The organism is Micromonospora costi, from assembly GCF_003626655.1.
Taxonomy (GTDB): domain Bacteria; phylum Actinomycetota; class Actinomycetes; order Mycobacteriales; family Micromonosporaceae; genus Micromonospora; species Micromonospora costi.
Genome location: NZ_RBAN01000003.1, coordinates 904158 through 1122969, shown reverse-complemented (window position 1 = coordinate 1122969; position 218812 = coordinate 904158). Strand labels below are relative to the sequence as shown.

Here is a 218812-nt window from a genome sequence, read left to right as displayed (position 1 = left end):
CGATAGAGTTACGGCGGTCATGGCGGAGGGGAAACGCCCGGTCACATTCCGAACCCGGAAGCTAAGCCCTCCAGCGCCGATGGTACTGCACTCGTGAGGGTGTGGGAGAGTAGGACACCGCCGGACATTCTTTCCTGTCAGGGTCACCTCCGTTGGGGGTGGCCCTGACAGCGTTTCCACCACAATTTCCGGGACGGTGCGGACGCCGTCCGCTGTTTCCCTGAACCATCCGCCGGCCCTCGCTAGCGTCGGATCCGGCGGGGTGCCGCCCCGCCGATCGTCGACGACCGGGGAGCGGGCATGAAGATCGGCATCATCGGTTCGGGACACATCGGCGGCAACCTCACCCGCCGGCTGACGGACCTGGGACACGACGTCACGGTGGCGAACTCCCGTGGCCCGCAGACCCTGCGAGCGTTGGGCGGCGAGACCGGCGCGGAAACCGGCACCGTGGAGGAGGCGGTCCGCGACGCGGACCTCGCCGTGGTGGCCGTACCCCTCATGGCGGTGCCCGACCTGCCGGGCGGCCTCTTCGCCGGGAAGATCGTGGTCGACGCCGACAACTACTACCCCGACCGGGACGGCGACATCCCCGAGCTGATGGACGGCAAGTCGTCCAGCCGCTGGACCGCCGAACACTTCCCCGGCGCCCGCCTCGTGAAGGCGTTCAACACCATGAAGGCGGAGCACCTTCTGGACGGCGGTCGTCCACCGGGCAGCCAGGGCCGGATCGCCCTGCCGGTGGCGAGCGACGACGTCGACGCCAAGCGGGTGGTGATGGACCTGGTCGACGCGCTCGGCTTCGACGCGGTCGACGGCGGGACCCTGGACGACAGCTGGCGGCAGGAGCCCGGCACGCCCATCTACCTCGCCGACCGGGACGCGGACGGCGTCCGGAAGGGTCTTGCCGAGGCGCGGCGCTGACCCGCGTACGCCCTGGGGAGAGCGACCTGGACGGCGACGCCGCGGCCGTCAGGACTCGCGGCCGCAGACGTAGCGGGGCTCGGCGTCGTAGCGCCAGGTGAACTTCTCCCGCTTGACCACCTTGCCGCCCTTTCGGATGACCCGGTAGGCGTCCTGGGTGAAGCCGTTGATGCCGTTGCTGGGGATGCAGGACGGGCCCGGCTCCAGGTGGATGGTCCGCGGCGTGGTGATGTTCCGGCGGGGGCTGTACTCGGTCTTGACGCTGTCGTAGATCTTCGTGCTCCAGATCGACACGGTGATCGTGCTGGAGGTGTACGACGTGTCGATGAGGACCCCGTACTCCGTGTTGTTGCGGAACTTGAAGTCCAGGTCCGGCCAGAAGATGGTCGACTCGATGACGGCCGGGTACCGGTCGAACCAGTACGAGTGCGGCTTGTGCTCGACGTCCTCCAGCCCCGCGTAGTAGATGGCGTTGAACAGCGTGGTGGTGAACTGGGAGGTGCCGCCGCCCACCCCGGGTACGAGCTTGCCGTCGAGGATCACCGGGGCGTCCCGGTAGCCCTGGGCGTAGCCGCGCTCGCCCGTGTGCCCGTTGAGCGAGAACGTCTCGCCGGGCAGCACCACCGTGCCGTCGACCTTCTTGGCGATGGTGGCGATGTTCTGGCTGCGCGGCGAGGAGAGGCCCCCGGTGAACCGGGTGGTGAACGAGGAGACCTTCTCCTTGATGCCCAGCGCGGCGACCTTCTCCGCGGTCACCTCCGGCTGGACGGGCTTCAGCTCGGCCTCGACCTCCCGCCCGTCGGCCTTCGGCAGGACGGCCAGCAGGTCCTGTTCGAGCGCCTTACCGTCCACCTGCTGGCCGGGCCGCCCGGCGTCGACGACCTTCGGCGCGCCGCCCGAGATGCTCAGGCGCGCGTCCTTCGGCGCGACCTCCAGCCTCGTCAGGTCGTCGCCGAGGGCGCCGCGCAGCCGCTTCACGTCCAGGCGTGGGGTCAGCTTGCCGGCCTTGTCGGCGCCGAACCGGAGGCTCTTGGCGATCGCCGCGGGCGGTACCGTCACCGAACCCCGGCTGGTCGTGATCTTCACGGGCGCGGCCACCGCCGGCTTGGCCAGCTCGTCGACGAGGCGGTCCACCTCGTCGGCGGTCGTCGCCGGGTGCGACTCGACGAGCGGCACGGTGACCGGCTCCCCGCTGAGCCACCCGGCCCGCACCACCTCGGCGGACCGCTGCGGGTCCAGCGCGAGGCCCGGCTTCGGGTGCACGACCTTCGGGGTGGTGCCGGCGTACGTGATGGCCGGCACCGTCATCTTTCGGCCCTGGTCGCCGGCCACCTTCTGGAGCGTGGAGTGCAGCCGGTCGACGTCGACCGCCACCACCGGCCGCACCGAGCGCGAGCCGACGAGCCGGCTCACCGGGTGCGCGGCGGCCTCGGCCGCGGCGGCCACGGTCGCGTCCACGTCGACCGTCAGGCCGACCTCGGCCGGGTCGATCTCGACGGTCCGCTCCCCCACCCGCACCGGCAGCGGCCTGCCGAGTTCGGCGGCCCGCCGGTCCAGCTCGGATCGCAGCTCACGGGCGGCGTCCGTACGGCTGCGCCCGCCGAGTTCGGCACCGAGCACCCGGGTGCCCCGCGGCACGTCGCCCGCGTACGCGTAGGCGCCGGCGCCCGCCACACCGCCCAGCACCACGGTGGTGACACCGGCGGCCAGGAGCAGCCGCAGCCGGCGCGGACGACGGGGACTCTCCGGCGCCGGGGGCTGGCTCTCCTCGATCGGCCAGGTGACCGCCGTGACCTGCACGGTCGGCCGGTCGTCGGCGGGTGGACGGGTCTCGCCGTACAGCGTCACAGCAACCTCTATCGCGACGTGCCGGCGGGGTGGGTCCCCGCGCGGAGGACACCTACGGTAACGAATGGCCAGCCCGGTGGGCGGACGCCGTCCGGCGACCCCGCCACGGCGTGTCGTTCGGCGTGTCGGGGGACACTCCGGGCGGGTCGGCGGGGGCCGACGCGGCGTGGCACGGTAACGGCATGCACAGGAACGACCGGGTGTTCGCGTACGGCGGTGGGTGGCTCGACCGGGGCGGCGCGCTGCGGACCGACGGGGAGCGCCTGGCCGCGCTCCGGGCCGACGAGCGGACCACGGTGCTGCCGCTGTGGCGCGACCGCTGCCTGGTGGCCGCGGAGGACCGGCCGGTGCGGCTGACCGGTGACGCGGCCCGACGGGTGCTCGCCGCCGCGGACGAGACCGTCTTCCTCGGCCTGGACGACCACGGCGTCGCCTTCTTCGCGGCGGACCTCACCGGGCACCCGGAGGCCGAGGCGGTCGCCCTGACCGGCGCGGCGTCGACGCTCGACGTGCGGCGCCTGGCGGGTCGGCTCGACCCGCCGTCGGCGGCCGCCCAGGCCTACGCGCGCGGCCTGCTGTACTGGCACCGGCAGCAACGCTGGTGCGGCGCCTGCGGCGCGCCCACGACCGCCCGCGACGGCGGGCACGTGCGGGTGTGTTCGGGGCCCGGGTGCGGCCGGTTGCTCTTTCCCCGGATCGAGCCCGCGATCATCGTGCTGCTCGAGGCGCCGGGCACGCCCGACCGGTGCCTGCTGGCCCGGCACGCGGGCAGCGCCGAAGGGTCGTACTCGACGCTCGCCGGCTTCGTGGAGGTGGGCGAGAGCCTGGAGGACGCGGTGTGCCGGGAGATGGCCGAGGAGGTCGGCGTCACGGTGACCGACCTGACGTACCAGGGGTCGCAGGCGTGGCCGTTCCCCGCGGGGCTCATGGTCGGGTTCCGGGCCACCGCCGCCTCCGACGAGGTACGGGTGGACGGGGTGGAGCTGCTGGAGGCGCGCTGGTTCACCCGGGACGACCTGCGCGCCCGGCTGGCCGAGGGCCGGCCCGTCGGCCGGATCGACTCGATCGACCACCATCTGCTGGGCTCGTGGCTCGCGGCGGGGCACTGACCGTCGAGACGACCGGGCTCCCACACGTCTGGTCTGCCGCCCCGCGGGCCGTTAACCTTTGCGCTCATGCCGTCCTCGACCGGTCTGTTGACCGCGGTGAGCTCGCACGTCGCGTCGCTGCTGCCTGACCGGCTCGTCGCGGCGGGCATCCGTACCGTCTATCCGCGAGTGGAGCCCGAGCTCGCTCGCATCGCTGACTTCATGCCCCGAGGCGGGACCGCGGTGGACGTCGGCGCCTGGTACGGCCCGTGGACCCGACGCATGCGCGGCCGCGCCGACCAGGTGGTCGCCATCGAGCCCAACGAGGAGTTGGCGCGGTGCGTCGAGGCCGCGTTTCCCGAGGTACGGGTCGTCCACGCGGTGGCGTCCGACCACGAGGGAAGCGCCGACCTCTTCCTGCCCGAGAACGGACCCGCCGTCGGCACCTCCTCGCTGGAGTACGGCAGCGGCGAGCCGGTGACGGTGTCCCGCGTGACCATCGACGATCTCGGCCTCACCGACGTGCGGTTCATGAAGGTCGACGTCGAGGGCCACGAGCTGCCGATGTTGCGCGGCGCGGCGGGGACGATCCGCCGGGACGGGCCGGTGCTGCTCGTGGAGGTCGAAGAGCGGATCCAGCCGATCGAGCCGATCATCGACCTGCTCACCGGGTGGGGCTACCGCGGCTATGTGCTACCCGAGCGGGAGTGGCTGCCGCTCGCCGACTTCGACATAGGGACCCACCAGCGGGAGGCGATCGCGCGGGTGCGGCAGAGCCTCGTCCGGCGAGTGGTGCTGCCCCGGCCGCGCTACGTCAACTCGGTGCTGTTCAGGCGGGACGGCGCCTGACGCCGCCCGGTCGCGGTGTGGGCGAGGACGGTCAGGGCGAGCGTGGTGGCAACGGCGGCCGCGAGCGCGCTCCCCATGACGCCCACGAATGTGTGGGGGGCCAGGAAGACCGCCACCACGACGAGCGCGCCCGCTCCCGCCCAGAGCGGCGCGGAGGGCCACCGGGCGCCGGTCGCGAGCTGCGCGTTGATCAGCACGAAGGCCACCGCGTACAGGGCCCCGGTGGCGGCGAAGAACGGGGCGTACCGGCCGAGTGCCGCGTAGTCCGGGCCGCCGGCGAGCCGAAACGCGAGGCCTCCGGCCAGCGTGGACGCGGCGACGAGCGCGGCGCCGCACGCGGCGACGACGGCCAGGGCTCTCGCCCGGCTGTTGCTGTCACGGCGGGCCATGCGGGGAAGGGCCAGCACGGTGACCACCTGCGGCGCCCAGAGCGCGCCCTTGGTGAGCACGGTCCCGACCGAGTACGCGCCGGACTCCGCGGGCGGCAGCAGCTGCCGGGCAAGGATGAGATCGGCGTACGACGCCACCAGCATCGCCAGGGTCGCGCCGCTGGCGGTCACGACCTTCCGTACCCCCAGCACGGGTCCGTCCGCGGAGAGGCTCGCGGAGACGTCCCCCGAGACCGGTCCGGCCGTGGCTGGCCGGGGTACGGCGGAGGCGGACGTTGCCGGTCGGGATCGGGCCAGCAGATGGAGGATCGGCACGGCGAGCCAAGCGGTGGCGACGCTGGCCGTCAGCGACCCGACCAGTCCGCCGCCGAGCACGAGGCCGACGACCACCCCGGCGTAGCGTCCGAGGGCCAGCACGCCCATGCCGGCCGCGAGCCGCAGGAACCGTTGGTCTCCCTGTAGCTCTCCGAGTGGCCCGGCGGCCAGGACGACGGCGAGGGTGGTGGCCGCCGACAGCGCTACCACGGTGACGGGCAGGTGGAGTGCCGTGACCGTCAGCGGAGTGGCCGCGATCAGGATGGCCCCGGTGACCGCCGCCGTGACGAGGACGACCCGCGTGGTCGCTGCGTGGGGCTGACGCGCCCGGTGGACGGCGATGGCGGTCTGGAGGCCCGTGGCCGCCACGCCGGCGATCGTGACGAGCGCCTGCACCGTGGCCAGTGTGCTGAGGTCGGCGGGGTCGAGATGCCGGGCGCCGAGCATCGGCACCAGGTAGGCCAGCCCGTTGGTCAGGGTCGCCGCGACCATCACGGCCCCGCCGGTGATAGCCACCCGGCCGGTGCCTGAGACCTGCGCGGTCGTCCCTGTCATACCGGCCGTCGGACTTCCCTTCTCCCGCCCGGCGCGAGGAGGGGGGCGACCGTCGGGAGCCCACAGGGTACCGGGGCCGGCGTCGACCGGTGGGCCCGAGCCGAACCGCCGACCGGACGGGCCTAACGGGCTGTCGACCGTACGCCGAAGAGGGGCTAACGTCTCCCGGCATGGCGGGTCCGGCCACGGTCCACGCCCGATCGGAATCTCGCCCGCCGTCCCGGAGTCCTAGGAGCCGCGCGTGAAGCCTCCCGCTGCGCACCGTGCCGATCTGGCCCGATCGGTGCGGCTCTTCCAGGCGTTCCGGCTGGAGCAGAGCGATCCGGACTTCTTCTACGGGATGTTGGCGGAGGACACCGTCGGGCAGCTGCGGGCCTACGCCGACCTCGCCGGCGCCGTGGTGGTGGATGTCGGAGGAGGCGCCGGCTACTTCGCCGACGCGCTGGGCCGGGCCGGTGCCCGGATCGTCTGCGTGGACTGCGACGCGGGCGAGATGTCGGCCCGAGGCGGTGCCATGCCGGCCGGCGGTGTCATGGGGAGCGCCCTCGAACTGCCGATCCGTACCGGCACGGTCGACGTCTGCTTCTCCTCGAACGTCCTGGAACACGTGCCGCGGCCGTTCACCATGGCCGGCGAGATGCTCCGGGTGACCCGCCCCGGCGGCACGGTCTTCCTCTCCTTCACGAACTGGCTCTCGCCGTGGGGCGGTCACGAGACATCGCCCTGGCACTACCTCGGCGGACGACGTGCGGCGCTGCGTTACGAGCGGCGGCACGGCCGGCGGCCGAAGAACGTCTTCGGCGAGAGCATGTTCGCGGTCTCGATCGGCGAGATGCTGCGCTGGGCGCGGCGGCAGTCCGAGGCGGAGATCCTCGACGTGATGCCGCGATACCTGCCGCGGTGGGCGAAGGGTGTCGTCCGGGTGCCCGGCGTACGCGAGATCGTCACCTGGAACCTGGTCCTTGTTCTCCGCAAGCGCTGACCGGGCGGGCGTACACCCGGGGATCACGGCGAGGACCACGTCCACGCCCGGCCGCTGGCGTCTGCACGCCGTGGCCGCCGTGGTCGCGCTGCTCGTGCTGACCCCGCTGGTCCGGCCGGGATACGTGCTGCGGTACGACATGGTCTTCGTGCCGCGGCAGCCGCTGCGGTGGGATCTGATCGCCTCGGATGACGCGCTGCCAAGGGCGGTTCCCCAGGACGCGATCGTCTCCCTGCTCAGCCTGGCGATGCCGGGGTGGTTGCTGCAACGGGTCGTGCTCGTCGCGATCGTCTGGCTGGCCGTCGTGGGGGCCGGCCGACTGGTCCCGGCACGGCGGGAGCTGACCCGGATCGTGGCGGCCGTCGGGTACGCCTGGACGCCGTTCCTGGCCGAGCGGCTGCTGCTCGGCCAGTGGGGTCTGCTGCTGGCGTACGCCGCGCTGCCCTGGCTGATCCGGGCCGCGATCGGACTGCGCGAGGGTCGTCGGGGTGCACTGCCCCGGTTGACCGTCGCGGCCGCCGCCGCGGCGATCACCCCGACCGGCGGGTTGCTGGCTCTGGTGACGGTCCTGGTCCTGCTGTGCGGGCGCGGCAGTGTGGCACGTCGCCGCTCCGCCGGCGCGGTCGGCGCCGTCGCCGGGCTCAACCTGCCCTGGTTGGTCGCGGCTGCCGTGACCGCCGCAGGGGGTCGTTCCGACCCGACGGGGGTGACGGCCTTCGCGGCACGGAGCGAGGGCTGGGCCGGGTCCTGGGTCGCGCTGGCGGGGACGGGCGGGATCTGGAACGGCCAGACGACGCCCGCCAGTCGCGCGGCCCTGCTGGTGCCCGTCGTCACGGCGGGACTGCTGGTCCTCGCGGCCACCGGCTTTCCACTGCTGCGCGACCGCTGGCCGGCTGGAGCCGCGAACCGGCTGGGTCTGCTCGCGGTGGGCTCGTTCCTCTCGGCCGCCGTCGCGGTACTGCCCGGAGGTGCCGGCCTGCTGCGCTGGTTCGTGGCGGAAGTACCGGGCGCCGGGCTGCTACGCGACGGGCAGAAGCTGCTGGTGCCGTACGCCCTCTGCCTGGTGCTCTGCGCCGCGCTGGGCGGCGAGCGGGCCGCGGCCCGTCTCCGGCCTCCCGGTGACCGCCTGGTGCTGGTCGGGCTCGTGCTCCTGCCGGTCGCGGCTCTGCCCGACCTGGCGTACGGCGTCGCCGGCCGGCTCGAGCCGGTGCGGTACCCGCGGGAGTGGACGACGGTGGCGGCGGAGGTCGCACGGGATCCGGGACCGGCGCTCTCGTTGCCGTTGAGCATGTACCGGTCGTACGACTGGAACCGGGGCACCGTGGTGATCGATCCGATGGCCCGTCACCTGCCGGTGGAGGTCGTCACGGACGACACCCTCGTCGTGGGTGACCTGGTGGTGACCGGAGAGAGCCCTCGGCTTGCGCAGCTCCGCCGGGCGCTCGCCGACGGCCGTCCGCTGGCGGGGAGCGACCTGCGGTGGATCGTGGTGCAGCACCGGTCCGGCGGCGACGCCGTCCCACCGGCTGTCCTCGACGGCCTCGAGGTCGTCCACAGTGGCAGCGAGCTGACCCTGTACCGGAACCCGACGGCGACGCCGGCCGACGTGGACCGGCGCCACGGCTGGCCGGTCGTCCTGGCGCTATGCGCCGCCCTGGCGGTGTTTTTCACCGCCATCGGGAGCCTGTTGCGTCGCCCTACCGCGTGGTAACGTGCGCGCCACGCATATCGATGGAGGAGGGTGCACGATGCCGAAGCCGCTCACCTTGGCGCTGGCAGCGGTGATCGGTGCGGCGCTGGCCGTGCTGGCGCTGGGTGCCGTGACCCAGCAGCTCGTCGTCTCGTCGGGCAACGCGGCGAGCACCGCCGAGGACAACGGCCCGGAACACTACGGCGACAGGTAGCGCTACCTCCGCGTGGCCGGAATACCGCCGGTCGCCACCAGGACGAGATTCGCGAAGCTGATTCCTGAAGCCTGCCAGGTGAATTGGGCGGCGTGTTCCTGCGCCGCCTTTCCCATTTCGTGACGGAACACGTCGTCAGCGAGCAGGCGGCGTACCTGTGCGATGAAATCGGCCGCGTCGTGGGCCAGTAGTCCGGTCTTTTCGGCGACGATCGCCTCGGCCACCCCGCCCGCGTCGTGAAACGCCACCGTCGGTGTTCCGGCCGCACCCGCCTCCACAATCGTCAGCCCCCATCCTTCTTTGAGTGACGGGGTCAGGGCGACCCAGGTCGAGCAGAGCAGTTCCCGCTTTTCGGCTTCGGTGACGAAACCGGCGAAGCGTACGCGGTCGCCGATGCCCAACGTTTCCACGAGTTCCCTCAGCTGCGTCTCCCACCAGCCCTGCCCGGCGACGACCAGGTGCAGCGTCGGGAAATCGCCGGCGAGGCGCGCGACCGTTTCCAGCGCGATCTCCACGCGCTTGTGCGGGACGAGTCGGCACAGCACGAGAAGCGACGGGTGCGGCGTCCGGGGAGCGACACCGGGCGTCATGTCCGGGGTGCCGTTGTAGACCACCGTCACCCGGCCTGGATCCACCCCGAGCGTCGCCAGTTCGGCCCGGGTCGCGGCCGAGACGGTGACGTACCGGCAGCGCCGGTAGACGCGTCTGGCCAGGCTCGATTCGATCCACCAACCGAGGCGGGCGCCCCAGGCTCGGAGGACCACCGGCCACTGCTCACGATGTACGTGATGGACGAGAATGACGACGGCGCAACGGGCGTACAGCGGTGAGAGAAAGGGCAACCCGTTGCACACGTCGACGATCAGATCGGGCCGACCGAGTGAACGGGGCGCCAGGGGGCCGAATCCGGCGAGCCCGGCGAGGTAGGTGAGTGCGGCCCGCAGGTAAACGCTGTGTCGACCACCCCGTCGCACGATTCGTAACCCCGAGGTCGTCGTTTCCTGGCGGGGTGCGCCGGGGTGGCTGGCGCACAATAGCGTCGCCCGGTGCCCATGCGCAATCAACTCTTCGGCGATGCGCTCCACATAAACCTCCGAGCCGCCGCCCTCCGGATTGCGCGTATCACGCCAGTTGAGGAACAGTACGTGCCGTTCGGGGCCGTCGAGGGTCTGCACCGCTGCTCCTACTGCCGAGTAGTGTTCGCGATCGCGCCACCCTAAGGCGCTCGCGTTCGAACCCGCAATGGGTTGACGTGCGTCAGTTCGGCGTGCACGGGGCGGTCGACGGCGGGACGGGAGAGGCGAAGTGCGCAAGGCAACGCAACGGGTGGGAGAGCAGGTGTCCGAGGGCGTCTCCTCCGCCGTGTGGCGATTGCGTGCCGCATCGGTCTGCGTCGCGCTCACGGCGCTCGCTTTTCTGCAGGAACCCGGCAAGATCGTGATGGACACGAAGGTCGACCTCGCGGTCAATCCGGTCGGATGGCTCGAACGCTCGTTGCATGTGTGGAATCCAGGAGGGTCGTTCGGCCAGCTCCAGAACCAGACGTACGGCTACCTCTGGCCGATGGGTCCGTTCTTCGTGGCCGGCGACGCGCTCGGGATGCCCGCGTGGGTCGTGCAGCGCCTGTGGTGGGCGCTGCTCATGTGCGTGGCCTGCACCGGGATCATCCTGTTGGCGGAGCGGCTGGCCATCGGCACCCCGGCCACGCGCATCATCGCCGGCGTCGCCTTCGCGCTCTCCCCGCGCATCGTCACCGAACTCGGCCCGATCTCGGTCGAGGCGTGGCCCAGCGCGGTCGCGCCCTGGGTGCTCGTGCCCCTGGTCGGGTTGGCCCGCGGCGTTCCGCTGCGCCGTGCGGTCACCCGTTCCGCGCTGGCCGTCGCCTGCGCCGGTGGCGTCAACGCCACGGCCGTCCTCGCGGTGGTGCCCCTGGCGGTGCTCTGGCTCGCGACGCTCCAGCCGCTGCGGCGACGCCTCGTCGCGATCGTCGCGTGGGGCCTGGCCGTCGGCGCGGCCACGGCCTGGTGGTTGGTGCCGCTGCTGGTGCTCGGCCGGTACAGTCCGCCGTTCCTCGACTACATCGAGACGGCCACGGTCACCACCCGGGTGACCGACCTGGTGACGACCGTACGCGGGGCGTCGCACTGGCTCGCCTACGGCCGCTCCTGGGAGGCCGGCGCCCAGCTCGCGACCGACGGCGCGCTGATCGTCGCCACGCTCGTCGTCGCTGGTCTGGGCCTGGCCGGGCTGGCCCGAAAGGGCATGCCGCACCGGCGATTCCTCGTCGTGGGCCTCCTCGTCGGCGTGGCGCTGGTCGGGCTCGGCCACGTCGCCGCCGTCGACGGCCTCTTCGCCGACTGGCAACGGTCGTTCCTGGACCGCTCGGGCGCGCCGTTGCGCAACGTCCACAAGTTCGACGTGGTCCTCCGGGTGCCGCTGGTGCTCGGCCTCGCCCACCTGCTCGGCGCGCTCTCCCGTGCCGGTTCGGCGACGGGCCGCCGGTGGCACCCCACGCGACGGCGAGCGCTCGTGGTCAAGGCGGTCGCGCTGGTCGGCATCGCGGCGGTGGCCAGTCCCGCCCTCGCCGGCCAACTGCCCATCAAGGGCAGCTTCGAGAGCGTCCCCGGCTACTGGCGGGACGCCGGCGCGTGGCTCGACGCCAACCTCGGTCGCGACCGGGTGCTGGTGGTGCCCGGGGCACGCTTCCCGGACTACCGCTGGGGCAGCCCGGCGGACGAGATCACCCAGCCGTTGCTGAAGAGCTCCTGGGTCGTGCGCAACTCGATCCCGCTGGCTCCTCCGGCGACGATCCGGCTTCTCGACGCCGTCGAGTCGGTCGTGGCAAGTGGCGCCGGCTCGGACGGGCTGGCCGACCTGCTCGCCCGGTCCGGCGTGCGGTACCTCCTGCTCCGGTCGGATCTGGACTACGGCGCGTCCCGGGCCGCCCGTCCCGTGCAGGTCCGGCAGGCACTCGCCCGGTCCCCGGGACTCCGGCGGGTCGCCGCGTTCGGGCCGATGCTCGGCGGGAGTCAGGCCTACCGGGACCAGGGCCTGGACGTGCCCACGAGGGCCCTCGAGGTGTACGAGGTCCAGCGGGTGGTCCAGCCGGTCGTGGCCTACGACGCGAGCGCGCTGTCGACCGTGGTCGGCGGGCCGGAGTCGCTGCTCGACATCGCCGCCGCCGGCCGGCTCGGCGGGGCGCCCACGGTGTTCGCCGGTGACCTGCCGCAGGGCGCCGCCATGGGCCCGGTGCTGCTGACCGACGGCCTGCGACGTCGGGAGGTGACGTTCGGACTGCTGCACGACAACGCGTCGGCTACCACCGAAGCCGACCAACGGGCGTTCCTGAGTGGTGTCACCCGCGACTACCTGCCGCCGTGGGGGGACGCGTACGCCACGGTGGTGCGCTACCGCGGCATCAAGGGCGTCACCGCGTCCAGTTCCTGGGCCCAGGCGCATCCGCTGACCGGGTCCCGGCCCGCCCACCAGCCGTACGCCGCGATCGACGGGGACCCGGCGACGTCGTGGCGGACCGCACCCAGCGCCGCCGCTCGCCAGTGGTTGGAGGTCGAGTTCAGCGGCCCCACGAAGGTCTCGCAGGTGCGGTTGCGCTTCGACACGGAGGCGGACACCCTCCCCACCAGGGTCACGGTGCGCAACGGCGTGGAGCGGGTCACGGTCGACTCGTTCGAGCCGACGCTGACCGTACGGCTACCCGGGATCCACGCGAGCAGCCGGCTCAGGGTCACCATCGAGTCGGCGTTGTCGATCCGGTCCGGCCAGGGCCGCGTCGGCATCGCGGAGCTGGAGATCCCCGGCGTACGGGCGGAGCGGACGCTCGTCACGCCGCAGGGGCCGGAGACCGACCAACCCGCAACGGTCGTCCTCACCGCGGCGCCCGCCGTCGACTCCTGCTACTTCCTCGACGACGTGCCGCGCTGCGGCGCCGGTGTGGGCCGCGCCTCGGAGGACGGTGGCCGGCTGGACCGTACGGTCCCCCTGCCGGCCGGTGGGTCGTACACCCCGGCGATCTGGGTCCGACCGAAGGTGGGCCCGCAGCTCAACGCGCTGCTCGACAGGGAGGTGGCGTTGTCGTGGCCGCTGAAGCTCGCACCGCGGGTCACCGCCTCGTCCACCGGGCTGCCCGACCCGGTGGCGCGGCCGGGAGCCGTTCTCGACGGCGACACCGCCACGGCGTGGCTGCCCGCCGCGGAGGACGCGAGCCCCTGGCTGAAACTCAACTGGCTCACCACCCGCACGATCAGTGGACTGCGGCTGTCGTCGGCGGAGTCGGTCGCGCGGGCCCGTCCCTGGCGTGTCACGGTCATCGGCGACGGTGGTGTGCGCAGTGGCACCGTCGACAAGGACGGGCTGCTCCGGTTCGACCGGCCGTTGCGCACCGACGAGATCACGATCCTGTTCCGCGCGTCCACGTCGGCCAGGAGCTTCGACCCGTACAAGGGCCGGTCCGAGCGGTTGCCGATCGGTATCGGCGAGGTGACCGTCCTGCCGCTGAACCCCACCGTCGGCGTGGATCTCGACAAGCGGGTGACGCTCCGGTGCGGCAGCGGGCCGACACTCGACGTCGGGGGCGAGCGTGTGAAGACGGCCGTGACGGCGACCCGGCGGGACCTGCTGGAACTACGGGAGGTGCGGGCGACGGTGTGTGGCGGGCGCGGAGCCGGGCGGCTGACGCTGCCCGCCGGTGACCTGCGGGTGGTGGCCGATGCCAGCGACCTTGTGACGCCGACGAGGGTCGCCCTCGACCCGGCCGAGCCCAGCGGTCCGATCGCGACGCCGAGCCCGGTGAGGGTCCTCGACTGGTCGGCGACGGAGCGGCGGCTGCACGTCGCCCCGAATCCGGGCGGCACGGTGCTCGCCGTACGGGAGAACGAGAATCCCGGCTGGCAGGCAACCGTGGCGGGACGGAAGCTCGCCCCCCTTGTGGTCGACGGGTGGCAGCAGGGTTGGCTGCTGCCGGCGGGTGTCGGCGGCGACGTGGTGCTGCGCTTCGTGCCCGACAGGGCGTACCGGGTGGGGCTGCTGGCCGGCGGCCTGCTGCTCGTAGTCGTCCTGCTCCTGGCGGTGCTGCCGACCCGCCGGCCACCGAAGCCCGCACCCGTCGTGTCCCGGCGGCGCGGGCGTGCCTGGCTGTTGCCGGCGGTCGGCGGGGTGGCTCTGCTGGGCGTCGGCGGGCTCTGGGCCGTGCTGCTGGCCGCCGTCGGAGCGCTGCTGATGGTCGCCGCCGCGATGGTCGAACCTCGTCTGCACAGCAGCGAGCGCCGCATCCTGCGCCGGGTGAGCCGGGGGGTGGTGTGGCTCCTTCCGGTCGTCGCCTTCGGGGTGGCGGGGTGGGTCTCGCTGGAGGACCCTCTCCATCACACGTCCGCGGCTCCTCAGTTGGCGGCGCTGGCCGCCGCCATCGCCCTCTGGTGCTCGATCCTGCCGGCACGGCGTCGAGCGGCTGCCGTGCCCCAGCGCAGCACCGGTCGCTCGACGACGTAGTAGCTGACCGCCGCGAAGGCGATCGCGCCGGCCACGGTGAGGGCGTAGGTCCGCACGGGATCGCCGGTGAAGTAGGGGCGGCCTTCGACGCGGTAGATCAGGTCGAGGACGAGGGGATGCCAGAGGAACATGCCGTACGAGAGCGTGCCGACCCACCGCACGGGCGCGCTGCCGAGAGCGAGTGACACCAACGTCGCGGGACCGAACACGAGCGGAATCATGATCATCACCGCCACGCCGAGGTAGAGGCCGAGCTGCGTCGCGAACTGCCCGGCCGTCGGTGCCTCCAGGCCGCGCGGCCCGGTCACCGGCGTGCTGGCCACGGCGAGCAGGCCGAGCGCGATGCCCCAGCAGGCCAGCGGCGCCGAACCCAACTGGTCGAAGACGTGCCACGAGCGGGGTGCCGTCGAGGTGCGGAGAGCGACGTGGACGGTGGCGAGGGCGATCCCCGCCGCGAACCACACCGCGTACGAGGGGAACCACATGATGTGCAGCCCCGTGTCCAGGAGACCGGTTCCCATTGCGGCGATCCACCCGGCCGTGATCAACAGACCCACACCCGCGAGAGTCACCGTGCGGACAGGACGCCAGCGCCGCCCGGTCAGCGCCGCCGCGGCGAGCGGCAGCACCAGGTAGAAGACCACCTCGGTGGCCAGGCTCCAGGTCTGACCGAGCCCACGCCGGATCTGGCCGTGCTCGTAGATCTGGGTCAACGTGACGTGCCGCAGCCAGTCACCGGTCGGCGCGACACCGCCCTCGGGAAGAACCGTGAGACAGACGATGACCGCCAACCAGTACGCCGGGAGGATGCGTATCGCTCGCTTCCAGTAGAACCGCCGGGCGCCGGGTGTGGATGAGCCGGTCGCGGCGGCACGTGCCCACGGGCGAAAGAGCAGGAATCCGGAGAGCACGAAGAAGAGCGCGACCGCGAAGTCCATCATCGCGACCCAGCCACCCCAGCTCTCCCGCGTCGTGACGCCCGTGATGAATCCGACGTGCTGGGCAATCACCGCGATCGCGCCGAGTACGCGTACCCCGTCAAGGGCCGGCAGCCGCGGAAGTGAGGGGGCGGAAACGGCAGGAAACATCGGACTTCCCGGGGGTCGCGGAGAGAGGTGACTGGAGAGTAACGTGCCGCCATGCCAGCGACGGGGTCCATCGGGACGTCGATGTCTCGGGCACATGGCTGGCTGGCGCCTTTCCGCCCTGTCATTCGAGGAGGAGCAGTGAAGAGGATTGTCGGCGCCACCCTGTTTGGCCTTGGCTTCCTGCTGGTCGTCGCCGCCGTCGGGATGCCGCTCTACCTGGCGCCGGCGGTGAGCCAACTGCCGTACGACCTCGACCGCTCGACGTCGGTGGCGGAGTCCGCCACCTCGGAGTTCCTCCAGATCAAGGCCGGCAATGCGAACGTCGAGCGCGGTGCCCTGCGGTCGACCGTGGAGGTCATTCCGCAGGCGAAGGCCACCGACGAAAAGATGACCGGTGACCTGAAGGGCAAGGCGGTCGTCTGGGACGTGTACCAGACCGTCACCCGGACCGACAACAACGAGCAGATCAACGCGTACAGCACCGAACTCGCCATTGACCGTCGTAGCGGAGCCGCTGCGAAGTGGAACGACGCCTGGCTCGAAGACGGAACCGAGCAGCCGGCGAACTACGACGGCCAGGTCTACAAGTTCCCCTTCCACACCGAGAAGAAGGACTATCCGGTCTACGACCGCGATTTGCGCCGGGCGGTGCCGGCGCAGTTCAAGGAGGTCACCGAAGTACGTGGCCTCGAGGTCTACCGCTTCGAACAGACCATTCCCGCGGAGCAGATCCCGCTGGCCGAGGCCAATCTGAAGGTGCTGCTCGCGCGGTTCGCTCCCGGTGCCACGACCGCCCGGCTGATGTACAGCAACACCCGTAGCTTCTGGGTCGAGCCCGTCACCGGTTCCTACGTGGACGTACGCGACCAGCCCCACAAGGAACTCGTGCCGGACGTCGGTTCCCCGACCGTGCTGCTGGCGGCGGACTTCCGCTACGACGAGGCCACGGTGAAGGCGAGCGCCGACCGTGCCGCGGAGAACGCCCGGTCCATCCAGCTCCTGCGTCTGTGGGGCCCGATCGTCCTCGGAGTGCTCGGCCTGCTGGCCATCGCGGCGGGCGTGTGGCTGGCGATCCGCGGCGGCAGGCGCGCGCCGGAGGGCCCGGTCACGGAGGAACGGGGCGGCAGCCACCGGGCCACCGAGGAGGGCGAGCCGGCGCAGTCCGAGGACGCGACGCAGGTCGACCTGACGGTGCCGGACCAGCGGTCGACCACGGAACGGCCGGCGTCGCTCTGACCAGCGACGCGTCGACAGCACGAGACCGGTGGGTCCGGGTCGCCGGGCCCACCGGTCGTGTGTTCAGCGCTTGACGGCCAGCACCACGAGAATCGACGCGAGGGACGGTCGCCGGCACATGGCCGCGTCCAGCCAGGCCATGGCCGACGGCACGCCGTGGAAGCCCGCGCCCCGCGTCGTGAGTGGCTCGAACCCTTCACGGCGCAGCAGGTCCATCAGCGCGGTGCGGTTGAACAGGCGCAGGTGCCCGACCGGCCGCGTGTCGCTCTTGAGCCGACGAAGCGGCCCGGCGCCGACCTCGGTCGAGCGGGTGGAGGTCTCGTAGAAGATCGGCTGGATGCCGGCGAGAAAGAGCGCCCGGTTGTACCAGGCGTGCAGGTTCGGTGTAGTGACGACGAGGTGGCCGCCGGGGCGGAGCACCCGGGCGCACTCTTCCAGGAGCCGATCCGGGTCGTACAGGTGCTCCACCACCTCGCCGGCGTGCACGACGTCGACCGAGACGTCCGGCAGCGGGATGCCCTCACCGAGGTCGCAGCGGTGGAACTCGTACGGAAGCTCGGCCGCGCGGGCGAGCTGGTGCTCCGAGTAGTCGACCCCGATCCAGCGGACGTCCGGGCGCGCGACGGTGGACGCGAGGTGCGCCAGGAAGCTGCCGTCGCCGCACCCGACGTCGAGTACGGCGGCGGGCTGCTCCGGACGCGCGGTCAGCGTGCGCGAGATCAGCTCGGTGGCGATGTGCTGGCGCTGCCGCAGCGGGGGCGACTGGCTGCCCCAGCCGTCCGGTCCGTAGTAGTCGATCAGCGCCACGCGGCAGAGCATAGCGGCGCGGTGGCGCCGGGTGGAGGGCCGAACAGCGACGATGCGTACCCGGCCGGACGGCGGCGGTACCGGCCCGTTATCGTATTGTGACCTGTCGATGTAACGGTTACTGGACGTGGTTGGTGCTGGCGCTTATGTCGGCTTTGATGGCGGAAGATGCCGCTCGTCCATTCGGGACTGTCGACGCTCGGTGACTCGGCGATCTCCGGTCGTCGACCCATAGTTACCAGCTGGTAATCGGGGGGTTGTGAGCCGCACCTCACCGGGTGCACCATCATGCACGTTCGTTACCCGCCGGTAATAGACGGCGGCTCCGGTGCGGGGCCGCCATGTCGGGGCCGGCCACCCGTGCGTACCACCTGAGGAGGAACCCGTGCAGGAACGGTCTGACAACCCGGGTCGTACCCGGTGGCGGCGGTTCGCCGCGATGATGGTGCCCGCGACGGCCGCTGCCGGCGTCATCCTTTTCGGGATGTCCACCGGGGCGATCGCGTCCGACATCACCGTGTCCGGACAGACGTTCAAGATCGGTGCCGAGCGGCTGGAGGGTGACGGCTTCAAGCAGTACGGCGGCATCGTCCGGGAGAAGGGCAAGGACGGCAAGGTCCATCCGGTGGCGATCTCCGAGATCAGCAGTGCCGAGTTGTACAAGCTCTGCCAGTCCGTCCGTGCCGACCTGCCCGGCCTGCCGGTGGTCCTCACCATCAACGCGGGTGAGGGTAAGGAGCCGGCCCGCGCCAAGGATCTGTTCATCGCGATGGACGACCTCCAGGGCAATGCGACGTTCACGAACATCAGGATCGGCCGGGACGCGAGCGACCTGAACCCGACGGCCCAGGCCGGCTCGTTCGGCCAGAACTCGGACCACGTCACCATCACCGGCCTGCGCCAGACGTCGCGGTACACCACGGCGGCCACCTTCAACCTCACCGGGCTGAGGCTCAAGGTGAACGTGGGCGACGACGCGAAGGGCAAGGAGTGCTTCTGAGCTGGGCGCCAGTCCACCTCCCCGCGATCTTGCACTTTGTGCCCCGACATAACGGGGCGAAGGCCGCGAACTCGGGGCCGAAAGTGCAAGATCGCGGGAGGGCTGCCGATCCCCTCGATGCTCGCCCGCCAGGAGGAGTCACGTGACAAGCGCCAACGTCTCAACCGCCGGCCCGGCCCGCGTCTGGCGGAGCTTCCGCCGGTGGCGGCGGAGCCGGCCCTTCTGGGGCGGGCTGCTCATCGCCCTCGCCGGGGTCGAGATGTTCGCCTCGACCCGGATGACGGTCAACGGCCTGAGTTTCCAGAGCGGCGCGACGGGGCTGTCGGCGTTGCTGATCCCCATCATCCTGGTGACGTGCGGGCTGCTGCTCTGGCTCACGCCGGCGCAGCGGCCGTTCTACTCCGTCGTCGCCGCGGTCACGTCGGTCTACTCGCTGATGGGGCTCAACCTCGGCGGCTTCTTCCTCGGCATGCTCCTCGGCATCCTGGGCAGCGCCCTCGCCTTCGCCTGGACGTCGGCGACCGCGTCGCCCACCGCATCGCCCACCGGATCGCCCACCGCATCGCCCACCAGGGAGGCGGACGACGCCGAAGCGGCCTCGACCGAGGCGACGCCGGCCGGAGCATCCCCCGCCGAGCCGGTTGCCGGTCTCCGGGACGCCGCTCCCGACACGGTTCCTCCGACCGCACCCGAGACCTCCGGCGGTACGGACTCCCCAGCCCCGGTGGGCACCCCGGCGACGGCCGCGCCGCCCCCGCCCTATCCCGGGCCCTCCGCGCCGCGGCCGCGGAACGCCGAGGCGTACCCGGCGGCCGACCAACCCGGTACGCCGACAACGAGCACGTTCTCCGACCCACCCGGCGGCGCCGCCGACCCTCGCTTCTTCGCGGTCGCGCTGCTCGTGCTGGGCCTCTGCGCCACCGCGCTGGTCGCCGTCCGGCCGGCGCCCGTGCAGGCCGCCCCCATGCAGCCCGTACGCCCCGCCGCCTCGCCGTGTCCCACCCGGTCGAAGCCGGCGAAGCCGTCCCCGGCACCGAGCCGGAGCGCGCCAGCGGCGACACCGACGGCCAGCCCGACCCCCGAGCCGGAGCGGACGTCGGACGGCAACATCATCACCGACATCCTGGAGGGGATCGGCGACCTGCTCACCGGAGGCCGCCGGAGCGGGCGCGACGCGTCGCCTACACCGACGCCCACCGCGACCGCCCAACCCAGCAGCGAGCCGACGACGGCGGCGCCGACCACGAGCGCAGCCGTCGGCCGACCCGGCTCCGCCGACTGCCCCGACGCCACCGCCACGGAACCGGCGCCGGCCCGGCCCGGCCCGATCGAGCCGGGTAAGCCGCTGCCGCGGATCGCCGCCGATCCCGACCAGCCGAAGGTGGCACGCACGCCCTCGAAGCTGACCGGGACCTCGGTCACCATGACCGCCCTGCGGTTCGAGGGGGTCACGGACCTGCCCACGGAGGGCGGCAGCCTGAAGGTGCTCAAGTTCAGCATGCGGAAGGCGGTCACCGAGGACTTCCTGCTGCGGGCGGACGGGCCGCAGGGGCTCAACCAGCTCTACGCGACCGACCGGCTGACGGTGCAGGGCGACGTCGCCTTCTACACCACGCGGTTCGTCGGCCGGCTCCTCGGCATCAAGGTCACGCTGACCCCCGACCTGCCCTTCCCGGACGGCATCCCGGTCACGTTGCCGGTGGCGATCACGTTCACCGACCCGGTGATCGACCTCGCGTACATCACCACGGACACCCTGACGGCCCGCCCCGAGTTGAAGCTGTCCCTCGGCTGACCGGGGCTCCGGCACGACGGCGGGAGCCGGCGGACTCGTCGTACCGCCGGCTCCCGGAAGGGCGTGTGACCGCCACCGCGGACGGCCCGGTCAGAGGCGGGCGAGGGCCCGGCGGAGCGGGTCCAGCCCGAGCGCGCCCAGGTCGAGCGCCTGCCGGTGGAACTCCTTGAGGTCGAAGTCGGCGCCCTTGCGGGCCTTCGCCTCGTCCCGCGCCTGGAGCCAGATTCGCTCGCCCACCTTGTACGACGGCGCCTGCCCCGGCCAGCCGAGGTAGCGGTTCAGCTCGAAGCGGAGGTTCTCGTCCGGCACCCGGCAGTGCGCGCGCATGAACTCCCAGCCCAGCTCCGGCGTCCAGCGCTCGCCGGGGTGGAAGCCGAACGGGTTGTCCCGGGGGATCTCCAGCTCCAGGTGCATGCCGATGTCGACGATCACCCGGGCCGCCCGCATGGCCTGCGCGTCGAGCATGCCGAGCTTGTCGCCCGGATCCTCCAGGTAGCCCAGCTCGTCCATCAGGCGCTCGGAGTAGAGCGCCCAGCCCTCGCCGTGCCCGGAGACCCAGCAGAGCAGCCGCTGCCAGCGGTTGAGCAGGTCGGCCCGGACGGCGGTCTGCGCGACCTGGAGGTGGTGACCCGGCACGCCCTCGTGGTAGACGGTGGTCACTTCACGCCAGGTGGAGAAGTCGGTGATGCCCTGCGGCACCGCCCACCACATCCGGCCCGGTCGGGAGAAGTCCTCGCTGGGCCCCGTGTAGTAGATGGCGCCGTCGCTGGTCGGCGCGAGGCAGCACTCGATCCGGCGTACCTGCTCGGGGATGTCGAAGTGCGTGCCGTGCAGTTCGCTGATGGCCTTGTCGGCGAGCGCCTGCATCCAGTCGCGGAACGCCTCCTTGCCCTGGATGGTCCGCGCCGGGTCGGCGTCCAGCGCCGCGACGGCTTCGTCCACGGTGGCGCCCGGTCCCGAGATACGCGCGGCCACCGCCCGCATCTCGCTCTCCAGGCGGGCCAGCTCCGCGAAGCCCCAGGCGTACGTCTCGTCCAGGTCGACCTTGGCGCCGAGGAAGTACTGCGACGCCAGCTCGTAGCGCTCCCGGCCGGCGGCCTGCCGGTCCCGCCCCCGCGGCGCGAGTTCGCTGCGGAGGAACTGGCCGAACTCGGCGGTCGCGGCGGTGGCCGCCGCCGCGCCCCGGCGCAGCTCGGCGCCGACGCTGCCGTCCGCGCCGAGCCGCTCGACCAGCCCGTGGAAGAAGTTGTCGCCGTTCGGGTCGACCCAGATGTCGCACTGCTTGGCCACCTCGGTCAGCTGCACCTTCGAGCTGATGTGCCCGGCGGCTGCCGCCTCGCGCAGCGTCGTCTTGTAGCCCTCCAGGGCGGCCGCGAAGCCGTTCAGCCGGGCCGCGATGTTGGCCCGCGCGTCCTCGCCCTCGGTCGGCATGAGGTCGAAGACCATCCGGATCTCGTGCAGGCCGCTGGCGATCACGTTGACCTCGCTGGTCGTCTCGCCGGCGTCGTAGCGCGCGAGGTCGAGGCCGAGCCGCTCCTGCATGGCCTCCTTGGCGGTCCGTTCCGCCTCGGTCTCCGGCTCGGTCACGTCGAGGTCGGCCAGCGTGCGGCGGGTCAGGTCGGCCCGGGCCGCGTAGCCGTCGGGCGACAGGTCGTCGAGTGTGTCGTCATAGCCGGCGATGCCGACGTAGGTGGCACCGGTCGGGCTCAACGGCGCCCACTCGGCCACGTAGCGGTTCGCGAGTTCGTCGATTCGTCCCACGTGGCGACATTACGTGACCTGGCCGGGCCGGTGTCGACCGCGTTTGCAGGTCAGGGCAGCAGGTCGGCGGACTGGTCGACGCCCTACCAATCCAGGCGGTTTCTGTGGCGTCGGACACCGGGTCCGAAAGTCGCGGGACTTTGTCGTACGCCTCCGGCAGAGTGTCAGGGGTGACAGGCCACTTCACTCCTGACCGACCGGGGCTCCGCAGCTGGCTGCCCGGTTTCCTGGCGCTGGCCGCGATCTGGGGCTCCAGCTTCCTGTTCATCAAGATCGGCGTCGAGGAGCTGCATCCCCTCCAGCTCACGCTCTACCGCGTGGCCGCCGGCGCGCTGACGCTGCTTGTGGTGCTCGCCGTGCTGCGTGACCGGCTGCCCCGCGAGCCCCGCGTCTGGGCCCACCTCACGGTGGTCGCCGCGCTCGGCGTGGCCGTCCCGTTCACGCTCTTCGGCTACGGCGAGCAGCGGGTCGAGTCGATGCTGGCGGGCATCTGGAACGCCACCACCCCGCTGATCGTGCTGCCGCTCGCGGTGCTGGTCTTCCGCACCGAGCGGCTCACCCGGCGCAGCGCGGTCGGGCTCGCGCTCGGCTTCGCCGGCGTGCTCGTGGTGCTCGGTGTCTGGGAGGGCGTCGGCGGGTCCCACTTCACCGGCCAGCTGCTGTGCTTCGGGGCCGCCGCCTGCTACGGGGTGGGCATTCCGTACCAGAAGCGGTTCGTGGCGGGCAGCAAGCACTCCGGCGTGTCCCTCTCCGCCGCGCAACTGCTGATCGCCACGGTGCAGCTCGCCATCGTCGCCCCGCTGGTGGCCGGCGCGCCCCCGGTGCCGACCGACCTGTCGCCCCGGGTGCTGGCCAGCGTGCTGGCGCTCGGCGCGCTCGGCACCGGCCTCGCCTTCGTCATCAACATGCGCAACATCCGGATCATCGGGGCCAGCACGGCGTCCACCGTGACCTACCTGATCCCGGTCTTCGCGGTGCTCATCGGCGCCCTGGTGCTCGACGAGCGGCTGAACTGGCACCAGCCGGTCGGCGCGCTGATTGTCCTGGTCGGCGTCGCCGTCTCGCAGGGCCTGATCGGCCGGCGACGCCCGGCCGTGGTCGACGTCGCGGCACCGGCCGTGCCCGCCGCGGAACCGGCCACGCGCTAGGACCGCTTGCGGGTCCAGTCGACCAGGTCCTCCGCCGACCACGTGTTGACCACGCGGTCGGCGGGGACGCCGCAGAGGGCCGCCCGCTCGCAGCCGAACCGCTGCCAGTCCAGCTGGCCGGGGGCGTGGGCGTCGGTGTTGATGGCGAACCGGCAGCCCGCCTCCAGGGCGCGGCGGATCAGCCGCTTCGGCGGGTCCTGCCGCTCCGGCCGCGAGTTGATCTCGACGGCGACGTCGTGCTCGGCGCAGGCCGCGAAGACGGCGTCCGCGTCGAAGTCGCTCTCCTTGCGCGTACGGGCGCGGTGGCCGCGGTCACCCGGCCCCGTGATGCCGATCGGGCGCGACGACACCATCCGGCCGGTGCAGTGGCCGAGGATGTCGAGGTGGGGGTTGGCGATGGCGGCCAGCATGCGGCGGGTCATCTTCGCCCGCTCGTCGTTCAGACCGCTGTGCACCGAGCCGACCACCACGTCGAGCCGGGCCAGCAGCTCCTCGTCCTGGTCGAGCGAACCGTCGGCGAGGATGTCCACCTCGATCCCGGTGAGGATCCGGAACCCCTCGGGCAGCGCCGCGTTCACCTGCTCGACGTGGTCGAGCTGACGGCGCAGGCGGGCGGCGGTGAGACCCCGGGCCACCGTCAACCGGGGCGAGTGGTCGGTCAGCACCAGGTACTCGTGCCCCAGCTCGACGGCGGCCAGCGCCATCTCCTCGATGGGCGACCCGCCGTCGGACCAGTCCGAGTGGGTGTGGCAGTCGCCGCGCAGCGCCGTCCGCAGCGCGGTCGCCTCGGCGTCCAGGTCACTGCCCTCGGTGGCGACGAGCCGGCGCAGGTAGACCGGTTCCTCGCCGGCGAGCGACTCCGCCACGCACCGGGCCGTCACGTCACCCACACCGGCCAGCTCGGTGAGCGTGCCGGCGGACGCCCGCTCGGTCAGCTCCGCGGCCGGCAGTGCGGAGAGCGCCTTCGCCGCGGAGCGGAACGCCCGCACCCGGTAGGTCGCCTCGTTCGCCCGCTCCAGCAGGAACGCGATCCGCCTCAGGTCGGCGATGGGGTCCCGGGCCTTCATCCCACCGAACCTAGTCGCCGGGGCGCCACTCAGGGAGCCTTCGGGCAGCCGTGCCGCCGCTGCCAGGCACCGACCTCGTCGACCGGCGCGCGGTTGCCGCCCTTGCGCCACGAGTCCAGGTAGCGCGCCGGCCAGATGACACCCCGTCGGATCCACCAGCCGTCGTGGCCGGCGCAGGGCGGCGAGATGCCGAAGTGGAGGTGGCAGACGTTGTTCGCGTTGCCCGTCTTCCCCACCTTCCCGAGCGCGTCGCCGGCGCGGACCCGGACGCCGGCGTCCACGCCCCGGGCGATCGCGCTGAGGTGCGAGCCGTAGTAGCGGACCCCGTCGTCGCCGAGCAACGACACCGACAGCCCGCCGTTGTCCGGTCCGAGTGGTCCCCGCTTGTCGAACCGGTCCACCCGGCTCACCTCGAGGATCGTGCCGTCGGTGACCGCCACGACCGGCTCGCCGCAGTCGGCGAAGATGTCCGTCGCCGGGTAGCCGGAGTGCGTGGGGTGGTAGGCGACGTTGCTGGCCCGGACCGGGAAGACGCGCCGCAGGTCGGCACGCGGGGCGGCCGATTCAGTGGCGGCGGTGCCCGGAGCGGACGCGGTCGGCGCGGCGGAGGTCGGTGCCGGCTGGTCGGCGGTGGCCACCGCACCGGACGGGGTCGCCCACGCGCCGTCCGGCGGCACGCCGGGCCGCGTGGACGCGCAGCCCGCGGCGAGCGCCGTGGCGAGCAGGGGCAGGACGAGCGGGTACGCGCGGCGTCGCATCGTCGGCGAGGGCATCCGGTCATCCTGGCAGAGTCGGTACGGTGGGACGAGCGGTCCGGGCGAGGGGAGGCGACGGTGACGACGGGGCAGCAGACCTTCCCGTACGACCCGGGTGCCGTGTACCGGCCGGCGCCGCGTACCCCCTCGGGGCTCTTCCCCGCCGGACCACCGACGAGGCCCACGTACCGGGAACCGCACCCGGTCACCGCCGCGGGCGTCGCCGCGGGCGGCGGCGCGGCCTTCGGCTGGCTGCTGCTGTTCGGGCTGCTCGGCACGGACGTGGCGAGCTACGTGTGGTGGACGGTGGTGGCCGGTCTGCTCGCCTGGCTCACGGCCCTGCTGCTGGTCCGCCACGGCGACCGCGGGGTGGCCACCGGGATCGCGATCGTCACCGGCGGCGGGTGGAGTGTCGCGGCTGCGGTCCTGGCGGTGCGCTGGGCGACCAGCGCCGACTGGCCGCTCTGGTGACTGCGTGCCGTGGCGGGTCCACTGCGCTGCGAATCCCGGCTTGACGTGGGCGTGGCGACTGGGCACCCTCGGCGGTATGGCCTGGACCACTCCGCGGCTCGACCCCGACCGTAGCCGCCGTCGCCTGCAACTCCTCGCCGAGTTGGCCGGCGCCCGGGCGGTACGGCAACGGGAGCGGCCGCAGCGGCTGCGCACCGAGCGACTGCGGCAGCTGATCGCCACGAGGCGGCGCATCGCCGGCTGAGTGACGACGACTTTGCCAGGAATGACCGGCCCTTCGGGGCGTTGACCGGTCGCCTGCCGACCCGACCGGCTAACGTGCACGCGTAACGAGTCGGCGTGCTGTGCCGAGGCAATTGGGGGGACCGTGTCGTACTTCGCTGCGGCCGTGGTGCGCGATGACGGCGGCTGGACGGCCGCCGAGGTGAACCTGCGGGGGGTCACCGACATCGACGAGGTCGCCGACCGGCTGAGGGACGTCGACCAGGACGCCGACCTGTCGCTGCTCTTCGTCGAGGCCGAGGACACGTACCTCGTGATCCTGCGGCTGGACGAGGGTGAGGATCTGCGCATCTTCGGATCCGACTCCGCGTACGCCGAGGAGTCCCGGCTGGGCGCGTTGCTGGTCGGTGACCTGAAGACGTCGGTCACCGGCCTGGACGACGTGGAGGAGCCCCGGCCGGCGGCCGGCGGCGACGAGGAATCCGAGCAGCCCGCGGTCGACCCCGAGGCCGACCCGGTCGGTGACGCCGACATCCTGGCCGACCTGGGCATCCCGGCACAGAAGCTGCTCGACCTCTGCGCCCAGGAGGGGATGCTGCCGGCGGACGTCACCGCCGAGGTCTGCCTGATGCTCGGGTGCGCCGACGAGGTCGAGGAGCTGCGTGAGGTCTGAGCCGGCGGGCGGCGATCCGCTCCTGCCGTCCGGCGGTGAGCCGGCCGACGCCACCGACCCGGCGTTCGAGACCGTACGCCCCGGGCAGCCGACGCCCGGCCGCATCGGGCGGGTCGGCCCGGGCGCGGACGAGGGGTTGGCCGACCCGGGTGACCTGGGCCGCCGCCAGCGGCACGAGCTGTGGATGCGCCGGGCGCTGGAGGTGGCCGTGACCGGCCCGGCCGGTGCCGGGGTGGCCGACGAGGCCGGCGGCACGACCGTCGACGACGTTCCGGTCGGCGCCGTGGTCTACGGGCCGGACGGCGCCGAGCTGGCGACCGGCCGCAACGAGCGGGAGCTGACCGGCGACCCGACCGCGCACGCCGAGGTGCTGGCCCTACGGCGGGCCGCCGAGCGGCTGGGCCGGTGGCGCCTGGACGGCTGCACGCTCGTGGTCACCCTCGAACCGTGCACGATGTGCGCGGGCGCGCTCGCGCTGGCCCGGGTCTCGACCGTGGTGTTCGGCGCGTGGGAGCCGAAGACCGGCGCCGTCGGTTCGCTCTGGGACGTGCTGCGGGACCGGCGGCTCAACCACCGGCCGGAGGTGTACTCCGGGGTGCTGGAGAACGAGAGCGCCGCCCTGCTCCGCGCGTTCTTCCGCTGAGCGAGCCGGGTGGCCCGGGCGCCCGGGGGGCACGGCCGACCGCCGTGCGATCGCGGGGCGCCGATTCAGGCGAGTGGCAGGCTCACGGTGACCACCAGCCCGCCGCCCTCGCGCGGCTGGGCCGTCACCGTGCCGCCGTGCGCCCGGGCCACCGCCCGGACGATCGACAGCCCGAGGCCGAACCCCCGGCCCCCGCCGATCCGCTCGCCGGACAGCCGGCGGAACGGCTCGAAGATGGTCTCCACGTCGTAGGCCGGCACCACCGGGCCCGTGTTGCTCACGGTCAGCGTGGCCCGGCCGTCCCGCACCGCGGTGCCGACCCCGACCCAGCCGCCCGTCGCGACGTTGTGCCGCAGCGCGTTCTCCACGAGGTTCGTGGTGAGCCGTTCCAGCAGGACCGGGTCGCCGACCACCTCGGCTGGCGCCAGCTCGCGGGTCACCGCCCGCCCACCCTCGCCGACGGCCTGGTCGAGCACGTGGTCGGCCACGTCGGCCAGGTCGATCCGCGACCGGGCGGTCAGCTCGTTCTCCGAGTCGGCCAGGGTCAGCAGGCCGTCGATCAGCCGCTCGTGCCGCTCGTTCACGGCCAGCAGGGACTCGCCCAGCCGGCGTACGTCGTCCGAGGCGCCCGGCCGGCTGACCGCCAGCTCGATGAGGGACCGGTTCAACGCGAGCGGCGTACGCAGCTCGTGCGAGGCGTTCGCCACGAACCGGCGCTGCCCGTCGAAGGACCGGTCCAGCCGTCCCAGCATCTCGTCGAACGTGTCGGCCAGCTCGCGTACCTCGTCCCCGGGGCCGGAGAGTGAGATCCGTTCGTGCAGGCCGCGGCCGGCCACGTCGGCGCCCGCGATCCGCCGGGCGGTGCCGGTGATCTGGTGCAGAGGTTGCAGCGCGCGCCCCGCGACAAGCCAGCCGAACCCGATGGCCACCACCGAGACCAGCCCCAACGCGACGCCGCCCTGGGTGAGCAGCGAGTCGAGCATCTGGTCGCGCGCCTCGTCCTGGGCCTTGCTCACGATGAGGCGCAGTTGCTCGGCCTGGTCACCGGTGATCTTCCCGTCGATCCCCTGGACCACCGGTTTGACATCCCGCAGCGCCAACCCGAACGGCTGCACCCGCTGCTCGACCAGCACGTACGTGACGCCCAGCAGGACCAGCCCAGCGACCAGGAAGAGGCCGCCGTAGATCATGGTGAGCCGGGCGCGGAGGGAAAGGCGCTTCACGGTATCCGGTATCCCACACCGGGCAGGGTCTCGACCACCTGCGGTTCACCCAGCTTGCGGCGCAGCTTCATGACGGTCACCCGGACCACGTTGGTGAACGGGTCGATGTGCTCGTCCCAGGCGCGTTCCAGCAGCTCCTCGGCCGAGACCACCGCGCCGTCGGCGCGCATCAGCTCGACCAGCACGGCGAACTCCTTGCGGGACAGCGGCACGTACCGGCCGTCCCGGTGCACCTCGCGCCGTGCCGGGTCGAGGACGATGCCGGCGCGGGCCAGCGTGGGCGGCGCGGCCCGCCGGGTCCGGCGGCTCAACGCGTGCACCCGGGCGGACAGCTCGACCAGCGCGAACGGCTTGGTCAGGTAGTCGTCGGCGCCGAGCGCCAGACCGGCGACCCGCTCGCGTACGGCCGCCGCGGCGGTGAGCATCAGCACCCGCGTCTCCGTGCCGCCGTCCACGATCGCGCGGCACACGTCGTCGCCGTGGACCACCGGCAGGTCGCGGTCGAGGACGACCACGTCGTAGTCGTTGACGCCGAGCCGTTCCAGGGCCGCGTCGCCGTCGTACGCGACGTCCACCGCGAACGCCTCGCGCCGCAGCCACTCCGCGATGCTGTCGGCCAGCAGGCTCTCGTCCTCCACCACCAGGACCCTCACCGGACCCATAGTGCCGCGCGCCCGCGTAACGCCGCCGTAAACGTCGGCGGTTACGCCCCGGATACGCCCTCTGTCGTGGACTGACCGGGACGCCCGGCGACCGGCCGGGCCGGGAGAGGGAGCGTGCCGTGCGACGAGGACTGTTCGCGCTGCCGCTGCTGCTCGCCCTGACCCTCCCCGCGTGCGGGGGGTCGGGCGAGGAGCCGGCGGTGGCGACCGCGGGCGGTGGTGGGGCGCAACCCGCGTCCGCCAGCCCCGCGGCCCAGCTCAGCGACGACGAGCGGCGGTTGAAGTTCACCGAGTGCATGCGGGACAACGGCGTCGACGTGCCGGACCCGGAGCCGGGCGGCGACCGGGTGTTCCGGTTCGACGGGAAGACCGACCCGGCGAAGGTGGAGGCCGCCATGGGGACCTGCCGCCAGTACCTGCCCAACGGCGGCGAGAAGCTCAAGCTCGACCCGGAGCAGGTCGAGCGGCTGCGCAAGCTCGCCGCGTGCATGCGGGAGAACGGCGTGCCCGAGTTCCCCGACCCGCAACCCGACGGCGGGATCCAACTGCGGCTCGACCAGGTGAACATCAAGGACCCGAAGGTGAAGGCCGCCATGGAGAAGTGCCGACAGTACGCGCCGAAGATCGCCGAGGCGACCCGGTGAGCGGTCGCCGCGTCCGGTTCCGCGCCGTCGCGCTGAGCGCCGCCGTCCTGGTGGCGGCCGCCGCCGGCGTCGTGGCCGCCGTGGGCTTCGGCGGCACCGACCGGGGTACGGCCGCCACCGGCTCCACCCCGCCGGCCACGGCCACCGTCACCCGGCAGACGCTGACCGACACGCAGACCGCCGACGGTGAGCTGGGGTACGGGAGCACGCGTACCGCCACCGCCCGGCTCACCGGCACGATCACCGCCTTGCCCGAGACGGGCGCCGTGGTGAAGCGGGGCGGCCGGCTGTACGGGGTGGACAACGACCCCGTGGTGCTGCTCTACGGCACACTGCCGGCGTACCGGGTTCTGGAGCCGGGCGCGGAAGGGGCCGACGTCGCGCAGTTCGAGCGGAACCTGCGGGCGCTCGGCCACACCGGGTTCACGGTCGACGACGAGTACACGGGCAGCACCGCGGACGCGGTCCGCGACTGGCAGGAGGACCTCGGCCTGCCCGAGACCGGCCGGGTCGAGCCGGGCCGGATCGTCTACGCCGAGGACGCCGTGCGGATCGAGAGCCTCCAGGCGGAGGTCGGGGACGCGGCGCAGCCCGGCCAGGCCGTGCTCGCGTACACCGGCACCAGCCGGCTGGTGACCGTCGAGCTGGACGTGGACGACCAGCCGCTCGCGAAGAAGGGCGCCGCCGTCGGCGTCGAGCTGCCCGACGGCGCGTCCGTCGACGGCACCGTGGCGTCCGCGGAGACCGTTGTCGAGGCCGGTTCCGGTGGCGCCGCGGGGCAGTCCGCCGAGGCCGAGACGAAGATCGAGGTCACCGTGTCGGTGGCCGACCCGGCGAAGCTCACCGGGTACGACCGGGCGAGCGTGGAGGTCACCTTCACCGCGGCCGAGCGACCGGACGTGCTCACCGTGCCGGTGGCCGCCCTGCTCGCGCTCGCCGAGGGCGGGTACGGGCTGGAGGTCGTCGACGGCGGCCGGAGCCGGGTCGTCGCCGTGACCACCGGCCTCTTCGCCGCCGGGCGGGTCGAGGTCAGCGGCGCGGACGTCGCCGAGGGCATGACGGTGGGGATGCCGGCATGACCGGCGACGCCGTGGTGCTGGAAGGGGTGAGCCGCACGTACGCGGGCGGGGTGGCCGCGCTGCGCGAGGTCTCGCTGCGCATCGCGTACGGCGAGCTGGTGGCGATCGTCGGGCCGTCCGGCTCGGGCAAGTCGACCATGCTGCACCTGATCGGCACCCTGGACCGGCCGTCCGCCGGCCGCGTCCGGATCGACGGGTACGACGTGGCGACCCTGCCGGACCGGCAGCTCTCCGCGCTGCGCGCCCGCCGGATCGGCTTCGTCTTCCAGCAGTTCCACCTTGCCGCCGGCACGCCGGTGCTCGACAACGTGGCCGACGGGCTGCTCTACGCCGGCGTACCCCGGCGGGAGCGGCGGCGGCGCGCGGAGGCCGCGCTGGACCGCGTCGGCCTGGGCCACCGGTTGACGCACCGGCCGCACGAACTCTCCGGCGGCGAGCGCCAGCGGGTCGCCGTGGCCCGGGCGGTGGTCGGGGAACCGGCGGTGCTGCTGGCCGACGAGCCGACGGGCAACCTCGACTCGGTGGCCGGTGCGGCGGTGCTCGCGCTGCTGCGCGACCTGCACCGGGCCGGGACCACGGTCGTCGTGATCACCCACGATCGGGAGATCGCCGACGGGCTGCCCCGCCAGGTGCGGATGCGCGACGGCCGGGTGGTGGCCGACCCGGCGGCGCCGGTCGTCGAGGGGGTGCGCGGATGACGACCGACCTCCGTCCGCGGCCGGTGGCCACCGACGCCCGGCCCCGCCTGGCGCCGGCCCGGCTGGGCCCGGCCGACGTGTTCCGGGTCGGTGGCGTGGGCCTGCGTACGCGGCCGCTGCGCGCGTTCCTCTCCGCGCTGGGCATCGCGATCGGCATCGCGGCGATGGTCGCGGTCGTGGGCATCTCGTCGTCGTCCCGCGCCGACCTCGACCGGACGCTGGACCGGCTCGGCACCAACCTGCTGACCGTCGCGCCCGGGAACACGCTCTTCGGTGACCGGGCCCGGCTGCCGGTGGAATCCGTGACGATGATCGGTCGGATCGCGCCGGTGACCGCCGTGTCCGCCACCGGCCAGGTGCCGAACTCCCCGGTCTACCGCACCGACCGCATCCCGTCCGGCGAGACCGGTGGCATCGCCACCCGCGCGGCCCAGCTGGGGCTGCTCGACACGGTCGGCGCCACCGTACGCAGCGGCACCTGGCTCAACGGGGCCACCGAGCGGTATCCGGCCGTGGTGCTCGGCGACGCGGCGGCCCGCCGGCTCGGGCTCGGCGCGGCCGGGCCGGACCGGCAGGTGTACCTGGGCGGGCGCTGGTTCACCGTGGTCGGCATTCTCGACCCGGCCCCGCTCGCGCCGGAGCTGGACAGTTCGGCGCTGGTCGGCTGGCCGGCCGCCGAGGCGTACCTGGGCTTCGACGGCCACCCGACCACCGTCTACACGCGCTCCCGGGAGGCGTCGGTGGAGGCGGTCCGCGCGGTGCTCGGCGCGACCGCCAACCCGGAGGCGCCCAACGAGGTGCAGGTCTCCCGGCCGTCGGACGCGCTCGCCGCGGCGGCGGCCAGCGACGAGGCGTTCACCGGGCTGCTGCTCGGGCTCGGCGCGGTGGCGCTGCTGGTCGGCGGCGTCGGGGTGGCCAACACGATGGTCATCTCAGTGCTGGAGCGGCGGGCCGAGATCGGGCTACGGCGGTCGCTGGGCGCCACCCGGGGGCAGGTGCGCGTCCAGTTCCTGGCCGAGTCGCTGCTGCTCTCCGCGCTCGGCGGGGCCGGCGGGGTGCTGCTCGGCATCCTGGTCACCGCCGGCTATGCGTTCTGGCGCCAGTGGCCCACGGTCGTGCCGGCCTGGGCTATGGCCGGTGGGGTGCTGGCCACCCTGGTGATCGGCGGCTTCGCGGGTCTCTACCCGGCGGTGCGGGCCGCCCGGCTCGCCCCCACCGAGGCGCTGGCCTGACGCGGCGGTCCGGTCCGGGTGCGTCCGTCGTCGCATGGGCGGACGCACCCGGCCGCGCTCAGGCGGGGGCGGCGGCTCTCAGGCGGGGTGGCGGCTCTCAGGCGGGGGCGGCGGCCGGGCGCAGCAGGGTGGTGGCTCTCAGGCGGTGGCCGCGGCCGGGCGCAGCAGGGTGGCGGCGACCGCCCGGGCGGCCTCGCTCCACGGCGCCGGCCGCAGCGTGGCCGGGTCGAGGCGGACGATCGAACGCCGGCCCTCGGCGAACACCGTGCCGCCGTCCAGGGAGCGGAACTCGAAGCCGTACGTGGCGCTCGTGGTGCCGAAGTGGTCGAGCCAGAAGTGCACGGCCACCGGGCCTGTGGTGGCGATCGGCGTTCGGTAGGTGATGGTGAACTCGCGGACCGCGTGGAACAGGTCGGGCGGGCTGGCCGCCCCCCGGAAGCCGAGCCCACGCTCCGCCCAGTACGGGCTCAGCGCGCGTTCGAGCAGCACCGCGTACCGGGCGTTGTGCAGGATGCCCATCGCGTCGAGGTCGTCGAAGTGCACGGTGACGTGCTCGACGTGACCGAACGCGGCGGCGGGCTGGTCGGCGAGGGCGTGGCTCATGGTCGGCCTTCCGGTAGCAGGGTCGGGTCGGGGCACAGCGCCCGGAGACGGTCCAGCAGGCCCTGGCGGGCGTGCCGGTAGGCCGCGTCGGGGTCGAGCAGCCGCGAGTGCATGGCGGCGCTCATCCCGAGGGCGTCGATCTCGTACGCCAGTTGCGCGACGTCCAGGCCGGCGGGCAGGTCGCCGACGTCGACGGCCTGCCGGACGAGCGTCTCGAGGAACGTGGTCCAGTCGGCGAACGCCGCGGCGAGGCGGTCCCGGACCGGGCCCGGCCGGGCGTTGTACTCGAACTGCGTGTTGGCGAAGAAGCAGCCGCCGGGGAGCACCCGGGCGGCGTAGAAGTCGATCCGGGCGTCGTGCAGCGCCCGGAGCCGGCGTACGCCCCGCGGCGCGCGCAGCGCCGGCGCCACGATCCGCTCCTGCCACTGCTCGACGGCACGGTCGATCGCGGCGAGCTGGAGCGCCTCCTTCGACCGCCAGTGGGCGAACAGCCCCGACTTGCTCACCCCGAGCGTGTCGGCGAGCTGCGCGAGGCTGAGCCCGTGCAGGCCGGCCTCGGTGGCGAGCACCACGGCGGCGTCGAGGGCCGCGGTGCGGGTGCGTTCGCCACGGGCGAGTCGTCCGTCGACGGTCATGCGGACACCGTACTCAATTAGCACGACCGGTCGTATTGTTTTAGGGAGTGAGCACCGTCACGACATGAGGCCGCCCCGCCGTCCGGACGGACGGCGGGGCGGCGACGGTACGAAGGCTCAGGCGATGATCGTGTCGAGCGCGATCTCCACCATCTGGCTGAAGGTCTGCTCGCGCTCCGCCGACGTGGTCTTCTCGCCGGTCTTGATGTGGTCGCTCACGGTCAGCACGGTCAGCGCCCGCGCCTTGAACCGCGCGGCGATCGTGTAGAGCGCCGCCGACTCCATCTCCACGGCCAGCACGCCGTAGTCGGCCAGGGTGTCGTACAGGTCCGGGCGGTCGGTGTAGAAGGCGTCCGCGGCCAGGATCGGGCCGACGTGCATGGTGACGCCCTGCCGCTCGGCCACCTCCACGGCCGTGCGCAGCAGCCCGAAGTCGGCCACCGGGGCGTAGTCGATCAGCCCGTCGAAGCGCATCCGGTTCATGTTCGAGTCGGTGGACGAACCGATCGCCGCGATCACGTCCCGCAGCTGCAGGTCCTCCCGCAGGGCGCCGCAGGAGCCCACCCGGATCAGCGTCTTCACGCCGTACTCGTTGACCAGCTCGTGGGCGTAGATCGAGGCGGACGGCATGCCCATGCCGGAGCCCTGGACGGAGACGTCGACCCCCTTCCAGCGACCGGTGAAGCCCAGCATGCCGCGGACGGTCGAGTAGCACTCCGCGCCCTCGAGGTAGGTCTCCGCGATCCACTTGGCCCGCAGCGGGTCGCCCGGCATCAGGACCCGCTCGGCGATCTCTCCCGGCTTCGCGCCGATGTGCGTACTCATGGCAAAGATCCTGCCAGGCGCCGCCGGGCCGTACCGGTTCGGCATCGGAACACCGGGTCCTGTACCCTACTCGGCGGTGGTGTGTCCGAGTGGCCTAAGGAGCACGCCTCGAAAGCGTGTGAGGGTTTACGCCCTCCGCGGGTTCAAATCCCGCCGCCACCGCTCGCGAAAAACGCCCGGTCGATCCGTGATGATCGGCCGGGCGTTTCCGCTTTGCTGAGTCCTACCGTCGCTCAGCGCCGCGCCAGCTCCGACTCCATCCGCTGGAGGAGCGTCTTGCGCGCCTTGCCGGCCCGTTCCCGCTGCAGGGCCGTCCTGAGCTGGCCCGTGTCGAGGCCCCGGACGAGCTTCGCCGCCTCGGCGACGGTCAACTCCGACAGCCGCCCGACCGACGTGGCGCTCCTGCGCGCGCGCCGGGCCGGCCCGGTGTTGCCTACCCGCTGGGCGCCGGTCCGCGACGCCTTCCGTTTCTTGACGTCGGTGGCGCGCTGCTGCTCGTCGGAGAGTTGCTCCCAGGCCTGTTTGGGCAGGTATCGGCTGGTCTCGTCCCCGTGTCGCGCTCGGGTGCCACCCTCCCGGGTCTGCCACTTCTCGCCGCCCCAGCGCTGCAGGGACTTCTGCCGCTCGTCCTTCGGGCCCTGGTAGCCGCCGCCGCGCTTCTCGTACTCCCGGGTGAGCCGCTGCGACTTGCGTGCCGACCACTGTCCCGGCCGGCCGCCCTTGTCGGAAGCCTTGATCTCTTCCTTGAGCTGCTCCCGGAGCTCGGGCTTCGTGTACCGCGCCATGCCCGGCGGTTACCCGGCGGACCCTGCCGCATGCCTTCCTGGGGAGCGCTGAACGCCCTGCCCGCCGGCCGGCCGCGCGCGCCGCGCTCGGGGTCGCGCTCGGGACGCCTCCACCCGGCCTTCCCGCGTCGAACCAGAGGAACGGCCGCCACGCGGCCCCGTCACGTCAGCACGGCCCGGCGCCCTCCTCGAAGAGCCGCCGGGCCCACTCCGCGTAGCCCGCGATGACCTTCCGCACCTGGCGTCCATCATGGAGGAACAGGTACGCGCGGTCGCCCTGTCTGGCCAGCAACCCGTCGAGGCGGTAGGTCCCGCGGGGCGCGTGCAGCGGTGTCGCGGACGGGTACCGGGCCCGGACCTCGGCCACCGGCGTACCGGACGTGATCCCCTCGGCCGTCCGCATCGGGTCACCGGCCCACAGCAGCACCAGACGGTCGCCGACGAAGACCGGGCTGGCCAGCTCGTGCCCGGCCAGGGTCGGACCGCAGGCGACCACATCGGTACGCAGGATGCCGCGCCGGGTCAGCTCGTCCTCGGTGTCGCCGAACTCGACGTTGCGCAGGCCGTTCAGGCCGATCACCTCGCCGGCCGGCACGGGCCTCTGTGGACGGTCGTCGCCGGCGGGCGGGCTGCCCGAGATGACGGCAGCCGTCAGCAGCCCCGCGATAAAGGCAAATTGTCGCAATTTCATGGATTCCCCCGGGGTCCCTAACGGACCGGAGGCGTCAAGGTTGCTGGCCGGCGTGTGCAAATTCGGCCGTATTCGTCCTAGTCGTCCGATTGCCGGTCTTCCCACTCGTCGGCCAGCTCGTCCCAGTAGTCGACGCTCAGGCGCCGCCGCCCGTGGGCCAGCCAACCCGCGGTGTTCCGCTCCAGGTGCAGCCCCAGCTCCGCGAACGCGTCGATCCACGGCCCCGGCTCGACGCCCAGCTCCACGAGGGCGGCGTTGATCGGCCACCCCGCCCGCGGGCGGTCGAACGCGGTGTCGACCCGCGGGCCCCAGCGCAGCGCGCCGCCGAGCCAGACCGCCGCCGACTGGTACCCGAGGCCACCGGAGAACTCCGCCTCCACGTACGCCACGGGACCCCGATGCGACCAGCGGGCCAGCGTCTCCGTGAGGGCCGGGGAGAGGACCAGGTGGAACGGGTGCCGGTCGTCGCGGACCGCCGTCGAATAGTCCGGCAGCTCGCCGGTCAGCTCCTCCACCAACTGGGGGGTGACCGGCAGCAGGGCGTAGTCCTGCCGCAGCTCGCCGAGCACCGCGTGGTCCAGGTCGACGGTGTGCTCACGCAACAGCTCGGCGTCCGCGATCACCGCGCTGAGCTGGTAACTCATCGGTCCACAGCCTGTGGATAGAACATGTGTACGACGGCCTGTGGATATCCGCGCTCAGCGCATCTCGGGCAGGGTTTCGGCGACCTCCACGCGGTCGCCGCCGTTGCCGCGGCGCCGGCTGTTCGTGTGCCGGCGCGGGACGCTCAGCTCCATGTCTCCGCCACTTCCGGATACGACGACGGGCCGGTCCCGTGCGGAACCGGCCCGTCGTGCTGCTCAGGCGAGCGGAGGATACGAGATTCGAACTCGTGAGGGGGGTTACCCCAACACGCTTTCCAAGCGTGCGCCCTAGGCCTCTAGGCGAATCCTCCGCGCAACAGGATACAGGTCCCCGTCGGATCGCCTACTCCACCACCCCCGGAAGATCGACAGATCGTCGGGTACGCTGGACGAGCCCCCCGTGCGGCGTGCATCTCGTGAACCTCCCCAGGGCCGGAAGGCAGCAAGGATAAGCGGGCTCTGACGGGTGCACGGGGGGCCCTTCTGTCTCCGGCCGTGATCGACACCAGATCGGCGAAGTGGCGGTGTCCGGGGCGCTGCGACACCGCCAGATCCCCGATGTCGTGTTGATCAAGCCCCGCCGAGCGCGGCGGACCGGCGGGGGTGGGTGGTCACCCGGGGCGTACCGGCGCAGAATGGCTCGGTCGAGAGGAGGCGGGACGGGTGGCACTGGCGCTCTACCGCAAGTACCGGCCGCGTACGTTCGCCGAGGTCATCGGGCAGGAGCACGTCACCGAGCCGCTGTCGCAGGCGCTGCGCAGCGGTCGGCTCAACCACGCCTACCTCTTCTCCGGCCCGCGCGGCTGCGGCAAGACCTCCAGCGCCCGGATCCTGGCCCGCTCGCTCAACTGTGAGCAGGGCCCCACCCCGGAGCCGTGCGGTCAGTGCGAGTCGTGCCGGTCCCTCGCCACCGACGGCGCCGGCTCGATCGACGTCATCGAGATCGACGCCGCCAGCCACGGCGGTGTCGACGACGCCCGCGAGCTGCGCGAGAAGGCGGTGTTCGCGCCCGCCCGCAGCCGCTTCAAGATCTACGTCATCGACGAGGCGCACATGGTCTCGTCGGCCGGCTTCAACGCCCTGCTCAAGCTGGTCGAGGAGCCGCCCGAGTACGTCAAGTTCATCTTCGCCACCACCGAGCCGGAGAAGGTCCTCGGCACGATCAAGTCGCGGACCCACCACTACCCGTTCCGGCTCATCCCGCCGAAGGTCCTCCGGCCGTACCTGGAGCAGCTCTGCGAGGCCGAGGGCGTCGCCGTCGAGCCGGCCGTCTTCCCGCTGGTGGTGCGCGCCGGTGGCGGCAGCGCCCGGGACAGCCTCTCGGTGCTCGACCAGCTCATCGCCGGCGCCGGCCCCGAAGGCGTCACCTACGCCCGGGCCGCCGCGCTGCTCGGCGTCACCGACTCGGCGCTGATCGACGAGATGTGCGACGCGCTGGCCGCCGGGGACGGCGCCGCCGCGTACGCCACCGTCGACCGGGTGGCCGAGGCCGGGCACGATCCGCGCCGGTTCGCGTCCGACCTGCTGGAGCGGCTGCGCGACCTCATCGTGCTCCAGCAGGTGCCGGACGCCGCCGCGAAGGGTCTGATCGACGGTCCGGCCGACCAGATCGAGCGGATGGCCGCCCAGGCGCAGCGGCTCGGCCCCGGCACCCTGTCCCGCTGCGCCGACATCGTGCACAACGGCCTGGTCGAGATGCGCGGCACCACCGCGCCCCGGCTGCTGCTGGAGCTGATCTGCGCCCGGATGCTGCTGCCCGGCGCCGACGACACCACGGGCGGCCTGCTCCAGCGCCTGGAACGCATGGAGCGCCGGCTCACCCTGGCAGGCACCGACGCGCCGCCGGCCGCCGCCGGCTCCGCGCCGGCCGCCGCCGCCCCGGCCGTACGCCCGGCGCCTCCCGCCTCGCCCGCGGCTGACGCCGCGGCACCGGCCGTGACCGCCACGGCGGCTGCCGCCACCCCCGAGCCGACCCCCGCGGCCCCGCCCGCACCCGCTGTCGGCCCGCCCCGCGCGCAGAGCGATGCGAGCGGCGCCCCCGCGCAGGCCGCCCCCGTCCGGCCCGCCGCCAGTGTCCCGTCCGCCACTCCCGACGGCGGGTCGTCGGCCGCGGCGCCCCGGCGGCCCGTGCCGCCCTCGGCCGTGATGCCCGACCCGGCCACCCCCGCCCCGCCCCGGCCCGGCGCCGAGGCGCCCGGGGCGCTGGACGCGGTCGCCGTACGCCGGGTGTGGCCGGACGTGGTGGGCAAGGTCAACCGGACCAACAAGCGGATCGCCGCGCTCATGCGTGACGCGGTGGTCCGCGATCTCGACGGCGACACACTGGTCGTCACCGTGAAGTCGGCCGTGCTCGCCCGGATGATGTCCGACCACGCCGCGGTGCTCACCGACGCCCTCTACGAGGAGCTGGGCGGGCGCTGGCAGATCCGCTGCGAGGTGGCCGGCGAGCGGGGTGGCGCCACGCTGCCCGGTCCGTCCCGGGCCGCCGGGCCGGCCCCCACGGCGCCCGCCCCGGCCCCGGCTGCGCCGGCCGCCGCTCGGGGCACGGGCGCGAGCGGCCGGGCGGGAGCCGAGCCGGCCGCGGACCGTGCCGAGGAGGGCTCGGCCGACGACGACTGGCCCGAACCGGCCCGACCCGGCGGGACGACCGCCTCCGGCCCGGCCGACGCCCCGGCGGACGCGGGCGACGACTGGCCCGAACCGGCCCGGCCGGGCGGCGCCGCGCCGGCCGCTCCCGTGAGTCCCGGGGCTCCGGCGGCCCGTGCGGGCGCACCGGGCGGCACCGCCGCACCGGCCGACGCTCCCGGCGGCGCCCCGGCCACTCCCCGGCAGGTGGCCGCCCCGAACGGCTCGGGTGCGCCGGTGAGTAGCGCCATCGCGGCGGCGCGGGCGGCAGCGGCCGGCCGTGGTCCGCGTACCGCCCAGCCGGCCCGGCCCACGGCGGACAACGACTGGGCGGGCGAACCGCCGTACGACCCGGACTACGACGGGCCGGTCCGGCCCGGCGGCGGGCGACCGGCGCCGGCGACCCCGGTCTACGAGGGCTTCGACCCGGGCGACGAGCCGCTGGACGACGTGATCGACGAGAAGACGGCCCGGGAGTCCAGCGAGGAGCAGGCGGTACGGCTGCTGCGCGAGGCGCTCGGCGCCGAGAAGATCGACGAGGTCGACGCCCGCTGAGTCGCGGTCGATCATGCAGTTGTGGTGGGGTACGAACGCCGTGAAATCCGCACACGCCGGGCACCACAACTGCATGATCGCCGAGCGGGTGGGCGGGGCGACGTCGTTCCCAACGGATAGGCTTTGCGGCGGCCTGACAGACGAGTGCGAGAAGGAGCCATCGTGCGCCCAGGTGGACAGCCGAACATGCAGCAGATGCTGAAGCAGGCGCAGAAGATGCAGCAGCAGATCGCCAAGGCCCAGGCCGAGCTCGCCGAGGCCGAGCTCACCGGCACCGCCGGCGGCGGGCTGGTGACCGTGACCGTCTCCGGTGCCGGCGATGTCAAGAGCATCAAGATCGACCCGAAGGCGGTCGACCCGGAGGACGTGGAGACCCTGGAGGACCTGGTCGTCGCGGCCCTGCACAACGCCGCCGAGGCGGCCCGGGAGCTGACCGAGACCAAGATGGGCCCCGTCGCCGGCGGCATGGGCGGCCTCGGCCTGCCAGGTTTCTGAGCGGCAGATGTACGAAGGTGCCATCCAGGACCTGATCGACGAGCTGGGCCGGCTGCCGGGCGTGGGCCCGAAGAGTGCCCAGCGGATCGCGTTCCACGTCCTGTCCGCCGATCCGGCCGACATCAACCGGCTGGCCGGCGCCCTGCGCAAGGTCAAGGAGCTGGTGCGGTTCTGCACCAGCTGCTACAACGTCGCCGAGTCCGAGCAGTGCCGGATCTGCCGCGACCCGCGCCGCACCGACGAGGTGATCTGCGTGGTCGAGGAGCCGAAGGACGTGGTGGCCATCGAGCGGACCGGCGAGTTCCGCGGCCGCTACCACGTGCTCGGCGGTGCCATCAACCCGTTGGAGGGCATCGGGCCCGACAACCTGCGCATCCGCGAGCTGATGACCCGGCTCGGCGGCGGCGCGGTCCGGGAGCTGATCCTCGCCACCGACCCGAACACCGAGGGCGAGGCCACCGCCACCTACCTGGCGCTGATGGTCAAGCCGATGGGGATCGCGGTCACCCGGCTCGCCAGTGGTCTCCCGGTCGGCGGCGACCTGGAGTACGCCGACGAGATCACCCTCGGCCGCGCCTTCGAGGGGCGCCGGGCCGTCTGAGCCGCCGGTCAGTGGCGGGCGGAGGAAAGCCCGCCACAGGGTGCGAACCCGCCCATCGGCGGATCCATCGATGTGTCGCCTTCGGTGTCCGGCGGGCCATCCGGTGTCAGAAGGTGTCGGCTTGATAGCGATTGCCTAACAGCAGTTCCTCTTCTCTGTGACCTGACATAGCCTCCCGCTCACGGACCGAGCCACGACTCCGCGTGGTCAGTCGCATGACAGAGGTGAGAGATGCAGGCGAGAAGGCTCAGAACGGCCGTCGCGATCGCGGCCGTCACCGCCCTGGCGGTAGGCGCCGCCGGGTGCGCGGAGAGCGAGCGTGACGGCGACAGCGGCGAGGCCAAGACCGGCGGCACCTTCATCTTCGCGGGTGCCGGTGACCCGAAGAACTTCGACCCGATCTTCAACGACGACGGTGAGTCGTTCCGGCCGATCCGGCAGATGTTCGACACCCTGGTCACCCACAAGCCGGGCACGGCCGACCTGACGGGCGGCCTGGCCGAGAGCTGGGAGCACGACGCCTCCGGCAAGGTGTGGACGTTCAAGCTCCGCCAGGGCGTGAAGTTCCACGACGGTACGCCGATGAACGCGGCCGCGGTCTGCTACAACTTCGACCGCTGGTACAACATGAAGGGCGCCGCGGCCCAGGCGAACATGATCTACTACATGGACACCTTCGGCGGGTTCGCGAAGAACGAGGCCGAGGGCGCCGGCGAGTCGATCTACGACAAGTGCGAGGCGAAGGACGACAACACCGCCGTCCTCTCGCTCAAGAAGTACAAGGGCGCCTTCCCCGGTGCCTTCGCGCTGACCTCGCTCTCGATCGCGAGCCCCGAGGCGCTCAAGAAGTACGACGCCGACACGGTCACGCAGAACGGCGACTCGTTCGCGTACAGCGCGTTCGCCAACGAGCACCCGGTCGGCACCGGTCCGTTCACCTTCGGCGGCTGGGACAAGGCCAAGGGTGAGATCACCCTGAACCGGAACCCCGACTACTGGGGCGACAAGGCCAAGGTCGACAAGCTGATCATCAAGATCATCAAGGACGAGAACACCCGTAAGCAGGAGCTGCGGGCCGGCACCGTCCACGGCATCGACTTCCCGGCCCCGGCCGACCGCAAGGCTCTCGCCGACGAGGGCTTCCAGGTCCTCGACCGCCCGGCCTTCAACATCCTCTACCTGGGCATCAACCAGAAGAACCCGAAGCTGAAGGACCTGCGGGTGCGCCAGGCGATCGCGTACGCGCTGAACCGCCAGCAGCTCGTGCAGACCAAGGGCCCGGGCGGCTCGAAGGTCGCCGACGAGTTCCTGCCGGACACCGTGCTCGGCTACGCCCCGGACGTGCAGAAGTACGAGTACAACCCGGACAAGGCCAAGCAGCTGCTCAAGGAGGCCGGCGCCGAGAACCTGACGCTGAACTTCTACTACCCGCCGGACGTCACCCGGCCGTACATGCCGAACCCGCAGGAGATCTTCACCATCCTGGCCAACGACCTGCAGGCCGTGGGCATCAAGGTCAACGGCGTGCCGCGTCCGTGGAACGGTGGCTTCAAGGACGACGTGCAGACGTTCGGCAAGCACGACCTGCACATCCTCGGCTGGACCGGTGACTACAACGACCCGGGCAACTTCGTCGGGACGTTCTTCGGCCGGGGCAAGGCCGAGTTCGGCGACCAGGCGATGACCGAGATGTTCGACGCCATCACCAAGGCCGACGCCACCGTCGACGAGGCGGGCAAGAAGGCGGCCTGGGAGCAGGTCAACCGTGACATCGCCAGCAAGTGGCTGCCGGCCGTGCCGGTGTGGCACGCCCCGCCGGCCATCGTCGTCACGAAGGACGTCCAGGGGCTGCTCGCCAGCCCGCTGACCGACGAGCGGTTCAACACCGTCAGCGTCAAGCAGTGACGCCGATCGGCTGACGCCGTAGGCGGAATCGGCCCGGGTTGGGGGTTTCCCCCGCCCGGGCCGATTCCGCGACCATCGAGAGTCTGGTGTGTGAGAGATGTTGCGAGTCATAGTTCGCCGCCTGCTACAGCTGGTGGTGACGCTGATAGCGCTGTCGGCGCTGATCTTCATCTGGTTGCGGAACCTGCCCGGCGGCCCGGTCGACGCGCTGCTCGGTGAGCGGGCCACCCCCGAAACCCGCGCCCTGCTGACCAAGGCGCTCGGCTACGACCAGCCGATCTACGTGCAGTACGGCAAGTTCATGCAGCGGATCCTGACCGGCGACTTCGGCAACTCGATCCGCACCGGAGACCCCGTCATCGAGGTGATCGGCCGGGCCTTCCCGGCCACGTTCGAGCTGGCCCTCGCCGCGATGATCATCGCGGTCGGCCTCGGCATCCCGCTCGGCTACCTGGCCGCCCGCTGGCGCGGTCGGGCCCTCGACCACCTGACCGTGGTCGGCACGCTGCTCGGCATCTCGATCCCGATCTTCTTCCTGGGCTACCTGCTCAAGGACGTCTTCACCCAGAACATCCACTGGTTCCCGCCGTCCGGTCGGGTCGGCATCGGGTTGGACAACACCAACGTCACGGGCTTCTTCGTCCTCGACGGACTGCTGACCCGGGAGTTCGACGCCGCCGCGGACGCGCTCTGGCACCTGATCCTGCCGGCGCTGACGCTCGCCACCATCCCGCTGGCGGTCATCGTCCGGATGACCCGGGCCAGCGTGCTCGACGTGCTCAACGAGGACTACGTCCGCACCGCCGAGGCCAAGGGCCTGCGGCACCGCACCATCCGGGGCCGGCACATCCTGCGCAACGCGCTCCTGCCGGTGGTCACCACCATCGGTCTCCAGACCGGCGCGCTGCTCTCCGGCGCCGTCCTCACCGAGAAGGTCTACAACTGGGGCGGCCTCGGCACCCTGATCACCGACTCGATCACCGGCAGCCGGGACTACCCCGTCCTCCAGGCGCTGATCCTGCTGGCCGCGCTGGTCTTCGTGGTGGTCAACCTGCTGGTCGACCTCTCCTACGCGTTCATCGACCCGAGGGTGCGTGTGCGATGACCGAACCCACCACGCAGGCCGGTACCCCGGCCCCCCGGCGCAAGGACGAGCGCCCGGACCGCGGGAACGTCACACGGCTCGGCGACCGCAAGAAGGCGCGCCTGGAGGAACTGGCGCAGGCCAGCGCCGGCAAGGGCGGCGTGAGCCTCCTGCGCGACGCGCTCCGCCGGCTGCGGCGCAACCCGGCCGCGATCGTCGGCGCCACCATCATCGCGCTCTTCGTGCTCGTGGCGATCTTCGCGCCGCTGATCGCGCCGCACGACCCGGTGCAGCGCTTCGACGAACTGACCAGCCGGCTCTCGGCCGACACCATCCCCGGCCCGTCCGACGGATTCCCGCTCGGCTCCGACGAACTGGGCCGGGACCTGCTGTCCCGCCTCATCTACGGCAGCCGGCAGACGCTCTTCGTCGGTGTCTTCGCCACCCTCATCGGGCTCGCCATCGGCGTGCTGCTCGGCGCGATCGCGGGCGCCTTCGGCGGCTGGGTGGACAACATCCTCATGCGCGTCACCGACGTGATGCTGGCCCTGCCGGCCCTGCTGCTGGCGATCACCCTGGTCGCGCTGGCCAGCAGGTCGAGCCAGTGGACGGTCATCCTGGCGGTGGCCATCGTCAACGTGCCCGTCTTCGCCCGGCTGCTGCGCGGCTCCATGCTCGCCCAGCGGGAGAGCGACCACGTGCTCGCGGCCCGGGCGCTGGGCGTCAAGAAGCGCAGCATCGTCCTGCGCCACATGCTCCCCAACGCCATGACGGCGGTGATCGTGCAGGCCACGCTGACGCTCTCCGTCGCGATCATCGAGGCCGCGTCGCTCTCCTTCCTCGGCCTCGGCGACCCCGACCGGGACCGGGCCGAGTGGGGCGCGATGCTCGGCGACGCCGGCGTCCGCTACTTCGAGGTGCGTCCCGAGCTGGCCTACTACCCGGCGCTGGCGATCATCGTTGTCGCGCTCGGTTTCACCCTGCTCGGTGAGGCGATGCGTGAGGCCCTCGACCCGAAGAACCGGCGGTGACGACGGTGCGACGGACAAACCAGCACGGTGAGGAAGTGACCCGATGAGCCTGCTCGACGTACGGGACCTGAGCGTCGTGTTCCAGCGGCGCGGCGAGCGGCCGTTCACGGCGGTCGACAAGGTCAGCTTCACGGTGGAGCCGGGGCAGACCGTCGGCCTGGTCGGCGAGTCGGGCTGTGGCAAGAGCGTGACCAGCCTCGCGATCATGGGACTGCTTCCCAAGCGCGGCAACAAGGTCACCGGCGAGGTCCTCTTCGAGGGCACCGACCTGCTCAAGCTGCGGCCGGACGACATGCGGGACCGGCGCGGCCGGGACATCGGCATGATCTTCCAGGACCCGCTGTCCTCTCTGAACCCGGTCATCCCGATCGGCGTCCAGGTGGCCGAGGTGCTGGAGCGGCACCAGGGCCGGGAGCGCAAGCAGGCGCTGCGGGAGGCGCGCGAACTGTTGGACGCGGTCGGCATCCCCGACCCGGACCGGCGGCTCAAGGAGTACCCGCACCAGATCTCCGGCGGTATGCGGCAGCGGGCGCTGATCGCGATCGCCCTCGCCTGCAAGCCGCGCCTGCTCATCGCCGACGAGCCGACCACGGCGCTGGACGTGACCATCCAGGCGCAGATCCTGACGCTGCTCAAGCAGTTGGTGGACGACACCGGGACCGCGCTCATCATGATCACTCACGACCTCGGTGTGGTGGCCGGCCTCTGCGACACGGTCAATGTGCTCTACGGCGGCAAGGTGGTGGAGCGGGCCCGCCGGCACGAGCTGTTCGGGCAGCCCCGCCACCCGTACACCCACGGGCTGCTGAACTCCGTGCCCCGGCTCGACTCGATCCGCGGCGAGCGGCTGCACGCCATCCGCGGCTCGGTGGCCGACAACATCCCGTGGACCGAGGGCTGCGCCTTCGCGCCGCGATGCGACAACGTTGTCGACGCGTGCCTCGAAGGGCCGCCCCCGCTCGAGCCCACCGCCACCGGCGGCGACCTGCGCTGCAACAACCCCGTTTCCGAGGAGGTGGCGGTACCGTGACCGAGCGGACCGGACCACTGGTCGAACTGCGTGACGTCAAGGTCCACTTCCCGATCAAGAGCGGCCTGCTCGTCGACCGCACCGTCGGGTACGTCTACGCGGTGGACGGCGTCTCGCTGTCCATCAACGCGGGCGAGACGTACGGGCTGGTCGGCGAATCCGGCTGCGGCAAGTCGACGCTGGGTCGTGGCCTGCTGCGGCTGGTCGAGCCGACCGACGGTGAGATCGTCTTCGACGGCACCGACGTCCGAGCGCTCAAGGGCGAGACGATGCGCCGGGCCCGCCGCCGGATGCAGATGATCTTCCAGGACCCGCTGTCCAGTCTGGACCCCCGCCAGTCGGTGGAGTCGCTGCTGGTCGAGGGGCTCAAGGCGCACGGGCTGGCCAAGGACAAGGCGGAGACCAACCGGCGGCTGCGCGAGACGCTGGAGGCGGTCGGCCTGCCCGCCTCGGCGCTCACCAAGTACCCGCACGAGTTCTCCGGCGGCCAGCGCCAGCGCATCGGCATCGCCCGGGCGCTGGTGCTCAACCCGGACCTCATCGTGGCCGACGAGCCGGTCTCCGCGCTCGACGTGTCGATCCAGGCGCAGGTGCTCAACCTGCTGAAGGACCTGCAGACCGAGCGCGGCCTCACGTACCTGATCATCGCCCACGACCTGGCGGTGGTCCGGCACATCTCGGACACCGTCGGGGTCATGTACCTGGGCGGGCTCGTCGAGGAGGCGTCCAGCGAGGATCTGTACCGCGAGCCGCTGCACCCGTACACCCGGGCGCTCATGTCGGCGGTGCCGGTGCCGGACCCCCTGGTGGAGGACCGGCGGGAGCGGATCCTCCTGGCCGGCGACCTGCCCTCGCCGTCGAACCCGCCGGCCGGGTGCCGGTTCCACACCCGCTGCCCGTGGGCGCAGCCGACGCGCTGCGGCGACGAACGGCCGGCGCTGCGCGAGGTGACCGCCGGGCACCGGGTGGCCTGCCACTACGCGGAGGACATCGAGGCCGGGCGGATCCGGCCGCACGAGGTCGAGCCGGAGCTGGTCCGGCCGGTCGACGGCGACCTCCCCGGCGACCCGGGCGAACTGATCCCCACGCCCTGACCGTCGAAGGGACCGGGCCGGCCACGGGTTGGCCGGCCCGGCCCGGGCGCGCCCCACACCGACTCGGCGATCATGCAGTTGTGGTGCCCGACGTGGGGTGATACACCCCGTCCGTCCCCCACCACAGGTGCATGATCGACGGCTGGGGGCCGGGGACTCAGCCCTCCGGGCGGTTGAGCAGGCCCACGGCGATGGTGTGTACGGCGTCCAGGCCGGCCGGGTCGGCCAACGCGGCGCGGCCGCCGGTCACCGCGTACCACTCGTCGGCGTCCTTGTACTGCACGGTGAGCCGGACCTGGCCGTCGACGTACTCGCTGCGCAGGGTCAGCTCGCCCGTGACGACGCCGACCTCGTCGGTCATCACCCCGCCCGGGCCCGGCACGATGTCGGCGGTGCGGCTCTGCGGCGCGCCGGCGACACCGGTGCCGGCGACACCGGCGCCGCCCCCGGCGGTGCCGCTCTCCGCGTCTGCCTGCATCCCGGCGCCCGGCACCGCCGCGGTGGCCGCCGGCGGCCCGTCGGCGTTCATGCCCGCGCCCGGCACCGCGCCCGGCGCGGCGCTGCCGTCCGCTGTCATGCCGGCCGTCGTCGACTCCGGCCCCGTCACGGCTTGCTCGCCCATGTGCAGCCCTCCAACATGTCGGTCAGGGTGGCCTTCTCGGCGCTGGTCACCGTCAGCCGCCAGTGATGCTTGACCGTCACCCAGTTCTCGGCGTACTGGCACCAGTACGACCGGTTCGCCGGTTTCCACTGGGACGGGTCCTGGTCACCCTTTGCCCGGTTGGAGGAGGCGGAAACCGCGATGAGCTGCGGTCTCGTCGTGTCGTTCGCGAAGTCGCCCCGCTTCGCGTCGTCCCACTCGTCGGCGCCCGAGCGCCACGCGTTGGCGAGCGGGACCACGTGGTCGATATCCACGTCGGACGGATCGGTGAAGACGCGCCCGTCGTACGCGCTTTCCCAGCGGCCGGCCACCACGTTGCAGCCGGAGAGCTTGATGTTCTTCCCGTCACGCTTCAGGACGGTGTCGCGCACGTCACAGTTGGTGCCGGTGTCGCGCCAGTGCGGGAACCGCTCCCGGCTGTAACCCTTCATCGACCCAGCGCCGGCCACCGTGAGCTGGCCCAACATCGCCAGGGCGTTGCCGCGCGCGCTCGGCGACACGTCCGGGTCCGGTTCGTCGACCGCCAGGCAGCCGGCCGCGCCGAGCGCCAGCGCCGCGGTGAGCGCGGCCGCCAGCGCCGCGCGCGGTCGTGATCTGGTACGCACAGACGACACCTCTCCAGCTTGCGGGCTCCCGGCGATCCCGCACAGTACCCAAGCACGGTTTCGGCGTTTCGTGGCGTCTCCCACATCGTGCAGGAAGGATGGTTAGCCGTGACCCAGCCCGCGCCCGCACTCCGGATGGGCACTGCCGCCGGGCGCGGCACGCTGCTGGCCGCCGTCCTCGCCTCCGGCATGGTGTTCCTGGACAGCACGGTGGTCAACGTGGCGCTGCCCCACCTCGGCGCCGACCTGCACGCGACCGTCGCCGACCTCCAGTGGACGGTGAACGGCTACCTGCTGATGCTGGCCGCGTTCGTGCTGCTCGGCGGCGCACTCGGGGACCGGTTCGGCCGGCGCCGGGTCTTCCTGCTCGGGGTGGTCTGGTTCACCGCCGCGTCCGTGCTCTGCGGCCTCGCCCAGGGAACCGGTTGGCTGATCGGCGCGCGGTTCCTCCAGGGCGCCGGCGGCGCGCTGCTGACCCCCGGCTCGCTGTCGGTGCTCCAGTCGAGCTTCCACCCCGACGACCGGGGCCGGGCGATCGGCATGTGGTCGGGGCTGTCCGGAGTGTCCACGGCGCTCGGCCCGTTCCTCGGCGGCTGGCTCATCGACGCGCTCTCCTGGCGCTGGATCTTCTTCCTCAACGTGCCGCTCGCCGTCCTCGTTCTGCTGGCCGCGCTGCGCTGGGTGCCGGAGAGCTGCGACGAGGACGTGTCCCGCACCCGCGCGGAGGGGCAGGGGCACCGCCGGTTCGACGTGGCCGGTGCCCTGCTCGGCGCGCTCGCGCTGGGTGGCATCACGTACGCGCTGATCGACGCGCCCGGCCGGGGGATCGGCGCGCCGGCGGTGTGGGGTGCGGCGGCGGCCGGCGTGGTCGGTGGTGTGGCCTTCGTGCTGCTCGAACGGCGTCGGGGCGAGGCGGCGATGCTGCCCACCGTGCTGTTCCGCAGCCGCCTCTTCTCGGCCCTGAACATCTTCACCGTGATCGTCTACGCCGCGCTCAACGGTTTCACGTTCTTCCTGGCCGTCTACCTCCAGAACGTGCTCGGCTGGTCGGCGCTCCTCACCGGGATCGCGTTGCTGCCGATGACCGTGCTGCTGCTCGTCGGTTCGTCCCGGGCCGGTGCCCTGTCGGCGCGGATCGGGCCGCGGCTGCCGCTGACCGTCGGCCCGGTGGTGGCCGCCGCCGGGCTGCTGCTGTTGCGCGGTGTGAGCCCCGGCGCGTCGTACTGGCGGGACGTGCTGCCCGGGGTCGCGCTGTTCGGCCTCGGGCTGACGCTGGTGGTCGCGCCGCTCACCGCGTCCGTGCTGGCGGCCGTCGCGGACCGGTTCGCCGGGGTGGCGAGCGGCTTCAACAACGCGGCCGCGCGGGCCGGTGGCCTGCTCGCGATCGCGGCGCTGCCGTTGCTGGTCGGCCTCTCCGGGAGCGGGTACGAGCAGCACGGCGCGCTGACCAGCGCATTCCGCGGCGCCATGCTCTGGTGCGCGGGGTTGCTCGTGGTCGGCGCCGTGCTGGCCGTCGTGCTCGTCCACCGGCCGCCGAGGGCGGACCGGGCAGACCAGCCGGCCGACCGGTCGGACGGGTCGCCACGATCGGACCGGGCGGACCGAGGGGCCCCCTGAGGGACCCCTCGGCCGACGTCAGCCCCGGGCCCGGTTGACGGCGCTCGTCACGGCCTTGATCGAGGCGGTGACGATGTTCGCGTCCACGCCCACGCCCCAGACGGTCGCACCGTCCACCTCGCACTCCACGTACGCGGCGGCCTGCGCGTCCCCACCGGAGGAGAGCGCGTGCTCGTGGTAGTCGAGCACCCGTACGCTCACGCCCACCGACTGGAGCGCGTTGACGTACGCGTCGATGGGACCGTTGCCGACCGCGGTGAGCGACCGCTGCGCGCCCTCGACACCGACGCGGGCCTCGATCTCGACCTTGCCGTCGGCGGTGCCGATCGTGTAGCCGGCCAGCGTGACCGCCGGGTCGGGCTGGTGGTCGACCAGGTAGTTGCGGGCGAAGATCTCCCACATGGCGCCCGGCTCGACCTCGCCGCCGCCGTGGTCGGTGACCTGCTGGACGACGCCGGAGAACTCGATCTGGAGGCGGCGCGGGAGGTCGAGCTGGTGCTCGCTCTTCATGATGTACGCGACGCCGCCCTTGCCGGACTGCGAGTTGACCCGGATGACGGCCTCGTAGGTGCGCCCCAGGTCCTTCGGGTCGATCGGCAGGTACGGCACCGCCCACGGGTGCTCGTCGACCGGCACCCCGGCCGCCTCGGCGTCCGCCGTGAGCGCGTCGAAGCCCTTCTTGATGGCGTCCTGGTGGGAGCCGGAGAAGGCCGTGTAGACCAGGTCGCCCGCGTACGGGTGGCGCTCGTGCACCGGGAGTTGGTTGCAGTACTCGACGGTCCGCTTCACCTCGTCGATGTTGCTGAAGTCGATCATCGGGTCGATGCCCTGGGAGAACAGGTTGAGGCCCAGCGTGACCAGGTCGACGTTGCCGGTGCGCTCGCCGTTGCCGAACAGGCAGCCCTCGATCCGGTCGGCGCCGGCCAGCAGGCCCAGTTCGGCGGCAGCCACACCGGTGCCCCGGTCGTTGTGCGGGTGCAGGCTCAGCACCAGACTGTCCCGGCGGGGCAGGTGCCGGTGCATCCACTCGATCGAGTCCGCGTACACGTTGGGCATCGCCATCTCGACGGTCGCCGGCAGGTTGATGATCAGCTTCCGGTCCGGCGTCGGGTCGATCACCTCGATGACCTTGCTGCACACCTCCAGCGCGTACTCCAGCTCGGTGCCCGTGTACGACTCCGGCGAGTACTCGTAGTGGATGTCGGTGTCCGGGGTGTGGATCTCGGCGTACTTCTGGCAGAGGCGGGCGCCCGTGGTGGCGATGTCGGTGATGCCGTCGCGGTCCAGGCCGAAGACCACCCGGCGCTGGAGCGTCGACGTGGAGTTGTAGAAGTGCACGATCGCCCGCTTCGCGCCGCGCAGCGACTCGAACGTCCGGTCGATCAGGTGCTCCCGGCACTGGGTGAGCACCTGGATGGTCACGTCGTCCGGGATCAGGTCCTGTTCGATGAGCTGCCGGACGAAGTCGTAGTCGGTCTGGCTCGCCGAGGGGAACCCGACCTCGATCTCCTTGTAGCCCATCTGCACCAGCAGCTGGAACATCCGCCGCTTGCGCTCGGGCGACATGGGGTCGATGAGCGCCTGGTTGCCGTCCCGCAGGTCGACGGCGCACCAGCGGGGCGCGGCGGCCACGTGACGGGTGGGCCAGGTGCGGTCCGGCAGGTCGATGTGGAACTGCTGCTGGTAGGGCTCGTAGCGGGTGTGCGGCATCCGGCTCGGGCGCTGCCGGGCGATCGGATCGGTTTCGGCGTCGACGACGGGTGAAGCCATCTCGGAGTGCTCCCTGGGAACATGTGGCGTCAGCAGATCGGAAGGTGTCGGCGTGGTGCCGGGCGACGGTGCTCCGGCGGTGCCGAGAAGGAAGTTCGGATGTGCTGGACGGCGCGGTTCAACTCCGCGACGAGGTGCCGGCCGGTCAGGCCTCGTCGCGGCAGCCAAGGAGAAGGAACGCCCGCCACATGACAGGGTCACCCTACGTGGTGAGCCGGGGAGTGGGAAGGCGGGTCCGGACTATGGGACGGAGTTCACGGCGTCAGCAGTAGGTCGGCGAGCGGCCGCCGCCGGCGCAGTGCGGTCTCGGCGGCGAGCAGGTCGGCCGGGAGACTGAGCGGATCGCCGAGCTGGCCCACCGCGACCACCGCGTACGGCCGGACGTCGGGCGGCAGGTCCAGGTCGGTGGTGAGGCCCGCGCGGTCGATCTCCAGCAGTTGGCGTACGTGCAGCCCGAGCGCGGTGGCCTGCACGGTCAGGTGCGCGACCGCCTGCCCCAGGTCGTACGCGGCCCGCGAGTCCGGTCCCGGGTGCCGGCCGGCCGTCCCGTCGACCCCTGGCGTCCCGACCGCGGGCGCGGTCACGTGGGCGGCGAGCAGCAGGACGGCGGCCCGGTGGGCCCAGCGCTGGTCCTCCTCGGGCACGTTGACGAGGATCCGCTTCCACGTCTCGTCCTCGCGGTGGCCGACCGCGAACCGCCACGGCTGCGCGTTGTCCGCCGACGGCGCCCAGCGGGCCGCCTCCAGGAGCGACGCCGCCTCGTCCCGGCTCAGCTCCGCGCCGGGGTCGAACGCGCGGGGACTCCAGCGGAAGGCGAGCAGCGGGGTGAGGTGGGCCATGACGGAAGCGTCCCCTATGGCCGTTTCGCCCCTCCGGCCGGGCTGGGCAAATGTGGGCAACAGCACCCGTAACGGTATGAAGATCAGTGCGTTCCCGCGCTCGGGGTGCCGGACGGATCGGGCGGCGGAGGTGACGCCGTGCCGAGCGGTTCGGCCTCGACCACCGGACCCGCCAGCTGGACGCTCGCCGGTGCGGGAGCGGGTGCTCCGGCCAGCGTGAGCGTCCCGTACTCGGTCTTCACGGCCGTCGGGGTGCCGTCCTCGTCATAGCAGTAGATGCCCACGTCGAGCGGCGCGTTCAGCGACGCCGAGGTGGTCTCCACGGAGTAGCAGGCGCCGGTGACGCCGGGCAGCGCCCGCGCCGGCGAGACCGCGAGCGGGGCGCGCCGGTCGGTGAGCACGTCCAGCCAGTCGGTGAAGGGGTGCTGCACCCGGGGGTCCAGCCGCCGGGGGAGCGTGTCGTCGCGGTCGCCGAGGCGGACGCAGCTCGCCGCCTCCGGCCGGGCGGCGGAGGGCAGGGCGCACTGGAAGAGCCCGTCGGCGGTGGCGGCCAGGGAGACGTCGGCCGTCCCGCCGAGCGCGCCGCCGGGCACGTCGACCCGCCAGCTGCCGTCGTTCGCGCTCGTGACCAGGATCGTGCGGGCCGGCTCGTCGCCGCTGGTGAACGTGTAGCGCGCGGCCAGGTGCCGGTCCTGGGCAGCCGCGGCGAGCGCGGCCAGCTCGTCCCGGGCGGCGTCGACCGTCACGGGCGCCGGATCGCTCGGTGGAGGCGCCGGAGGCGGGTCGGCGGCGCAGGCCGCCAGGAGAAGCGGCAGGGCGAGCGAGGACACACCGAGCGACGTCGTACGCCTGACAAGGGCGCGTCGGGCCGGGCGGAAGAGGGCGGACACGGGCCCATTCTGCGGTGCCCGCGCGTCCCACGGCGGCCCGCCCGGCCCGGGCGGCGCCGGCGTGTCGCCGGCCGGGCGGGCCGGCCCGGTCCGGGCCGGATGGTGGGATCACCTGACCCGGCGGAGCGGGCGGCCGGATACCCTGAGGAGGTCTGACACGCGCCGCCGGGCCCCGTCCGGCGGCGTCGGCACGCTCAGGGTCACTGGGAGGGAGTGCACCGTCGTGGCACTCGTGGTGCAGAAGTACGGCGGGTCCTCCGTCGCCAACGCCGAGCGGATCAAGCGGGTGGCCGAGCGCATCGTCGCGGCCCGGAAGGCCGGCGACGACGTCGTGGTGGTGGTCTCCGCGATGGGCGACACCACAGACGAACTGCTCGACCTGGCCAACCAGGTCAGCCCGCTGCCGCCGGGCCGCGAACTCGACATGCTGCTCACCGCCGGCGAGCGGATCTCCATGGCGCTGCTCGCCATGGCCATCCACAACCTGGGCTACGAGGCCCGCTCGTTCACCGGCTCGCAGGCGGGCGTGATCACCACCTCGGTGCACGGCCGGGCGCGGATCATCGACGTCACCCCGGGCCGCCTCAAGGGCGCGCTCGACGAGGGCGCCGTCGTGATCGTCGCGGGCTTCCAGGGCGTCAGCCAGGACACCAAGGACGTGACCACGCTGGGGCGCGGCGGCTCGGACACGACGGCCGTGGCGCTGGCCGCCGCGCTGCACGCCGACGTCTGCGAGATCTACACCGACGTGGACGGCATCTTCAGCGCCGACCCGCGGATCGTGCCGAACGCCCGGCACATCAAGCAGATCACCTACGAGGAGATGCTGGAGCTGGCGGCCTGCGGCGCCAAGGTGCTGCACCTGCGCAGCGTCGAGTACGCCCGGCGCGCGGGGTTGCCGATCCACGTCCGTTCGTCATACTCGACCAACACCGGCACGATGGTCACCGGATCGATGGAGGACCTTCCTGTGGAGCAAGCACTGATCACCGGGGTCGCCCACGACCGCAGCGAAGCGAAGATCACGATCGTGGGTGTGCCGGACGAGCCCGGCGCCGCCGCGTCGATCTTCGACACCGTGGCGGGCGCCGAGATCAACATCGACATGATCGTGCAGAACGTCTCCACCGAGGGCACCGGACGCACCGACATCTCGTTCACGCTGCCGAAGACCGACGGTCCCACCGCGATGGCCGCCCTCAGCAAGATCCAGGAGGCGGTCGCCTTCAAGGGCCTGCTCTACGACGACCACGTCGGCAAGGTCTCGCTGATCGGCGCCGGCATGCGGTCGCACCCGGGCGTGGCGGCCGGCTTCTTCGCGGCCCTCGGCGCGGCCGGGGTGAACATCGAGATGATCTCGACGTCCGAGATCCGGGTCTCCGTGGTCTGCCGCGACACCGACCTCGACGCGGCGGTCCGCGCGATCCACGAGGCCTTCGACCTCGGCGGTGACACCGAGGCCGTCGTGTATGCCGGGACCGGGCGGTAGCGTCGATGGCGGGTCTGCCCACGCTCGCCGTGGTCGGGGCGACCGGTGCCGTCGGCACGGTGATGTGCGAGCTGCTCACCGGGCGCCGCAACGTCTGGGGTGAGATCCGGCTCCTCGCGTCCGAGCGCTCGGTCGGTCGGCGGGTGCGGTGCCGGGGCGAGGAGCTGACCGTCCAGGCGGTGACCCCGGAGGCGTTCGAGGGGGTCGACGTCGCGATGTTCGACGTCCCCGACGAGGTCTCCGCGCGGTGGGCGCCCGTCGCCGTGGGGCACGGCGCGGTCGTGGTGGACAACTCCGGGGCGTTCCGCATGGACCGGGACGTGCCGCTCGTGGTGCCCGAGATCAACCCGGAGCAGGTGCGCAACCGCCCGAAGGGCATCATCGCCAACGCCAACTGCACCACCCTCGCGATGATCATCGCGGTGGCGCCGCTGCACCGCGAGTACGGGCTGCGTGAGCTGGTGCTCGCCTCGTACCAGGCGGTGTCCGGCGCCGGTCAGGCCGGTGTGGACACGCTGCACGCGCAGCTCGGCAAGATCGCCGGGGACCGGGTGCTCGGCTCCCGGCCGGGCGACGTGCGCCAGGCCGTCGGCGACGAGCTGGGCCCGTTCCCGGCCCCGCTGGCGCTCAACGTGGTCCCCTGGGCCGGCTCGCCCGCCGACGGCGGCTGGTCGTCCGAGGAGATGAAGATCCGCAACGAGTCGCGCAAGATCCTCGGCCTGCCCGACCTGAAGGTCTCCGCCACCTGCGTACGGGTGCCCGTGGTGACCGGCCACTCGGTGGCCGTGCACGCGGTCTTCGCGACCGAGGTGGACGCCGAGGGCGCCCGCGAGGTGCTGCGCAACGCTCCCGGGGTGATCGTGGTCGACGACCCGGCCGCCGGCGAGTTCCCGATGCCGATCGACGCCGTGGGCACCGACCCGTCCTGGGTCGGCCGGATCCGCCGCGCTGTCGACGACCCGCGCGCCCTCGACTTCTTCGTGACGGGCGACAACCTGCGCAAGGGCGCCGCCCTGAACACAGCCCAGATAGCCGAACTCCTGGCCACGGAACTAACCCCGTAACCCCCGCGCTGCCCCGCCCCGCCCGGTCTCCTCCGCGATCTTGCAGTTTGTGCCCCGGCGAAAGAGGAGAAAAGCCGCGAACCGGGGGCCGAAAGTGCAAGATCGCGGGGAGGGTGGGGCGGGGACTACGCCGGGGACAGGGATACGCCGTCGCGGCCTTGGCGTTTCACCCGGTACAGGGCCTGGTCGGCGCGGCGGAGGGTGAGTTCGGCGGATTCGCCGGGGCGGGGCAGGGCCACCCCGATGCTGATGGTGCGGCCGGTACGCCGGGCCGCCTCGGTCAGCCGCTCGGCGATCCTGACCGCCTCCTCCGGGCGGTTCACCTCGATCACCGCCACGAACTCGTCACCGCCGATCCGGTACAGCTCGTCGCCGCTGCGCAGCGCCCCCTCCAGCGCGCGGGCCAGGCCGATCAGCAGGCGGTCGCCGGCCTGGTGGCCGTACGTGTCGTTGACCGTCTTGAAACCGTCCACGTCGATGGCGAGCAGGGCCGTACGCCCCGGGGTGGCCGCCGCGATCCGCTTGCCGAAGGGCCCGGTGTGCCGCAGCCCGGTGAGCGGGTCCGAGCTGGCCTGCTCGCGCAGCCGGTCGAGCGTACGCAGCCGGTCCAGGCTGTTCCAGGCCTGCCCGGCGAGCAGCTCCATGAGGCTGACCGTGGTCGGGTCGGGGCGTAGCAGCCGCTCGTCGGCGACCAGCAGGGCACCGCCACCGTCCGGGGGGCCGAGCGGAACCGCGACCAGCGTGCGTACGCCCGCGCGGGCCAGCGGCGCGTACTCCTCGGTCGGCGGGTGGCCGGCCTCGCCCAGCGTGTAGCCGGCGCCGTACCGGTGGACCCGGCCGACGATGCGGCCCAGCGCCGCCGGTCCCGCCTCGGTCAGTTCGGCGCGGATGCGGCCCTCCAGTTCGCCCGGTGCGCGCGGCGGCGCGCCGAGTTGGCCTCCGTCGGGGCCGCCGAGCACGAGCACCGCCGCGGAGAGCGCCGAGACGTCCCGCGCCGCGCAGATGACCGCGCTGAGCAGGTCCCGTTCGGTCGGTGCCGCGGATAGCGCGGTGGCGTGCCGGAGCAGCTTCTCGCTCCGGCTCTCGGCGGGCGTCCCGCCGAGCGCCACGATCCGCGCGCCGAGCCGGTCGGCCAGCCGTTCGGCGGTCGCCGACCACGGCGTCAGGTCCACGGGGGCGCTCCACTGGAGGTCCAGCACGCCGATCGGCCGGCCGGCCGGGTCCCGCACCGGCACGCAGATCTCGGCGGTCACGTCCGGCCGCACCGGCAGGTAGTCGGGATCGGCCGAGACGTCCGGCACGACGGCGGTCTCGCCGGAGGCGTACACCCGGCCGACGATCCCGGTCTTCGGCGGAACGGTCGCGAAGACCTGCCAGGCCCCGGTGGCCGCGACGCAGCGCAGGCGGTCCTGGACCTGGAGCAGGACGGAGATGGTGGCCGGGGTGTGCCGCGCGAGCGCGGTGACGGTCCGCTGGCAGGCGTCGATCGCGGTCGAGGCCGCGGGCAGGCTTGCCGTCACGTCACGGACGATCCGCTGGTGGTCCACTCGCTCGTTTCCGGTAGGGGTGAGGGGCCCGGCCTGCGCCGGACCTGCGATCAAGCGTACTCATGGAGTGAGCGTGGCCGTCCCGCTCACGATCGCGCAGGATCTTCGTACACATGTGCTATCCACAGGCTGTGGACGGCGGCGGTGGACAGCGGGGTGACGGGCGCCGGTCAGCCCAGCGACGCGGTCGCTGCCCGGAGTTCGTCCAGTGCCGCCAAGGCGTACGGCGCGAGTTCGTCCGCGCCGTCCCGATCGCTCTCGGACCACTCGGCGTAGCCCCGCTTGAACGCGAGGACGCCCAGCTCGCCCGCGAGTGCCGCGACCGCGTCCGGCACGCCGCGGGCGAGGAGGGCGGTCGCCATGGCGGCCGCGAGGCTGACGCTCTTGAGGGCGTCGCGCTGTTGAAGTTCGGTGCTGGCGGCGACGGCCGCCTTCAGGCGGGGGCCGAGCTCGCGGTTCATCGAACCCATGGCGGTCGACGCGCGCGTGAGGCCGGCGGCGACCGCGTCGAGCGGGCTGGCGTCCTCGGGCGCCTCGGCGATCCCCTCGGCCAGCAGCTGGCGCAGCGTCTCCTGCCCGGCCACCAGGAGATCGCGCTTGTCCGGGAAGTACCGGAAGAAGGTGCTCTTCGTGACCCCGGCGCGCTCGGCGATCTGCGCGACCGTCGTGGCGTCGTACCCCTGCTCGGTGAACAGGTCGACGGCGGCCACGACGAGCCGCTCCCGCGCACCAGGTTCCCACCGAGCCATGGGTCCAGCATAGTGACGGGACTCTTGTCCCATCACTCTGGTAGGGTGATGGGACAAGAGTCCCATCACCTCTCAGGGGAGTTCCATGCACGTCTTCGTCACCGGCGGCACCGGCCTGATCGGCTCCGCCGTCGTCACCGAGCTCCTCCGTAACGGGCACACCGTCCTCGCGCTCGCCCGCTCCGATGCGTCCGCGCTGGCCGTCGAGGCGGCCGGCGCCGAGCCGCTCCGGGGAGGCCTCGCCGATCTGGACGTCCTCCGCGCCGGCGCCGCTTCCGCCGACGGCGTGATCCACCTGGCCTTCGACCACGACTTCAGCAGCGCCGACGCCGTCGCGCGGGCGGTCGCCGAGGAGAGCGCCGCCCTCGCGGCCCTGGGCGAGGAACTCGTCGGCAGCGACCGTCCCCTCGTCACGGTCGCCGGTACGCCGTACACGCCGGGCCGCGCCTCCACCGAGGCCGACCCGCTGTCGACCGACGGGCTCGTCGGCGGTCGCGGCCGGGCGGTCACCGCGGTTCTGGGCCTGGCCACGCGCGGGGTCCGGAGCACGGCCGTACGCCTGCCGCGCACCGTCCACAACAACGGCGACGGTGGATTCGCCGGCATGTTGACGGCCATCGCGCGGCGGACCGGAGTGTCCGGCTACCCCGGCGACGGCACCCAGCGCTGGCCGGCCGTGCACGCACTCGACGCGGCGGTCCTTTTCCGGCTGGCCCTGGAGCGGGCGCCCGCCGGGACCTCATGGCACGCCGTGGCCGACGCGGGCGACGCGGTACGCGACATCGCCGCGGTCATCGGCCGTCGGCTGGGTCTGCCGGTCAACCCGATGCCGCCGGAAACCTACGGTCCGCTCGCCGGCATCTTCGCGACCGACCAGCCGTCGTCCAGCGTCCACACCCGCACGGAGATCGGCTGGGAGCCGACGCACCCGAGCCTTCTGGCCGACCTGGAGAACATCCGGCCCTGACCGGCGGCCAGGAGGACCGCGGCGGTCGCAGCCTGCGGGCCGGTCCTCGGCGCGCGTGCCCGACCCGACTACCGTGGCTGTCCGTCGCACCCACCGGCGGACAGCCACGGCGGTAGCGTGAAGACTCCGTTCCGCGAGGAGGCGTGCATGCTGGTCGCCCAGCTCAGTGATCCGCACCTGACCACCGGCCCGCTCGCCGCCGAGCCGGCGGCCGGGCTGCACCGGGCGCTCGGCCGGGTGCTCGCGCTGCGGCCCCGCCCCGACTGCGTGGTGATCACCGGTGACCTGGTCGACCACGGCCGCCCCGACGAGTACCTCGCGCTGCGCGACGTCATCGGCCGCTTCCCGCTGCCGATCCACCTCGTGCCCGGCAACCACGACGACCGCGAGTCGCTGCTCGACACCTTCGGGGGTACGCCGTGGCTCGGCGGCGGTTTCTCGGCGTACTACCACGTCGACCACGCGGCGGCGACCGTCGTCGTGCTGGACTCCCTGGTGCCCGGCTCCGGCGGTGGGCGGCTCGGCGAGGAGCAGCTCGGCTGGCTCGACGGCGTGCTCGCCGGCCGGCCGGACGCCCCGGCCCTGGTCTTCGTCCACCACCCGCCGGTGGTCGTGGGCGTACCGGCCATGGACGCGCTCGGCCTCGCCGACGCCGACGCGCTCGCCGAGGTCATCGGCCGGCACCGGCACGTGGTCCGGGTCGGGGCCGGGCACCTGCACCGGCCCGTCACCGCGGCGTTCGCCGGAACGGTCCTCACCACGGCGCCCAGCACGTGGCGGCAGGTGTCGTTCGACATGCGCCCCGACGAGGAGATCGGGTGGGTCGCCGAGCCGACCGCGTTCCTCCTGCACCTGGTCGACGGGGGCACCTGCGTGACACACACCATCCAGGTCAGCCACGCCGCCGGTCAGACCTGCGGCTTCTGAGAAGCGCCACGGCGCCTCTCCTGTGGACGGCCCGCGCCGTTCGTCGTAACCCGGTGGCCATGTCGGACCCGTCCCCCCGACCGGCCCCGGTCGATAGGAGTATTCGCAGGTCTGATGTGCTGCCCCGGTCGACCGGTGGCCACGAAGATGAGAGGCTGTCCCTCGGACGGAGCAGCGACCCCCCGAGCGCTGCCACCCACACCGACCCTTCCGACGGCGCCGGTCGGTGCCCGGTCGACCCATCGTCCGGGCACCGTACGCGCCGAGTCTCACGAGGAGTTCCATGTCCATCCCCGGGATGCGTCGGGCCGCCGTCGGCCTGACCGCGCTCGCGGTGGCCGCGTTCGGTGCGGTCACCAGCACCCCCGACCAGGCGGAGGCGGGCCCGAGGCCGGCCGACGTCACCCTGCTCGCACTCAACGACTTCCACGGCAACCTCGAACCGCCGAGCGGCTCCAGCGGCACCATCGCGGGCCAGACCGCTGGCGGCGTCGAGTACCTGGCCACCCACCTCGCCGAGCTGCGCGCGGCGGCCAAGAAGAAGAACACCATCACCGTGGCCGCCGGTGACCTGATCGGCGCCTCGCCGCTGCTCTCCGCCGCGTTCCACGACGAGCCGACCATCGAGGCGCTGTCGATGGCCGGGCTGGACTACGCGAGCGTCGGCAACCACGAGTTCGACGAGGGCGCCAACGAGCTGCTGCGGATCCAGAACGGCGGCTGCCACCCCGTGGACGGCTGCGCCGACGGCACCCCGTACGAGGGCGCCGGCTTCCAGTACCTGTCGGCCAACGCGTTCAAGACCTCCACCGGCCGGCCGCTGCTGGCCCCGTACGCCATCCACGAGGTCGACGGCGTCAAGGTCGGCTTCATCGGGATGACGCTGGAGGGCACGCCGGAGATCGTCAGCCAGGAGGGCGTCGCCGGGCTGAGCTTCACCGACGAGGCGGAGACCGCCAACCGGTACGCCCGCGAGCTGCGCCAGAAGGGCGTGCAGGCGATCGTCGTCCTGCTGCACGAGGGCGGCGCGCAGGCCGCCAGCGGCGGCATCAACGACTGCGTCGGCATGACCGGCCCGATCGTCGACATCGCCAACCGGATGGACCCGTCGATCGACGTGGTGGTCAGCGGGCACACCCACCAGGCGTACAACTGCGAGATCAACGGCAAGCTGGTGACCAGCGCCAGCTCGTTCGGCCGCCTCGTCACCGACATCGACCTGAAGATCGACCGGCTTACCGGCGACGTGCTCAGCGCCAAGGCCGAGAACGTCGTGGTCACCCGGGACGTCGCCAAGGACCCGAGGCAGACCGCGCTGATCGAGCGCTACACCACCGTCCTCGGCCCGGTCGCCGACCGGCAGGTCGGCGAGACCACCACGGCGATCACCCGGAGTCAGGAAACCCTCTTCGGTACGACGATGGGCGAGTCCGCGCTGGGCAACCTCATCGCGGACGCGCAGCTCGCCGCCACCGACAACGAAGAGAACGCCGTCGCCGCGTTCATGAACCCCGGCGGCGTCCGGGCCGACGTCGACGCCGGCCCGGTGACGTACGAGGAGGCGTTCACGGTCCAGCCGTTCGCCAACAACCTGGTGACGCTCGACCTCACCGGCGCGCAGCTGTACTGCGTGCTGGAGCAGCAGTTCGTCGTCAACCGGGTGCTCTACCCGTCGTCGACGGTGCGCTACGTCGTCGACCCGAACGGCACCACCGCCCCCGCGACCGACCCGTGCGCCGGCACCCGCGTCGTCCGGGGCAGCCTGAGCCTGGGCGGTACGACCGTCGACCCGGCGGCCACCTACCGGGTGACGGTGAACAACTTCCTGGCCGGCGGCGGCGACGGCTTCAGCACCCTCACCGCCGGAACGAACCTGGTCACCGGGATGATCGACCTGGACGCGTTCGTGGCCTACCTGACCGCCGAGTCCCCGGTCTCCGCCCCGGCGCTGGACCGGATCCGCACCACCACCGAGGCCGCCTGACGGCTACGCCCCGCGCACGATCGGGCCCCGGAGCACCCGCTCCGGGGCCCGCTCCGTGCCCGGCCCCGAACCCACCGCCGGCAGAGTGTCGCCCGCGCCACCGGGTGGCGCGGGCGTGGGGGACTCGCGCGGAGGCCTGCTCATGATCGTGCTCGATCCAGGAAGTAGTGGTGTCCCACTGGGTCCGAGGGCACTACTTCAAGGATCGAGCGCGATCTTGGTGCCGGGTGCCGGGTGCCGGGTGCCGGGTGCCGGGTGCCGGGTGCCGGGTGTGAGCGTGGGGCGCGGGTGTCTCCGCGCGCAGTCGCGGCCTGCACCGGGCGGGCCGTGTCCGTCCAGGCCGACGCGACCCAGACCCCTGGACCGGGCGGCATGTCGCGACTCAGCCCGGACCGGGCGGCATGCCGGGGGCTGGGCGGCGGGGTCCGGGTCGGTCAGGCGGGGGCGGGTGCGGGCGCCGGTTCGGCGTCGGGGGACGTCGGCACGGTCGGCCGACGACCGTCCTGGACGGGGTCGAGCAGTCGGCGGAGTGAGAGCGCAATCAGCGAGGCGACCAGGCAGCCACCGACGACGGCCGCCACCCACACCTTGCCGTCGGCCGCGCCGATCAGCGGGCCGGCGGTCACCGGGCCGACCACCCCGCTGATGCCGAAGATCATCGAGCTCATGGCGTTGTAGCGGCCGCGTAGCTCGTCGGTGGCGAGCGCGTTGGTCAGCGCCGGCATCACGGGCGACAGCATGGTCTCGCCGAAGCCGAAGATCGCGGAGCAGGCCACCACGCCGAGGGCGGCTGCCAGGGCGTTGCCCGCGCCGACGAGGCCGGCGGCGCCGAGGACGAGCCACGCGGTCGCGAAGACGGCACCCACGGCGGCGAGCGCGGCGGTGCGGCTGCGCCCCTCCAGCCGCCGGATGACCACCAGTTGGGCGAGCACGATCATCACGGTGTTCGCGGCGAGCGCCCAGGCCACGACCCGGGGGCTGACCTCGGCGACCCGAACGGCGTACGCCGTGAAGCCCACCTCGATCTGCGCGTAGCCGCAGGTGGTGAGCACCAGGCCGAAGATCACCAGGCGTCGGAACGGGCGGTCCCTCAGCACGGTGAGGTAGCCGCCGGCCGACCGCTGGGCCCCGTCCGGGCCGGAGGCGATCCGGCCGCCGACGCCGGGCAGCGTGAGCAGGATGAGCGCGGGCGTCAGGTAGCTCAGGGCGTCCAGCAGGTAGATCATCTGGAAGGTCACCGGACGGCTGGTGTCGACGACCGCGCCCGAGATGAGGCCGCCGACGCCGATGCCGAGGTTGAGCAGGGCGAAGTTCAACCCGAAGACCCGCTGCCGCTCGCCGTCGTCGGTCAGCGAGGCCAGGATCGTGTTCTGCCCGGACCAGATGGCCGAGCTGCCGATCGCGACCAGGGTCATCACCAGGAAGGCCGACGTGGTCGAGTGGACCACCGAGAGCAGCCCCGTGCCCGCGGCCTCGACGACCAGGCAGGGCAGCACGATCCGGCGGGCGCCGAACCGGTCGATCAGGGTGCCGCCCAGCGGCGACAGGACGAGGGTGACCGCGCCGTACCAGCCGATCACGAGGCCGGCGCGGGCGTCGGTGAGCCCCCGCACGTCCGTGAGGTAGATGAACAGGAACGGCAGCGTGAGGCCGCGCCCGATCGCCGACAGCACGGTGCCGACGAGGATCCGGCGGGCTTCCGGTCGGCGGGGGAGGGCGCGAAGCAGCATGTCGGGATTCTCTGCGGCGGGTGTGACGAGATGCGAGCCGTTTACCGCGCCGCCCCGCCCGGGCCGTGACGAACCCCACGGCCCGGCCTGCGATGCTGACCCGGTGACCACCACCTGGCGCCACCTGCCCGCCCCCGCCCGCGAGATCGCCGTGAGCGCCGCCGAGGCGGTGGCCGCCGCCCAGGAACAAAACGTGCAGGCGTACGACGAGGCGGTGGCCCGGCTCGCGACGGCCGAGCGGGCCGGCCTGGTCCTCGGCGCGGTCGTCCGGTTGCTGCTGGAGGAGAGCCACCCGGACGGGTTGGACGGCGACGACGTCCGCGGGGTGCTCGAGCGGTCGGTGCGGGGTGCCGCGGGGTGGCGGCCCGACGTCGACCCGCACGTTCTGCTCGTCCTGCTCGCGGGCGCGCTCGGGGTGTACGACCCGGACGGCGACGAGTCGCCGCCCGGCCCGCCGGCCCTCGCCGCGCACGCCCCGCTGCTCGTCGCCGACCTGCTGACCGTCACGGGTCGGCCGCTCGACGGCTACCTCACCGCGGCCTTCGCCGAGATCGCGCGCGCCGAACGGCAGGACTGAACCCGCCGAACAGCAGGCCGCCGCACGGCAGGACTGAACCCGCCGCACGGCAGGGCTGAACCCGCCCGGCACGGTCGATCCACGCCGGAGACCTGCCCGCCGGGTCGGCGGAATGGACGCGGCGCGCCGCGTCCCGGCACGAAGATGACGGCATGCGCCTCTTCCGGTCCCGCTACGAGCAGACCGCGGAGACGCACCGTACGACGACGTTCGAGATCTTCTTCGACCTCGTGTTCGTCTTCGCGCTCACCCGGATCGTCGAGTTCATGGCACACCCCGCCACGGCCGTCACGATGGGCCGTGGGCTGCTGCTGTTTCTGCTGCTCTGGTATTCCTGGTCCGCGTACGCCTGGTTGGGCAACGAGGTCCGGGCGGACGTCGGCCTGATCCGCACCGGGACCCTGGCGGCCATGGCCGCCATGTTCGTGGCCGCCCTCGTGATTCCCAACGCGTGGCGGAGCGACTCGGAGGGCGCGGTGCCGGCGCCGCTGATCCTCGCCCTGTCCTACGTGGCGGTCCGGGTGCTGCACGTCCTGCTCTACCTGCACGTCTCCGCGAGTCGGCAGCTCAGCCGTACCCTGCGGTTGGTCGCCCTTCCCGGGGCGGTGGGGTGGCTCACGCTGGTGGCCGGCGCCCTGGTGGGTGGCGGCACCGCCCAGACCGCGCTCTGGGCGCTGGCCTTCGCGATCGACGTGGGAGGCGGCCGTTTCGCCACCAGGTACAGCCCCTGGCAATTGCGCAGCGCCAGCCACTTCAGTGAACGGCACCGGCTCGTCCTCATCATCGCGATCGGCGAGGCCCTGATCTCGATCGGCACCGGGGCGGGCGCCGAGATGACCGGGTGGTTGCTGCTCGCGGCGGCGCTGCTCGGCTTCGCGGTGGCGGTCAGCCTGTGGCGGCTCTACTTCGACCGGGTCGCGCCGGCCGTGGAGGGCGCGTTGGCGGAAGCGTCGGATCCCCGGAGGGGTGTCATCGCCGCGGACGCCTACAGCCTCGCGCACTTCCCCCTGATCGCCGGCATCATGTACGTCGCGCTCGGCATCGAGCAGGTGCTCGCCACGCTGATCCATGCGACGCCGACCAACGTCCACGGCGCGGTGGGCATGCCGGGTGTCGTGGCGCTCTACGCGGGCGGCGCGCTCTACCTGGCCGGCCGGACCCTCGTCGTACGCCTCGCCACCGGCCGGGTCCCCCTGCTTCCGCTGGCCGGGGCCGCCGTGCTCCTGGTGCTCCTGCCGGTCGCCGCGCTGCTGCCGGCGCTCGCCGCGCTGGCGTTGCTGGTGGTCGTCCTGGCCGCGCAGTGCACGGGGGAACGGCGCTGGCCGGGCCGGCTCGGCCAGCAGCCGCCACGGGCGGGGCGGCCACCACCAGCGCCGAGCGGGCCGGTCCCCTGACTGTCGAGCGACGACCGGGGCCGCGCTGACCATCGGGCGTCGGCCGACGACCGGGGCCGCGTGGACACGGGACGGCCGTCGGCCGGGGACGCCGCCGACACGGGACGGCCGTTGGCCGGGAACGCTGCGAACACGCAACGGCCGCCGCGGTACGCACCGCGAGGAATCCGTCCGATCGGCTGGGTCGTGGTCGTCCGCGCGGTTACCCCGGCATCGACGCCGGTCAGGCTACCCTCCTCTGGCCATGATCGGATGTGAGCGGGGGCGCACGTGAGACTTCGTCGGCTGGCCGGGTTCGCGGTCGTAGCGCTGGTCGGCGGCACCGGCCTCACCACGACCGCCGCGCAGGCCGCGCCGGCAGCGCGGGCCGCACAAGCGGCGCTCGCCACGCAAGCCGCCGCCGCGCCGCCCACCGACCTGTTCGTCGACCAGCAGGCCTGTGCAACCGGTGCGGACGGCACCCAGAAGGCGCCGTTCTGCACCATCTCGGCGGCGGCCGCCGTCGTGCAACCGGGACAGACCGTGTGGGTCCAGCCCGGCCACTATCCCGAGACGGTCCGGGTCACCCGGTCCGGCACGAGCACGGCGCCGGTGACCTTCCGCGCGGGAAGTGTCCGGAGCGGGGTCCGGGTGGGCCGTGTCCTTGCGGGCCAGACCGTCACCGAGCCGATCTTCACGCTCGCGGGCGTCCACGACGTGGTCGTCCGGGGCTTCGGCCTGGAGGCCGCCCCCACCGCGCCCGCGGTGCTGGTCGACGGCTCCTCCCGCATCACCATCGACGCGAACTCGATGACGTCGGCGACGGCGCCGGCCGGCGTCCGCGTCACGGGCGGCTCGAGTGACGTCACGATCAGCCGCCAGTGGTTCGTGATCGGCGGCGGTCCGGCGGTGCGCGTCGAGGCGGGGACGGTCCGCGCGGTGGTGACCGGCAACCAGACGGTGGCCCGGGCGGGCGTGGCGATCGCCGACGCCCCGGGCGCCGTCGTCACCGGCAACACCCTGGTCACGACCTGTGGGCTCGGGGTCAGCGTGACCGGAGCGTCGGCCGGCGTGAGCATCCGGAACAACGTGGTCGGCACCGGCGGAACCGGCCGGACCGCCTGCGCCGATCCCGCGACCGCCACGGCCCTCTCGGTCTCCGGCGCGTCGGTCGCCGGCACCTCCGTCGACCACAACCTCATCGACCCGGCGAGCGGCGCCCCGCCGTACGCGTGGAACGGCGTCACCTACGCGCGCGTGGCCGACTTCGTCTCGGCCACTGGTCAGGGCGGCCACGACCTGTCGGCGGACCCGCGACTCGGCGCCGTGCAGAGCGGCTTCTACCGCAGTTGGCTGCCGCTGCGCGCGGACTCGCCCGCCGTCGACTCGGGCGACGCCAGCGCGCCGGGTGCGACGGCGACCGACCTGCTGGGCAACCCGATCACCGACGATCCCGACGTGGCCAACACCGGGCCGGGCGCCACGTACCGCGACCGGGGCGCCGTGGAGTTGCAGGGACCGGCCGAGGCCGGTCAGGTGGCGGTCCGGCGGGTGGCCGGTGGTGGGCCCGCCGACATCGTGGCGGAGGCGTCGCCGAGCCACACCTGGCCGGCCGGCGGGCCGGCGGGCAGCGTGGCGTTCCAGTTCAGCGGTACGCGCTATCCGCTCATCGCGGACTCCACCCGCGCCACGCACACCGCCCGGCGGGCCGGGTCGGCGTGCGTCACGTACTGGTTCAGCCGCGACGGGTTCCGCAACGCGGGCACGTACGCCGGCCAGTCCTGCACGGTGACGGGCGCCCACTTCACCGCGGTGGCGCCGACCCGGCTGCTGGACACCCGGGCCGCGATCGGGATCCCGACGACCAGCCCGGTGGCCGGGAAGGGTCGGGTGCAGCTCTCGATCCCCCGGATCGGCGGTGTCCCGGCCGCCGACATCAGCGCCGTCGTCCTGAACGTCACGGTGACCCAGCCGAACGCGGCCGGGTTCCTGAAGGTCTACCCCGGCACCGTGAGCGGCACCGAGGCGTCGAGCGTGAACTTCGTGGCGAAGGAGACCGTGCCGAACCTGGTCACCGTGCCCATCGGCGACGGCGTGGTCGTCCTGGAGAACATGTCGTCGGGGACCGTCCACCTCGTCGCGGACCTCCAGGGCTACTACAGCGCCCAGGGCTCCGGGTTCAAGCCACTCAGCCCGGTACGGGTGCTCGACACCCGCAGCGGCACGGGCAAGCCGATCGCCGCGAACGCCGACCTGCGGCTGGACCTCTCGGGCCGGCTGCCGTCGGACGCGACCGCGGCGATCCTCAACGTCACGGTCACCGGGCCCACCGCGGCCGGTGTGCTGAAGGTCTACCCGGACGGCACGCCGACACCGGTGGCGTCCAACCTCAACTTCGTGGCCGGCCAGACCATCCCGAACCTGGTGGTCGTGCCCGTGGTCGCCGGTCGGGCGCTCATCCGCAACGCCAGCTCCGGCACCACCCACGTGGTCGCCGACCTGGCGGGCTGGTTCGGGTCCGCCGCCTCCGGGGCGACCCAGAGCTACGTCCCGTTCGGGCCGAACCGGATCGCGGACAGCCGGACCGGCACCGGCTTCGTCGGCCGCGGTGCGGGGCCGGTCGAGCCGCGTGGTGAGGCGACCGTCGAGGCGTGGTATCTCAAGGAGTTCGACGGGTTCCGGTGCGACGCCTGCCCGACGCCGGCCGCGGTGGTGGCGAACCTGACCGTCACCGCCCCGAGCGCGGCCGGCGTCCTGACCGCCTACCCGTACGGCGAGCCGCGTCCGACCGCGTCCAACGTCAACTTCGTGGCGGGCGAGACCGCCTCGAACCTGGCCGTCGTGAAGGTCGGCGGCCGCAAGCTCTCGCTCTACAACGCGAGTTCCGGCGGTACGCAGGTGATCGTCGACCAGTCCGGCTACTTCGTCCCGGCCGCGTCGTGAACGCCGTCGGGGAGGGTCGGCCCGGCGGGCGTACCGGATCGCGGGTGGGCACGATCGAAAACGGGGGTCGTAAGGTGACACGTCGATGGGCGCTGCTCGCGGTCGTACCGGTGAGCGCCGCCGCCGGTCTGATGGTGCCGGCGGCGCCCGCGGCCGTGGCCGCGCCTGCGCTGGCCGCGGCGGCCACGTCCGGACCCGAGCTGTACGTCAGCAACAGGGACTGCGTGCCGAACGGTGACGGCAGCGTCGAGGCGCCGTTCTGCACCATCGGCGCCGCTGCCGCGGTGGCCGGGCCGGGCCAGACCGTCCTGGTCCAACCGGGGCAGTACCGGGAGACCGTCTCGTTCTCCCGCTCCGGCACCGCGACCGCGCCCATCACGTTCCGCGCGGTGAACACCCCGGATGGTTCCGTCCTGGTCGGCGGAACGACGGCCGTCACGGGGACCGTCTTCTCCCTGGTCGGCGTCCACGACGTCCGGGTCGAGGGCTTCACGCTCTCGACCGGTGACGAGGCGCCGGCGGTCGTGGTGGACGGCTCCACCGGCATCACGCTCGACGGTCTCGCCCTCCGGCACGCGTACGGCCCCACCCTGCTCCGGCTCACCGGCGCGTCGCGGGACGTCACGGTGAGCCGCAGCTACCTGCGGGGTTACAACCCGTTCGTGCCGGGCGAGCCGCTGGGTGGCGCGCTGTCCGTGGACGCCGGGGTGAGCGGTGCCGTCATCACCGCGAACACGTTCACGGAGAGCCGCCTGGTCGTCACCGACGCGCCGGGCACCGTGGTCACGGGGAACACGTTCGACACGAACTGCGGCGAGGGTGTCGTGGTGGCCGGAGCCTCCCCGGGCGTCGCCATCCGCAACAACATCGTCCAGACCGGCACCGGCGCCACCGCGGACCCGGAGTCCTGCGGCGAGTACGCCCCGGACGCCACCGCGGTGACCGTCTCGGCCGGGTCCACCCCGGAGACCGTGGTCGACCACAACCTCGTCGACCCGAGCTCCGGCGGCGTCCTCTACCGGTGGGGCGGCACCGACCACACCGACCTGGCGTCGTTCCGCGCGGCCACCGGTCAGGGCGCTCACGACATCGTCGCTGTGCCGCGGATCGAGCGTGCCGACGGGTACGACCGCAACTGGTACACCCCCTGGCCGAGCTCGCCCGCCGTGGACTCGGCCGACGCGGGCGCGCCCGGCGTCGTCACCACCGACTACCTGGGCAACCCGCACGCCGACCTGCCGGACGTGCCGAACAGCGGCACGGGCACCGGGTACCACGACCGGGGTGCTGTCGAGTACGTCGGTCGGGGCGGCGTGAGCGGCACCGGGATCCGCCGCCGGCCGGGCGGCGGGCCGACGGACGTGGTGGCGACCGTGACGCCCACGTACCCGTACCGCACGGACGGGCCGGGCGGTACGACCGCCTTCAAGTTCAGCGACGACCGGTTCTGGCGGGTCGGCACGGCGCGCGAGATGCGGCACACCTTCCGTCGGGGCGGCGTCGCCTCGGTGAGCGTGTGGGCGAGCTTCGTGCAGTTCAGCCGTAGCTACCGGAGCGTCGGCAACGTGTCGGCAGGGACGCTCTCCACGGTCGTCGGCACCCACTACACGCCGGTGGCACCGACCCGGGTGCTCGACACCCGGGCCGCCATCGGCGTCGGCACCACGACGCCGGTGGCCGCCAACAGCGAGGTCCTGCTCTCGCTGGACACCATCGGCGGCGTACCGGCGAGGGACATCACCGCCGTGGTGCTCAACGTGACGGTCACGCAGCCCACCGCGAACGGCTTCCTCACCGTCTACCCGGACGGCACCACACTGCCGAACGCGTCGAACGTCAACTTCGTGCCGAGGGAGACGGTGCCGAACCTGGTCACCGTGCCGATGAGCAACGGCCGGATCCGCATCCGGCACAGCGGCAGCGGGACGGTGCACGTGGTCACCGACCTCCAGGGCTTCTACGGCGCCGGGGGATCCGGGTACGCGCCGCTGCAGCCGACCCGGATGCTGGACACCCGGGAGGGGACGGGTGGTCCGTTCGCGGCCAACGGCACGCGGCAGCTGAACCTGTCCGCCAAGGTCCCGGCGGGCGCCACCGCCGCCGTCCTCAACGTCACGGTCACCAGGCCGACCGCGAACGGTGTGCTGAAGGTGTTCCCGGCGGGGTCGCCGGTGCCCGTCGCCTCCAACCTGAACTTCGTCACCGGGCAGACCATCCCCAACCTCGTGACGGTGCCGGTGGTGGGCGGCCGGGTCAGCATCCACAACCAGAGTTCCGGCACCACCCACGTGGTCGTGGACCTGGCCGGCTGGTTCGGGCCGACCGCCGCCGGCGCGACCCAGCAGTACGTGCCCATCGGTCCCATCCGGATCGAGGACACCCGCATCGGCAACTACCCGATGGGCCCGTGGGCGACGATGGGCACCACGCCCGTCCGCCACCGGGTGACCGACCCGAACGCTCCCCGGGCGAGCGCCGTGGTGCTCAACCTGACCGCCACCGGCCCCACCGCTGCCGGTGTCCTGGTGGCGTACCCGGACAGCGAGCGGCCCACGACGTCCAATGTCAACTTCGTGAAGGGGGAGACCGCGGCGAACCTCGCGGTGGTCAAGACCGCGTCGGACGGCTACTTCGACGTCTGGAACAGCAGTCCGGGAACGACGCACTTCGTGTTCGACCAGTCGGGCTACTTCGTGCCCCCGGCGTCCTGACCGGGCCCGGTGCCCCACCAGCGGCGGGACCGGTCAGCGGCCGGTCCGGCGCCGGCGACCGGCGTCCCGCCGGGTCACGACACCGCCGCGATCGGGGCCCACCCGCCCGACCACGCCGGTGTACTCTGCGCCGGCAGCACAGAGACTGTCGATACGTTCACGGGGGACGGTTGATGAGACAACGTCGTTGGGCGCAGCTCGCGCTCGTACCGCTGATCGGTAGCACGGGCCTGGTGGCGTCGGTGGCGCCCGCCGCCGTTGCCGCGCCGGCCGCATCGGCCGCGCCGGCCACCGCGACGGCCGCGGCTCCTCCCGACCTGTACGTGAGCAGCACGTACTGCTCCCGCGCCACCGCGGACGGCAGCGCCGACCTTCCCTACTGCACGATCTCGGCCGCCCTGGCCGTCGCGCAGCCGGGACAGACCGTGCTGGTGCAGCCGGGCAGCTACGCGGAGGCGGTCACCGTCACCCGTTCGGGTTCGAGCGGGGCGCCGATCACCATCCGGGCGGTCAACAGCCAGGGCGGCTTCGTCCGCCTCAGCGCGCCAGCGGGTAGCCGGGCGTTCACCCTGGCCGGCGTGCACGACGTGACCGTCGAGGGCTTCTCGGTACGCACGTCGGGTCCGGCCGAGTCGGTACTGGTCGACGGCGCGGCGCGGGTGACCCTGGACGACCTCACGGTTCGTCCCTCGACCGGCGCCGCCGGCGTACGGGTCACCGGCGCCTCGGACGGCGTGACCGTGAGCCGCGGCTGGTTCGCCGCCTCCGGCGCACCCGGCGTGGTGATCGGGGCGGGCGTGACCGGCGCCGTGGTGACCGGCAACGAGTTCCGGGGCGGCCTCACGGTGGACGGCGCGCCGGGCACCGCGGTCACGGGAAACACGCTGGTGACCGGCTGCGCCACGGGGGTCACGGTGACCGGCGCCTCGACCGGTGTGGCCATCCGGAACAACATCGTCTCGACCACCGACCTGTCGGGCGCCACGCCGGCCCCGTGCGCCGACCCGGCCGCCGCCACCGCGATCACGGTCTCCGCGGCCTCGGTACCGCAGAGCGCCGCCGACCACAACCTGATCGACCCCGCGAGCGGTGGGACGCTGTACGCCTGGGGCGACGCCACGTACACGGACCTCGCGGCGTTCCGCGGGGCGACCGGCCAGGGCGCCCACGATATCGCCGCCGACCCGAAGCTCAAGCCGGAGCAGGGCACCGAGCGGCCCTGGATCGCGCTCGACCCGACCTCGCCGGCGGTCGATTCCGCCGACGCGACCGCGGCCGGCTCCGGTCCTGTCGACATGCTCGGCAGGCCCCGCTCCGACGCGCCGGACGTGCCCAACACCGGCACCGGTTCCGGGTACCGCGACCGCGGTGCGGTGGAGGTGTCGAGCTCGATGCCGATCAACGGCTACGGCAGCGTCAGCCGGAAGGTGGGCGGCGGTCCGTTCGACATCGTCGCGCGGGCGGACGTCAGCTACTCGTGGCCGGTCGAGACGGTCGCCGGCACCTTCGGGTTCCGGCACCCGGGCGACAACTTCTACACCGTGAGCGGTAGCCCGGTCCACGAGGAGACCGTGCGGCGCGCCGGCCAGGCCTGCGTCAACATCTACGTGAGCTACGACGGCTACCGGACCATCTCCGCGTTCCTCCCGGGGCTCGGCGGCTGCGTGGTCGTCGGTGCCGCGTACAACCCGGTGACGCCGACGCGGCTCCTGGACACCCGCAACGGGACGGGTGTGGGGACGGCCGCGCGGGTCGCGCCGAACGCCGAGGTGACGCTCCCCATCGGGAGCATCGGTGGCGTGCCGGCGGCGGACATCAGCGCCGTGGTGCTGAACGTGACCGTCACCGAGCCGGCGGCCGCCGGCTTCCTCACCGTCTACCCGGACGGCAGCACGTTGCCGAGCGCGTCGACCGTCAACTTCGTGGCCGGCGAGACGGTGCCCAACCTGACCATCGTGCCGGTGACGAACGGGAAGATCCGGTTCCGCAACACGAGCAGCGGCAGCGTGCACCTGGTGGCCGACCTGCAGGGCTGGTACGGCGGCACCGGTTCCGGCTTCAAGCCGCTCACCTCGCCGGTCCGGGTTGCCGACAGCCGCGAGGGCACCGCCGGCCCGTACCCGCCCGACAGCGCGCGCGAGCTGGACCTCTCGGGCCGGGTGCCGGCGGGCGCCACGGCCGTCGTCCTCAACGTGACCGTCACCGCCCCGACGGCCAACGGCGTGCTCAAGGTGTATCCCGGTGGCTCACTCGTGCCGATCGCCTCGAACCTCAACTTCGTGGCCGGGCAGACGGTCCCCAACCTGGTGATCGTGCCGGTGGTCGGCGGCCGGGTGAGCATCTACAACCAGAGTTCCGGCAGCACCCACGTGATCGCCGACCTCGCCGGTTGGTTCGGCGGCGCCGGCTCGGGCGCCGACCAGACCTACGTGCCGTACGGGCCGCGCCGGATCGCCGACACCCGGGACGGCACGGGCCTGCCCAGCCGGCCCGTCGGTCCGGTGGACCCGAACGCGTACATCGGCGTCCCCTGGCCGGCCACGATCCAGCAGTGCTGCACCGAGCGCGTCACTGCTGTGGTGACCAACCTGACCGTCACGGCGCCCACCAAGGCGGGTGTCCTGATCGCCTACCCGTCCAGCGCGTCCCGGCCGACGGCGTCGAACGTCAACTTCGTGGCGGGGGAGACCGCCTCGAACCTCGCCGTCACCCGGATCAGCCCCACCGAGGGGCTGCGGCTGTACAACCAGAGTTCCGGCAGCACGCACGTGATCGTCGATCAGGCCGGCTACTTCATTGCCCCCGCCTCCTGATCACCGGACCGACGCCCGAGCCGGCGGCACCTCGTACGGGTGCCGCCGGCTCGGCGCTGGTTGCCCGGCTCGGCGCCGGTCGGGTGCCCGGGCGCCGAGCCGGGTGGCCCGGCGCCCGTTGCGCGGTCAGGCGCTCGGCTGGGCCGGGCCCACCACGGGCGACCACTCGCGTACCGAGGTCACCTCGACGCCCGGCGCCGTGTAGTACGGGTCCTCGGCGAGGATCTGATCGACCCTCACCCGGTCCCCGGTGAAGATCAGCAGAGCCCCCGAGTCGTCCGCCCAGGGGCCCGAGGCCAGGATGTCGCCGCCCGCGTACAGGACCTGCAGCCGCTCCCGGTGGGCCGGGCGGGCCTCGAGACGCCGCGGGTCGTCGCTGAAGGTGAGTTCGACACAGATCATGAGGAGTACGGTATGCGCCCCGTGGTGGCGCCGCTGCACCGCCGGACACACGTCCGCGGAACGACGGACACCGGCGCGGCCCGTCCGGTGATCAGCGGGTCAACCGCCGGCGCAGCCACTCCGGCTCGGGGTTGACCGTCGACTCGCCGTCCGCCACCACGGTGGGCACCGTCTCGTCGCCACCGGTGACGGCCCGCACCGCCGCCGCCCCGGCCGGATCGCTCCAGATGTTCACCCAGTACGCCCGCCGGGCGCTGTGGCCGAGCCGGAGCCGCAACCGCAGGCAGTACCGGCAGCCGGGCCGCCAGTAGACGATCGGCCGGCCGTCGGACGCGCTGCGCGCCCGCGCCTCCTCCGCCGTCACCGACCGCGGAAAGACCAGGGGCGACCACAGGACCGCCAGCGCCGCGAACACGACGAACCAGACGGCGCGGAGCCACGGCTCGTCCTGCGTGGCCCCGGCGACCACACCACACAGCAGTATCAGACCGGCAAGCCACCAACTCCGCAGCATGCCGTCGGATGCTAGTCACCGCGGCGACGGCCCTCCCGGCCGGCGGGTGTCGACGGGCGTACGGGTGCCCCGGCCGGAAACGAATCAAGGCCCCTCGCTGGAGGGGCCTTGACCTGCTCTGACCTCTGGTCGGGGTGGCCGGATTTGAACCGACGACCTCTTCGTCCCGAACGAAGCGCGCTACCAAACTGCGCCACACCCCGAGGCGTGCCGACAAATAGTAGCCCACCCGCTCCGGCGGTCAAACTCGGTACCCCCGCCCGTCGGGGCCAAGATCCTCACAAGATCCCGGAAGCAGTGGCCTTCCCACATCAGTCAGCGGGCGATCAGGGTCAGCACGCTCGCCTCCGGTGGGCAGGCGAACCGGACCGGTGCGGTCGGGTGGGTGCCGAGGCCGGCGGAGACGTGCAGCCAGGAGTCGGAACCCGGCCAGCGGTGCAGGCCGCGGGCCATCGTCCGGGGCAGCCCGCAGTTGGTGACCAGGGCGCCGACACCCGGCACGCACACCTGCCCGCCGTGGGTGTGCCCGGCGAGCAGCAGGTCGAAGCCGTCCGCGGCCATCTGGTCGAGCACGCGCGGCTCGGGCGAGTGCGTCAGCCCGATCGACAGAGCGGCCGACGAGGAGACCTTGCCGGACACCGAGGGGTAGTCGTCGCGCTCGATGTGCGGATCGTCGACGCCCACCAGGTCGATCGTGCGTCCGCCCGCCTTGATGGCGGTCCGCACGTTGTTGAGGTCCACCCAGCCGGCCCCGGTGAACACCTCGCGCAGTTCCTCGTACGGCAGCTCGACACCCTCGACGTACTCGCGGTCGGGCAGGAAGTACGTGAACGGGTTCTTCCAGACCGGGCCGGTGTAGTCGTTGGAGCCGAACACGAAGACGCCCGGATAGTCGAGCAGGGGCTGGAGGGCCCGCAGCACGCCCGGCACGGCGTCGGGATGCGCCATGTTGTCGCCCGTCACCACGACCAGGTCGGGGTCGAGCGCGGCCAGCGACGCCACCCAGCGCTGCTTGCGCGCCTGGTCGGGGGTCATGTGCAGGTCCGACAGGTGCAGGACGCGCAGCGGCTCCGCGTCGGTCGGCAGCACCGGCACGTCGTACCGGCGCAGCGTGAACATGTTGCGTTCGACGAGCGACGCGTACGCCAGGGTGGCCCCGCCCACGGCGGCGGTGGCGGCGGCGAGCCGCAATACTGTGCGCTTTCGCATGACGTTCAGGGTAGTTTGACCGTCCATGAGCACGCTGAAGGACCGCCTGACCGCGGACATGCGCACCGCGCTGAAGGCGCGTGACGAGCTGACCACCTCCACCCTGCGAATGGCCCTGGCCGCCGTGGGCAACGCCGAGGTCGCCGGCAAGGCGAAGCGCGAGCTCACCGACGACGAGGTGCTCGCGGTGCTGACCAAGGAGGCGAAGAAGCGCCGGGAGGCGGCGACCGCCTTCGCCGACGCCGGCCGCGGCGAGCAGGCCGCCAAGGAGACCGCGGAGGGGGAGGTGCTGGAGCGCTACCTGCCGAAGCAGCTCTCCGACGCCGAGCTGACCGAGCTGGTGTCGCAGGCGCTGGCCGCGGGCGGCTTCACCGGCAAGGCGCAGATGGGCCCGGCCATGAAGGCGGCGCAGTCCGCGGTGGCCGGCCGTGCCGAGGGGGGCCGGGTGGCCGCCGAGGTACGCCGACAGCTCGGCCTGTGACGTATCGTCCGGTCGGGGTGTGGCCGTTCCGACCCGGAGGTTCCCGGTGGGCTTGACCGGCACGAGGGCGGTGCACTGGATTCTCGCCGCGCTGCTCCTCGTGGCCTGGCTCGCCCTGTGGGCCGTCCGCCGGCGGATCCCGCTCTGGTTCTTCCCCGCCGCGCTCTGCCTGGCGGTCCTCTGCTTCCCCGCCGGAGTGCTGGCCGGGCGCGCGGAGACGGCGGCCGCCGGCTGCACGGCCGACAACCTGTGCTTCTCGATGCGCGAGGTCGACTGGTGGCTGAACGGCGCTCTGGCGATGCTCGCCTGCGGCGCCCTGGCGGCCGTGACGGTCGCTGTCGAACTGGGCCGGGCGGCGTCCCGGTACCTGTCCGGGAGGCCGGGGCCGGGGTGACGCCCACCGGTCCGGGTGGCCGGTCGGCGAATGGCAGCTGCCCCGCCGGGCCGCGGAACCGATGACACTTCGGCGGGGCCGCGGAACCGATGACACTTCGGCGGGGCCGCGGAACCGATGAATACGGAACGGGCGGGCACCCCTCGAGGGATGCCCGCCCGTTCCGGCGTCGGCGCTGGTCGGCTCAGCCGCCGGTGCGGCCGCCGCCGCGGCGACCGGGCTGGTCACCACCCGGGGTCGGTGGCGTGCCGCTGGTCGGCGGGGTGCCGCCGCCACCACCGCTGCTGACCTGGATGGTCACCACGCCGCCCTTGATGGTCCGGCCGCTCGGGCTGGTGCCGGCGACGGAGCCGGCCGGGCAGCTGGAGGTCACCTTCACGTCGGAGACGATCGCGTCGAAGCCGGCGCCCTCGATCCGCGACCTCGCGGTGTCGACCGACTGGCACTTCACGTCCGGGATCGAACGCTGGTCACCCTCGGATATCTTCTGGCCGGGCGGCTCGAAGTTGACCCGGGGCTTGCCCTTCATCGCGTCGCGCAGCGTCTCGTAGACCGGCGGGTTGATGCCGTTCGGGACGTCGTGGCCCATCTTGACGTTGGTCTGCGGCCAGTCCGGGTCGGCCATGATGCCGGCGACCGCGTACTGCTTGGTCATCGCCACGAGGGCCGAGGTCTTCTCGGAGTCGGTGGTGCCGGACTTCCCGGCGACCGGCGCGTCGACGATGCTCTTCACGTTCCGGGCCGTACGGCTGCCGCCGCACTTGCTGGTGCGTGAGTTGTCACCGACCGGGCAGCGGGCGGCGTCGACGGCGGCCCGTGCCACCTCGGTGCTGACCCGCTTCTCGCAGCGCGGGTTGGCGATGTCGAGCTTCTTGCCGTCCGGGTCGCGGATCTCCTGCACCGGGATGGGCTCGCAGTACTTGCCGTCGGCCGCGAGGGTGGCGTACGCGTTGGCCAACTCCAGCGGGGTGGTCGACGAGACGCCGAGGGTGAACGCGCCCCACTGGTGGGCGTTGTCCTTCGTGCTCGCGAAGTCGGCGTCGTTGCTGGCCCGGAACTGGATGCCCAGCCGCTTGGCGACGTCGACCACGTTCTCGGCGCCGACCTGCTGCTGCAGCGGCACGAAGTAGGTGTTGATCGACGCGGCGAACGCGCTCCACATGTTCTGCACGCCGCCGGCCTTGCCGCCGGAGTTCTTCGGGCAGTAGAAGTGCGTGCCCGGGCAGGCGGCCGGGCTGCGGCTGTCGATGATGTATTCGGACTTGAACGTCTGCGGCGCGTTGATCGTGTAGCTGAGCGGGATGCCCTTCTCCAGCGCCGCGACGATCGTGAAGATCTTGAACGTCGAGCCGGCCTGGTAGCCGGTGATGCCGTCACCGCCGGTGAGCAGCGGGTTCACCGTGTTGGGGTAGTTGCCGCGCTTGCCGTTGTTGCGCTGCTTGGGGTCGCTGTGCGGCTTGTTCTGCGGGTGGTCCGGGTCGTCGAGCTTGAAGACCCGGTTCACCGCGAGGGCCCGCACCCGGCCGCTGCCCGGCTCGACGACGGCCACCATGGCGGCTTCCTTGCTGTTCACGCTCTTGGCCTTGCGGACGGCCTTGTCCGCGCCCCGCTGCGCCTGCGCGTCGAGGCTGGTGACGATGGTGTAGCCGCCGCTCTTGAGCCGCCGCTCCCGGTCGTACGAGGTCGAGCCGAACGTCTCCTGCTGCAACCACCAGCGGTAGAAGTAGTCGCAGAAGAAGCCCCACTCCTTCACGTTCGTGGCCACGCAACCGTTCGGGGCCCGCTTGCCCTTGACCTCCAGCTTGGTGGCCTTGGCCGCGTCGGCCTCCTGCTGGGTGATGGCCTTGATGTCGACCATGTTGTCGATGACGTAGTTGCGCCGGTCCAGGGCGAGCGGCTTGCCGCTCTTGGTGGTCGGGTCGTTGGTGGTGGGGGCCTTCACCATGCCGGCGAGCAGCGCCGCCTCTTCGATCTTGAGATTCTTCGGGGACTTTCCGAAGTAGACCTGGCTGGCGGCGTAGATGCCGTAGGCGCCGTTGCCGAAGGAGGCGATGTTCAGGTAGCGCTCCAGGATCTCGTCCTTGGAGAGCTCCTTGTCGATCTGGATCGCGTAGCGCATCTCGCGCAGCTTGCGGGCGCTGGTGTCCTCGGTCGCGGCGACCACGTCGGCCGGGTGGGTGGCCGAGTAGGCGATGGCCAGCCGGACGTACTGCATGGTCAGCGTCGAGGCGCCCTGGCGGCCGGCGCCCTCGTTCTGGTTGTTGACGAAGGCGCGGGCGACGCCGTTGAGGTCGACGCCGTTGTGCTTGTAGAAGTCGTGGTCCTCGGCGGCGATGATCGCCTTCTGCATGTACGGCGAGACGTCGGCGAGCTTCACGTCGCGGCGGTTCTCGTCGTACATGGTGGCGAGCGGCGTCTTGCCGTCGGAGGCCAGCAGATAGGTGATCTGCGGGGCCCGGGCCACCGTCAGTTCCTTGGGCAGTGCGCCGAATGTCTCGGCGCCCGCCTTCGCAGCCAGTCCCGACATCGCCACCGCGGGGAAGGCCGCCGCTGCAACCACCACGCCGGCCAAGAGGCCACATATGAGCAGCGATGCGGTGTTGGTCAGCACATTGTGGTCACGTTTCCGCATCCAGGTCACCTCGACAGGGTACGCGAACAGGGAACGAGGGGCGCTGGGGCGTTCTTTCCCCATTTCCTGCGCGGGTTGCCCTCGTTGTGCTAAACGCACGACCCCTGGTGCGTGGTTGCGTCTGACCTGACGCGAAGTCTCCCTTGGGGGGAGGGGCCTTCGCAGCGTTTTCACGTTCCGGGGCGGGGTAAGCGGCGATCGACGGCCCGGGAAGCCGGGAGTGTCCGGAATGATGGATTTGGCCGACAACGTTGCGTAATCGGGTGACTACAGAGCATGATGGGGGGCGGCGACAGCGCCACATGTCGTCCGTGCCGCCTGGGGGAAGGCCGTGCGGGCGATCGGGGGGAATTGCCGGCTGACGCGTAACGAGTCGGTAGGTACTGCAAGGGGGGACGACTACACATGGGCATGATTGCTGACTGGCCGTCGCTGGCGGCGTGTCAGAACGGGGACCCGGACGCGCTGTTCGTACAGGGCGCCGAACAGAACGTGGCGAAGCGGATCTGCCGGAGCTGCCCAGTTCGGTACGAGTGCCTGGCCGACGCGCTCGACAACCGTATCGAGTTCGGTGTGTGGGGTGGCATGACCGAGCGCGAGCGGCGGGCGCTGCTGCGCCGTCACCCTCAGGTGACGAGCTGGCGCAAGATGTTCGAGGCGGCCATGAAGAAGAACGCCAAGGAGAAGGCCGGGAAGGACAAGATCCTGGTCACGACCGGCTGATCGCCGCGCCGATCGTCCGCAGCCCGTCGACGTCATGCACGTCGGCGGGCTGTGCTGTAACCGACACCGTCGGCACCTCGGGGAACGCCTCGGTGAACCGCGCGGCCACCTGCTGCTCGCGTACCGCCTGCCGGGCCAGCGCCGCGTGCGCCCGCAGCACCTCGACGGTGCCCTCGTGCCCACCCAGCTCGGCCAGCCGGTCCGCGGCGGCCCGGCTGGTCGCCGCGTCCAGCTCGGGCACCGCCGGCCGGTGCACCCGGTTGAGCACAAGGCCGGCCAGCGGCATCCGCTCCTCGCGCAGCCGGCCGGCGAAGTAGGCGGCCTCGCGGACCGCGTCCGACTCCGGCGCCGCGACCAGCAGGAAGGCCGTCTCCCGCGCCTGCAGGATGCGGTACGTCTGCTCGGCGCGCTGCCGGAAGCCGCCGAACATCGAATCCAGTGCCGCGACGAAGCCGGACAGGTCGGTGAGTAGCTGGGCGCCGAGCACCTTCTGCACGGCCTTCGAGAACATCCCGAACGACGCGGTGACCAGGCTGAACATGCTCCGGCCACCGCTGCGCGCCGGCGCGAGCAGCAGCCGCAGCATCCGCCCGTCGAGGAACCGGGACAGCCGGGCCGGCGCGTCGAGGAAGTCCAGGGCCGAACGCGACGGCGGCGTGTCGACCACGATGAGGTCCCACTCGCCCCGGGCGTGCAGCTGGCCCAGCTTCTCCATGGCCATGTACTCCTGCGTGCCGGAGAAGGTCGAGCTCATGGCCTGGTAGAAGGGGTTGGCGAAGATCTCCGCGGCCTTCGCCGGGTCGGTGTGTGCGAGCACCACGTCGTCGAAGGTGCGCTTCATGTCGAGCATCATGGCGTGCAGCTCGCCGCCGCTCGCCTCGACGTCGATGCCCTTCACCTGGCGCGGGGTGTTGTCCAGCTCGGTGAGGCCGAGCGACTGGGCCAGCCGGCGGGCCGGGTCGATGGTCAGCACCACCGTCCGGCGGCCGTGCCGCTCGGCGGCCCGCAGTGCCAACGCGGCGGCCGTGGTCGTCTTACCGACCCCACCGGCGCCGCAGCACACCACGATCCGGACGCCCGGGTCGGCGAGGATCTGGTCGACGTCCAGCGGAGGCGCCGCGTCTTCGGAAGGCACCAATCGAGCGTATCGGGCCGACTCGGTCCGCGCGCCCGTGCCGACGCCAGGTGTGAGTCAATCCGCCCGCAGGAGCGCGTCGGCGAGCGTGGCCAGCCCCGCCCGGTCGACCCCGTCCGGTAGCAACGGCAACTCGATCATCGGCAGCCCCAGCTCGACCAGGTCGGTGCGGAGGGAATCCTCCAGTTCCCGGCGGATGAGCTGGTCGCGTGCCTCGTCGTGCAGCCCGGCCACGGTCTCCTTGTCGGTCGGCAGCCCGGCGGCGACCAGCCCCCGCCGCAGCTCGGCGGCGCTCACCGCGCGGCCGGTCGGCAGCGGCGGCCGGGTGCCGTTGACGATGATCCGGCCCACCGGGAAGCCGTAGGAGGTCAGCTCCGCGATGGCGTCCACCGTCTCCTGGACCGGCATCTCCTCGAGCAGGGTGACCACGTGCACCGCGGTCATCGGCGAGCGCAGCAGCGCCGCGACGCCCTCGCTCTGCGTCTTGATCGGGCCGACCTTGGCCAGCCGGGCCGTCTCCGCGGTCACGTTGAGGAACCGGCCGATCCGCCCGGTCGGCGGGGCGTCCAGCACCACGGCGTCGTACACCCGCCGCTGGTCGACGGTGCGGGTCGTGGCCTCCTTCGCCTTCCCGGTGAGCAGCACGTCCCGCAGCCCTGGGGCGATCGTGGTGGCGAAGTCGATGGCGCCGAACTTGCGCAACGCCCGGCCGGCCGCGCCGAGCCGGTAGAACATGTCCAGGTACTCGAGGAGCGCCTCCTCGGCGTCCACCGCGAGGGCCCGCACCTCGCCCCCGCCGGGTGCGGCGGTCAGGTGCCGCTCCTCGTACGGCAGCGGGTCGATGCCGAACAGCTGGGCGATGCCCTGCCGTCCCTCGACCTCCACCAGCAGCGTGCGCCGACCCCCGGCGGCCAGCGCCATCGCCAGCGCCGCGGCCACACTCGTCTTGCCGGTGCCGCCCTTGCCGGTCACGACATGCAGACGGGCCGGCCACCCGGTGCCGGCCGGGTCGGTCGGCCGCTCAGCTCCTCGCACCCGTCGAGCCTATCCAGCCGCGGCCGTCAGGCGACCTCGCAGACCCACCAACCCGTCTTCCGCACCACGGTGAAGCGCAGATCCTGGTCGGCCACCTTCTCGTCGGTGGTGGTCATGGTCACCTTCGTCGAGACGGTGGCCCGGTCACCGGTCTGGTTGTCGACCTTCGGGGTGGTCCAGCGGAAGCGGGGGTTCTGGTACGCGGCGGCGTACTTCTCCACCTCGGCCACCTTGGCGGCGATCTTGTCGTCGTCTCGGGCGGAGGCGCAGACGAGGGTGGCGGCCTTCGCCGCGTCCCGCTCCTTGTAGACCGCGGTCAGGAACTCGTCCACCGCGACGGCCGGCTCCTTCGCGCCCTCGCCGGTCTCCACGTTGCGCAGGGTCAGGAACGCGGTGACGCCGCCGCCCACGCAGAGCACCAGGACCACCACGAGCGCGACGGCCGCGATCAACGCGCCGCGCTTCTTCTTCGGCGCGGGAGGCGGCGGGAACGGCGGGTAGCCCGGCGGGGGTGCCGGGACCTGCGTCGGCTCGGGCAGCGGCGCTCCGGCCGGCGGTGCTCCGCCGGGCAGGTGCCCGGCCGGCGGCGCTCCGACGGGCAGCGGACCGGCCGGCGGCGGCCCCGCCGGCGACCCGGGGGCGACCGGCCCGGGAGGCGGCACGGCGCCCGGCTGCCCCGGGGCCGCCGGGGCGGGGGGCTGCCCGGCGGCTTCGGGACGGGCCGGCGGCACGGCCGGCGAGCCGGTCGGGTCGCCGCTGGGTGGCTGGGTCATCTCTTCCCCCGGGGGTGCGTCGCTCGCGCCACCCGGCGCCGAGCGTGAAGTCGAGCGGGCGGCCCGCGCGCGCCGCCCGACCGGAAGGGTAACGGTCGATCCCGACCGTGCTGTCGCCCCGTGGTGGCCGGCTGCGATGGGAGCGCGACCACGCTTCGCGACGTACGCGGCATCTGTCACATATGTGACTGGTGCGGCGCGGGGAGCGCGCGTCCTGTTGGCGGGACTCCGCCAGCGGACCTACCGTCGTGCCGGCGCGGGGGGAACCGGGGCCGGGCGTGTCCCGGACCGGCACAGCAGGGACTTGACCAGGTACAACGCCCGGAGGCAGTGCATGCGCGACGCGGACAACATCCCTCGATCCCCGTTCCCGGCGAACCATCGGGTGAGCCGGACCGGCGTCGGGGAGAGCGAGGGGGCGGCGGTCGGGAGCCTGCCCGTCAACGAGCGGTCGTACCGCCGGATCTCGGAGCCGGTCGAGGTCGTGCGGGCGCGGGCCGGGTCCGCCGGGCCGGGGCGGGAGGACGAGGAGCCCGGCTTCGTGATCCACCTGCCGATCCGGGTGCCCGACCTGGCGGCGGCCACCGCCCTCGCCGGCCGGATCGCGGTCTCCCTCGGCTTCCTGCCCGAGCTGGACGCCGGCGAGACGACGGTCTCCAACGCCGACGACCAGAACAACCGGTACCGGGTCTTCTGCGACCTTCTGCTGCCCGACCGGACGCGCTGCCCGCAGCGGTACGAGCACACCGGCCCGTGCGGGGAGGTGCCCTCGGCGCCCGAGCAGCGTCCCGCACCCCGGCCCTCCGCCGGCCCGTAGGCTGTCCCTCGAACGATCCGCGTATCGAGGGAGCCCTGCACCGATGCAGAAGTGGGAGTACGCCACGGTCCCGCTGCTGGTCCACGCGACCAAGCAGATTCTCGACAACTGGGGCGAGGACGGGTGGGAACTCGTCGCCGTGGTGCCCGGTCCGAACCCGGACCAGCTCGTCGCCTACCTGAAGCGGCCCAAGGCATGAGCAACGGGCCGCACGCGAAGCTCGCCGAACTCGGGCTCCAGCTGCCCGAGGTCGTGCCTCCGGTGGCCAGCTACGTGCCGGCCGTCCAGTCCGGCCGGCACGTCTACGTCTCGGGGCAGCTCCCCATGGCCGAGGGGAAGCTGCTCGCCACCGGCAAGGTCGGCGCGGGCGTCTCCGCCGACCAGGCGAAGGACCTGGCCCAGCGGTGCGCGCTCAACGCGCTCGCCGCGATCGACTCGCTGGTCGGCCTGGAGAACGTCGTGAAGGTGGTCAAGCTGACCGGCTTCGTGGCGTCCGCGCCGGGCTTCACCGGCCAGCCGGCCGTGATCAACGGCGCCTCCGACCTGTTCGGCGCCGTCTTCGGCGAGGCCGGCCGGCACGCCCGCAGCGCCGTGGGCGTCGCCGAACTGCCTCTCGACGCCCCCGTCGAGGTCGAGGTCATCGTCGAGGTCAGCTGACCCGACCGGCCCCGCCCGCCTCCCGCCTCCGGGCCGTCGCGCGACGAACGTCGTGAACGGGTACAAACCCGGGAGCGGTGCCCGCAAGATCGCGGGGAGTTGCGGGCGGGGCCGTACGATCGCAGCCATGACCGGGCACGTGACCGCGCCGGCGGCAGCGCTCGCCGACCAGCTGCCGGGCTGGGTGGCGCTCCTGCGCGCCCCGAACCCGGGGCCGATGACGCTCGACGGCACCAACACGTGGGTGCTGCGCGCGCCCGGCGCGGAGCACGCCGTGGTCGTCGACCCGGGCCCGGCGGACGAGGCGCACCTGGCCGCGATCGCGGCGCGCGGTCGGGTCGGGCTCGTGCTGATCACCCACGGCCACCCCGACCACACCGAGGGCTCCGACCGGCTCAGCGAGCTGCTCGGCGGGGCCCCGGTCCGCGCGGCGGACGCGGCGCACACCGTCGCCGGCGCGCCGCTGACCGCCGGGGTCTTGCCGGAGACGCCGGGGCTGGTCGTACGGGTCGTCCCGACCCCGGGCCACACCAAGGACTCGGTCTGCTTCCTCGCGGAGCACGCCGGCGAGCGGGTCGTTCTCACCGGCGACACCATCCTCGGGCGGGGCACCACCGTGGTCGCCCACCCGGACGGGCACCTCGGGGACTACCTGACGAGCCTCGACCTGCTCTCGGCGTACCGGGGCGTACCGGCGCTGCCGGGGCACGGCCCGGCGCTCGCCGACTGCGGCGCGGCGGCCGACTTCTACCTGGCCCACCGCCGCGCCCGGCTCGACCAGGTCCGGGCGGCGGTCGCCGCCGGCGCCGGCACCCCGGCCGAGGTGGTCGCGGCCGTCTACGCCGACGTGGACCGGTCGCTCTGGTGGGCGGCCGAATGGTCGGTACGCGCGCAACTGGAGTACCTCGGTGTGGAGATCCGGGAATCCGGAGCCGGGGGTGCGGAGTTGGAGCAGCCGTGACCTGCCCGGTGTGCGGAACCGTAGCCGTCCCCGGCGCGCGGTTCTGCCACAACTGCGGCGCCGCGCTACCGGCCGCCGCGACGCTGCCGGCCGCCGAGCGTCGCGTGGTGACCGTTCTCTTCGGAGACCTCTCCGACTTCACCTCCTGGTCGGAGGACCTGGACCCGGAACGGGTCGGGGCGGTCACGGACCGGGTGCTCGCCGCGCTCGCGGGCGCGGTGAAGACGTTCGGCGGGCACGTCGACAAGCTGACCGGCGACGGGATCATGGCGGTCTTCGGCGCGCCCGTGGCGCACGAGGACGACGCCGAGCGGGCCGTGCGCGCCGCGCTCTCCATGCAGCGGGCGGTGCGCCGGGTGCTCGACGACGAGCGCGGCGGGGGTGCCCCGCTGGGCCTGCGCGTCGGCCTCAACACCGGTGACGTGATCGCCGGCATCCAGGCCGCGATCGAGTACACGGTCATCGGCGACACGGTGAACACGGCGGCCCGACTCGCCGACGCCGCCGCCGTGGGCGCGGTCTACGCCGGCGCCCGCACCGCGGCCGCCACCCGGCACGTCGCCTCCTGGCGGGCGCTGCGGCCCCTGCGCCTCAAGGGCAAGCGCGAGCCGGTCGAGGCGTACGAACTGCTGGGTCTCCTGGACGCGCCCGGGACCCGGTCCGGTCTCGGTGACGAGGCGCCGTTCGTGGGCCGGGAGACCGAGATCGGGCGGATCGCCGGCCGGCTGGCCGAGGTGATCGACCGTGGCGAGCCACGGGTGCTGCTGATGACCGCCGAGGCGGGCATCGGGAAGTCGCGGTTCGCGGCCGAGGTGGAACGCCTGGCCGCCGGGTACGACGTGGGCGCCGGTCGGTACGCCGCGCACACCGGCGCCCGGGTGCTCTCGGTCCGCTGCGCCGCGTTCGGCGAGCGGCGCCGGCTCGCCCCGCTCGCCGACCTGGTCCGCGCTGCGGTCGGCCTGCCCACCGACCCCTCGACGGCGCTGACCCGCCCGGCCGTGGAGGAGCGGCTGCGCCGGCTCGGCCAGCGGCTGGCCCGCGGCGCCGACCCGGTGCCGATCGCCACCGACCACCTCCTCGCCCTGCTCGGCTACGCGGAGCTGCCCGCCGGCGGCCCGACCGACCAGGGCGAGTGGAGCGCCACCCTGCCGCCCGCCGACGCCGAGGCGGTGCCGAACGCGGTCGCCGACCTGCTCAGCGCGCTCGCCGTGGAGGCGCCGCTGGTGATGATCGTGGACGACCTGCACGACGCGACCGCCGAGACGATCCGCGTGCTCGGTACGACCCTGTCCCGGCTCAGCGGCCCGGTGCTGGTGCTGCTGCTGGGCCGTCCCGAACTGGTCCGCACCGCCGGGGCACTGACCCGGGTCTCCGAGGCCGAGGTGCACGTGCTCCCGCCGCTGCGGGGCGCCGACGCGGCCCGGTTGCTCACCAGCTACCTCGGCGGCGGCAAGCTGCCCCAGGCCGACGCCGACCGGCTGCTCGCCACCGCCCAGGGCAACCCGTTCTACCTGGCCGAACTCGTGACCCTGCTCATGGAGCGGGGCGCGCTCACCGCGGTCGGCGACCGTGGCGGCCCGTCGAGCGCGACGTGGCGGTTGGTGCCCGGCTCGCTGGGCAGCCGCCTGCTCTCCCGGGACCTCGCCGCCGTCCTGGCCGCGCGCATCGACGCGCTCCCGCCGGACGCCCGGTCGATCCTGCGCGACGCCGCGGTCGTCGGCGACACGGTGCCCGGCGGCGCTCTCGAGGCGCTGCGCGAGCAGCACGCCGGGCGGGACGGACGGCCGGCCGCCGTGGTCGCGGTGGAGTTCGAGCGGGCCGTCGACGAGCTGCTGCAACGACGCATGCTGCACCGCACCCGCACCGGGTTCGCCTTCGCCACCCCACTCATGCGGGAGGCCGCGTACGCCGGGGTGAGCAAGGCCGAGCTGGCCGAGCGGCACGCGGCACTCGCCCGCTGGGCGGCATCCGGGTCGGCCGGTGACGACGCGACGCCCACCCCGACGGGCGCCTTCACCGAGGCCGACCGGGACGACTTCGTGGCTGCCCACGTCGAGCGGGCCGCCGCGCTCGCCGACGCCGTGAACCTGCGCCCGGACGCGCCGGCCCGCGCGGTGGTGCCGCTCGGGGTCGCCGCGCTGGGGCGGGCCGCCCGCCGCTCGCTCTCCGCCGGTGAGCCGGAGCTGGCCGTCGAGTACGCCGAGCGCGCCGCCGACCTGGCCCCCGACGGTGTGCCGGCGGCCGACCGGGTGGTGCACGCCCGGGCGCTGCTCCAGATCGGCCGGGTGGCCGACGCGCTCGCCTCGGCCGAGAAGATCGCCGCGAACGCCGGTGAGGAGGCCACCCGGGCGAGCGCGCTGCTGCTCGCCGGGCAGGCGCACCAGACGCTCGGCGACCAGAGCCGCGCGGTGACCGCCTGGCAGGAGGCCCTTCAGGTGGCCACCGCCGGTAAGCTGCCCACGCTGCGCGCCTCGGCGATGCGCCGGCTCGGCATGGCCGACTTCGTGGCCGGGCGGCTGGGCCAGGCGAGCAGCCGGCTCGCGGCCGCCTACCAGGTGAGCCTCGCCGCCGAGGACGGGCGGGGGCAGGCGTGGTCCTTGCAGAACCTGGCGTGGGTGACCACCACCCGGGGTGACTTCGCGGGCACGGACGCAGTGCTGGGCCGAGCCGCCCGGCTCTTCGCCGAGCTGAAGGACCCGTACGGGCGGGCGTGGCTGCGCGGCACCACGGCGTACGCCCGGCTGCTGGCCGGACGGCTGCGCGAGGCGTGCCGGCTGGCGCGCGTCTTCCTGCCGTTCGGTGAGCGGGTCGGCGAGGCGTGGGCGGTCGGCACGCTGCGGGCGGTCGAGGCGTACGCCACCGCGGAGCTGGGCGAGCTGGGCGACGCGGACCGGGAGGCCCGGCGGGCGTACCGGGAGTTCGCCGCCGCCTCGGACGACTGGGGGCGCGGGTTCGCGCTGGTCGTACGGGGTGTGGTGGCGCGTGGCCTGGGCGAGCCGGAGCACGCGGCGGACCTGCTCGGCGACGCGATGTCGTACGCCGCCCGGACGGGCCACCCGCTGCTCACCGGGATGGCCGGCACGCTGCGCGGGTTCGTGGCGCTCGACATGGGCGACGTGGCGGCCGCCGAGCGGGACGCCCGGGCGGTGCTCACCGCCGTCGAGCCGCACAACCCGCAGGCGCCGGCCCAGGTGGCGCCGCGGGTGCTGCTGGCCACCGCGCGGCTCGCCGCCGGTGACCCGGTCACCGCCGTGGGGCTGCTCGCCCCGGTGGCCACCGCGGCCGGGACGACGCCCTCGCTGCTCTTCTCCCGCCGCCAGGCGATGGCCCGCTACGCCTCGGCGCTGCTCGCGCTCGGCCAGCGCGAGCAGGCGCTGGACTGGGCCCGGCGGGCCGTGGCGGTGCCCGCGGAGGACGTCCGCAGCCAGGTGATCGGGGCGATGGTGCTGGCCGAGGCGCTGGCCGCCACCGGCCGCCGGGCCGAGGCGCTGGCCTGCGCCGAGGAGGCGGTCCGCCTGGCGTACGCGACCGAGCAGCGCAGCGAGCGGCAGGCGGCCGACGCCCTCCGGGCGCGCCTCGCGGCCGACTGAGGCGGCCTCGGCGCGCGGTCTGCCGGTTTCGCCGATGGTGCCCGGGACGGGCGGCGGCTAGCGTGGCGGCGTCTACGCGGCGGTCCACTGTGGCGGCCGCACCGGTACCTGGGGAGGGCCGACATGAAGCTGCCACGGTCCGTGGCCGGCTGGACGATCGCCGTGTTCGGCGTGCTGGCACTCGTGATGGGCGCGGTCGGGTTGATCTGGCCCGAGGCGCTGCTGCGGTCGCTCGGTTTCGAGGTGCCGGCCGCCCGGGCGTCGGGGGACCACACGGGCACCTTCCTCATGGCCTCGTCGATGGCGTCGTTCAACATGGGGGTCTACTACCTGCTGGCGACTGCCACCGAGTGGCGCGCCTTCTACCGGTTCACCGTCGTGTTCCGGCTGGTGACCTTCACCGTCTTCAGCATCGCGGTGCTGGCCGACATCGCTCCGGGCCGGTTCTTCGGGGTGGCCGCCTGGGAGGGCGCTGGTGCGGTGGCCACCGCCGTCGGGCTGTGGTGGGACGCTCGGCGCGCCGCCGGCGGAGCCCCTGCCGGGCGGGCCACCTCGCCGGCCGTCGGCGCTGGTGGGGACGGGTCCGGAGCCCCCGGTGAAGCCCCCGCCGCCGACGCGGTCCGCTGAGCCGTCGGGCCGGTTGGGTATTTTCGAAGCTGTGACCGACACCCCGTCCGGCAGCCTGCCGGTACCCGTCGTGCCCGGTCTGACTGATTTGCGCGTGTTTGCCCGGGGTGGTTACGCCACCGTCTACCAGGCCACCCAGATCTCGGTGGGTCGCGAGGTGGCGGTCAAGGTGGAGAACCGCACGCTCGACAGCGAACGCGACCAGGCCCGGTTCCTGCGCGAGGCACGCGCCGCCGGCCGGATGTCGTCCCACCCGCACGTGGTGGATCTCTTCGACGTCGGCGTCACCGTCGACCAGCACCCCTACCTGATCATGGAGCTGTGCGACGGGTCGTACGCGGAACGGATGCGCACCTCGCCGCTGGACGCGACCGAGGCGCGTGACCTCGGCATCAAGATCGCCGACGCGCTCGCCCACTCGCACGCCGCCGGTGTGCTGCACCGCGACGTGAAGCCCGCGAACATCCTCTACTCGCACTTCAACCCGGCCGTGCTGGCCGACTTCGGGCTGGCCGTGCTGGCCGAGGTGCGCGACCCGACGGTCACGTTGGAGGTGCTGACCCCGGCGTACGCGCCGCCCGAGATGTTCAACCACAGCCCGCCGTCCCCCGCCGTGGACGTCTACGCGCTCTGCGCGACCCTCTACGCGGTGATGCACGGGCGACCGCCGCGCTGGCAGTCCGAGCGCAACCCGAGCCTGGTCACCGTGCTCGAGATGTTCAACCAGCCGATCCCCGGGCTGCCCGGGGTCCCGGACGAGCTGATCGACGTGCTGCGCGCCGGGATGGCGAACGACCCCGCCGACCGGCCCACGGCGGTCGAACTCCGGGGGATGCTCTCCGCGCTGCCGATCGGGCCCGCCGCGGCACCGGTCAGCGGCACCCCGGGCGCGGGCCTGCCGGCCGGCGGGTCCCACGCGTCCGGCCCGTACGCCGCCGGCCGGGCCGCGCAGCCGCTGCCCCGCCCGCCGGGCGAGGACGCCCACCCGACGCTCCCCACCCCCGATCCGGTGGGCGGCCGGCGGTGGCGTCGGCGCTGGTTCCTCGGCGGCGCGGGTGTCCTCGCGGTGGCCGCTGCGGCGAGCGCCGGCGCCTGGGTGGCCACGGCCACCGACACGCCCGGCCCGACGCCGTCGGTGAGCCGGGTGGCCGCGCCCGCGGCCGACGGGATGCTGCCCGGCTGCACCACCGGCTCGGGAGCGGCGGCCGAGCTGCCCGCGGGAGCCCGGTGCGTTCCCCATCTGGAGTGCTACGGGCCGGTGCGCGTCCGGGGCACCCGGGCGGAGGCGACCCAGGTCTCCTGCGACGGCCGGCACACCTGGGAGACGTACGCCGAGGGTCTGCTCCCGGTGAGCCTCGTGGGCGCGGGCTACGCCGACGTGGCCGCCGATCCGAGCGTCCGGACGGTGTGCAGCCCCACGACCTTCCGGCTCACCACGCGCATCGACTCACCGGCCGGCTGGCACCTGGAGGTGCTGCCGCCGGTCGAGGGCGACGTCGACCGGACGTTCCGCTGCCTGGCGGGGCGCGGGGTCGATGCGCTGGTCGGGCCCACGCTCACCGGTCACTGACACCCGCCCGGCCCGGCCCGCCGGTCACACGCGCGTCCACCCGGCCGGTCACGTGCGGCGGCCCGGCCCGCCGGAGAATGGGCCCACGCCCGGCCCGCCGGTCCCGCCCGGCGTGCCCCGCCGGTCACGGACGGCCCGCAGCGCGGCGCGGCTGTCCAGCGCGTCCAGTGTGTCCGCGTCGACGCCGGGCGGCTCGGGCGGCGACGGGAACGGTGCCGCCGGCGTCATCGGCTCGCGGGCCGCCCGGGCCGCCGACACCGACACCCCGGCGACGATCGCGAGCAGGAGACAGAGCAGGGCCAGCGCGACTCCGAGGAAGTCCTGCCGCCGCAGGACGACGAGCGTCACCAGCAGGGAGAGCGCGGCAAGCGCCGCGACGACCGCCAGCGTCCGCGCGTCGAGCCTGGGCAACCGCTTCATGCGTCCAGCATGTCCGCCCGCCTCTGGCTGTCAACATCGGACCCGTGGGAACATCGGCAGCGTCACGGAAGACGAGAACGTTACATCCCCCCGGCGATTGTCTGGTTTGCGCGCGTTTTGCGGGCCGCATTCATTGCCTGCGATCCCTAGAGTGACGGGAGGTCGAGCGTCGTCTCGGCCGTCCCTGTCGTCCAGCGGAAGGCGTCCACATGCCACGACGAACCCGGTCACTGGCCGCAGCAGGAATCGCCGGCGTCATCCTCGCCGGATCGGCGGTCGCGCCCGCCGTCGCCGCACCGGTCGGAGCCGGTTGGGGCAGACCTGCGACGACCGACAGGACGAGCCCCACCGAGGCCCGTCGCGTCGACCGGGTGCCCACACCCCGGATCGACTGGTACCCCTGCTACGACTACGCCGAGTGCGCCACCGTCCGCCTCCCGCTCGACTACGACAAGCCACACGGCGCCACCACCGAGATCGCCGTGCTCCGGGTCAAGGCCCGCGACCAGGAGCGCCGCATCGGCAGCCTCTTCGTCAACCCGGGCGGCCCGGGCGGCCCCGGCACCGACATGGCGCTCGCCGCCCCCTATTACCTGGGCGACGAGGTGCTGGACCGGTTCGACATCGTGGGCGTCGACCCGCGCGGGGTGGGCAGCAGCCAGCAGGTGCGCTGCTTCGCCTCCGTGAAGGACCAGACCCGCGCGTACGCCGGGCTGAACGTGGCGTTCCCGTGGACCAGGGCCGAGGAGAAGGCGTACGTGGTTGCGTCGAAGGCGGTCGGCCGGGGCTGCTCGACAACGGGTCGCCCGCTCTCCGGCGCCATGTCCACGGCCGAGGTGGCCCGCGACATGGACGTGCTGCGCCGGGCCGTCGGCGACCGGAAGCTCACCTACCTGGGCTTCAGCTACGGCAGCGTGCTCGGGCAGTACTACGCCAACATGTTCCCGGACCGGGTGCGCGCCCTGGTGGTCGACGGCGTGCTCGACCCGCGGGCGTGGGTGGGCCAGGGCCGCGACCGGGGCCTGCTCCAGGAGGACCGGATGCGCAGCGCGCAGGGCGCGTCCCGGGCCCTGCGCGAGATCCTGGCCCGCTGCGACGCGGCCGGCGCGTCGGCCTGCCCGCTGGCCGGCGGGGCCGCCCGGGCGTACGAAACCGTGGCGCAGCGGCTGCGCGCCGCGCCGCTGGTCATCGAGGACCCGGATCTCGGCTCCGTCACCATCCGCTACTCCGACTTCGTGGGCGCCAGCCTCAGCGCGCTCTACGACCCGGCCGGCTACCAGCAGGTCGTCGCCATCACGGCCGAACTGCTGGCGCTGACCGACCCCGCCACGGCCGCACCGGCCCGCGAGCGGGCCCGCGCCGCCGTGGTGCGGCTCGCCGCCGAGGCGCGCCAGCAGGCCCGCCGCTACGACTTCCCGTACGACAACAACCTGGAGACCTTCCTCGGCGTGGACTGCACCGACGCCAACCACCCGACGGACGCCGCCTCCTGGCCGGAGCGGGCCGCGCGGGCCGACCAGCGGGACCCGTACTTCGGCCGGGCCTGGGCCTGGGCCACGTCGCCCTGCGCCCGGGACACCTGGACGGTCCGCGACGAGGACGTTTACACCGGCCCGTTCGACCGCCGCACGAGCGCACCCGTGCTCGTGGTGGGCAACTACTGGGACCCGGCGACGAACTACCGGGGCGCGGTGAGTTCGGCCGCGCTGCTGCCCAACAGCCGGCTGTTGAGCAGCGACAGCTGGGGGCACACCGCGTACGGCACGTCGGCCTGCGCGACCGGGGCGATCGACGCGTACCTGGTGCGCGGCACGCTGCCGGCACGCGGCACGGTGTGCACCGGCGACGTGCAGCCCTTCGCCGAGCCGGTGGGCGGTCCGGCCGCCGACCGGGCGGAGACGGCGAAGCGCACGCTGGCGGGCCAGGGCGCTCCGCGTCGGGGCGAGCCCAAGCGGCTGCCGCCCGTGGTGGCGCCGCTGCCGGCGGTGGGCACGCTCACCGTCCGGTGAGGACCCCGGGGTACGGCGGGCGATCGGGCGCCCGCCGTACCCCGGCTCCGTAGCGCCGCGGAATAGACGTCTGCCGCTACGCTCGGTGTCCCGCGAGCCGTTCGTGTCAGCGAGGTCATCGATGAGTGTCTCCTCTGCCCGGTCCACGGTCCGTTCGGTCGCCACCACGGTGGCCGTGGCGGTGACGCTGACCCTCGCGGCTGCCGCCGGGTGCGACAGCCGGCAGGAACCGGACCTGCCGTCGGTGCAGGAGAAGCTCCGCGAGTCGCACATCTACGGCCAGCCGAAGCTGCGGATCGGGGTGGCCACCAACGAGCCGTTGATGGGCGAGCTGCGCAACGGTGTGCACAGCGGCTTCGACGTGGAGATCGCCCGCTACATCGCCGCATCGCTGGGCTACGAGGGCGAGCAGCGGTTGGAGTTCGTGGGCGTCTCCACCGAGGACCGGATCCCCGCGCTCCAGGGCGGCACGGTCGACCTGGTGGTCTCCAGCTTCTCGATGACCGAGGAGCGGGAGAAGCTGGTGAGCTTCGCCGGGCCGTACTTCGTGACCACCCAGGAGGCGATGGTCCCTACCCGGCTCAAGGACCGGATCCGCACCATCGAGGACCTGCGCGACCCGGCGTACAAGGTCTGTACGAGCGGCGGCTCCACGACCGAGGCCGAGCTGGAGAAACACCAGGTCCGTACGTTCGTGGTGAAGGACGTCGGCGACTGCGTGGAGGGCATCCGGGCCGGCCGCTACGACGCCGTCAGCTCCGACGAGGCGCTCCTGGCCGGGTTCCGGTCCCGGTTCCCCACCGAGTTCGAGATCATCGACATGCCGTTCGGCACCAGTGAACTGCTCGGCATCGGGGTGCCGATCGGCGACCCGGCCCTGCGGGACCTCGTCGCCTTCTTCCTCGACAAGAGCTACCAGCAGGAGCGCGAGGGGCTCGCCAGCTCGTGGACGGCCGCGTACAACCGGACGCTGGGCCCCTGGCTGCGGGCCGAGAAGCGGCAACCGCAGCCGCTGGACGTGCCGAAGCTGGTGGACTTCGACGACAAGGCGCCCCGGTGACCGGCGCCCCGGTGGTCCGCCCGGCCGGCGTCCCCGACGGCGGTGGGGCGCTGCCGCCGCCGCGCGCCCCGGCGCCGCCCCAGCCGGAACCGACCGACCCGGCGCCGGAGGTCGCGGCTCCCGGCGCGGGCGACGCGACGCCCGGTCCGACGCCCTCCGACGAGCCGGTCGCCTGGTACGACCGGACCCGAGCCGGGCGCGCGCACCCGGACAAGGCGCAGCGCCAGGCGCGGGACAGCCAGTCGTTCTGGACGGCGGCGGTGGGCGTACCGGCGGTCTTCTCGGTGCTGCGGCTGGGTGTCGAGGCGGGCGGTGAACTCCAGACCACGCTGCTGCTCGTCGCGAACGTCGGCCCGGTCAACCTGCTGGCCGGCTTCCTTACCACGGCGGCCCGGTTGCTCTCCACCGCCCTGGTCGCCATCTTCGCGCTCGGCGCGGTGCTCGGGGTCAGCGTCGACCGGCTGCCTCCCGGCACCCGGCGTCGCCCGCTGTTCGCCCGGTGGGCGGATCTCGCCCCGACCTGGCTGGTGGTGGCGAGCTTCCTGCTGGCGCTGGTCACCTGGCCGCTGCTCTACCTGCCGCTGCTCGTCCCCGCGTTCGTGGCCGCCTTCCAGCTCACCCCGGCCCAGCTGCACGACCGGGTCGCGGCGCGGGTGCTGCTGGTCGCGGCGCTGCTCGGTGGGTACGCGTGGCTGCTGCTGCCCACCCTGCTGGACGCCGCGCGGCAAGGGGAACTGCTGGCGTTCGCGCTGCTCGCCGTGCCGCCGGTGCTCGCCGTCGGCATCTCCGGGCCGCTGCCGGGCGCGGTGATCCGGCCGCTCGCCTCGGTCACCGAGGTGGTCATGCTCGCCACGCTGGTGTGGGCGTCGCTACCGGTGATCAGCACTCCCGTGCTGCCGTTGACCGTCACCACGGTCGGCCCCGAGAACGGGCCGACCGAGGACGTCCGCGGGCACGTCGTCACGACCGACGACGTGAACATGGTGATCCTCCAGGAGCGGGGCGGCGTCCGGTACGTGCCGGTGGACCAGGTACGCGCCCAGGTGCTCTGCCCCAGCGAGGAGGAGCTGCCGCGGCACCGGCTCCGCATCCACGACTTCCACGTGGAGGACTCCCTGCTGGAGGGCCTGGGCCGGCGGGTCCGCCCCGTGCACCGCATCGACGCCGCCTGCCGCGCGGTCGGCTGAGAGCGCGCGCCGCGAGGCCCGCCCCCCGCCGGCCGCGGTCAGTACGACTTCTCCTGCCCGAGGTGGTGCTGGGCCACGAAGTTGAGGATCATCTCCCGGCTCACCGGGGCGATCCGGCCGGCCCGTACGGCGCCGAGCAGCGTGGCCACCCCGTACTCGGTGGTCATGCCCGCGCCACCGTGTGCCTGCACGGCCGTGTCCACGGCCAGCGCTGCGGCCTCACCGGCCGCGTACTTCGCCATGTTGCCAGCCATGCCGGCCTCCAGGTCCCGGCCCGCGTCGTACAGGGTGGCCGCCTTGTAGATCATGAGTCGGGCCAGTTCGACCTGCACCGCGGCGTGCGCCAGCGGGTGGGACACCCCCTGGTGGGAGCCGATGCTCCGGCCGCCCCACACCTTCCGGCTCGCCGTGTACGCCGACGCCCGTTCGATGGCGTACCGGCCGGTGCCGGCGCCCATCGCGGCCACCGTGATGCGCTCGGGGTTGAGCCCCGCGAACAGGGCAGGCAGGCCGGCGTCCACGGATTCGCCGACCAGCGCGTCGGCCGGCAGCCGGACGTCGTCGAGGTAGAGCAGGAACTGGTTCTCCGGAGACAGGATCTCCATCTCCAGTTTGGACCGGGTGAGGCCCGGCGCGTCGGTGGGCACGACGAACAGGGCCGGCTTCAGCCTGCCGGTCGAGGCGTCCTCGGTCCGGGCCACCACCAGCACGTACCGCGCCTCGTCGACGCCGGAGATGAAGCACTTGCGGCCGGAGAGCAGCCAGTCGTCGCCGTCGCGGCGGGCCACCGTGCCGAGGCGGTGGAAGTTCGACCCGGCCTCCGGCTCGGTGATCGCGAAGACCACCGTGAGCGAGCCGTCGGCGAAGCCGGGCAGGAAGCGCTTGCGCTGCGCCTCCGTCCCGTGCCGGTTGATGACAGTGGCGGCGATGGCGGGGGAGACCACGAGCAGCAGCAGCGGGCAGCCCGCGGCGGCCAGTTCCTCGCAGACGATGGCCAGCTCCATGATGCCACCGCCACCACCTCCGTACTCGGTGGGGATGTTCACCCCGAGGTAGCCGAGCCGGCCGGCCTCCGCCCACAGTTCGGTGGTGTGCTCGCCCGCCCGGGCCTTCGCCACGAAGTAGTCGTGCCCGTACCGTCGGCCCAGCGCCCGTACGGCGTCGCGGAGCTGTTCCTGCTCGTCGGTGAGGTCGAAGTTCATCGCGCGTCCTCCAGGGGGTTGACCACGGCCAGCACGGCGTTGGTCTCGACCTGGGCGCCGGCCGGCACCGGCAGCTCGGCGACCACGCCGTCGATCGGGGCGAGCACGGGGTGTTCCAGCTTCATCGCCTCCAGGGTCAGCAGCAGCTCACCGGCGGCGACCCGCTGACCGGGCTCGACGTGCACCCGGGTCACCGTGCCGGGCAGCGGCGCGACCAGGGAACCCGCCGCCAGCTCGGCCGTCGGGTCCGGGAAGCGGGGCAGCTCGGCGAGGGTCACCGAGCCGTCCGGGCCGTCCACGAAGACCGCCGGCCCCACCCGGTGCACGCGGAACGACTCGCGGACCCCGGCCACGTCGAGCACCACGCGGGCCGGTGCCGCCTCGACCAGCGACACGTCGGCCTCGCCCGCCGGGTCGGTGGCGCACTCCGCGAGGCCGCCCGTGCGGTCCAGGCGGTAGCGGACCTCGACCTCGCCGGCCGGGCCGGAGAACCGGGTGACCTGCGGGAAGGCCGGCACGTTGCGCCAGCCGGACGGGAGCCCGGCGAGCACCGGGGCGCTCACCCGGCGGGCCGCGGCGCCGGCCAGGGCCGCCGCCAGCGCGAACAGCGGCAGCCGCTCCGCGGGCACCAGCGGCGCGAACACCTCCGGGTGCCGGTCGAGGAAGCCCGTGTCGGCCTCGGCGGCCGCGAACGTCGGGCTGCGCAGGACGCGTACCAGCAGGTCGCGGTTGGTCGCCACACCGTGCAGCTCGGCCCGGGCCAGCGCGCCGGCGAGCGTACGGGCCGCCTCGGCGCGGGTCGGCGCCCAGGCCACCAGCTTCGCGAGCATCGAGTCGTAGTGCACGCCCACCACCGAGCCGTCCACCACGCCGGAGTCCAGGCGCAGCCCCGCCCGACCGAGCGTCCCGAACTCCCGGTCCACCCCGGGCACGGCGAACCGGTGCAGCGTCCCGGTGGCCGGGCGGAAGCCCTCGGCCGGTTCCTCGGCGCAGAGGCGTACCTCGATGGTGTGGCCGCTCGCCTGCGGCGCCACCGCCTCCGCCGGCAGCGGCTCACCCTCCGCGACCAGCAGTTGCAGCCGGACCAGGTCCAGGCCCGTGCAGAGTTCGGTCACCGGGTGCTCGACCTGGAGGCGGGTGTTCATCTCCAGGAAGTAGATCGCCCCGTCGGGCGCGAGCAGGAACTCGACCGTTCCGGCGCCCACGTACTCCACCGCCCGGCCGGCGGCCACCGCCGCCTCGTTCAGCCGCTCCCGCACCGCCACGGGAAGGACGCCGGGTGCCTCCTCGACGATCTTCTGGTGCCGCCGCTGGATCGAGCAGTCCCGCACGCCGAGCGCGGCCACCGTCCCGTGGGCGTCGCCGAAGATCTGGACCTCGACGTGCCGGCCCCGCTCGACGTACCGCTCGACGAAGACCGTGCCGTCGCCGAACGCCGCTGCCGCCTCGCGGCTCGCGGACGCGACGGCCTCGGGGAGCCCGGCCGCGTCGCGGACCACCCGCATGCCGCGTCCGCCGCCGCCCGCCGCCGCCTTGACCAGCACCGGGAAGTCGGTGACCTGGTCGGCCTCGGTCCAGGTCGGGAGCATCGGCACACCGGCGTCGGCGAGCAGCGCCTTGGCGGCTATCTTGTCGCCCATCGCGGCGATCGCCTTGGCCGGCGGGCCCACCCAGGTCAGGCCCGCGTCGGTCACCGCCGCGGCGAACTCGGCGTTCTCGGCGAGGAAGCCGTAGCCCGGGTGGACGGCGTCCGCGCCGGACCGGCGGGCCGCGTCGAGGATGGCCTCGATCCGCAGGTACGTCTCGGCCGGCGCGTTCCCGGGCAGGTGTACGGCCCGGTCGGCCTCGGCGACGAACGGCGCGCCCGCGTCCGCGTCGGAGTGCACAGCGACCGTCTCGACGCCGAGCGCCCGGCAGGTCGCGATGATCCGGCGGGCGATCTCACCCCGGTTGGCAACCAACAGTCGGTTGATCATCTGGTCCGCACCTGCCTTTCGTTCGCGACTGCGGGACTCCGCCTCGCTGCGTTCCTCGCGCTCACCGGTCACATCCGGAAGACGCCGAAGCCGTCGGCGCCCTCGACCGGTCCGTTGTGGATCGCCGACAGGCAGAGGCCGAGGACGGTCCGGGTGTCCCGGGGATCGATCACCCCGTCGTCGTAGAGCCGGCCGGAGAGGAAGAGCGCCCCGGACTGGGATTCGATCTGCTGCTCGACCATGGCCCGCATGGCGGCGTCGGAGTCCTCGTCGTACTCCCGGCCCCGGGCCGCGGCGGCCTGCCGGGCCACGATGGAGAGCACACCGGCGAGCTGGGCGGGACCCATGACGGCGGACTTCGCGTTGGGCCAGGTGAACAGGAACCGGGGCTCGTACGCCCGGCCGCACATGCCGTAGTTGCCCGCGCCGTAGGAGGCGCCGAGGTTGACGGTCAGATGCGGCACCGTCGAGTTCGACACCGCGTTGATCATCAGTGCGCCGTGCTTGATGATGCCGCGCTGCTCGTACTCGGTGCCCACCATGTACCCCGTGGTGTTCTGGAGGAAGACCAGCGGGGTGGCGCTGGCGTTGGCGAGCTGGATGAACTGGGCCGCCTTCTGCGCCTCCTCGCTGAACAGCACGCCCCGGGCGTTGGCCAGCACGCCGACCGGGTACCCGTGCAGCTCGCCCCAACCGGTGACCAGGGCCGAGCCGTAGCCCGGCTTGAACTCGTCGAACTCGCTGCCGTCCAGGACCCGGGCCAGCACCTCGCGCGGGTCGAACGGCACCTTCAGGTCGGCGCTCGTGATGCCGAGCAGGTCCTCCGGGTCGTACTTCGGCGGCTGCGGCGTCGCGTTGCGCGGCGGCGGCCCCTGCTTGCGCCAGTTCAGCCGGCGTACGCACTGCCGGGCCAGCCGGATGCCGTCGCGCTCGTCCTCGGCGAGGAAGTCCGCGAGCCCCGACGTCGTGGCGTGCATGGCCGCCCCGCCCAACGACTCGTCGTCGGTGACCTCGCCGGTGGCCATCTTCACCAGCGGCGGCCCGGCCAGGTACACCTGCGACCGGTCCCGGATCATGATGACGTGGTCGGACATCCCCGGCACGTACGCCCCACCGGCGGTGGCGTTGCCGAAGACCACGCTGACCGTGGGGATCCGCGCCGCGGAGAGCCGGGTCAGGTCGCGGAAGACCCGCCCGCCCGGGATGAAGATCTCCGCCTGCGTCGGCAGGTCGGCACCCGCCGACTCGACCAGGTTGACCATGGGCAGCCGGTTGGCCAGCGCGATCTCGCCGGCCCGCCGCGTCTTCGCGAGCGACCACGGGTTCACGGCGCCGCCGCGTACCGTCGGGTCGTTCGCGACGATCAGGCACTCGACGCCCTCGACCACGCCGATGCCGGTCACGACGCTCGCGCCGATCGGGAAGTCGGTGCCGTACGCCGCCACCGGCGACAGCTCCAGGAACGGGCTGTCGGGGTCGAGCAGCAACTCGATCCGCTCGCGGGGGAGGAGCTTGCCCCGGGCACGGTGCCGGGTCACGTACTTCTCGCCCCCGCCGGCCCGGGCCTGGTCCAGCGCCGCGTCCAGCTCCGCGAGCCGTTCCAGAAGAGCCGCGCGGTTCGCCGCGAATCCCGGCGAGGACGGGTCGACCGCGCTGGTCAGTACGGTCACAGCCCCATGCCCTTCGCGATGATCTCGTTCATGATCTCGGTGGTGCCGCCGCCGATACCCAGGATGCGGGCGTCCCGGTAGTGCCGTTCGACCTCGGCGTCGCGCAGGTAGCCGTAGCCGCCGTGCAACTGGAGCGCCCGGTCGACGACCTCGGCGCAGGCGGCCACTGCGACGTTCTTGGCCATCGCCACCTCGGTGACCACCGGCTCGCCCGCCGCGACCCGCGTCGCCACCTCGTGCACGTACGCCCGGGCCGACTCGGCGCGGGTGTGCATCTCGGCGAGCCGGTGCCGGACGAGCTGCCGGCTCGCCAGCGGGCGGCCGAAGGTGGACCGGTCCCGGCACCACCGGACGGCCAGGTCGACGCAGCGCTGCGCGATCGCGTACGCCTGCGTGGCGAGGGACAGCCGCTCGGTGGCGAAATGCTGCATGATCGCCAGGAAGGCCGTGTCCTCCTCACCGATCCGATTCGCGACCGGCACCCGGACGTCGGCGAAGGACAGCTCGGCCGTGTCCGAGCAGTGCCAGCCCAGCTTCTCCAGCCGCCGGCCGACGGTGAATCCGGGCGTACCCTTGTCGATCACCAGCAGGCTGAGCGAGCCCGAGCCGGGAAAGTCGGTGCAGACTGCGGTGGTCACGAAGTCGGCCCGGATCCCGCTCGTGATGTACGTCTTCGACCCGTTCACCACGTAGTGGTCGCCCTCCCGGCGGGCACAGGTGCGGATGCCGGACACGTCGGAGCCGCCGTCGGGTTCGGTGATCGCCAGGGCGCCGATCATCGTGCCGGCCAGCGTCGGCCGGACGTACCGCTCGACCAGCGGGTCGGTGGCCGCGTTCCGGTCGGCGGGCAGCCGGCCGCCCAGCGTGCCACCGCTGCGCCCGCCGGCCGCGCCCACGATGTGGGGCAGCGCGATGCCGTGCGTGAAGAGCGCGGCGACCAGCCCGGACGACCCGCCGGAGCGGATGATCTCCTCGGTCACGACGATCGTGTCGAGCAGGTCGCCGCCGCTGCCACCGACCGACTCCGGGAAGCCGATGCCGAGCAGACCGATCTTCGCGGCCGTCTCGTGCAGCGACCGCGGGACCTCGCCGGCCCGCTCCCAGTCGTCCAGGTGCGGCAGCACCTCGCGGGTGACGAACGTCCGGGTCAGCTCGCGTAACTGCCGCCGCTCGGGTGTGTCCACGATGGTCACAGGGTTACCTCCAGGACGGGCAGGTCGACGACGCGGGAGCGGAGCAGCTCCCCGAGCGCCTTGGCCTGCGGGTCGAACCGGGTGGACGCGGCCACGCCCTCGCCGAGCAGCCCCCGGATCACGAAGTTGACGGCGCGCAGGTTCGGCAGCTCGTACCGCTCGACGGTCAGTGGGGCGGTCTCCGGCAGCAGCTCGGCCAGCCGTTCGACGGTGAGCCAGCCGCGCAGCCAGGCCCAGGTCTCGTCGGTCCGGGCCCAGACGCCGAGGTTGGCGTCGCCGCCCTTGTCGCCGGACCGGGCGCCGACCAGGTCGCCGAGCGGGCCGCGCCGGGTCGGCCGGTCACCGTCCGGCCCCGGTGGCGCCGGGTCGGCCGGCTCGTCCGCCACCACGGCGGCGGTGCGTGCGGGGGCCTCGACCGGCAGCCGGGTCCCGTCGGGCAGCACGGCGACGTGCGCGACGGCGTCCTGTGGCACGGTGTCGGCCGTGAACACCCCGTACGGGGTCGCGTCCCCGGGCGGCGTGGTGAGCGTGCAGCCCGGGTAGGAGGCGAGCGCCAGTTCCACGGCGGCCGCCGAGAACGCCCGCCCGGCGCGCGCCCTGTCACCGTCGCGCAGGTGGACGTGCAGCAGGGCGCTGGCCGTCTCGGTGTCGGCGGCGTCCCGGTGGTCCGTACGGGCCAGCGTGAACTCCAGCCCGTCCTTGCCCACGGCCTCCTCGATCTGGGCGCGCACCAGGGCCGCCTTGGCGGGGATGTCCAACCCGCAGAGCACGAACGTCATGGCGTTGCGGAACCCGCCGAGGTTGGTGACGCCGACCTTGAGCGTGGCCGGCGGTGGGGTTCCCCGGACGCCGCTGACGCGCACCCGGTCCGGGCCGTCGGCGTCCAGGGTCACCGTGTCGAGGCGGGTCACCACGTCGGGGCCCAGGTACGCCGGCCCGCCCACCTCGTACAGCAGTTGGGCCGTCACGGTCTCCACGGTCACGGCGCCGCCGGTGCCCGGGTGCTTCGTGATGACGCACGAGCCGTCGGGGTGCACCTCGGCGATCGGGAAGCCGGGTCGGTGGCCGCCGTCGGGCAGCTCGGTGAAGAAGCTGTAGTTGCCTCCGGTGACCTGTGCGCCGCACTCGACGAGGTGCCCGGCGACCGTGGCGCCGGCGAGCGCGTCGAGGTCGTCGCGGCCCCAGCCGTACCGCGCGATGGCCGGGCCGACCACCAGCGAGGCGTCGGTGACCCGGCCGGTGACCACCACGTCGGCGCCGCCGTCGAGGCAGGCGGCGATGCCGTACGCGCCCAGGTACGCGTTCGCGGTGAGCGCGTCCGGCCGGCGCAGGGCGTCGCCCTCGACGTACCCGACCCGGACCGCCAGGCCGAGCCGGTCGGCGAGGGCGCCGATCGCCGCGGCCAGGCCCGACGGGTTCAGCCCACCGGCGTTGGTGACCAGCGTGACACCGCGGTCGAGGGCCGTGCCCAGGCAGGTCTCGATCTGGCGGAGGAAGGTCTTCGCGTGGCCGAGGGCGGGGTCGCGCAGCCGGTCCCGGCCGAGGATCAGCATGGTCAGCTCGGCCAGGTAGTCGCCGGTGAGCACGTCCAACTCGCCGCCGTCGAGCATCTCCTGCCAGGCCGTGAAACGGTCGCCGTAGAAGCCGGAGGCGTTGCCGATGCGGATCACGCCGGTACCCCGCCCGGCGCGCCGAGCGCACCCGCGCCGGTCCGCGGCTCGCGGCCCGCGCCGGGCGGGCCGGCGAACGCCTGCGCCACGTCCAGCCACTCCTCGGCCACCGGCCCGGTGGCGGTGAGCGCCAGGTCGGCGCGGTGCCGCCGCTGGGTGACCAGCAGGCAGAAGTCCCGGGCCGGCCCGGTAAGGCGGTCCGCGGCGTCCGCCGGACCCCAGCTCCACGTGTCGCCGGCCGGCCCGGCCAGCTCCACCCGCACCGGCGCCGTCGGCACCGGCCGGCCGTGGGCGGCGAAGCCGTGGCCGAGGGTACGCACGCCGAGGTGCGCGACGTGCCGGAGCCGGTCGGTGGCCGGACGGTCCACGCCGAGCGCGTCGGCCACGTCCTCCCCGTGGGCCCAGGTCTCCATGATCCGGGCGGTGGCCATCGAGGCGGCTGACATCCGCGTGCCGTACCAGGGCAGCTTCTGTCCCGACGGCACGGTGGCGAGGGCGGCGGCGAGCGATGCCCGGCCGGCACGCCACCGGTCGAGCAGGTCGGCCGGCGGGGCGAGGAACTCCTCGGCGCCGTAATCGACGAGCCGGGCCGGGTCCGGTGCGGCGCTGACCGACGAGATGAAGGCGTCCGCGTCGGTGGCGGCGAGCAGGGCCACGTGGTCGGTCCAGGCGAGGTGGGCGATCTGGTGGGCGACGCTCCAGCCGGGCGCCGGGGTCGGCCGGGCCCACGCCGCCGGTGGCAGTGGGCGTACCAGGGCCTCCAGCGCCTCGGACTCGTCGGCGAGGTCCGCGAGCAGGTCCGTCAGGTCGACCATGGTGCCTCCGGTCGGGTGGTGCCCGCACGGGCGGGCCGGTCAGGGCGTGAGGAGCGTGGCGAGCTGGCGCTTCCAGGTGGTCAGCAGTGCGGTACGACGGGACGAGTCGTCGGTGAGCAGATTGGCGACGCCCAGGCCGCGGAGCAGGTCCAACGTGGCCTGCACCGCCTCCCGTACGTTGGGGCGCCGCTCGTCGACGCCGAGCAGCGCGACGGTGAGCCGGTGCATCTCCCGGCCCACGCGGGCCTCCAGCGGCACGAGGGCCTTGCGCAGTTCCGGGTCGGTGCGGGCGGCCACCCAGAGTTCCAGGGCGGCGACGAAGAGCGGGCCGGTGAAGGCCGCGGCCAGCAGGTCGACCACCCCGTCGAGGCGTTGCGGGCCCGCCGGCAGGGCCTCCGCCTCAGCGCGAAGCTCGGCGGCCCGGCGCTCGGCGAGATGGTCGACGGCCGCCGTGACGAGGGCGGCCTTGGTCGGGTAGTGGTGCAACTGCGCCCCGCGCGACACGCCCGCCCGGGCGGCCACAAGGGTGGTCGTGGTGCCTGACCAGCCGTGCTCGACCAGGCACTCGACGGTCGCCTCCAGCAGGCGGGCCTGGGTGGCGCGGCTGCGTTCCTGTTGAGGGACGCGGGTCGATGCGGCGGGCACGGGGACAGCGTGCCGCCCGTAAAACAAACAGTCAAGCCTGACTTTTTTGCACGCCGGATCGCCCACGAGTTTCCTGGCGGGTGACTGCGGCGGTGGGCGACGCAGGGTGTGGGCCGGCTGGGTTGCCCACCGCACGCTGTCGAGCTGCCCCAGATCTGGGGCACGCGCCGGACGTGAGGTGGTCTGAGGCAGCCGGACGTGACGCGGCGAAGCCCCTGGGCTGGGAAGCTCGCCCCATTTCTGGGGCAGCTCGACAGCGGCCGGAACGACCTCGTCCCGCGCCGCCAGGCCGGTCAGCGGCCGTCGCGCGGGGCGAAGACGGCCAGGGCGTCGGCGTCGCTGTGGCGGGACCGCAGGTACTCGTCGGCGAACCCGGCCGCGTCCGGGAAGGTCGACTCGGCGGCCACGCGGGCGCAGGCCGCGTCCACGTCGAAGTCGGTGCGGCGCAGCTGCACCCCGGGGCCGAGCAGGGCCCAGTACGCTCCCGTCCCGCCGTACGGCATCCCGACGCTGCCGGCGTTGACCACGAGGCGCCGGTCGACCAGCCGCGTGAACGGCATGTGGGTGTGCCCGCAGACCACGGTGCGCACCTCCTCCGGCACGTCGGCGAAGACCTCCGCCCAGCGGGCCATGCGGGTGTCGACCAGCACCACCTCCTCGTCGTCCCGGGGTGTGGCGTGGCAGAAGAGCACCGGGCCGAGGCCGTTGATCTCCAGGGTCACCGAGAGCGGCAGCGCGGCCAACCGGTCGACGTGGTCGGCCAGGAGCTGGCCGGCGGCCCACGTGGAGACCTCGATGGGAAGCTCGCGCCCGTCCTGGGCCTCGACCAGCTCCCGGTCGGCGTTGCCGCGCACCCAGCAGACCCGGTCACCGAGGCCGGCGAGCGTGTCGAGCACCTCGACCGGCTGGGGGCCGGCGGCGATGTCGCCGGTGAGCACGATCAGGTCGGCGGTGGCGACGTCCGGCTCGGCCAGCACCGCCTCCAGCGCGGGCAGCACACCGTGGATGTCGGAGAGGACGGCGACGCGGTTCAGCATCGCCTCAGCGTGCCCGTCCCCGGTGCCCCGGTCCAGGAATTCTGCGCCGGGCAGACGCGGGCGACCCCGGGCAGCGAACCGGCCCGGACCGACGATGCGGTCCGGGCCGGGCTGTTCGCGGCGGGGCGAGCCCCGGCGAGGATCAGACGCGGGCGCGGCGGGCCAGGCGCTCCGGGTCGAGGATGATGATGCTCTTGCCGTCCAGCCGCAGCCAGCCCCGCGAGGCGAAGTCGGCGAGCGCCTTGTTGACGGTCTCCCGGGAGGCGCCGACGAGCTGGGCGATCTCCTCCTGGGTGAGGTCGTGGGTCACCCGCAGCACGCCGCCGTCCCGGGTGCCGAAGCGGCCGGCCATCTGGAGCAGGTTCTTGGCGACCCGGCCCGGCACGTCCGTGAAGATCAGGTCGGCCAGCGAGTCGTTCGTGCGGCGCAGCCGGCGGGCCAGCACCCGGAGCAGCTGCTCGGCGATCTCCGGCCGGTTGTTCAGCCACGGCCGCAGCGCCTGCTTCCGCAGCCGGACCAGGCGGGTGTCGGTCACCGCGGTGGCCGTCGCCGTCCGCGGACCGGGGTCGAAGAGTGACAGCTCGCCGACCATGTCCGACGGGCCCATCACCGCGATCAGGTTCTGCCGGCCGTCCGCCGCCCGGCGCCCGACCTTGATCTTTCCGGACAGCAGGATGTAAAGACTGTCGCCGGGCTCGCCCTCGTTGAAGACGACCTCGCCCTTGCGGACCTCGATCGTCTCCATCTCCTTGGCGAGCGCCTCGGCAGCCTCCGGGTCGACACCCTGGAAGATCCCGCTGCGGGCCAGTACCTCGTCCATCGCGCACCTCCGGTTGCGCGTTGCCGTCCCTCGGCCGGGTCCGCCGTCCGCTGGTCCCCTCGCGCGCCGCCAAGTCTAGGCGCACGTGAGCGGGAATCAGAGGTGCACCCCTGGAAACTTGATCGTTGGGCGTAACGCCCCCGTTCCCCGTGACCAGTAAAATCGCCGCCCCCGGGCCGCCGGTGCGGTCGCGGCCGGGCGGGCCGTAGGGTCACCGGCGTGCTGAGCGAGCCGCTGCTGACCAGCCGCCACGAGGGCGGGCGGGACGTACCCCTGCTGGTGTGGCGCTCCACCGCGCCGCTGCGCGCGGTCAGCTCGGGGCCGCTGGGCGGCGGCATCGGCGTACGCCACTGGGTCGTGAACGCGACCGTGCCGATGTCGTACGACCGGGACGACCCGGCCGACCACCTGGCCGCGCTCGCCGGCGACCTCGGCCTCGACGGGCCCGGCGTGGGCCTGCTGACCGGGGTCGACGTGGCCGAGGTGGTCGCCCGGGCCGACTCCGGCGTGCGGGCCTGGGCCACCGTCGGCCTCGGCACCCCGCTCCTGGCCGCCCAACCCGCGCCGGCCGTGCTCGCCCAGCGGGTCGGCACTGTCAACATCGTGGTCCACGTGCCGGCGCGGCTCGGCGACGCCGCCCTGGTCAACGCCGTGGCCACCGCCACCGAGGCGAAGGCGCAGGCGATCGCGGAGCTGGGGCTGGCGGCCACCGGCACGCCGACGGACGCGGTGACCGTGCTCTGCCCGCTCGACGGCCCGGAGTTCGCGTACGGGGGGCCGCGCTCGACCTGGGGCGCGCCGCTGGCCCGCGCGGTGCACGCCGCCGTGCTCGCCGGCGGGGCCGTCCCCGTGGTGCCCTGGTCGGATCGCCCGACCGGCTGAACTTCCGGCCGATCGGCCCTCGTGGTGCCGAAACCCGCCCGGTAGCGTCGCGGGCGATGTACGCTGCCGCCCCTCCTCGCCCCCGCCGCCGGCTCGCCCTGGCCCTCGGCGCGCTGCTCGCCGTGCTCCTCGCCGGCTGCGCCGAGCCGGGCGGATCCCCGGTCTGGCAGGCGGGCGCGGGTGGCGGCGACACCGGCGCGCCGGTGACCAGCGGTCCGCGCCCGAGCGGCACCCCGACGGGCGGTAAGGCCGTCTCGCTCTCCGCCACCGGCGACATCATCATGGGCAACGCGCCGAACCGGCTGCCGGCCAACGGCGGCAAGGGCTTCTTCGACTCGGTGACGAAGGCGCTCGCGGCCGACCTCGTGATGGGCAACCTCGAGGAGCCGCTGACGGTGGACACCGGCACCGGCAAGTGCGGGGCGAACTCCACCCGCTGCTTCCAGTTCCGTGCCCCGCCCGAGTACGCGGCGCACCTTCGCGACGCCGGCTTCGACGTGCTCAACCAGGCCAACAACCACGGCTACGACTACGGCCCGAAGGGGTACGAGAACACCCAGAAGGCCCTGGAGCGGTACGACCTGGCACACACCGGCGCTCCCGACGAGATCACCGTGGTCGAGGTCGAGGGCGTCACGATCGCCGTCGCCGGCTTCTCGTCGTACGTCTGGTCCAACAGCCTGGTCGACGTCGCCGAGGCCAAGAAGGTGGTGGCCAAGGCGGCCACGATGGCCGACCTGGTCGTGGTGCAGGTGCACATGGGCGGCGAGGGCGCGGACAAGACCCGGGTGCGGCCGGGCACCGAGATGTTCCTCGGCGAGAACCGGGGCGACCCGGTCAAATTCTCCAAGGCGATGATCGACGCCGGGGCCGACCTGATCGTCGGGCACGGCCCGCACGTGCTGCGCGGGATGGAGTTCTACAAGGGCCGGCTGATCGCGTACAGCCTGGGCAACTTCGCGGGCGGGGGCAACTCGCTGAGCAACGCCGGCCGGCTCGGCTGGGGCGGGGTGCTCAAGGTCTCGCTGCGGCCCGACGGCACCTGGGCGGGCGGCTCGTTCACCTCGACGTACATGAACGGGGCCGGCAAGCCGACCATGGACCCGGACGACCGCGGCCTGGGCCTGGTGAAGCAGCTCACCCGCAGCGACTTCCCGCGGACCGGGGCCCGGTTCGACGACGCCGGGAAGATCAGCCCGCCCGCCGCCTGATCCCCACTCCCGTACGGCGTCGGCCCCCGGCGGCGTCGGTGCGGCGACGTAGGCTGGCCGGCGTGACCAGTAGCTCCCCCGGTGCCACCGAGACCGACCTCGGGCGCAAGCGGCGTGCCCGGCGGATCGGCCGGGTCCTGACCGAGACCCACCCCGACGCGCACTGCGAACTGGACCACTCCAACGCCCTGGAGCTGGCCGTCGCCACGATCCTCTCCGCGCAGACCACCGACAAGCGGGTCAACGAGGTCACCCCGAAGCTCTTCGCGCGCTACCGCACGGCGGCTGACTACGCGGGCGCCGACCGCGGCGAGCTGGAGGAGCTGCTCCGGCCGACCGGCTTCTTCCGCAACAAGACCGACTCGCTCCTGAAGCTGGGGCAGGCCCTCGTCGAGCGGTACGACGGGCAGGTCCCCCGCCGCATGGCGGACCTGGTGACGCTCCCGGGCATCGGCCGCAAGACGGCCAACGTCATCCTCGGCAACGCCTTCGGGGTGCCCGGCATCACGGTCGACACCCACTTCCAGCGTCTCGTGCACCGCTGGCGGCTGACCGCCGAGACCGACCCCGTCAAGATCGAGCACGCGGTCGGGGCGCTCTACGAGAAGCGCGACTGGACGATGCTCTCGCACCGCGTGATCTTCCACGGCCGGCGGGTGTGCCACGCCCGCAAGCCGGCGTGCGGCGCCTGCACGCTGGCCAAGCTCTGCCCGTCGTACGGCACCGGGCCGACCGACCCGAGCGTGGCCGTCAAGCTGCTCAAGGGCCCCCGGGCCCGGGACCTGGCGGCCGCCGCCGGTATCGACCCCGAACTCGTGCCGGCCCAGGCGGTCGCCGCGGAGGTGCCGTGAACCGCCGGATCGCCGCGCTGCTCCTGCCGCTGCTGGTCGCCGCCGCCGCGGGGTGCACCACCACGGGCGTCGAGGAACCGGCCCCGACCCGCCCCCGGGCCGAGCGGCCGTCGCCGTTCGACGACTGCGCGGCGCTCACCACCGCACCGTCGAGCCCCGCCGGGGCCACCACCGCCCCCGGCGCCGGGGACCCGCTGCCCGAGCTGACCCTCTCCTGCTTCACCGGCGGCGCGCCGGTCGACCTCCGGGCCGTACGCGGGCCCGCGGTGGTCAACATCTGGGCGTCCTGGTGCGCGCCCTGCCGCACCGAACTGCCCGCCTTCCAGCGGCTCAGCGAACGGGCCGACGGCCGACTCCGGGTGATCGGGGTGAACAGCCGGGACACCCGCAGCGGCGCGCAGTCCATCGGCGAGGACTTCGGCGTCCGCTTCCCGATGCTGGTCGACCAGGGCGAGGCGCTGCAGCGGGCGCTCAACCGCAACGCGTTCCCGCTCACCCTCTTCGTCGACGGTCAGGGGCGGGTCCGGCACACCGACACGTCCGGCGCGCTGGACGACGCCCGCCTCGACGCGCTGGTCCGCGAGCACCTCGGGGTGGCGGTGCCGGCGTGACCCCGAGACCACCGGAGTGGATGCGGCCGCTGCTGTCCCGGCTCGGCACGGCCCGGGCCGAGGACTTCACCCGGCTGGCCACGCCGGAGAGCGGCGGTCGGGAGAGCGCGGTGCTGGTGCTGCTCGGTGAGCAGCCGGGCACCGGCCCCGACGTGCTCATCCTCCAGCGGGCCGCGACCCTGCGTACGCACGCCGGCCAGCCGGCCTTCCCCGGCGGCGCGGCCGACCCGGACGACGCCGACGCCCCGGCGACCGCGCTGCGCGAGGCGAACGAGGAGGTCGGTCTCGACCCGGGCAGCGTGAGCGTCCTGGCCGAGCTGCCGAAGCTCTGGATCCCGGTCAGCGAGTTCGTGGTGACCCCGGTCCTCGCCTGGTGGCACGCGCCGCACCCGGTGCACCCCTGCGAGCCGGCCGAGGTGGCGCACGTGGCCCGACTGCCGATCGCCGAGCTGGTCGACCCGGCGAACCGGGTGCGCGTACGCCACCCGAGTGGCTGGATCGGCCCGGCCTTCGCCGTCCGCGGCATGCTGGTCTGGGGCTTCACGGCGGGGGTGCTGAGCACCCTGCTCGACATGGGCGGCTGGACCCGGCCCTGGTCGCCGGGACGGCTCGTCGAGCTGCCGCCCACCGGGGCGACACCCGCCCCCTCGGCGGGGACGGACGAGGTCGACGAGACTCCCGTGCGCTGACGTCACGTCACCTTCCGCTAGCGATGGTCATCCGACGAGCCCGCTGCCCGTACGCTTGACCCGTGTCCGCCGTGGATCTCGTCCTCCTGCTGCTCATGCTCGTGTTCGCGATCAGCGGATACCGTCAGGGCTTCGTCATCGGAGCCCTGTCGTTCACCGGCTTCTTCCTCGGCGCGCTGGTCGGCCTCCAGGTCGGGCCGCTGCTCGCCCGCCAGTTCGTCGACAGCGGCACGCGCGTGCTCATCTCCCTGGTGGCGGTCTTCGGCCTCGCGGTGGCCGCGCAGGCCCTCTCCGGCTGGCTCGGTTCCAGCCTGCGCGCGGCGATAACCGGCCAGGTCTTCCGCAAGATCGACGATGTGGGTGGCGCGTTCGTGTCGCTCTTCGCCGTGCTCCTGGTCGCCTGGCTGGTCGCCGTCCCGCTCGGCTCGTCCTCGCTGCCCTGGCTGGCCGCCTCGGTCCGCAACAGCGCGCTGCTCACGGTGGTCGACCGGGTCCTGCCGGACCAGGCCCAACGGTTCTCCACGGCGCTGCGGGACACGGTCGACACCAACGGCTTCCCGGACGTCTTCGGCGACCTCGCGCCCACCCGGGCGCGGCAGGTGGACCCACCCGACCCGGCGCTCGCCGGCTCCCAGGTGGTGGTCAACGGGAAGCGTTCGGTCGTCAAGGTGCTCGGCTCCGCGCCGAGCTGCTCCCGCCGGATCGAGGGCTCCGGCTTCGTGTACGCCGACGACCGGGTGATGACCAACGCCCACGTGGTGGCCGGCACCCGCTCGGTGGCGGTGGAACTGGACGGCGACCGGTACGACGGCGAGGTGGTCGTCTACGACCCGGACCGGGACCTGGCCGTGCTCTACGTGCCGGGGCTGCCCGGCCCGTCGATGCGCTTCGCGGCCGGCAACGCGGGCACCGGTTCGGACGCGATCGTGCTCGGCTTCCCGCTGGACGGCCCGTACAACGCGCAGTCCGCCCGGGTCCGTGACGTCGACCGGATCACCGGACCGGACATCTACTCCTCGCGCGACGTGACCCGGGAGATCTACACGATCCGGGCACTCGTCCGCAGCGGCAACTCCGGCGGCCCACTGGTTTCCTCGAACGGGCTCGTGCTGGGGGTGATCTTCGCGGCGGCGGCGGACGACCCGAACACCGGGTTCGCGGTGACCGCGGCGGAGGCACGGCCCGTGGCCCTGGCCGGCGCCGAGCGCACCCGCGCCACCGGCACCGGCGAGTGCACCTGACCGGTCAGCGGTCGGGCCGGGTACGCGCGCCGTCCGGCACGGGACGCCAGGTGGGCAGGACTGCGGTGGTGGCGGCCACCACGGCCGTACCCAGCAGCACGCCCCCGATCACGTCGCTGGTCCAGTGCACACCCAGGGCCACCCGGCTCAACCCGGTCAGCGCGGCGAGCAGCAGCGCCCCGGCCCAGAGCGCCGCGCGCCGCCCCCCGCCCCGGACGGACGGCAGGAACACCACGAGCACCACCCCGGCCGCGAGGGTGGCGTTGAGCGCGTGCCCGGACGGGAAGGCGTACCCGGCGGCCCGCGCCACCGGGTCGAGCAGGTCCGGGCGGTCCCGGCCCACGAGGAGCTTGAGCAGCGGGCCGAGCAGCCCGCCCGCGAGCATGGTTACCGCGACCCAGAGCGCCATCCGGCGCGCGCCCCGGCGCACCAGCCAGATCACCAGGACCAACGCGGCGGCCCGCAGCGGCATGGGCGCGAACACGTCCGTCCAGACGGTCATGAACCGCACCCAGCCCGGATGGTCCAGCGCGTAGCCGTGCAGCGCGCCGGTCACCGCGGCGTCCAGGCGGTGCAGCGGCGGCCACGCGCCGAGCACGAGCACCGCGAGCAGCGCGAACGGCACGAGCACCAGGAAGGCGGCGACCGCGGCGACGGTCAGCCGCAGCCCCAGCGCGTGGTCCCGGTCGAGCCGGCGGCGCGTCCAGGACGGCCGCTCGGCGGGTACGAGGGTGCGCGGGCCCGGCGTGCTCATGGATCAGTTCTACCCGGGCGCGCGTCGTCAGGCCCGCCGGCGCGTCAGCGGTGCTGCCGGCGTAACCGGCGCACCATCAGCGCCGCACCCGTGAGCAGGGCGACGAACAGCGCGGCGCCCGTCCAGAACCGTTCCGGTGCTGACTCGTCCTGCACGCCGGCGGGACGGGCCGTCCAGCGCGTGTGCTGCCGCGACGCGCCCAGCCCGAGCGGGTCACCGCCGGCACCCGCCACCGACTCGTCCGGCCCGAGGCCCGGCGCCGAACCGAAGCCGACCACGCCGGGGGACGCGTTGTCGTCGAGCGGGTTGCCGGTCACCGGTGGCACGTCGGCGGTCAGCGCGGCCACCGGATCCACCAGGCCGTACCCGAACCGGTCGTCGCGGCCCGTCGGCCCGATGTCGCGGGCGGTGGTCACGAGCCGGTTCACCACCTCGCCGGCCGACATCTGCGGGTAGCGGGACCGGACCAGGGCCGCGGTGGCGGCCACCAGCGGCGCCGCGAAGCTGGTGCCCTGCACCCGCCAGTAGCCGCCCGGGCGGGCACCGACCAGCCCGGTGGCGGGCGCCGTGAGGACGGTGTCCCGGCCGGTGATCGACCCGGACCAGAGGTTCTCGCTGCTGCGTTCCAGGCCGGCGACGGCGATGACGCCCGGCTCCCGGGCCGGGTACCAGACCTTGGTGGTGGTCGAGCTGGCGAGGTTGCCGGTGCAGGCGATCACCACGACGTCCCGCGCGAAGGCGTAGTCGAGGGCGGCGGCGAGGGCCGGGCTGTCGCCGCTGCCGCCGAGCGACAGGTTGATGACCCGGGCACCGTTGTCGACCGCCCAGCGCACCCCCCGGGCGACGATCATCGCGTCGTCGTAGCGGTTCTCGTCGTCGAGGACACGGACCGGCAGGATGCGGGCGTCGGGCGCGAGGCCCACCACCCCGCGCTTGTCGTCGTTGCGCCCGGCGATCAGCCCCGCGACCGTGGTGCCGTGGCCCACCGGGTCGGCCTCCGGGCCGCCGTCGGGGGTCACCAGGTCCAGCCCCGGCAGCACCTGACCGACGAGGTCGGGGTGCGTGGCGTCCACCCCGGAGTCGATGACGGCGACCGTGACACCGCGCCCGGTCGACGTGCGCCACGCCGTGGTGGCGTTCAACTCGTCGAGCTGCCACTGCTCGTCGCGCACCTGGTCCGGCCGGTCGGCGGCGTCGCCCGGCGCGTACGCCACCGGCACCCCGGTGACCGCGTGCGCGGGAACCTCGGCGGCGACGGGCACCGCCGGCCCGGCGACCGCGACGGCCGTCGCCGCGACGCCGAGCAGCGCCCGGCCGGCGATCCGTCGGGCCGCTGCCGGGCAGCTGTGCCGAACCCCAGTCACATCCTCAACCATTCCCGCACCAACACCACGACGATCGGAGATTACCGGGTCTCACGCCGATCCTGGGGTGATCCGTGGACACCGGTCACTGCGCCGGCAGGTGCGCCAGCTGGACGAGGCGTACGCCCTCGCGTCGGGTGACCAGCCGGCCACGGCCGGGTGGCAGCGGGCCGGGACGGACCGGCCCGACGAGCGGCCCCTCGTCCGGGCTGCCGGCCATCACCAGCCCGGCCGTGGACAGCTCGCGCAGGCGCTGGACGATCGGCTCGTACTGGGCCCGGCCGGCGCCACCGGACCGGCGGGCCAACACCAGGTGCAGGCCGACGTCCCGGGCCTGGGGGAGGTACTCCTCCAGGGCCCGCAGCGGGTTCGCCGGCCCGGCCGCCACGAGGTCGTAGTCGTCGACCAGCACGAACAGCTCCGGCCCGGACCACCACGACCGGTCCCGCAGCTGCTGCGGCGTGACCTCGGGGCCGGCGATTCGGCGGGCGAGGTAGCCGGCGGCGGACTCGACGAGGTCGGCCGTGTGCGCGGCCGCCGTGCCGTAGCCGATCAGGTGGTCCGTCGCGATGGCGCCGAGCAGGCTGCGGCGGTAGTCGACGAGGATCACCCGGGCCTGCTCGGGCGTGAACCGCGCGACGATCGTGGCGGCCAGCGCGCGCAGGAACGAGGACTTGCCGCATTCGGCGTCGCCGAAGACCACGAAGTGCGGCTCGACCGTGAAGTCCAGCACGACCGGCCGCAGGTCGGCCTCCGCGATGCCGACCGGCAGCCGCAGCCCGGTCGTCGCCGTGAGGTCCAGATCGGCGTACGGGAGCGCGGGCGGCAGCAGCCGCACCCGCGGGGCGGGCGGCCCGGGCCAGGCGTCGGCGACCCGCTTCACGAGGTCGGCGGTGTCGCCGTCGGTGAGCCGGGGCAGGGCGGTGAGGAGGTGCAGCCCCTCCGCGGTGATGCCGCGCCCCGGGCTCTGCTCCGGCACGTTCGCGGCCGCCCGGCGGGCCAGCAGGGAGTCGGCCGGGTCGCCCAGGCGCAGCTCCACCCGGGAGCCGAAGAGGTCCCGGATCGCGGGGCGGAAGTCCAGCCACCGCAGCGCGGTGGTCACGACGTGCACTCCGTACGAGAGGCCCCGGGTCGCCAGGTCGGTGATGAGCGGCTCCAGGTCGTCGTACTCGGCTCGCAGCGTGGTCCACCCGTCCACCACGAGGAACACGTCGCCGAACGGGTCGACGCCCGGCTGGCCGGCCCCGGTCAGACCGGCCCGCCGCTGCCGGTACGCCGCCATCGACTCGACACCCAGCTCCGCGAAGCGGCGCTCCCGCTCGTCGAGCAGGGTGGCGACCTCGCCGACGGTGCGCCGGACGGCGGTCGGGTCGGCCCGCCCGGTGACCCCGCCGACGTGCGGCAGGTCGCGCAGCGCGGCCAGCCCGCCCCCGCCGAAGTCGAGGCAGTAGACCTGCACCTCGCCCGGGGTGTGGGTGAGCGCGAGCGCGCAGACGAGCGTCCGCAGCGCCGTCGACTTGCCGCTCTGCGGCGCGCCCACCACGGCCACGTGCCCGGCCGCGCCGTCCAGCGCCAGCCAGAGCAGGTCCCGCCGCTGCTCGAACGGCTTGTCCACCATGGCGACGGGGACGCCGAGCGCGCCGTGCACGTCCGGGTTGGCGGTGGTGAGGCCACGGGCCGGGTCGGCCGTGAGCGGGCCGAGCAGGTCGTCCAGCGCGGGCGGCTCGTCGAGCGGGGGCAGCCACACCTGGTGCGCCGGGGGACCCTGGCCCGTGAGCCGGTCCACGAGGAGGTCGAGCAGGCTCTCCCGGCCCTCCTCGGCGGCCGCCGACAGGGCCGGGGCGGCCGGTTCGGGCGCCGGCACGACATGGGTGGTGAAGGTGAGCAGCCGGTGCGAGCCGGTCGCGCCGCGGCCGTCCGCCGGGCCGCTGCGGGGCGGCGGACCCGAGACGTACGCGGCCTTGAAGCGGACCAGCGGCTCGGTGCCGGAACGCAGGTAACCGTGACCCGGGGTGCGGGGCAGCTCGTGCGCGTCCGGCACCCCGAGCACGGTGCGCGACTCCAGCGCCGAGAAGGTACGCAACCCGATCCGGTACGAGAGGTGGGTGTCCAGCCCGCGCAGCCGTCCCTCGTCGAGCCGCTGCGAGGCGAGCAGCAGGTGCACGCCGAGCGACCGGCCCAACCGGCCGATCTGGACGAACAGGTCGATGAAGTCCGGCTTGGCGGAGAGCAGCTCGGAGAACTCGTCGCAGACCAGCAGCAGCGACGGCAGCGGCGCGAGCGGGCTGCCCGCGGCCCGGGCGCGTTCGTAGTCGCGCAGGCTCGCGAAGGAGCCGGCCCGGCGCAGCAGCTCCTGCCGGCGGACCAGCTCACCGTTGATGGCGTCCACCATCCGGTCCACCAGCGGCAGCGCGTCCGCCAGGTTGGTGATGACGGCCGCCGTGTGCGGCAGCCGGTCGAACGACGCGAACGTGGCGCCGCCCTTGAAGTCGATCAGCACGACGTTGAGCTGCTCGGAGCTGTGCGTGGCGGCCAGGCCGAGCACCAGGGTGCGCAGCAGCTCGGACTTGCCGGAGCCGGTCGCACCGATGAGCAGCCCGTGCGGGCCCATGCCGTCCTGGGCGGACTCCTTGAGGTCCAGCTCCACGGCGCCGCCGTCGACACCCACCCCGATGGGCACGCGCAGCCGCTCCCGGGCCGGGCGGGGCGCCCAGCCCTGCTCGGCCGTGAACGTCCGCGGGTCGCCGAGGCCGAGCAGGTCGGGCAGGCCCGGGTCGGCGTGCGCCGGGCCGTCCGGGCCACGGGCGGCGCCGGCGAGGCGCAGCGGGGCCAGCCTGCGCGCCACCGCCTCGGCGTCGGCCAGGTCGAGCCGGTCGGCGGTGCCGACCTCGGCGTGCCCGTCGGCCGAGTACGAGTGCAGCCGCCCGTCGCGCAGGTCGAGCAGGAGCGCGTACCGGTCGAGCAGCCGGGGCGGCGGCGTGTCCAGGTCCAGCACGGTGACGGCGTCGATCCCGCCGTCACCGGTCAGGTCGGTGGCGCCCGTGAGGTCACCTCCATCGAGCACCACCACCACGTGCGGCCCGTCGGTCGCCGGGCCCGCGGGGCTGAACCGGGAGCGGCTGCCCAGCACCTCGTCGAGCAGCCGTTCCAGCTCGACCGCGGCGCTCGTGACCAGGCGGACCGGGCCGAGCGCGTCCGTGCGGCTCGGGTGGTGGGCGTGGGGCAGCCACTTGACCCACTCCCAGGCGGCCCGCCGTTCCGGGCCGGCGCAGACCGCGACCAGCAGTTCGTCCGGCGCGTGGAAGACGGCCAGCTGGGTGAGCACGGCACGGACCAGACCACGCGCCGCGGCCCCGGCGTCCGGGCCGCCGTCGGCGGCCGGCGCGGTGCTCCGCTCGGCCGAGCGGGTCGCCCCGGCGGTGTCCCGCACGAACACCCGGGCGAAGCTGCGCAGCGAGAGTGCCACCGGCAGGTCGGGCACCACCGAGTACGCGTCGAGGAACCGGCGTAGCGCGCCGGCCGTCATCGGCTCCAGCTCCTCCAACGGCCGGGTGGCCGGCGGGACCAGCGGGGTGGCCAGCGTCTGCGGCCCCAGGCCGACCCGGACCACGCCGAAGTCGGGGTCGGCGGGCCGGCGCTCCCACACCCGGTGGCTCGCCACGGTCGACCACAGCCGGCCCGGATCGGGGTGCCGGTAGTAGAGGCCGGCCCGCTGCTGCCCGGCGGTGTGCCGTACGCGGTGGCGCAGGGCGGTCAGGTGGCGCAGGTACTCCCGCCGGGCCGCCATCATCTCCGACTTCCGGGGCGTGCCGGAGGCGCTGCCCCAGGAGGTGACCAGCATGGCGAGCGAGGAGAGGCCGAACATCCCGCCCACCACGTACGCGTAGGCGCCGCCGCCGCGACCGAACATCATGGCCATGGCCACCGTGCCCCCGAGCATCGGCAGCACCATGAGCAGCTGCTGCCAGCGGCCGCCGGTCACCGCGGGGATCTCCGGCGGGGCCTCGACCGCCAGCTCACCGACCGGGATCTCCGGCGCCGGCCGGCGGGGTGGGCGCTTGATGACGACCGTGGACACGGACCCTCCCAGAACTCTCGGTAACCCGAGGTTGGCTCATCGTAGGTAAAGTCCTGTTGTCCGCGCAGCCACCTATCCCGCTCGATATGGAGACCGACCGATGTCAATCGGGCTGGCCCGCGTCACGATCAGCGCCCCGCAGCGGCGGCTGGACGTCGCCCTGCCGGAGCAGGTGCCCCTGGCCGAGCTGCTGCCCGACGTGCTGCGGCACGCCGGCGTCGGGCTGGCCGACGACGGCGAGCGGCACGGCGGGTGGGTGCTGCGGCGCACCGACGGGGCGGTGCTGTCGACCGGGCAGGCGCTGCTGCCGCAGGGGGTGCGCGACGGCGAGGTGCTGCACCTGGTCCCGGCCCGCGCGCACTGGCCGGAGCTGGAGTACGACGACGTGGTCGAGGCGATCGTGGACGGCGCGCGACGCCGGGGCGGCGCCTGGTCGCCCGCGGCCACCCGGGTCGCCGTCCTGGCGGTCGCCGGCGTGCCGCTCGCCGTGGGGCTGCTCGCCCTGCTCGGCGGCGGGCCGCAGCACCGGGGCGGCTGGCTGGCCGCCGCGGCCGTGGCGCTGCTGCTCACGCTCGCCGGCACGGCCGCCTCCCGGGCGTACGGAGACGGCGTGACCGCCGCGACGCTGGGCGGCTACGCCCTGCCGTACGCCGCCGCGGCCGGCGCCCTCGCGGTGGGCTCGGGCGACCCGGTCGGTCTGGTCGGTCCGCTGCGCTGGGTGGGCGCGCCCGAACTCCTGGCCGGCGCGGCGGCCCTGCTCCTGGCGTCGCTGCTCGGCCTGCTCGGTGTGGCCACGCGGCTGCGGGTGTTCGTGGCCGGGGCCACGGTCGGGCTGGTCGGCCTGCCGACCGCGCTCGGCGGGCTGCTGCTCGGCCCGGCGGGCACGGCGGCCGTGCTGCTGTGCGTCCTCGTGCTCGCGGTCGGGGTGATCCCGCTGCTCGCCATCCGGCTCGGCAAGCTCCCGCTGCCGCCGATCACCCTGCCCGGCCCGTCCGACGGCGGATCACCGGCCCGCGACCTGCCCGACCGGAGCCGGGTGTACGCCGCGGTGGCGCGTACCGAGGAGATGCTCACCGGGCTGCTGCTCGGGCACGCCGTGCTGGCGGTCGCCGCGGCCGGGGTGCTCGCCCTCACCGGCGGGAGCGCGGGCCGGGTGCTGGTCGCCGTCACCGCCGCGGTGCTGCTGGTGCGGGCCCGGCTCTTCGTGGCGGTCCGGCACCGGGTGCCGCCGCTGCTCGCCGGCCTGGCCGGCGCGACGCTGCTCGGCGGGGTCCTCGCTAGCGATGCGGGCGGCCCCGGCCGGCTCGGGCTGGCCGCCGCAGCCGTGCTGCTGGCCCTGCTGGCCGTGGCGGCCGGCACCACGTACGCCCGGCGGCCGGTCTCGCCGTACCTCGGCCGGATCGCCGACCTGGCCGACACGGCGCTCGTGGTGGCCGTCGTGCCGGTCGCCTGCGCGGTGCTGGGCCTGTACGAACGGGCCCGCGGGCTGCTCGGGTGAGCGGCGCGCGGGCCCGTCGGAGGTGTTGGAAAGCGGTCAGTGCGCGGCTTCGCCGCGCTCCTCGGCCTCCTTGGCCCGTTGGTACGAGGCCCGGATCTCGGCCTCGGCCTCGGTCCGCCCCACCCAGGTGGCGCCCTCGACCGACTTGCCCGGCTCCAGGTCCTTGTAGACCTCGAAGAAGTGCTGGATCTCCAGCCGGTCGAACTCGCCCAGGTGGTGGATGTCGCGCAGGTGCTCCTGGCGCGGGTCCTCGTAGGGGACGCAGAGGACCTTGTCGTCGCCGCCCTTCTCGTCCGTCATCCGGAACATGCCGATGGTGCGGCACCGGATGAGGCAGCCGGGGAAGGTCGGCTCGGGCACCAGCACCAGGGCGTCCAGCGGGTCGCCGTCCTCGCCCAGGGTGCCCTCGATGAACCCGTAGTCGGCCGGGTACTGGGTCGACGTGAAGAGGGTGCGGTCCAACCGGATGCGGCCGGTCTTGTGGTCCACCTCGTACTTGTTGCGGTGACCCTTGGGGATCTCAACCGTGACGTCGAAATCCATGTGCACGCTCCCTCGTTTGCCCACGCTGGCCAACGGAACCATCGGCGCCGCCCGGACAGGTGAAACCCACCCGCCAGCCTCGGCCGCCGCATAGTGTTCGGACCGAAGTAGTGTCACCCAAGCCAATTTCCGCAGGGGGAGGAGGGGGCCGTGGGGAGGGAAGATTCACACTACCGCCCGGACGCGGGGTCTGGACGTGGTACCGGACGATCTGGTTCGGGCGGTGCGAGTGGTCGCGTACCGGTGCCCGGCGCCCAGCCTCCCCGCCCCTCCGGAGCCGGTCCCGACCCTGCTCCGCCCGCCTGGCCCGGGCCGGCCGACCCGCCGGGCCGCTTTCCCTCGCTGGGCCCCGACCGGCCGATGACACCCCCCGCCTTCCCCGGCGGGCCCGCCCCGACCTCCGGGATCCCGACCAGCCCGGCGCCCGCCGGGCCGCGGCGGGACCACCAGGCGGCCGAGCACGGGTACGCGACCGCGGGCGCCGCCGCGCCGACGGCCGGCCGGGCCCGGGTCGAACCGTCCGGCGGCGGCCCGGTCACCGGCGGCGCCGGCCCGGTGAGCGTCCCGCCCGCCACGCCACCACCGGCCACCCCGAACCCCCGCGGCCGGCGGCTGCCGGTGGTGCTCGCCGTGGTGCTGCTGCTCGTCCTGGCCGGTGCCGGCGTGGCCGTGGTGCGCCCCGGTCCGGTCGCCGGCTGGTTCGGCGCCGCCGACGACGACCCGACGGCCGCCGCGGCCGCGCCCGAGCCCAGCCCGTCGGCCGTGCTGGCCGGATCGGACCCGAACGCCCCCCTGCCCAGCCCCGACGGGGTACGCGCCGCGCTCGACCCGCTGGTCGGGGCGGCGGCCCTCGGCGACCGGGTGAACGTGTCGGTGGCGGACGTGGCCACCGGGCAGTCGCTCTTCGCCAAGGGCGCGGACGACGGGACCGTGCCCGCCTCCGTGACCAAGCTCGTGACCGGGGTCACGGTGCTCGCGGCGAAGGGGCCCGCGTACCGGATCCCGACCCGCGCCGTCGCCGGGGCGAACCCGGGCGAGGTGGTCATCGTGGGCGGGGGCGACCCGACGCTCGCGGTCGACAAGAAGGGCTTCTACCCGGACGCCGCGCGCCTCGACGACCTCGCGGCTCAGGTGAAACAGGCACTCGGGGGCACCGCGCCCACGAAGGTGATCGTCGACTCCTCGCTCTACTCCGGTCCGGTCTTCGAGCCGGGCTGGGACGCGGACATCCCCACCGGCGGCTACGGCGCGGCGATCACCGCCCTCATGACCGACGGCGCGCGGGCGGACGTGCCGCAGGCGAAGAAGGATCACCAGTCGGGCGACCACGGCGCCGAGCGGGTGTCGCAGCCCGACCTGAGCGCGGGCCGCTCGTTCGCCCGGCTGCTCGGCCTCCCGTCGAGCGCGGTCAGCAAGGGCACGGCGCCCGCGGCGGGCGCCGACGCCACGGCCGGCGCCCCCGGCAGCGAGCTGGGGAAGGTGGAGTCCCCGCCGCTGGTCCGCCTGGTCGACATCATGATCACCGACAGCGACAACGTGATCGCCGAGGCGATGGCCCGTCAGGTCGCGCTGGCGCGGAACAAGCCCGCCTCGTTCAGCGGCGCGGCCGCCGCCATGGACGAGGTGGCGGGTGAGCTGGGCCTGCCCGCCGACGAACTGTCCCTCGCCGACGGCAGCGGCCTGTCCCGGACCGACCGGATCAGCCCGTCGCTGCTCACCGACCTGATCACGCTCGCCGGGAACGGCGGTCACCCGGAGCTGGCCGCGATCTTCGGCGGGCTACCGGTCGGCGGCTGGTCGGGCACGTTGGGCGGACGCTACGAGACGGCCGGCACGAAGGCCGGCGCCGGGGTGGTCCGCGCCAAGACCGGGACGCTGACCGGGGTGCACGCCATCGCCGGCCTGGTGACCACCGCCGACGGGCGGCTGCTCACCTTCGCCGTGCTCACCGACCGGGTGCCGGCCGACGGGCTGGAGTCCGCGCGGGTGGCGCTGGACCGGATCGCCGCCACGCTGGCCGGCTGCGGCTGCCGCTGAGCCGTCCGGCGCGGCTGAGAGGGCGCCGTCGGTCGAGAGCCGGTCGCCCGCTGGGCGGCCGTCGGTTCCGCCCCCCGTCCGTCGATGCCCCGGCGCGAGCAGGGGTCGGGGTGTTCCGGCGCGGGTACGGTGGGTGCATGGCGCAGTTCGTGGACTGGGATCTGGCCGCCGCCACGGCGGGGGCGCTGGGCAAGTCGGGCCCCCGGGTGTCGTACGCCGAGGCCACCGACGTGGTCGGCGACCTGCGGCGCCTGACCGAGGAGGCAGCCGGGCACGTGGCCGACTACACCGGTCTGCGGGCGCAGGTGACCCACCCGCCGGTGCGGGTGGTCGACCGGCGGGACTGGGCCGCCACCAACATCGCCGGGCTGCGGGAGGTGATCAGCCCCCTGGTCACCCGCCTCGCCGGCGACAAGCGGCCCGGAGCGCTCACCGAGGCCATCGGCTCCCGCCTCACCGGCGTGCAGGCCGGCACCGTCCTGGCCTACCTCTCCGGCCGGGTCCTCGGCCAGTACGAGGTCTTCTCCGCCGACCCGGGGCAACTGCTGCTCGTGGCCCCGAACATCGTCGAGGTGGAGCGGAAGCTCGGCGCCGACCCGCGTGACTTCCGGCTGTGGGTCTGCCTGCACGAGGTGACCCACCGGACGCAGTTCACCGCGGTCCCGTGGATGCGGGCGTACTTCCTGGGCGAGGTGCAGGCGTTCGTGGACGCGTCCTCGGGCGGAGAGCACCTGGTGGAGCGGCTGCGCCGCGGCGTGGCCACCCTGTCCGACGCGATCCGCGACCCGGAGAGCCGCACCAGCGTGCTGGACCTCGTCCAGACGCCGGCCCAGCGTGCCGTCCTGGACCGGCTCACCGCGCTGATGACGCTGCTCGAAGGGCACGCCGAGTTCGTGATGGACGGCGTCGGGCCGCAGGTCATCCCGAGCGTCGACCGGATCCGGGCCGCGTTCAACCGGCGCCGTGAGGCCGGCAACCCGCTGGAGAAGGCGGTGCGCCGGGTGCTCGGCATCGACGTCAAGATGCGCCAGTACGCCGAGGGGCGCAAGTTCGTGCACGGCGTGGTGGAGCGGGTCGGCATGGAGGGCTTCAACAAGATCTTCGGCTCCCCGCTCACGCTGCCCCGGCTCGAGGAACTCGGCGACCCGGACGCCTGGGTGGCCCGGGTGCACGGGCCGACCGGCCCGCTGCGCTCGGCCGGCTGACCGTACGTCCGTGGCCGTCCTCGCCCCGCCGGTGGCCGCGATCCGGGTGGCGGTCCGCGACGCGTTGAGCGGCCTGCCCGGGGACGGGCCGGTGCTGGTCGCCTGCTCGGGTGGCGCCGACTCGCTCGCGCTGGCCGCCGCCACCGCGTTCGTCGCGCCGCGGCTCGGCCGGTCCGCCGGCCTCGTGACCGTGGACCACGGGCTCCAGCCCGGCTCCGCCGAGCGGGCCGCCGCGGTCGCCGACTGGGCGGGCGAGCTGGGCCTCACGCCGGTGGAGGCGGTCCGGGTCGAGGTGGCCGGGCGGCCCGGTGGCCCGGAGGCGGCCGCCCGCGACGCCCGCTACGAGGCGCTGGTGGCCGCCGCGCGGCGGCACGGGGCGTCCGCGCTGCTCACCGGACACACCCGCGACGACCAGGCGGAGACCGTGCTGCTCGCGTTGGCCCGCGGCGCCGGCCCGCGTGGCCTGGCCGGGATGCCCGCCCAGCGGGACCTGGCCGGGGTGCCGCTGCTGCGGCCGCTGCTCGCGATCACCCGGGAGGAGACCCGGGCGGCCTGCACGGCGCTCGGCCTCAAGCCGTGGGTGGACCCGCACAACAGCGACCCCGCGTACGCCCGCTCCCGCGTCCGGGCCGAGGTGCTGCCCGCCCTGGTCCGCGCGCTCGGGCCGGGGGTCCTGGACGGGCTGGCCCGTACCGCCCGGCTGGTGGCTGACGACAACGCCGCCCTCGACGACCTGGCCGACGCCGCGCTGGCCGCGGCCCGGCACCCGGACGGCGGGCTCGCCGTGCCGGAGCTGGCCGCCCTGGCGGCCGCCGTACGCGGTCGGGTCCTGCACGCCTGGGCCCGTGAGCTGGGCGCGCCGCCGAGCGCGCTGTCCCACCGGCACGTGGGTGCGCTGGACGCGCTGGTGACCGCGTGGCGCGGCCAGGGCGCCGCGTACCTGCCGGGGGGCCTGCGCGTACGCCGGCAGGCCGGCCGCCTGTTCGCCGACCCGGGCTCCGCTCAGCCGACCTGAGTCCGGTCCCGGAACGTCGTGCGGTAGCTGTGGGGGGTGGCGCCCACCCGGCGGGTGAAGTGGTGGCGCAGCGCCGCCGCGTCACCGAAGCCGGCCCGGTCGGCGACCGCCTCGACGCTGAGCCCGGTCTCCTCCAGCAGGCGTCGGGCCAGCAGGACCCGCTGGTTGGTCATCCAGTCGTGCGGCGTGGTGCCGGTCTCGGCGCGGAACCGGCGGGCGAACGTGCGCGGGGCCATCCCGGCCCGGGCGGCCAGTTCGTCCACGGTGACTGTGCGGTCCAGGTGCCCCATCAGCCACTCCAGCACCGGCTCCAGGGTGGGTGCCTCGGGCACCTTGGGGATCGGCGCCTCGATGTACTGGGACTGGCCGCCGTCGCGGTGCGGCGGCACGACCATCCGCCGGGCGAGCCGGGTCGCGGTGGCCGAGCCGTGCTCCTCGCGGACGAGGTGCAGGCAGGCGTCGATGCCGGCGGCCGTGCCGGCGCTGGTGAGCAGCCGCCCGTCGGCCACGTAGAGGTTGTTGCAGCGCACGCGCGCCAGCGGGTGCAGCCGTTGCAGCTCGTCGACGTAGCGCCAGTGGGTGGTGCACTCGCGCCCGTCGAGCAGCCCGGCCGCGCCGAGGAGGAAGGCGCCCGAGCAGACGCTGAGCAGATGGGCGCCCCGAGCGTCGGCCCGGCGCAGCGCGTCGAGCACCGGTTCGGGCGCCGTCCGGCAGGTGTCGTGCGCGGGCACCGCGACGAGGTCGGCCTCCTCCACCGGGCCGAGGTCGGCGTGCGGGACCAGGCCGAACCCGGACGAGGCGCGTACCGGGGCGCCGCCGGGGCTGCACACGTGGAAGCGGTAGCCGGGGAAGCCGTCGGCCGTGCGGTCGGTGCCGAAGACCTCGGCGATCACGCCGAGCTCGAACGGCGCCACGCCGTCGAGGGCGATGACGGCCACGGAGCGGAGCATGTGACGAGGGTAACCCACCAGGTGGCAGGAAATCGATGCTCAGTGGCATTCCTGCCACTGTCCGGGCCGGTCGAGGCGGCGCAGACTGGGGTCAAGTCCGGTGCGCACCGGCGGCGAAACCGACAGCAATCATGCGAAAGCGAGCGCCGCCATGGAGTCCCTGCTCTTCCTGCTGTTCCTCGTTCTCCTCGCTGCCGCCTCGGCGGCCGGCCTGACGGCCGACAGCCACGACTCGGCCGACTGGAAGCCGACCGAGGGTGGCCGCCGCCCGCGGTCCCGTACCTGCTGATGTGTTTGATCCGATTCTGCCGAGAAAATCCCCGGCGGGACCGCGCCAAAAGGGGCGGCCCCGCCGACGGCGGTCGGCCGGCGTACGGCAGGCTAGGAGCCATGGCAGACGGCTCCTGGTACGACGCCGACATCGACCACGTGATCATCTCCGAGGCGCAGATCCGCGAGAAGACGGCGGAGCTGGCCAAGCAGGTTTCCGCCGACTACGCGCACGTCGAGGACGGGCTGCTGCTCGTCTGCGTGCTCAAGGGCGCGGTGATGTTCATGGCCGACTTCGCCCGGGCGCTCGGCCGGAACGGTCCCCCCGCCGAACTGGAGTTCATGGCCGTCTCCTCCTACGGCCAGGGCACCACCTCCTCCGGCGTGGTCCGCATCCTCAAGGACCTCGACCGGGACATCGCCGGCCGGCACGTGGTGGTCGTCGAGGACATCGTCGACTCGGGCCTCACGCTCTCCTGGCTGCTGCGGTACCTGGAGTCCCGGTCGGCGGCGAGCGTCGAGGTGGTCGCGCTGTTCCGCAAGCCGGACGCGGTCAAGGTCCCGGTCCCGGTGAAGTACGTGGGCTTCGACATCCCGACCGAGTTCGTGGTCGGCTACGGGCTCGACTTCGGCGAGCGCTACCGCGAGCTGCCGTACGTGGGCGTCCTCAAGCCCGAGGTCTACGCCCGCTGAGCGGTTCTCGTATCGGCTTTCATCGAGCCGACGTTCAGCGGACTCTCAGTCTTTCCGACTACCTTTGACGGCGGTGGCGCGGAGGCATCTCCGCGCCCGGCCCCTCGACCGCGTGACCGGGTGATCGCAGGTGGCCGGGTCAGGACTCCCCGCCACGCCGGTCTCCGCCCGGTAGCCGTACGTGTTCGGCTCGGGCTGGCGGCCCCCGGTTCCACGGGGCGCACGGTCGATGCCCGATGTGCGCCGAGTGCGGGGCTCGCAAGCTCACTCCGTGCGCACACGGTGTACCGTCGAATGACCGCGGCGCGGCAGAATGTCGTGTCTCGGGGGTCGAGGCCGGCCCGCACGGCGGCTCCGGCCGCCGCCACAGGCGGCGACATCATCAGACGGTCAGGACGTCGATCAGGAGGATGCGGGCGCCTTGGCGCTCGACAACAGCATGGAACGTACGCGTTTCTTCCGCCGACCGGTGGTCTGGATCATCCTGGTCATCCTCGGCGCCGTTGTGCTCAGTCAGTTGTTCACCTCGGGTCCCAGTTACCACCGGGTGGACACTTCCGTTGCGCTCGACCAGTTGCACACTGCGAAGATCAATAAGGTCGTCTTCCAGGACAAGGAGCAGACGCTCCAGATCGACCTGGCACAGAAGGCCAAGTTCGACGACACGACCACGGACCGGATCCAGGCCCAGTTCCCCGCCGAGGTGGGCGACCAGGTCTGGCAGGAGGTCCTGGACGCCAAGGCGGCCAACCGGGTCACCGGCCCCGCCGACACGAAGGTGTCGTCGGACAGCATCTGGGTGAGCCTGCTGGTCAACCTGCTTCCCATCGTGCTGCTCGTGCTTCTGCTGCTGTTCTTCATGTCGCAGATGCAGGGCGGCGGCTCGCGGGTGCTCAACTTCGGCAAGTCCAAGGCGAAGATGATCACCAAGGACACGCCGAAGACCACCTTCGCGGACGTCGCGGGCGCCGAGGAGGCGGTGGAGGAGCTCCACGAGATCAAGGACTTCCTCCAGAACCCGGCCAAGTACCAGGCGCTGGGCGCGAAGATCCCGAAGGGCGTCCTGCTCTTCGGTCCTCCCGGCACCGGTAAGACGCTGCTGGCCCGCGCGGTCGCCGGCGAGGCCGGGGTGCCCTTCTACTCCATCTCCGGTTCGGACTTCGTCGAGATGTTCGTCGGCGTCGGCGCCAGCCGGGTCCGCGACCTGTTCGAGCAGGCCAAGGCGAACGCCCCGGCGATCGTCTTCGTCGACGAGATCGACGCCGTCGGCCGGCACCGTGGCGCCGGCATGGGCGGCGGCCACGACGAGCGGGAGCAGACCCTCAACCAGCTGCTCGTCGAGATGGACGGCTTCGACACCAAGGGCGGGGTCATCCTGATCGCCGCCACCAACCGGCCGGACATCCTCGACCCGGCGCTGCTGCGTCCGGGCCGCTTCGACCGGCAGATCCCCGTGGACGCGCCGGACATGGAGGGCCGCAAGGCCATCCTGCGGGTGCACGCCAAGGGCAAGCCGTTCACGCCCGACGTCGACCTCGACTCGGTGGCCCGGCGTACCCCGGGCTTCAGCGGCGCCGACCTGGCCAACGTGATCAACGAGTCGGCTCTGCTCACCGCCCGCAAGGACCAGCGGGCGATCACCAACGACTCCCTCGAGGAGTCGATCGACCGGGTGATCGCCGGTCCGCAGCGCCGGACCCGGGTGATGAGCGACCAGGAGAAGAAGATCACGGCGTACCACGAGGGTGGCCACGCGCTGGTCGCCTGGGCGCTGCCGCACGCCGCGCCGGTACACAAGGTGACGATCCTGTCCCGCGGTCGCTCGCTGGGCCACACCCTGGTGCTGCCCACGGAGGACAAGTACACCCAGACCCGGGCCGAGATGATCGACACCCTGGCGTACGCGCTGGGCGGCCGGGCCGCGGAGGAACTGGTCTTCCACGAGCCCACCACCGGTGCCGGCAACGACATCGAGAAGGCCACCCAGCTGGCCCGGGCGATGATCACCCAGTACGGCATGAGCTCCAAGCTCGGTGCGATCAAGTACGGCACCAGCGGCGACGAGCCGTTCCTCGGCCGCAACATGGGCCACGAGCGGGACTACTCGGACGCGGTGGCCGCCGAGATCGACGGCGAGATGCGGGCGCTCATCGAGCTGGCCCACGACGAGGCCTGGGAGATCCTGGTCGAGTACCGGGACGTCCTGGACAACATCGTGCTCGAGCTGATGGAGAAGGAGACCCTCTCCACGGCCGACATGGCTCGCATCTGCGCCCGGGTGGTCAAGCGGCCGCCGCTCGCGCCGTACAACGGCTTCGGCAAGCGCCAGCCCTCCACCGAGCCGCCGGTGCTCACGCCGGCGGAGAAGGAGGCGCTCAAGGCGCAGGCCCAGGCCGACGGCGCGCAGGCGGGTGTCGGTGGCACCTCCTCGAACAACTCGGACGGTACACACTGAGCAGCACGGACCCGGCGGCCAGCTCCCAGAGGGGGCTGGCCGCCTCCGCGACCGAGCCCGACGGTGACGACGGGCTGGACTACATCGCCGCCCGCCTGATCAACGGCAAGCTGACCGGCGGCCCGGTCGAGGAGACCGTCGACCTGGCCCGGATCGAGAAGGCCGTCCGCGAGATCCTGATCGCGGTCGGGGAGAACCCCGACCGCGACGGGCTCCAGCAGACGCCGGCCCGGGTGGCGCGGGCGTACGCCGAGCTCTTCGCCGGTCTCCGGGTCGACCCGGCCCAGGTGCTCAGCACCACCTTCGAGGCCAACCACCAGGAGCTGGTGCTCGTCCGCGACATCGACGTGATGAGCCTCTGCGAGCACCACCTGCTCCCGTTCCGGGGCAGCGCGCACATCGGCTACATCCCCGGCCCCGACGGGCGGATCACCGGGCTGTCCAAGCTGGCCCGGCTGGTCGAGGTCTACGCCCGCCGCCCGCAGGTCCAGGAGCGGCTCACCTCGCAGATCGCCGACCTGCTCATGGCCAAGCTCGCGCCGCGCGGCGTGATCGTCGTGCTCGAGTGCGAGCACATGTGCATGGCGATGCGCGGCATCCAGAAGTCCGGCGCACAGACGATCACCTCGGCCGTGCGCGGCACGCTCCAGAACGACGCGAAGTCGCGGGCCGAGGCGATGGCCCTCATCCTGCCCCGCTGACGCCCGCGTACCACCGGCCGGCCCGACCTGCGACTCAGGTCCGGCCGGCCGCGGCGTGTCGAGCCGCGCCTTCCCCGGTGCGGCCGGCGCGCGGTCTCTGGCTCGTCAGCCGGCCAGCATCGCGAGCAGCAGGCCCGCGGTGACCAGCACCGCGGGCACGAGGCACACCAGCGCACCGAACCGCGACGTGCGGTCCAGCCGCTCACCCGGGCGCGTCCGGAAGATCCGCCCGACGCCGAGCCAGCCGGCCACGAACGCCACCGCCGGCATCGGCAGCCCGCAGATCAGCGCCGCCACGGTGGCCGGTCCCGTGCCCGTCGCCGCGTACACCACGACCTGGATGAGCGGCACCAGCAGCGCCAGCGGCCCGTACACCAGAAGGTTCCGCGGTCGGGCGGACCAGGTCGCCGGCCGGAGCGGCCGCCGGGCCACCAGCGCCGCGTCCGCGGCCTCGACCCGCTCGCGGGCCGTCCGCAGCGCGGCCAGGACCGTCGCCGGCCCACCGGCCATCGCCCGGGAGGCCTCGGTCACCTCCGGCGGCGACGGCAACAGCGAGATCGGGGGTACGCCCCGCTCGCGCAGCCGCGACTGCTGGGCGGCGAGCCGGGTGCGTACCTCGGTCAGTTCCTCACGGGCCGCCTGGACGGACCGGGCCTGCTCACCGGCGGCGGCCGCCGCGGCCCGCCGGACGCCGTCCAGCTGCCGCGCCGCGGCCAGGTAGTCCTGCCAGGCGTCCGTGGCGGCCACGGGCGGCGACGACTCCCGCTCCCCGGCCGTACGCTGCCGGCCCGGCCCTGCCGCACCCCGGCCGTCGGCCTGCGTGGCGGTGGCCGCAGCACGCCCGTCCCGGCTCATGCCCGCCGCCTTCCGCCTCGCTCGTTCCGGCCCCACCGCGCCGCTACGGCGCCCGCTCCCCGCCGGCCCCCCGGTCCTGCGCCGACCGCGCAGCATCGGCGATCGCTCATCGTGGCGTCCCCTCCTCGGCGAACGGGACCAGCACCACACCCCGCTCGTCGGGACCGTCCCAGAGCACCACCCGAGCCGGGCGTGGCCGCCACTCCACCGGCCGGTGGAAGACGGCGGCGAGCTGTGCGCCGGGCACGTCCACGGCGGCCACGGCCGCGAGCTTGTCCACCGCGTCCTCCGGCCCCAGCAGGGCGGCGAACGGCGGCACCACCCGCCACCAGGCGAGCAGGTGCCGCCCGGCCGGCGGACCCTCCCGGAGCAGCGCCCGCAGCCGGTCGACCGGCAGGTCGTCCGCGCCGGCGCGGTCCGCGCCGAAGATCACGAGGTACGTCTGCTCGGCCCCGCACGCGGTGTCACCGTCTCCGTCGTCCCCGGCACTCTCCGGCCCCGTGCCGGGGTCCGGGCTGGTGCGGGCGTCCGGGCTGGTTCGGGTGGCGCCCGGGACGATGCTGGCGTCGTTGGCGTCCGGGCTGGTGCCGGCGTCCGGGTCGGTTCGGGCGTTCCGGGGGGCGCCCGCCGCCGTGTCGAGCAGGTCGGCGACGTCGACCATCGTGGCCGCGTACCGGTCGGCCAGCTCGGCGGTCAGCGCCTCGGCCAGCGGACGGCACTCCGGGTCGGGTGCGGCGACGACGAAGCGGGCGCTCCCCGGCGCGTGGTGCGCCGCGGTGCTCCGGACCGCCGTGGTCAGCAGCCGGACCGCCTCCGCGCCGGGTCCCAGGACCGCCAGGTTGCGGCCCGCCGCCGGCCCCAGCGGCACGGCCACCGTCGACCGGGCCACGTCGACCGCCCGGCCCAGCAGCGCCGCAGGCGCGTGGGCCTGCCCGGTGGCGGCCGCCCGGAAGCGCGGATCGTTGCGGAGCAGCGGCCGGGCGTACCCGGCGAAGACCACCGGTGGGGCGCTGCCCTCCGGCCGGGCCGACCACAGCTCGTGCCGCAGGCGCTCCACGACCTCCGGTTCGTCCTGCGGGTCCGGGTACCGGATCAGCCGCTCGTGTCCGCGTACCGCGCCCCGGGGGCCGCCCAGCCCGCCCGCGGTGTTGACGACGGCGCTGCCCACCGGCAGCCCGGCCGCCGAGTCGTTCGTGGGCTCCAGCACGGCGCCGCCGCCCGGCAGCGCCACCCGGACCGGGAACTGGCCCAGCAACGAGTCCCGGTGCCCGCCGTCCGACCGGCCGGGCAGCCCCAACGCGCCGGCGCCCGCCAGCACCAGGTGCACGCCGTACGTCCGGCCGGCCCGGGCAAGCGCGTCGAGGCGGGCCGCGGCGTCGGCGGCCAGCCGGTCCCGTTCGGCGAACAGCAGCGGCAGGTTGTCGACCACGCAGACGATGCGCGGCAGGGCCGTGTGCTGCCGCAGCTCGGCGAAGCGCTGCCCACCCGCCCGGCGGGCGGCCTCCTCGCGACGGCGTACCTCCGCGGCCAACTGCTCGAAGAGGTCCCGCACGTACTCCCGGTCGGCCGTCATCGCGGCCGCCCGCACCTGCGGGATCCACGACCGGTCCCGTTCGGTCTGGAGGAACTCCACGAAGGACTTGCCGGCACCCAGGTCCGCGAGGTAGAGGACGAGTTCCTCCGGGCCGTACCGTGCGGTGAGGCCGAGCAGCGCCGCCGTGAGGAAGGCTGCCCGGCCACCGTCGGCGCGTCCGCTCACGAGCCAGTGCGGGGTCAGTTCGGTGAAACCGAGCGGCACGGGCCGGCCGCCCGCGTCGCCCACGGTCGTGGTCAGCCCGTCGACGGAGTCGGCCGACCACAGGTCGTCGCCGGTCGGTGGGAGCAGGTCGGCCAGCGCCAACCGGGAACCCGCCTCGACCTGCGCGGCGAGCCGGCGGCAGACCGCGTCGACCAGGTCGCCCGGCGGGTCCGACTCGACGAAGACCGGCGAGTTCAGCCCGCCCGGCGTCTCCGCCCCCGGGCTCGTGAACGAGGTGCCCGGCGGGTCGCCCAGCAACGCGTACGCGTTCCGCAGGGCGATCGTGGTGGCCCGCGGCAGCGGCGGCCGGTGGGCGTACGGGCCGGGACCGGCCCAGCCCGCGACGACCAGGTGCAGCCCGGCGGACGGGCCCTGCTCGGCCAGCGCCTCGATACGGGCCAGGTCGGTCGGCCCGGTCAGCTCGGGCAGGGCCGCGATCACGAGCAGCAGCGTCCGGTCGTGCCGCCTCCGGCCGCTGGCCCCCGGCGCCACCCACTGCTCGGCCTCCGTCAGCAGCGCCCGCAGGCCCGCCACGTCCGTCGCCGGCGGCGGAAGGAGACCGGCATCGGCCAGCGCGCCGAACGGCGCCAGGGTCGTGCCGACGGCGTCCACGGCACGCACCAGCAGCGCCCCGGCCGGCGTCGCGCCGAGGGACCGCAGCAGGACGGCGCGCAGCAGCCCTGCCACCCGGGCGTCCCGGGCATCGGTGTCGATGCTCAGGTGACCCGTGCCGACCAGCGGCACCAGGGCGGGGAAGCGGGCGTCGTCCAGCGGAGCGGCCGTGCCGATCCGGACGAACGGTGGTGGGCCCTCGCCGGGCGGTGCGTCGGCCGTGAGCCTGTCGAAGGGAGCCCCGGACCATCCGGGAGCCACCAGCGCGGCCACCGTACGCAGCCGGTCCGCCAGGTCGTACTGGCGGCGCTGGTCGGCGGGGGCCGGGCGGGTCTCGTCGAGGATGTCGGCGGCGGCCGTCGCGGCGGCGGCGGCCCGGCGATGCAGAGCGGCGGCGCGGTTCGTGCGTGCCTTCGGTCCGGCCACCGCGTCCACCCCCTCTGTCCGAGGTTGGCAACCTCCCCGAGCAGAGACGGTATCCCAGGTCGCCCCGCTAACCCCGGAGGTACGGCGCTGGTGCCCTGGTGTCGTCGGCGATCTCACCGGAGGGAGAGCGGCCGGTCACGATCCGCGGCAACTGGGGCATTGGGTACGGGGGCGATGACGGATAGCCTCAGGAGGTGGAATCAGTGCAGCCCCCCGCCGGTTCCCAGGTCTCCCGCGTACCGGCGCAGCGGCCCCCCTCCGAGCAGCTGCCACCGCCTTCGGCGGCCCCCGCGCCGGAGCGGCCGCGCCAACGGTTGCGCACCGTCCTCACTGTCGTCGCGGGAGTGCTCGCGCTGCTCTGCCTCGGCGGCGCCATCACCGGCTACGTCCTGTACGACCGCGCCACCACCCCCGACCGCAGCGCCCCCGACGTGGTGGTGGCCAGCTACATCCAGACCTTCCTCAATGAACGCAACGACACGAAGGCAAAGCAGTTCACCTGCGACGGCGGAGCTCAGCTGGGGCAGCTCGGAGCGTTGCGTGACGACCTGGTTGCACGCGAGCAGCGGTTCGGAGTGTCCATCTCGGTGAGCTGGGGGGGCCTTGAGGTGCAGAGGAACGGCGACCGTGCCGACGTCGACGTCGAGCTGATCATCTCGGCCATGGTCGACGGCATCACCCAGAGCGATCGCCAGTCGTGGAGGTTCAGCACCCGGCTGAGCGACAACTGGCGCGTCTGTGAAGGGGCCCGATCGAGCTGACGCTACTCGACCCACAGCAGGTGCACCGGTACCTCCAGAGTGGTCGGTGCCTGCCCCCGCCAGGCCCAGCGATACCACTCGACCTCGGGCGTGACACGGACGCAGATGTCCCCGTCGGCGCCGGAGTAGGTCTCGGTGACCGCGCGCAGGTCGCGGTGCTCGGTCGAGTCGGCGACGTGCACCACCCGCCGTCCGGTGACCGCGTCCGCGTCGATGACGGGCGTGGGCTCGCGGTGGCTCGGGCCGTCCAGTGAGACGAGCCGGATGCCCGGCTCGCGAGGTGCCGTTGCGGCGGCGGACCTCGTGCCGATCGTCTCGACCCAGACCCGTTCCACGGGGATCAGCGGCGCGAAGACCTCCACCTGGTCGGTCTCGGCGCGGTACCACTCGTGCTCGGGAATGATCGGCACGTAGGTGCGGCTGCCCTGCACCACCCGCTCGTCGGCGCGCAGGTCACCACGCCACCCGAGGCCGGGCAGGCCGACGAGGACCCGTCGTCCGCGCAGCTCGACGCGCCCGGAGGCCGGCACGACCTCGATGGGGCGCGGCGGCAGCGGCGCCCAGTCCGGCCGGCCGGCGAACGGGTCGGGAAGGGGCCCGGTCATCGTGGCGGACGCCTACTCTTCCGGTCCGAGCGGGGCCCCGCGCTGTGCCATGAACGGCACCGGATCGATGGCCCCCCGGCTGCTCCGGTCGGCGTCCCCGTGGACCTCGAAGTGCAGGTGGGGACCGCTGGAGTTGCCGCTGCTGCCGACCTCGCCGATGACTTCGCCGGCCGCGACCCGCTGCCCCGGGGTCACCCGGGGCTGACGCACCATGTGGCAGTAGCGGGTGATGACACGACCCGCGTGCAGGATGTCCACGAACCAGCCGCAGCCCCCCTTGCCCGGGTAGCCGTCGACGTCGCAGCTGTGGTTTCCGCTGCTGTCCGGGTCGCAACGGGCCACCAGCACACGTCCGGTGGCGGCGGCACGGATCGGGGTGCCCTTCTCCGCCGCGATGTCCACGCCGTTGTGCCGGGGGCGGCTCGCGGTGCGGAAGCCGGAACCGACGCCCCCGGGAATGGGCGCCGTGTAGCCGGAGGCGGCTATCTTCCCGTCGGCCGCGGCGTCGCAGACCGACCTCCGCCCGATCTGCACCGTCCGGGCCGCGCCACCCGCCAGCGCGTCCACAATCTGCCCGGCGACGTCCTCGTGCTTGGCGTACGCGTCCGGGAACGCGCTCACCTGCACCTTCTGCGCGGCGAGGGTGAGCGGCATGTCCTGCCAGCCGGGCACGGCGAGCAGCTTCTCGTAGAACTTCCTGGCCGCGTAGGCCGGGTCCATCCGCTGGGTGACGCTCCCCCAGGAGGCGCGTTGCTGGAACAGACCCAAGGAGTCGTGGTCGGCGCCCACCCCTTCGTTCGGCAGGTTCTGGGACTGCCGCACGGTGCTGTTCGCGAGGTTCCGCAGGCCGGACTCCTGTATCGCCGTGGCGATGGCGATCACCCACCCGCGCGGCGGGACCTTCATGTCCTGGCCCACCTTGATGATCACCGCGGCGTTGCGCAGCTGACGCTCGCCGTACCAGGAGAGCCGGGGCATGTCGCCCTGCACGTCGACCGTGTGGTCCTCCTCGCAGGTGAGGCTCATCGGCGTCATCACCTCCGCGGACTCCCCGCCGAGTTCGGTGAGGAAGAACGCCGCCGTGCCGCCGCTGCAGCACAGGAGCGCCAGCACGGCGGCCGTGGCGCCCGCTACCGCCCCGCGCCGGATCCGTCGCCGTCGCGGCCGGCCCTCGTCGTTCATTGCTGCTCCCAATCCACCGCGTCGACCAGCCACCGCCCGTCCGGCGCCACCAGTTCCAGCCGGAGCCGACCGCTGTCGAGCGGGACGACCACCTCGACGAAGGTCTCCGCCCGCGGCCGGAGGGTGGGCGGCTCCACCATCCGGCGGGCCGGCACCTCTGCCGGATCGGCGCCGGCCAGCTTCTCGGTCAACTCGGGAGTGGAGAGGGGGCGCAGGCCGGCGTGCCACTGCTCGGCGGTCACACCCGGCCCGCCCAGCCACGCGGTTACGAACCGTTCGGCCGTCTTCTCGGGTGTGAGGGCACCGGGCCGGGTGACGGGCGAGGGAGCGGGAGGCGCCGAGATCACCCCATCGTCGCCCGTGGTGGGGGCGACCGTGGTGATCGGCTCGGTCGGCCGGTGACTGAGCCCGAACGTCGGATCAACGGGCCCGGCGACCAGCCGGGCCGCGCCGACGATCCCGAAGACCACCACCGCGAGCGCGAGCGCGATACCGAGCCGCGACCGCAGCACCCGGGTGACCAGGAACTCCAGCGCCCTCCGCAACGGACTCACCGCGCCTCGGAGCGGATCCGCGGAGTGGGCCGGTCGGGGGCGCTCTCCACCGAACCGGGCCGGTAGACGACGTAGGACGGGCGCTCCGCCGGCACGTCCGGTTCGGTCCACGTGGCGGGCTGCCCACCCCGTCGTGGCCGGGGTGCCGCCGGACGGGCGGCGGGGCTCTCCTCGACCGCCGGTGCACCCTCCGACCGCTCGCGGCCGCCCGACCGCGGGCCGTCGGCGTCGCGTGGTGCGGCATGCACCGGATCCTCGTGCCGCGCCTCCGGCCGGAGCCGGGTCTGCTCCGCGGTGACGGCCTTGCGGCGCCCCATGGTGGGCTCGTTCGTCCCGCCCGGCTCGGCGACGTCCAGCCGGGCGGCCGCGCGCATGTCCCGGAAGAACCGCCGGTGCCAGGAACCGGCCGAGCTGACCGCCTCGCTGCTGTCCTTGCCGCCGAGCTGGGTGATCCGGCGGTAGGGGCGCAGCAGCAGCCAGCCGACCACCCCGCAGAGCCAGACCAGCACCACCTGGAGCCAACCGGGAAGGGATGGCGTGCTCATGATCAGATCGACGGCGAACAGGTACACGGCCGCGCCCGTGCCGAAGATGGCGATGTTGAAGATGGCGGCCACCACGGCGTTGGCGAGCCGGCGCAGGCCCGCGCTCGCCGGCCTGAGGAGGCCGACGGTGCCGAGGATCGGCGCGGCGATCACGGCCCACCGGAAGATCAGGAAGCCGAGCAGCACCAGCAGCGACGCGGTGAGGTCGAACATCGCGAAGAGCAGCGACGCGAGGACGGCGATGAAACCCGCGCCCACCCGGTCCATGTCCCGGACGCCCTGGAGGTACTCGTACGCCTCCGGATCCTCCTGCTCGATCTGCGCGGCGACGGTCATCCACTGCTGCTGCTTGGCCTTGACGACCACGTCGCGAGTCGCGGGATTCTTCCGGATCGACTCCGCCTCGTCCCAGTTCAGCGACTTCGCGTCGTAGAGCGCGGCGCCGTACTTCTTCGCCGTCTCGCTGTCCGCCGAGCCCAGCACGCCCCGCAGCCAGTTCCGGTAGAGCATGGTCTCCGTAGCGGTGTCGCTGGCCCGGACCGCGGGCGGCCGCTTGTCGACACAGGCGTCCGGGTTCGGCAGTGCGCACCGGTCGGGCGGCGTGGTCTTGGATGCCGGGCCCACCGCGTCGTGGACCACGCCGAGGGTGGTGACGAGAGTCCCGTCAGCGACGTTGGCCGACTTGACCGGCCAGGCGGCCAGGGCGGTCACGGCCACCATCACGAACAGGGCCCAGCCGGCGGTGGTCATGGCGTTGCTCATGTCCGACTGGCGGGAACGCCAGAGCAGGTAGAGGCCCACGACGCAGAGCGTCATGATCCCGAAGACGCTGAAGACCTTCTGGTAGATGGCCTTCGTCGCCTGTTCCACCAGCGGGTCCGCCCAGCTCCACATCGACTGCGGGTCCCACGCCTTCTCCCGGAGGGCGTTCGAGGCCCCGACGATCGCCGTCGCGATCATGAATTCGCCGTTGGCGACCGTGTTGCTGAACTTGTAGTCCGGATGCAGCACTGTCGACGCGCAGCCGCCCTCGACCCGGTAGGTCGTGTAGCTGTAGCCGGCGTACCCGTAGTCGCTGTAGAAGCCCTTCGGGCCGGGCTGCTTCGAGGACTCCGGTCGTGAGGCGAACCAGCCCGCCAGCCCCGAGTCCGGCGCGGACGGGGTCGGCGGCTTCCAGCAGTTGGCCTCCGACTCGGCGACCTGCTGCAGCCGCTTCACGCAGTCACGGAAGTCCGCCTGCCACTCCGGTGTGGTGCAGAGGTCGGCGGCGGCCCGGGCCGTGGCGGCCGGAGCGGCGGACGCCGGGGTCGCCCCGAGCAGGGGCCAGGAGACGGTGGCCCCGGCCAGGACGCCGAGGGCGAGCAGGAGCGCCGTGATCCGTGCCCGGGCCCTCGCCATGTCACGCCTCCAGATCCGGCAGGGGAACGCTCGGCAGCACCCCGGTGGCCGCGGCGACCGCGGCGGGCGTGGTGTCGAGGTGGTCGAGCAGCCCGTCGACGTACGAGACGTCCACGCGGACCTTCTGGACCCGCCCGTCGACGTCCCGCATCACGAACTCACGGAAGCCGAGGCGGGAGGCCGATGTGGCGTCGGCTGTGGAGAGGGAGGCGAGGGTGGCCTCGTAGCCGTCGTTGACCGGCACCCGCAGCAGCCGTAGCGCCTCGGAGGCGATCTCGCTGTCCTCCGCGATGCGGCCCACGAAGACGGTCGAGACCAGGTTCTGCACGTCGAGGCCGAGGATGTCGCGCGGGTTCTGCGACGCGACGAGCGCCGCGAGGTTCCACTTGCGGGAGTCGCGGGCGAGGCGGACCAGGAACGAGCGGCCTGAGCGCCAGCCCTCCATGAAGTGGGCCTCGTCGAGGCCGACGAGCTTGCGGGACGACATCGACCCGCCGTAGCAGCGCCGGACCGCCAGCCGGTGCGCGGTGTGCAGCATCGGCAGGGCGAGCGCCTCCTCGGCGGACCAGTACTCGCGCTCGATCTTCAGGTCGGGAAGCCGCAGGCCGGCCATGGTGATCACGGTGAGCGCCGCGTCGGGGCCGAGCATCCCCTCCGGCGGACGACCGAAGAAGAGCATGGCCAGCGGCATCTCGGCGGTGTCGAGGAGCAGGTTCGCGAGTTCCTTGCCGGCGTCGTCGTCGAGCTGGCTCAGCGTCGTGACCACGTCGTCCAGGGTGGACGTCTCCTCGGCCGGCACCTGGCGTACGGCGTGCCGGAACAGGGTGGCGGTGGACGCCTCGCGGGCCACCTGCGGGGGCACCAGCATCATGCAGATGTCCTGCACGAGCATGCGCCGTTCGGCGCGGGCGTTGGAGACGGCGATCTCGAACTCCCGGTCGCCGGCCGCGCCGGTGCTGAACTCGGTGCGCCTCGGTGTGGGGATCAGCGCGTACGGGGCGAGGGTGCCGTGCTCGGAGCCGGTGAGGTTGAGCACCCGGGAGTACGGGCGCAGTTCCGGCATCGCGCAGAGGCGGGCCAGCGGGCCGGACGGGTCGAGGAGCGTCACCTGGACGCCCCGCCGGGCGGCCAGGTAGCCCAGTGCGCCGAGCAGGGTGGACTTGCCACCGCCCGGCTCGGCCACGAAGACGCCGAGGCCGGAGCGCTCGCGGACCTCCATGGGGTAGTGGAGGTCGAGGAAGACCGGCCGGCGGCAGGTGCCCGCGGTGCGCCCGATCAGGTCGCCGCGCCGGTCGCCGACGGTGGACGCGGCCTGCGGCAGCGCGGCGGCGAGCAGGGACACCGGCATCCGTCGCACGTAGCCGGTGTTGGCGATCGGCTCGCCCGGGATGAACTCCCGGGCCAGCCAGTCCTGGTTCTTCGGGTGCTGGAGCGAGATGCGCAGCTCACGGGAGTAGAGCTGGATCAGCCGGCGGGCCCGCTCCAGGCACTCCTCGCGCGTCCGGCCGCCCACCGCGAGGCGGTGCCAGCCGTGCGCGCGCGCCGAGTCGACCGGCAGGCCGGTGGTCATCTCGTCGCCGATCACGAGCGCGCGCTTGGCGAGCCGTTCCAGCTCTGGCGGGGCGTCGATGCCGTGCTCGGCGTAGTCGAGCTGCTGGGAACGGATCATGCGGAGGCGGTGTTCGAGGTTGCGGAACGAGTCGCCCGAACCGAGGATGTCGACCCGGGTGGAGATCTCCATGGGCCAGGGCAGCCGCTCGTGGAAGTGCAGCCACGGCTCGTGCCGCTCGGGGATCTCCAGCGGCTCCATCCGGCCCACGGCCAGTACGGCGACGTGCCGCTCCTCGCCGGTCATCCGGTTGACCAGCTTGACCGTCGAGCCGTACGGCGTCCGGTAGCGCTCGATCTGCTCGGTGAGCGCGAGCAGGTCGCCGCGTTCCCAGCGGCCGTCGGTCACCGGCGACAGCGTGCCCGGCGGCGACATGCAGAGCGCCACCGAGCGGTAGAGCAGCCACTCCAGTTCCTGCGCGCTGACCCGCCGGCCCCGCATGCCGAACGCGCCGAGCACCTCGTCGAACTGCTCGACCGTCCGGCCCAGCCGGCGCCGCTCGCCCTCGGCCGTGCCGCGGCCGAACGCGCGCAGCAACCGCTCGCTGAGGGAGTCGCCGAGCGAGCGGCGCGCGAAGGTGACACCGAGGTAGGTCTGCCCCTCGGCGTGGTTGACGGACATGAGGTGGCGCTGCGCCGCGACCAGGTGGTCGGCCCAACTCGGCGTGCCGGGCACGTCGGGCAGCGGGGCGACCGTGTGCGCGTCGATGGTGCGGGCCCACTCGTCGGCCGGGAACGGCCGCGTGGTGCGGCGCAGGTGCAGGCGGAAGCCGGCGAGCCCGGCGTACTGCTCGGCGATCGCGGAGAGCAGCGCCTCCCGTTCGGCGTCCGGCCGGAACGCCCACCGGACCTCCGGCAGCCAGTACCAGGCCGTGACGGTGTTCGGGGTGAAGGTCAGGTGACCGGCGATCTCGGTGATCGCCAGCTCGACGGCCGGGTCCCGGTCGCCGAACTTGATCTTCGGAGCCTTGACGCGCGTGGGCCTGACCGGCTTGTCCGGCCTGCTCCGCCGCTCCGGCGCGCGCTGTCGGGGCGGGGCCACCTCGCGGCTCGTCGACCGCCGCGTCATGCGCTCCGGTCGGGCTTCCAGCGACGCCCGGGGGTCGGGCTCGCGCGGCGCCGCCGGCGGCGCCGGCACGGGCGCGGCACGTTCCGCCGCCGGCTCCGGGTCGGCCGGGGGGCGGAGCGCGGGCAACCGGTCACCGGCCTGGTGCGGGACCCGGGACCGCGCCGGCTCGGGCGCGTCGCCGCCCGGCTGGGCCGCGGGCTCCCGCGCCGGCCGTTCGACGGTGGACGGCTCGGCGGCGGGAAGCCGCGGCGCGGCAGGGGCGACCGGGCCGGCGGGCGGCGGGTCGATCGCGGCGGGCTGCTGCGGGATCGGCGAGTGCTCCCGGACGGCGCCGCGCGGCGGCGCGAGCGGGCGGGCCGAACCGGGGCGCGGCGCGCCGAAGAGATCGAGGAACGGCGAGTCGATGTCCTGGCTCTCCCCGGTGGGCGGAGCCGGTCGCGCGGCCGGCTCGGCCGGCGAGGGCCGGCGCGGCACCGGTCGCGGCGCCTGGAAGACACCCACACCACCGTGCCCCGGCGACGTGGCCAGTGCCGGGTCGAGCGCCGTCTCGTCGGACTCCTCGACGTTTGGGTAGTCGAACGAACGCGCACGGTGACCACCCGGTGCGGCCGGACGGCCGGCCGGGGAACCCGGCGTGGAAGAGCGACTCATCAGACCGCCTCACCCGCGTCGTGTGACCGCCCCGTCGGCGTACGCCAGGTCATGCCAGTTCCTCCCGGATCCTGATCCCGCTGCCGACCAGGCGAGGGTCTCGCTGCTCGGCGGCCGGCTCCCGGGTGCGCCGCCAGTCGGTCAGCGCGGTGCGGATCACCATCCGCGCGGGCCGGTCGGGGTCGACGTACCGGAAGATGAATGACGTGGTCACGATGGCGAGCGCGATCTCCCAGGCGGGAAAGAGCTCGACCTGCAACGTGAACAGCCAGTGCACGAACATGTAGAGGGGGACGAGCAGCATGAACAGCCCGTACTGGGCGTACGGCAGGTGGACGGGAAGGGTGTAGCCGGGCGGCCCGAGGTAGACCAGGCGTGCCCGGTAGATGTCGTCGTCGGTGCGCAGCCGCATGTCGTGCCCGCGCCTATTCGAAGATCAGGTCGATCAGGTAGTCGCCGACGAAGAAGAGTGTGGCCGCTCCGGCGATGAAGGCCAGCCCCACGATCGCGATGGCGGAGCTGGTCAGGACCTTGGAGATCTCGCCGCGGCTGGCGCGGCCGATGAAGATGACGCCGAGGACGGCGAGCAGGATCGGCGCGACCTTGCTGGCGAAGAAGGTGACGACACCCTCTGTGTCGATCCCCTTCGGCGCCGGCTCGGCGAGTGGAGTCGACGCCAGGGCGGAGAGCGCGTGGGCGACGCCGGAGGACGCCGTCTCCATGAGCTCGATGGCGATCACTGAAACCTCCCCAAATCGCGGCCGGCGGCGCCGCGGCGGTGCAATAGGCAAGCCTGGCGGGAAATGTGCTGTTAGGGCGCAGCGCAGCTGACCCTGCGCTCGTTACTCACCACGGAGCGTGGCGAGTTTTGGGCGATTTCCTCCCGCTTCGGCCCTCCCTCCAAGCTTCGCCATCTCGATGCTGGGCAATTCCACAGCGTACGGGCCGCCCCGGAATGCGACAACCCGCGAAGAGGCTGCCCGATACGACCCGGACGACCGATCGTACACCTGTTCCAATGTGCATGTCAGGGGTGGTGTGAGAGGGGTCCACCCGGGCCGGCGGAGGCCCCGCCGACGACCGGTACCGTCTAGTCGTGACCGATCTGGTACGGGCCCCGGCCCCGGTGGTGATGGGCGTCCTCAACGTCACGCCCGACTCCTTCTCCGACGGCGGACGGTACGCCGACCTCGACGCCGCCGTCGGACACGGCGTCCGACTACGCGACGAGGGCGCGCACCTCGTCGACGTGGGCGGCGAGTCCACCCGGCCGGGCGCGGACCGGGTGGACGCCGCGACGGAGGCCGCCCGGGTGGTCCCGGTCATCCGCGAGCTCGCCGCGGCCGGGGTACCGATCAGCATCGACACCAGCCGGGCGCGGGTCGCGGATGCCGCGCTGGCCGCCGGCGCGACCGTGGTCAACGACGTCTCCGGCGGCCTGGCAGACCCCGACATGGCCCGCGTGGTCCGGGACGCCGGCTGCCCGTGGGTGCTCATGCACTGGCGGGGACACTCCCGGGGCATGCGCGACCTGGCCGTCTACACCGATGTCGTCGCCGACGTCCGGGCCGAGCTGGGCCAGCGGGTCGACGAGGCACTGCGCGCCGGTGTCGCCCCCGACCGGATCGTCATCGACCCGGGGCTCGGCTTCGCCAAGACCGCCACGCACAACTGGCAGCTCAGCGCCCGCCTGCCCGAGCTGCTCGACCTCGGCTACCCGCTGCTCTTCGGCGCCAGCCGCAAGTCGTACCTCGGCCGGCTGCTGGCCGCACCGGACGGCACACCACGGCCGACGGGAGAGCGGGAGGCCGCCACCGTGGCCACCAGCGTGCTCGCCGTGGCCTCGGGCGCGTGGGGGGTACGCGTGCACGACGTCCGGGCCACCACCGACGCGCTCGCGGTCTGGCGGGCCACCGGCGCTCCGCGCCTGGTGACGACGGCCGGCGCGGGGCCGGAGGCGCGGCCGGTGGCCGCCGGGAAGGGGCAGCGGTGAGCGACCGCATCATGCTGACCGGGCTGCGGGCCCACGGCCGCCACGGGGTGTACGACTTCGAACGCGCCCAGGGGCAGGACTTCGTGGTCGACGTGGTGCTGGACCTCGACCTCGGGCCGGCGGCCCGGTCGGACGACGTGACGGACACCGTCCACTACGGCGAACTGGCCGAGCGGCTGGTCGCCGTGGTGACGGGCGAGCCCGTCAACCTCATCGAGACGCTCGCCGACCGGCTGCTCGCGGTCTGCCTGGCCGACCCCCGCGTGGGGAGCGCGACGGTGACCGTGCACAAGCCGGAGGCCCCCGTGCCGCACACCTTCACCGACGTGGCCGTCACCATGACCCGGACGCGTGCCCGGTGACCCGCGCCGTCCTCTCCCTCGGCAGCAACCTCGGCGACCGGCTGGCCCACCTGCGTTCCGCGGTCGCCGCGCTGGGTGACGCCGTGCTGGTGGTCTCCGGCGTCTACGAGACTCCACCGTGGGGGGACACCGACCAGCCCGCGTACCTCAACGCGGTGCTGCTCGCCCAGGACCCGGCCGCCACACCGTACGACTGGCTGGAGCGCGCGCGGGCCGCGGAGCGCGCGGCCGGGCGGACGCGCGACCCGCAGCGGCGGTTCGGCCCCCGCACCCTCGACGTGGACGTCATCGCGGTCTGGGGCGACGACGACGAGCCGGTGCTCAGCGACGACCCGGAGCTGACCCTGCCGCACCCCCGCGCCCACCTGCGGGCGTTCGTGCTGCGCCCGTGGATCGACATCCAGCCGTACGGCCGGCTGCCCGGCCACGGCTGGCTGACCGACCTGCTCACGGCTGGTCCGGTCGCCGCCGACGCGCTGGAACTGCGTCCCCGGCCGGATCTGGGGATAGAGTCGACGGCATGACCCAGCGGAGCCGGCCGGCATGACGCAGGCGCAGTCCCCACCGCCCGGCGGGGCGGGTCCGGACCGCTCGCGGATGGGCCCGACCCGGATCTCCACCCTGGTGGTGGCCGGTCTGGCCGCCGCCGCGGTGGCCTGGTTGCTGATCAGCACCTTCTACTACAGCGGCATCCCCCGACTGCCCTGGCTGCCGGTGGTCACGCTGGCCGCGCTCGCCGTCCTCGAGGGGTACGCCGCCATCAACACCCGTGGCCGGATCGACCGCCGGCCGGGCCGGGCGCCGGTGAACGCCCTCATGGTCGCGCGGTTCGTGGTGCTGGCGAAGGCATCCGCCCTGGCCGGCGCCATCTTCGCCGGCTTCTACGCGGGCCTGACCGCCTGGCTCTTCGTCGAGTCCACGCGGGCCGCCATCGAGGACCGGGCGCCCGCCGGCGGCGGCCTGCTCGCCTCCCTCGCCCTGGTGGCCGCCGCCCTGTGGCTGGAGCGGTCCTGCCGGGTGCCGAAGCGCCCGGAGGACGAGCGCGAGCCCGACGAGCGGGAGAGCCGCCCCGGCCAACGCTGAGTTGCCGCGGCGCGGGCGGGCGCTGGCCGGGGGGTTACGTACGGCGTTCGACGCAGGTACGGTGCCTCCGACCGGAGAGCAACGGCCCGCCGACGGTCCGCCGCGCGTCGGACCTGGACGAGCGGCCAGGGGAGGCGGCGCCATGCGGTACGACGAACCGGGCCCGAACGGATCGGTCGAGCCCTCGTCCGGGGTGCCCGCCGCCGTCCTCGAGAACGTCTTCGACGACCCGAACCACGGCGAGCCCGGCCGTGACCGCGTGGGCGTGCACCTCGGCTGGGAGTTGGTGCTCCTGGTCGGGCTGGCCGCCGTCACCTGGCTGCTCTGGCAGGAGGACCCGGACGTCCTGCGCGGGGACGGACTGCGGTCGCTCCTGGTCGACGTGGCCGGGCTCGGCCTGCTCGCCCTCGCCGCCGGGCTGAGCCTGCGTACGGCCGCGGTGAACCTCGCCATCGGCCCGGTCGCGGTCGCCGCGGGGCTGCACTTCGCCGAGCAGGGCGACCGGGGTGTGGTGGCCGCCGTGGCGCCGGCCGCCGCGGTGGCCGCCGTGGCCGGTCTGCTCCTGGCCCTCGCCGTGGTGGTGCTGCACGTCCCGGGTTGGGCGGCGAGCCTGGCCGGCGCGGCGGGTGTCGTCGTGTACATCGAGCGGCGGTCCGCCCCCGTGCTCCTGCAGGGCGAGTACGACCCGCGCCGACACGCCTACTACCTGTTCGCGGGCTTCGCCGCGGTGGCCGTGCTCGGCGGGCTGTTCGGCGCGATCCGGGCGATCCGCCGGCTGGCCGGCCGGTACCGTCCGGTCGCCGACCCGGCGCGGCGGCGCGGCGGAGTCGCCGCCGTGGTCACCGCGGGCGCGCTGGTCTGCTCCACCGTGCTGGCCACGCTGGCCGGCATCCTCATCGCGGCGAACGGCACCGGTCCCGTGGCGCCCACCGCCGGGATCGACTGGACGGTGGTCGCGGTCGGTGTGGCCCTGCTCGCCGGCACCAGCGCCTACGGCCGGCGCGGCGGCATCTTCGGCACCCTGTTCGCGGTCGGCCTGGTGGCGGTGTTCCTCACGTACGCCGAGGCGCGCGGCTGGTCGGTGAGCCGCTGGGCGGTCGGCGGCGTGACGCTCGGCGTCGGGCTGGTGGTCACGCGGCTCGTCGAGCGCTACGGCCGGCCCGGCTCGGCCGGCACGGACGTCCCCGAACCGGCCACCGACGCCACCACGATCGGCTCGGATTGGGAGATGCCCCGGCCGCGCCCCGTCGACGACTGGCCGCCCGCCATGCCCACCCCCTCGCCGGAGACGCCGGTGGACCCGTGGCGGACGCCCCGGTGGGAGACCGAGCCGCGCCGGTGGGACGACGACCGCTGAGTCCCGTGCCACGTCCGACGGGCCGGACGTGATCTCGACGGTTAGGCTCGGCGGCATGACCGAGACACCTGCCACCCCGACCGGCCGCTCGTTCGAGGAACTGGACGCGCTGTCCACCGAGGAGCTGAGGGAGCGGGCGTTCGGGCTCGCCCGGGAGCGGCGTGACGTGGGCTTCTTCTGGTCGGTGCTGCGCCACCTGCCGAACGCCGACGAGGCCACCGTTCTGGACGGCGCGCCCAACACGGTCGGGCCGACCATCGACGAGGCGGCCGCGCTCTGGCGCGAGCTGACCGGCCACGGGTACGAGGAGTCGGCCCCGCTGCTGCGGGCCGCCTTCATCGACTACCTCATGAAGCACTGACGCGGTCGCGCGGAGGCGGGGCGGCCCGGCACGACGGGCCGGAACGGACGACAACATGGCGCTCACCAACCGGACCGGCGCGATCAGCCGGTACGGCACGGCGGCGGGCACCGGCGCGCTCGCCGCGCTCGTGCTCGTGGCCGTCTGCGGCAGCCCGGCCTTCACCGGCTGGGCGGGCACCCACACCGACCCGAACTCGGCCGGCGGCTGGTACCTGCGGCTGCTGGCCTGGCCGGCCTGGCGGTTCGACGCCGGCGACCAGGCCGGCGGCGTGCTCGCGGCCGACCTGCGGGCCATCCTGCTGCTGATCTTCGCGGCGGGGCTGCTCTACCTGCTGCCCGCCACGCAGGTGGCCCGCGTGCCCGGCGGGCTCAGCCAGTTCTTCTCCGGCTGGGCGGCGTACGTCCTGGCGGGCGGGCTCGCCGGCCTGCTCGGGGTCTTCCTCGGGCCGGGCCCGTCGCTGCTCGCCGCGTTGCAGACGGCCGCCGCGGGCGCCAGCTACGGGTTCCTCACCGGCTGGATCATCGGCACGGCGAGCCTCGGCGGCCGGGCCTGACCGGTCGGCTCAGTCCGCCCGGCCGAGGTCGAGCAGGCGCCGCCGGTCGAGCACGCCGACCGGTCGCCCCTCGTCGGTGACCACCACGCGGTCCGCGGCCGACGTGAGCATCACGGCGAGCGCGTCGTACGCCGAACCGCCCAGCGGGACGGCCGGCGCGTCCGGGGTGCCGTCGGCGGGCACCGGGTCCAGCACGTCCCGGCCGACCGGTGTGACCACCAGCCGCCGGATGCCCCGGTCGGCGCCCACGAACTCGCGGACGAACGGCGTGGCCGGCGTGCCGAGCAGCGCCGCCGGGGAGTCGTACTGCTCCAGGTGACCGCCCTCGGAGAGCACCGCGATCCGGTCGCCGAGCCGGACCGCCTCGTCGAGGTCGTGGGTGACCAGCACGATGGTCTTGCGCACCTCGGCCTGCAACCGCAGGAACTCCTCCTGCAGCCGGGTCCGGACGATCGGGTCGACGGCGGAGAACGGCTCGTCCATGAGCAGCACCACGGGGTCGGCGGCGAGTGCCCGGGCCACCCCGACCCGCTGCCGCTGCCCGCCGGACAGCTCGTGCGGGTAGCGGCCGCCGAACGTGCCCGGGTCGAGCCCGACCAGCTCCAGCAGCTCGTCCACCCGCTCGCGGCTGCGGTCCCGGGACCAGCCGAGCAGGCGGGGGACGGTCGCCACGTTGGCCCGGACCGTCTGGTGCGGGAAGAGCCCGACGTTCTGGATGACGTAGCCGATCCGCCGCCGCAGGCGCACCGGGTCGGCCTGCGTGACGTCCTCGTCGCCGAGCAGGATCCGGCCGCCGGTGGGCTCGATCAGCCGGTTGATCATCCGGAGCACTGTCGACTTGCCGCAGCCGGACGGCCCGATCAGCACGACCAGCTCACCGGCCTTGATCTCGAGGCTCAGCCCGCGTACGGCCTCGGTGCCGTCCGGGTAGCGCTTGCGTACCGCGTCGAGGGTGATCGACGCCGCGCGCGCCGCATCGCCCGTCGCGCGCCCACCGGCGCCGGAGGTGTCCGGGGTAACGTCCACGTATGTCCTTCCGCCTGAGCTACCGGGCCGACCCGGGCAATCCGTGGTTCTCCTGGCAGTACGTGCGGGACAACTCTGACACGATCCTCGCCGCGCTGCGTGACCACGCCTCGCTCACGGCCCGGGCCGTGCTGATCGCCGCCCTGATCGCGGTGCCGCTGGCCGTGGCGGCGTACTGGTTCCGGCCCCTCGCCGGCCCGATCCTCGCCGTCACCGGGGTGTTCTACACGATCCCGTCGCTGGCGCTCTTCGCGTTCATCGCGCCCTACCTGGGCATCGGCGCGGTCACCGTGCTCAGCGTGGTGGTGCTCTACGCGCTGCTGGTGATCGTCCGGAACTCGGTGGCCGGGCTCACCCAGGTGCCGCCCGAGGTGCGCGAGGCGGCCGAGGGCATGGGGTACGGGCGGTGGGCCCGGCTGTTCCGGATCGACCTTCCGCTGGCCCTGCCGGGGATCATCACCGGCCTGCGGCTGGCCACCGTGTCGACCGTGGCGCTGGTCACCGTCGGCGTGGTGGTGGGGCGCGGCGGGCTCGGCCAGCTGATCTTCGGCGGCTTCCAGAACAACTTCTTCAAGGCGCAGATCATGACGGGGACTGTGCTCTGCGTCCTGCTCGCCCTCGTACTGGACCTGATCCTCGCCGGGATCGGCCGCCTGCTCACCCCCTGGCTCGCGAGGAGGGCGTCATGAGCATCATCGAGCAGGCGTACCTCTGGCTCAACGACCCGCTGAACTGGACCAACCCCGGCGGGGTCCTGGACCGGCTCGGCGAGCACCTCGTCCTCTCCGCGGCCGCCGTGGCGCTGGGCTGCCTGGTGGCCTGGCCGATCGGGCTCTGGCTCGGGCACACCGGCCGGGGCGGCGGCCTCGTGGTGCTGGTGGCCAACGTCACCCTCGCGGTCCCCACGCTGGCCCTGCTCACCATCCTGCCGCTGACCTTCCTCGGGTTCGGCAAGCCGTCCGTGATCGTGGCGCTGGCCGTCTTCGCGGTGCCGCCGCTGCTCGCCAACGCGTACACGGGGGTGCGCCAGGCCGACCCGGAGGCCCGGGACGCGGCACGCGGCATGGGCCTGTCCGGGATGCAGGTGCTGCGCCGGGTGGAGCTGCCGCTCGCCGTGCCGTACCTGGCGGCCGGGTTCCGGACGGCGACCGTGCAGGTGGTGGCGACCGCCGCGCTGGCCTCGTTCGTCAACGGCGGCGGGCTGGGCCAGATCATCCGCGCCGGCTTCGGGCTGGACATCGCCGCCGGTGGCGGGCAGATCCTGGCCGGCGGGCTGCTGGTCGCGGGTCTGGCCGTGCTGGTGGAGGTGGTGCTGGCGCTGGTCGAGCGGATCGTCACCCCGCGCCCGCTGCGCGCCGCCCGCCGTGGCGCGAGCCGCCGGGCCGCGGACGCCGTGACCGGCGGCTGAGCGACCTCCGTCACAACCCGGGAGCGGATGCGGCCCCGGAAACGGGCATTGCTGACGTCGACGTGACGATCCGGTGACGAACCTCGCCTGCGGTTGTCGTACCGGTGTGGAGGATGTTGGCTGGACAATCGCGGGCGGCCGATCAATGGATCGCCCGTCGGACACGCGGCCGGCCCGAACGGGTCGCGCCGGGACACGGAAGGCGGGCAAAATGCGCGCACGTACACGGCTGGCCGTCGGCGCGGCGGCGGCCCTCGCTGCCGCCGGGCTGCTGACCGGCTGCGGTGACGCCGGTTCCTCCGGCACCGAGGCTCCGTCGCAGGCGGCGAGCGGGGCGGGCTGCGCCCCGGTCGCGGGTGACCAGCTGAGGGTCCTCGACGACGACAAGAAGCTCCAGAACAGCGACAACGTCATCCCGGCGATCAACGCCGACGCGGCGAACCCGCAGCTGATCGCCGCACTCGACAAGGTGTCCGGCGCACTGGACACGCCGAAGCTCATCCAGCTCAACAAGGCGGTCGACGTCGACCGCAAGACGCCGAAGGCGGCCGCCGAGGAGTTCGCCTCGGCCAACAACCTGACGGCCGGGATCGCCAAGGGCCCCGGTGGCCAGATCGTGGTGGGCGCCGGCAACTTCAGCGAGAGCGAGACGCTCGCGGAGCTGTACCGGATCGCCCTCACCTCCGCCGGCTACCAGGTGCGGGTGCAGCAGATCGGCAACCGGGAGCTCTACGAGCCGGCCCTGGAGAAGGGCGAGATCCAGGTCATCCCGGAGTACGCGGCCAGCATGGCCGAGTTCCTCAACACCAAGGCCAACGGGCAGGGCGCGCCGCAGGCCTCGTCGCCGGACATCGAGAAGACGGTGGCCGCTCTGAAGGCCGCCGGCGACAAGGTGGGCATCACCTTCGGTGCCCCGTCCGCCGCGCAGGACCAGAATGCCTTCGCGGTGACCACGGCGTTCGCCGACAAGTACGGCGTCCGCACCCTGTCGGACCTGGCCAGCAAGTGCTCCGGCAAGGACACGGTGCTCGCCGGGCCGCCGGAGTGCCCGCAGCGGGTGACCTGCCAGGCCGGCCTGGTCCAGGTCTACAACTTCAACGCCGGCTCGTTCAGCTCGCTGGACGCTGGTGGCCCGCAGACCAAGAACGCGCTGAAGACCGGTAGCGCCAGCGTGGGCCTGGTCCTCTCCTCGGACGGCGCCCTGGCCGCCGGCTGAGCCTTCCGGCGGGCGAACGTCCCGCATCCCGACGACGGCCGGTCGTCGGTGGCCCGCAGCCACCGATGGCCGGCCGTCGGCGTACGAGGGTGAACGGCCGGTGAACCCCGGATGGCGGCCGGCGACCGGTCCGGGAGGGGCGGTCTGGGCCCGTTCCCACGGAAGGCAACTCTCGGTAGGCTGCACAGCCATGTCCGCCCCCGACACCAAGCGCAGTCCCGGACTGTTGACCGTGCTCTTCTGGATCGGCGTGGGGCTCGCACCGGTGGCGGCGCTGATCCTGCTGGTGGCGGACGGCAACGGCCCGCTGCGTTTCGCCGCGGTGCTCGCCATCGTGGCCGTGGTGCTCATCGGGCTGTCGATCGCGCTGCGGAGCGACGGCGACGGCGGGCAGGCGCGCGTCGAGGAAGTGCTGGACGAGATGGAGCAGCTCCGCCGGGAGCTGCGGGGCGAGATCGTGGCCGCGGCCCAGCGCGGTAACCAGGCGCTGGACCAGGCCCAGCGGGCCCAGGAGGCGGTCGCCGCGGTGCGCCGGCGGCTCGACGCCACTGGCGCCGCCCTGTCCGGCGCCGAGGAGCCGGCCGGCGCGGGTCGCGCCCGGGTGTCCGTCCCGGAGCCCGACGAGGACGCTCCTCCCGCCCGTAGCCGCGCGGCGTCCGCCCAGTACGGCGCGGAACGCCCGGCCGCCGGGGTGTACGGCGCCGAGCGGGCCGGCTCCGCCGAGTACGGCGGTGAGCGCGGCGCCGCGGCCCCGCCCGGTGTGTACGGCGCGTCCCGCCCGCCCGAGCAGGACAGCCGGCCGGAGCCGGCGCCGCGCCCGGTGGGGATGGTCCGGCACACCGAGACGGTGCACGTCACCACCCGGCACACCATCGTGGACGGCGGCCACTCCGAGCCGACCGGCGTGCGTTACGGCGGCGGGTACACGGGCGGCTGGTCACCCGGCGCGGACGAGCGGTCCTGGGGCGGCGCCGAGGACCGGTGGTCGGGCGCCGGCAGCGGCCCTGAGGAGCGGTCCTGGTCCGGGTACGCCGGCGCGGATGAGCGTTCCCACCAGGGCGACGAGCGCTCCCGCCCGGGCGACGAGCGGCGGTGGGCGGCGTACGGCGACTCCCGCGACGAGCCGGGCTGGGACGACCCGCGCGAGGACCGGGGCTGGGCCGGCCGGCGCGACGAGCGGTCCTGGTCCGCGCCGGCCGAGGAGCGGAGCTGGCCGCGGCAGCGCGGCGGAGCTGGCGAGGCGGGCTGGGACGACCCGGAGGAGCGGGCCGACCGGCCGGCGCAGCCGGACGACACCGGCCAGTACTGGTCGCAGCTGCGCGCGGGCGACCGCTGGGCCTCGGTGCGGGACGACGACCGTGGCCAGGAGCTGCGGATGGGTGAACGCCGGGCCGAGGTGCACGCCGACGCGAGCGGCACCGAGTACCGGGTCGCCGACCGCTGGGCGTCGGTCCGCCGGGACGAGCCCCGCCGGGACGAGCCCCGTTGGGACGATCCGCCGCGGGACGAGCCGCGCACGTACGGTCGGGGCGGCGACGCCGGACGGCGGGCCGGCTGGGCCGAGCCGGAGGAGCGCGCGGCGCTGCCGGCCGGTGGGGTTCCGGTGCCGGACGAGTGGCGGCCGCCGCGACAGCGGGGCTACCAGTCGGCGCCGGACGTCGAGCCGGAGCGGGTGGGCCGGCGGGCGCGGGCCGACGAGGACCACTACGGGTACCCGCCGCACGACGATGCGCCCCGCGCGGGCGGCACCCGCTGGCGCTGACCCACCCCGCCTCGGTGGGCCGCTGGCGTGGCGGGGCAGCCCGCGACCGTCCGGCGGACGCTGTCGAGCTGCCCCAGATATGGGGCACGCCGCACCGGCGCAACCCCTGCGAGCGGTCGATTCGCTACGGGTCCCGGATCTGGGTGCGCCGCGTCGGCGTCGCGCGGTGAGCGGACCGATTCACGACCGCCCCAGATCTGGGGCAGCTCGACAGGAACGGCCGGGGCAACCCGGCGGCCGTGTGCCCGCCAGATCAACCAGGGCGCCGACACCCCGAGCCAACACGCCGATCCAGCCTCGCGCCGGCTACTTGTCGATGTCGCCGACCACGAAGAACATCGAGCCGAGGATCGCGATCAGGTCCGGCACCAGGCAGCCCGGGAGCAGGGTGGCGAGGGCCTGCACGTTGGCGTACGAGGCGGTGCGCAGCTTGAGCCGCCACGGCGTCTTCTCGCCCCGTGACACGAGGTAATAGCCGTTGATGCCGAGCGGGTTCTCGGTCCACGCGTAGGTGTGGCCCTCCGGGGCCTTGACCACCTTCGGCAGCCGGGTGTTGACGGGCCCGGTCAGCCGGTCGACCCGGTCGAGACACTGCTCGGCGAGGTCGAGCGAGGCGTACACCTGGTCGAGCAGCACCTCGAACCGGGCGTGACAGTCGCCGCTGGTGCGCGTCACCACCGGAACGTCCAGCTCGTCGTACGCCAGGTAGGGGTCGTCGCGGCGCAGGTCCAGGTCGAGGCCGGAGGCGCGGGCGACCGGCCCGGACGCGCCGAACGCCGCGGCGTCCGCCGCGGAGAGCACGCCGACACCGACCGTACGGGCCAGGAAGATCTCGTTGCGCCGGATCAGGTTGTCCAGGTCGGGCATCCGGCGGCGCACCTCGCCGATGGCGGCCCGGGCCCGGCCGGTCCAGCCGTACGGCACCTCCTCCTTGAGGCCACCCACCCGGTTGAACATGTAGTGGATCCGGCCGCCGGAGACCTCCTCCATCACGGCCTGGAGGGTCTCCCGTTCCCGGAACGCGTAGAACATCGGCGTGATGGCGCCGATCTCCAGCGGGTACGAGCCGAGGAACATCAGGTGGTTGAGCACGCGGTTCAGCTCGGCGAGGGCCATCCGGAGCCAGGTGGCGCGCTCCGGCACCTCGAGACCCATCAGCCGTTCGACGGCGAGCACCACACCCAGCTCGTTCGAGAACGCCGACAGCCAGTCGTGCCGGTTCGCGAGCACGATGATCTGCCGGTAGTCGCGTACCTCGAAGAGCTTCTCCGCACCCCGGTGCATGTAACCGACGACCGGCTCGGCCGAGATCACCCGTTCCCCGTCGAGCACCAGCTTCAGCCGCAGCACACCGTGCGTGGACGGGTGCTGCGGGCCGATGTTGAGCACCATGTCGGTGCCGAGCTGCTCCCCGCCGGTGCCCGCCACCAGGCCGGCCCCGGTGCCGACGGTCAGCTCGCGGAGGTCCCCGGCGTCGGTGGTCATGCCCGTCATCGTGCCACGAGCGGATCGTGCGTGACGGCGACCGGTTGCCGCAGCCACCAGTGGCCGCCGAGCCCGGCCGGGTCGGTCAGTTCGGCCACCGTGGACGCTGCTGCGAGCGCCCGGATGTACGCCGCCGGGTCGCTGGCGGCCAGGGCCAGGGGCGGTCGGCCGCCGTCGGCCCCGAGCGCCCGCAGGGCCTCCCGCTGCGGCCCCAGGGCGTACGCGCACCGGGCGACCCGCTCACCGGCGGAGGCGACCGAGTCCATGGCGACGTGGGCGGTGATGTCGCACGACCCGTCGGGCACCGGCGGCACCTGCCGTCCGCCCCGGTACCCGGTCAGCGTCCCGTCGAAGGGCCGCTCCGGCGCCACGTGCCCGTAGTCGACGGCCAACGCGAGTCCCCGGTCGACGTGGCCCACCGCGTCGGCCCACGCCTCGTCCCGGGGCCGGCCGATCTCGGCCCGCGCCGGCTCGCCGGGCACGGGCCACCAGGTCGCGAGCCATGAGGCGTCCTCGGCGTCGACCGGATCGCCGACGCTCTCCGTACCCGACGCGGGATCGACCAGCAGGTAGCGCCACCCGTCCGCACCGTGCACGGCGACGTCCAGCGGCACGTTGTCCAGCCACTCGGTCGCCACGAGCAGCCCGACGATCCCGTACGGGATCTCGTCGACCCAGTCGATGCCGTCCGGCAGGTCACCGGGGCGCGGGGCCACCTCCACGGCCGTGAGCCGCAGCCGCTCCGCGAGCGCCGGAGCCACGTCCCGGGCCAACGCGCGCAGGAGTTCGCCGCGCCCGGCGCCCACGTCGACCACGTCGAGCCGGTCGGGGTGGCCGAGGGCGGCGTCGACCCGGTCGAGCAGGCGGAGCAGGGCCCGGGCGAAGGTGGGGGACGCGTGCACGGAGGTGCGGAAGTGGCCGGCCGGGCCCGGACCGGACACGAAGAAGCCACCCGGGCCGTAGAGGGCCCCATCCATGGCTTCCCGCCACCGCACCGGCATCAGTTCCGTCCTCGTCCGGGGTCCGTCACCGTGCCGACCCTACGGTCAGCGGTGCCGGCCGGGCGCGGCGGTGAAGGTTTTCACATCCGGGTTTCGATCCCGTTGCCCCGGCGCATACTTGCCATCGACCGGTACCCCTTCTCGAGGACTGGATCGTCGTCATGAGCGCACCGCTGCGCCCGCGACCGGCCGCCCCCGCGCGGGCCGCCGCCACCGCGGGTCCCGCCCGTTCGGGCGTTCCGGCTGCCGTCACTCCCCGTACCCTCACCGTCGGCGTCCTCGGAGCCGGTCGTGTCGGTGCCGTCCTGGGCGCCGCGCTCGCCGCGGCCGGCCACCGTGTGGTGGCCGCCACCGGTGGTTCCGGCGCGAGCCGGGCCCGCCTGGCCCTGCTGCTGCCCTCCGTTCCCCGTCGCTCCGCCACCGCGGTGGCCCGGGCCGCCACCGACCTGCTGCTGATCGCCGTGCCGGACGACGCGCTGGCCGGCGTGGTCAGCGCCCTGGCCGACGCCGGCGCGCTGCGCCCCGGGCAGCTGGTCGCGCACACCTCGGGCGCGCACGGGCTGGCCGTGCTCGACCCGGCCGTCGCGGTCGGCGCCCGACCGCTCGCGCTACACCCCGCGATGACCTTCACCGGGACCCCGGACGACCTCGGCCGGCTCGCCGGCATCTCGTACGGGGTGACCGCTCCCGCCGACCTGCGGCCGCTGGCCGCCCGGCTGGTCGCCGACCTCGGCGGTGTGCCGGAGTGGATCGGGGAGGCCGACCGGCCGCTGTACCACGCGGCGCTGGCGCACGGCGCCAACCACCTGGTGACCCTGGTCAACGAGGCGGCCGACCGGTTGCGTGACGCCGGGGTGAACCAGCCGGAGAAGGTGCTCGCGCCGCTGCTGCGGGCCGCGCTGGAGAACGCGCTGCGCCTCGGCGACGACGCGCTGACCGGCCCGGTGTCCCGCGGTGACGCGGGCACCGTCGAGCGACACCTCGACCGGCTCGCCGCCACCGCGCCCGAGTCGGTCGCGCCGTACCTGGCGTTGGCCCGGCGTACGGCGGACCGCGCCATCGCTGCCGGCCGCCTCCGCCCGGCCGACGCCGCGTCGCTGCTCGGCGTCCTGGCCGGTACGCAGCGGGAAGTTGCCGCGTGACCGGTCCGGGAATGGGTTCGGGCCGGTACGCGCTGACGAGGGATCGGGAGGTGGCCGCGGTATGGAGCTGGTGACGACGCGCGAGGAGCTGGCCACGGCGCGGGCCGCGCTGAGCGGGACGGTCGGCGTGGTCATGACCATGGGCGCGCTGCACGAGGGCCACGAGACGCTGCTGCGGGCGGCCCGCGAGCAGGCCGACCACGTGCTGGTGACGATCTTCGTGAACCCGCTCCAGTTCGGCCCGAACGAGGACTTCGACCGCTACCCGCGTACGCTCGCCGCCGACCTGGAGGTCTGCCGGCGGGCCGGCGCGGACGTGGTCTTCGCGCCGAGCCGGGACGAGATGTACCCGGAGGGTGAGCCGCGCGTGCGGGTCAACCCGGGCCGTCTCGGCGAGGAGCTGGAGGGGCAGAGCCGGCCCGGCTTCTTCCACGGTGTGCTCACCGTGGTGTTGAAACTGTTCCAGCTCACCCGCGCCGACCTGGCCTTCTTCGGCGAGAAGGACTACCAGCAGCTCACCCTGGTCCGGCGGATGGCCCGCGACCTGGACGTTCCGGTCCGGGTGGTCGGCGTCCCGACCGTGCGCGAGCCGGACGGGCTGGCGCTGTCCAGCCGCAACCGGTACCTGTCCGAGCCGGAGCGCGCCGCGGCGCTGGCCCTGTCGGCCGCGCTGCGCGCCGGCGTCGAGGCCGCCGAGCAGGGGCGGGACGCCGCCGGCGTGCTGGCTGCCGCGCACCGGGCGTTCGGCGCCGGCACCCCCGGCGCCCAGCTCGACTACCTGGTGCTGACCGACGCGGATCTCGAGCCGGGGCCGGTCAGCGGGCCCGCCCGGCTGCTCGTGGCCGCCTGGGTCGGGAACACCCGCCTGATCGACAACATGCCGGTCCGCCTCGCCCCCCGCTCCTGAGACGTCTCCCCGCTTTTCCGCGAAAGGTCCACCCCGATGCTGCGAACCATGCTCAAGTCGAAGATCCACCGCGCCACGGTGACCCAGGCCGACCTGCACTACGTCGGCTCGGTCACGGTGGACGAGGACCTGCTCGACGCCGCCGACCTGCTCCCCGGCGAGCAGGTGGCGATCGTGGACATCACGAACGGCGCCCGCCTGGAGACGTACGTGATCCCGGGCGAGCGGGGCAGCGGTGTGATCGGCATCAACGGCGCCGCCGCGCACCTCGTGCACCCCGGCGACCTGGTCATCCTGATCTCGTACGGGCAGATGGACGACGCCGAGGCGCGCGCCTACCGGCCGCGGGTGGTGCACGTGGACGCCGACAACCGGGTGGTCGACCTGACGGCCGACCCGGCGACGGCGGCCCCCGGAACCGCGGGCAACCCCGTCCGGAACCCGTACGCCGCGGTGTAACCCACCCCCCCGTTCCCCGCGATCTTGCACTTTCGGCCCCTGTTCTGAGGCTTTCGTCCCGGTTTGCCGGGGCAGGAACTGCAAGATCGCGGGTGATGGGCGGTCTGTCACCGGATCGTCATTCCTGGTTACCCTTGTCACACCTGCCGGGAGGCGGGCGGTGCCTGGGGGAGGCCGCGATGCGTCGTTCGATGACCGTCCTGCTCGCGGTCGCCACCGCGCTCGTGCTGCTCGCCGGCTGCGGGGCCGGTGACGGCGACGGCGACCTCACCGACGACTGGCCCGCCCTGCCGGCCGCCGGGGCGTTCACCCCGGCGGCCGGGGTGTGCCAGGCCGCCGACTTCCGCGACGTGGCGACCCTCGCCGCGTACCAGCCGATCGACTGCGCCGAGCCGCACCGTGTGGAGACCGTGCACGTGGGCGCCTTTCCCGTGGGGTGGCCGGCCCCGCCGGCCGGTGGCTCCACCGAGCTGCGCGGCGCGTTCGCCGAGTGCGACACGCGGGCCACCGGGTACGTGGGCGACGACTGGCGGGCCGGGCGGTTGCGTCTGTCCGTGGCGCTCCCGTCCGGGCCCGGCTGGGCGGCGGGCTCCCGCTGGTACCGGTGCGACCTGTCCGAGCTGACCACCGTCGAGGCGGCCGCCGCGGTGGTCGTCCGTACGGGCAGCCTGCGCGACGCGCTGAAGGGCCCGTCGCCGCTGCGACTCGGCTGCCAGCAGACCCGGGGCGGCCGGGGCGGCGGCGTGGACGCGCTGGTGCCGGTCGACTGCGGCGTCCGGCACGACGCCGAGTTCGTCGGCGTGTGGCGGGCTCCGGACGGCCCGTACCCGACCCGGCAGGCCGACTGGGCCGCGCTCTACACGGGGTGTCGCAGCGCCCTGGGCCGGTACGTCGGCGTACCGGACGACGGCGACCTGCGTTTCCGCAGCGGCGTGGTGGTACGGCCCCCGGGCGCCGGGCGGTGGCGGGTCGGCGACCGGGGGGTGCGCTGCTACCTGTGGCTCAGCGACCGTACGGTGACCCGCTCGCTCAGGGGCGCCGGCCCGGCCGGCCTGCCCGTCCGTACGAGCTGACCAGCCGGCGGACGAGGTAGCCGAAACCACTCGTCCCGCCCCCGCCGCCTCTCGTGAGCCCGGTTCGGGGTTGACTGTGCTCATGGACCTTCCGACCGTCGACCTGCCGGCCCTGCCGAGGCTGCTGACCGCGCCTGCGCCGGGATGGGTGGAGACGACCGACGTGATCGTGGTCGGCTCGGGCGTGGCCGGGCTCACCGCGGCGTTGCACCTGCGCGAGGCGGGCCTGCACGTCACCGTCGTCACCAAGGTCAACATCGACGACGGCTCGACCCGCTGGGCGCAGGGCGGGATCGCCGCGGTGCTCGACCCGGCCGACACCCCGGCCGCGCACGCCTCGGACACCGAGATCGCCGGGGTGGGGCTCTGCGACCCGGCGGCGGTACGCGTCCTGGTGGAGGAGGGGCCGACCCGGCTGCGCGAGCTGATGCGGATCGGCGCCGAGTTCGACCGGAACCCGGACGGGTCGCTGATGCTCACCCGGGAGGGCGGGCACCGGGCGGACCGGATCGTGCACGCCGGTGGTGACGCCACCGGCGCCGAGGTGCAGCGGGCGCTGCACGCCGCGGTCCGCCGCGACCCGTGGATCCGCCTGGTCGAGCACGCTCTCGTGCTCGACCTGCTGCGCGCCCCCGGCGACGGCCCGGGCGGGCTCGGCCCGGCCTGCGGCATCACCCTGCACGTTCTGGGTGAGGGCAGCGAGGAGGGGGTGGGCGCCATCCTGGGCCGGGCCGTGGTGCTGGCCACCGGCGGGATGGGTCAGATCTTCGCGGCCACCACCAACCCGGCTGTCTCCACGGGCGACGGTGTGGCGCTGGCGCTGCGCGCCGGGGCCGCCGTGACCGACGTCGAGTTCGTCCAGTTCCACCCGACCGCGCTGATCGTGCCGGAGCACGCCCGGACGCCCGGCGCCGGCCGCGCCCAGCAGCCGCTGGTCTCCGAGGCGCTGCGTGGTGAGGGCGCCCACCTGGTGGACGGTGACGGCAAGCGGTTCATGGTGGGTCAGCACGAACTCGCCGAACTCGCCCCCCGCGACGTGGTCGCCAAGGGCATCCACCGGGTGCTGCTCGCCACCGGCGAGGACCACGTCTTCCTCGACGCCCGCCACCTCGGTGGCGACTTCCTGGCCCGGCGGTTCCCGACCATCGTGGCGTCCTGCCTGGCCATCGGGGTCGATCCGGCCACCGACCTGATCCCGGTGGCCCCGGCCGCCCACTACGCCTCCGGCGGCGTCCGTACGGACCTGCGGGGCCGTACGTCGATCCCCGGCCTGTACGCCTGCGGTGAGGTCGCCTGCACGGGCGTGCACGGCGCGAACCGGCTGGCCAGCAACTCGCTCCTGGAGGGGCTGGTCTTCTCCCGCCGGATCGCCGAGGACATCGCGGCCGGGCTGCCCGAGCAGGCGCGCCCAGCCGAGACCGGCGCCTGGGTGGGTGGCGAGGGTTGGCTGGTGCCGGCGGATGGCACGCCGGCGCTGCAACGGGCGATGACCCGCGGCGCCGGGGTGCTCCGCTCGGCGGAGACGCTCGCCGCCACGGCCGGTGTGCTCACCGACGTCGGCACGGGCCGGGGGCGCCCGCGGATGGCCGACTGGGAGGCCACGAACCTGATCACCGTGGCGTCGACGCTGGTCGCGGCCGCGTACGCCCGGCAGGAGACGCGTGGCTGTCACTGGCGGGAGGACCACCCGACGGCGGACGACCGGTGGCTGGGGCACCTGGTCGAGGCGATCGGCACACAGGGGCGATTGACACAGCAGTGGGAGGACGCGCGATGAGGGAGTCGACGGAGCAGGAGCTGCGGGCCGCGGGCCTGGACCCGACCGAGGTGGGCCGGGTGGTCACCAACGCCCTCGCCGAGGACCTGGGGCCGGACTTCGTCGACATCACGAGCGTCGCGACGATCCCGGCCGACCAGACCGACACCGCCGACCTGGTCGCCCGGGCCGACGGCGTGGTCGCCGGGCTGGCCGTGGCCGCCGCGGTCTTCGAGCTGGTCGGCGAGGTGACCGGCGACGACGGTACGGTCGCGGTGTCGCTGGTGGCGCGCGACGGCCAGCGGGTGGCCCGCGGCGACGTGCTGGCCACGGTGACCGGGCCCACCCGGCTGCTGCTCACCGCCGAGCGCACCGCGCTCAACCTGCTCTGCCGGATGTCCGGGGTGGCCACGCACACGCGGGCCTGGGCGGACGCGCTCGCCGGCACGAAGGCCACCGTGCTCGACACCCGGAAGACCACGCCCGGCCTGCGTGCCCTGGAGAAGTACGCGGTGCGCGCCGGGGGCGGCACCAACAAGCGGCTGGGCCTCTACGACGTCGCGATGATCAAGGACAACCACAAGCTCGCCTCCGGCGGCATCACGCCGGCCTACCGGCGGGTGCGGGCGGCGTTCCCCGACGTGCCGGTGCAGGTCGAGGTGACCACCGTGGCCGAGGCCGTGGAGGCCGTGGAGGCGGGAGCGGACTTTCTGCTCTGCGACAACATGACCCCGGAGGAACTGGCCGAGGTGGTGAGCGCCGTGGGTGACCGGGCCGAGCTGGAGGCGACCGGGGGACTGACCCTGGCGGTGGCCGCCCGGTACGCGGCGACCGGCGTCGACTTCCTGTCGGTGGGCGCGTTGACCCACTCCTCGCCCATCCTGGACATTGCGCTGGACCTGCGTACCGACTGACCGGGGCCGCCGGGGCACGCGGTGCGCGGCCCCGGCGGCGTTCAGACCGTGGTGAGCGAGGTGCTCGCCAGGTTGAAGATCACCCGGTTCTCGGTGTCCTGCCGGCTGTCCAGGCCGTACTTGGCCCGGAAGAGTTCGAGCACCCGGTTGTAGACCTCCGGGGCCAGCTCGTCCGCCTCGCCGAGCGAGAAGACCTCGCCGGCCGTCTCCGGCCGGTCCAGGACGACGGTGAGGCCGGCGAGGCCGTGCCGTGCCACGTTGCGCACCAGGTCGGCGCCCGCGATGTACCAGTCGCCGTCGGAGCGCACGTAGAGCGCCTCGCAGGTCTCCAGGTCGCGGCCACCCTGGCGCAGGCAGAGCCGCAGGCTGAGACACGCCTCCAGGTCCTGCAGGGGCGCGGTGTCCCACAGCTCGTCGAACCGGTCGTCGACGAACTCGCCGAGCGGCGTCGAGACGTACGCCTCGATCTGCTGCGTGTCGAACGTGCTGCCGCGCACGGGGAAGAACGAGATGAAGGCCTTGCTGTCCCAGCGGTACATCTGCACCGAGGGGGCGGCGCTGTAGACGCGCACCTGGAGGCGCGCCCGGGACGACTCGGACAGCTCCTCGTGGAGGCGGGCCAGGTGCCAGAGGTTGCCGAGGATCGCCACCGAGGCGTCCCGGCGGCGCAGCTCCTCGCCGCGCAGCCGGACGGCTGGCGAGTCCGGGTCGAGCAGCAGCACCTTGACCGTGGCGCCGTTGAGCAGCGCGGACCGCAGGGCGGCGACGAAGCGGCGGGCGTACGGGCCCTCCAGCATGCTGGTCCAGGTCTCCAGGATGGCCACGAGTTCGCGGGAGCGTGCGACCCGTTCGATCAGCGCGTCGCGGTCGAGCCGGGGGTGCTCGATGATGCTCGCCGTCTGGAGTTCGCGGAACAGCGGGTTGAGCACGACGTACGTCAGCAGGGTCATGATCAGCGCGGCGCCGATGTTGAGGTACAGCTCGCCGGAGAAGCTGTCGGCCGCCCGGCGGGACTCCTGCCACGCCTGCACGGTCATCCAGATGGCGCCGCCGGCCAGGACGGCCAGCACGAGCACGTGCCGCCGACGCCGGCGCAGCGTGTTGCGCCCGCGCGCCCACCACATCCCCGACATGTCCGCTCCCCGTCCGGCCGCGCCGCGGATCGACCCATGTTCATGCCGCGATGGGAACCAGGATACGGGCGTACGGCCGGTCCGCGCCCGCCCGTACGGCCGTTGTCTAGGCTGCCTGCGTGCTGCTCTGCATCGACATCGGAAACACCAACACCGTGCTGGCGACCTTCGACGGCGACAAGCTGGTGCATTCCTGGCGGATCAAGACCGACGCCCGGTCGACCGCCGACGAACTGGGCCTGATGTTCCGCGGCCTGCTCGCCGGGGACGCCGTCGAGATCACCGGAGTGGCCGCCTGTTCCACCGTGCCGGCGGCGCTGCGCTCGCTGCGCACCATGCTCGCCCGCTACTACGGCGACCTGCCCAGCGTGATCGTCGAGCCGGGGGTCCGGACCGGGGTGCAGCTCGCGATCGACAACCCCAAGGAGGTCGGCGCCGACCGGGTGGTCAACACCCTCGCGGCGTACACCCTCTACGGCGGCCCGTCGATCGTGGTCGACTTCGGTACCACCACCAACTTCGACGTCATCAGCGAGCGGGGCGAGTTCCTCGGCGGGGCCTTCGCCCCGGGGATCGAGATCTCCTTCGACGCCCTCGCCGCCCGCGCGGCGCAGCTGCGCAAGGTCGAGGCGACCCGGCCGCGGTCGGTGATCGGCAAGAACACCGTCGAGTGCCTCCAGGCCGGCCTGTACTTCGGCTTCGCCGGGCAGGTCGACCGGATCGTCGAGCGGATGACCGAGGAACTGGGCGAGGTGCGGGCGGTGATCGCCACCGGCGGCCTCGCCTCGCTGGTGCTCAACGAGTGCCGGACCATCACCCACCACGAACCGATGATCACCCTGATCGGCCTGCGGATGGTCTACGAGCGCAACGTCTGACGCCGGCCGGTCGCAGCGGGCCCGGCGGTTGCCGGCCCGGCCGCGAGGCGGTTCCCCGGCCGTCGCCGGGCGCGGGCGTCGCGGTGGCGGTCAGCGCCGCCGGGACCGCAGCACCACCGTGTGGTACGGCAGCTCGACCGTCTCCCGGCCGGCGAGCTGCGGATGGGTGGCGAGCAGCTCCCGCAGCTCCCGGTCGACGCGCTCCCGGTCCTCGACCGGCGCCGTGAGCCAGTACGAGCGGGTGTGCACGAGCCCCAGCAACTCGTCCGGCGTGAGCGTGGTGGCGTGCGTGAACTCGCCCACCTCGACCGGTTCGAAGGCCGGGCCGAAGTCGGCGTACCGGTCGACCACGTTCCCGGCGTTGTCGCCGAGGTGGGCGATCCGGCTCATCTCCGCCACCCAGTCGACCCGCTCGTCCCGGGTGTTCCAGACGGGGGCGAAGGTGCCGCCGGGCCGCAGCACCCGGGCGATCTCGGCGTGCGCCGGCTCCCGGTCGAACCAGTGGTACGCCTGACCGACCAGCACCGCGTCCGCCTCGCCGTCGGGGAGCGGCAGGCCCTCGGCGCTGCCGGCGAGGGCGGTGGTCCCCGGCGTGGCGGCGTCCAGTTGGGCCCGCATGCCCGGGTCGGGCTCCACCGGCACCACGTCGTGACCGAGGGCGAGCAGGCCGCGGGTCAGCTTGCCGGTGCCGGCGCCGAGGTCGACGACCCGGGCGGGCACGGTCAGGCCGTCGAGTGCCCAGCGCAGCGCGGCTTCCGGATACCGGGGCCGGAACCGGTCGTAATCGGCCGCCGCAACGCCGAAGGACAGCGCATGAGTGTGATCAACCATGGCGGGCAGGTTATCCCGTAACGGTCACCCGGGGGCTTGAGTACGCTCGGGCGTGACCCCCCGTATCTCGTGACGAGGAAGCATGCCGTGACCGAGCAGAACACCCTGCCAGTGGACCCCGCCGACGACCTTCCGGAGCAGATGAAGGTCCGCCGGGAGAAGCGGGACCGGATGCTCGCCGACGGCATCGAGCCCTACCCGGTCGGTTACCCCCGGACGGCCACCCTCGCCGAGGTGCGCGCGCGCTACGCCGACCTGCCGACCGACACCGCCACCGGCGACCGTGTGTCGGTCACCGGTCGGGTGATCTTCGTACGGAACACCGGCAAGCTGTGCTTCGCGACCCTGCGGGACGGCGACGGCACCGAACTCCAGGCGATGCTCTCGCTCGACCGGGTCGGTCCGCAGCGGCTGGAGGACTGGAAGCGGCTCGTGGACCTCGGTGACCACGTGGGCGTCACCGGTGAGGTGATCACCAGCCGGCGGGGCGAGCTGTCCGTCCTGGCCGACGAGTGGGCGGTCACCGCGAAGGCGCTGCGTCCGCTGCCGGTGGCGCACAAGCCGCTGTCCGAGGAGGCGCGCGTCCGGCAGCGTTACGTCGACCTGATCGTCCGCCCGCAGGCGCGGGAGATGGTCCGCACCCGGGCGACGACCATGCGCAGCCTCCGCGATTCCCTGCACGAGCAGGGTTTCATCGAGGTCGAGACCCCGATGCTCCAGCTCCTGCACGGTGGGGCGGCGGCCCGCCCATTCGTGACCCACAGCAATGCGTTGAGCACTGATCTGTATCTTCGAATCGCGCCGGAACTGTTTCTGAAGCGCGCGGTGGTCGGCGGTGTCGACCGGGTCTTCGAGATCAACCGCAACTTCCGTAATGAGGGCGTCGACTCGTCGCACTCACCGGAGTTCGCGATGCTGGAGGCCTACCAGGCGTACGGCGACTACGACACGATGGCCGCGCTGACCCGCAATCTCGTGCAACGGGCGGCGACCGCCGTGAGCGGCTCGACGGTGGTCACCCACGCCGATGGCCGGGAGTTCGACCTCGGTGGCGAGTGGCGGTCGGTGACCCTGCTCGGGGTGCTTTCCGAGGCGCTCGGCGAGGAGGTCACGGTCCGCACCGAACGCGCCCGCCTGGTCGAGTACGCCGAGAAGGTGGGATTGGCCGTCGACCCGAAGTGGGGTCCGGGCAAGCTGGCCGAGGAACTGTTCGAGGAACTGGTCGTACCGGGCCTCGATGCGCCCACGTTCGTCCGGGACTACCCGGAGGAGACCAGCCCGCTGACCCGCGCCCACCGCACCGAGCCGGGGCTGGCCGAGAAGTGGGACCTCTACGTGCTCGGCTTCGAATTGGCCACCGCGTACTCGGAGCTGGTCGACCCGGTGGTGCAGCGGGAGCGACTGGTGGCCCAGGCGCAGCTCGCGGCCCGCGGCGACGACGAGGCCATGCGGCTCGACGAGGACTTTCTCCGTGCCATGGAGTACGGAATGCCGCCGGCCGGCGGTATGGGAATGGGAATCGACCGGCTCTTGATGGCGCTGACCGGCCTGGGAATTCGGGAAACGATCCTGTTCCCGTTGGTGCGCCCCGAGTAGTCGGGCCGCCACCGGGTCGTTATACCGCATCCTATTGACGCCGCGCGCGGCGTCCGGGTTATTGTGCTTGGAGTTAGCAGGACACCCTGCTCGAAAGGAATGTGGGACGTGGCCAAGCAGATCATTCACAAGCTGGTCGATGACCTGGACGGCGGGGACGCGGACGAGACGGTCAAGTTCGCGCTGGACGGCGTTCAGTACGAGATCGACCTGTCGAGTGCGAACGCCGAGAAATTGCGTGACGTATTCGCGCCGTACGTCGCGGCCGGCAGCAAGGTCGGCCGGGGCGGCGTGGTGGTCGGTGGCCGCGCCGCGCGGGGCCGGGGTGGTGCGACCGCCGACCGGGAGCAGAACCGGGCGATCCGGGAGTGGGCCAAGAAGGCCGGGAAGGACATCTCCGACCGGGGTCGTATTCCCCAGGAGATCGTCGACGAGTACCACGCGCGCCGCTGATCGAGGCGATCATCGCGGCGACACCGACGCCGGGCCGGAGCACCGCTCCGGGCCGGCGTCGCCGTATGTACGGCCTGGGCGGTACGTCCGGTCCCGGCGTCTGCGGCCGTCGTCGGCGCGGGCGCCGGCTTCCGTCCCGGATGGGCGCGGCCGGACGGGTCGGACGGGCGGCAGGCTTCGGTGCCGGACGGGTCGGACGGGCGGCGGCCTTCGGTGCCGGACGGGCCGGGCCGGGCGGGAAGAAACCCCGGCGGGCGGGCGTTGTCCACAGCCGGTGGAGATTTCGTCCACAGCCTGTGGATGACTTCCGGCGGTCCCGAGCGGGCCGCGTACACGCGGATCCGGCCCCCGACGGTCCGGACGGCCCGTCGACGGGCCGGCGAGAATTTCGCTCTACGCGTAGCGCCGGAGGTACCGGAACACCTCCTGAGCGCGCACGGTTGTGCAAAACGACGCGTACCCGGCTCCCGCCGGAGACACACGACCTCAGCTGAGTCGGTCCGCGGCGATAGAGTAATGAGGCACGGACGCCCGTCCCGGACGTCCGCGCACCGGCCCCGCCAAGATCTTTGACCATCAAGGCGCACGGCACGTGAGGAGCACGAGGGCATGTTCGAGCGGTTCACCGACCGAGCGCGACGGGTTGTCGTCCTGGCCCAGGAAGAGGCCCGGATGCTCAACCACAACTACATCGGTACGGAACACATCCTGCTGGGCCTGATCCACGAGGGCGAGGGCGTCGCGGCCAAGGCTCTGGAGAGCCTGGGCATCTCGCTGGAGGGCGTCCGGCAGCAGGTCGAGGAGATCATCGGCCAGGGCCAGCAGGCGCCGAGCGGGCACATCCCGTTCACGCCGCGGGCCAAGAAGGTGCTGGAGCTGTCGCTGCGCGAGGCGCTGCAGCTCGGCCACAACTACATCGGCACGGAGCACATCCTGCTCGGTCTGATCCGCGAGGGTGAGGGCGTCGCCGCCCAGGTGCTGGTCAAGCTCGGCGCCGACCTCAACCGGGTCCGCCAGCAGGTGATCCAGCTGCTCTCCGGCTACCAGGGCAAGGAGCCGGCCGCGGCGGGCGCCGCGGCGGGTGAGGCCGCGCCGTCGACCAGCCTCGTGCTGGACCAGTTCGGCCGTAACCTGACCCAGGCCGCCCGCGAGGGCAAGCTCGACCCGGTCATCGGGCGCGAGAAGGAAATCGAGCGGGTCATGCAGGTGCTCTCCCGCCGTACCAAGAACAACCCGGTCCTGATCGGTGAGCCCGGCGTCGGCAAGACCGCCGTGGTGGAGGGGCTGTCCCAGAAGATCATCAAGGGCGAGGTGCCCGAGACGCTGAAGGACAAGCAGCTCTACACGCTCGACCTCGGTGCGCTGGTCGCCGGTTCCCGCTACCGCGGTGACTTCGAGGAGCGCCTCAAGAAGGTGCTCAAGGAGATCCGCACCCGGGGCGACATCATCCTGTTCATCGACGAGATCCACACCCTGGTGGGTGCGGGTGCCGCCGAGGGCGCGATCGACGCGGCGAGCATCCTCAAGCCGATGCTGGCCCGTGGTGAGCTGCAGACCATCGGCGCCACGACCCTCGACGAGTACCGGAAGCACCTGGAGAAGGACGCCGCTCTCGAGCGCCGGTTCCAGCCGATCCAGGTGGGTGAGCCCTCGCTGGCCCACACCATCGAGATCCTCAAGGGTCTGCGCGACCGCTACGAGGCGCACCACCGTGTGAGCATCACGGACGCCGCTCTCGTGGCCGCCGCCACCCTGGCCGACCGGTACATCTCCGACCGCTTCCTGCCGGACAAGGCGATCGACCTGATCGACGAGGCCGGTGCCCGGATGCGGATCCGCCGGATGACCGCGCCGCCAGACCTGCGCGACTTCGACGAGCGGATCGCCCAGGTCCGCCGCGACAAGGAGTCCGCGATCGACGCGCAGGACTTCGAGCGCGCCGCCCAGCTGCGGGACAAGGAGAAGCAGCTCCTTGGCCAGAAGGCGCAGCGGGAGAAGGAGTGGAAGGCCGGTGACCTGGACGTCGTCAGCGAGGTCGACGACGAGCAGATCGCCGAGGTGCTCGGCAACTGGACCGGCATCCCGGTCTACAAGCTGACCGAGGAGGAGACCTCGCGCCTGCTGCGCATGGAGGACGAGCTGCACAAGCGCGTCATCGGCCAGGAGGACGCGGTCAAGGCGGTCTCGAAGGCGATCCGGCGTACCCGCGCCGGCCTGAAGGACCCGAAGCGTCCGTCGGGCTCGTTCATCTTCGCCGGCCCGTCCGGCGTCGGTAAGACCGAGCTGTCGAAGGCGCTGGCCGAGTTCCTGTTCGGCAGCGAGGACGCCCTCATCCAGCTGGACATGTCCGAGTTCCACGACCGCTACACGGTCTCCCGGCTGGTGGGTGCCCCTCCCGGCTACGTCGGCTACGACGAGGGCGGGCAGCTGACCGAGAAGGTGCGGCGTCGGCCGTTCTCGGTGGTCCTCTTCGACGAGATCGAGAAGGCCCACCCGGACGTGTTCAACACGCTGCTCCAGATCCTGGAGGACGGTCGGCTCACCGACGGTCAGGGTCGGATCGTGGACTTCAAGAACACGGTCATCATCCTGACCACCAACCTCGGCACGCGCGACGTGGCGAAGGCGGTGTCGCTGGGCTTCCAGGCGTCGGAGGACTCGGAGTCCAACTACGACCGGATGAAGCAGAAGGTCAACGACGAGCTCAAGCAGCACTTCCGGCCTGAGTTCCTGAACCGGATCGACGACACCATCGTCTTCCACCAGCTGCGTCAGCAGGAGATCCTGTCGATCGTCGACATCATGGTCGCCCGGATCGAGACCCAGCTGAAGAACAAGGACATGGGCCTCGAGCTGACCGACAACGCGAAGAAGTACCTGGCGACCAAGGGCTTCGACCCGGTGCTCGGTGCGCGTCCGCTGCGTCGCACGATCCAGCGCGACATCGAGGACAACCTGTCCGAGCGGATCCTCTTCAACGAGCTGACCCCGGGTCAGATCGTGGTGGTGGACTGCGAGGGCGACCCGAACAACATCGACAAGTCCAAGCTCGTCTTCCGGGGCGCGGACAAGCCGGTGACCGTGCCGGACGCCGTCCCGGCCGACCTCGGTGGCACCGCCGCCGCGGCTGGCGCGGACGAGTAAGGCACCAGCAGCAGGGGCGGGGCCCCGGTGGCGCAAGCCGCCGGGGCCCCGCCTTTTGCATACCCAGCCCAGCCGCGTCGCGCCTGCGCGCCGATGGGTCGGCCGGGACGCCCGGGCGGGCGCCTCTGGGCGCCTCGAGCGTCGCCCCTGCGCCGATGGGTGGCAGGGGTGCAGCTCGCCGCGCATGATCGCGCAGTTTCAGGGATGTAGTCCCCTCGTGCCGGGCCGGAGGGGACAACATCCGGGATGTAGTGGCCTCGCCGGGCCCGAGGTCGGGGCCTCGCCAGGCCGCAGGACGCCCGGACGCACCCGCCCCAAGCACACGGGCCCTTGAAGCGCTCCGGACCCCCAGCGCACGCAGCGCCCCCTGCCGTGATCGACTCCGTTTCGCGGAACTGGCGGTGTCGGAGCGCGGCGGACACCGCCACATCGGCGATCTGGTGATGATCTCGCCGGGCGCGCCGGTCGGCGAGGGCCGCGCGGGCATCGGCGCGTGCGGGCGGTGGATCAGGCGCTCATCAGCGGGAGAGGTCGGGCACGGGTGCCGCGGCGTGGTCGGCGAGGTCGGGTGCGGGCAGGGTCGGGCCGTCGCCGACGAGGCGGAACGTCTCCCCGTCGACGGGCTCCACGAGGCCGTCCTGAACGAGGCCGGCCAGTGCCCGGGCTCGCTGTGTGCCGTCGGCCCACACCTGGTCGAGCCGCTGCCGGGGCACCGGGCCGGTGGCGTCGCGGAGCACCGCGAGCAGCAGTCCGCGTACCTGGCGGTCGGTGCCCGCGTACCGCTGGGGCCGGCGGGTGGGCCCGGCCGGCGTCTCCTGGCCGGACGCGCGCCAGGCGCAGATCGCCTCGACCGGGCAGCGGTCGCACCGTGGGGAGCGGGCGGTGCAGATCACCGCACCGAGTTCCATGAACGCCGCGCTGGCCAGCGCCGCGGCGGCCGGCTCGTCGGGCAGCAGCGTCTCGGTGGCGGTCAGGTCGGCGGGGCGGGTGGTGGGGCCGGCGTCCGGTTCGCCGGCCACGGCGCGGCAGACCACCCGGCGTACGTTGGTGTCGACCACGGGGTGCCGCTGCCCGTACGCGAAGGCGGCGACGGCCCGTGCCGTGTACGTCCCGACGCCGGGCAGGGCCAGCAACTGGTCCAGCCGGTCGGGGACCTCCCCGCCGTGGCGCTCCACGATCGCCACCGCGCACTCCCGCAGCCGCAGCGCCCGTCGCGGATAGCCGAGCCGGCCCCACATCCGGATCGCCTCGGCGGGTGTGTCCTCGGCCAGCGCGGCCGGTACGGGCCACCGGGCCAGCCACGCCTCGTACGCGGGCAGCACCCGGACCACCGGCGTCTGCTGGAGCATCACCTCGCTCACCAGGATCGCCCAGGGGCTGACACCCGGTTTGCGCCACGGCAGGTCGCGGGCGTTCTCCTCGAACCAGCGGCTGACCAGGGTGGCGAACGTCGGCTCAGTCATCGTGCCGCCGATGATGTCACGCCGCCGACCCCGGGCGCCCCGGCGGCCGGCCACCCCGCCACGAGGCACGGGACGGTCCCGACGCACGGAACCGGGGAGAGGCACGGGACCGGTCCCGACGCACGGGACCGGTCCCGAGGCGTGGGCGGCCCGGACGGGGCGGCGCGGGGTCGGGCGCTGGATCGGGCAGAATGCCCGGATGAACGAGCTCGCGATCACCGTCATCGGCCGGGACCGGCCGGGCATCGTCGCCGACGTCGCCGAGGTGCTCGCCCGGTTGGGTGCGAACCTCACCGACAGCACGATGACGCGCCTGCGCGGACACTTCGCCATGACTCTGATCTGCGTGGGCCCGGCCGCCGCGGATGTCGAGGCCGCGTTGGCGCCGCTCGCCGGCGACGGCCAGCTGCTGGCCACCGTACGCGCGGTCACCCCGGACGGCGGGGCGGCGTCGGGCGGCGAGCCGTACGTGATGGCGGTGCACGGGGCCGATCGGATGGGCATCGTGGCGGCGATGACCCGCGTGCTCGCCGAGGCCGGCGGCAATGTCACCGACCTGAGCACCCGGCTGGCCGGCACGCTCTACGTGGTCGTCGCCGAGGTGGACCTGCCCCCGGGCAGCGCCGGGGAGCTGGCCGGACGGCTGGACCGGGCGGCCGCCGAGCTGGGCGTCGAGGTCAGCCTCCGGCCGGCGGATCCGGACCTGCTGTGAGCGACGCGTACGCCGGGCTCGGCGACTGGACGCCGGAGGCGCTGGGCGTCGACGGTGCGGTGCGTCCCGTGGTCACGGCCCCGCACCCGGTGCTCAGCCGGGAGGGCGGTGCGGTCGACCCGACCGCGGCGGAGACCGTACGGTTGGCGGCCGACCTGATCGCCACGATGCGCGTGGCGCCGGGCTGCGTCGGTCTGGCGGCACCGCAGGTCGGGGTGGGCGCCCAGGTCTTCGCGGTCGACGTGACGGGTCACCCGAAGGCGGTGACTGTGCACGGCACGTTCGTGCTCTGCAACGCGCGCGTGGTGGAGGCGACCCGGTGGAAGCCGGGACGTGAGGGGTGCATGTCGGTGCCGGACCTGACGGGGGACGTCAAGCGGGCGAGCCGCCTGGTGGTGGAGGGTGACCTGCCGGGCACGGGCGCGGCGGTGCGGCTGGTGACGGACGGCTTCGAGGCGCGGGCTCTGCAGCACGAGATCGACCACTGTGCCGGCCTGCTGTTCCTCGACCGGGTCGCCGGCGCGCACGCCATCTACCAGCGCAAGGTCTACCTCTGAGCCCACGACCGCGCCGGCGGCCCACCGTCGACTGTGGACGCTTTGGACCGTCGTCGCCGTCAACCTTCCGGCGCGTCGTGCCGCGCCCGCGGGGTGGTGCGCCGCTACGGTGGGGGAATCATGCGTCTGACGGTCGGCCCCCTGCCACCCGCCGTGTACTGGCGGCGTCGCGCCGTCGTACTCGGAGCGGGGCTTCTCTTCCTGATTGTCCTGCTCTACTCGTGCACCGGGTCGGGCAACAGTGGTGACAAACGGCCGCAGGCCGGGGCGAGCCCGACGTCGACGGTCAGTCCCAGCCCGACAGGCTCGATCCTCACCCCGACGACCGGCTCGCCGCCGCCCGAGGCGTCCGCCGATGCCTCCGCCGGCACCGGTGAAGGTGGCACGACCGCCGACCCGCCCCCCTCACCGACCGAGCATGCGCCGGTGGCGCCGGCGGCCGGCGTCGGCGACGGGAGCTGCACGGACACCGAGATCAAGGTGACCTCCGTGGCGCAGCCGGCGAGCGTCCGGAGCGGGGCGGCGGTCGACCTGCAACTCAAGATCAAGAACACGTCCGACCGTACGTGCAGCCGTGACGTGGGTGCCGACCTGCAGGAGCTCTTCATCAAGTCCGGTGCCGAGAAGGTGTGGTCCTCGGACACCTGCGGCACGGCCAAGGGCAAGGACGTGCAGTCGTTCACCCCCAACTTCGAGCGCATGTACCAGGTGACCTGGAACGGCCAGGACGCCAGCCGGTGCGCCGACGGGGTGGCCAACGGCCCGGCGGTGCAGCCCGGCACCTACCAGGTCTTCGCCCGCGTGGGCACGAAGCTCAGCGAGCCCACGAAGCTGACCATCACCGACTGACCGCCGGCTCCGACCGCCCGACCCGCGCCGACCGGTCGCGGGACGAGGCGGGCGGGCCGCTCAGACGTAGCGTTCGAGGATGGACGCCTCGGCGAGCCGGGACAGGCCCTCGCGGACACCGCGCGCCCGGGCGTCGCCCACCCCCTCGACGGCCTGGAGATCCTCCACGGTCGCGCCCAGCAGCCGCTGGAGGCTGCCGAAGTGCACTACCAGCCGGTCCACCACCGCCGTGGGGAGGCGCGGCACCTTGGCCAGGAGCCGGAAGCCGCGCGGGCTGACGGCCGCGTCCAGCGCGTCGGAGGCGGCCGGGTAGCCGATCGCCTTGGCGACCGAGACCAGGTCGATGAGCTCGGTGGCCCCCAGCAGGTCCAGTTCGACGAGCGCCTCGTCGAGGGTGCGCGACTTGCGACCGGCCGGGAGGTAGTCCCGGATGACCAGGGTGCGGTCGGCGTCCACGCCGGCCATCAGCTCGTCGAGCTGGAGGGCCAGCAGCCGGCCGTCGGTGCCCAGCTCGACCACGTAGCCGGCGATCTCGTCGGCGATCCGGCGGACCATCTCCAGCCGCTGCACCACGGCGACCGCGTCCCGGACGGTGACCAGGTCCTCGATTTCGAGCGCGGAGAGCGTGCCGGAGACCTCGTCGAGCCGGAGCTTGTAGCGCTCGAGGGTGGCGAGGGCCTGGTTGGCCCGGGACAGGATGGCCGCCGAGTCGTCCAGCACGTGCCGCTGGCCGTTGACGTAGAGGCTGATGATCCGCATCGACTGGCTGACCGAGATGACCGGGTAGCCGGTCTGCCGGGCCACCCGCTCGGCCGTGCGGTGCCGGGTGCCGGACTCCTCGGTGGGGATGGACGGGTCGGGCATCAGGTGCACGGCGGCCCGGACGATGCGGGTGCCGTCGCTGGACAGCACCACGGCGCCGTCCATCTTGCACAGCTCCCGGACCCGGGTGGCGGAGAACTCCACGTCGAGCGGGAACCCGCCGGTGCAGAGCCCTTCGACCACCTTGTCGTAGCCGAGGACGATCAGGGCGCCGGTGCGGCCCCGCAGGATCCGCTCGAGGCCGTCGCGCAGGGCGGTGCCGGGCGCCATGAGCGCCAGATTGGCGCGCAGCGGGTCACCCGCGGCGCTCCCGGTCACGTTCACGCTGATCGGACGGGCGGGCGAGCCCACGGCGCCGGTGCGGGCGTGGGGCGTCGCGCCGGCAGGCTTGGTGGTATCGCGGTCGATCGGCACGGGCACAGTCTACGGACTGCCGTGCGGTGGGTGCTGTCGTGGTTACTGTGATGTGTCACGATGCCTCCGTCCGGGCCGTGACGCGCTGTCCGGTATCGCCCTCGCGGTACCGCCGTGCGGCCACCGTCGGTCACTCCGCCGACGCGCGCGCCGCACTCTGGAGGGCCGTCCGGACATCGGTGACCTCGATCACCCGCATCTGCTCGGGGCCCGCCCCGGTCGACTCCGGGCCGCAGCCGGGTGGGACGAGTGCGATCCGGAAGCCCAGCCGGGCGGCCTCCGCCAGCCGGCGGGGCACGGCACCCACCCGCCGGACCTCGCCGGTGAGCCCGACCTCGCCGATCGCCACGAGGTGGGGCGCGATGGCCAGGTTGAGCCCGCCGGACGCGACCGCCAGCGCGACGGCGAGGTCGGCCGCCGGCTCCACGACGCGGATGCCGCCCACCGTGGCGGCGAAGACCTCCCGGTCGTGCAGGGTGAGCCGCTCCGTACGCCGTTGCAGCACCGCGAGCACCATGGCGAGGCGGGCCGAGTCGAGCCCGGAGACCGTGCGCCGGGGCGAACCGGCCACCGTGGCGCCGATGAGCGCCTGGACCTCGGTGACCAGGGCCCGCCGCCCCTCCATGGCCACGGTCACGCAGGTGCCGGGCACCGGCTCGGAGTAGCGGGTCAGGAACAGCCCGGACGGGTCGGCGAGGCTCGTGATGCCGCCCTCGTGCATCTCGAAGCAGCCGACCTCGTCGGCCGCGCCGAACCGGTTCTTGACGCCGCGCACCATCCGCAGCGAGGAGTGCTTGTCGCCCTCGAAGTGCAGCACCACGTCGACCAGGTGCTCGAGCACCCGGGGACCGGCGACCTGGCCGTCCTTGGTGACGTGGCCGACCAGCACGGTGGCGATGCCCCGCTCCTTGGCCACCGAGACCAGCGCGGCGGTCACCGCCCGGACCTGGGTCACCCCGCCCGGCACGCCCTCGGTGCCGGACGTGGAGATGGTCTGCACCGAGTCGAGCACGAGCAGGCCCGGCTTGACCGCGTCGAGGTGACCGAGCACGGCGGCCAGGTCGCTCTCGGCGGCCAGGTAGAGCTGGTCGTGCAGCGTGCCCATCCGTTCCGCCCGCAGGCGTACCTGACTGACCGACTCCTCACCGCTGACGACCAGCGACGGGCTGCCCGCGCCGGCCGCCCACTGCTGCGCCACGTCGAGCAGGAGGGTGGACTTGCCGACCCCGGGTTCGCCGGCCAGCAGCACCACCGCGCCGGGCACCAGACCGCCGCCGAGCACCCGGTCGAGCTCGCTCACGCCGGTCGGGCGGGCCCGGGCGGGCGCGGCGCTGATGGTGGCGATCGGTCGGGCCGGCTCGGCCGGCATCCGGGAACTCACCACGCGGCCGGAGACGGTCGGGCCGGTGAGGGTGCACTCGACCACGGAACCCCACTCGCCGCACTCCGGGCAGCGCCCCACCCACTTGGGTGGCTGGTGGCCGCACGCGTCGCACTCGTAGGCCGGCCGGGGGTCGCGGCCGGCGGCCCGGCCGCGCGTGCCGGTGGCCGCTCCGCGGGCGGAGGTGGATCGGGACGTCGTCACACGAGGACGCTAGCCCGGGCGTACGACGAGGAGACCGCCGGCGTGGTGGTCGCCACGCCGGCGGTCTCCTCGGAAGGTGGTGGGCCGGGTCAGTCGTGCTCCTCGCCGAAGCCGCCCTCACGCTCGATGATCGGGGACGCCGGGGCCGGCGGGGTGAACGGCACGGCGATCGGCGCCGGGCCCGTGATGGTGTTGCCGTTGCCGAAGTCGAAGGTCAGGAAGACGTTCTGGCCGGAGCGCAGCGCCTCGTTGAGGCCGATCAGCTGGAGCTGCCGGCCGCTCGTCTGGTTCAGCTGCGCGTAGCTCAGCGGGGCGATCTCGATCCGGGCCGGCTGGCCGGCCGGGGTCGGGCTCGCCGACGGGCTGGCCGATGCCGAGCCGCTGGGCGAACCCGACGGGGAGCCGCTGGGTGAACCGGACGGGGAACCCGACTCGGACGGGCTGGCCGACACCGAGTGCGACGGGGTCGCGGCGGCCGACTCCGACGGCGACGGGGTGGCCGAGGCGCCGGTCTCGGTGAGCAGCACCTCGCGGGCGTCCTGGGTGGTGACGGTGACCGTGACCGGGTCGTGCGAGTCGTTGTAGATCACGGCGCTGAGCAGCGCGTTCTCGCCGGCCTTGTAGCCCTCGACACCGGGGAAGTCGACGAGCAGGCCGCGCACCGCGAGCTGGCCGTTCTCGGTCTGGATGTTGACGCCCTGGACCGACGGCTCCTTGACGGCGGTCTCGGCGATCTGACCGGCGCCGCAACCGGACAGCAGCAGGCTCGTCACCGCCGCCGCCCCGGACAGCAGCAGGGCCGCCCGCCGGGAACCCCTGATCGAGCGCGTCACGTCGGTCCTCCTCGTCACGATCACACCCGGTGCGTACGCCGGGCACGCTGGCCATGCCCGCGCAGACCGCGCTCCAGGGTAGTTGGGGCTGATCGAGGGCCGCACGCCGACCCGGGGACTCCACCTCCGGGTGTGACTCTCAGACCACCCGTCCGCTCGTGACCAGGAGAACCACGTCGATGAGCGCCACCAGCATCACCGCCCGGAAGGCGGCCACGGGACGCCGCCCGGCGCGGGTCGCGGCGCGTCCCCCGTACCAGCTGACCGGCGGCACCACGACGGCGGCCAGCACGGCCGCGAGCCCGACCGCGGACGGCGGCCCGGGCGGGCCGAAGACCAGCGTGCCGGTCGCCGCGAGCAGCAGCACGGCGGCGGCCGCCCGGCTGCCGGCGGCGCCGAGCCGGTGGGGCAGCCCCCGTACCCCGGTGCGGGCGTCGTCGGCCAGGTCGGGCAGGACGTTGGCGAAGTGCGCGCCGGCGCCGAGGCAGGCACCGGCGGCGAGCAGCCAGACCGGCGGCGCCGGCGCCCCGGGCAGCGCGAGCACCACGAAGCCGGGCAGCGAGCCGAACGAGACCGCGTAGGGCAGCACCGACACCGGGCTGGACTTCAGCGGCCAGTCGTAGAGCAGCGCGGAAATCAACCCGACGGTGACCCAGAGCGCCGCCATCGGATTGGTGACCATCCCGAGTACCGGGGTGGCGAGCGCCGCGACCACCGCCCCCACGGCCACCGTGCGGCGGGCCACGGCACCCGCGGGGATGGGCTTGTCGGTACGCCCCACCGCGGCGTCCCGGTCGGCGTCGAGCACGTCGTTCGCCCAGCCCACGGCCAGTTGGCTGGCCAGCACGGCGAGCACCACGGCGGCTACGCCGCCCGGCCGGTGCCCCACGCCGACGGCCAGCAGACCGGCCACGAGGGTCACCGCGGCGGCCGGTTCCGGGTGGCTCGCCCTGACCAGCCCTAACACCGTTGTCGACATAAGGGAAGTCTGGTCGTTGTCGGGGAGACATGCCACGCTCGGACCCATGCGAGACGTCGCGCCGCAGTCGACCCGACACCGGGTGCTGCCGCGCAACGATCCACGCCAGTACGACGACCTGTCCGGCGAGTGGTGGCGGCCCGACGGCGTGTTCGCGATGCTGCACTGGATCGCCGAGGCGCGGGCGTCCCTGGTGCCGCCCGCCGACCGTCCCGACGCGCTGCTGGTGGATCTCGGCTGCGGCGCCGGGCTGCTCGCTCCGCACCTGGCCGGCAAGGGCTACCGGCACGTGGGCGTCGACCTGACCCGGTCGGCGCTCGCCCAGGCGGCCGCGCACGGCGTCACGGCGGTCAACGGGGACGTCACCGCCGTCCCGCTGGCCGACGGCTGCGCAGACGTGGTGTCCGCCGGTGAGGTGCTCGAACACGTACCGGACTGGCGGGCCGCCGTGGCCGAGGCGTGCCGGCTGCTCCGGCCGGGCGGCCTGCTCGTGGTGGACACCCTGAACGACACGGTGTTGAGCCGGGTCGTGGCGGTCCACATCGGGGAGCGGCTGCCGACCGTGCCGCGCGGCATCCACGATCCACGGTTGTTCGTGGACGACCGGGAGCTGGTCGCCGAGTGCGCACGGCACGGGGTGGAGCTGCGGGTGCGCGGTGCCCGGCCCGAGCTGCGCGGTCTGATCGGCTGGCTGCTGCGCCGGGTACGTGGCGCAGCCGCCACGGAGGCGCGGACGCCGCGGATCGTCCCGACGCGCTCGACCGCGGTGCTGTACCAGGGCTGGGGGGTCCGGAAAGGATAGTCGGGCCCGGCGGGGGTAAGGGACGCCGAGAAGGGGGCGGAAATGACGGTGCACGCGCTGGAGGCGGCCCGCAGGTTGGCGCCGCGACTCGCCGCCCGGGCGGCCGAGCACGACCGGGACGGCTCGTTCCCGGCCGCGGACTTCGAGGATCTGCGCGAGGCGGGCCTGTTCGGCCTCATGGTCCCCCGCGAGCTGGGCGGGCTCGGGGCGACCTTCGCCGAGTACGCCGCGGTCGCGACCGAGCTGGCCCGCGGCAACGGGGCGACCGCGCTGGTGTTCAACATGCACGCCTCCGTGACGGGCGCGCTCGGCGCGGTCACCGAGGAGCTGGCCGAGTCGCTCGGCGTCCCGGACGACGCCCTCGCGGCCCGGGACCGGCTGCTCAGGGCGGCCGCGGAGGGCTCCTGGTACGCGGTGGCGATGAGCGAGCGGGGTGCGGGCGCCCGGCTCTCCCAGCTCAGCACGGTCTACGAGCCGGTCGAGGGTGGCTGGCACGTCAAGGGCAGCAAGACGTTCTGCTCGGGCGCGGGCCATCCGGACGGCTACCTGGTCGCCGCGCGCAGCGCCACCGACCAGTCGGTGGTGTCCCAGTTCCTGGTCCCCGCCGGCGCGGGGATCACCGTCGAACCGACGTGGGACTCGCTGGGCATGCGCGCCACCGCCTCGCACGACCTGCACCTGGACGTGACGATCCCGTCCGACCGCCTGCTGGGCGGCGTGGAGGGGCTGGCGCTGGTGGTCGCCCAGCTCATGCCGCACTGGCTGGTGGCCAGCTACGCGGCGGTCTACGTCGGGGTGGCCCGGGCGGCCATCGAGGCCGCCGCCGAGCACCTGAACGCCCGCAACCTCGCCGGGCTGCCGGCCGTACGGGCCCGGCTCGGTCGGGCCGACGCGGCGGTGGCGGCGGCCGAGCTGGTGGTGGCGGAGGCGGCCCGGCGGGTGGACGAGGCGCCGGGCGACACGGAGACCAACCGCTGGGTGTGGCGGGCCAAGCTGCTCGCCGGCACGACCGCGGCCGACGTGGCCGCGTCCATGCTGGAAGCGGCGGGCACGTCGGCGACCCGGCGGGGTCATCCGCTGGAGCGGCTCTACCGGGACGCCCGCTGCGGCTCGCTGCATCCGGCGACCTCGGACGTCTGCGCCGACTGGCTCGGCATCGCCGCGTTGGGCGGTGACCCGGACCGCGACGGCTCGGCGCCTCGTTGGTGAGCGTGGGGCCGCCGGGGGCCGTCCCGGCGGAGGGACGGTCCTGGGGTGGGCGGCGTCGGACGAGAGGTGGGGATCGTGTCGGTACCAGTGATCGCGGGCCTCGGGACGGCACAGCCGCCGTCGGCCCGCCAGGACGAGTTGTGGGACGGTTTCTTCTCGCGGCACTTCACCGGTGCCACGCGGTCGCTGGCGCAGCGGATCTTCGCCAACTCGGGGGTGACCACGCGGCAGGCCGCGGTCAACCCGCTGCTGGAGGACGTCTCCGACTGGCCGACCGAGCGGCGGATGCGCCGCTATCTGGTCGAGGCGCTGCCGCTGGGTAAGGAGGCGGTCGGGCGGGCGCTGACCGCCGCCGGCCTGGACGCCGGTGACATCGGGATGTTCATCGTCTGCTCGTGCACCGGGTACGCCACCCCGGGCCTGGACATCCTGCTCGCCAGGGACCTCGGGATGGCGCCGGACACCCAGCGGATGTTCGTGGGGCACATGGGTTGCTACGCCGCGCTGCCCGGGCTCGGCGCGGCGAGCGACTTCGTGACGGCGCGGGGCCGCCCCGCGCTGCTGCTCTGCGCCGAGCTGACCAGCCTGCACATCCAGCCGTCGACGGCGCGGGTGGACACCCAGCAGATCGTCTCGCACGCCCTCTTCTCGGACGCGGCGGTCGCGGCCGTGGTGCTGCCGGGCGGCCCCGGGTACGCGCTGCGCGAGGTGACCTCGGTGACCGACACGTCCACGGCCGACCACATGACCTGGGACGTGACCGACGCCGGTTTCCGGATGGGGCTGTCGCCGAAGGTGCCCCAGGTGCTGTCGACGCACGTCCGCGGGCTGGTCGACGACCTGCTCGCGCGGCACGGCACGAGCATCGCCGCGGTGGACGGCTGGGCGGTGCACCCGGGCGGGCCGCGCATCCTCAACGTGGTCGAACGCGAGCTGGCACTGCCCACGGAGGCGCTGGCGGCGTCCCGGGCGACGCTGGACGAGCACGGCAACTGCTCGTCCCCGACCGTGCTGCTGATCCTGGACCGGCTGCGCCGGGCCGACGCCCCGCCCGAGCGGATCCTCATGCTCGCGTTCGGCCCCGGCCTCACCCTCTACGCCGTCCTGCTCGATCGACAGGCCTGAGCGTGCCGACCTACGCTCGTTCCATGGACGACGACGCGGGGGCCCGGCTGAGGGGCGGGGTGCTGATCGGGGCGGCGGTGCTCGCGCTGCTGGCGGGCGGCTGGTGGTGGCAGGCCAACGCCCCGGCGTCGGGTCCGGCGCCCGTGGCGGGCGCGGCCGGGGGCGCCGGCTCCGCGCCGGGCGCGCGTCGGGCGCCGGAACGGCCGGAGTCGGTGGCCCGGGTGGTGGTGGACGCGGAGACGGGTGAGGTGCTGCGCGCCGACGGCCTGCCCGGGGTGTCGATCGACCCGCGGACGGGCATGGTCACCGACGTCGGTGGCGCTCCGGGCGAGCTGTTCTACCGGCCCGACCCGGAGGGTGGGCTGCCCCGGTTCGCCCTGACGACATGGCGCGTGGCGGAGACGCTCGTCCCGGGCAGCCCGGTCGTCCGGCAGGCGTCCGACGACGGCGGTCGCTACCTGCTCCAGTACCGGTGCGTGCGGCCCGGCACACTGCGGGTGCGGGTCACCGGCGCGCAGATCGACGCGCCCTCCCGGGTCGACTGCGACGGTACGGTCACCACCGCGCGGGTCGCGCCGACGAGCGGGCCCATCCGCGTCTCGCTGTCCGCGGTGGGCAACGGGCCCATCGTGGCCGAGGCGCAACTCGTCGCCCTGCCCTGATCCGCCCCGCTCCGACCGTGGGCGGCGACCCGGGCGGTCGGCCGCGTCAGGCGCCCAGCCGGGCCAGGTCGGCCCGGTACGCGTCGACCGGCCCGAGGTCGGGCAGGACGCGTACCACCACGCCGGCCCGGTCCACCAGCACCGCCGCGGCGGTGCCCGGACGGGGTGCCAGGTGCAGGAAGGAGCGCAGGCCGCCGGCGGGGTCGGCGAGCGACCGTACGCCGGAACCGGCCGCGGGGGCGCTCCGGTCACCGGTGACGGTCACGACGCTCACCCCGGGCGGCGCCGCCGCGGCGGCCTCGGTCACCCGCTCGGCGCACGCGCACGCGTCCACCAGGATGATCATGGCGGGCAGCAGGCCGCGCAGGGGCACCGGGTCCTGCCCGGTGTCGACGAGGTCGAGCGCGGGCAGCGGCCGGCCGGTCAGCGCCGCCGGTGGCGCGGCCGGGCTGGGGGTCGAGCGGTCGGCGGAGCGGGTGGAGCGGGGCCAGGTGACGGCGGCCAGCCCGGCGAGTGTGGTGAGCACGGCCACCACCAGGATCAGCAGGGGCAGGCCCGGCACGGGCCGGCGGCCGTTCGGGCGGCGGGCGGCACGGCGAAGCTCACGGCGTACCTCGGCGGCCTCGCGGGCCAGCGCCGAGGCGTCGTCGGGCACGACCACCCGGCCCCACTCCGGTGGCAGGTCGGGCAGCCCGTCGGACGGCCCGTGTCCCTCTGCGTCCGGCATGCTCATCGGACCCCCTGGAACCGTCTTCGAAGAGCCGACAGCGGCTCGCCTTCCAGCGTCGCGCACCCGGGGCTGCTCCCGCTACACCTGGGCGGGGCAGCGGCCAACGGGATACCATGGGAGGAGCGCATAGCCCTTGATCTCGGCGTTCCGTTCACCCGTACCGGCATGTCATGCGGTCGTCACGGAACGTGTTCGATCCATTGGTTTGGCCGCCTGTCAAGCCGAAGAAATACCTCTCACAGGGCCCCTGAGCTGCGCCAACGGTCAGGACAGCGGTGAGACAGCGATGCCTGAGCGTGTTACCCTAGACACAGCGAAAGGGGTTTCGAACCTATGGTTTTCAGTGTCGGCGAGACCGTTGTTTACCCCCACCACGGGGCCGCACTCATCGAGGCAATCGAGACTCGGGTCATCAAGGGCGAGCCCAAGCAGTACCTCGTCCTGAGGGTCGCGCAGGGTGACCTGACGGTCCGGGTTCCGGCTGAGAACGCCGAGATCGTGGGTGTGCGTGAGGTGGTCGGCGAAGAGGGCCTCGGCAAGGTCTTCGACGTCCTCCGGGCTCCGCACACCGAGGAGCCGACCAACTGGTCGCGGCGTTACAAGGCGAATCTGGAGAAGCTGGCCTCCGGCAACCCGCTGAAGGTGGCCGAGGTCGTGCGTGACCTGTGGCGGCGGGAGCGGGAGCGGGGCCTCTCCGCGGGCGAGAAGCGCATGCTCGCGAAGGCCCGCGACATCCTGGTCGGCGAGGTCGCGCTGGCGGAGAAGAGCACCAAGGACGAGGCGGAGACGCTGCTCGACAAGGTGCTGACCGAGGCCTAGTCGGCACAGCATCGACGTACCCAGTTCGTAGCGAACAAACCACCGAGGACCGCGACGTGACCGCGCAGCTCAATCCGCGCGGTGACGTCGCGGTCCTCGTGCCTGCGGCGGGTGCGGGCGTACGGCTCGGCCCCGGCCGGCCCAAGGCCCTGCGCCTGCTCGCGGGTGAACCCCTGCTGGTGCACGCGGTACGCCGGCTCGCGGCGGCCGGCAGCGTGCACACCATCGTCGTGGCGGCGCCCGCGGCCGAGGTCGACGCCGTACGCGAGCTGCTGGCTCCGGTCGCCCCGGTCACCGTGGTGCCGGGCGGCGCGGAGCGCCAGGCGTCGGTGGCCGCCGCGCTCGCCGCGGTGCCCCCGGGTCCCGAGATCGTCCTCGTGCACGACGCGGCCCGGGCGCTGACCCCGCCGGAACTGGTCGAGGCGGTGGCCGCGGCGGTCCGGGCGGGCCGACACGCGGTGATCCCCGTGCTTCCGGTCGTCGACACGATCAAGGAGGTCGGCGCCGAGGAGGTCGTCCTCGGCACGGTCGACCGGTCCGCCCTGCGGGCGGTGCAGACCCCCCAGGGTTTCCGCCGGTCGGTCCTCACCGCCGCGCACGCCGCGGCCGGCGGCGCGCTCACCGACGACGCCGGCCTCGTGGAGAAGCAGGGCGTGCCCGTCTTCTGCGTGCCGGGCTCGGAGTACGCCCTCAAGATCACTCGCCCGTTCGACCTCGCGCTGGCCGAGCATCTGCTGGCCAACGCCGGCTGACGCGTACCCTCTCACCATGATCGTTCCCCGGGTCGCGATCGGCACCGACGTGCACGCGTTCGAGGCCGGCCGGCCGTGCTGGGTCGCCGGCCTGCTCTGGCCCGACCAGGACGGCCTGGCGGGCCACTCCGACGCGGACGTGGCGGCCCACGCGGCCTGCAACGCCCTGCTGTCCGCGGCCGGCCTCGGTGACCTGGGCACGAACTTCGGCGTGGGGCAGCCGGAGTGGGCCGGCGCTTCGGGGGTGGCGCTGCTCACCGAGACCGCCCGCCGGGTGCGGGCCGCCGGTTTCACCATCGGCAACGTCTCCGTCCAGGTCGTCGGCAACCGGCCCAAGATCGGGCCGCGCCGGGCGGAGGCCGAGCAGGTCCTCTCCACCGCCGTCGGCGCGCCGGTCAACGTCACCGCCGCGACCACCGACGGGCTCGGCTTCACCGGTCGCGGCGAGGGCCTCGCCGGGATCGCGGTGGCCCTGGTGTACGAGACGCCGGCCCCCTAGGCTCGCCGCGATGTCCAGTGACGCCGCCTCCGACCGGTCCGCCGCCGACGGCTTCCTCCAGCGCGCCCTGCTCCTGGCCGAACTCGGTCGCTACGACGAGGCCGCCGCGGAGGCGGCGCAGACGATCGCGCTGGAGCCCGCCAATCCGGTCGCGTTGACCCTGCTCGCGCGCCTCCACCTGGCCGCCGGCCGCCCCGGTGAGGCGCTCACCCTCGCCGACGCGGCCGTGGCCGCCGCACCCGGCACGGTGCCGCCGCTCGTGGCCCGCGGGATGGCGCTGGGCGACCTGGAACGCTGGGCCGAGTCGGCGCGGGCCGCCGACGAGATCCTGGCGATCGGCCCGAACGACGCGAACGCGCAGCGCAGCGCGGCCGCGATCCTGGCCGGCTCGCGCAACGGCCAGACGGCGCTCAACGCGGCCTGGCGCGCGGTGGAGCTGGATCCGGAGGCGCCGCAGTCGCACCTGGCGCTCGGCCTGGTGGCCGCCAACATGCGATTGTTCGACCTCGCCGAGCGGGCCTACCGGGAGGCGCTGCGCCTCGACCCGGAACTCGCGAGGGCGCAGCACGACATCGGTGTCATCCGGCTTGAGCAGCGGCGCTGGAGCGAGGCGCTGCAGCACCTCGCCGAGGCCGCCGCCATGAGCCCGGGTCAGGTCAACTCCGGCCGTACGATCTCCGCCGGCGTGCGGCAGCTCGTGGTCTACGGCGCCGGCTGGTCGATGCTCACGGCCGTGCTGATCGCTTTCGCCGCGCCGGCCGGCGCGGGACTGTCCCGCGTCGCCGCGGTGTTCGCGGCAGCGGTCGGGGCCCTCGTGGTCTGGCGCTTCGCGGCCCGGCTGCCCGGGTTCTCCCGGACGGTCCTGCCGGGGTTGCTCCGCTCCGACCGTGGCCTGGCCGTGGCGGTCTACGCGATGGCCGCCGCGCCGGTGCTGATCCTCCTGTACGCCCTGGTCGGCAGCCCGTGGCCGCTGGTGCTCGCCATCGCCGCCGCGGCCGTCGCCGAGGTCGTGGTCTTCACCCGCACCCCGGTCTGACCTGTCGCACCTGCCCGGAGCGGGTGGGCTCCGCCCACCGCCCTCATCACTGCGCGCGACGCGCCCAGGTCCAGGCGTAGCCCGGGTCCTCGCACGCGGCGGCCGCGTCGCAGAGGTCGAGCGGGCGGAACGTGTCGACCATGACGGCCAGCTCGTCGAAGAAGTCGACGCCGATGGCGCGCTCGGCGGCACCGGGCTGGGGACCGTGGGTGAAGCCCGACGGGTGCAGCGAGATCGAACCCTGCTCGATCCCGGAGCCGCGCCGTGCCTCGTAGTTGCCCCCGGTGTAGAAGAGCATCTCGTCGGAATCGACGTTGTGGTGGTTGTACGGCACGGGGATGGCGTCCGGGTGGTAGTCCACCTTGCGCGGCACGAACGAGCAGATCACGAAGTTCGGGCCCTGGAAGGTCTGGTGGACGGGCGGCGGCTGGTGGATCCGGCCGGTGATCGGCTCGAAGTCGTGGATGGAGAACGCCCACGGGTAGAGGTGCCCGTCCCAGCCGACCACGTCGAACGGGTGGTGCGCGTAGACGTACCGCGTCCACCCGCGCCGGTGGCGGACGAGGACCTCCACCTCCTCCTCGTCGACCAGCAGCGGCGCGTCCGGGCCGCGGACGTCGCGCTCGCAGTACGGCGAGTGCTCGAGGAACTGCCCCCGGACGGAGAGGTAGCGCTTGGGCGGGCCGATGTGGCCGGCCGCCTCGACGGCGAGCAGCCGGACCGGCTGGTCGCCGGTGGGCACGAGCCGGTGGATGGTCGAGGTCGGGATGATCACGTAGTCGCCGGCGACCGCGTCGAGCGCCCCGAACGTCGACTCCACCCGCAGGTTGCCCGACTCGACGTAGAGGCAGTGGTCGCCGGTCGCGTCCCGGAACAGCGGGGACGGCCGGTCGGCCAGCACGTACGCGATCCGCACGTCGTCGTTGGCGAGCAGGTACTGCCGGCCGAGGACCGGGTCGGCGCCCGCGCCGTCGAGCTTGTGCGTACGCAGGTGCCGGGGCTTGAGCGGCAGGTTCGGCACCCGGGTGAAGGCCGGCGGGGTGAACTCGTCGGCCGCCACGATGGCCGTGGGCGCGTGGCGGTGGTAGAGCAGCGACGAGTCGGAGGAGAAGCCCTCCTGACCCATCAGCTCCTCGGCGTAGAGGCTGCCGTCGGGCTGGCGGAACTGGGTGTGGCGCTTGCGCGGCACCTCGCCGACGCTGCGGTAGTACGGCATCTCGCCTCCCATGGGTCCCGTTCACCGGCCGAATGCGTCCGATTATCGGACGCTGTTGTCCGCTCCTCGTAGCGTCCCGTAGATTCTTGTTCCGTGTCAACGCAGGTGCCCGCGCTCCTCGACGGTCTGGTGGACGACGCCGCCGTCTTCCCGCCCGGCAGCGCGTCGCTGCCCGACGCGGTCGCCGCGCACCGGCGGCACCGCACCGCCTGGTACGCCGACCTGGTCGGTCCCCTCCTGGTGCCCGCCTCGGCCGTGCTCGACGGCAAGCTGCGTGCGCTCGCCGGCCCGGGCTTCGTCGTCGGGCTGATCGGCGACACCGGCGTCGCGGGGCTGCCGGCCGCGCTGAAGGCGCTGGCCGAGGACGGGATCACCGTCCGGCAGGTCGAGGTGGCCGTCGCCAAACGCGGCGAGGACCCACAGCCCGGCCTCACCGAGCTGCTGAAGCTCGCCGAGCCGTCGGCCGGTGTCGACGTGTACGCGGAGATCCCACTGACCTTCGGCGTGATGGGCGCGCTCGACGCCCTCGCCGCGGCCCGCGCCGCCGGTGCGCCGGTCGCCGCCAAGTTCCGCACCGGCGGCCTGGCCGCCGAACTGTTCCCGACCCCGGCCGAGCTGGCCGCCGTGATCTGCGCCTGCCGGGACCGCGACCTGCCGTTCAAGCTGACCGCCGGCCTGCACCACGCCGTCCGGCACCTCGACCCGGAGACCGGGTTCAGCCACCACGGCTTCGTCAACGTGCTGGCCGCCGCGTTCGCCGCCGGCGAGAGCGGCACCGTGCAGACGGTCGCCGAACTGCTCACCGCCACCGACCCGCGCCCGCTCCTGCAACGGATCGAGGGCCGGCTCGCGGCAGGCCGGCCGCTGTGGGTCGGGTTCGGCTCGTGCAGCATCGTGGAACCACTGACCGACCTGGCCCGGCTCGGGCTGCTGAACGGGGGCGACGAGGCATGACCTGGGTGACGGGCGCGGACGGTTCGGCGTACGGGGTGACCAACCTTCCGTACGGGGTGTTCGCCCACGACGGGCGCGACCCGCGGATCGGCGTACGCATCGGCGACTTCGTGCTGGACCTGACCGGAGCCGAGGCCGCCGGGCTGGTGCTGGCCGCCGGCGCGTTCGACCGGCCCACCCTCAACGACTTCATGGCGCTGGGGCGCCCGCAGTGGACGGCCGTCCGGCAGCGGGTGACCGAGCTGCTCACCGACACCGCGCACCGGGCGGCCGTGGAGCCGCTGCTGGTGCCGCTCGCCGACGTCCGGCTGCTGCTGCCCTTCGCGGTGGCCGACTACGTCGACTTCTACTCGTCCGAGCACCACGCGTCCAACGTCGGGCAGATCTTCCGGCCGGGCCAGCCCCCGCTGCTGCCGAACTGGAAACACCTCCCGATCGGCTACCACGGCCGCGCGGGCACCGTCGTGGTGTCCGGCACCCCCGTCGTACGGCCGGCCGGCCAGCGGCCCGGCCCGGACGGTCCGACGTACGGGCCGTCGGCGCGACTGGACATCGAGGCCGAGGTCGGATTCGTGGTGGGCGTTCCCAGCCCGCTGGGCGCCCGCGTCTCCGTCGACGACTTCGCCGACCACGTCTTCGGCGTGGTGCTGGTCAACGACTGGTCGGCCCGGGACATCCAGGCCTGGGAGTACCAGCCGCTCGGCCCGTTCCTCGGCAAGTCGTTCGCCACCTCGGTCTCCGCGTGGGTGACGCCGCTGGACGCCCTCGCCGACGCGTTCCTGCCCGCTCCCGAGCAGGACCCGGAGGTCGCCGCCTACCTGCGCGACGTGCCGCACCTCGGGCTGGACCTCCGCCTGGCCGTGGAGTGGAACGGCGAGCGGGTCAGCGAGCCCCCGTTCCGCACCATGTACTGGACACCCGCCCAGCAGCTCGCCCACCTGACCGTGAACGGAGCCTCCCTGCGTACCGGGGACCTCTACGCGTCCGGCACCGTCTCCGGGCCGGAGCGGGGGCAGGTCGGCTCGTTCCTGGAGCTGACCTGGGGTGGCGCCGAGCCGGTGAAGCTCGGCGCCGGTGAGACCCGGACGTTCCTGGAGGACGGCGACACCGTCACCGTCACCGCGACCGCCCCGGGCCCGGACGGCACGACCATCGCCCTCGGCGAGGTCACCGGCACCATCCAGCCCGCCCGCTGAGCGGCCACGCCACCCGCCGCCGGGCCGCTCCGGGGCGACCCGGGCGGCCTTCGGGCCGCCCGGTGACGGGTGTCCGATCGTGATCAGCCGGTCGCACCATCTGTGCGATCGGGCGCGCAACCTCCCGCGTTGATCGCTCCGGATTCCGACGCCCCGTCGCGCCGGACGGGCCCGCGACGGTCCCGCCCGCCGGGACGGGGCGTCCCATCGCACAGGGAGGTAGTCACGATGCACGATCTCGCGGGCGCCGTGTGGCGTACCAGCAGCCGCTCCAACGACCAGGGACTCTGCGTGGAGGTGGCGGACAACCTGGTCGACGTCCTCGGTGTGGTCGCGGTCCGCGACTCGAAGGACCAGGCCGGCCCCACACTAGCGGTCAGCGCGCCGGGGTGGACGGCGTTCGTGGGGGCGATCCGGGCGGGCCAGTTCCAGCCCTGACCGTCCCGGCCGGAAAGGCCGACCGCACAGACAGGCCGATCGGGGTCTCCGGTGGAAATTCCGCCCGGAGACCCCCGTACCACGCTCACGGCGCGTACCGTCGAGGCCACGGGAGGTGGCATGTCGACGGTCGCGGTTTCCGGGCTCATCGAGGCGCACGCCGCCGACGTCTGGCGGCTGTTGACCGACCTGCCGGGCCGCGCCGGGCGGCACCTCGCGGGCCCGGCCGAGCTGCTCACCCCCGGCCCCTTCGGGCCGGACACCCGCTGGCGTGAGCCCCGGTCCCAGCCGGACGGCAGCGTCCTGGTCGAGGAGTTCCGCGTGGTGGAGGCCGTGCCGCCCCGCCGGCTCGTCCTCGACTCGCCGGGCGCCGGCGTCGACTACCGGATCACCTGGACGATGCGCACGGTGCAGCGCCGTCGCCGCGGCTGCACCCGGGTCACCGTCAGCCAGCAGGCGCTGCCGACCGCCCCGTACGGCCGGGTGGTCGCGCTGATCCTCGGCGGGCTCGCCGCCCGCGCGGTGGAACACGCGCTCCGGCGCGACCTCGCCGAGCTCACCGCGGCCGCCGAGGGCCGGGGCCTCACGATCCACGCCGCCTAGGTCCATCATCGGCGGCGGTTCGCCGTCGGGGCAGCGGCTGGCGTGACGGAGCCGCCCGCCGATCCCCGTCACCTCGTCAGCCGGTGCCCAGCCGCGCTGGGTAGGGTGCCGGGCGGAGGTGCGAATGGGGTTCCGCAACGGCCGGCGACGGGTCGTGCTGGCGGTGGCGGTACTGCTCGTCACCGCGGCGGTCGCGGCCACGGTGTACCGGGTGCTGGCCCCCGCCGAGGTCAGCACGGTGGCCCGCGGCGGCTATCCCGCCGCCGCCCAGCCGTCGCCCGGCGTGATCGGCCGGCTGCCCGTGGCCCCGCTGATCGTGGACGGCCGGCTGCGGGTGTACGCGGCGCACCGCCAGGTCTACGCGGACCGGCCGGTCGACGGCCGGTACCGGAGCACGCCCTTCTGGTCGTACCGCCGGTGGCCGGCGGAACTGGTCGGGGTGGTGGCGAGCGGGACCACCGTGGTGAGCCGCTGGTCCGACGGACGCCTCGTGGCGCTGGACGCGCGGGACGGGCGTGTGGCGTGGCGGGCCGACGGCCCGGTGCCCACGGAGGAACCGGTGGTACGGCGTACCGCCGCCACCGTCGTGTGGAGCCCGCCCGGGCTCTACCTCACCCGGACCGGTGACGGCCGGGAGGTCGTGGTGGCGACCGGCGACGGCGGGGCGCGGGGCGTGGACCTGGCCGGCGGGCGGGAGCTGTGGAGCGCCGCCGTCGGCACGGGCTGCCGCACCGACGTGGGCACGACCTCGACCGGTCAGGTGGTGAGCGTGGACCGGTGCGGAGGCCCGGCCGCCGTGGAGTTCCGGGACGCGGCGTCCGGCGCGGTGAGCGGCCGGTGGTGGCCCCCTGGTGCCGGCGACGACCTCGTGGTGACCCCGGTCGGCTGCCGCAGCGGGCGGTCCGGCTGCGCCGCCCTGCGGACGGCGGAGCCGGGCGACGCGGCAGGCCGGGGATGGCTGTTCGGGGCCGCCACGCCGGTGGCCGCGCCCGCGCTCGACGGGCTCGACAGCCAGCTCGTCGGCGAGCAGGCGGTGGGGATCGTCGACGGTGTGCCGGTCGGCCGGGCCGCGCGGAGCGGGAAGGAGCTGTGGCGCCGGCCCGACCTGGGGTCGGCACGGGTGGTGGCCGTGCAGCCCGGCCGGGTGCACCTGCTGACCGACGTGAACGACCTGGTCACGCTGGACCCGGCGACGGGCGCCGAACGGTCCCGGTTCAGCCTGACGGTCGGGCGGGACGGCACGGGCTACGCGCCCGGGGCGGCGTACGCGGCCGACGGTTACCTCGCCGTCGAGCGCCTCCGGGAGCCGGTCGACCCGGACGCGGACGACCAGGGCTATTTCCTCGGCAGCGAGCCGCTCGTCCTGGCGGCGACCTGATCGACACCCGGGTGTCGTGCTCGACAAATCGGACATATGTTACCTATAGTCGCCCTGTGCGACTCCTGGCAGCCCTGGTGGGCGCGATCATCATCCTGATCACCCCGGCGCCGGCCGACGCCGCGCCGAGCCCGTCCACGGTCCAGCCGGCCAGGACCGTGGGCGTCGACGTCACCGTGCACGGGTGATCGACTCGACTTTCCGGAAGTCGCGCTGTCCGGACGGGCGGGACACCGCGACTTCCTGGAAGCGGGCGGGGCGGGGGCCGTCGGTCAGGCCAGCGCCGCCTCGGCGGCGGCAAGGAAGGCGTCGTTCTCGGCCGGGGTGCCGATGGTGACGCGTACCCCGTCGCCGGGGAACGGCCGGACGATCACGCCGCGGGCCTCGCACGCCTTGCCGAACGCCACCGCCCGGTCGCCGAGCGGCAGCCAGACGAAGTTCGCCTGGCTGGTCGGCACCTCCGGCACCAGCTTCCGCACGGCCTCGGTGACCCGGTCCCGCTCGGTGACCACCAGGGCGCACCGGCGCGCCACCTCGTCGGCCTGCGCGAGCGCGGCCAGCGCGGCGGCCTGGGCCACCATGCTGGTGGAGAACGGGGTGACCACCTTGCGGACGGCGGCGGCCACCTCGGGCTGGGCGACCAGGAAACCGACCCGCAGGCCGGCCAGCCCCCACGCCTTGGAGAGGGTGCGCAGCACCGCCACGTTCGGCCGGTCGAGGTAGGTCAGCCCGTCGGGCACCTCGGGGTCGGTGACGAACTCCCGGTACGCCTCGTCGATCACCACGAGCACGTCGTCGGGCACGGCGTCGAGGAAGCGGTCCAGCTCCGCCTTGCGTACGGACGTGCCGGTGGGGTTGTTCGGGTTGCAGACCAGCACCATCCGGGTCCGGTCGGTCACCGCGGCCGCCATCGCGTCGAGGTCGTGGCCGTGGCCCGGGTCGTTGGGCACGCGCACGCTGGTCGCGCCGCTGGTCGCCGCGATGATGGGGTACGCCTCGAACGAGCGCCACGAGTAGACCAGCTCGTCACCGGGCAGGCAGGTGGCCCGCACCAGGTGCTCGGCCAGCGCCACGGAGCCGCAGCCGGTGGCCACCCGGTCCGCGGCCACGCCGTACCGCTCGGCCAGCGCGTCGCGGAGCGCGACGACACCCATGTCCGGGTAGCGGTGCACCCCGGCGGCGGCCTCGGCGACGGCCTCCACCACACCGGGCAGCGGGCCGAACGGGACCTCGTTGCTGGCCAGCTTGATCGCCTCGGGCAGCCCCAGCTCGCGGGCCAGGTCGGCCGGGCTGCGACCGGGCACGTAGTTGGGCAGCGCGTCCAGGTCGGCGCGGGTGAGCCGTACCGCCGGCTCGGGACGTCCGGTGTCGGTCATGGGGTGTCTCCCGGGGGATTGGAGCGGTCGTTCGGGGCGGGGGCGGCGTGGGGGAGTTGCACGACCACGGTCTGGGCCCGCTTGTCGTGCAGTGCCTGCCGCAACGGGTGGTCGAAGAGGGGGGACAGCGCGTCGAGGAGCTGGAACAGCAGGCCGATGCCGAAGCAGCACCAGAGCAGCGTGGGCAGCCCGCCGTAGGTGTTCCACCGGCGGAAGGACCGGCCGAAGCCGAGCGGCTGGTCGGCGGAGAGTGCCACCACCTTGATCCGCATCACCCGCTTGCCGAACGTCTGCCCGGTGGATGCCACGGCCGGCACCTCGTACGCGAGCCAGAGCCCGATGGTGATCAGCAGGATCGCCAACTGGAGGCCACCCGCCTGCTCGCCGATCGGCGGCAGCCCTTCCCGGGAGGTGTTGCCGGCCTCGACGCGGCGCAGCACCTCTCGCGAGTACGGGGCGTACTCCTGGATGAACCGCCAGACGAACCAGCCGTTGACCACCACGTTGAGGGCCAGGAGGACGACGAGGTCGATCAGGCGGGCGACCAGGCGGGTGCCGAAGTTGGCCAGCGGCAGCCCGTGCGGCCGCGGCTCGGGCATCCGGGCGGCCCAGCCCGGCGGGGCCCACCCCGGAGGCGGCGGGGCGCCCGGGTGGCCGTACCCCGGAGGCGGTGGAGCGCCTGGGTGGCCGTACCCCGGCGGGGGCGGGGGCCAGCCCGGCGGGGGCCCGGCGGCGCCGGGCGGCACCGGGCCCGGCGCGTGGCCGGCGGCCGGCGGGGCGGAACTCGGGGCGGGCACGGGGCCCGCGCCGGGCGCGACCGGCTGTGGCGCCGCTGGTGGGGTCTCGACGGGCGGGGGCTCGACGGGCGGGGGCCCGTCCGGCGGGGTGGCGTCGACGGGGATGGGCGCGCCGATCCAGCCCTCGCCATCCCAGTACCGCCGGGTCTCGGGATCGGCGGGGTCGACGTACCAGCCGGGTTGCACGCTCACGCAGACACCTTAACGACGACCGTTCCGGCGAACCTGTCGTGGAGGCACTGCTGCCAGGGCTTGTCCCAGAGCTGCCAGAGCCCGTCCAGGTAGCTGAGCCCGGGCACGAAGGCGCTGCCCAGGTGCTGCACGAGCCAGCGCCGGCCGGCCAGGCCCCGGTCCAGGGCGCGTGTCGGGTCGAGCGGCACCACGCGGATCTTCATCACCTTCTTGCCGAGCGTCTGGCCGCCGTGCCGCAGCAGGTACTCGACGTGGTAGAGCCAGTACAGGACGAGCGTCAGCACCAGCAGCCCGAGTTCCGCGAGCAGCAGCGGCAACATGACATCCGTGATCATCATGGCCGGGTCGGGCGGCGCGGACGTGCCGTCCGCGCTCATCCGGCTCAGCTCGGTGACCATGTTCCACCAGATGACCAGGAAGACCGGCATGAACAGCAGGGACATCACGCCGGCCGCGATCACCATGTCCAGCAGCCAGGCCAGCAGCCGATCGGCGAAGCTGGCCAGCGGCTGACCGGCCGGAGTGATCACCGGGGGCGGGGTCGGCTGGTACGGGTACCCGGGTGGCGGGTACCCCGGCGGGGCGTACTGCGGCGGCACACCGTACGGCTGGGGGGCGGCCGGGGGTGCGAAACCGCCGGCGGTGGGCCAGGGCCCACCCGCCGGCGGCGTCGGGTACGACGGGGGCTGCGTCACATCCGCAAGTGTTACAGGTTGCCGCGCTTCTCCTGCTCGCGCTCGATCGCCTCGAAGAGGGCCTTGAAGTTGCCCTTCCCGAAGCCGAGCGAGCCGTGCCGCTCGATGAGCTCGAAGAAGACCGTCGGGCGGTCCTGCACCGGCTTGGTGAAGATCTGGAGCAGGTAGCCGTCCTCGTCCCGGTCGACCAGGATCTTGCGCTCCTTCAGCTGCTCGATCGGCACCCGCACCTCACCGATGCGCGCGCGCAGCTCCGGGTCCTCGTAGTACGAGTCCGGGGTGTCCAGGAACTCGACGCCCGCGGCCCGCATGGCGTCGACGCTGGCCAGGATGTCGTTGGTGGCCACCGCGATGTGCTGGGCGCCCGGGCCCTGGTAGAATTCCAGGTACTCGTCGATCTGCGACTTCTTGCGGGCGATCGCCGGCTCGTTGAGCGGGAACTTCACCTTCCGGGTGCCGCTCGCGACCACCTTGCTCATGAGCGCCGAGTAGTCGGTGGCGATGTCGTCGCCGATGAACTCCGCCATGTTGGTGAAGCCCATGACCCGCTTGTAGAACTCCACCCACTCGTCCATCCGGCCGAGCTCGACGTTGCCGACCACGTGGTCGACGGCCTGGAAGAACCGCTTCGGCTGGATGCCGGCGTCGATCATCGGCTGCCGGTCCACGATCGGCCCGCGGGCCACGAAGCCGGGCAGGAACGGGCCGGTGTAGCGGGAGCGGTCGACCAGGGTGTGCCGGGTGTCGCCGTACGCGGCGATGGCGGCCATCCGGACGGTGCCGTGCTCGTCGCTGACGTCGTGCGGCTCGACCAGCCCGGTCGCGCCCTGCGCGGTGGCGTGGGCGTACGCGGCGTCGACGTCCGGCACCTCCAGCGCGATGTCGCTGATCCCGTCGCTGTGCTTCGCGACGTGCTCGGCGCCTTCGGCGTCCGGGCGGACCGCGCCGGTCAGCACGAACCGGGCCGAGCCGCTGGTCAGCACGTACTGGGCGTGGTCCCGGTAGCCCTGCTCGGGGCCCCGGTAGGCCACGCAGGTCATGCCGAAGGCGGTGGAGTAGTAGTGGGCGGCCTGCTTCGCGTTGCCCACCAGGAAGTGCACGTGGTCGAGGCCCTTGACCGGGAACGGGTCGCGGGTGATGTCGTGGTCGACGGCTCCGATGAGCCGGTCGACGTCGGCCTCTTCGCTCGACGCGGGTCGGTCGATCGCCTGGGTCATGGTGGCCTCCCTTGCGTACCGGCCGGCCTCGTGGGCCGCCGTTCGTGTCCTGATCTGGCGAGGATCGCGGTACGGCCGCCGATTGGGCAATAGTTCGCCGAAATGCTGGTCAGGTTGTGCATTCAGTAAGGTGAAACCCCATGAACACTGGTCAGGATGTCCAGCTCGACGACCTGGATGCGCGCTTGATCGAACTACTCGCGGAGGAGCCCCGGATCGGGGTGCTGGAGTGCTCGCGCCGCCTCGGCGTGGCCCGGGGCACCGTCCAGGCCCGGCTGGACAAGCTGGTCGACCGGGGAGTGATCGCCGGCTTCGGGCCGGAGATCTCGCCGGCCGCCATCGGCTTCGGCGTGACCAGCTTCGTCACGTTGGAGATCAGCCAGCGGCACGGGCACGACCCGGTCACCGCCCACCTGGCGGGCATCCCGGAGGTGCTGGAGGCGCACACCATCACCGGCTCCAGCGATCTGCTCTGCCGGATCGTGGCCCGGTCGAACACCGACCTCCAGCGGGTGATCGACCAGATCGTGTCGTCGGAGGGGATCCGGCGCGCGTCCACGATCATCGCCCTCGCCGAGCAGATCCCCTACCGGACGCTCCCGCTGGTGCGCTCCGCCGCCCGCGGCTGACGGCGGCTCCCGATAACACCTTCCGTCGCAGAAAGCGCGGCGACACGGCGACGCGGGCGCACGGGAGATCCGTGATCGTGGCTACCGTGTGCGTGTGGCGAAGGGGAGCGGGCGGGGCGTACGCAACGTGTTGCTGCTCGCGCTCGTCGCGGTCGTCGTCCTCGCCGCGACCGGGGTGTGGAACCCGTTCCCCGGGGTGTGGGACTGGGTCGACCGGAGCGAGCCCATCGCCGAGCCCGACGTGGTGTGGCAGCAGCGTGTCGGCGGCACCCCGAAGACCGTGACGTTCGCGGGCGACACCGTCGTCGTCGAGCAGCGTACGCGGGTCGAGGCCCGGGCCCTGACCACCGGCAGCCAGCTCTGGGAGCGCAAGGCCGACTGGGCGGCGGTCGCCGGCGGCGAGCGCGACGCGGTGGTCGTCGTGGGCAAGCTGCTGGTCAAGGGGTACGAGGTGCTCGACCCGACCACCGGCGTGACCCGGCGACGCGACGACGACGCGGTGGCCGTCTGGACCTACCGCAACCTGCTGCTCGACGCCCGCTGCACCGAGCCGACCGACTGCACGCTGAGCGCCTGGGACCCGCGCGGCACCACCCCACTGTGGACGGCGTTCCTGCCCGGTGTGGGCAGCGGCCTGTTCGCCGACAATCCCGGGCTGCGTGGCACCCGGCGGCTGACCGCGCCCCGGCTCGACGAGGGCATCGCCGGGCCGGAGGCGGTGCCGCCGCTGCTCGGCTTCCCCGTCGACGGCCGCGTGCACGTGGTCGACACCGCCACCGGCTCGGTGCTGCAGAACGTCGAGCCCGGCCGCGAGGAACGCCTCTCCGTGGTGGGTGGGCGCCTGCTGCGCATCACGGCCCGATCCGAGGACGGCAGCTGCTACTTCGCCATCTCCGGGGTCGACCCGGCCACCGGGCAGCAGGTCTGGCACCGGGCCGGCATCAACCTGCGCACCGCCGACAGCGCCGGTTGCGTGCAGCGGGAGGACCCGCAGGGCGCCCGCAACGTGCTGATCGGGGTGGCGCCGGACGGCCGGGAGGCGGTCCTCGACGGGTACGACGGGCGGCTGCTCTGGGTGGGCGCGGAACGCGAGAAGCTGGTCGCCGTCGACGACCGGTACGCGCTGGCCCGCGCGGCCGACCAACGGTCGATCGTGGCCCGGGCGCTGACCGCCGAGCGGGCGCTGTGGACCCGCCCGGCCAGCGCGAAGGCGGGCGCGGTCCTCACCCCGTACGCGGCCGTGGTCGCCGACGAGAAGCCGAACCGGCTCGTCGCGCTCGACCCGCGCAGCGGCCGCGAACTGGCCCTGCTCCGGACCTCGGCGAACGCGCTCGCCGTCGGTCCGAACGGCATGATCATCGGCGAGGGGCGGGAGATCGCGTACGTCCGTTTCGGCGGCGTGGCGGGCACACCGCCCGGCCGTCCCGGCGACGGCGGCACACCGACCACGGGCCCGGGCGGCACGGGCCCCACCCCCGGCGGCGACGACTCCTGCGGCCCGAAGCGCGAGTTGTGCCCGGCCGGCAACGAGGGCTGAACCGGGCCGGGTGAGAGCGGCGTCCCAGGGGTACCCCGGCGGGTGGGAATGATCGACCGGTCTGCCCTAGGCTTTCCGCTCATGAGCAGTGCCGCCGCCTTCTCGTACGCACCCCTGCTGCCGACCGGCCCCGACCAGACGGAGTACCGCCTGGTCACCGACGAGGGCGTCGACGTCGTGAACGGCCCGGGTGGACGCCGGTTCCTCACCGTGGAGCCGGCCGCGCTCACCGCGCTGACCGCCGAGGCGATGCACGACATCGCCCACTTCCTGCGCCCCGCGCACCTGGCCCAGCTGCGCGCGATCATCGACGACCCGGCGGCCTCGCCGAACGACCGGTTCGTGGCACTGGACCTGCTGCGCAACGCGAACATCGCGGCCGGCGGCGTCCTGCCCATGTGCCAGGACACGGGCACCGCGATCGTCATGGGCAAGCGCGGCCGGCACGTGCTGACCGACGGCGCCGACGCGGAGGCCATCTCCCGGGGCGTCTGGCAGGCGTACACCCGGCTGAACCTGCGCTACTCCCAGCTCGCCCCGCTGTCCATGTGGGAGGAGCGCAACACGGGCAGCAACCTGCCGGCGCAGGTGGAGATCTACGCCGAGGACCCGGACGGCCACGCGGACGCGTACAAGTTCCTCTTCATGGCCAAGGGCGGCGGCTCGGCCAACAAGTCCTTCCTCTACCAGGAGACCAAGGCGCTGCTGAACCCCCGGCGGATGATGCAGTTCCTGGAGGAGAAGCTGCGGCTCATCGGCACGTCCGCCTGCCCGCCGTACCACCTGGCCATCGTCATCGGCGGCACCTCCGCCGAGTACGCGCTGAAGACCGCCAAGTACGCGAGCGCCAAGTACCTCGACGCGCTGCCCACGTCCGGGTCGATGACCGGGCACGGCTTCCGGGACCTGGAGCTGGAGGCCGAGGTGCTGGAGCTGACCCGGGACTTCGGCATCGGCGCCCAGTTCGGCGGCCGCTACTTCTGCCACGACGTACGGGTGGTCCGGCTGCCCCGGCACGGCGCCTCGTGCCCCGTGGCGATCGCGGTCTCCTGCTCGGCCGACCGGCAGGCCGTCGCGAAGATCACCCCGTCGGGCGTGTGGCTGGAACGACTCGAAACCGACCCGGCCCGCTACCTGCCGGACGTCACCGAGGCGCAGCTCGACAACTCCGAGGTGGTGCGGGTCGACCTGAACCGGCCGATGGACGAGATCCGCGCCGAACTCGCCAAGTACCCGGTGAAGACCCGCCTGTCGCTGAGCGGCCCGCTGGTGGTGGCCCGGGACATCGCCCACGCGAAGATCGCCGAGCGGCTGGACGCGGGCGAGCCGATGCCGCAGTATCTGCGCGACCACGCCGTCTACTACGCCGGCCCGGCCAAGACCCCCGAGGGCTACGCCTCCGGCTCGTTCGGCCCCACCACGGCCGGCCGCATGGACGCGTACGTGGAGAAGTTCCAGGCCGCCGGCGGCTCGTACGTGATGCTGGCCAAGGGCAACCGGTCCGCCCAGGTGACCCGCGCCTGCCAGCAGTACGGCGGCTTCTACCTCGGCTCGATCGGCGGCCCGGCCGCCCGGCTCGCCCAGGACTGCATCAAGCACGTCGAGGTCCTGGAATATCCGGAGCTGGGCATGGAGGCGGTCTGGAAGATCGAGGTCGAGGACTTCCCCGCCTTCACCGTGGTCGACGACAAGGGCAACGACTTCTTCGCCGAGGTCACCAAGCCGGTGCTCACCATCGGCCGTCGCTGACGCGGGGACGGGCCGGTTGCCCGTCGCCGTCGACGTCGGTGCGCCCGCCGTTGGGCGGGCGCACCGCCCCCGTCGGATGCCATCGCTGACACCCCACCAGAAGTCTGACGCTCGTCGCTGCCGAACCGCTCTCACATCGCTATCACCGTGAGGAGACGTCGCGTCACGACCGGGCTACGCTGCTGAGCGTTACACGGTGAGTCGCACGGGAGCGGGGACGGTGTTCGGGATCCTTGGGCCCCTGCGGGTCGGCGACGGTGAGGCCACCGTCACCGCGGGTCGGGACCGCACGGTGCTTGCCATGCTGCTGCTGCGCGCCAACCGGATCGTGCCGGTGGAGGACCTGGTCGACGCGATCTGGGAGGACCGGCCGCCGGCCACCGCCCGGGCCCAGGTGCAGACGTGCGTGTCCCGGCTCCGGCGCCGGCTCACCCAGCTCGGCGTACGGCCGGAGAGCATCGTCACCGACCCGGTCGGGTACGGCGTCCGGACCGCGCCCGGTGAACTCGACGCCGACGTGTTCACGAGGGGCGTCGACGCCGCGCGGGCCGCGCTCGGCGCCGGTCAGCTCGCCGAGGCGCGCCGGCACTTCCGGGCCGCGCTCGCGCACTGGCGGGGGCCGGCGCTCGCCGGCATCACGAGCCGGAGCGTCCGGCGGCGGGCGCAGGTGCTCGACGAACAGCGGCTCGCCGCGCTGGAGGAGTGCGTGGACGTCGAGGTGCGCCTCGGCCACGCCGCCGAGCTGCTGGACGAGCTGACCGAGGCCGTGGACCGGCACCCGCTGCGCGAGCGGCTTCGCGGCCACCTGATGCTCGCCCTCTCGGCGGTCGGCCGGCAGGCGGACGCGCTCGCCGTCTACCGGGACGGGCGGCGGCTCTACACGGAGGAGCTGGGCATCGAGCCGGGCCCGACGTTGCAGGAGCTGCACCAGCGGGTGCTCGCCGGTGATCTCGCGCTGGCCGGCCCGCAGAGCCCGCGCGCCACTCCCGTCCGCGCCCTGCCCCGGGCCATCCAGGACTTCACGGGCCGTCAGGAGACCCTCGCGCGGCTGGTCAAGGAGATCGAGGAGGACCGTACGCGGGTCCAGCTCATCGACGGGATGGCGGGCAGCGGGAAGACCACCCTGGCCATCCACCTCGCCACCGCGTTGAGCGACCGCTATCCCGACGCGCAGCTCTTCATCGACCTGCACGGGCACAGCGAGCGGGAACCGGTGCCCCCGGCCGCCGCGCTCGCCGCGCTGCTGCGCCAGCTCGGTGTGCCGGGTGAGCGGATCCCGCTGGACGAGGACGAGCGGGCCGCGCTCTGGCGCAGCGAGCTGGCCGACCGGCGTGCCGTGGTGGTGCTCGACAACGCGGCGAGCGCCGCGCAGGTGGCGAAGCTGCTGCCCAGCGGGCCGGGCACCCTCACGCTCATCACGAGCAGGCGACGGCTGACCGGGCTGGACGAGGGCCGGCCGTCCTCGCTCGCGGTGCTCGACCCCGACGAGGGGATCGAGCTGCTCGCGCGGGTGGTCGGCCCGGAGCGGGTGGCCGCCGAGCCGGAGGCCGCCGCCGAGGTGGTGCGCGGATGCGGGTACCTGCCGCTGGCCATCCGGCTCGCCGCGGCACGGCTGGCACACCGTCCCCGTTGGCGGATCGCGGACCTGGCCGCCCGCCTCACCGGCGGCCGGGACGCCCTGACCGAGCTGGTGGCGGGGGAGCGGTCCGTCGGGCGGGCGTTCGCGCTGTCGTACGCCCAGGTGAGCGCGGCTTCACAGCGGATGTTCCGACTGCTCGGGGGCTTCCCCGGAGGCCAGTTCGACGTCCCCTCGGCGGCGGCGTTGGCCGACGTGTCCCTTGCCGAGGCCGGGGACCTCGTCGACGAACTGGTGGACGTCCACCTGGCGGAGGAACCGGAGCGGGGAAGATTCACGTTCCACGACCTCGTCAGCGACTACGCCCGCCATCTCTGGCGCACCGACCTGTCGACGGAGGACCGCACGGCGGCGACGAAGCGTCTCCTCGACCATCATCTCCAGGTCGCGGCCGTCAACGTCCGCTGGGTGGAGCGGTCCACGAACGCGCACCTCCCGCTTCCCCCACCGACCCGTCCGGATCTGGTCGACGCCTGCCGGAAGCAGGGCGTCCGCTGGCTGGACGACAACCGGCGTGTCCTGGTCGCCCTCGTCCGCCTCGCGGACCGGGAAGGCATGGATGAGGACTGCTACCGGCTCGTCCGGGCCTCCTGGCACTACTGGTTCACCGGTGGTCACCTCGACGAGCTGGTCGAGACGCACGTGATCGGCCTGCGCGCGGCCCAACGGCTCGGCGATGACGCCGCCGTCGCCGCCATCCACAACTACCTCGCGTCCGGCTACTTCCGTCTGGGACGGTTCCGTGAGGCGATCGACCACATGGAGGTGGCGCTGCGGCTCCGGACCGGGCTGGGCGACCGGGCGGGGCAGGTGGCGACCCGGCACAACCTGGCCGTCACGTACGCCAACCTGGGCCAGTTCACGGCCGCCATGGAACACCTCCAGGCCGGGCTGGACCTCCTGGCGAGCGGCGGGGTCAACGCGAGTTCGATGCTCAACAACGCGGTGGTCGTCCTGCTCGCGGCGGGCCGGTACGAGGAGGCCCTGGCAATGGCACGCCGGCACCTCATCCTCGCCCGCGAGGTGGGCGACATGCACCAGCTGGTCAACGCGATCGGTCACATCGGGGCGGCCCGCGCCCGGATGGGAGATCACGCCCAGGCCGTCCGCCGGCTCCGGATCGCCCTGCACTTCAAGCTCGCCGCGGGGAACCGGTTCGGCGAGGGCGAGGTGCTGAACGAGCTCGGGGTCCTGGAGCGGACGTCCGGCCGGCCCGAGATCGCCGCCGAGCGGCATCGGGAGGCACTGGCGGCGATGAGCGCCGCTGGTGACAGGGCCGGCGAGGCCGTCTCGCGCAATCTGCTGGCCCGGGCACTGTGCGAGCAGGGCGACCCGGTGAGCGCCATCGACCTGCACCGGCGGGTGCTGCGCGACGCCACCCGCATGAACCTGCCCCAGGAGCAGGCCCGGGCATTGGACGGCATCGCACGCTGCCTGCGCGCCGCGGACCCGGCCGAGGCCCGCGCCCACTGGATCCGGGCGCTGGCGCTCTACCGCGAGATCGAGGCGCCGGAGCGGTACGAGGTCGAACGGCTCCTCGCCGAGCTGGGCTGATCCGGGTGTGTGCGCGATCATCTGCATCGCGCCGTCCGGCGCGGCAGGATGGTACGCGTGACGACTCCAGAGGCGACGGGTTACCGGATCGAACGCGACTCGATGGGCGAGGTGGAGGTGCCCGCCGAGGCGCTGTGGCGGGCGCAGACCCAGCGCGCGGTACAGAACTTCCCGATCTCCGGCCGGGGCATCGAGCCGGCCCAGATCAAGGCGTTGGCCCAGATCAAGGGCGCGGCGGCGCAGGTCAACGGCGAGCTGGGGGTGATCGACGCCAACGTGGCGGCGGCGATCGCCGCGGCGGCGGCCCACGTGGCCGACGGCGGCTACGACGACCAGTTCCCCGTCGACGTGTTCCAGACCGGCTCGGGCACGTCGTCCAACATGAACGCCAACGAGGTGATCGCCACGCTGGCCAGCCGTGAGCTGGGCAGTGACGTGCACCCGAACGACCACGTGAACGCGTCGCAGTCCAGCAACGACGTCTTCCCGACGTCCATCCACCTGGCGGCGACCCAGTTCGTGGTGGAGGATCTGATCCCCTCGCTCGGGCACCTGGCCGGGGCGCTGGAGGAGAAGGCGGCCGAGTTCGAGACCGTGGTCAAGGCCGGGCGTACGCACCTGATGGACGCCACCCCGGTGACCCTCGGGCAGGAGTTCGGCGGGTACGCCGCCCAGGTGCGCTACGGCATCGAGCGCCTGGAGGCGACGCTGCCGCGGCTCGCCGAGCTGCCGTTGGGCGGCACGGCCGTGGGCACGGGCATCAACACCCCGCTCGGCTTCGCGGCGGCCGTGATCGGGAAGCTGCGCGAGTCGACCGGCCTGCCGCTGACCGAGGCGCGCAACCACTTCGAGGCGCAGGGCGCCCGCGACGCGCTCGTGGAGACGTCGGGCCAGCTCCGCACCATCGCCGTGGGCCTCTACAAGATCGCCAACGACATCCGCTGGATGGGCTCCGGTCCCCGGGCCGGCCTGCGGGAGCTGCGCATCCCCGACCTCCAACCCGGGTCGTCGATCATGCCGGGCAAGGTGAACCCGGTGGTCGCCGAGGCGATGCGGCAGGTCTGCGCCCAGGTGATCGGCAACGACGCGGCCGTCGCGTTCGCCGGCAGCCAGGGCGACTTCGAACTGAACGTGATGCTTCCCGTGATGGGCCGCAACCTGCTGGAGTCGATCAAGCTGCTCGCCGCGTCGAGCCGGCTCTTCGCGGACCGCCTGGTGGTCGGCCTCGTCGCGGACGCCGAGGTCGCCCTGGCGTACGCGGAGGGCTCGCCGTCGATCGTCACCCCCCTCAACCGCTACCTGGGGTACGACGAGGCGGCCTCGATCGCCAAGGAGGCCCTCGCCCGGCAGGTCTCGATCCGCGAGGTGGTGCTCTCCCGGGGCCACATCGACTCCGGCAAGCTCTCCGAGACCCAGCTCGACGAGGCGCTCGACCTGCTCCGGATGACCCACCCCTGAGGTCACGTCCCGCCGCGGCCCGCCGGCCCGTCCTCGGGTCAGCGCGGGCCGATCCGGGGCGCCCAGGCGAGGAACCGGCGGAACAGGTCCCGCGGGTCCGGGCCGTCGTGCGGGTTCAGCTGGTACAGGTCGGCGACGGCGTCGTGCAGCAGCGTGCAGAGGTAGATGCGGAGCGCCACCGGGTCGGTGACGTACTCCCGCCGCAGCTCCAGCCGGGCCGTGCCGCACGGCCACGGCGCGGCGCACACCCGGCAGAGCCAGATCGGCCGCAGCGCGACATGCGGGCGGTCCCGGCGGTCCGGCGACGCGGGGCGTGGCGGAGCGGGCGGCGAACCGTGGTGCCGGGACATGGGCGACCCTCCTGCGGGAGCTGAGCCGTCTGCGTCATCGCCCCGGCGGTGCGGGACCGCCCGGCCGGGGGAGCGGGCGGTCCCGCGCGGACGCCGGCCCTCGGGGGCGGGCCGGTCGCGCCGCTCTTCACAGTCTGCTGAGGTCACCGCTACGGTCGGAAGTGTTTCCGGGTACGCCGCCAGCGGCTCTGCGTTTCACGTCCGCGCGGTTGGCGACCGGCCAGAGTGGATCACCGGGCGGCTGGAGGGCGGCTGGCGATGGCGGACGGGCGGACGACGGCGGCGGCCTTCCTCGTGGCGGAGCTGCGTCGGGCCCGGGTACGGCCCGGCTGGAGCCAGGACGAACTGGCCCGGGCCGTGAACTACTCGGCCTCGATGGTCAGCGCCGTCGAACTGGGCCAGCAGGCCCCGACGACGAAGTACCTGGAGCTGGTCGACCGCGCCCTGGACACCGACGGCCTCTTCACGCGCATGCTCACCGACCTGGTCAGCCTCGACCGGGCACAGGTCTGGCTCCGGGGTGGAAGTGCCATCGAGCGGCAGGCGAAGACGTTGCGGTGGTATGAGCCCCTGCACGTGCCGGGCCTGTTCCAGACCGAGGCATACGCCCGCGCGGTGTTCGAGGCAGGCGGCCTGCTTGAGCCCGACGAGGCGGAGCGGCGACTCGCCGACCGGATGCAACGGCAGGACGTCCTCTACGGCGACCAGCCGCCCAGGATCGTGGCGGTGCTGGATGAAGCGGTTCTCAAGCGGGCGGTCGGCACCCGCAAGACGATGTGCGACCAGGCCCTTCACCTGGCCCGGCTGACGACCGAGCATCCCAAGGTACGACTCCTCGTGGTGCCCCGGTCCGCCGGTGAGTACCCAGGGCTTGGCGGTCCCTTCATCCTTGCGACATTGACCGACGGCTCAGAGCTGGCCTATCTGGACACCCATGTCAGGGGCCAGGAGTTGGACGCCCCAGCGGATCTGCTGCGGCTGCAACGGGTCTGGGAAACTGTGCTGGGCGAGGCGTTGCCCCCGCAGGAGTCGATCGAGCTGATGAGGGAAGTGGCCGAGTCGTGGAGCTGATGGGCGCTGTCTGGCGGAAGAGCAGTCGAAGTGCCCAGGACAACAACTGCGTCGAGGTGGCGACGAACCTGGCCGGTGTCGTCGCGGTGCGGGACAGCAAGGATCCGGCGGGGCCGGTGCTGGGCTTCGGGGCGTACGCCTGGCGGGTCTTCGTGGCCGCGCCGCCGCGCCGGGCGTGACCGCCGCGCCCGGCGCGGAGGCCGGCCGGGCCCGCTGACCGGGTTCAGCCGCGGGAGGCCGCCTTGCGGGCCCGGTACGCGGTGACGGCCGCACGGTTGCCGCAGCCCGCCTCGCAGAACCGGCGGGACCGGTTCTTGGAGAGGTCCACGAGCACGTTGTCGCAGTCCGGGTGGGCGCAGGTGCGCAGGCGGCTCGTCTCGCCGTTGCGGACGAGGTCCGCGACCGCCATGGCCGCCTCGACGGCCATGCGGATGGCGAGCGGGGCGTCCCGGGGCACCGCGTGGAAGTGGTACGGCTCGTCGTCGTGCGTGATCAGCTGCGGCAGGGCGTCGTTCTCGCGGAGGAGCCCGTTGACGATCCGCACGACCTCGTCGATGTCGGCGTCCCAGAGGCGTCGGAGCCGGGGACGCAGGGCGCGAACGGACGCCAGCTCGGCCTCGGTGTGCTCGTGTCGGCCGGTGTAGGCGTGGGCCACGTAGAACTCGTCCAGGGCGGCGACGTCGGGCAGCCCTTCGCCGTCACTGCCGCCGGTGTTGACCAGGGCCGCGGCAGCGGTGAGCGAACATTCGGTGTCATGGGCAAAAAGCAACTTGACTCCTGTCGGGGTGGCCGCCTAGCGTCATCGGCATAGCACTAGTTTGCCCATGACTGCCGCCGAGTGCCAAGGAGCGACCCATGCAGAAGTCAGCCGGCACGGGAGTCGGCCTCGGTCTCGCCGTGCTGTCCGCCCTCACGTTCGCCACCTCGGGCACGTTCGCGCGGTCGCTGATCGACGCCGGCTGGTCGGCGCCGTCCGCCGTGATCGCCCGGGTGGGGATCGCGGCGCTGGTGCTCGCGGTGCCGGCCGTGCTGGCACTGCGCGGCCGGGGCCACGTGCTCCGGCGCAACCTCGGCGTGGTGGGCGTGTTCGGGCTGCTCGGCGTGGCGCTCGCGCAGGTCTGCTTCTTCAACGCCGTACGGTACCTCCCGGTCGGCGTCGCGCTGCTGCTGGAGTACCTCGGGATCATCCTGGTCGTGGGCTGGACGTGGCTGGTCCACGGGCAGCGTCCGCGCCGGCTCACCGTGGGCGGCTCGGTGGCGGCGCTGGCCGGTCTGGTCTTCGTCCTGGACCTCACCGGCGCCGGGCGGCTCGACCCGCTGGGCGTGCTCTGGGGGCTGGGCGCGGCGATCGGGCTGGCCGGCTACTACGTGCTCGCCGGCCGGGTCGACGAGGAGCTGCCCTCGGTGGTGCTGGCCAGCGGCGGGATGGGTGTCGGCGCCGCGGCGCTGGCCGTGCTCGGGCTGGTCGGGGCGCTGCCGCTGAACGCCACGTACGGCGCCGTGAGCTTCGCCGGGCGGGAGACCAGTTGGCTCGTGCCGATCGCCGGGCTGTCCCTGGTCGCGGCCGCCGTGGCGTACATGGCCGGTATCGCCGGCGCGCGGCTGCTCGGCCCCCGCCTGTCGTCGTTCGTCGGCCTCACCGAGGTGATGTTCGCCGTCCTGATCGCGTGGCTGGTGCTCGGCGAGCTGCCGACCATGGTGCAGCTGCTCGGCGGTCTGCTGATCGTGGCCGGGGTCGCCCTGGTGCGCCTCGACGAGCTGCGCGGGAGTCGGGCACCGGTCGACGCCGCCCCGGAGCCGGCGCTCGCCGGGGAGCGGTGACAGGCTGCCTCCCGTGCTGACGACCGTGGTCTTCGACGCCGACGAGACGTTGCTCGACCTGCGCCCGGCGGTGACCGGCGGGCTGGTGGCCGTACTCGAGGAGATGCGGCGGCTGACCCCGGCGGCGGCCGGGGTGTCCCTCGCGGACCTGGAATCGGACTGGGGTGAGGTCTTCGGCGCGCTGAGCGCCGCGCCCGTCATGGAGATCCGCCGCGCCGCGCTGGCCCGGTCGCTGGCCCGGGCGGGGCTCGACGCGCACCTGGACGACATCGCGGCGCTCTTCTTCGCCCGGCGGTTCGCGCTCACCCGGCCGTTCCCGGACGTGCTGCCCGCGCTCGCGGCGCTGCGGGAACGGTGGACGCTGGGCTTCGCCACGAACGGCAACAGCCGCGCCGAACGCTGCGGGCTCGCCGGCGAGTTCGCCTTCGAGCTGTACGCGCACGAGAACGGCCTGCCCAAGAAGCCCGCGCCCGCGTTCTACGCGGCGGTGGTCGAGGCGGCCGGCGTCCCGGCGGCGCAGGTGGTGTACGTGGGCGACTCCCTCGACCACGACGTCGTCGCGGCCCAGCGGGCCGGGCTGCGCGCGGTGTGGCTCAACCGCCTCGGCGTGCCCCGGCCCCGGGGCGTCGTGCCGGACGCCGAGGTGTCCAGTGTGGCGCACCTGCCCGCCGTCCTGGCCGGTCTCGGCTGACGGACCTCCCTTCCGGCGGACCGCCAGATCGCCGGTCTGGTGGGGTCCAGCCGTCGCCGAGACCGCCAGATCGCCGGTAGGGAGTCGATCAGCTGGCGAGGCCGACCACGGTCGGCCGACCGGGCCGGGATCGCCACCCGCGAGAGCCGAGGGCGGCCGAGACCTCGCGGACGATGCCGGGAAAGTCATGGTGCAGCCGGCGGCCGGTCACGTGGAGCACCAGCCAGCCCGCGCTCACGAGCTGGTTGAGACGCCGCCGATCACGGTGGAGCTGGTCCGCGTCCGCATGCCACACCCCGTCGTACTCGACCGCGACCCGGTACCGCGGCCAGGCCAGATCGGGGTGGAGGACGAGGCCGCTGGGCAGACGCACCGGATGTTGCGCGACCGGCCGGGGCAGCCCGGCCAGCACCAGCCGGACCCGAAGGTGGGACTCGGGCGGCGACTGCGCGCCGGGATCGGCCAGGCTGAAGATCCACCGCGCCCGCCGCCCGCCCTGCCGCTCGATGCGGCGATCGGCGAGCTCCATCAGTGCCTCGGCGTTGGTCAGGCCGTGAGCGAGCAGGGCGTCCACGATGCCGACGGCCCGGACGGGTTCCAGCCAGACGGCCGTCTCCCAGGCCGCCGTGGTGGGGTCGGACATGGGCGGGGACCCCTTCCGCCCACCCGGCCGATCAGCGTCCAGGACCCTCGGCGACCGCGTCGAAGCCCTGTCCGCTCCGACCAGGCCGGGAGAACCTAACGTGTCGGTTGAATGCACCCGGATGCCCCGGTGGGAATCGACCCGGATGGCCTTCGGCACGAGGACGTGCACGTCGTCGGTGAACGATGCGGAATGTTCGATGCCGAGCAGGTAGGCGGCGGACGGGCCGGCGATGATCGCCTCGGGTGGCAGCCGGAGAAGGGCCGCCTCGCACGTGAGCCGGTGGTCGCGGTCGAGGCGGGCGTCCGCGTAGACGTCGTGTAGCAGCCGGACCCAGGAGGCGCCACGGAGTTGATGCCGGGTGAGCAGGCCTTGGCGAACGGCACTGGAACCACGGAAGACCCGCCAGGCAAGCGGCTCGGGCCGAGGTGGACGAGGAGGCATAGGTCCACCATCGGGGGCACCCGGTGCCGCCCGGCACCCCTGTGGACAAGGGCGGGCAACCGTGCGACAGCTCCCTGTGGACAACCCAACCGATCCGTCTGTGCCGTGCTATGTGATCAACACCAGATCGCCGATATGGCTGGGTCCGGACGTCGTCGATACCGCCACATCGCCGTAATGGAGTCGATCAAGCTTCCGGGCAGGGTGGGGGGTCAGCCGAGGGCGGCGGCGATGGCCGCGGCGGCCGCGCGGATCTGGGGGCCGACCGTCTCGACGTCCAGCGGCGCGAGCGCCACCACGCCGACGCTCGCCTCCAGCCCCGGTACGCCGAGCACGGGGGCCGCCACCCCGTACGCCCCGGCCTGGAGCTCACCGCTGCTGCTCACCGGGTCCGCGGAGCCGGCCCGCCCAGCCAGGATGGCCCGGCCCGCGGCGCCCCGGTCGAGCGGGTGCCGCGCCCCCGTCCGGTACGCCACGTGGTACGACGTCCAGGTGGGCTCCACCACCGCGAGCGCCACGCCCTCGCCCCCCTCGACCACGGTCAGGTGGGCGGTGGCGCCGGCCTGTTCGGCGAGGCGCCGCAGCGCGGGCAACGCCCCCTCGGCCAGCAGCGGCTGGGCGCGCCGGGCCAGGTGCAGCACGCCGGCCCCGAGCCGCAGCCGCCCGGCCTCGTCACGCCGCAACATGCCGTGCCCGGTCAGCGGCCCGGCCAGCCGGTAGACGGCCGCCCGGCCGATGCCCAGCCGGTTCGCCGCCTCGGTGACGGTGAGGCCGCCCGGCGCGTCGGCCACCAGGTGCAGCAGGCGCAGTCCCCGGTCCAGGGTCTGGGCCGTCTCACCGGCCCGCCCGCCCGCGCCACCCTCGCCCTCCGCGCCGGCGCCCGCGCCCGCGCCGCCCGGGCCGGAGTCGACCCGACCCCCGCCGCCCGGGCCGGAGTGGCCCCGAACCGCACCGCCCGGGCTCGCTCCGTCCGCGACCGGGCGCTGCGCCGGGCCTTCCGCGCCGGAGTCGCCGCGGCCCGGGGCCGGACGTCGCGCCGGCTCGGCGGCCCGGGCCACCGGGCCACCGCCGGGCCGTGCCGCCGTGTCCATGACAGGGAGCGTACGACGCGCCACCGGCCGACCCGGAAAAGCGCGGACGGCTACCCTTGTACGGTGACGCTACGCCTGTATGACACCGCCACCCGATCGGTGCGGGACTTCGTCCCGCGGGAAGCCGGCAAGGTGGGGGTCTACCTGTGTGGTCTCACCCTCCAGGCCCCGCCGCACATCGGTCACCTTCGTTCGGGCGTGAACTACGACATCCTGCGCCGCTGGCTGATGGCCGCGGGCTACCAGGTCACCTTCATCCGCAACCTGACCGACATCGACGACAAGATCCTGGTCAAGGCGCTGGAGCAGGGGCGGCCGTTCTGGTCGATCGCGTACGCCAACGAGCTGATCCTGGCCGACGCGTACCGGCAGCTCAACGTGCTGCCGCCGACGTACGAGCCGCGGGCCACCGGGCACATCCCGGAGATGCACGAGCTGATCGGCAAGCTGATCGCCGAGGGCTACGCCTACCCGGCCGTCGACGGGTCCGGCGACGTCTACTTCGACGTGGCCTCCTGGCCGGAGTACGGGTCGCTGTCCAACCAGTCGCCGGAGGACATGCAGTCCGCGGGTGACGCGCCCGACCGCGGGAAGCGCGACCCGCGCGACTTCGCCCTCTGGAAGGGCGCCAAGCCCGACGAGCCGGCCGACGCCTACTGGCCGTCCCCGTGGGGGCTGGGCCGTCCCGGCTGGCACATCGAGTGCTCCGCCATGTGCTGGCGTTACCTGGGCGCCGAGTTCGACATCCACGGCGGCGGGCTCGACCTGACGTTCCCGCACCACGAGAACGAGCTGGCCCAGTCCCGGGCCGCCGGGCTGGGCTTCGCCCGCTACTGGGTGCACCACGGCCTGCTCAGCATCGGCGGCGCGAAGATGGGCAAGTCGCTCGGCAACACGCTCGACCTCACGTACGTCGGCTCGCTCGGCGTCCGGCCGGTGGAGCTGCGCTACTACTACGCGGCCGCCCACTACCGGTCCCGGATCGACTACTCCGAGGACGCGCTCCGCGAGGCGGCCACCGCGTACCGCCGGATCGAGGGCTTCGTGCAGCGGGCCGCCGAACGGGTGGGGCCGGGACGGCTCGGCGACCTGCCGCCCGGGTTCGTGGCCGCCATGGACGACGACCTGAACACGTCCGCGGCCCTGGCCGTCCTCCACGAGGTGCTCCGCGACGGCAACACCGCGCTGACCGCCGGCGACGATGTGACCGTCCGCACCACGCTGGCCAGTGTCCGGGCGATGCTGGATATCCTCGGCGTCGACCCCCTCGACCCGGTGTGGACCGGTGGCGGCCGGGTGGACGACCTGCGCGGCGTGGTGGACTCCCTGATCACCCTGGCCCTGGAACAGCGCGCGCAGGCCCGAGCCCGGAAGGACTGGGCCGCCGCGGACGCCGTACGGGACCAGCTGAACCAGGCCGGCGTGGTGGTCGAGGACACCCCCCAGGGCCCCCGTTGGACTATTGGAGAGCAGGACTGATGGCCGGCAACTCGCAGCGCCGTGGCCGCCGGGTGACCCCGAAGGCGGGCGCCTCGAAGGGCTCCGGCGGCAAGAACCGTGACTCCCTCGCCGGTCGGGGGCGCACCCTGCCCGCCGACGAGCGGCCGTGGCACAAGGCGTACTCGGGCACTGAGAAACTGCCCCAGCGCACCGCCTGGAAGCAGGAGAAGGAGCGCCGGGCCGCGGCCGAGGAGGGGCGCGCCCCCAAGATCGGTCAACCGGGCACCAAGGACACGACCTGGGGCAAGGGCGGCAAGGGCGCCGCGAAGGCCGCGCCGCGCGGCGGCAAGCCGGCCGCCGCCCGGGGCGGCCCCCGGGTCGCGCCGGGACGCAAGTTCACCCCGCCCCGGGAGGCGCCGGAGCTGATCGTCGGCCGTAACCCGGTGGTGGAGTCGCTGCGCGCCAACGTGCCGGCGACTGCGCTCTACACCGCTCAGGGCGTCGACATCGACGAGCGGATCAACGAGATCGTCCGCACCGCGGCCGACCGGGGCATCGCGATCCTCGAGGTGAGCCGCGCCGAACTGGACCGGATGACCGGCGGGGTGCTGCACCAGGGCGTCGGTCTCCAGGTGCCGCCCTTCGCGTACCAGCCGTTCGAGGACATGCTCGCCGCCGCGGTGGAGCAGCCCGCGCCGCTGCTGGTCGCGCTGGACGGGGTGACCGACCCGCGCAACCTCGGCGCCGTGCTCCGCTCCGCCGCCGCGTTCGGCGCGCAGGGTGTCTTCGTACCCGAGCGGAGGGCCGCCGGGATCACCGCGACCGCCTGGCGGACCAGCGCCGGCGCGGCCGCGAGGGTCCCCGTCGCCCAGGTGACCAACCTGACCCGGTCGCTGAAGGCGTGCCAGGCCGCCGGTTTCATGGTGGTCGGTCTGGACGCGGACGGCGAGACCGACCTCTACGACCTGGAGGCCGCCGTGGGTCCGTTGGTCGTCGTGGTCGGCTCGGAGGGACGCGGCCTGTCACGGCTGGTCGGGGAGACCTGCGATCTGACCGTCAGCATCCCGATGGTCTCCGAGGTCGAGTCGCTGAACGCGAGCGTGGCCGCCGCGGTCACCCTCGCCGAGGTGGCCCGCCGCCGCGCCGCAGGCGACTGACGCGGTCCGACAGACAGCGAAGAGGGGCGGTCCGCCGGGTGGCGGGCCGCCCCTTTCGGTCGTACGTCAGATCCGCTTGCCGGTCGCGGAGTGGAAGACGTGGGTGCGGTCGGCCCGCGGCTTGACGAACACGGTGTCGCCCATGTTCGGCATGGTGCGGCGGTCGGTCCGGACCACGAAGCGCTCGGAGGCGCCACCCAGCGCGGCGTGGCCGTAGACGTTGGCGTCGGAGCCCAGGTCCTCGACCAGTTCGACCACGACCGGCATGCCGCCCTCGGTCGGGCTCACCAGGTCGCAGTCCTCCGGACGGAAGCCCACGGTCACCTTGCCGTCGCCGCCGTCGGCCTTGGCGGCCTCGACCTGCTCGCGGGTCAGCGGCACGTACATCTCGGCGAACTCGGCGCCCTTCTCGGTCAGCGGCACCGTCTTGATGTTCATGGCGGGGGAGCCCATGAAGCCGGCCACGAAGACGTTGGACGGGGTGTCGTAGAGCGCGCGCGGGGTGTCCACCTGCTGCAGCTCACCGTCGAGCAGGACGGCGACCCGGTGGCCCATGGTCATGGCCTCGACCTGGTCGTGGGTCACGTAGACGGTGGTGACGCCGAGCTTGGCCTGGAGCGACGCGATCTGCGTACGGGTCTGCACCCGCAGTTTGGCGTCGAGGTTCGACAGCGGCTCGTCCATGAGGAAGACCTGCGGCTCGCGGACGATGGCCCGGCCCATCGCGACCCGCTGGCGCTGGCCACCGGAGAGCGCCTTCGGCTTGCGGTTGAGGTACTCCTCGAGCTGGAGCAGCCCGGCCGCCTCCTTGACCCGCCGGTCGATCTCCGACTTCGGGGTCTTGCGGAGCTTCAGCGCGAACGCCATGTTCTCGTACACCGTCATGTGCGGGTAGAGAGCGTAGTTCTGGAAGACCATCGCGATGTCGCGGGCCTTCGGGGGAAGGTGGGTGACGTCGCGCTGGTCGATGTAGATCGAGCCCTCGTCGACGTCCTCCAGCCCGGCGAGCATCCGCAGGCTGGTGGACTTGCCGCAACCGGAGGGGCCGACCAGGACCAGGAACTCGCCGTCGCCGATCTCAAGGTCGAGCTTGTTGACGGCGGGACGCTCGGTGCCCGGGTAGATCCGGGACGCCTTGGAATACGTGACCGTGGCCATGGTGGTGCGCTTCCTTTCACCGGCAGGAACGTGCCGGACGATCCGAGTGAAGGAGCGACCGGCGCGTGTCGCGCCGGCCAACGGGCGGCGGGGCCGGTCGCGGGGCGGCCGGACATGTCGTCCGTGTCACTGCACGGTAAACGGCTTTGCCGGTGCTGCCAAGACGGGACGATCACGGTTGCGACCCATTGCATTCGCATTCCGGTCAAGCGGGCACGGGCGAACATCAATCGCCGCGCTCCGACGCGTCCGGTCCGCCGCGACGGTCGGGATGTTGACGTTTCCCGTGCTCGGGAGGCCTGCCGAGCGGGAAATCCGGACGTCAGTCGCTATGCTGGCCACGACACACGCGCCCCTGTAGCTCAGCTGGCCAGAGCACTCGCCTTGTAAGCGAGATGTCGCCGGTTCGATCCCGGCCGGGGGCTCCAACTCCATCAGACACGTTCCGGCAGGCGTCGCCGTGAGTGAGCCGGTTGACAACAACGTTGACAGCAACCGTGCTCACGGCGCGGGTCGTCCGCGTGCATGTCACCAGCGGCACCACGCCCGCCGGTCGAGACTCAACCCGATTCGCAGCCCTGACAGTGTCAGGCCCGCGCCGCTGACCTCGTTCGTGATGAGGTCCCTATAGTTCTCTCGGTGGCGATTCCATCGGTGTTGCAGGAGTCATTGCACGATCCGTTGTTCTGGGCGCGGTACACCTTCGCCCACGAGGAAGGACCCGGGGCGGATCGGCTTGGTGACCTGGAAGGCCTGCTGGACGACGAGGATGATGACGATGCGGATGAGGATGACGATTCCGTCGACGCGTCGCTCGACGTGGCCTTCGAGGTCGGGGATGGCCACCACGTCGTACTGAGCATCGACGCCTCGACCGACTCCTACAGCCTGGGTATCACCACCCCTGACTTGGCAGAGCCGGCCGAGCTCGGATGGGACGACCTCGCACACTGGCACCCGCACGCGTTGCGCTGGGCCGAACTCGACCTGATCTGCCGGGCGATCGCCGCGCGGAATCCGCAGCTGCAGCACCCCGGGGCTCCGTTGGCTCTGCTGTGCCGCTTCGCCGCCGTCTTTGACGATGACGACGTGGGCCAGGCCGTGGCCGCCGTCGACAAGGCATACGCCGCGTTACGCCCTCCGCACTGGGATGGCTACTGGCCGTGCGGCGCCGACTGGCTCGAACGCGCCGACTTCCGTGGTGAGAACGTCATCTGGCAGCGAGACGAGGCCGGCAACCTTTGGGCCCATCAGGACGACGGCGACGGTGAACCCTTCTACAGCACGCGACTAGGGCCGGATACCGGCACGGGCGACGGGTTTCCACACGCCCCGCTGCGGGCCGTGCTGACCGCTGCTACGGCGACGGTGGGCCGCCCTCCGGAGTCGGCTGGCCTCCAAGCGGGGTAGGCGGCGACGAGGCATCGCAACGACCCGTCGCGCGTGCCTCGCCACGTACGTCGCTCGGAGCCGCCTGCCGTGCTGCTCACGATGTGTGCCGGGCCTCGCACCAACCTTGACACGGGGTCTTGACAGAGTGTCTGATCTGGTGCTGGTTGGTGATCGATACGGGGGAGACCGAGCATGACAACGCTGTGGCGGCGCGTCCTGGCCGCTGCGCTGTCGCTCACCGCGGCCGTCGGTGGCCTGCTGGTGGCCGGCACGGCCCACGCGCAGGCGGTGTCCACCGGGTCCCTGAGCTTCGACGGGGACAGCGGCGACTACATCAGTCAGGGCAAGTCGTACTCGTACGCCACCAGCCGCGGCGACGAGTTGACCGTCTCCAGTTCCAGCGGCAGCACCGTCAGCATCTCGGTCAACGCCTACAACGGTGACTGGTGGACCCTCACCTTCGACGCGCCGGGCACGCAGGTCCTCGCCCCGCGCACCTACACCGCCGCGCACCGGCACCCGTTCAACGGCACCGGCCCGGGCCTCGACCTGAGCGGCGAAGGGCGGGGATGCAACGAGCTGGTCGGCTCCTTCACCGTCAGCAAGGCGGTCTTCGGTCCCAACGGGTATGTGCAGGCCTTCGACGCGACGTTCGAGCAGCACTGCGAGGAAGGGACCCCGGCGGCGCGCGGTGCGGTCCACATCTCGAACCGGCCACCGCCGTCCAGTGCGGCGACGAAGCCCTCCGCGACCACCAAACCGCGCACCACGACCGCCAGCCCGCGCGCCGCCACCGCCAAGCCGCGCCCCACGACCGCGAGCCCACGCCCTGCGACCGCCAGCCCGCAGGCCGCGGCCGCCGGTCCGCACGCCGGGCCGGACAGCAGCCCCGGCGCCACCCCGGTCGGCGGCGGCTCCGCCGCTGCCGACGACACCCACGTCAGCATCGCGGCGGTCGCGAGGAACGTCACCTTCTCGCCGCTTCTCCTGATCGGGGTGGGTCTCGTCGGCCTGGCCGGACTCCTCACCCTCGGCCTCGCCGTCGGTCTCGTCCTGTACGTCCGCGTCCGGTAACGCGTCAGCGCCATCGGAACTGTCCGCGAGACCGGCCGCCATGCCGGCCGGGGCCGATGAATGACGGCTCTCCCGTCGGGTACGCGAGTCGCGGCCCGCGACGAATGAGCGCGGAGGAAGCCCCGGTGCCGAACCCCACCCGTCGTTCCGTGCGGCACCGCCGTGGCTGATGTGCAGCCGAGAAGGGAGCCTGCGATGAAGGACCGGATCCTGACACCGTTGAAGAAGAAGGCGAAGTCCATCATGGTTCGCCGCAGGCGCGGGGACGCGATCATCACGAAGCCGAACAGCTCCACGAGGCCCGGACGGCGCTACCAGTGAGCGCGCGTCGGGACCGTCCAGCGCCGATCATGCAGTTGTGGTGGTGGATAAAGGCCATGTATCAGGCCAGAACGGGCACCACAACTGCATGATCGACGGGAGCGGGAGCGGAGTTACCTGGCGCTTGACTCTGCCCAGAGGTTGATGCCGGCCTCGGTGGCGTACCGGTCGATCTCGGCCAGCTCCTCGGCGCTGAACTCGGTGTCCTCCAGCGCCGCCACGTTGGCCTCCAACTGGGCGACGCTGCTCGCGCCGAGCACCGTGGAGGTCATCCGCGGGTCGCGCAGGGTCCAGGCGATCGCCAGCTGCGCGAGGCTCTGCCCGCGCCGTTCGGCGATGGCGTGCAGCGCCCGTACCTTGCCCAGGTTCTCCTCCGTCAGCCACTCCGGCGACAGCGAACTCTGCGCGCTGGCCCGGGAGTCCGACGGCACGCCGGCCAGGTAGCGGTCGGTGAGCATCCCCTGCGCCAGCGGGGAGAAGCCGATGCAGCCCACCCCCTCGCGCTCCAGCACGTCGAGCAGGCCGCCCTCGATCCACCGGTTCAGCATCGAGTACGACGGCTGGTGGATCAGCAGCGGCGTGCCGAGGTCCCGCAGGATCGCGGCGGCCTGTGCGGTGCGCTCCGGCGAGTACGAGGAGATGCCGACGTAGAGGGCCTTGCCGGCGCGGACGGCCGCGTCCAGCGCACCCATCGTCTCCTCGAGCGGGGTGTCCGGGTCGAAGCGGTGCGAGTAGAAGATGTCGACGTAGTCCAGCCCCATCCGGCGCAGCGACTGGTCGAGCGACGCCGTCAGGTACTTGCGGGAACCCCAGTTGCCGTACGGGCCGGGCCACATGTCGTAGCCGGCCTTCGTGGAGATGACCAGCTCGTCGCGGTACGGCCGGAAGTCGGTGGCCAGGATCCGGCCGAAGTTCTCCTCGGCCGACCCGTACGGCGGGCCGTAGTTGTTGGCGAGGTCGAAGTGGGTGATGCCCAGGTCGAAGGCGCGCCGCAGGATGGCGCGCTGGGTCTCCAGCGGCCGGTTGCCGCCG

The 218812-nt window shown here is 73.6% G+C and carries 195 protein-coding genes, 4 tRNA genes, 1 rRNA gene and 1 other RNA gene (1 of these 201 running past the window's edge); 122 read left to right on the top strand and 79 right to left on the bottom strand.

Annotated features, from left to right (window positions below; genetic code table 11):
* Positions 1-9 precede the first annotated feature (9 nt).
* Both rrf and D7193_RS21845 read left to right on the top strand, forming a co-directional pair.
* Positions 10-126 (top strand): 5S ribosomal RNA (gene rrf / locus D7193_RS21850).
* Between the two features lie 174 nt (positions 127-300).
* The gene (locus tag D7193_RS21845) at positions 301-924 is read left to right on the top strand and encodes an NADPH-dependent F420 reductase (RefSeq protein WP_120781319.1); all 624 of its coding nucleotides are present in this window, start codon (positions 301-303) and stop codon (positions 922-924) included.
* 48 nt (positions 925-972) lie between these two features.
* Here D7193_RS21845 and D7193_RS21840 read toward each other — a convergent pair whose 3' ends face one another.
* Positions 973-2772 (bottom strand): VanW family protein, encoded by a 1800-nt coding sequence (locus D7193_RS21840; protein ID WP_120781318.1) that lies wholly within the window; start codon positions 2770-2772, stop codon positions 973-975.
* 182 nt (positions 2773-2954) lie between these two features.
* Between D7193_RS21840 and nudC the strand changes: the two genes are divergently transcribed.
* Both nudC and D7193_RS21830 read left to right on the top strand, forming a co-directional pair.
* Positions 2955-3881, top strand: a complete 927-nt coding sequence (gene nudC, locus D7193_RS21835) for an NAD(+) diphosphatase (protein WP_120781435.1) — start codon at positions 2955-2957, stop codon at positions 3879-3881.
* Between the two features lie 66 nt (positions 3882-3947).
* Positions 3948-4709, top strand: coding sequence for an FkbM family methyltransferase (locus tag D7193_RS21830; protein WP_120781317.1), 762 nt, complete (start codon positions 3948-3950; stop codon positions 4707-4709).
* On the opposite strand, the gene D7193_RS21825 is transcribed toward D7193_RS21830, so the two are convergent.
* On the bottom strand, positions 4670-5929 hold the full coding sequence (locus D7193_RS21825; protein ID WP_120781316.1) for an MATE family efflux transporter: 1260 nt from the start codon (positions 5927-5929) through the stop codon (positions 4670-4672). The genes D7193_RS21830 and D7193_RS21825 overlap by 40 nt on opposite strands.
* A gap of 280 nt (positions 5930-6209) precedes the next feature.
* Between D7193_RS21825 and D7193_RS21820 the strand changes: the two genes are divergently transcribed.
* From D7193_RS21820 to D7193_RS33505, 3 genes are read left to right on the top strand one after another with little or no spacing between them, the layout of a single operon-like run.
* Positions 6210-6950, top strand: coding sequence for a class I SAM-dependent methyltransferase (locus D7193_RS21820; protein ID WP_241563242.1), 741 nt, complete (start codon positions 6210-6212; stop codon positions 6948-6950).
* A complete protein-coding gene (locus D7193_RS21815; protein WP_377456119.1) occupies positions 6931-8661 on the top strand; it encodes an MmpA family trehalose lipid delivery protein in 1731 nt (576 codons plus the stop codon). The genes D7193_RS21820 and D7193_RS21815 overlap by 20 nt, the downstream gene beginning before the upstream one ends.
* A 37-nt stretch (positions 8662-8698) precedes the next feature.
* A complete protein-coding gene (locus D7193_RS33505) occupies positions 8699-8854 on the top strand; it encodes a hypothetical protein (protein WP_158674833.1) in 156 nt (51 codons plus the stop codon).
* A gap of 2 nt (positions 8855-8856) precedes the next feature.
* Here D7193_RS33505 and D7193_RS21810 read toward each other — a convergent pair whose 3' ends face one another.
* Positions 8857-10029 carry a glycosyltransferase family 4 protein gene (locus D7193_RS21810; RefSeq protein WP_120781315.1) on the bottom strand — a complete coding sequence of 391 codons (1173 nt, stop codon included), beginning with the start codon at positions 10027-10029 and terminating at the stop codon, positions 8857-8859.
* A gap of 130 nt (positions 10030-10159) precedes the next feature.
* On the opposite strand from D7193_RS21810, the gene D7193_RS21805 reads away from it, so the two are divergent.
* On the top strand, positions 10160-14359 hold the full coding sequence (locus D7193_RS21805) for an alpha-(1->3)-arabinofuranosyltransferase (RefSeq protein ID WP_147434427.1): 4200 nt from the start codon (positions 10160-10162) through the stop codon (positions 14357-14359).
* On the opposite strand, the gene D7193_RS21800 is transcribed toward D7193_RS21805, so the two are convergent.
* Entirely contained in the window at positions 14251-15447 is a 1197-nt protein-coding gene (locus tag D7193_RS21800) for an acyltransferase family protein (protein ID WP_120781313.1), read from the bottom strand. The genes D7193_RS21805 and D7193_RS21800 overlap by 109 nt on opposite strands.
* Positions 15448-15585: 138 nt before the next feature.
* Between D7193_RS21800 and pgfA the strand changes: the two genes are divergently transcribed.
* Positions 15586-16683: a cell envelope lipid trafficking protein PgfA gene (gene pgfA / locus D7193_RS21795; protein ID WP_158674832.1), complete on the top strand. Its 1098-nt coding sequence runs from the start codon at positions 15586-15588 to the stop codon at positions 16681-16683.
* Positions 16684-16746: 63 nt separating this feature from the next.
* Here the strand turns inward: pgfA and D7193_RS21790 are convergent, their stop codons facing one another.
* Positions 16747-17490: a class I SAM-dependent methyltransferase gene (locus D7193_RS21790; RefSeq protein WP_206611932.1), complete on the bottom strand. Its 744-nt coding sequence runs from the start codon at positions 17488-17490 to the stop codon at positions 16747-16749.
* 385 nt (positions 17491-17875) lie between these two features.
* On the opposite strand from D7193_RS21790, the gene D7193_RS21785 reads away from it, so the two are divergent.
* Together D7193_RS21785 and D7193_RS21780 are read left to right on the top strand one after the other, a co-directional pair.
* Positions 17876-18490 (top strand): DUF6230 family protein, encoded by a 615-nt coding sequence (locus D7193_RS21785; protein ID WP_120781310.1) that lies wholly within the window; start codon positions 17876-17878, stop codon positions 18488-18490.
* A 142-nt stretch (positions 18491-18632) separates the two neighbouring features.
* Positions 18633-20285, top strand: a complete 1653-nt coding sequence (locus D7193_RS21780; RefSeq protein WP_120781309.1) for a DUF6114 domain-containing protein — start codon at positions 18633-18635, stop codon at positions 20283-20285.
* 90 nt (positions 20286-20375) lie between these two features.
* Here the strand turns inward: D7193_RS21780 and D7193_RS21775 are convergent, their stop codons facing one another.
* On the bottom strand, positions 20376-22046 hold the full coding sequence (locus D7193_RS21775) for a DUF885 domain-containing protein (protein WP_120781308.1): 1671 nt from the start codon (positions 22044-22046) through the stop codon (positions 20376-20378).
* Between the two features lie 170 nt (positions 22047-22216).
* Between D7193_RS21775 and D7193_RS21770 the strand changes: the two genes are divergently transcribed.
* Complete coding sequence (locus tag D7193_RS21770; protein ID WP_174242694.1) at positions 22217-23194, top strand: DMT family transporter; 978 nt, start codon at positions 22217-22219, stop codon at positions 23192-23194.
* On the opposite strand, the gene D7193_RS21765 is transcribed toward D7193_RS21770, so the two are convergent.
* On the bottom strand, positions 23191-24261 hold the full coding sequence (locus D7193_RS21765) for a PHP domain-containing protein (RefSeq protein WP_120781306.1): 1071 nt from the start codon (positions 24259-24261) through the stop codon (positions 23191-23193). The two genes, D7193_RS21770 and D7193_RS21765, sit on opposite strands and share 4 nt — an antisense overlap.
* A gap of 29 nt (positions 24262-24290) precedes the next feature.
* Positions 24291-25034, bottom strand: coding sequence for a M23 family metallopeptidase (locus D7193_RS21760; protein WP_120781305.1), 744 nt, complete (start codon positions 25032-25034; stop codon positions 24291-24293).
* A 60-nt stretch (positions 25035-25094) separates the two neighbouring features.
* Between D7193_RS21760 and D7193_RS21755 the strand changes: the two genes are divergently transcribed.
* The 4 genes from D7193_RS21755 to D7193_RS21745 all read left to right on the top strand — a co-directional run bounded on the left by D7193_RS21755 (position 25095) and on the right by D7193_RS21745 (position 27025).
* The gene (locus D7193_RS21755; RefSeq protein WP_377456114.1) at positions 25095-25487 is read left to right on the top strand and encodes a hypothetical protein; all 393 of its coding nucleotides are present in this window, start codon (positions 25095-25097) and stop codon (positions 25485-25487) included.
* 76 nt (positions 25488-25563) lie between these two features.
* Complete coding sequence (locus tag D7193_RS33755; protein ID WP_174242693.1) at positions 25564-25731, top strand: hypothetical protein; 168 nt, start codon at positions 25564-25566, stop codon at positions 25729-25731.
* A 123-nt stretch (positions 25732-25854) separates the two neighbouring features.
* Positions 25855-26382 (top strand): tRNA adenosine deaminase-associated protein, encoded by a 528-nt coding sequence (locus D7193_RS21750; protein ID WP_120781304.1) that lies wholly within the window; start codon positions 25855-25857, stop codon positions 26380-26382.
* A gap of 184 nt (positions 26383-26566) precedes the next feature.
* On the top strand, positions 26567-27025 hold the full coding sequence (locus tag D7193_RS21745; RefSeq protein WP_174242706.1) for a nucleoside deaminase: 459 nt from the start codon (positions 26567-26569) through the stop codon (positions 27023-27025).
* 65 nt (positions 27026-27090) lie between these two features.
* Here D7193_RS21745 and D7193_RS21740 read toward each other — a convergent pair whose 3' ends face one another.
* Complete coding sequence (locus tag D7193_RS21740) at positions 27091-28248, bottom strand: sensor histidine kinase (protein ID WP_120781302.1); 1158 nt, start codon at positions 28246-28248, stop codon at positions 27091-27093.
* Positions 28245-28901, bottom strand: a complete 657-nt coding sequence (locus D7193_RS21735) for a response regulator transcription factor (RefSeq protein ID WP_174242692.1) — start codon at positions 28899-28901, stop codon at positions 28245-28247. Before D7193_RS21735 ends, D7193_RS21740 begins: the two co-directional genes overlap by 4 nt.
* Positions 28902-29029: 128 nt before the next feature.
* On the opposite strand from D7193_RS21735, the gene D7193_RS21730 reads away from it, so the two are divergent.
* Genes D7193_RS21730 through D7193_RS21715 form a run of 4 tightly spaced genes read left to right on the top strand, consistent with a single transcriptional unit; the run spans position 29030 to position 32563 of the window.
* Positions 29030-29554, top strand: a complete 525-nt coding sequence (locus D7193_RS21730) for a hypothetical protein (RefSeq protein ID WP_174242691.1) — start codon at positions 29030-29032, stop codon at positions 29552-29554.
* Entirely contained in the window at positions 29551-30633 is a 1083-nt protein-coding gene (locus D7193_RS21725) for a peptidoglycan-binding protein (RefSeq protein WP_120781300.1), read from the top strand. The genes D7193_RS21730 and D7193_RS21725 overlap by 4 nt, the downstream gene beginning before the upstream one ends.
* A complete protein-coding gene (locus D7193_RS21720; RefSeq protein ID WP_120781299.1) occupies positions 30630-31331 on the top strand; it encodes an ABC transporter ATP-binding protein in 702 nt (233 codons plus the stop codon). The genes D7193_RS21725 and D7193_RS21720 overlap by 4 nt, the downstream gene beginning before the upstream one ends.
* Positions 31328-32563: an ABC transporter permease gene (locus D7193_RS21715; RefSeq protein ID WP_120781298.1), complete on the top strand. Its 1236-nt coding sequence runs from the start codon at positions 31328-31330 to the stop codon at positions 32561-32563. Before D7193_RS21720 ends, D7193_RS21715 begins: the two co-directional genes overlap by 4 nt.
* Before the next feature lie 138 nt (positions 32564-32701).
* Here D7193_RS21715 and D7193_RS21710 read toward each other — a convergent pair whose 3' ends face one another.
* The 3 genes from D7193_RS21710 to deoD all read right to left on the bottom strand — a co-directional run bounded on the left by D7193_RS21710 (position 32702) and on the right by deoD (position 34626).
* Positions 32702-33166, bottom strand: coding sequence for an acyl-CoA thioesterase (locus D7193_RS21710; RefSeq protein WP_120781297.1), 465 nt, complete (start codon positions 33164-33166; stop codon positions 32702-32704).
* Complete coding sequence (locus D7193_RS21705; RefSeq protein ID WP_120781296.1) at positions 33163-33801, bottom strand: TetR/AcrR family transcriptional regulator; 639 nt, start codon at positions 33799-33801, stop codon at positions 33163-33165. Before D7193_RS21705 ends, D7193_RS21710 begins: the two co-directional genes overlap by 4 nt.
* Before the next feature lie 117 nt (positions 33802-33918).
* Complete coding sequence (gene deoD, locus D7193_RS21700) at positions 33919-34626, bottom strand: purine-nucleoside phosphorylase (RefSeq protein WP_120781295.1); 708 nt, start codon at positions 34624-34626, stop codon at positions 33919-33921.
* 75 nt (positions 34627-34701) lie between these two features.
* Here deoD and D7193_RS21695 point away from each other — a divergent pair.
* Positions 34702-34788, top strand: a tRNA-Ser gene (locus tag D7193_RS21695).
* A 71-nt stretch (positions 34789-34859) separates the two neighbouring features.
* On the opposite strand, the gene D7193_RS21690 is transcribed toward D7193_RS21695, so the two are convergent.
* The 4 genes from D7193_RS21690 to D7193_RS21675 form a co-directional block, all read right to left on the bottom strand.
* Complete coding sequence (locus D7193_RS21690) at positions 34860-35411, bottom strand: DUF5872 domain-containing protein (protein WP_120781294.1); 552 nt, start codon at positions 35409-35411, stop codon at positions 34860-34862.
* 166 nt (positions 35412-35577) lie between these two features.
* Complete coding sequence (locus D7193_RS21685) at positions 35578-36066, bottom strand: hypothetical protein (RefSeq protein WP_377456158.1); 489 nt, start codon at positions 36064-36066, stop codon at positions 35578-35580.
* Positions 36067-36179: 113 nt separating this feature from the next.
* Entirely contained in the window at positions 36180-36746 is a 567-nt protein-coding gene (locus D7193_RS21680; protein ID WP_120781292.1) for a hypothetical protein, read from the bottom strand.
* A 225-nt stretch (positions 36747-36971) separates the two neighbouring features.
* Positions 36972-37057 (bottom strand) — tRNA-Ser (locus tag D7193_RS21675).
* Between the two features lie 79 nt (positions 37058-37136).
* Here D7193_RS21675 and ffs point away from each other — a divergent pair.
* The 9 genes from ffs (at position 37137) to D7193_RS21630 (ending at position 47166) form a co-directional block, all read left to right on the top strand.
* Positions 37137-37231, top strand: an RNA gene (gene ffs / locus D7193_RS21670) — signal recognition particle sRNA small type.
* Positions 37232-37409: 178 nt separating this feature from the next.
* The gene (locus D7193_RS21665) at positions 37410-39926 is read left to right on the top strand and encodes a DNA polymerase III subunit gamma and tau (RefSeq protein ID WP_120781291.1); all 2517 of its coding nucleotides are present in this window, start codon (positions 37410-37412) and stop codon (positions 39924-39926) included.
* A gap of 186 nt (positions 39927-40112) precedes the next feature.
* Positions 40113-40421, top strand: a complete 309-nt coding sequence (locus D7193_RS21660; RefSeq protein WP_241563281.1) for a YbaB/EbfC family nucleoid-associated protein — start codon at positions 40113-40115, stop codon at positions 40419-40421.
* Between the two features lie 7 nt (positions 40422-40428).
* Positions 40429-41022 carry a recombination mediator RecR gene (recR, locus tag D7193_RS21655; RefSeq protein WP_120781289.1) on the top strand — a complete coding sequence of 198 codons (594 nt, stop codon included), beginning with the start codon at positions 40429-40431 and terminating at the stop codon, positions 41020-41022.
* Between the two features lie 231 nt (positions 41023-41253).
* The gene (locus D7193_RS21650; protein ID WP_120781288.1) at positions 41254-42927 is read left to right on the top strand and encodes an ABC transporter substrate-binding protein; all 1674 of its coding nucleotides are present in this window, start codon (positions 41254-41256) and stop codon (positions 42925-42927) included.
* Positions 42928-43024: 97 nt separating this feature from the next.
* On the top strand, positions 43025-44032 hold the full coding sequence (locus tag D7193_RS21645) for an ABC transporter permease (protein ID WP_120781287.1): 1008 nt from the start codon (positions 43025-43027) through the stop codon (positions 44030-44032).
* On the top strand, positions 44029-45042 hold the full coding sequence (locus D7193_RS21640) for an ABC transporter permease (RefSeq protein ID WP_120781286.1): 1014 nt from the start codon (positions 44029-44031) through the stop codon (positions 45040-45042). The genes D7193_RS21645 and D7193_RS21640 overlap by 4 nt, the downstream gene beginning before the upstream one ends.
* Before the next feature lie 43 nt (positions 45043-45085).
* Entirely contained in the window at positions 45086-46072 is a 987-nt protein-coding gene (locus D7193_RS21635; protein WP_120781285.1) for an ABC transporter ATP-binding protein, read from the top strand.
* A complete protein-coding gene (locus D7193_RS21630) occupies positions 46069-47166 on the top strand; it encodes an ABC transporter ATP-binding protein (protein ID WP_120781284.1) in 1098 nt (365 codons plus the stop codon). The genes D7193_RS21635 and D7193_RS21630 overlap by 4 nt, the downstream gene beginning before the upstream one ends.
* 157 nt (positions 47167-47323) lie before the next feature.
* On the opposite strand, the gene D7193_RS21625 is transcribed toward D7193_RS21630, so the two are convergent.
* Both D7193_RS21625 and D7193_RS21620 read right to left on the bottom strand, forming a co-directional pair.
* Positions 47324-47788: a hypothetical protein gene (locus tag D7193_RS21625; protein ID WP_120781283.1), complete on the bottom strand. Its 465-nt coding sequence runs from the start codon at positions 47786-47788 to the stop codon at positions 47324-47326.
* Positions 47770-48432: an HNH endonuclease family protein gene (locus D7193_RS21620; protein ID WP_120781282.1), complete on the bottom strand. Its 663-nt coding sequence runs from the start codon at positions 48430-48432 to the stop codon at positions 47770-47772. The genes D7193_RS21625 and D7193_RS21620 overlap by 19 nt, the downstream gene beginning before the upstream one ends.
* A gap of 135 nt (positions 48433-48567) precedes the next feature.
* On the opposite strand from D7193_RS21620, the gene D7193_RS21615 reads away from it, so the two are divergent.
* Entirely contained in the window at positions 48568-50049 is a 1482-nt protein-coding gene (locus D7193_RS21615; protein WP_120781430.1) for an MFS transporter, read from the top strand.
* Positions 50050-50067: 18 nt separating this feature from the next.
* Here D7193_RS21615 and leuA read toward each other — a convergent pair whose 3' ends face one another.
* From leuA to D7193_RS21600, 3 genes are all read right to left on the bottom strand, one after another.
* On the bottom strand, positions 50068-51819 hold the full coding sequence (leuA, locus tag D7193_RS21610) for a 2-isopropylmalate synthase (RefSeq protein ID WP_120781281.1): 1752 nt from the start codon (positions 51817-51819) through the stop codon (positions 50068-50070).
* Positions 51820-52073: 254 nt separating this feature from the next.
* Positions 52074-52658, bottom strand: a complete 585-nt coding sequence (locus tag D7193_RS21605) for a nitroreductase family protein (RefSeq protein WP_120781280.1) — start codon at positions 52656-52658, stop codon at positions 52074-52076.
* A gap of 83 nt (positions 52659-52741) precedes the next feature.
* Positions 52742-53548: a hypothetical protein gene (locus tag D7193_RS21600; RefSeq protein WP_241563240.1), complete on the bottom strand. Its 807-nt coding sequence runs from the start codon at positions 53546-53548 to the stop codon at positions 52742-52744.
* Positions 53549-53771: 223 nt separating this feature from the next.
* Here D7193_RS21600 and D7193_RS21595 point away from each other — a divergent pair, with 223 nt between their 5' ends.
* Together D7193_RS21595 and D7193_RS21590 are read left to right on the top strand one after the other, a co-directional pair.
* Complete coding sequence (locus D7193_RS21595; RefSeq protein ID WP_120781278.1) at positions 53772-55037, top strand: aspartate kinase; 1266 nt, start codon at positions 53772-53774, stop codon at positions 55035-55037.
* A gap of 5 nt (positions 55038-55042) precedes the next feature.
* On the top strand, positions 55043-56101 hold the full coding sequence (locus tag D7193_RS21590) for an aspartate-semialdehyde dehydrogenase (RefSeq protein ID WP_120781277.1): 1059 nt from the start codon (positions 55043-55045) through the stop codon (positions 56099-56101).
* Between the two features lie 125 nt (positions 56102-56226).
* On the opposite strand, the gene D7193_RS21585 is transcribed toward D7193_RS21590, so the two are convergent.
* Both D7193_RS21585 and D7193_RS21580 read right to left on the bottom strand, forming a co-directional pair.
* On the bottom strand, positions 56227-57648 hold the full coding sequence (locus tag D7193_RS21585; RefSeq protein ID WP_120781276.1) for a GGDEF domain-containing protein: 1422 nt from the start codon (positions 57646-57648) through the stop codon (positions 56227-56229).
* 170 nt (positions 57649-57818) lie between these two features.
* The gene (locus D7193_RS21580) at positions 57819-58397 is read right to left on the bottom strand and encodes a TetR/AcrR family transcriptional regulator (RefSeq protein WP_120781275.1); all 579 of its coding nucleotides are present in this window, start codon (positions 58395-58397) and stop codon (positions 57819-57821) included.
* Between the two features lie 85 nt (positions 58398-58482).
* Here D7193_RS21580 and D7193_RS21575 point away from each other — a divergent pair, with 85 nt between their 5' ends.
* The 3 genes from D7193_RS21575 to D7193_RS21565 all read left to right on the top strand — a co-directional run bounded on the left by D7193_RS21575 (position 58483) and on the right by D7193_RS21565 (position 62275).
* Positions 58483-59364 (top strand): SDR family oxidoreductase, encoded by an 882-nt coding sequence (locus D7193_RS21575; protein ID WP_120781274.1) that lies wholly within the window; start codon positions 58483-58485, stop codon positions 59362-59364.
* A 147-nt stretch (positions 59365-59511) separates the two neighbouring features.
* A complete protein-coding gene (locus D7193_RS21570) occupies positions 59512-60291 on the top strand; it encodes a metallophosphoesterase (RefSeq protein ID WP_120781273.1) in 780 nt (259 codons plus the stop codon).
* 283 nt (positions 60292-60574) lie between these two features.
* A complete protein-coding gene (locus tag D7193_RS21565) occupies positions 60575-62275 on the top strand; it encodes a bifunctional metallophosphatase/5'-nucleotidase (RefSeq protein ID WP_120781272.1) in 1701 nt (566 codons plus the stop codon).
* A 434-nt stretch (positions 62276-62709) separates the two neighbouring features.
* Here the strand turns inward: D7193_RS21565 and D7193_RS21560 are convergent, their stop codons facing one another.
* The gene (locus D7193_RS21560; protein WP_120781271.1) at positions 62710-64005 is read right to left on the bottom strand and encodes an MFS transporter; all 1296 of its coding nucleotides are present in this window, start codon (positions 64003-64005) and stop codon (positions 62710-62712) included.
* 103 nt (positions 64006-64108) lie between these two features.
* Here D7193_RS21560 and D7193_RS21555 point away from each other — a divergent pair, with 103 nt between their 5' ends.
* From D7193_RS21555 to D7193_RS21535, 5 genes are all read left to right on the top strand, one after another.
* Complete coding sequence (locus tag D7193_RS21555) at positions 64109-64582, top strand: hypothetical protein (RefSeq protein WP_120781270.1); 474 nt, start codon at positions 64109-64111, stop codon at positions 64580-64582.
* 152 nt (positions 64583-64734) lie between these two features.
* Positions 64735-65976 carry a low temperature requirement protein A gene (locus D7193_RS21550; RefSeq protein WP_120781269.1) on the top strand — a complete coding sequence of 414 codons (1242 nt, stop codon included), beginning with the start codon at positions 64735-64737 and terminating at the stop codon, positions 65974-65976.
* Between the two features lie 270 nt (positions 65977-66246).
* Positions 66247-68898, top strand: a complete 2652-nt coding sequence (locus D7193_RS21545; protein ID WP_120781268.1) for a right-handed parallel beta-helix repeat-containing protein — start codon at positions 66247-66249, stop codon at positions 68896-68898.
* Between the two features lie 74 nt (positions 68899-68972).
* The gene (locus D7193_RS21540; protein WP_120781267.1) at positions 68973-71609 is read left to right on the top strand and encodes a right-handed parallel beta-helix repeat-containing protein; all 2637 of its coding nucleotides are present in this window, start codon (positions 68973-68975) and stop codon (positions 71607-71609) included.
* A gap of 173 nt (positions 71610-71782) precedes the next feature.
* The gene (locus D7193_RS21535) at positions 71783-74422 is read left to right on the top strand and encodes a right-handed parallel beta-helix repeat-containing protein (RefSeq protein WP_120781266.1); all 2640 of its coding nucleotides are present in this window, start codon (positions 71783-71785) and stop codon (positions 74420-74422) included.
* A 126-nt stretch (positions 74423-74548) separates the two neighbouring features.
* Here D7193_RS21535 and D7193_RS21530 read toward each other — a convergent pair whose 3' ends face one another.
* From D7193_RS21530 to D7193_RS21515, 4 genes are all read right to left on the bottom strand, one after another.
* Positions 74549-74824 (bottom strand): YciI family protein, encoded by a 276-nt coding sequence (locus D7193_RS21530; RefSeq protein WP_120781265.1) that lies wholly within the window; start codon positions 74822-74824, stop codon positions 74549-74551.
* A 91-nt stretch (positions 74825-74915) separates the two neighbouring features.
* A complete protein-coding gene (locus D7193_RS21525) occupies positions 74916-75338 on the bottom strand; it encodes a glutaredoxin domain-containing protein (RefSeq protein WP_120781264.1) in 423 nt (140 codons plus the stop codon).
* A 126-nt stretch (positions 75339-75464) separates the two neighbouring features.
* Positions 75465-75541 (bottom strand) — tRNA-Pro (locus D7193_RS21520).
* 112 nt (positions 75542-75653) lie between these two features.
* On the bottom strand, positions 75654-76547 hold the full coding sequence (locus D7193_RS21515) for a metallophosphoesterase (RefSeq protein WP_120781263.1): 894 nt from the start codon (positions 76545-76547) through the stop codon (positions 75654-75656).
* Between the two features lie 25 nt (positions 76548-76572).
* On the opposite strand from D7193_RS21515, the gene D7193_RS21510 reads away from it, so the two are divergent.
* Together D7193_RS21510 and D7193_RS21505 are read left to right on the top strand one after the other, a co-directional pair.
* On the top strand, positions 76573-77028 hold the full coding sequence (locus D7193_RS21510; RefSeq protein ID WP_120781262.1) for a GatB/YqeY domain-containing protein: 456 nt from the start codon (positions 76573-76575) through the stop codon (positions 77026-77028).
* A 52-nt stretch (positions 77029-77080) separates the two neighbouring features.
* Positions 77081-77422: a hypothetical protein gene (locus D7193_RS21505; RefSeq protein WP_147434426.1), complete on the top strand. Its 342-nt coding sequence runs from the start codon at positions 77081-77083 to the stop codon at positions 77420-77422.
* Positions 77423-77606: 184 nt separating this feature from the next.
* Here D7193_RS21505 and D7193_RS21500 read toward each other — a convergent pair whose 3' ends face one another.
* Positions 77607-80054, bottom strand: coding sequence for a penicillin-binding protein (locus tag D7193_RS21500; protein WP_120781260.1), 2448 nt, complete (start codon positions 80052-80054; stop codon positions 77607-77609).
* A 405-nt stretch (positions 80055-80459) separates the two neighbouring features.
* On the opposite strand from D7193_RS21500, the gene D7193_RS21495 reads away from it, so the two are divergent.
* Complete coding sequence (locus D7193_RS21495) at positions 80460-80777, top strand: WhiB family transcriptional regulator (protein ID WP_120781259.1); 318 nt, start codon at positions 80460-80462, stop codon at positions 80775-80777.
* Here D7193_RS21495 and bagB read toward each other — a convergent pair.
* From bagB to D7193_RS21480, 3 genes are read right to left on the bottom strand one after another with little or no spacing between them, the layout of a single operon-like run.
* Positions 80764-81915 (bottom strand): ArsA family ATPase, encoded by a 1152-nt coding sequence (gene bagB / locus D7193_RS21490; RefSeq protein WP_174242690.1) that lies wholly within the window; start codon positions 81913-81915, stop codon positions 80764-80766. The genes D7193_RS21495 and bagB overlap by 14 nt on opposite strands.
* Positions 81916-81969: 54 nt before the next feature.
* A complete protein-coding gene (gene bagA / locus D7193_RS21485; protein ID WP_120781258.1) occupies positions 81970-82947 on the bottom strand; it encodes an ATPase BagA in 978 nt (325 codons plus the stop codon).
* Between the two features lie 26 nt (positions 82948-82973).
* Positions 82974-83720 (bottom strand): Rv0361 family membrane protein, encoded by a 747-nt coding sequence (locus D7193_RS21480; protein ID WP_241563236.1) that lies wholly within the window; start codon positions 83718-83720, stop codon positions 82974-82976.
* Positions 83721-84054: 334 nt separating this feature from the next.
* Here D7193_RS21480 and D7193_RS21475 point away from each other — a divergent pair, with 334 nt between their 5' ends.
* From D7193_RS21475 to D7193_RS21450, 7 genes are all read left to right on the top strand, one after another.
* Positions 84055-84537, top strand: coding sequence for a hypothetical protein (locus D7193_RS21475; protein ID WP_120781257.1), 483 nt, complete (start codon positions 84055-84057; stop codon positions 84535-84537).
* Between the two features lie 43 nt (positions 84538-84580).
* A complete protein-coding gene (locus tag D7193_RS33750) occupies positions 84581-84736 on the top strand; it encodes a Sp36 family protein (protein WP_174242689.1) in 156 nt (51 codons plus the stop codon).
* A complete protein-coding gene (locus tag D7193_RS21470; RefSeq protein WP_120781256.1) occupies positions 84733-85194 on the top strand; it encodes a RidA family protein in 462 nt (153 codons plus the stop codon). The genes D7193_RS33750 and D7193_RS21470 overlap by 4 nt, the downstream gene beginning before the upstream one ends.
* A gap of 127 nt (positions 85195-85321) precedes the next feature.
* Positions 85322-86155: an MBL fold metallo-hydrolase gene (locus D7193_RS21465; protein ID WP_120781255.1), complete on the top strand. Its 834-nt coding sequence runs from the start codon at positions 85322-85324 to the stop codon at positions 86153-86155.
* Positions 86152-89745: an adenylate/guanylate cyclase domain-containing protein gene (locus D7193_RS21460; RefSeq protein WP_120781254.1), complete on the top strand. Its 3594-nt coding sequence runs from the start codon at positions 86152-86154 to the stop codon at positions 89743-89745. The genes D7193_RS21465 and D7193_RS21460 overlap by 4 nt, the downstream gene beginning before the upstream one ends.
* Positions 89746-89868: 123 nt before the next feature.
* Positions 89869-90372: a hypothetical protein gene (locus D7193_RS21455; protein ID WP_241563234.1), complete on the top strand. Its 504-nt coding sequence runs from the start codon at positions 89869-89871 to the stop codon at positions 90370-90372.
* A 31-nt stretch (positions 90373-90403) separates the two neighbouring features.
* Positions 90404-91942: a serine/threonine-protein kinase gene (locus D7193_RS21450; RefSeq protein ID WP_120781253.1), complete on the top strand. Its 1539-nt coding sequence runs from the start codon at positions 90404-90406 to the stop codon at positions 91940-91942.
* Between the two features lie 48 nt (positions 91943-91990).
* On the opposite strand, the gene D7193_RS21445 is transcribed toward D7193_RS21450, so the two are convergent.
* On the bottom strand, positions 91991-92362 hold the full coding sequence (locus tag D7193_RS21445) for a hypothetical protein (protein WP_120781252.1): 372 nt from the start codon (positions 92360-92362) through the stop codon (positions 91991-91993).
* A gap of 209 nt (positions 92363-92571) precedes the next feature.
* Between D7193_RS21445 and D7193_RS21440 the strand changes: the two genes are divergently transcribed.
* The 3 genes from D7193_RS21440 (at position 92572) to D7193_RS21430 (ending at position 96618) form a co-directional block, all read left to right on the top strand.
* Complete coding sequence (locus D7193_RS21440; protein ID WP_120781251.1) at positions 92572-94371, top strand: alpha/beta hydrolase; 1800 nt, start codon at positions 92572-92574, stop codon at positions 94369-94371.
* Positions 94372-94492: 121 nt separating this feature from the next.
* Entirely contained in the window at positions 94493-95431 is a 939-nt protein-coding gene (locus D7193_RS21435) for a transporter substrate-binding domain-containing protein (RefSeq protein WP_120781250.1), read from the top strand.
* The gene (locus D7193_RS21430) at positions 95428-96618 is read left to right on the top strand and encodes a hypothetical protein (protein ID WP_120781249.1); all 1191 of its coding nucleotides are present in this window, start codon (positions 95428-95430) and stop codon (positions 96616-96618) included. The genes D7193_RS21435 and D7193_RS21430 overlap by 4 nt, the downstream gene beginning before the upstream one ends.
* A 38-nt stretch (positions 96619-96656) precedes the next feature.
* On the opposite strand, the gene D7193_RS21425 is transcribed toward D7193_RS21430, so the two are convergent.
* The 9 genes from D7193_RS21425 to D7193_RS21385 all read right to left on the bottom strand — a co-directional run bounded on the left by D7193_RS21425 (position 96657) and on the right by D7193_RS21385 (position 107646).
* The gene (locus D7193_RS21425; protein WP_120781248.1) at positions 96657-97820 is read right to left on the bottom strand and encodes an acyl-CoA dehydrogenase family protein; all 1164 of its coding nucleotides are present in this window, start codon (positions 97818-97820) and stop codon (positions 96657-96659) included.
* The gene (locus D7193_RS21420) at positions 97817-99796 is read right to left on the bottom strand and encodes an ATP-binding protein (RefSeq protein WP_120781247.1); all 1980 of its coding nucleotides are present in this window, start codon (positions 99794-99796) and stop codon (positions 97817-97819) included. The genes D7193_RS21425 and D7193_RS21420 overlap by 4 nt, the downstream gene beginning before the upstream one ends.
* A gap of 68 nt (positions 99797-99864) precedes the next feature.
* Positions 99865-101466 (bottom strand): acyl-CoA carboxylase subunit beta, encoded by a 1602-nt coding sequence (locus tag D7193_RS21415; protein ID WP_120781246.1) that lies wholly within the window; start codon positions 101464-101466, stop codon positions 99865-99867.
* On the bottom strand, positions 101463-102659 hold the full coding sequence (locus tag D7193_RS21410) for an acyl-CoA dehydrogenase family protein (protein ID WP_120781245.1): 1197 nt from the start codon (positions 102657-102659) through the stop codon (positions 101463-101465). The genes D7193_RS21415 and D7193_RS21410 overlap by 4 nt, the downstream gene beginning before the upstream one ends.
* Entirely contained in the window at positions 102656-104329 is a 1674-nt protein-coding gene (locus tag D7193_RS21405) for an acyclic terpene utilization AtuA family protein (protein WP_120781244.1), read from the bottom strand. Before D7193_RS21405 ends, D7193_RS21410 begins: the two co-directional genes overlap by 4 nt.
* Entirely contained in the window at positions 104326-105144 is an 819-nt protein-coding gene (locus tag D7193_RS21400) for a TIGR03084 family metal-binding protein (protein WP_120781243.1), read from the bottom strand. The genes D7193_RS21405 and D7193_RS21400 overlap by 4 nt, the downstream gene beginning before the upstream one ends.
* A 39-nt stretch (positions 105145-105183) precedes the next feature.
* A complete protein-coding gene (locus tag D7193_RS21395) occupies positions 105184-105789 on the bottom strand; it encodes a TetR/AcrR family transcriptional regulator (RefSeq protein WP_120781242.1) in 606 nt (201 codons plus the stop codon).
* A gap of 293 nt (positions 105790-106082) precedes the next feature.
* Positions 106083-106826 carry a metallophosphoesterase family protein gene (locus D7193_RS21390; RefSeq protein WP_120781241.1) on the bottom strand — a complete coding sequence of 248 codons (744 nt, stop codon included), beginning with the start codon at positions 106824-106826 and terminating at the stop codon, positions 106083-106085.
* 142 nt (positions 106827-106968) lie between these two features.
* Positions 106969-107646, bottom strand: coding sequence for a Crp/Fnr family transcriptional regulator (locus D7193_RS21385; RefSeq protein ID WP_007073398.1), 678 nt, complete (start codon positions 107644-107646; stop codon positions 106969-106971).
* A gap of 219 nt (positions 107647-107865) precedes the next feature.
* Between D7193_RS21385 and D7193_RS21380 the strand changes: the two genes are divergently transcribed.
* The 6 genes from D7193_RS21380 to D7193_RS21355 all read left to right on the top strand — a co-directional run bounded on the left by D7193_RS21380 (position 107866) and on the right by D7193_RS21355 (position 113131).
* The gene (locus D7193_RS21380; protein WP_120781240.1) at positions 107866-108528 is read left to right on the top strand and encodes an adenosylcobinamide amidohydrolase; all 663 of its coding nucleotides are present in this window, start codon (positions 107866-107868) and stop codon (positions 108526-108528) included.
* Positions 108529-108584: 56 nt separating this feature from the next.
* Complete coding sequence (locus D7193_RS21375; RefSeq protein WP_120781239.1) at positions 108585-109739, top strand: CapA family protein; 1155 nt, start codon at positions 108585-108587, stop codon at positions 109737-109739.
* 38 nt (positions 109740-109777) lie between these two features.
* Positions 109778-110590 carry an endonuclease III gene (nth, locus tag D7193_RS21370; protein ID WP_377456104.1) on the top strand — a complete coding sequence of 271 codons (813 nt, stop codon included), beginning with the start codon at positions 109778-109780 and terminating at the stop codon, positions 110588-110590.
* On the top strand, positions 110587-111201 hold the full coding sequence (locus D7193_RS21365; protein WP_120781237.1) for a TlpA family protein disulfide reductase: 615 nt from the start codon (positions 110587-110589) through the stop codon (positions 111199-111201). The genes nth and D7193_RS21365 overlap by 4 nt, the downstream gene beginning before the upstream one ends.
* Before the next feature lie 20 nt (positions 111202-111221).
* The gene (locus D7193_RS21360; protein WP_174242705.1) at positions 111222-111890 is read left to right on the top strand and encodes an NUDIX hydrolase; all 669 of its coding nucleotides are present in this window, start codon (positions 111222-111224) and stop codon (positions 111888-111890) included.
* Between the two features lie 62 nt (positions 111891-111952).
* Complete coding sequence (locus D7193_RS21355; protein ID WP_120781235.1) at positions 111953-113131, top strand: MarP family serine protease; 1179 nt, start codon at positions 111953-111955, stop codon at positions 113129-113131.
* Between the two features lie 4 nt (positions 113132-113135).
* Here D7193_RS21355 and D7193_RS21350 read toward each other — a convergent pair whose 3' ends face one another.
* The 3 genes from D7193_RS21350 to eccCa form a co-directional block, all read right to left on the bottom strand.
* Complete coding sequence (locus D7193_RS21350; RefSeq protein WP_120781234.1) at positions 113136-113885, bottom strand: phosphatase PAP2 family protein; 750 nt, start codon at positions 113883-113885, stop codon at positions 113136-113138.
* A gap of 44 nt (positions 113886-113929) precedes the next feature.
* On the bottom strand, positions 113930-115261 hold the full coding sequence (gene mycP / locus D7193_RS21345) for a type VII secretion-associated serine protease mycosin (RefSeq protein WP_120781233.1): 1332 nt from the start codon (positions 115259-115261) through the stop codon (positions 113930-113932).
* A gap of 73 nt (positions 115262-115334) precedes the next feature.
* Positions 115335-119327 carry a type VII secretion protein EccCa gene (gene eccCa / locus D7193_RS21340; protein ID WP_120781232.1) on the bottom strand — a complete coding sequence of 1331 codons (3993 nt, stop codon included), beginning with the start codon at positions 119325-119327 and terminating at the stop codon, positions 115335-115337.
* Positions 119328-119427: 100 nt separating this feature from the next.
* On the opposite strand from eccCa, the gene eccD reads away from it, so the two are divergent.
* Positions 119428-120825: a type VII secretion integral membrane protein EccD gene (gene eccD, locus D7193_RS21335; protein WP_120781231.1), complete on the top strand. Its 1398-nt coding sequence runs from the start codon at positions 119428-119430 to the stop codon at positions 120823-120825.
* Between the two features lie 36 nt (positions 120826-120861).
* On the opposite strand, the gene D7193_RS21330 is transcribed toward eccD, so the two are convergent.
* On the bottom strand, positions 120862-121368 hold the full coding sequence (locus tag D7193_RS21330; RefSeq protein ID WP_120781230.1) for an inorganic diphosphatase: 507 nt from the start codon (positions 121366-121368) through the stop codon (positions 120862-120864).
* A 360-nt stretch (positions 121369-121728) separates the two neighbouring features.
* Between D7193_RS21330 and dacB the strand changes: the two genes are divergently transcribed.
* The 3 genes from dacB to tilS all read left to right on the top strand — a co-directional run bounded on the left by dacB (position 121729) and on the right by tilS (position 125625).
* Complete coding sequence (dacB, locus tag D7193_RS21325) at positions 121729-123405, top strand: D-alanyl-D-alanine carboxypeptidase/D-alanyl-D-alanine endopeptidase (RefSeq protein ID WP_174242688.1); 1677 nt, start codon at positions 121729-121731, stop codon at positions 123403-123405.
* A 137-nt stretch (positions 123406-123542) separates the two neighbouring features.
* On the top strand, positions 123543-124610 hold the full coding sequence (locus D7193_RS21320) for a zinc-dependent metalloprotease (RefSeq protein WP_120781228.1): 1068 nt from the start codon (positions 123543-123545) through the stop codon (positions 124608-124610).
* A gap of 10 nt (positions 124611-124620) precedes the next feature.
* Entirely contained in the window at positions 124621-125625 is a 1005-nt protein-coding gene (gene tilS, locus D7193_RS21315) for a tRNA lysidine(34) synthetase TilS (RefSeq protein ID WP_120781227.1), read from the top strand.
* Here tilS and D7193_RS21310 read toward each other — a convergent pair.
* Complete coding sequence (locus tag D7193_RS21310) at positions 125613-126575, bottom strand: GlxA family transcriptional regulator (RefSeq protein ID WP_120781226.1); 963 nt, start codon at positions 126573-126575, stop codon at positions 125613-125615. The genes tilS and D7193_RS21310 overlap by 13 nt on opposite strands.
* Positions 126576-126726: 151 nt before the next feature.
* Here D7193_RS21310 and D7193_RS33745 point away from each other — a divergent pair, with 151 nt between their 5' ends.
* The 4 genes from D7193_RS33745 to folE all read left to right on the top strand — a co-directional run bounded on the left by D7193_RS33745 (position 126727) and on the right by folE (position 130694).
* Complete coding sequence (locus D7193_RS33745; protein ID WP_174242687.1) at positions 126727-126864, top strand: hypothetical protein; 138 nt, start codon at positions 126727-126729, stop codon at positions 126862-126864.
* Positions 126865-126965: 101 nt separating this feature from the next.
* Positions 126966-127538, top strand: coding sequence for a hypoxanthine phosphoribosyltransferase (gene hpt, locus D7193_RS21305; protein ID WP_120781225.1), 573 nt, complete (start codon positions 126966-126968; stop codon positions 127536-127538).
* A gap of 439 nt (positions 127539-127977) precedes the next feature.
* Positions 127978-129993, top strand: coding sequence for an ATP-dependent zinc metalloprotease FtsH (gene ftsH / locus D7193_RS21300; protein WP_120781427.1), 2016 nt, complete (start codon positions 127978-127980; stop codon positions 129991-129993).
* A 35-nt stretch (positions 129994-130028) separates the two neighbouring features.
* Positions 130029-130694, top strand: coding sequence for a GTP cyclohydrolase I FolE (folE, locus tag D7193_RS21295; protein WP_120781224.1), 666 nt, complete (start codon positions 130029-130031; stop codon positions 130692-130694).
* A gap of 105 nt (positions 130695-130799) precedes the next feature.
* Here folE and D7193_RS21290 read toward each other — a convergent pair whose 3' ends face one another.
* Positions 130800-131549: a hypothetical protein gene (locus D7193_RS21290; RefSeq protein ID WP_120781223.1), complete on the bottom strand. Its 750-nt coding sequence runs from the start codon at positions 131547-131549 to the stop codon at positions 130800-130802.
* Positions 131550-131655: 106 nt separating this feature from the next.
* Entirely contained in the window at positions 131656-134394 is a 2739-nt protein-coding gene (locus D7193_RS21280) for an FtsK/SpoIIIE domain-containing protein (RefSeq protein ID WP_241563232.1), read from the bottom strand.
* A gap of 194 nt (positions 134395-134588) precedes the next feature.
* Here D7193_RS21280 and D7193_RS21275 point away from each other — a divergent pair, with 194 nt between their 5' ends.
* Positions 134589-135146: a hypothetical protein gene (locus D7193_RS21275; RefSeq protein WP_120781222.1), complete on the top strand. Its 558-nt coding sequence runs from the start codon at positions 134589-134591 to the stop codon at positions 135144-135146.
* 2 nt (positions 135147-135148) lie between these two features.
* On the opposite strand, the gene D7193_RS21270 is transcribed toward D7193_RS21275, so the two are convergent.
* The 7 genes from D7193_RS21270 to D7193_RS21240 are packed head-to-tail and all read right to left on the bottom strand — an operon-like array spanning position 135149 to position 143498.
* Positions 135149-135751, bottom strand: a complete 603-nt coding sequence (locus tag D7193_RS21270; RefSeq protein WP_120781221.1) for a hypothetical protein — start codon at positions 135749-135751, stop codon at positions 135149-135151.
* Between the two features lie 12 nt (positions 135752-135763).
* Positions 135764-136933 carry a M23 family metallopeptidase gene (locus D7193_RS21265; protein ID WP_120781220.1) on the bottom strand — a complete coding sequence of 390 codons (1170 nt, stop codon included), beginning with the start codon at positions 136931-136933 and terminating at the stop codon, positions 135764-135766.
* Complete coding sequence (locus D7193_RS21260; RefSeq protein ID WP_120781219.1) at positions 136930-137487, bottom strand: hypothetical protein; 558 nt, start codon at positions 137485-137487, stop codon at positions 136930-136932. The genes D7193_RS21265 and D7193_RS21260 overlap by 4 nt, the downstream gene beginning before the upstream one ends.
* Positions 137484-139430, bottom strand: coding sequence for an MraY family glycosyltransferase (locus tag D7193_RS21255; RefSeq protein WP_120781218.1), 1947 nt, complete (start codon positions 139428-139430; stop codon positions 137484-137486). Before D7193_RS21255 ends, D7193_RS21260 begins: the two co-directional genes overlap by 4 nt.
* 1 nt (position 139431) lies before the next feature.
* Positions 139432-142758 carry an ATP-binding protein gene (locus D7193_RS21250; protein ID WP_120781217.1) on the bottom strand — a complete coding sequence of 1109 codons (3327 nt, stop codon included), beginning with the start codon at positions 142756-142758 and terminating at the stop codon, positions 139432-139434.
* Between the two features lie 49 nt (positions 142759-142807).
* On the bottom strand, positions 142808-143170 hold the full coding sequence (locus tag D7193_RS21245; protein ID WP_120781216.1) for a hypothetical protein: 363 nt from the start codon (positions 143168-143170) through the stop codon (positions 142808-142810).
* A 13-nt stretch (positions 143171-143183) separates the two neighbouring features.
* Positions 143184-143498 (bottom strand): hypothetical protein, encoded by a 315-nt coding sequence (locus D7193_RS21240; protein ID WP_120781215.1) that lies wholly within the window; start codon positions 143496-143498, stop codon positions 143184-143186.
* 356 nt (positions 143499-143854) lie between these two features.
* On the opposite strand from D7193_RS21240, the gene folP reads away from it, so the two are divergent.
* From folP to D7193_RS21205, 7 genes are all read left to right on the top strand, one after another.
* A complete protein-coding gene (gene folP / locus D7193_RS21235; protein ID WP_120781214.1) occupies positions 143855-144751 on the top strand; it encodes a dihydropteroate synthase in 897 nt (298 codons plus the stop codon).
* Entirely contained in the window at positions 144748-145113 is a 366-nt protein-coding gene (gene folB, locus D7193_RS21230) for a dihydroneopterin aldolase (protein WP_120781213.1), read from the top strand. The genes folP and folB overlap by 4 nt, the downstream gene beginning before the upstream one ends.
* Positions 145110-145637, top strand: coding sequence for a 2-amino-4-hydroxy-6-hydroxymethyldihydropteridine diphosphokinase (folK, locus tag D7193_RS21225; protein ID WP_120781212.1), 528 nt, complete (start codon positions 145110-145112; stop codon positions 145635-145637). Before folB ends, folK begins: the two co-directional genes overlap by 4 nt.
* A 19-nt stretch (positions 145638-145656) precedes the next feature.
* The gene (locus D7193_RS21220; protein WP_120781211.1) at positions 145657-146196 is read left to right on the top strand and encodes a DUF3180 domain-containing protein; all 540 of its coding nucleotides are present in this window, start codon (positions 145657-145659) and stop codon (positions 146194-146196) included.
* Between the two features lie 142 nt (positions 146197-146338).
* Positions 146339-147553, top strand: a complete 1215-nt coding sequence (locus D7193_RS21215; protein ID WP_120781210.1) for an ABC transporter permease — start codon at positions 146339-146341, stop codon at positions 147551-147553.
* 55 nt (positions 147554-147608) lie between these two features.
* Positions 147609-147914: a hypothetical protein gene (locus D7193_RS21210; protein WP_120781209.1), complete on the top strand. Its 306-nt coding sequence runs from the start codon at positions 147609-147611 to the stop codon at positions 147912-147914.
* 55 nt (positions 147915-147969) lie between these two features.
* Positions 147970-148470, top strand: coding sequence for a hypothetical protein (locus D7193_RS21205; protein ID WP_120781208.1), 501 nt, complete (start codon positions 147970-147972; stop codon positions 148468-148470).
* A gap of 9 nt (positions 148471-148479) precedes the next feature.
* Here D7193_RS21205 and D7193_RS21200 read toward each other — a convergent pair whose 3' ends face one another.
* Positions 148480-149496 (bottom strand): ABC transporter ATP-binding protein, encoded by a 1017-nt coding sequence (locus D7193_RS21200; protein WP_120781207.1) that lies wholly within the window; start codon positions 149494-149496, stop codon positions 148480-148482.
* Between the two features lie 2 nt (positions 149497-149498).
* Here D7193_RS21200 and D7193_RS21195 point away from each other — a divergent pair, with 2 nt between their 5' ends.
* From D7193_RS21195 to D7193_RS21175, 4 genes are all read left to right on the top strand, one after another.
* Complete coding sequence (locus D7193_RS21195) at positions 149499-150185, top strand: ABC transporter permease (protein WP_120781206.1); 687 nt, start codon at positions 149499-149501, stop codon at positions 150183-150185.
* A complete protein-coding gene (locus tag D7193_RS21190; protein WP_120781205.1) occupies positions 150182-150904 on the top strand; it encodes an ABC transporter permease in 723 nt (240 codons plus the stop codon). The genes D7193_RS21195 and D7193_RS21190 overlap by 4 nt, the downstream gene beginning before the upstream one ends.
* A gap of 211 nt (positions 150905-151115) precedes the next feature.
* Complete coding sequence (locus D7193_RS21185; protein ID WP_120781204.1) at positions 151116-152120, top strand: glycine betaine ABC transporter substrate-binding protein; 1005 nt, start codon at positions 151116-151118, stop codon at positions 152118-152120.
* A gap of 190 nt (positions 152121-152310) precedes the next feature.
* On the top strand, positions 152311-153882 hold the full coding sequence (locus tag D7193_RS21175) for a hypothetical protein (protein ID WP_147434425.1): 1572 nt from the start codon (positions 152311-152313) through the stop codon (positions 153880-153882).
* A gap of 306 nt (positions 153883-154188) precedes the next feature.
* Here the strand turns inward: D7193_RS21175 and D7193_RS21170 are convergent, their stop codons facing one another.
* Positions 154189-155376 carry an NADH-quinone oxidoreductase subunit D gene (locus D7193_RS21170; RefSeq protein WP_174242686.1) on the bottom strand — a complete coding sequence of 396 codons (1188 nt, stop codon included), beginning with the start codon at positions 155374-155376 and terminating at the stop codon, positions 154189-154191.
* A complete protein-coding gene (locus D7193_RS21165) occupies positions 155373-156368 on the bottom strand; it encodes an SAM-dependent methyltransferase (protein ID WP_120781200.1) in 996 nt (331 codons plus the stop codon). The genes D7193_RS21170 and D7193_RS21165 overlap by 4 nt, the downstream gene beginning before the upstream one ends.
* Positions 156369-156529: 161 nt before the next feature.
* Here D7193_RS21165 and D7193_RS21160 point away from each other — a divergent pair, with 161 nt between their 5' ends.
* From D7193_RS21160 to nadC, 6 genes are all read left to right on the top strand, one after another.
* On the top strand, positions 156530-157510 hold the full coding sequence (locus tag D7193_RS21160) for a Rossmann-like and DUF2520 domain-containing protein (protein WP_120781199.1): 981 nt from the start codon (positions 156530-156532) through the stop codon (positions 157508-157510).
* 61 nt (positions 157511-157571) lie between these two features.
* The gene (gene panC / locus D7193_RS21155) at positions 157572-158417 is read left to right on the top strand and encodes a pantoate--beta-alanine ligase (protein ID WP_120781198.1); all 846 of its coding nucleotides are present in this window, start codon (positions 157572-157574) and stop codon (positions 158415-158417) included.
* 36 nt (positions 158418-158453) lie between these two features.
* Positions 158454-158876, top strand: coding sequence for an aspartate 1-decarboxylase (gene panD / locus D7193_RS21150; RefSeq protein ID WP_120781197.1), 423 nt, complete (start codon positions 158454-158456; stop codon positions 158874-158876).
* Positions 158877-159055: 179 nt separating this feature from the next.
* A complete protein-coding gene (locus D7193_RS21145; RefSeq protein WP_120781196.1) occupies positions 159056-159949 on the top strand; it encodes a septum formation family protein in 894 nt (297 codons plus the stop codon).
* An 82-nt stretch (positions 159950-160031) separates the two neighbouring features.
* Positions 160032-161726, top strand: coding sequence for an L-aspartate oxidase (locus D7193_RS21140; RefSeq protein WP_120781195.1), 1695 nt, complete (start codon positions 160032-160034; stop codon positions 161724-161726).
* On the top strand, positions 161723-162619 hold the full coding sequence (gene nadC, locus D7193_RS21135) for a carboxylating nicotinate-nucleotide diphosphorylase (RefSeq protein WP_120781194.1): 897 nt from the start codon (positions 161723-161725) through the stop codon (positions 162617-162619). Before D7193_RS21140 ends, nadC begins: the two co-directional genes overlap by 4 nt.
* Positions 162620-162660: 41 nt before the next feature.
* On the opposite strand, the gene D7193_RS21130 is transcribed toward nadC, so the two are convergent.
* A complete protein-coding gene (locus tag D7193_RS21130) occupies positions 162661-163752 on the bottom strand; it encodes a hypothetical protein (protein WP_147434424.1) in 1092 nt (363 codons plus the stop codon).
* Positions 163753-163871: 119 nt separating this feature from the next.
* On the opposite strand from D7193_RS21130, the gene D7193_RS21125 reads away from it, so the two are divergent.
* Positions 163872-164630 (top strand): type III pantothenate kinase, encoded by a 759-nt coding sequence (locus D7193_RS21125; RefSeq protein ID WP_120781192.1) that lies wholly within the window; start codon positions 163872-163874, stop codon positions 164628-164630.
* A 90-nt stretch (positions 164631-164720) separates the two neighbouring features.
* On the opposite strand, the gene D7193_RS21120 is transcribed toward D7193_RS21125, so the two are convergent.
* A complete protein-coding gene (locus tag D7193_RS21120; RefSeq protein WP_120781191.1) occupies positions 164721-165461 on the bottom strand; it encodes a class I SAM-dependent methyltransferase in 741 nt (246 codons plus the stop codon).
* Positions 165462-165548: 87 nt separating this feature from the next.
* Here D7193_RS21120 and lysS point away from each other — a divergent pair, with 87 nt between their 5' ends.
* From lysS to D7193_RS21105, 3 genes are all read left to right on the top strand, one after another.
* Complete coding sequence (gene lysS, locus D7193_RS21115) at positions 165549-167057, top strand: lysine--tRNA ligase (RefSeq protein WP_120781190.1); 1509 nt, start codon at positions 165549-165551, stop codon at positions 167055-167057.
* A 108-nt stretch (positions 167058-167165) separates the two neighbouring features.
* Complete coding sequence (locus D7193_RS21110) at positions 167166-167510, top strand: Lsr2 dimerization domain-containing protein (RefSeq protein WP_174242685.1); 345 nt, start codon at positions 167166-167168, stop codon at positions 167508-167510.
* A gap of 609 nt (positions 167511-168119) precedes the next feature.
* Positions 168120-170654, top strand: coding sequence for an ATP-dependent Clp protease ATP-binding subunit (locus D7193_RS21105; RefSeq protein WP_120781188.1), 2535 nt, complete (start codon positions 168120-168122; stop codon positions 170652-170654).
* Positions 170655-171172: 518 nt separating this feature from the next.
* Here the strand turns inward: D7193_RS21105 and D7193_RS21100 are convergent.
* Positions 171173-172117 carry an HhH-GPD family protein gene (locus tag D7193_RS21100; protein ID WP_120781426.1) on the bottom strand — a complete coding sequence of 315 codons (945 nt, stop codon included), beginning with the start codon at positions 172115-172117 and terminating at the stop codon, positions 171173-171175.
* Positions 172118-172316: 199 nt separating this feature from the next.
* On the opposite strand from D7193_RS21100, the gene D7193_RS21095 reads away from it, so the two are divergent.
* From D7193_RS21095 to D7193_RS21085, 3 genes are all read left to right on the top strand, one after another.
* On the top strand, positions 172317-172829 hold the full coding sequence (locus D7193_RS21095; protein ID WP_120781187.1) for a glycine cleavage system transcriptional repressor: 513 nt from the start codon (positions 172317-172319) through the stop codon (positions 172827-172829).
* Complete coding sequence (locus tag D7193_RS21090) at positions 172826-173386, top strand: peptide deformylase (protein ID WP_120781186.1); 561 nt, start codon at positions 172826-172828, stop codon at positions 173384-173386. Before D7193_RS21095 ends, D7193_RS21090 begins: the two co-directional genes overlap by 4 nt.
* A gap of 120 nt (positions 173387-173506) precedes the next feature.
* Entirely contained in the window at positions 173507-174235 is a 729-nt protein-coding gene (locus D7193_RS21085; protein WP_120781185.1) for a hypothetical protein, read from the top strand.
* Between the two features lie 60 nt (positions 174236-174295).
* On the opposite strand, the gene disA is transcribed toward D7193_RS21085, so the two are convergent.
* From disA to D7193_RS21065, 4 genes are all read right to left on the bottom strand, one after another.
* Positions 174296-175471 (bottom strand): DNA integrity scanning diadenylate cyclase DisA, encoded by a 1176-nt coding sequence (disA, locus tag D7193_RS21080; protein ID WP_120781425.1) that lies wholly within the window; start codon positions 175469-175471, stop codon positions 174296-174298.
* Positions 175472-175601: 130 nt separating this feature from the next.
* Positions 175602-177056, bottom strand: a complete 1455-nt coding sequence (gene radA, locus D7193_RS21075) for a DNA repair protein RadA (RefSeq protein WP_120781184.1) — start codon at positions 177054-177056, stop codon at positions 175602-175604.
* 89 nt (positions 177057-177145) lie between these two features.
* Entirely contained in the window at positions 177146-177889 is a 744-nt protein-coding gene (locus D7193_RS21070) for a hypothetical protein (RefSeq protein ID WP_120781183.1), read from the bottom strand.
* 139 nt (positions 177890-178028) lie between these two features.
* A complete protein-coding gene (locus D7193_RS21065; protein WP_377456093.1) occupies positions 178029-178916 on the bottom strand; it encodes a UbiA family prenyltransferase in 888 nt (295 codons plus the stop codon).
* On the opposite strand from D7193_RS21065, the gene D7193_RS21060 reads away from it, so the two are divergent.
* From D7193_RS21060 to D7193_RS21045, 4 genes are all read left to right on the top strand, one after another.
* Positions 178915-179670: a methyltransferase domain-containing protein gene (locus tag D7193_RS21060; RefSeq protein WP_120781181.1), complete on the top strand. Its 756-nt coding sequence runs from the start codon at positions 178915-178917 to the stop codon at positions 179668-179670. The two genes, D7193_RS21065 and D7193_RS21060, sit on opposite strands and share 2 nt — an antisense overlap.
* A 42-nt stretch (positions 179671-179712) precedes the next feature.
* Positions 179713-180879: an acyl-CoA dehydrogenase family protein gene (locus D7193_RS21055; protein WP_120781180.1), complete on the top strand. Its 1167-nt coding sequence runs from the start codon at positions 179713-179715 to the stop codon at positions 180877-180879.
* 66 nt (positions 180880-180945) lie between these two features.
* The gene (locus tag D7193_RS21050; RefSeq protein ID WP_174242684.1) at positions 180946-182004 is read left to right on the top strand and encodes a type III polyketide synthase; all 1059 of its coding nucleotides are present in this window, start codon (positions 180946-180948) and stop codon (positions 182002-182004) included.
* Positions 182005-182027: 23 nt separating this feature from the next.
* Positions 182028-182666 carry a hypothetical protein gene (locus D7193_RS21045; RefSeq protein WP_120781179.1) on the top strand — a complete coding sequence of 213 codons (639 nt, stop codon included), beginning with the start codon at positions 182028-182030 and terminating at the stop codon, positions 182664-182666.
* 46 nt (positions 182667-182712) lie between these two features.
* Here D7193_RS21045 and D7193_RS21040 read toward each other — a convergent pair whose 3' ends face one another.
* A complete protein-coding gene (locus D7193_RS21040; RefSeq protein ID WP_120781178.1) occupies positions 182713-183399 on the bottom strand; it encodes a hypothetical protein in 687 nt (228 codons plus the stop codon).
* A gap of 330 nt (positions 183400-183729) precedes the next feature.
* Between D7193_RS21040 and D7193_RS21035 the strand changes: the two genes are divergently transcribed.
* From D7193_RS21035 to D7193_RS21020, 4 genes are read left to right on the top strand one after another with little or no spacing between them, the layout of a single operon-like run.
* Complete coding sequence (locus D7193_RS21035) at positions 183730-184215, top strand: CarD family transcriptional regulator (RefSeq protein ID WP_007073334.1); 486 nt, start codon at positions 183730-183732, stop codon at positions 184213-184215.
* 56 nt (positions 184216-184271) lie between these two features.
* Complete coding sequence (gene ispD, locus D7193_RS21030) at positions 184272-184967, top strand: 2-C-methyl-D-erythritol 4-phosphate cytidylyltransferase (RefSeq protein WP_120781177.1); 696 nt, start codon at positions 184272-184274, stop codon at positions 184965-184967.
* A gap of 16 nt (positions 184968-184983) precedes the next feature.
* Positions 184984-185466, top strand: coding sequence for a 2-C-methyl-D-erythritol 2,4-cyclodiphosphate synthase (gene ispF / locus D7193_RS21025; protein WP_120781176.1), 483 nt, complete (start codon positions 184984-184986; stop codon positions 185464-185466).
* A gap of 10 nt (positions 185467-185476) precedes the next feature.
* On the top strand, positions 185477-186502 hold the full coding sequence (locus D7193_RS21020; RefSeq protein WP_120781175.1) for a tetratricopeptide repeat protein: 1026 nt from the start codon (positions 185477-185479) through the stop codon (positions 186500-186502).
* A 46-nt stretch (positions 186503-186548) separates the two neighbouring features.
* Here the strand turns inward: D7193_RS21020 and D7193_RS21015 are convergent, their stop codons facing one another.
* Positions 186549-187718, bottom strand: coding sequence for a homogentisate 1,2-dioxygenase (locus tag D7193_RS21015; RefSeq protein WP_120781423.1), 1170 nt, complete (start codon positions 187716-187718; stop codon positions 186549-186551).
* A 93-nt stretch (positions 187719-187811) separates the two neighbouring features.
* Here D7193_RS21015 and D7193_RS21010 point away from each other — a divergent pair, with 93 nt between their 5' ends.
* The 6 genes from D7193_RS21010 (at position 187812) to D7193_RS34625 (ending at position 192475) form a co-directional block, all read left to right on the top strand.
* The gene (locus D7193_RS21010; RefSeq protein ID WP_120781174.1) at positions 187812-188672 is read left to right on the top strand and encodes a hypothetical protein; all 861 of its coding nucleotides are present in this window, start codon (positions 187812-187814) and stop codon (positions 188670-188672) included.
* Positions 188669-189868 (top strand): fumarylacetoacetase, encoded by a 1200-nt coding sequence (gene fahA / locus D7193_RS21005; protein WP_120781173.1) that lies wholly within the window; start codon positions 188669-188671, stop codon positions 189866-189868. The genes D7193_RS21010 and fahA overlap by 4 nt, the downstream gene beginning before the upstream one ends.
* Before the next feature lie 228 nt (positions 189869-190096).
* Positions 190097-190306 carry a DUF397 domain-containing protein gene (locus D7193_RS21000; protein ID WP_120781172.1) on the top strand — a complete coding sequence of 70 codons (210 nt, stop codon included), beginning with the start codon at positions 190097-190099 and terminating at the stop codon, positions 190304-190306.
* A 120-nt stretch (positions 190307-190426) separates the two neighbouring features.
* Positions 190427-190909 (top strand): SRPBCC family protein, encoded by a 483-nt coding sequence (locus tag D7193_RS20995; protein ID WP_120781171.1) that lies wholly within the window; start codon positions 190427-190429, stop codon positions 190907-190909.
* A gap of 124 nt (positions 190910-191033) precedes the next feature.
* Positions 191034-192287, top strand: a complete 1254-nt coding sequence (locus D7193_RS20990) for an outer membrane protein assembly factor BamB family protein (protein WP_120781170.1) — start codon at positions 191034-191036, stop codon at positions 192285-192287.
* 56 nt (positions 192288-192343) lie between these two features.
* Positions 192344-192475 carry a hypothetical protein gene (locus D7193_RS34625; RefSeq protein ID WP_277749915.1) on the top strand — a complete coding sequence of 44 codons (132 nt, stop codon included), beginning with the start codon at positions 192344-192346 and terminating at the stop codon, positions 192473-192475.
* An 84-nt stretch (positions 192476-192559) separates the two neighbouring features.
* On the opposite strand, the gene hisC is transcribed toward D7193_RS34625, so the two are convergent.
* From hisC to hppD, 4 genes are read right to left on the bottom strand one after another with little or no spacing between them, the layout of a single operon-like run.
* Positions 192560-193663: a histidinol-phosphate transaminase gene (gene hisC, locus D7193_RS20985; RefSeq protein ID WP_120781169.1), complete on the bottom strand. Its 1104-nt coding sequence runs from the start codon at positions 193661-193663 to the stop codon at positions 192560-192562.
* Positions 193660-194652 (bottom strand): RDD family protein, encoded by a 993-nt coding sequence (locus D7193_RS20980; protein ID WP_120781168.1) that lies wholly within the window; start codon positions 194650-194652, stop codon positions 193660-193662. The genes hisC and D7193_RS20980 overlap by 4 nt, the downstream gene beginning before the upstream one ends.
* Positions 194649-195347 carry an RDD family protein gene (locus D7193_RS20975; RefSeq protein ID WP_120781167.1) on the bottom strand — a complete coding sequence of 233 codons (699 nt, stop codon included), beginning with the start codon at positions 195345-195347 and terminating at the stop codon, positions 194649-194651. Before D7193_RS20975 ends, D7193_RS20980 begins: the two co-directional genes overlap by 4 nt.
* Before the next feature lie 11 nt (positions 195348-195358).
* Complete coding sequence (gene hppD, locus D7193_RS20970) at positions 195359-196564, bottom strand: 4-hydroxyphenylpyruvate dioxygenase (protein ID WP_120781166.1); 1206 nt, start codon at positions 196562-196564, stop codon at positions 195359-195361.
* Between the two features lie 140 nt (positions 196565-196704).
* On the opposite strand from hppD, the gene D7193_RS20965 reads away from it, so the two are divergent.
* The 5 genes from D7193_RS20965 to D7193_RS20945 all read left to right on the top strand — a co-directional run bounded on the left by D7193_RS20965 (position 196705) and on the right by D7193_RS20945 (position 205127).
* On the top strand, positions 196705-197193 hold the full coding sequence (locus tag D7193_RS20965) for an Lrp/AsnC family transcriptional regulator (protein ID WP_120781165.1): 489 nt from the start codon (positions 196705-196707) through the stop codon (positions 197191-197193).
* Positions 197194-197287: 94 nt separating this feature from the next.
* Positions 197288-198730 carry an outer membrane protein assembly factor BamB family protein gene (locus D7193_RS20960; RefSeq protein WP_377456086.1) on the top strand — a complete coding sequence of 481 codons (1443 nt, stop codon included), beginning with the start codon at positions 197288-197290 and terminating at the stop codon, positions 198728-198730.
* An 81-nt stretch (positions 198731-198811) separates the two neighbouring features.
* Entirely contained in the window at positions 198812-200479 is a 1668-nt protein-coding gene (locus tag D7193_RS20955) for a fumarate hydratase (RefSeq protein WP_120781164.1), read from the top strand.
* 220 nt (positions 200480-200699) lie between these two features.
* Complete coding sequence (locus tag D7193_RS20950; RefSeq protein ID WP_241563230.1) at positions 200700-203669, top strand: AfsR/SARP family transcriptional regulator; 2970 nt, start codon at positions 200700-200702, stop codon at positions 203667-203669.
* 48 nt (positions 203670-203717) lie between these two features.
* On the top strand, positions 203718-205127 hold the full coding sequence (locus D7193_RS20945) for a class II fumarate hydratase (protein WP_174242683.1): 1410 nt from the start codon (positions 203718-203720) through the stop codon (positions 205125-205127).
* Between the two features lie 38 nt (positions 205128-205165).
* Here the strand turns inward: D7193_RS20945 and D7193_RS20940 are convergent, their stop codons facing one another.
* A complete protein-coding gene (locus D7193_RS20940; RefSeq protein WP_174242682.1) occupies positions 205166-205477 on the bottom strand; it encodes a hypothetical protein in 312 nt (103 codons plus the stop codon).
* Between the two features lie 258 nt (positions 205478-205735).
* Here D7193_RS20940 and D7193_RS20935 point away from each other — a divergent pair, with 258 nt between their 5' ends.
* Both D7193_RS20935 and D7193_RS20930 read left to right on the top strand, forming a co-directional pair.
* Entirely contained in the window at positions 205736-206548 is an 813-nt protein-coding gene (locus tag D7193_RS20935; RefSeq protein ID WP_120781162.1) for a helix-turn-helix domain-containing protein, read from the top strand.
* Positions 206539-206727: a DUF397 domain-containing protein gene (locus D7193_RS20930; RefSeq protein ID WP_174242681.1), complete on the top strand. Its 189-nt coding sequence runs from the start codon at positions 206539-206541 to the stop codon at positions 206725-206727. Before D7193_RS20935 ends, D7193_RS20930 begins: the two co-directional genes overlap by 10 nt.
* 44 nt (positions 206728-206771) lie before the next feature.
* On the opposite strand, the gene D7193_RS20925 is transcribed toward D7193_RS20930, so the two are convergent.
* On the bottom strand, positions 206772-207317 hold the full coding sequence (locus D7193_RS20925) for a CGNR zinc finger domain-containing protein (RefSeq protein WP_120781161.1): 546 nt from the start codon (positions 207315-207317) through the stop codon (positions 206772-206774).
* Between the two features lie 86 nt (positions 207318-207403).
* Between D7193_RS20925 and D7193_RS20920 the strand changes: the two genes are divergently transcribed.
* On the top strand, positions 207404-208369 hold the full coding sequence (locus D7193_RS20920; protein WP_120781160.1) for an EamA family transporter: 966 nt from the start codon (positions 207404-207406) through the stop codon (positions 208367-208369).
* A 13-nt stretch (positions 208370-208382) separates the two neighbouring features.
* Positions 208383-209060: an HAD family hydrolase gene (locus tag D7193_RS20915; RefSeq protein WP_120781159.1), complete on the top strand. Its 678-nt coding sequence runs from the start codon at positions 208383-208385 to the stop codon at positions 209058-209060.
* An 88-nt stretch (positions 209061-209148) separates the two neighbouring features.
* Here D7193_RS20915 and D7193_RS34285 read toward each other — a convergent pair whose 3' ends face one another.
* Together D7193_RS34285 and D7193_RS20905 are read right to left on the bottom strand one after the other, a co-directional pair.
* Complete coding sequence (locus D7193_RS34285; protein ID WP_241563228.1) at positions 209149-209703, bottom strand: endonuclease domain-containing protein; 555 nt, start codon at positions 209701-209703, stop codon at positions 209149-209151.
* Positions 209704-210359: 656 nt separating this feature from the next.
* The gene (locus D7193_RS20905; RefSeq protein WP_120781418.1) at positions 210360-210968 is read right to left on the bottom strand and encodes an IclR family transcriptional regulator; all 609 of its coding nucleotides are present in this window, start codon (positions 210966-210968) and stop codon (positions 210360-210362) included.
* Positions 210969-211301: 333 nt separating this feature from the next.
* On the opposite strand from D7193_RS20905, the gene cysS reads away from it, so the two are divergent.
* Both cysS and rlmB read left to right on the top strand, forming a co-directional pair.
* Positions 211302-212717 carry a cysteine--tRNA ligase gene (cysS, locus tag D7193_RS20900; protein ID WP_120781417.1) on the top strand — a complete coding sequence of 472 codons (1416 nt, stop codon included), beginning with the start codon at positions 211302-211304 and terminating at the stop codon, positions 212715-212717.
* Positions 212717-213835 (top strand): 23S rRNA (guanosine(2251)-2'-O)-methyltransferase RlmB, encoded by a 1119-nt coding sequence (gene rlmB / locus D7193_RS20895; RefSeq protein WP_120781157.1) that lies wholly within the window; start codon positions 212717-212719, stop codon positions 213833-213835. The genes cysS and rlmB overlap by 1 nt, the downstream gene beginning before the upstream one ends.
* A 66-nt stretch (positions 213836-213901) precedes the next feature.
* On the opposite strand, the gene D7193_RS20890 is transcribed toward rlmB, so the two are convergent.
* A complete protein-coding gene (locus D7193_RS20890; RefSeq protein WP_120781156.1) occupies positions 213902-214993 on the bottom strand; it encodes an ABC transporter ATP-binding protein in 1092 nt (363 codons plus the stop codon).
* Positions 214994-215344: 351 nt separating this feature from the next.
* On the opposite strand from D7193_RS20890, the gene D7193_RS20885 reads away from it, so the two are divergent.
* From D7193_RS20885 to D7193_RS34620, 4 genes are all read left to right on the top strand, one after another.
* Positions 215345-215421: transfer RNA gene (locus tag D7193_RS20885), tRNA-Thr, on the top strand.
* 211 nt (positions 215422-215632) lie between these two features.
* Positions 215633-216403, top strand: a complete 771-nt coding sequence (locus D7193_RS20880) for a hypothetical protein (protein ID WP_120781155.1) — start codon at positions 215633-215635, stop codon at positions 216401-216403.
* Between the two features lie 174 nt (positions 216404-216577).
* Positions 216578-217459 (top strand): hypothetical protein, encoded by an 882-nt coding sequence (locus D7193_RS20875; protein ID WP_120781154.1) that lies wholly within the window; start codon positions 216578-216580, stop codon positions 217457-217459.
* 195 nt (positions 217460-217654) lie between these two features.
* A complete protein-coding gene (locus D7193_RS34620; protein ID WP_277749914.1) occupies positions 217655-217780 on the top strand; it encodes a hypothetical protein in 126 nt (41 codons plus the stop codon).
* Between the two features lie 113 nt (positions 217781-217893).
* Here the strand turns inward: D7193_RS34620 and mgrA are convergent, their stop codons facing one another.
* On the bottom strand, positions 217894-218812 hold the 3' portion of the coding sequence (gene mgrA, locus D7193_RS20870; protein ID WP_206611931.1) for an L-glyceraldehyde 3-phosphate reductase. It continues 113 nt past the right edge of the window; 919 of the gene's 1032 nt are visible here — the last part of the coding sequence; the start codon falls outside the window, past its right edge; the stop codon is at positions 217894-217896.

Bases quoted from the DNA above. Each gene is read 5' to 3' on its own strand.
- D7193_RS21845 (WP_120781319.1), top strand. From the start codon at position 301: ATGAAGATCGGCATCATCGGTTCGGGACACATCGGCGGCAACCTCACC.
- nudC (WP_120781435.1), top strand. From the start codon at position 2,955: ATGCACAGGAACGACCGGGTGTTCGCGTACGGCGGTGGGTGGCTCGAC.
- D7193_RS21830 (WP_120781317.1), top strand. From the start codon at position 3,948: ATGCCGTCCTCGACCGGTCTGTTGACCGCGGTGAGCTCGCACGTCGCG.
- D7193_RS33505 (WP_158674833.1), top strand. From the start codon at position 8,699: ATGCCGAAGCCGCTCACCTTGGCGCTGGCAGCGGTGATCGGTGCGGCG.
- D7193_RS21800 (WP_120781313.1), bottom strand. From the start codon at position 15,447: ATGTTTCCTGCCGTTTCCGCCCCCTCACTTCCGCGGCTGCCGGCCCTT.
- D7193_RS21765 (WP_120781306.1), bottom strand. From the start codon at position 24,261: ATGAAGGCCCGGGACCCCATCGCCGACCTGAGGCGGATCGCGTTCCTG.
- D7193_RS21760 (WP_120781305.1), bottom strand. From the start codon at position 25,034: ATGCCCTCGCCGACGATGCGACGCCGCGCGTACCCGCTCGTCCTGCCC.
- D7193_RS33755 (WP_174242693.1), top strand. From the start codon at position 25,564: ATGGCCTGGACCACTCCGCGGCTCGACCCCGACCGTAGCCGCCGTCGC.
- D7193_RS21745 (WP_174242706.1), top strand. From the start codon at position 26,567: ATGCGCCGGGCGCTGGAGGTGGCCGTGACCGGCCCGGCCGGTGCCGGG.
- D7193_RS21720 (WP_120781299.1), top strand. From the start codon at position 30,630: ATGACCGGCGACGCCGTGGTGCTGGAAGGGGTGAGCCGCACGTACGCG.
- D7193_RS21715 (WP_120781298.1), top strand. From the start codon at position 31,328: ATGACGACCGACCTCCGTCCGCGGCCGGTGGCCACCGACGCCCGGCCC.
- D7193_RS21710 (WP_120781297.1), bottom strand. From the start codon at position 33,166: ATGAGCCACGCCCTCGCCGACCAGCCCGCCGCCGCGTTCGGTCACGTC.
- D7193_RS21705 (WP_120781296.1), bottom strand. From the start codon at position 33,801: ATGACCGTCGACGGACGACTCGCCCGTGGCGAACGCACCCGCACCGCG.
- deoD (WP_120781295.1), bottom strand. From the start codon at position 34,626: ATGAGTACGCACATCGGCGCGAAGCCGGGAGAGATCGCCGAGCGGGTC.
- D7193_RS21690 (WP_120781294.1), bottom strand. From the start codon at position 35,411: ATGGCGCGGTACACGAAGCCCGAGCTCCGGGAGCAGCTCAAGGAAGAG.
- D7193_RS21680 (WP_120781292.1), bottom strand. From the start codon at position 36,746: ATGAGTTACCAGCTCAGCGCGGTGATCGCGGACGCCGAGCTGTTGCGT.
- D7193_RS21660 (WP_241563281.1), top strand. From the start codon at position 40,113: ATGCAGCAGATGCTGAAGCAGGCGCAGAAGATGCAGCAGCAGATCGCC.
- recR (WP_120781289.1), top strand. From the start codon at position 40,429: ATGTACGAAGGTGCCATCCAGGACCTGATCGACGAGCTGGGCCGGCTG.
- D7193_RS21650 (WP_120781288.1), top strand. From the start codon at position 41,254: ATGCAGGCGAGAAGGCTCAGAACGGCCGTCGCGATCGCGGCCGTCACC.
- D7193_RS21645 (WP_120781287.1), top strand. From the start codon at position 43,025: ATGTTGCGAGTCATAGTTCGCCGCCTGCTACAGCTGGTGGTGACGCTG.
- D7193_RS21640 (WP_120781286.1), top strand. From the start codon at position 44,029: ATGACCGAACCCACCACGCAGGCCGGTACCCCGGCCCCCCGGCGCAAG.
- D7193_RS21635 (WP_120781285.1), top strand. From the start codon at position 45,086: ATGAGCCTGCTCGACGTACGGGACCTGAGCGTCGTGTTCCAGCGGCGC.
- D7193_RS21625 (WP_120781283.1), bottom strand. From the start codon at position 47,788: ATGGGCGAGCAAGCCGTGACGGGGCCGGAGTCGACGACGGCCGGCATG.
- D7193_RS21615 (WP_120781430.1), top strand. From the start codon at position 48,568: ATGGGCACTGCCGCCGGGCGCGGCACGCTGCTGGCCGCCGTCCTCGCC.
- leuA (WP_120781281.1), bottom strand. From the start codon at position 51,819: ATGGCTTCACCCGTCGTCGACGCCGAAACCGATCCGATCGCCCGGCAG.
- D7193_RS21605 (WP_120781280.1), bottom strand. From the start codon at position 52,658: ATGGCCCACCTCACCCCGCTGCTCGCCTTCCGCTGGAGTCCCCGCGCG.
- D7193_RS21590 (WP_120781277.1), top strand. From the start codon at position 55,043: ATGGCGGGTCTGCCCACGCTCGCCGTGGTCGGGGCGACCGGTGCCGTC.
- D7193_RS21580 (WP_120781275.1), bottom strand. From the start codon at position 58,397: ATGGCTCGGTGGGAACCTGGTGCGCGGGAGCGGCTCGTCGTGGCCGCC.
- D7193_RS21575 (WP_120781274.1), top strand. From the start codon at position 58,483: ATGCACGTCTTCGTCACCGGCGGCACCGGCCTGATCGGCTCCGCCGTC.
- D7193_RS21570 (WP_120781273.1), top strand. From the start codon at position 59,512: ATGCTGGTCGCCCAGCTCAGTGATCCGCACCTGACCACCGGCCCGCTC.
- D7193_RS21565 (WP_120781272.1), top strand. From the start codon at position 60,575: ATGTCCATCCCCGGGATGCGTCGGGCCGCCGTCGGCCTGACCGCGCTC.
- D7193_RS21560 (WP_120781271.1), bottom strand. From the start codon at position 64,005: ATGCTGCTTCGCGCCCTCCCCCGCCGACCGGAAGCCCGCCGGATCCTC.
- D7193_RS21550 (WP_120781269.1), top strand. From the start codon at position 64,735: ATGCGCCTCTTCCGGTCCCGCTACGAGCAGACCGCGGAGACGCACCGT.
- D7193_RS21535 (WP_120781266.1), top strand. From the start codon at position 71,783: ATGAGACAACGTCGTTGGGCGCAGCTCGCGCTCGTACCGCTGATCGGT.
- D7193_RS21530 (WP_120781265.1), bottom strand. From the start codon at position 74,824: ATGATCTGTGTCGAACTCACCTTCAGCGACGACCCGCGGCGTCTCGAG.
- D7193_RS21525 (WP_120781264.1), bottom strand. From the start codon at position 75,338: ATGCTGCGGAGTTGGTGGCTTGCCGGTCTGATACTGCTGTGTGGTGTG.
- D7193_RS21515 (WP_120781263.1), bottom strand. From the start codon at position 76,547: ATGCGAAAGCGCACAGTATTGCGGCTCGCCGCCGCCACCGCCGCCGTG.
- D7193_RS21510 (WP_120781262.1), top strand. From the start codon at position 76,573: ATGAGCACGCTGAAGGACCGCCTGACCGCGGACATGCGCACCGCGCTG.
- D7193_RS21500 (WP_120781260.1), bottom strand. From the start codon at position 80,054: ATGCGGAAACGTGACCACAATGTGCTGACCAACACCGCATCGCTGCTC.
- D7193_RS21495 (WP_120781259.1), top strand. From the start codon at position 80,460: ATGGGCATGATTGCTGACTGGCCGTCGCTGGCGGCGTGTCAGAACGGG.
- D7193_RS21480 (WP_241563236.1), bottom strand. From the start codon at position 83,720: ATGACCCAGCCACCCAGCGGCGACCCGACCGGCTCGCCGGCCGTGCCG.
- D7193_RS21475 (WP_120781257.1), top strand. From the start codon at position 84,055: ATGCGCGACGCGGACAACATCCCTCGATCCCCGTTCCCGGCGAACCAT.
- D7193_RS33750 (WP_174242689.1), top strand. From the start codon at position 84,581: ATGCAGAAGTGGGAGTACGCCACGGTCCCGCTGCTGGTCCACGCGACC.
- D7193_RS21470 (WP_120781256.1), top strand. From the start codon at position 84,733: ATGAGCAACGGGCCGCACGCGAAGCTCGCCGAACTCGGGCTCCAGCTG.
- D7193_RS21465 (WP_120781255.1), top strand. From the start codon at position 85,322: ATGACCGGGCACGTGACCGCGCCGGCGGCAGCGCTCGCCGACCAGCTG.
- D7193_RS21455 (WP_241563234.1), top strand. From the start codon at position 89,869: ATGAAGCTGCCACGGTCCGTGGCCGGCTGGACGATCGCCGTGTTCGGC.
- D7193_RS21445 (WP_120781252.1), bottom strand. From the start codon at position 92,362: ATGAAGCGGTTGCCCAGGCTCGACGCGCGGACGCTGGCGGTCGTCGCG.
- D7193_RS21440 (WP_120781251.1), top strand. From the start codon at position 92,572: ATGCCACGACGAACCCGGTCACTGGCCGCAGCAGGAATCGCCGGCGTC.
- D7193_RS21435 (WP_120781250.1), top strand. From the start codon at position 94,493: ATGAGTGTCTCCTCTGCCCGGTCCACGGTCCGTTCGGTCGCCACCACG.
- D7193_RS21425 (WP_120781248.1), bottom strand. From the start codon at position 97,820: ATGAACTTCGACCTCACCGACGAGCAGGAACAGCTCCGCGACGCCGTA.
- D7193_RS21420 (WP_120781247.1), bottom strand. From the start codon at position 99,796: ATGATCAACCGACTGTTGGTTGCCAACCGGGGTGAGATCGCCCGCCGG.
- D7193_RS21400 (WP_120781243.1), bottom strand. From the start codon at position 105,144: ATGGTCGACCTGACGGACCTGCTCGCGGACCTCGCCGACGAGTCCGAG.
- D7193_RS21390 (WP_120781241.1), bottom strand. From the start codon at position 106,826: ATGCTGAACCGCGTCGCCGTCCTCTCCGACATCCACGGTGTGCTGCCC.
- D7193_RS21385 (WP_007073398.1), bottom strand. From the start codon at position 107,646: ATGGACGAGGTACTGGCCCGCAGCGGGATCTTCCAGGGTGTCGACCCG.
- D7193_RS21375 (WP_120781239.1), top strand. From the start codon at position 108,585: ATGTACGCTGCCGCCCCTCCTCGCCCCCGCCGCCGGCTCGCCCTGGCC.
- D7193_RS21360 (WP_174242705.1), top strand. From the start codon at position 111,222: ATGCGGCCGCTGCTGTCCCGGCTCGGCACGGCCCGGGCCGAGGACTTC.
- D7193_RS21350 (WP_120781234.1), bottom strand. From the start codon at position 113,885: ATGAGCACGCCGGGCCCGCGCACCCTCGTACCCGCCGAGCGGCCGTCC.
- mycP (WP_120781233.1), bottom strand. From the start codon at position 115,261: ATGGTTGAGGATGTGACTGGGGTTCGGCACAGCTGCCCGGCAGCGGCC.
- eccD (WP_120781231.1), top strand. From the start codon at position 119,428: ATGTCAATCGGGCTGGCCCGCGTCACGATCAGCGCCCCGCAGCGGCGG.
- D7193_RS21330 (WP_120781230.1), bottom strand. From the start codon at position 121,368: ATGGATTTCGACGTCACGGTTGAGATCCCCAAGGGTCACCGCAACAAG.
- dacB (WP_174242688.1), top strand. From the start codon at position 121,729: ATGACACCCCCCGCCTTCCCCGGCGGGCCCGCCCCGACCTCCGGGATC.
- D7193_RS21320 (WP_120781228.1), top strand. From the start codon at position 123,543: ATGGCGCAGTTCGTGGACTGGGATCTGGCCGCCGCCACGGCGGGGGCG.
- D7193_RS21310 (WP_120781226.1), bottom strand. From the start codon at position 126,575: ATGCTCCGCTCCGTGGCCGTCATCGCCCTCGACGGCGTGGCGCCGTTC.
- D7193_RS33745 (WP_174242687.1), top strand. From the start codon at position 126,727: ATGGAGTCCCTGCTCTTCCTGCTGTTCCTCGTTCTCCTCGCTGCCGCC.
- hpt (WP_120781225.1), top strand. From the start codon at position 126,966: ATGGCAGACGGCTCCTGGTACGACGCCGACATCGACCACGTGATCATC.
- ftsH (WP_120781427.1), top strand. From the start codon at position 127,978: ATGGAACGTACGCGTTTCTTCCGCCGACCGGTGGTCTGGATCATCCTG.
- D7193_RS21290 (WP_120781223.1), bottom strand. From the start codon at position 131,549: ATGAGCCGGGACGGGCGTGCTGCGGCCACCGCCACGCAGGCCGACGGC.
- D7193_RS21270 (WP_120781221.1), bottom strand. From the start codon at position 135,751: ATGACCGGGCCCCTTCCCGACCCGTTCGCCGGCCGGCCGGACTGGGCG.
- D7193_RS21265 (WP_120781220.1), bottom strand. From the start codon at position 136,933: ATGAACGACGAGGGCCGGCCGCGACGGCGACGGATCCGGCGCGGGGCG.
- D7193_RS21255 (WP_120781218.1), bottom strand. From the start codon at position 139,430: ATGGCGAGGGCCCGGGCACGGATCACGGCGCTCCTGCTCGCCCTCGGC.
- D7193_RS21250 (WP_120781217.1), bottom strand. From the start codon at position 142,758: ATGAGTCGCTCTTCCACGCCGGGTTCCCCGGCCGGCCGTCCGGCCGCA.
- D7193_RS21245 (WP_120781216.1), bottom strand. From the start codon at position 143,170: ATGCGGCTGCGCACCGACGACGACATCTACCGGGCACGCCTGGTCTAC.
- D7193_RS21220 (WP_120781211.1), top strand. From the start codon at position 145,657: ATGACGCAGGCGCAGTCCCCACCGCCCGGCGGGGCGGGTCCGGACCGC.
- D7193_RS21215 (WP_120781210.1), top strand. From the start codon at position 146,339: ATGCGGTACGACGAACCGGGCCCGAACGGATCGGTCGAGCCCTCGTCC.
- D7193_RS21210 (WP_120781209.1), top strand. From the start codon at position 147,609: ATGACCGAGACACCTGCCACCCCGACCGGCCGCTCGTTCGAGGAACTG.
- D7193_RS21205 (WP_120781208.1), top strand. From the start codon at position 147,970: ATGGCGCTCACCAACCGGACCGGCGCGATCAGCCGGTACGGCACGGCG.
- D7193_RS21195 (WP_120781206.1), top strand. From the start codon at position 149,499: ATGTCCTTCCGCCTGAGCTACCGGGCCGACCCGGGCAATCCGTGGTTC.
- D7193_RS21190 (WP_120781205.1), top strand. From the start codon at position 150,182: ATGAGCATCATCGAGCAGGCGTACCTCTGGCTCAACGACCCGCTGAAC.
- D7193_RS21185 (WP_120781204.1), top strand. From the start codon at position 151,116: ATGCGCGCACGTACACGGCTGGCCGTCGGCGCGGCGGCGGCCCTCGCT.
- D7193_RS21175 (WP_147434425.1), top strand. From the start codon at position 152,311: ATGTCCGCCCCCGACACCAAGCGCAGTCCCGGACTGTTGACCGTGCTC.
- D7193_RS21170 (WP_174242686.1), bottom strand. From the start codon at position 155,376: ATGACGGGCATGACCACCGACGCCGGGGACCTCCGCGAGCTGACCGTC.
- D7193_RS21165 (WP_120781200.1), bottom strand. From the start codon at position 156,368: ATGCCGGTGCGGTGGCGGGAAGCCATGGATGGGGCCCTCTACGGCCCG.
- D7193_RS21160 (WP_120781199.1), top strand. From the start codon at position 156,530: ATGAGCGCACCGCTGCGCCCGCGACCGGCCGCCCCCGCGCGGGCCGCC.
- panC (WP_120781198.1), top strand. From the start codon at position 157,572: ATGGAGCTGGTGACGACGCGCGAGGAGCTGGCCACGGCGCGGGCCGCG.
- panD (WP_120781197.1), top strand. From the start codon at position 158,454: ATGCTGCGAACCATGCTCAAGTCGAAGATCCACCGCGCCACGGTGACC.
- D7193_RS21145 (WP_120781196.1), top strand. From the start codon at position 159,056: ATGCGTCGTTCGATGACCGTCCTGCTCGCGGTCGCCACCGCGCTCGTG.
- D7193_RS21140 (WP_120781195.1), top strand. From the start codon at position 160,032: ATGGACCTTCCGACCGTCGACCTGCCGGCCCTGCCGAGGCTGCTGACC.
- nadC (WP_120781194.1), top strand. From the start codon at position 161,723: ATGAGGGAGTCGACGGAGCAGGAGCTGCGGGCCGCGGGCCTGGACCCG.
- D7193_RS21130 (WP_147434424.1), bottom strand. From the start codon at position 163,752: ATGTCGGGGATGTGGTGGGCGCGCGGGCGCAACACGCTGCGCCGGCGT.
- D7193_RS21120 (WP_120781191.1), bottom strand. From the start codon at position 165,461: ATGGTTGATCACACTCATGCGCTGTCCTTCGGCGTTGCGGCGGCCGAT.
- D7193_RS21105 (WP_120781188.1), top strand. From the start codon at position 168,120: ATGTTCGAGCGGTTCACCGACCGAGCGCGACGGGTTGTCGTCCTGGCC.
- D7193_RS21100 (WP_120781426.1), bottom strand. From the start codon at position 172,117: ATGACTGAGCCGACGTTCGCCACCCTGGTCAGCCGCTGGTTCGAGGAG.
- D7193_RS21095 (WP_120781187.1), top strand. From the start codon at position 172,317: ATGAACGAGCTCGCGATCACCGTCATCGGCCGGGACCGGCCGGGCATC.
- D7193_RS21085 (WP_120781185.1), top strand. From the start codon at position 173,507: ATGCGTCTGACGGTCGGCCCCCTGCCACCCGCCGTGTACTGGCGGCGT.
- D7193_RS21060 (WP_120781181.1), top strand. From the start codon at position 178,915: ATGCGAGACGTCGCGCCGCAGTCGACCCGACACCGGGTGCTGCCGCGC.
- D7193_RS21065 (WP_377456093.1), bottom strand. From the start codon at position 178,916: ATGGGTCCGAGCGTGGCATGTCTCCCCGACAACGACCAGACTTCCCTT.
- D7193_RS21055 (WP_120781180.1), top strand. From the start codon at position 179,713: ATGACGGTGCACGCGCTGGAGGCGGCCCGCAGGTTGGCGCCGCGACTC.
- D7193_RS21045 (WP_120781179.1), top strand. From the start codon at position 182,028: ATGGACGACGACGCGGGGGCCCGGCTGAGGGGCGGGGTGCTGATCGGG.
- D7193_RS21040 (WP_120781178.1), bottom strand. From the start codon at position 183,399: ATGAGCATGCCGGACGCAGAGGGACACGGGCCGTCCGACGGGCTGCCC.
- D7193_RS21035 (WP_007073334.1), top strand. From the start codon at position 183,730: ATGGTTTTCAGTGTCGGCGAGACCGTTGTTTACCCCCACCACGGGGCC.
- ispF (WP_120781176.1), top strand. From the start codon at position 184,984: ATGATCGTTCCCCGGGTCGCGATCGGCACCGACGTGCACGCGTTCGAG.
- D7193_RS21020 (WP_120781175.1), top strand. From the start codon at position 185,477: ATGTCCAGTGACGCCGCCTCCGACCGGTCCGCCGCCGACGGCTTCCTC.
- D7193_RS21015 (WP_120781423.1), bottom strand. From the start codon at position 187,718: ATGCCGTACTACCGCAGCGTCGGCGAGGTGCCGCGCAAGCGCCACACC.
- fahA (WP_120781173.1), top strand. From the start codon at position 188,669: ATGACCTGGGTGACGGGCGCGGACGGTTCGGCGTACGGGGTGACCAAC.
- D7193_RS21000 (WP_120781172.1), top strand. From the start codon at position 190,097: ATGCACGATCTCGCGGGCGCCGTGTGGCGTACCAGCAGCCGCTCCAAC.
- D7193_RS20995 (WP_120781171.1), top strand. From the start codon at position 190,427: ATGTCGACGGTCGCGGTTTCCGGGCTCATCGAGGCGCACGCCGCCGAC.
- D7193_RS20990 (WP_120781170.1), top strand. From the start codon at position 191,034: ATGGGGTTCCGCAACGGCCGGCGACGGGTCGTGCTGGCGGTGGCGGTA.
- hisC (WP_120781169.1), bottom strand. From the start codon at position 193,663: ATGACCGACACCGGACGTCCCGAGCCGGCGGTACGGCTCACCCGCGCC.
- hppD (WP_120781166.1), bottom strand. From the start codon at position 196,564: ATGACCCAGGCGATCGACCGACCCGCGTCGAGCGAAGAGGCCGACGTC.
- D7193_RS20965 (WP_120781165.1), top strand. From the start codon at position 196,705: ATGAACACTGGTCAGGATGTCCAGCTCGACGACCTGGATGCGCGCTTG.
- D7193_RS20955 (WP_120781164.1), top strand. From the start codon at position 198,812: ATGAGCAGTGCCGCCGCCTTCTCGTACGCACCCCTGCTGCCGACCGGC.
- D7193_RS20945 (WP_174242683.1), top strand. From the start codon at position 203,718: ATGGTACGCGTGACGACTCCAGAGGCGACGGGTTACCGGATCGAACGC.
- D7193_RS20940 (WP_174242682.1), bottom strand. From the start codon at position 205,477: ATGTCCCGGCACCACGGTTCGCCGCCCGCTCCGCCACGCCCCGCGTCG.
- D7193_RS20935 (WP_120781162.1), top strand. From the start codon at position 205,736: ATGGCGGACGGGCGGACGACGGCGGCGGCCTTCCTCGTGGCGGAGCTG.
- D7193_RS20920 (WP_120781160.1), top strand. From the start codon at position 207,404: ATGCAGAAGTCAGCCGGCACGGGAGTCGGCCTCGGTCTCGCCGTGCTG.
- D7193_RS34285 (WP_241563228.1), bottom strand. From the start codon at position 209,703: ATGTCCGACCCCACCACGGCGGCCTGGGAGACGGCCGTCTGGCTGGAA.
- rlmB (WP_120781157.1), top strand. From the start codon at position 212,717: ATGGCCGGCAACTCGCAGCGCCGTGGCCGCCGGGTGACCCCGAAGGCG.
- D7193_RS20890 (WP_120781156.1), bottom strand. From the start codon at position 214,993: ATGGCCACGGTCACGTATTCCAAGGCGTCCCGGATCTACCCGGGCACC.
- D7193_RS20875 (WP_120781154.1), top strand. From the start codon at position 216,578: ATGACAACGCTGTGGCGGCGCGTCCTGGCCGCTGCGCTGTCGCTCACC.
- D7193_RS34620 (WP_277749914.1), top strand. From the start codon at position 217,655: ATGAAGGACCGGATCCTGACACCGTTGAAGAAGAAGGCGAAGTCCATC.